This window comes from Acinetobacter sp. YH16056_T (assembly GCF_024605895.1).
GTDB classification, from domain to species: domain Bacteria; phylum Pseudomonadota; class Gammaproteobacteria; order Pseudomonadales; family Moraxellaceae; genus Acinetobacter; species Acinetobacter amyesii.
The window spans coordinates 2,479,272-2,709,957 of the sequence record NZ_CP094545.1; the positions used below are offsets into that span (position 1 = coordinate 2,479,272).

General features: G+C 41.0%; 202 protein-coding genes, 2 tRNA genes, 3 rRNA genes, 1 other RNA gene and 4 pseudogenes (1 of these 212 running past the window's edge). 80 read left to right on the plus strand and 132 right to left on the minus strand.

All coding sequences use genetic code 11. The features are described 5' to 3' along the window. Positions 1 to 600: 600 nt before the first annotated feature. The 29 genes from MST17_RS12185 to ssrA form a co-directional block, all read right to left on the minus strand. Positions 601 to 1,884, minus strand: a complete 1,284-nt coding sequence (locus MST17_RS12185) for a tetratricopeptide repeat protein (RefSeq protein WP_180026591.1) — start codon at positions 1,882 to 1,884, stop codon at positions 601 to 603. Between the two features lie 15 nt (positions 1,885 to 1,899). Next, positions 1,900 to 2,454, minus strand: coding sequence for a DUF2799 domain-containing protein (locus MST17_RS12190; RefSeq protein WP_180026590.1), 555 nt, complete (start codon positions 2,452 to 2,454; stop codon positions 1,900 to 1,902). Positions 2,455 to 2,527: 73 nt separating this feature from the next. Next, on the minus strand, positions 2,528 to 3,190 hold the full coding sequence (locus MST17_RS12195) for a hypothetical protein (RefSeq protein ID WP_180026589.1): 663 nt from the start codon (positions 3,188 to 3,190) through the stop codon (positions 2,528 to 2,530). Positions 3,191 to 3,219: 29 nt separating this feature from the next. Next, the gene (locus MST17_RS12200; protein WP_180026588.1) at positions 3,220 to 4,653 is read right to left on the minus strand and encodes a hypothetical protein; all 1,434 of its coding nucleotides are present in this window, start codon (positions 4,651 to 4,653) and stop codon (positions 3,220 to 3,222) included. A 78-nt stretch (positions 4,654 to 4,731) separates the two neighbouring features. Continuing rightward, on the minus strand, positions 4,732 to 8,457 hold the full coding sequence (locus MST17_RS12205) for a tubulin-like doman-containing protein (protein WP_180026587.1): 3,726 nt from the start codon (positions 8,455 to 8,457) through the stop codon (positions 4,732 to 4,734). A 33-nt stretch (positions 8,458 to 8,490) separates the two neighbouring features. After that, positions 8,491 to 8,901 (minus strand): hypothetical protein, encoded by a 411-nt coding sequence (locus MST17_RS12210; protein WP_180026586.1) that lies wholly within the window; start codon positions 8,899 to 8,901, stop codon positions 8,491 to 8,493. Between the two features lie 39 nt (positions 8,902 to 8,940). After that, positions 8,941 to 10,404 carry a hypothetical protein gene (locus MST17_RS12215; protein WP_180026585.1) on the minus strand — a complete coding sequence of 488 codons (1,464 nt, stop codon included), beginning with the start codon at positions 10,402 to 10,404 and terminating at the stop codon, positions 8,941 to 8,943. After that, positions 10,401 to 11,891 carry a hypothetical protein gene (locus MST17_RS12220; protein ID WP_180026584.1) on the minus strand — a complete coding sequence of 497 codons (1,491 nt, stop codon included), beginning with the start codon at positions 11,889 to 11,891 and terminating at the stop codon, positions 10,401 to 10,403. The genes MST17_RS12215 and MST17_RS12220 overlap by 4 nt, the downstream gene beginning before the upstream one ends. A gap of 309 nt (positions 11,892 to 12,200) precedes the next feature. Beyond that, entirely contained in the window at positions 12,201 to 12,407 is a 207-nt protein-coding gene (locus MST17_RS12225; RefSeq protein WP_257224012.1) for a hypothetical protein, read from the minus strand. 100 nt (positions 12,408 to 12,507) lie between these two features. Beyond that, positions 12,508 to 13,800, minus strand: a complete 1,293-nt coding sequence (locus MST17_RS12230) for an McrC family protein (protein ID WP_180026583.1) — start codon at positions 13,798 to 13,800, stop codon at positions 12,508 to 12,510. A gap of 12 nt (positions 13,801 to 13,812) precedes the next feature. After that, positions 13,813 to 16,560, minus strand: coding sequence for an McrB family protein (locus tag MST17_RS12235; protein WP_306669798.1), 2,748 nt, complete (start codon positions 16,558 to 16,560; stop codon positions 13,813 to 13,815). A 63-nt stretch (positions 16,561 to 16,623) separates the two neighbouring features. Then, positions 16,624 to 18,099 (minus strand): restriction endonuclease subunit S, encoded by a 1,476-nt coding sequence (locus tag MST17_RS12240; RefSeq protein ID WP_180026582.1) that lies wholly within the window; start codon positions 18,097 to 18,099, stop codon positions 16,624 to 16,626. After that, positions 18,096 to 19,667 carry a type I restriction-modification system subunit M gene (locus tag MST17_RS12245; protein WP_180026581.1) on the minus strand — a complete coding sequence of 524 codons (1,572 nt, stop codon included), beginning with the start codon at positions 19,665 to 19,667 and terminating at the stop codon, positions 18,096 to 18,098. The genes MST17_RS12240 and MST17_RS12245 overlap by 4 nt, the downstream gene beginning before the upstream one ends. Before the next feature lie 53 nt (positions 19,668 to 19,720). Continuing rightward, positions 19,721 to 23,212, minus strand: coding sequence for a type I restriction-modification system endonuclease (hsdR, locus tag MST17_RS12250; RefSeq protein ID WP_180026580.1), 3,492 nt, complete (start codon positions 23,210 to 23,212; stop codon positions 19,721 to 19,723). 133 nt (positions 23,213 to 23,345) lie between these two features. Further along, positions 23,346 to 24,353 (minus strand): HNH endonuclease domain-containing protein, encoded by a 1,008-nt coding sequence (locus MST17_RS12255; protein ID WP_180026579.1) that lies wholly within the window; start codon positions 24,351 to 24,353, stop codon positions 23,346 to 23,348. Continuing rightward, positions 24,346 to 24,930, minus strand: a complete 585-nt coding sequence (locus MST17_RS12260) for a bifunctional 2-polyprenyl-6-hydroxyphenol methylase/3-demethylubiquinol 3-O-methyltransferase UbiG (protein WP_180026578.1) — start codon at positions 24,928 to 24,930, stop codon at positions 24,346 to 24,348. Before MST17_RS12260 ends, MST17_RS12255 begins: the two co-directional genes overlap by 8 nt. Positions 24,931 to 25,004: 74 nt before the next feature. Then, a complete protein-coding gene (locus MST17_RS12265) occupies positions 25,005 to 25,235 on the minus strand; it encodes an AlpA family transcriptional regulator (protein WP_180026577.1) in 231 nt (76 codons plus the stop codon). A gap of 76 nt (positions 25,236 to 25,311) precedes the next feature. Next, complete coding sequence (locus MST17_RS12270) at positions 25,312 to 26,196, minus strand: hydrolase or metal-binding protein (protein WP_180026576.1); 885 nt, start codon at positions 26,194 to 26,196, stop codon at positions 25,312 to 25,314. A 206-nt stretch (positions 26,197 to 26,402) separates the two neighbouring features. After that, positions 26,403 to 27,476, minus strand: coding sequence for a YqaJ viral recombinase family protein (locus MST17_RS12275; protein ID WP_180026575.1), 1,074 nt, complete (start codon positions 27,474 to 27,476; stop codon positions 26,403 to 26,405). A gap of 132 nt (positions 27,477 to 27,608) precedes the next feature. Further along, positions 27,609 to 28,643, minus strand: a complete 1,035-nt coding sequence (locus MST17_RS12280) for a DUF932 domain-containing protein (protein WP_180026574.1) — start codon at positions 28,641 to 28,643, stop codon at positions 27,609 to 27,611. Between the two features lie 22 nt (positions 28,644 to 28,665). Beyond that, positions 28,666 to 28,944 carry a hypothetical protein gene (locus MST17_RS12285; RefSeq protein WP_180026573.1) on the minus strand — a complete coding sequence of 93 codons (279 nt, stop codon included), beginning with the start codon at positions 28,942 to 28,944 and terminating at the stop codon, positions 28,666 to 28,668. A 123-nt stretch (positions 28,945 to 29,067) separates the two neighbouring features. After that, positions 29,068 to 29,922 carry an inovirus-type Gp2 protein gene (locus MST17_RS12290; protein ID WP_180026572.1) on the minus strand — a complete coding sequence of 285 codons (855 nt, stop codon included), beginning with the start codon at positions 29,920 to 29,922 and terminating at the stop codon, positions 29,068 to 29,070. A gap of 667 nt (positions 29,923 to 30,589) precedes the next feature. Next, entirely contained in the window at positions 30,590 to 31,978 is a 1,389-nt protein-coding gene (locus tag MST17_RS12295) for a hypothetical protein (protein ID WP_180026571.1), read from the minus strand. Between the two features lie 9 nt (positions 31,979 to 31,987). Continuing rightward, on the minus strand, positions 31,988 to 33,655 hold the full coding sequence (locus MST17_RS12300; protein WP_180009710.1) for an IS66 family transposase: 1,668 nt from the start codon (positions 33,653 to 33,655) through the stop codon (positions 31,988 to 31,990). A gap of 74 nt (positions 33,656 to 33,729) precedes the next feature. Continuing rightward, positions 33,730 to 34,065, minus strand: coding sequence for an IS66 family insertion sequence element accessory protein TnpB (gene tnpB, locus MST17_RS12305; RefSeq protein WP_004828548.1), 336 nt, complete (start codon positions 34,063 to 34,065; stop codon positions 33,730 to 33,732). Next, the gene (locus tag MST17_RS12310; RefSeq protein ID WP_004828545.1) at positions 34,062 to 34,445 is read right to left on the minus strand and encodes a transposase; all 384 of its coding nucleotides are present in this window, start codon (positions 34,443 to 34,445) and stop codon (positions 34,062 to 34,064) included. The genes tnpB and MST17_RS12310 overlap by 4 nt, the downstream gene beginning before the upstream one ends. 71 nt (positions 34,446 to 34,516) lie before the next feature. Further along, positions 34,517 to 35,614 carry a hypothetical protein gene (locus MST17_RS12315; protein WP_180026570.1) on the minus strand — a complete coding sequence of 366 codons (1,098 nt, stop codon included), beginning with the start codon at positions 35,612 to 35,614 and terminating at the stop codon, positions 34,517 to 34,519. 387 nt (positions 35,615 to 36,001) lie between these two features. Beyond that, positions 36,002 to 37,138, minus strand: a complete 1,137-nt coding sequence (locus MST17_RS12320) for a tyrosine-type recombinase/integrase (RefSeq protein WP_180026569.1) — start codon at positions 37,136 to 37,138, stop codon at positions 36,002 to 36,004. A gap of 184 nt (positions 37,139 to 37,322) precedes the next feature. After that, positions 37,323 to 37,682, minus strand: a transfer-messenger RNA (tmRNA) gene (gene ssrA / locus MST17_RS12325). Between the two features lie 128 nt (positions 37,683 to 37,810). On the opposite strand from ssrA, the gene glpK reads away from it, so the two are divergent. Continuing rightward, complete coding sequence (glpK, locus tag MST17_RS12330) at positions 37,811 to 39,295, plus strand: glycerol kinase GlpK (RefSeq protein WP_180010036.1); 1,485 nt, start codon at positions 37,811 to 37,813, stop codon at positions 39,293 to 39,295. A gap of 72 nt (positions 39,296 to 39,367) precedes the next feature. Here the strand turns inward: glpK and MST17_RS12335 are convergent, their stop codons facing one another. The 3 genes from MST17_RS12335 to MST17_RS12345 all read right to left on the minus strand — a co-directional run bounded on the left by MST17_RS12335 (position 39,368) and on the right by MST17_RS12345 (position 42,812). After that, positions 39,368 to 40,894 (minus strand): DHA2 family efflux MFS transporter permease subunit, encoded by a 1,527-nt coding sequence (locus tag MST17_RS12335; protein ID WP_180026568.1) that lies wholly within the window; start codon positions 40,892 to 40,894, stop codon positions 39,368 to 39,370. Between the two features lie 6 nt (positions 40,895 to 40,900). Continuing rightward, positions 40,901 to 42,052 carry an efflux RND transporter periplasmic adaptor subunit gene (locus tag MST17_RS12340; protein WP_180026567.1) on the minus strand — a complete coding sequence of 384 codons (1,152 nt, stop codon included), beginning with the start codon at positions 42,050 to 42,052 and terminating at the stop codon, positions 40,901 to 40,903. A 262-nt stretch (positions 42,053 to 42,314) separates the two neighbouring features. After that, positions 42,315 to 42,812 (minus strand): thioesterase family protein, encoded by a 498-nt coding sequence (locus MST17_RS12345; protein WP_180026566.1) that lies wholly within the window; start codon positions 42,810 to 42,812, stop codon positions 42,315 to 42,317. Positions 42,813 to 42,919: 107 nt separating this feature from the next. Here MST17_RS12345 and hemB point away from each other — a divergent pair, with 107 nt between their 5' ends. Continuing rightward, positions 42,920 to 43,933, plus strand: coding sequence for a porphobilinogen synthase (gene hemB / locus MST17_RS12350; protein WP_180026565.1), 1,014 nt, complete (start codon positions 42,920 to 42,922; stop codon positions 43,931 to 43,933). A gap of 137 nt (positions 43,934 to 44,070) precedes the next feature. Continuing rightward, complete coding sequence (thiO, locus tag MST17_RS12355) at positions 44,071 to 45,195, plus strand: glycine oxidase ThiO (protein WP_180026564.1); 1,125 nt, start codon at positions 44,071 to 44,073, stop codon at positions 45,193 to 45,195. 21 nt (positions 45,196 to 45,216) lie between these two features. On the opposite strand, the gene MST17_RS12360 is transcribed toward thiO, so the two are convergent. From MST17_RS12360 to MST17_RS12370, 3 genes are all read right to left on the minus strand, one after another. After that, positions 45,217 to 46,152 (minus strand): TIGR01777 family oxidoreductase, encoded by a 936-nt coding sequence (locus MST17_RS12360; RefSeq protein ID WP_180026563.1) that lies wholly within the window; start codon positions 46,150 to 46,152, stop codon positions 45,217 to 45,219. Between the two features lie 66 nt (positions 46,153 to 46,218). After that, the gene (locus MST17_RS12365) at positions 46,219 to 46,668 is read right to left on the minus strand and encodes an ABZJ_00895 family protein (protein ID WP_180026562.1); all 450 of its coding nucleotides are present in this window, start codon (positions 46,666 to 46,668) and stop codon (positions 46,219 to 46,221) included. A 394-nt stretch (positions 46,669 to 47,062) separates the two neighbouring features. Next, positions 47,063 to 48,007: a GGDEF domain-containing protein gene (locus tag MST17_RS12370; protein WP_180004261.1), complete on the minus strand. Its 945-nt coding sequence runs from the start codon at positions 48,005 to 48,007 to the stop codon at positions 47,063 to 47,065. A 169-nt stretch (positions 48,008 to 48,176) separates the two neighbouring features. Between MST17_RS12370 and MST17_RS12375 the strand changes: the two genes are divergently transcribed. The 3 genes from MST17_RS12375 (at position 48,177) to MST17_RS12385 (ending at position 53,544) form a co-directional block, all read left to right on the plus strand. Beyond that, positions 48,177 to 48,554, plus strand: a complete 378-nt coding sequence (locus tag MST17_RS12375; RefSeq protein WP_180008234.1) for a VOC family protein — start codon at positions 48,177 to 48,179, stop codon at positions 48,552 to 48,554. Positions 48,555 to 48,687: 133 nt separating this feature from the next. Then, a complete protein-coding gene (locus MST17_RS12380) occupies positions 48,688 to 49,941 on the plus strand; it encodes an exonuclease SbcCD subunit D C-terminal domain-containing protein (protein WP_168379059.1) in 1,254 nt (417 codons plus the stop codon). 9 nt (positions 49,942 to 49,950) lie between these two features. Further along, positions 49,951 to 53,544 carry an AAA family ATPase gene (locus tag MST17_RS12385; protein ID WP_180026561.1) on the plus strand — a complete coding sequence of 1,198 codons (3,594 nt, stop codon included), beginning with the start codon at positions 49,951 to 49,953 and terminating at the stop codon, positions 53,542 to 53,544. 48 nt (positions 53,545 to 53,592) lie between these two features. On the opposite strand, the gene MST17_RS12390 is transcribed toward MST17_RS12385, so the two are convergent. Next, positions 53,593 to 54,393 carry a thioesterase family protein gene (locus tag MST17_RS12390; RefSeq protein WP_078193098.1) on the minus strand — a complete coding sequence of 267 codons (801 nt, stop codon included), beginning with the start codon at positions 54,391 to 54,393 and terminating at the stop codon, positions 53,593 to 53,595. A gap of 193 nt (positions 54,394 to 54,586) precedes the next feature. Continuing rightward, complete coding sequence (locus MST17_RS12395; protein WP_180026560.1) at positions 54,587 to 55,273, minus strand: YggS family pyridoxal phosphate-dependent enzyme; 687 nt, start codon at positions 55,271 to 55,273, stop codon at positions 54,587 to 54,589. A gap of 125 nt (positions 55,274 to 55,398) precedes the next feature. Here MST17_RS12395 and MST17_RS12400 point away from each other — a divergent pair, with 125 nt between their 5' ends. Next, positions 55,399 to 56,436 carry a type IV pilus twitching motility protein PilT gene (locus tag MST17_RS12400; RefSeq protein WP_078190026.1) on the plus strand — a complete coding sequence of 346 codons (1,038 nt, stop codon included), beginning with the start codon at positions 55,399 to 55,401 and terminating at the stop codon, positions 56,434 to 56,436. A 27-nt stretch (positions 56,437 to 56,463) separates the two neighbouring features. Beyond that, the gene (locus tag MST17_RS12405; protein ID WP_168379063.1) at positions 56,464 to 57,585 is read left to right on the plus strand and encodes a PilT/PilU family type 4a pilus ATPase; all 1,122 of its coding nucleotides are present in this window, start codon (positions 56,464 to 56,466) and stop codon (positions 57,583 to 57,585) included. A gap of 78 nt (positions 57,586 to 57,663) precedes the next feature. On the opposite strand, the gene fur is transcribed toward MST17_RS12405, so the two are convergent. Next, positions 57,664 to 58,101 carry a ferric iron uptake transcriptional regulator gene (gene fur / locus MST17_RS12410; RefSeq protein ID WP_078193101.1) on the minus strand — a complete coding sequence of 146 codons (438 nt, stop codon included), beginning with the start codon at positions 58,099 to 58,101 and terminating at the stop codon, positions 57,664 to 57,666. A 112-nt stretch (positions 58,102 to 58,213) separates the two neighbouring features. On the opposite strand from fur, the gene MST17_RS12415 reads away from it, so the two are divergent. Next, positions 58,214 to 58,612, plus strand: coding sequence for an outer membrane protein assembly factor BamE (locus MST17_RS12415; RefSeq protein WP_078193102.1), 399 nt, complete (start codon positions 58,214 to 58,216; stop codon positions 58,610 to 58,612). Between the two features lie 43 nt (positions 58,613 to 58,655). Here the strand turns inward: MST17_RS12415 and MST17_RS12420 are convergent, their stop codons facing one another. From MST17_RS12420 to MST17_RS12460, 9 genes are all read right to left on the minus strand, one after another. Further along, positions 58,656 to 58,982, minus strand: coding sequence for an RnfH family protein (locus MST17_RS12420; RefSeq protein WP_180004252.1), 327 nt, complete (start codon positions 58,980 to 58,982; stop codon positions 58,656 to 58,658). Next, complete coding sequence (locus MST17_RS12425; protein ID WP_180026559.1) at positions 58,982 to 60,064, minus strand: hypothetical protein; 1,083 nt, start codon at positions 60,062 to 60,064, stop codon at positions 58,982 to 58,984. Before MST17_RS12425 ends, MST17_RS12420 begins: the two co-directional genes overlap by 1 nt. Before the next feature lie 142 nt (positions 60,065 to 60,206). Then, on the minus strand, positions 60,207 to 60,662 hold the full coding sequence (locus MST17_RS12430) for a bacteriohemerythrin (RefSeq protein ID WP_078190032.1): 456 nt from the start codon (positions 60,660 to 60,662) through the stop codon (positions 60,207 to 60,209). 263 nt (positions 60,663 to 60,925) lie between these two features. Further along, positions 60,926 to 61,774 carry a class II glutamine amidotransferase gene (locus tag MST17_RS12435; protein ID WP_180026558.1) on the minus strand — a complete coding sequence of 283 codons (849 nt, stop codon included), beginning with the start codon at positions 61,772 to 61,774 and terminating at the stop codon, positions 60,926 to 60,928. 209 nt (positions 61,775 to 61,983) lie between these two features. Next, on the minus strand, positions 61,984 to 62,892 hold the full coding sequence (gene argB / locus MST17_RS12440) for an acetylglutamate kinase (protein ID WP_078190033.1): 909 nt from the start codon (positions 62,890 to 62,892) through the stop codon (positions 61,984 to 61,986). A 10-nt stretch (positions 62,893 to 62,902) separates the two neighbouring features. Continuing rightward, positions 62,903 to 64,327, minus strand: a complete 1,425-nt coding sequence (locus MST17_RS12445) for a phosphomannomutase/phosphoglucomutase (protein ID WP_180026557.1) — start codon at positions 64,325 to 64,327, stop codon at positions 62,903 to 62,905. A gap of 566 nt (positions 64,328 to 64,893) precedes the next feature. Beyond that, entirely contained in the window at positions 64,894 to 65,346 is a 453-nt protein-coding gene (gene dut, locus MST17_RS12450; RefSeq protein WP_111885270.1) for a dUTP diphosphatase, read from the minus strand. Positions 65,347 to 65,408: 62 nt separating this feature from the next. Continuing rightward, positions 65,409 to 67,448, minus strand: coding sequence for a UvrD-helicase domain-containing protein (locus tag MST17_RS12455; protein WP_180026556.1), 2,040 nt, complete (start codon positions 67,446 to 67,448; stop codon positions 65,409 to 65,411). Positions 67,449 to 67,585: 137 nt separating this feature from the next. Beyond that, the gene (locus MST17_RS12460; RefSeq protein ID WP_078190036.1) at positions 67,586 to 68,218 is read right to left on the minus strand and encodes an OmpA family protein; all 633 of its coding nucleotides are present in this window, start codon (positions 68,216 to 68,218) and stop codon (positions 67,586 to 67,588) included. A gap of 247 nt (positions 68,219 to 68,465) precedes the next feature. On the opposite strand from MST17_RS12460, the gene MST17_RS12465 reads away from it, so the two are divergent. From MST17_RS12465 to MST17_RS12490, 6 genes are all read left to right on the plus strand, one after another. After that, complete coding sequence (locus MST17_RS12465) at positions 68,466 to 69,389, plus strand: acyltransferase (protein WP_180026555.1); 924 nt, start codon at positions 68,466 to 68,468, stop codon at positions 69,387 to 69,389. Between the two features lie 15 nt (positions 69,390 to 69,404). Continuing rightward, complete coding sequence (locus MST17_RS12470) at positions 69,405 to 70,469, plus strand: preprotein translocase subunit SecA (protein ID WP_373683471.1); 1,065 nt, start codon at positions 69,405 to 69,407, stop codon at positions 70,467 to 70,469. Between the two features lie 125 nt (positions 70,470 to 70,594). Continuing rightward, complete coding sequence (gene minC / locus MST17_RS12475) at positions 70,595 to 71,314, plus strand: septum site-determining protein MinC (RefSeq protein WP_078193110.1); 720 nt, start codon at positions 70,595 to 70,597, stop codon at positions 71,312 to 71,314. A gap of 65 nt (positions 71,315 to 71,379) precedes the next feature. Beyond that, complete coding sequence (minD, locus tag MST17_RS12480) at positions 71,380 to 72,192, plus strand: septum site-determining protein MinD (RefSeq protein WP_067670152.1); 813 nt, start codon at positions 71,380 to 71,382, stop codon at positions 72,190 to 72,192. 2 nt (positions 72,193 to 72,194) lie between these two features. Next, entirely contained in the window at positions 72,195 to 72,467 is a 273-nt protein-coding gene (gene minE, locus MST17_RS12485; RefSeq protein ID WP_078190039.1) for a cell division topological specificity factor MinE, read from the plus strand. Positions 72,468 to 72,655: 188 nt separating this feature from the next. After that, positions 72,656 to 72,943 carry a PA4642 family protein gene (locus tag MST17_RS12490; protein WP_067766167.1) on the plus strand — a complete coding sequence of 96 codons (288 nt, stop codon included), beginning with the start codon at positions 72,656 to 72,658 and terminating at the stop codon, positions 72,941 to 72,943. Positions 72,944 to 73,024: 81 nt separating this feature from the next. Here MST17_RS12490 and MST17_RS12495 read toward each other — a convergent pair whose 3' ends face one another. Beyond that, positions 73,025 to 73,927 (minus strand): AEC family transporter, encoded by a 903-nt coding sequence (locus MST17_RS12495; protein WP_180026554.1) that lies wholly within the window; start codon positions 73,925 to 73,927, stop codon positions 73,025 to 73,027. Positions 73,928 to 74,031: 104 nt separating this feature from the next. Here MST17_RS12495 and MST17_RS12500 point away from each other — a divergent pair, with 104 nt between their 5' ends. Then, on the plus strand, positions 74,032 to 74,928 hold the full coding sequence (locus MST17_RS12500) for a LysR family transcriptional regulator (protein WP_180026602.1): 897 nt from the start codon (positions 74,032 to 74,034) through the stop codon (positions 74,926 to 74,928). A gap of 42 nt (positions 74,929 to 74,970) precedes the next feature. Here MST17_RS12500 and MST17_RS12505 read toward each other — a convergent pair whose 3' ends face one another. Then, positions 74,971 to 78,084, minus strand: a complete 3,114-nt coding sequence (locus MST17_RS12505; protein WP_180026553.1) for a DNA translocase FtsK 4TM domain-containing protein — start codon at positions 78,082 to 78,084, stop codon at positions 74,971 to 74,973. A gap of 253 nt (positions 78,085 to 78,337) precedes the next feature. Here MST17_RS12505 and trxB point away from each other — a divergent pair, with 253 nt between their 5' ends. From trxB to MST17_RS12520, 3 genes are all read left to right on the plus strand, one after another. Beyond that, complete coding sequence (gene trxB / locus MST17_RS12510) at positions 78,338 to 79,291, plus strand: thioredoxin-disulfide reductase (RefSeq protein WP_180026552.1); 954 nt, start codon at positions 78,338 to 78,340, stop codon at positions 79,289 to 79,291. Positions 79,292 to 79,401: 110 nt separating this feature from the next. Then, positions 79,402 to 80,133, plus strand: a complete 732-nt coding sequence (gene aat / locus MST17_RS12515; RefSeq protein ID WP_180026551.1) for a leucyl/phenylalanyl-tRNA--protein transferase — start codon at positions 79,402 to 79,404, stop codon at positions 80,131 to 80,133. A gap of 21 nt (positions 80,134 to 80,154) precedes the next feature. Next, entirely contained in the window at positions 80,155 to 80,970 is an 816-nt protein-coding gene (locus MST17_RS12520; RefSeq protein WP_078190044.1) for an arginyltransferase, read from the plus strand. An 85-nt stretch (positions 80,971 to 81,055) separates the two neighbouring features. Here MST17_RS12520 and rimI read toward each other — a convergent pair whose 3' ends face one another. The 7 genes from rimI to MST17_RS12555 form a co-directional block, all read right to left on the minus strand. Beyond that, positions 81,056 to 81,514, minus strand: coding sequence for a ribosomal protein S18-alanine N-acetyltransferase (rimI, locus tag MST17_RS12525; protein WP_180004229.1), 459 nt, complete (start codon positions 81,512 to 81,514; stop codon positions 81,056 to 81,058). A gap of 117 nt (positions 81,515 to 81,631) precedes the next feature. After that, entirely contained in the window at positions 81,632 to 82,513 is an 882-nt protein-coding gene (locus tag MST17_RS12530) for a metal-dependent hydrolase (protein ID WP_078193116.1), read from the minus strand. Positions 82,514 to 82,729: 216 nt separating this feature from the next. Beyond that, a complete protein-coding gene (tuf, locus tag MST17_RS12535) occupies positions 82,730 to 83,920 on the minus strand; it encodes an elongation factor Tu (protein ID WP_078190047.1) in 1,191 nt (396 codons plus the stop codon). Positions 83,921 to 84,013: 93 nt separating this feature from the next. Next, positions 84,014 to 86,149 carry an elongation factor G gene (fusA, locus tag MST17_RS12540; RefSeq protein ID WP_180004228.1) on the minus strand — a complete coding sequence of 712 codons (2,136 nt, stop codon included), beginning with the start codon at positions 86,147 to 86,149 and terminating at the stop codon, positions 84,014 to 84,016. 131 nt (positions 86,150 to 86,280) lie between these two features. Further along, a complete protein-coding gene (gene rpsG, locus MST17_RS12545) occupies positions 86,281 to 86,751 on the minus strand; it encodes a 30S ribosomal protein S7 (protein ID WP_005011815.1) in 471 nt (156 codons plus the stop codon). Positions 86,752 to 86,929: 178 nt separating this feature from the next. Continuing rightward, on the minus strand, positions 86,930 to 87,304 hold the full coding sequence (gene rpsL / locus MST17_RS12550; protein ID WP_000246374.1) for a 30S ribosomal protein S12: 375 nt from the start codon (positions 87,302 to 87,304) through the stop codon (positions 86,930 to 86,932). 155 nt (positions 87,305 to 87,459) lie between these two features. Beyond that, the gene (locus MST17_RS12555; RefSeq protein ID WP_180026729.1) at positions 87,460 to 88,920 is read right to left on the minus strand and encodes an EcsC family protein; all 1,461 of its coding nucleotides are present in this window, start codon (positions 88,918 to 88,920) and stop codon (positions 87,460 to 87,462) included. Between the two features lie 273 nt (positions 88,921 to 89,193). On the opposite strand from MST17_RS12555, the gene MST17_RS12560 reads away from it, so the two are divergent. Further along, positions 89,194 to 90,423 carry a beta-ketoacyl synthase N-terminal-like domain-containing protein gene (locus MST17_RS12560; RefSeq protein ID WP_078190050.1) on the plus strand — a complete coding sequence of 410 codons (1,230 nt, stop codon included), beginning with the start codon at positions 89,194 to 89,196 and terminating at the stop codon, positions 90,421 to 90,423. Positions 90,424 to 90,491: 68 nt separating this feature from the next. After that, a complete protein-coding gene (gene hemJ / locus MST17_RS12565; protein WP_078190051.1) occupies positions 90,492 to 90,944 on the plus strand; it encodes a protoporphyrinogen oxidase HemJ in 453 nt (150 codons plus the stop codon). A gap of 69 nt (positions 90,945 to 91,013) precedes the next feature. On the opposite strand, the gene MST17_RS12570 is transcribed toward hemJ, so the two are convergent. The 7 genes from MST17_RS12570 to MST17_RS12600 form a co-directional block, all read right to left on the minus strand. After that, on the minus strand, positions 91,014 to 92,276 hold the full coding sequence (locus tag MST17_RS12570) for a hypothetical protein (RefSeq protein ID WP_180026728.1): 1,263 nt from the start codon (positions 92,274 to 92,276) through the stop codon (positions 91,014 to 91,016). Positions 92,277 to 92,384: 108 nt separating this feature from the next. Continuing rightward, positions 92,385 to 92,858, minus strand: coding sequence for a peptidoglycan-binding protein LysM (lysM, locus tag MST17_RS12575; RefSeq protein WP_180008199.1), 474 nt, complete (start codon positions 92,856 to 92,858; stop codon positions 92,385 to 92,387). 191 nt (positions 92,859 to 93,049) lie between these two features. Then, positions 93,050 to 93,286 (minus strand): acyl carrier protein, encoded by a 237-nt coding sequence (gene acpP, locus MST17_RS12580; protein WP_078190054.1) that lies wholly within the window; start codon positions 93,284 to 93,286, stop codon positions 93,050 to 93,052. A gap of 85 nt (positions 93,287 to 93,371) precedes the next feature. Then, the gene (gene fabG / locus MST17_RS12585) at positions 93,372 to 94,106 is read right to left on the minus strand and encodes a 3-oxoacyl-ACP reductase FabG (RefSeq protein WP_078190055.1); all 735 of its coding nucleotides are present in this window, start codon (positions 94,104 to 94,106) and stop codon (positions 93,372 to 93,374) included. Further along, positions 94,103 to 95,083 (minus strand): ACP S-malonyltransferase, encoded by a 981-nt coding sequence (gene fabD / locus MST17_RS12590; RefSeq protein WP_180025026.1) that lies wholly within the window; start codon positions 95,081 to 95,083, stop codon positions 94,103 to 94,105. The genes fabG and fabD overlap by 4 nt, the downstream gene beginning before the upstream one ends. Before the next feature lie 205 nt (positions 95,084 to 95,288). Next, positions 95,289 to 95,471 (minus strand): 50S ribosomal protein L32, encoded by a 183-nt coding sequence (rpmF, locus tag MST17_RS12595; RefSeq protein ID WP_004279227.1) that lies wholly within the window; start codon positions 95,469 to 95,471, stop codon positions 95,289 to 95,291. Positions 95,472 to 95,548: 77 nt separating this feature from the next. Next, positions 95,549 to 96,106, minus strand: a complete 558-nt coding sequence (locus MST17_RS12600) for a DUF177 domain-containing protein (protein WP_078194223.1) — start codon at positions 96,104 to 96,106, stop codon at positions 95,549 to 95,551. Positions 96,107 to 96,203: 97 nt separating this feature from the next. On the opposite strand from MST17_RS12600, the gene MST17_RS12605 reads away from it, so the two are divergent. From MST17_RS12605 to MST17_RS12615, 3 genes are all read left to right on the plus strand, one after another. Beyond that, entirely contained in the window at positions 96,204 to 96,866 is a 663-nt protein-coding gene (locus tag MST17_RS12605; RefSeq protein ID WP_180026727.1) for an elongation factor P hydroxylase, read from the plus strand. Between the two features lie 89 nt (positions 96,867 to 96,955). Continuing rightward, positions 96,956 to 97,573: an L-threonylcarbamoyladenylate synthase gene (locus MST17_RS12610; protein ID WP_078190059.1), complete on the plus strand. Its 618-nt coding sequence runs from the start codon at positions 96,956 to 96,958 to the stop codon at positions 97,571 to 97,573. Between the two features lie 103 nt (positions 97,574 to 97,676). Next, positions 97,677 to 97,982, plus strand: coding sequence for a hypothetical protein (locus tag MST17_RS12615; RefSeq protein ID WP_180005435.1), 306 nt, complete (start codon positions 97,677 to 97,679; stop codon positions 97,980 to 97,982). 35 nt (positions 97,983 to 98,017) lie between these two features. On the opposite strand, the gene MST17_RS12620 is transcribed toward MST17_RS12615, so the two are convergent. Next, positions 98,018 to 98,737 carry a GNAT family N-acetyltransferase gene (locus tag MST17_RS12620; RefSeq protein WP_180026726.1) on the minus strand — a complete coding sequence of 240 codons (720 nt, stop codon included), beginning with the start codon at positions 98,735 to 98,737 and terminating at the stop codon, positions 98,018 to 98,020. A 339-nt stretch (positions 98,738 to 99,076) separates the two neighbouring features. Between MST17_RS12620 and MST17_RS12625 the strand changes: the two genes are divergently transcribed. Genes MST17_RS12625 through rluB form a run of 3 tightly spaced genes read left to right on the plus strand, consistent with a single transcriptional unit; the run spans position 99,077 to position 101,624 of the window. Beyond that, positions 99,077 to 99,871: a ScpA family protein gene (locus MST17_RS12625; RefSeq protein WP_180005437.1), complete on the plus strand. Its 795-nt coding sequence runs from the start codon at positions 99,077 to 99,079 to the stop codon at positions 99,869 to 99,871. Continuing rightward, on the plus strand, positions 99,868 to 100,464 hold the full coding sequence (gene scpB / locus MST17_RS12630) for an SMC-Scp complex subunit ScpB (protein ID WP_078190063.1): 597 nt from the start codon (positions 99,868 to 99,870) through the stop codon (positions 100,462 to 100,464). Before MST17_RS12625 ends, scpB begins: the two co-directional genes overlap by 4 nt. A gap of 41 nt (positions 100,465 to 100,505) precedes the next feature. Further along, positions 100,506 to 101,624, plus strand: coding sequence for a 23S rRNA pseudouridine(2605) synthase RluB (rluB, locus tag MST17_RS12635; protein WP_180005438.1), 1,119 nt, complete (start codon positions 100,506 to 100,508; stop codon positions 101,622 to 101,624). Positions 101,625 to 101,674: 50 nt separating this feature from the next. Here rluB and MST17_RS12640 read toward each other — a convergent pair whose 3' ends face one another. The 6 genes from MST17_RS12640 to MST17_RS12665 all read right to left on the minus strand — a co-directional run bounded on the left by MST17_RS12640 (position 101,675) and on the right by MST17_RS12665 (position 111,118). Next, positions 101,675 to 103,414: an ABC transporter ATP-binding protein gene (locus tag MST17_RS12640; RefSeq protein ID WP_180026725.1), complete on the minus strand. Its 1,740-nt coding sequence runs from the start codon at positions 103,412 to 103,414 to the stop codon at positions 101,675 to 101,677. 13 nt (positions 103,415 to 103,427) lie between these two features. Next, positions 103,428 to 104,567, minus strand: a complete 1,140-nt coding sequence (locus MST17_RS12645) for an ABC transporter permease (protein WP_180026724.1) — start codon at positions 104,565 to 104,567, stop codon at positions 103,428 to 103,430. A 7-nt stretch (positions 104,568 to 104,574) separates the two neighbouring features. After that, positions 104,575 to 105,513, minus strand: a complete 939-nt coding sequence (locus MST17_RS12650) for an ABC transporter permease (RefSeq protein ID WP_078190067.1) — start codon at positions 105,511 to 105,513, stop codon at positions 104,575 to 104,577. 10 nt (positions 105,514 to 105,523) lie between these two features. Next, positions 105,524 to 107,539 carry a M3 family metallopeptidase gene (locus MST17_RS12655; protein ID WP_180026723.1) on the minus strand — a complete coding sequence of 672 codons (2,016 nt, stop codon included), beginning with the start codon at positions 107,537 to 107,539 and terminating at the stop codon, positions 105,524 to 105,526. Positions 107,540 to 107,562: 23 nt separating this feature from the next. Then, a complete protein-coding gene (locus MST17_RS12660) occupies positions 107,563 to 109,326 on the minus strand; it encodes an ABC transporter substrate-binding protein (protein ID WP_373685442.1) in 1,764 nt (587 codons plus the stop codon). A gap of 67 nt (positions 109,327 to 109,393) precedes the next feature. Then, positions 109,394 to 111,118, minus strand: a complete 1,725-nt coding sequence (locus tag MST17_RS12665) for an ABC transporter substrate-binding protein (RefSeq protein WP_180026733.1) — start codon at positions 111,116 to 111,118, stop codon at positions 109,394 to 109,396. A 772-nt stretch (positions 111,119 to 111,890) separates the two neighbouring features. Here MST17_RS12665 and MST17_RS12670 point away from each other — a divergent pair. From MST17_RS12670 to MST17_RS12690, 5 genes are all read left to right on the plus strand, one after another. Next, positions 111,891 to 114,557: a TonB-dependent receptor gene (locus MST17_RS12670; RefSeq protein ID WP_168379578.1), complete on the plus strand. Its 2,667-nt coding sequence runs from the start codon at positions 111,891 to 111,893 to the stop codon at positions 114,555 to 114,557. Between the two features lie 148 nt (positions 114,558 to 114,705). After that, entirely contained in the window at positions 114,706 to 115,404 is a 699-nt protein-coding gene (locus MST17_RS12675; RefSeq protein WP_180026721.1) for an energy transducer TonB, read from the plus strand. 37 nt (positions 115,405 to 115,441) lie between these two features. Beyond that, positions 115,442 to 116,317 (plus strand): MotA/TolQ/ExbB proton channel family protein, encoded by an 876-nt coding sequence (locus MST17_RS12680; protein WP_373685391.1) that lies wholly within the window; start codon positions 115,442 to 115,444, stop codon positions 116,315 to 116,317. Between the two features lie 14 nt (positions 116,318 to 116,331). Beyond that, positions 116,332 to 116,757 (plus strand): biopolymer transporter ExbD, encoded by a 426-nt coding sequence (locus MST17_RS12685; protein ID WP_078190074.1) that lies wholly within the window; start codon positions 116,332 to 116,334, stop codon positions 116,755 to 116,757. Positions 116,758 to 116,775: 18 nt separating this feature from the next. Next, on the plus strand, positions 116,776 to 117,189 hold the full coding sequence (locus MST17_RS12690; RefSeq protein ID WP_078190075.1) for a biopolymer transporter ExbD: 414 nt from the start codon (positions 116,776 to 116,778) through the stop codon (positions 117,187 to 117,189). Between the two features lie 104 nt (positions 117,190 to 117,293). On the opposite strand, the gene MST17_RS12695 is transcribed toward MST17_RS12690, so the two are convergent. The 6 genes from MST17_RS12695 to MST17_RS12720 all read right to left on the minus strand — a co-directional run bounded on the left by MST17_RS12695 (position 117,294) and on the right by MST17_RS12720 (position 122,523). Then, positions 117,294 to 117,752: a nucleoside deaminase gene (locus MST17_RS12695; RefSeq protein WP_180008179.1), complete on the minus strand. Its 459-nt coding sequence runs from the start codon at positions 117,750 to 117,752 to the stop codon at positions 117,294 to 117,296. 39 nt (positions 117,753 to 117,791) lie between these two features. Next, complete coding sequence (bioD, locus tag MST17_RS12700) at positions 117,792 to 118,436, minus strand: dethiobiotin synthase (RefSeq protein ID WP_180026719.1); 645 nt, start codon at positions 118,434 to 118,436, stop codon at positions 117,792 to 117,794. After that, on the minus strand, positions 118,433 to 119,221 hold the full coding sequence (gene bioC / locus MST17_RS12705; protein WP_180026718.1) for a malonyl-ACP O-methyltransferase BioC: 789 nt from the start codon (positions 119,219 to 119,221) through the stop codon (positions 118,433 to 118,435). The genes bioD and bioC overlap by 4 nt, the downstream gene beginning before the upstream one ends. A 7-nt stretch (positions 119,222 to 119,228) precedes the next feature. Next, complete coding sequence (locus MST17_RS12710; RefSeq protein WP_180026717.1) at positions 119,229 to 120,386, minus strand: 8-amino-7-oxononanoate synthase; 1,158 nt, start codon at positions 120,384 to 120,386, stop codon at positions 119,229 to 119,231. Then, positions 120,383 to 121,675, minus strand: coding sequence for an adenosylmethionine--8-amino-7-oxononanoate transaminase (gene bioA / locus MST17_RS12715; protein ID WP_180026716.1), 1,293 nt, complete (start codon positions 121,673 to 121,675; stop codon positions 120,383 to 120,385). Before bioA ends, MST17_RS12710 begins: the two co-directional genes overlap by 4 nt. Positions 121,676 to 121,761: 86 nt before the next feature. Next, the gene (locus tag MST17_RS12720; RefSeq protein WP_180026715.1) at positions 121,762 to 122,523 is read right to left on the minus strand and encodes a hydrolase; all 762 of its coding nucleotides are present in this window, start codon (positions 122,521 to 122,523) and stop codon (positions 121,762 to 121,764) included. Between the two features lie 160 nt (positions 122,524 to 122,683). Between MST17_RS12720 and MST17_RS12725 the strand changes: the two genes are divergently transcribed. Further along, entirely contained in the window at positions 122,684 to 123,250 is a 567-nt protein-coding gene (locus MST17_RS12725; RefSeq protein WP_180026714.1) for a peroxiredoxin, read from the plus strand. Between the two features lie 57 nt (positions 123,251 to 123,307). Here the strand turns inward: MST17_RS12725 and bfr are convergent, their stop codons facing one another. Beyond that, positions 123,308 to 123,772 (minus strand): bacterioferritin, encoded by a 465-nt coding sequence (bfr, locus tag MST17_RS12730; protein ID WP_067762676.1) that lies wholly within the window; start codon positions 123,770 to 123,772, stop codon positions 123,308 to 123,310. 361 nt (positions 123,773 to 124,133) lie between these two features. After that, on the minus strand, positions 124,134 to 125,108 hold the full coding sequence (rlmF, locus tag MST17_RS12735) for a 23S rRNA (adenine(1618)-N(6))-methyltransferase RlmF (RefSeq protein ID WP_180026713.1): 975 nt from the start codon (positions 125,106 to 125,108) through the stop codon (positions 124,134 to 124,136). Between the two features lie 425 nt (positions 125,109 to 125,533). Here rlmF and MST17_RS12740 point away from each other — a divergent pair. Both MST17_RS12740 and MST17_RS12745 read left to right on the plus strand, forming a co-directional pair. Next, positions 125,534 to 126,868, plus strand: a pseudogene (locus tag MST17_RS12740) (ISNCY family transposase). Positions 126,869 to 127,201: 333 nt separating this feature from the next. After that, positions 127,202 to 128,290, plus strand: a complete 1,089-nt coding sequence (locus tag MST17_RS12745) for an aldehyde reductase (protein ID WP_257224017.1) — start codon at positions 127,202 to 127,204, stop codon at positions 128,288 to 128,290. Between the two features lie 66 nt (positions 128,291 to 128,356). Here MST17_RS12745 and MST17_RS12750 read toward each other — a convergent pair whose 3' ends face one another. Both MST17_RS12750 and omp38 read right to left on the minus strand, forming a co-directional pair. Next, the gene (locus MST17_RS12750) at positions 128,357 to 130,477 is read right to left on the minus strand and encodes a TonB-dependent siderophore receptor (RefSeq protein ID WP_180026731.1); all 2,121 of its coding nucleotides are present in this window, start codon (positions 130,475 to 130,477) and stop codon (positions 128,357 to 128,359) included. 434 nt (positions 130,478 to 130,911) lie between these two features. Beyond that, positions 130,912 to 131,964 (minus strand): outer membrane protein Omp38, encoded by a 1,053-nt coding sequence (omp38, locus tag MST17_RS12755; RefSeq protein ID WP_180026712.1) that lies wholly within the window; start codon positions 131,962 to 131,964, stop codon positions 130,912 to 130,914. 378 nt (positions 131,965 to 132,342) lie between these two features. Between omp38 and MST17_RS12760 the strand changes: the two genes are divergently transcribed. The 3 genes from MST17_RS12760 (at position 132,343) to MST17_RS12770 (ending at position 134,798) form a co-directional block, all read left to right on the plus strand. Next, entirely contained in the window at positions 132,343 to 132,864 is a 522-nt protein-coding gene (locus MST17_RS12760; protein WP_180026711.1) for a GspH/FimT family protein, read from the plus strand. Between the two features lie 113 nt (positions 132,865 to 132,977). Continuing rightward, entirely contained in the window at positions 132,978 to 134,153 is a 1,176-nt protein-coding gene (locus MST17_RS12765) for a thiolase family protein (RefSeq protein ID WP_180026710.1), read from the plus strand. Between the two features lie 207 nt (positions 134,154 to 134,360). Next, complete coding sequence (locus tag MST17_RS12770) at positions 134,361 to 134,798, plus strand: VOC family protein (RefSeq protein WP_180026709.1); 438 nt, start codon at positions 134,361 to 134,363, stop codon at positions 134,796 to 134,798. Between the two features lie 80 nt (positions 134,799 to 134,878). Here the strand turns inward: MST17_RS12770 and MST17_RS12775 are convergent, their stop codons facing one another. From MST17_RS12775 to MST17_RS12795, 5 genes are all read right to left on the minus strand, one after another. Then, positions 134,879 to 135,364 (minus strand): DUF934 domain-containing protein, encoded by a 486-nt coding sequence (locus MST17_RS12775; protein ID WP_168379542.1) that lies wholly within the window; start codon positions 135,362 to 135,364, stop codon positions 134,879 to 134,881. Continuing rightward, positions 135,357 to 137,000: a nitrite/sulfite reductase gene (locus MST17_RS12780; RefSeq protein ID WP_078194255.1), complete on the minus strand. Its 1,644-nt coding sequence runs from the start codon at positions 136,998 to 137,000 to the stop codon at positions 135,357 to 135,359. The genes MST17_RS12775 and MST17_RS12780 overlap by 8 nt, the downstream gene beginning before the upstream one ends. 265 nt (positions 137,001 to 137,265) lie before the next feature. After that, a complete protein-coding gene (locus tag MST17_RS12785; protein WP_180026708.1) occupies positions 137,266 to 139,671 on the minus strand; it encodes a glucose/quinate/shikimate family membrane-bound PQQ-dependent dehydrogenase in 2,406 nt (801 codons plus the stop codon). 170 nt (positions 139,672 to 139,841) lie between these two features. Continuing rightward, positions 139,842 to 141,080 carry a carbohydrate porin gene (locus MST17_RS12790; protein WP_257222677.1) on the minus strand — a complete coding sequence of 413 codons (1,239 nt, stop codon included), beginning with the start codon at positions 141,078 to 141,080 and terminating at the stop codon, positions 139,842 to 139,844. A gap of 216 nt (positions 141,081 to 141,296) precedes the next feature. Next, entirely contained in the window at positions 141,297 to 142,418 is a 1,122-nt protein-coding gene (locus MST17_RS12795) for a CaiB/BaiF CoA-transferase family protein (RefSeq protein WP_180026707.1), read from the minus strand. A 210-nt stretch (positions 142,419 to 142,628) separates the two neighbouring features. Here MST17_RS12795 and MST17_RS12800 point away from each other — a divergent pair, with 210 nt between their 5' ends. Continuing rightward, entirely contained in the window at positions 142,629 to 143,639 is a 1,011-nt protein-coding gene (locus MST17_RS12800; protein ID WP_078190094.1) for an AraC family transcriptional regulator, read from the plus strand. Between the two features lie 50 nt (positions 143,640 to 143,689). Here the strand turns inward: MST17_RS12800 and MST17_RS12805 are convergent, their stop codons facing one another. After that, positions 143,690 to 144,127: a hypothetical protein gene (locus MST17_RS12805; RefSeq protein ID WP_257224698.1), complete on the minus strand. Its 438-nt coding sequence runs from the start codon at positions 144,125 to 144,127 to the stop codon at positions 143,690 to 143,692. A gap of 38 nt (positions 144,128 to 144,165) precedes the next feature. On the opposite strand from MST17_RS12805, the gene MST17_RS12810 reads away from it, so the two are divergent. The 3 genes from MST17_RS12810 to MST17_RS12820 all read left to right on the plus strand — a co-directional run bounded on the left by MST17_RS12810 (position 144,166) and on the right by MST17_RS12820 (position 148,334). After that, the gene (locus tag MST17_RS12810; RefSeq protein ID WP_180026706.1) at positions 144,166 to 145,371 is read left to right on the plus strand and encodes an acetyl-CoA C-acetyltransferase; all 1,206 of its coding nucleotides are present in this window, start codon (positions 144,166 to 144,168) and stop codon (positions 145,369 to 145,371) included. Between the two features lie 307 nt (positions 145,372 to 145,678). Then, positions 145,679 to 147,811, plus strand: a complete 2,133-nt coding sequence (locus tag MST17_RS12815) for a 3-hydroxyacyl-CoA dehydrogenase NAD-binding domain-containing protein (protein ID WP_180026705.1) — start codon at positions 145,679 to 145,681, stop codon at positions 147,809 to 147,811. A 184-nt stretch (positions 147,812 to 147,995) separates the two neighbouring features. Continuing rightward, positions 147,996 to 148,334 carry a hypothetical protein gene (locus tag MST17_RS12820; protein ID WP_078190097.1) on the plus strand — a complete coding sequence of 113 codons (339 nt, stop codon included), beginning with the start codon at positions 147,996 to 147,998 and terminating at the stop codon, positions 148,332 to 148,334. Positions 148,335 to 148,413: 79 nt separating this feature from the next. On the opposite strand, the gene MST17_RS12825 is transcribed toward MST17_RS12820, so the two are convergent. Both MST17_RS12825 and MST17_RS12830 read right to left on the minus strand, forming a co-directional pair. Beyond that, the gene (locus MST17_RS12825) at positions 148,414 to 148,839 is read right to left on the minus strand and encodes a GNAT family N-acetyltransferase (protein WP_257222638.1); all 426 of its coding nucleotides are present in this window, start codon (positions 148,837 to 148,839) and stop codon (positions 148,414 to 148,416) included. An 11-nt stretch (positions 148,840 to 148,850) separates the two neighbouring features. Further along, positions 148,851 to 150,073 (minus strand): annotated as a pseudogene (locus tag MST17_RS12830) (SAM-dependent methyltransferase). A 107-nt stretch (positions 150,074 to 150,180) separates the two neighbouring features. On the opposite strand from MST17_RS12830, the gene MST17_RS12835 reads away from it, so the two are divergent. Continuing rightward, on the plus strand, positions 150,181 to 150,822 hold the full coding sequence (locus MST17_RS12835; protein ID WP_180011623.1) for a hemolysin III family protein: 642 nt from the start codon (positions 150,181 to 150,183) through the stop codon (positions 150,820 to 150,822). 145 nt (positions 150,823 to 150,967) lie between these two features. After that, entirely contained in the window at positions 150,968 to 152,281 is a 1,314-nt protein-coding gene (locus tag MST17_RS12840; RefSeq protein WP_180026703.1) for an MFS transporter, read from the plus strand. A 300-nt stretch (positions 152,282 to 152,581) separates the two neighbouring features. Here the strand turns inward: MST17_RS12840 and MST17_RS12845 are convergent, their stop codons facing one another. Then, entirely contained in the window at positions 152,582 to 153,592 is a 1,011-nt protein-coding gene (locus MST17_RS12845) for a metallophosphoesterase (RefSeq protein WP_180026702.1), read from the minus strand. A gap of 104 nt (positions 153,593 to 153,696) precedes the next feature. Here MST17_RS12845 and MST17_RS12850 point away from each other — a divergent pair, with 104 nt between their 5' ends. After that, positions 153,697 to 155,316, plus strand: coding sequence for a phospholipase D family protein (locus MST17_RS12850; protein WP_257224016.1), 1,620 nt, complete (start codon positions 153,697 to 153,699; stop codon positions 155,314 to 155,316). Between the two features lie 48 nt (positions 155,317 to 155,364). Here MST17_RS12850 and MST17_RS12855 read toward each other — a convergent pair whose 3' ends face one another. After that, the gene (locus MST17_RS12855; RefSeq protein ID WP_180026730.1) at positions 155,365 to 156,186 is read right to left on the minus strand and encodes a 1-acyl-sn-glycerol-3-phosphate acyltransferase; all 822 of its coding nucleotides are present in this window, start codon (positions 156,184 to 156,186) and stop codon (positions 155,365 to 155,367) included. 476 nt (positions 156,187 to 156,662) lie between these two features. Between MST17_RS12855 and hflX the strand changes: the two genes are divergently transcribed. The 6 genes from hflX (at position 156,663) to MST17_RS12885 (ending at position 160,833) form a co-directional block, all read left to right on the plus strand. Next, positions 156,663 to 157,931, plus strand: coding sequence for a ribosome rescue GTPase HflX (hflX, locus tag MST17_RS12860; protein WP_218949191.1), 1,269 nt, complete (start codon positions 156,663 to 156,665; stop codon positions 157,929 to 157,931). Positions 157,932 to 157,974: 43 nt separating this feature from the next. Then, entirely contained in the window at positions 157,975 to 158,346 is a 372-nt protein-coding gene (locus MST17_RS12865) for a hypothetical protein (RefSeq protein WP_168379556.1), read from the plus strand. Between the two features lie 11 nt (positions 158,347 to 158,357). Continuing rightward, entirely contained in the window at positions 158,358 to 159,032 is a 675-nt protein-coding gene (locus MST17_RS12870; RefSeq protein ID WP_078190106.1) for an LrgB family protein, read from the plus strand. Positions 159,033 to 159,280: 248 nt separating this feature from the next. After that, complete coding sequence (locus tag MST17_RS12875; protein ID WP_168379557.1) at positions 159,281 to 159,733, plus strand: DUF2147 domain-containing protein; 453 nt, start codon at positions 159,281 to 159,283, stop codon at positions 159,731 to 159,733. 60 nt (positions 159,734 to 159,793) lie between these two features. Next, a complete protein-coding gene (locus tag MST17_RS12880) occupies positions 159,794 to 160,243 on the plus strand; it encodes a DUF2147 domain-containing protein (RefSeq protein WP_168379558.1) in 450 nt (149 codons plus the stop codon). Between the two features lie 143 nt (positions 160,244 to 160,386). Then, on the plus strand, positions 160,387 to 160,833 hold the full coding sequence (locus MST17_RS12885; RefSeq protein WP_180005129.1) for a DUF2147 domain-containing protein: 447 nt from the start codon (positions 160,387 to 160,389) through the stop codon (positions 160,831 to 160,833). A gap of 53 nt (positions 160,834 to 160,886) precedes the next feature. Here the strand turns inward: MST17_RS12885 and MST17_RS12890 are convergent, their stop codons facing one another. The 4 genes from MST17_RS12890 to pdxA are packed head-to-tail and all read right to left on the minus strand — an operon-like array spanning position 160,887 to position 164,444. Further along, positions 160,887 to 161,732, minus strand: coding sequence for a symmetrical bis(5'-nucleosyl)-tetraphosphatase (locus MST17_RS12890; protein WP_180026699.1), 846 nt, complete (start codon positions 161,730 to 161,732; stop codon positions 160,887 to 160,889). A 6-nt stretch (positions 161,733 to 161,738) separates the two neighbouring features. After that, positions 161,739 to 162,551 carry a 16S rRNA (adenine(1518)-N(6)/adenine(1519)-N(6))-dimethyltransferase RsmA gene (rsmA, locus tag MST17_RS12895; RefSeq protein ID WP_180011634.1) on the minus strand — a complete coding sequence of 271 codons (813 nt, stop codon included), beginning with the start codon at positions 162,549 to 162,551 and terminating at the stop codon, positions 161,739 to 161,741. Between the two features lie 30 nt (positions 162,552 to 162,581). Then, on the minus strand, positions 162,582 to 163,439 hold the full coding sequence (locus tag MST17_RS12900) for a pilus assembly protein PilJ (protein ID WP_180050329.1): 858 nt from the start codon (positions 163,437 to 163,439) through the stop codon (positions 162,582 to 162,584). Positions 163,440 to 163,460: 21 nt separating this feature from the next. Continuing rightward, complete coding sequence (gene pdxA, locus MST17_RS12905; RefSeq protein ID WP_180011638.1) at positions 163,461 to 164,444, minus strand: 4-hydroxythreonine-4-phosphate dehydrogenase PdxA; 984 nt, start codon at positions 164,442 to 164,444, stop codon at positions 163,461 to 163,463. A 661-nt stretch (positions 164,445 to 165,105) separates the two neighbouring features. Between pdxA and rplM the strand changes: the two genes are divergently transcribed. Next, on the plus strand, positions 165,106 to 165,534 hold the full coding sequence (gene rplM / locus MST17_RS12910) for a 50S ribosomal protein L13 (RefSeq protein WP_004722943.1): 429 nt from the start codon (positions 165,106 to 165,108) through the stop codon (positions 165,532 to 165,534). A gap of 12 nt (positions 165,535 to 165,546) precedes the next feature. After that, positions 165,547 to 165,933: a 30S ribosomal protein S9 gene (rpsI, locus tag MST17_RS12915; protein WP_078190115.1), complete on the plus strand. Its 387-nt coding sequence runs from the start codon at positions 165,547 to 165,549 to the stop codon at positions 165,931 to 165,933. Between the two features lie 62 nt (positions 165,934 to 165,995). On the opposite strand, the gene MST17_RS12920 is transcribed toward rpsI, so the two are convergent. Further along, a complete protein-coding gene (locus tag MST17_RS12920) occupies positions 165,996 to 166,241 on the minus strand; it encodes a hypothetical protein (RefSeq protein ID WP_180011640.1) in 246 nt (81 codons plus the stop codon). 164 nt (positions 166,242 to 166,405) lie between these two features. On the opposite strand from MST17_RS12920, the gene MST17_RS12925 reads away from it, so the two are divergent. The 3 genes from MST17_RS12925 to MST17_RS12935 are packed head-to-tail and all read left to right on the plus strand — an operon-like array spanning position 166,406 to position 168,175. Continuing rightward, positions 166,406 to 167,059 carry a glutathione S-transferase N-terminal domain-containing protein gene (locus tag MST17_RS12925; protein WP_180026697.1) on the plus strand — a complete coding sequence of 218 codons (654 nt, stop codon included), beginning with the start codon at positions 166,406 to 166,408 and terminating at the stop codon, positions 167,057 to 167,059. A 27-nt stretch (positions 167,060 to 167,086) separates the two neighbouring features. Then, positions 167,087 to 167,515, plus strand: coding sequence for a ClpXP protease specificity-enhancing factor (locus MST17_RS12930; protein ID WP_180005136.1), 429 nt, complete (start codon positions 167,087 to 167,089; stop codon positions 167,513 to 167,515). Between the two features lie 18 nt (positions 167,516 to 167,533). Continuing rightward, on the plus strand, positions 167,534 to 168,175 hold the full coding sequence (locus tag MST17_RS12935) for a hypothetical protein (RefSeq protein ID WP_180005137.1): 642 nt from the start codon (positions 167,534 to 167,536) through the stop codon (positions 168,173 to 168,175). 141 nt (positions 168,176 to 168,316) lie between these two features. Here the strand turns inward: MST17_RS12935 and MST17_RS12940 are convergent. Continuing rightward, positions 168,317 to 168,657 (minus strand): annotated as a pseudogene (locus MST17_RS12940) (IS3 family transposase); the annotation flags it as partial. A gap of 32 nt (positions 168,658 to 168,689) precedes the next feature. On the opposite strand from MST17_RS12940, the pseudogene MST17_RS12945 reads away from it, so the two are divergent. After that, positions 168,690 to 168,815, plus strand: a pseudogene (locus tag MST17_RS12945) (hypothetical protein); the annotation flags it as partial. Between the two features lie 122 nt (positions 168,816 to 168,937). On the opposite strand, the gene rrf reads toward MST17_RS12945, so the two are convergent. The 5 genes from rrf to MST17_RS12970 form a co-directional block, all read right to left on the minus strand. Beyond that, a 5S ribosomal RNA gene (gene rrf, locus MST17_RS12950) occupies positions 168,938 to 169,052 on the minus strand. A gap of 254 nt (positions 169,053 to 169,306) precedes the next feature. Then, positions 169,307 to 172,200: ribosomal RNA gene (locus MST17_RS12955) — 23S ribosomal RNA — on the minus strand. Positions 172,201 to 172,625: 425 nt separating this feature from the next. Continuing rightward, positions 172,626 to 172,701: transfer RNA gene (locus MST17_RS12960), tRNA-Ala, on the minus strand. 48 nt (positions 172,702 to 172,749) lie between these two features. Next, a tRNA-Ile gene (locus tag MST17_RS12965) sits at positions 172,750 to 172,826 on the minus strand. 61 nt (positions 172,827 to 172,887) lie between these two features. Further along, a 16S ribosomal RNA gene (locus tag MST17_RS12970) occupies positions 172,888 to 174,425 on the minus strand. The 16S, 23S and 5S rRNA genes sit together here with 2 tRNA genes alongside, the layout of an rRNA operon. A 537-nt stretch (positions 174,426 to 174,962) precedes the next feature. Here MST17_RS12970 and MST17_RS12975 point away from each other — a divergent pair. From MST17_RS12975 to MST17_RS13000, 6 genes are all read left to right on the plus strand, one after another. Next, a complete protein-coding gene (locus MST17_RS12975; protein WP_180025954.1) occupies positions 174,963 to 175,919 on the plus strand; it encodes a VacJ family lipoprotein in 957 nt (318 codons plus the stop codon). Between the two features lie 98 nt (positions 175,920 to 176,017). Beyond that, positions 176,018 to 176,986 carry an RsbU family protein phosphatase GigA gene (gigA, locus tag MST17_RS12980; RefSeq protein WP_180025955.1) on the plus strand — a complete coding sequence of 323 codons (969 nt, stop codon included), beginning with the start codon at positions 176,018 to 176,020 and terminating at the stop codon, positions 176,984 to 176,986. 112 nt (positions 176,987 to 177,098) lie between these two features. Beyond that, complete coding sequence (gigB, locus tag MST17_RS12985) at positions 177,099 to 177,617, plus strand: anti-anti-sigma factor GigB (RefSeq protein WP_180020948.1); 519 nt, start codon at positions 177,099 to 177,101, stop codon at positions 177,615 to 177,617. A gap of 32 nt (positions 177,618 to 177,649) precedes the next feature. Then, positions 177,650 to 178,474 (plus strand): carbon-nitrogen hydrolase family protein, encoded by an 825-nt coding sequence (locus tag MST17_RS12990; protein ID WP_180025956.1) that lies wholly within the window; start codon positions 177,650 to 177,652, stop codon positions 178,472 to 178,474. Positions 178,475 to 178,569: 95 nt separating this feature from the next. Then, on the plus strand, positions 178,570 to 178,995 hold the full coding sequence (locus tag MST17_RS12995; RefSeq protein ID WP_180025957.1) for an organic hydroperoxide resistance protein: 426 nt from the start codon (positions 178,570 to 178,572) through the stop codon (positions 178,993 to 178,995). 170 nt (positions 178,996 to 179,165) lie between these two features. Further along, a complete protein-coding gene (locus MST17_RS13000) occupies positions 179,166 to 180,413 on the plus strand; it encodes a hypothetical protein (protein ID WP_180025958.1) in 1,248 nt (415 codons plus the stop codon). A gap of 61 nt (positions 180,414 to 180,474) precedes the next feature. On the opposite strand, the gene gspE is transcribed toward MST17_RS13000, so the two are convergent. Continuing rightward, positions 180,475 to 181,962: a type II secretion system ATPase GspE gene (gspE, locus tag MST17_RS13005; RefSeq protein ID WP_180025959.1), complete on the minus strand. Its 1,488-nt coding sequence runs from the start codon at positions 181,960 to 181,962 to the stop codon at positions 180,475 to 180,477. A gap of 100 nt (positions 181,963 to 182,062) precedes the next feature. Here gspE and MST17_RS13010 point away from each other — a divergent pair, with 100 nt between their 5' ends. Next, the gene (locus MST17_RS13010; protein ID WP_180025960.1) at positions 182,063 to 182,884 is read left to right on the plus strand and encodes a hypothetical protein; all 822 of its coding nucleotides are present in this window, start codon (positions 182,063 to 182,065) and stop codon (positions 182,882 to 182,884) included. A gap of 9 nt (positions 182,885 to 182,893) precedes the next feature. Next, positions 182,894 to 183,817, plus strand: a complete 924-nt coding sequence (locus MST17_RS13015) for a mechanosensitive ion channel family protein (protein ID WP_168379815.1) — start codon at positions 182,894 to 182,896, stop codon at positions 183,815 to 183,817. Positions 183,818 to 183,939: 122 nt separating this feature from the next. On the opposite strand, the gene MST17_RS13020 is transcribed toward MST17_RS13015, so the two are convergent. Further along, the gene (locus tag MST17_RS13020; protein ID WP_180026030.1) at positions 183,940 to 186,726 is read right to left on the minus strand and encodes a DUF2339 domain-containing protein; all 2,787 of its coding nucleotides are present in this window, start codon (positions 186,724 to 186,726) and stop codon (positions 183,940 to 183,942) included. A 163-nt stretch (positions 186,727 to 186,889) separates the two neighbouring features. On the opposite strand from MST17_RS13020, the gene polA reads away from it, so the two are divergent. Continuing rightward, entirely contained in the window at positions 186,890 to 189,655 is a 2,766-nt protein-coding gene (polA, locus tag MST17_RS13025) for a DNA polymerase I (RefSeq protein ID WP_180025961.1), read from the plus strand. Between the two features lie 148 nt (positions 189,656 to 189,803). On the opposite strand, the gene MST17_RS13030 is transcribed toward polA, so the two are convergent. Genes MST17_RS13030 through ppx form a run of 5 tightly spaced genes read right to left on the minus strand, consistent with a single transcriptional unit; the run spans position 189,804 to position 194,913 of the window. Then, entirely contained in the window at positions 189,804 to 190,367 is a 564-nt protein-coding gene (locus MST17_RS13030) for a YggT family protein (protein ID WP_078189567.1), read from the minus strand. A gap of 27 nt (positions 190,368 to 190,394) precedes the next feature. Then, positions 190,395 to 191,225, minus strand: a complete 831-nt coding sequence (gene proC, locus MST17_RS13035; RefSeq protein WP_078192626.1) for a pyrroline-5-carboxylate reductase — start codon at positions 191,223 to 191,225, stop codon at positions 190,395 to 190,397. Beyond that, positions 191,222 to 192,598, minus strand: coding sequence for a tRNA lysidine(34) synthetase TilS (gene tilS, locus MST17_RS13040; RefSeq protein ID WP_180025962.1), 1,377 nt, complete (start codon positions 192,596 to 192,598; stop codon positions 191,222 to 191,224). Before tilS ends, proC begins: the two co-directional genes overlap by 4 nt. Further along, positions 192,535 to 193,359, minus strand: coding sequence for an acetyl-CoA carboxylase carboxyltransferase subunit alpha (locus MST17_RS13045; RefSeq protein WP_078189570.1), 825 nt, complete (start codon positions 193,357 to 193,359; stop codon positions 192,535 to 192,537). Before MST17_RS13045 ends, tilS begins: the two co-directional genes overlap by 64 nt. Before the next feature lie 33 nt (positions 193,360 to 193,392). Continuing rightward, on the minus strand, positions 193,393 to 194,913 hold the full coding sequence (gene ppx, locus MST17_RS13050) for an exopolyphosphatase (RefSeq protein ID WP_078192628.1): 1,521 nt from the start codon (positions 194,911 to 194,913) through the stop codon (positions 193,393 to 193,395). A gap of 266 nt (positions 194,914 to 195,179) precedes the next feature. Here ppx and trxA point away from each other — a divergent pair, with 266 nt between their 5' ends. The 3 genes from trxA (at position 195,180) to MST17_RS13065 (ending at position 197,756) form a co-directional block, all read left to right on the plus strand. Then, the gene (gene trxA / locus MST17_RS13055) at positions 195,180 to 195,506 is read left to right on the plus strand and encodes a thioredoxin (RefSeq protein ID WP_078192629.1); all 327 of its coding nucleotides are present in this window, start codon (positions 195,180 to 195,182) and stop codon (positions 195,504 to 195,506) included. 323 nt (positions 195,507 to 195,829) lie between these two features. After that, entirely contained in the window at positions 195,830 to 197,098 is a 1,269-nt protein-coding gene (gene rho / locus MST17_RS13060) for a transcription termination factor Rho (protein WP_067731074.1), read from the plus strand. A 412-nt stretch (positions 197,099 to 197,510) separates the two neighbouring features. Further along, a complete protein-coding gene (locus MST17_RS13065; protein WP_078192631.1) occupies positions 197,511 to 197,756 on the plus strand; it encodes a hypothetical protein in 246 nt (81 codons plus the stop codon). Between the two features lie 287 nt (positions 197,757 to 198,043). Here the strand turns inward: MST17_RS13065 and MST17_RS13070 are convergent, their stop codons facing one another. The 3 genes from MST17_RS13070 to pheS form a co-directional block, all read right to left on the minus strand. After that, positions 198,044 to 198,340, minus strand: coding sequence for an integration host factor subunit alpha (locus MST17_RS13070; protein WP_004649746.1), 297 nt, complete (start codon positions 198,338 to 198,340; stop codon positions 198,044 to 198,046). Further along, complete coding sequence (gene pheT / locus MST17_RS13075) at positions 198,337 to 200,718, minus strand: phenylalanine--tRNA ligase subunit beta (RefSeq protein WP_180025963.1); 2,382 nt, start codon at positions 200,716 to 200,718, stop codon at positions 198,337 to 198,339. Before pheT ends, MST17_RS13070 begins: the two co-directional genes overlap by 4 nt. A gap of 130 nt (positions 200,719 to 200,848) precedes the next feature. Then, positions 200,849 to 201,829: a phenylalanine--tRNA ligase subunit alpha gene (gene pheS, locus MST17_RS13080; protein ID WP_180025964.1), complete on the minus strand. Its 981-nt coding sequence runs from the start codon at positions 201,827 to 201,829 to the stop codon at positions 200,849 to 200,851. 159 nt (positions 201,830 to 201,988) lie between these two features. On the opposite strand from pheS, the gene MST17_RS13085 reads away from it, so the two are divergent. Beyond that, positions 201,989 to 203,017, plus strand: coding sequence for a hypothetical protein (locus tag MST17_RS13085; protein ID WP_180025965.1), 1,029 nt, complete (start codon positions 201,989 to 201,991; stop codon positions 203,015 to 203,017). Between the two features lie 84 nt (positions 203,018 to 203,101). On the opposite strand, the gene MST17_RS13090 is transcribed toward MST17_RS13085, so the two are convergent. Then, entirely contained in the window at positions 203,102 to 203,314 is a 213-nt protein-coding gene (locus MST17_RS13090) for a hypothetical protein (protein ID WP_111884721.1), read from the minus strand. 110 nt (positions 203,315 to 203,424) lie between these two features. Further along, complete coding sequence (locus MST17_RS13095) at positions 203,425 to 203,976, minus strand: adenylate kinase (protein WP_180026031.1); 552 nt, start codon at positions 203,974 to 203,976, stop codon at positions 203,425 to 203,427. Between the two features lie 575 nt (positions 203,977 to 204,551). Here MST17_RS13095 and MST17_RS13100 point away from each other — a divergent pair. Beyond that, the gene (locus MST17_RS13100; protein WP_180025966.1) at positions 204,552 to 205,694 is read left to right on the plus strand and encodes a hypothetical protein; all 1,143 of its coding nucleotides are present in this window, start codon (positions 204,552 to 204,554) and stop codon (positions 205,692 to 205,694) included. Positions 205,695 to 205,771: 77 nt separating this feature from the next. On the opposite strand, the gene rplT is transcribed toward MST17_RS13100, so the two are convergent. Then, the gene (rplT, locus tag MST17_RS13105) at positions 205,772 to 206,131 is read right to left on the minus strand and encodes a 50S ribosomal protein L20 (protein WP_004647525.1); all 360 of its coding nucleotides are present in this window, start codon (positions 206,129 to 206,131) and stop codon (positions 205,772 to 205,774) included. A gap of 11 nt (positions 206,132 to 206,142) precedes the next feature. Next, on the minus strand, positions 206,143 to 206,337 hold the full coding sequence (gene rpmI / locus MST17_RS13110) for a 50S ribosomal protein L35 (protein ID WP_065994397.1): 195 nt from the start codon (positions 206,335 to 206,337) through the stop codon (positions 206,143 to 206,145). 223 nt (positions 206,338 to 206,560) lie between these two features. Between rpmI and MST17_RS13115 the strand changes: the two genes are divergently transcribed. From MST17_RS13115 to MST17_RS13125, 3 genes are all read left to right on the plus strand, one after another. Then, positions 206,561 to 207,814 (plus strand): MFS transporter, encoded by a 1,254-nt coding sequence (locus MST17_RS13115; RefSeq protein WP_078192864.1) that lies wholly within the window; start codon positions 206,561 to 206,563, stop codon positions 207,812 to 207,814. Between the two features lie 104 nt (positions 207,815 to 207,918). Beyond that, positions 207,919 to 208,653 (plus strand): energy transducer TonB, encoded by a 735-nt coding sequence (locus MST17_RS13120; protein ID WP_180025967.1) that lies wholly within the window; start codon positions 207,919 to 207,921, stop codon positions 208,651 to 208,653. Positions 208,654 to 208,713: 60 nt separating this feature from the next. After that, on the plus strand, positions 208,714 to 209,460 hold the full coding sequence (locus tag MST17_RS13125; RefSeq protein ID WP_180020973.1) for an energy transducer TonB: 747 nt from the start codon (positions 208,714 to 208,716) through the stop codon (positions 209,458 to 209,460). Here MST17_RS13125 and MST17_RS13130 read toward each other — a convergent pair. Further along, positions 209,448 to 209,876 carry a YqaA family protein gene (locus tag MST17_RS13130; protein ID WP_180025968.1) on the minus strand — a complete coding sequence of 143 codons (429 nt, stop codon included), beginning with the start codon at positions 209,874 to 209,876 and terminating at the stop codon, positions 209,448 to 209,450. The two genes, MST17_RS13125 and MST17_RS13130, sit on opposite strands and share 13 nt — an antisense overlap. Before the next feature lie 12 nt (positions 209,877 to 209,888). Next, a complete protein-coding gene (locus MST17_RS13135) occupies positions 209,889 to 210,173 on the minus strand; it encodes a hypothetical protein (protein ID WP_180025969.1) in 285 nt (94 codons plus the stop codon). Positions 210,174 to 210,353: 180 nt separating this feature from the next. Here MST17_RS13135 and MST17_RS13140 point away from each other — a divergent pair, with 180 nt between their 5' ends. Beyond that, positions 210,354 to 210,800: an energy transducer TonB gene (locus MST17_RS13140; RefSeq protein ID WP_180082324.1), complete on the plus strand. Its 447-nt coding sequence runs from the start codon at positions 210,354 to 210,356 to the stop codon at positions 210,798 to 210,800. On the opposite strand, the gene MST17_RS13145 is transcribed toward MST17_RS13140, so the two are convergent. Further along, positions 210,797 to 211,414, minus strand: a complete 618-nt coding sequence (locus MST17_RS13145) for a glutathione S-transferase N-terminal domain-containing protein (RefSeq protein WP_168378472.1) — start codon at positions 211,412 to 211,414, stop codon at positions 210,797 to 210,799. The genes MST17_RS13140 and MST17_RS13145 overlap by 4 nt on opposite strands. 315 nt (positions 211,415 to 211,729) lie before the next feature. Here MST17_RS13145 and MST17_RS13150 point away from each other — a divergent pair, with 315 nt between their 5' ends. Then, positions 211,730 to 212,191, plus strand: coding sequence for an Hsp20 family protein (locus MST17_RS13150; RefSeq protein ID WP_180011698.1), 462 nt, complete (start codon positions 211,730 to 211,732; stop codon positions 212,189 to 212,191). Positions 212,192 to 212,893: 702 nt separating this feature from the next. On the opposite strand, the gene infC is transcribed toward MST17_RS13150, so the two are convergent. Both infC and thrS read right to left on the minus strand, forming a co-directional pair. Then, positions 212,894 to 213,442, minus strand: a complete 549-nt coding sequence (gene infC / locus MST17_RS13155) for a translation initiation factor IF-3 (RefSeq protein ID WP_180026032.1) — start codon at positions 213,440 to 213,442, stop codon at positions 212,894 to 212,896. Positions 213,443 to 213,447: 5 nt separating this feature from the next. After that, a complete protein-coding gene (thrS, locus tag MST17_RS13160) occupies positions 213,448 to 215,370 on the minus strand; it encodes a threonine--tRNA ligase (RefSeq protein ID WP_180025971.1) in 1,923 nt (640 codons plus the stop codon). A gap of 401 nt (positions 215,371 to 215,771) precedes the next feature. Here thrS and MST17_RS13165 point away from each other — a divergent pair, with 401 nt between their 5' ends. Further along, positions 215,772 to 217,310 (plus strand): glutamate synthase-related protein, encoded by a 1,539-nt coding sequence (locus MST17_RS13165; RefSeq protein WP_218949168.1) that lies wholly within the window; start codon positions 215,772 to 215,774, stop codon positions 217,308 to 217,310. A 64-nt stretch (positions 217,311 to 217,374) separates the two neighbouring features. On the opposite strand, the gene MST17_RS13170 is transcribed toward MST17_RS13165, so the two are convergent. Next, positions 217,375 to 218,526: an alanine racemase gene (locus tag MST17_RS13170; RefSeq protein ID WP_180025972.1), complete on the minus strand. Its 1,152-nt coding sequence runs from the start codon at positions 218,524 to 218,526 to the stop codon at positions 217,375 to 217,377. 56 nt (positions 218,527 to 218,582) lie between these two features. Then, the gene (locus MST17_RS13175) at positions 218,583 to 219,863 is read right to left on the minus strand and encodes a D-arabinono-1,4-lactone oxidase (RefSeq protein ID WP_180026033.1); all 1,281 of its coding nucleotides are present in this window, start codon (positions 219,861 to 219,863) and stop codon (positions 218,583 to 218,585) included. Positions 219,864 to 220,400: 537 nt separating this feature from the next. Between MST17_RS13175 and MST17_RS13180 the strand changes: the two genes are divergently transcribed. Next, the gene (locus tag MST17_RS13180; RefSeq protein WP_180025973.1) at positions 220,401 to 222,041 is read left to right on the plus strand and encodes an acyl-CoA synthetase; all 1,641 of its coding nucleotides are present in this window, start codon (positions 220,401 to 220,403) and stop codon (positions 222,039 to 222,041) included. Between the two features lie 175 nt (positions 222,042 to 222,216). Here the strand turns inward: MST17_RS13180 and yjgA are convergent, their stop codons facing one another. The 9 genes from yjgA to mazG all read right to left on the minus strand — a co-directional run bounded on the left by yjgA (position 222,217) and on the right by mazG (position 228,890). Next, positions 222,217 to 222,750, minus strand: a complete 534-nt coding sequence (gene yjgA, locus MST17_RS13185; protein ID WP_180025974.1) for a ribosome biogenesis factor YjgA — start codon at positions 222,748 to 222,750, stop codon at positions 222,217 to 222,219. Positions 222,751 to 222,752: 2 nt separating this feature from the next. Beyond that, on the minus strand, positions 222,753 to 223,022 hold the full coding sequence (locus MST17_RS13190) for an HPr family phosphocarrier protein (protein WP_067763492.1): 270 nt from the start codon (positions 223,020 to 223,022) through the stop codon (positions 222,753 to 222,755). Next, complete coding sequence (rapZ, locus tag MST17_RS13195; RefSeq protein WP_078189595.1) at positions 223,019 to 223,870, minus strand: RNase adapter RapZ; 852 nt, start codon at positions 223,868 to 223,870, stop codon at positions 223,019 to 223,021. Before rapZ ends, MST17_RS13190 begins: the two co-directional genes overlap by 4 nt. Before the next feature lie 22 nt (positions 223,871 to 223,892). Continuing rightward, a complete protein-coding gene (gene panC / locus MST17_RS13200) occupies positions 223,893 to 224,741 on the minus strand; it encodes a pantoate--beta-alanine ligase (protein ID WP_078192648.1) in 849 nt (282 codons plus the stop codon). A gap of 3 nt (positions 224,742 to 224,744) precedes the next feature. After that, positions 224,745 to 225,554 carry a 3-methyl-2-oxobutanoate hydroxymethyltransferase gene (gene panB / locus MST17_RS13205; protein WP_180007226.1) on the minus strand — a complete coding sequence of 270 codons (810 nt, stop codon included), beginning with the start codon at positions 225,552 to 225,554 and terminating at the stop codon, positions 224,745 to 224,747. 46 nt (positions 225,555 to 225,600) lie between these two features. Then, the gene (gene folK / locus MST17_RS13210; protein ID WP_180005386.1) at positions 225,601 to 226,086 is read right to left on the minus strand and encodes a 2-amino-4-hydroxy-6-hydroxymethyldihydropteridine diphosphokinase; all 486 of its coding nucleotides are present in this window, start codon (positions 226,084 to 226,086) and stop codon (positions 225,601 to 225,603) included. Beyond that, positions 226,083 to 227,552 (minus strand): polynucleotide adenylyltransferase PcnB, encoded by a 1,470-nt coding sequence (gene pcnB / locus MST17_RS13215; protein WP_180025975.1) that lies wholly within the window; start codon positions 227,550 to 227,552, stop codon positions 226,083 to 226,085. The genes folK and pcnB overlap by 4 nt, the downstream gene beginning before the upstream one ends. A gap of 134 nt (positions 227,553 to 227,686) precedes the next feature. Beyond that, a complete protein-coding gene (locus MST17_RS13220) occupies positions 227,687 to 228,118 on the minus strand; it encodes a ComEA family DNA-binding protein (RefSeq protein ID WP_180025976.1) in 432 nt (143 codons plus the stop codon). Beyond that, a complete protein-coding gene (mazG, locus tag MST17_RS13225) occupies positions 228,096 to 228,890 on the minus strand; it encodes a nucleoside triphosphate pyrophosphohydrolase (RefSeq protein WP_180025977.1) in 795 nt (264 codons plus the stop codon). Before mazG ends, MST17_RS13220 begins: the two co-directional genes overlap by 23 nt. A 104-nt stretch (positions 228,891 to 228,994) precedes the next feature. Here mazG and MST17_RS13230 point away from each other — a divergent pair, with 104 nt between their 5' ends. Continuing rightward, positions 228,995 to 229,771 carry an SDR family oxidoreductase gene (locus MST17_RS13230; RefSeq protein WP_180005383.1) on the plus strand — a complete coding sequence of 259 codons (777 nt, stop codon included), beginning with the start codon at positions 228,995 to 228,997 and terminating at the stop codon, positions 229,769 to 229,771. A 165-nt stretch (positions 229,772 to 229,936) separates the two neighbouring features. Then, the gene (locus MST17_RS13235) at positions 229,937 to 230,356 is read left to right on the plus strand and encodes a hypothetical protein (RefSeq protein WP_078192655.1); all 420 of its coding nucleotides are present in this window, start codon (positions 229,937 to 229,939) and stop codon (positions 230,354 to 230,356) included. 86 nt (positions 230,357 to 230,442) lie between these two features. On the opposite strand, the gene MST17_RS13240 is transcribed toward MST17_RS13235, so the two are convergent. Continuing rightward, positions 230,443 to 230,686: the end of a 4'-phosphopantetheinyl transferase superfamily protein gene (locus MST17_RS13240; RefSeq protein ID WP_180005382.1), read on the minus strand. The gene runs 398 nt beyond the window's last position; the window shows 244 of its 642 coding nt (coding positions 399-642); its start codon lies beyond the right edge, outside the window; its stop codon occupies positions 230,443 to 230,445.

Genomic DNA, 230,686 nt, shown 5'->3' on the forward strand with positions numbered 1-230,686 from the left:
GTAAGTATGATCATTAGATTACATGCCTGACCAGCTGAGTGATGGACGAAGTAAACGCTTGTTGAACATGATTGATGATTATCGGCATATAGGATTGGTGATTTAAATAGGGCTATCAATGCCTGTACTACGAGTCATTCGTACACTGAATTAGTTGCTTGAATGGCGAGATAAACCACTTGCAATTCACTATGACATTGGATCTGAATTTATTAGTGTTTGATTGGTTAACTGGGCAAAGTTGCATGACAAACGTATCGTACTTCAGCCTGGGAGGCCATAACAAAATGTGTATATCACAGGTTAAGATCGCAAGATCCCTTACAGTTTGGTATGCAAATATTTGTTCGATACATTTAAATAAGTACAAGACCATACAACAAATTGATTGTTATTCTATAAACATGAAAAATCATACAAAGCCAATGGTAACAAACGACCGTTAATGGCCACTTAACGTTTACTTTTACTTTTACTTTTACTTTTACTTTTACTTTTACTTCGATTATTTATTGGAGAATTATCTAGAAGATGAAACAGCATTTTATGCTAATTCATCCTCCTCAATTCAAAACAAAATACCATTTTTAAATGTTTAGTTTAAAGCTTATATTCATCAATCACCTTTTGGGCTTCTTTAAAACCGTTTTGAGCAGACTGCTTTATCAACTGAACCCCTTTAGATTCATTTTTTGGAATACCTTCACCAAAATAATACATGATACCTATTATATATTGTGCTTGAGCATGACCAAGTTCAGCAGCTTTTGAAAACCATTTAAATGCTTCTTGATCATCTTGACGCTCCCCGGCATCTTCGCTGAAATAATCTGATCCCAAGGCAAAATAGGTCCGTGAAATATAGTCTTTTGCTCTTTCATGACCTTGAACAGAAGCTTTTTCAAAAAACTCTAAAGCTTTTATATAATCTTGAGGTACACCGATTCCTCTAAAGTACATGATGCCAAGATCAAATTGTGCTTTTGCATCACCATTTTTTGCATGATTTGCAGCAGATATAAAAAATGCATCACCATCGATAACTTTTCCTGCTGTATTTGCCACTGTCAGTTGCTTATATGGCATATCCCATGAACTTTTAAGTTTATCTAGTTTTTTTTGAGCACCTTCATGACCTTGTGCTGCACTTTTTTCATACCATTCTTTAGCTAAAGTTAAATTTAATTCTGTACCTTGACCGTCATAATACATTTCACCAAGTAAGAATTGAGCTACTCTGTTTCCATCTGTTGCAGCTAATGAGAACCATTTTAATGCTTCAGGTAAATCTTGTTGCATTCCCTGACCAGTATAATAACAAGTACCCACATTTGCTTGTGCCCCAGTATCACCTAATAAAGCTCCGCGCAGAAACCATTCACAGGCTTTTTGTTTGTTAACAGGCGTTCCTTCACCTTTGTAATACATGATTCCTAAATTAAATGGCGCAAACTTATGGTTGTGATATGCAGCACTCGTCCATGCTTCCAATGCTTTAACATCATCTTTTTGGATATATTGATTATTAAACGAGACATTTCCCTTATAGTAAGCATTACCGAGATTAAAATAATACTCACCATTAATTTTATCAACACGCGGCTTGACAACTTTTTCAACCCCTTTATGTAATGGTGAAAACATTTTTTCAATTCCAAGGGTAGCCATTTCACCAGCCTTATCAATACCACCTACAACTCTGGAATGAATTTCTTCGCTTTTTGTATTAGCTGTCACATAAGAAGGGAAAGTTAATACGAGTGATGAGAAAAGTAATTTTGCCTTTAAATATTTCATATAAATAAACCAATAATTTGAAGATTCTTTATGATCTAAAATAAAAAATGCAGTCTCTGTTTTTGAATCAGAAACTGCATTTTTCAAAGTTATAACTCACACTTAGTATTCAAAACTCGCTGTTCGCTTAAATTGCTGTATTTCTCGCTCTGCTAGATTATATTCTCGCTGAACTTGTCCCAGTTTATTACTAGCTTCGTTATATCTTTCGCGATAATACTTGCGCGACTCTTCTTTAAGATCAGAGCTATACATATTAGATTTTGCTGTAGCAATTGTATCTTCAATCGATTTTAAATTTTTATTCGCGTGATAAAACTTATTTGCCACATTGTAATAGGGTCTTAAATTATTTTGCATTTCCATTGGACAACTTTGATATGTTCCTCTACCTTGCAACGCATAATCAAAAATCGTTTGTGGATTACAATAATTTTTTAGACCTTTCTTATAACCAGTAGTATAGGCTTCTGTATCTAAAATCGCGTTGTGCTTCATACATGCTTGAGCACGCTTTTGCATGAATGAACCATTACCATTATAACCATCATTCTGCCCAATCAACGACCAGTTTGCTGAAAGACATTCATTTTTAGACATAATAGCACAGCCATTTAACATGACAACACTTGCCAACCACACCATTTGTAACTTCATTTCACCCTCAAATGTTTTGTTTTTTATTCAAAGACCTTCAACTCCCCATAACCCATTGAAGGTCTATTTAGATTTAAGTTAATGTAATCACACGTGTGTTGTTTGCAACTTTCACGCCATTCACAAGAACTTCTGTATCTAAGACATATCTTCCTTTTGATACACTCATAGGGAATTTCCAGCTAAATGAGTTTTCAAATGCCCCTGAGCCAAAATCTTGCTTATTGGTCATTTGTACATCCTTAACTAATTCACGAATCACTTTACCATTTGCATCTTTAAGCACCAGCTTTTCTTGTACACGCTGTAATGGCTCTGCGACCCCTTCAACTACAGTTAAATCGGATTTCACTGTAATACTTTGATTTGCTTGAATAGTCTGATTAGGAAGAACAACTGTTGAGTATTGTTGTATCCGTGTTTGTTGTGGCAATTGTCCTTTATTGGCTTGTTTATATGCCATTTCAACTTCAGCAGCGGACTTTTTTTGAATAGTGTGTGCATTAATCATTACGCACCCTGCTGCAAAAACTGCACCACCAATGGCAGCACCTGTTGCAGCATAAGTACTATCACCCACAGATGCCCCGATTGCCGCACCAAGTAATGCACCTACTGCTGTAGACATTCCAGTATTACATCCACCATTGGCTGACGTTGCCAATCCACCAGTACTTGCACAACCTGAAACGGCTAAGGCTGAACTCAGCATAGCAATAGACATAGATTTTTTCATTTTATTACCCCTCTTCACATTTCAAATGATTATTGAATTACCATATCGTCAAAGGCCGCTGACTCACCTGCTTCAGCCTGACGTAAAATACGTTTTGCTTGACCATTACTCGGGGAAGCAGACAATACTTCTCGAGCCAAAGATTTAGCCAAACCGTAGTTATTCGCATTTAATGCACGCTCTGCACGACTGAGCTGAGAATCAAAACGTGCTTCATTTTGACGCCGTGCCGCTTCTTCAGCTTTTTGACGCTCTTTTTCTAAAGCTTGTTGACGTTCTCTTTGTGCTTGTTCAACTTGTCGTTGAGCCTGTTCTGCTTGACGTTGTAGTTCTACTCGTTCACGTTCTGCTTGTGCTAAACGCTGTGCTTGCTCAACCTGATGATTGGTATTTTGTTGAGGTATGTTTTGAATAGCATCTTGTACAGCCTCACTTTCTAATGGAACTTCCTCTACTTCTTGTTCTTGCTGAAGATTATATTCTTCAATCATCGATTCAATTTGTGGCAGTAACTCTACGCCCCCCACAAGTTCTGAATCAAGCTCTAATGCAGCAAGCAATGTCTGATGTGCTTGCTCCAAGTTCCCAGCTTGTAAATATTCTTTCGCTAAAGTGAGCTTTTCTTTTGCAGAAGTTGCTTGTGCTTCAGCCGATACAACCAATTGAACAAAACTTGCATTGGTTTTACATTCTGCCTGGTTGAGTTTGATGATACTCAACGCACGCATTGGCATCTTTTCGCTCAATAAACTACTAACTTCTGCATTTACATTTTCACATGAATCTACCAAAGGCTCTTCATCTACAGAAATCGCTTGATCTGTATCCTTATTACCACTAAACATAATGACAATACCAATAAAAAATACGGCAAAAGAAATCGCGATATATTTAAAAATAGAGTTTTTGGGCTGTGGTGAATCTAAAGGTGTTTGCTGATTCATGCTTTTTGATGGTAAAGGACTTTCAACACTTGCCACAGATGACGTCTGTTCAAAATACTCATCTGGTTCATTGTCTTGAATTAATAAATCTTTTTGAGACTTTAGTTTATATTGTTCTGAGCTTAAAAATTCATTTGGGATTCTTGCTAAATGTTTTAAACGGACAAAAACACCTTCTTCCTTTTTAAAAGCATATCGATCATAAGTCCGCATTAACTCAAGAGATGCACCTACGACAATGATCCCGACTAATTCTTTACCCTTTTTCGTAATATGTTTGACCACAACCGATGTATCAGCAGCCTCATTATTTTGAGCTTCACTTAGTGTTTCACTAACCGTCGATTCTGGTAAGTCACTGACTATTTCTTGTGGAATAGTCGATGTTTCTTCTGGCTCTACAGGCAGAGTTTGAGCTTGAACGCTTTGTGCAACACTACAAAAAGGACAAAACTTTACTTTGAGCTGTAGCTCCTGCTTACATCCAATACAAGCTGTATATTCTTGCTGCTTAACCATTTCATTTAACCTATTACTTCTTTTTGTGTTGAGCATGAGCAGTATTGCCCTCCTTCGAGAACAATACTACGATGGGCATTATTGTAAAATTGGCGGCATGCCTGGAATTGGTGGTGGCACAGGCATTGCAAGCTCAGGGCATTGGGCAATTGCGATCCAATTAGCTAAACCTTCACGCCATACCATCGTTGCAGTGTTAATTTGTTGCTGCTGCAACATTTCAACCACTTTAGAATGTGAGTATGGTCCAAAGTTTTGCCCATTAATCGCTATATGATATTGATACTGAGGGTGCTGCAGAATGGGTGGTGGCATCGCGCCTGGAGGTGGCGGTGGAGTCATGCCAGGCATTGCAAAAGTCTCTATTGGCGAAACTACTTCTGCCACACTTTTTTTCACAAGAAGTTGTTCATGTGTTTGTAAGATACTTGGTGACATATTCATCACCCATTTCAGACGTCGACCTTTATTTGGCTCACGAATTTCATCCTGATATGCATCCTCGTCCGAATCTTTGAGCACTTCAGCCCATTTTTCCATTTCTTCGCGATATTCAGTTAACTCGTATGCACGATCAATAAGGTCCTGAGGAATTTCCTTACGTTGAGCAAGTTCAAGTAGCTCTCGCTTCAATTCTTTTGCAATTGCACATGCAAAACCGACATGTTCAACTTGTGCACCCGTTTCATTTTGAACAAGACGTGGGGTATAGACTTCACGCTCATAATGATCAACCAATGCAATTAACATGGTTAAATTCGCATCACTGAGTGACTTAAATTTGTGTTGAACTTGATCATAAATATTATCGCGATAGGTCTGAGGCAAACCATTTAAACGGAAGCCACGCTCATTTCCTAAACGACGTACATCACCACGTGCAACCGCAAATTCATATTGACCACTTGGTATCAAGCCTGGAACATCACAACGTTTTAAGACGCCCAACATCACTGCTTTCAAGTAACACTTAAAGTCATCCGCTAAATTATTTAATTCATCAGGTGTAGGCGCATATGGATGTTTAAAGCGTGTTGAATCGATATGTGTATGTAATGGTGTTCTTTCACTCTCTTTACGATAGCTCGTACGCCACGTCTCAATACCACGTAAAATGGTCAGTGGAATACCTGAAAGCTCTACATAACACACTGCACGACCAGGTTCACCTGTTTCCACAATCGACAATGCTTGTGCATTTAAGCCTAGACCGCTCGGAATAGCTCCCGTCAATTCATGTTTATATTTTTTACTGAATTGATCTGCACCATTTACACCAATAAAACATTTGAAACGGTCTGGTGGTGGTGTGAAATCACCTCCCATTTTAGCGTCGACCCAAGGCATGGCACGCTGTAGCCACTCGGTAAAGACATTTTGACGCTCCACTACACTCATATTTTCAAGTGCTTTGTAAAGTGGATCTTCCTCTTGATCATTCTGTTCAAAAGCAACCAAACGGCGTTCTGCCATACGAATGATTTTGATCAATAATGGTGTTTGCTGATCTGGATCAACAAGAACTTTAAAGAGCTCTTTTGAACCGCCGAAGTCTTTAAATGCTTCTGCTGCCCATTCACAGAGTAAACGAGGATCAATATTCCGTTCTTTTACATCTTCAGTTTCGATAATTTGCAAAGTGGCGTGCTTGGTACGAATTTGTTGATGAATTACTTCACGATCATGATCAAGACGGTTCATCATATCGATAACTGACTCTTGACCATTTTGTAGATCACCCATCACCCCATTCCAAATAGTGCGACCGCTTTCATCTACCCCTAAACTGTTACCTAACCAGCTTGAGATATCTTGCATCAGCTCAATCGCTTCTAAAGCAGCTTTGGCACGTAGATGGAAGGAAAGTACATTAGCAATATCTTTACGTAAATTATCTAATACTGAACGCGCTTGTTCTTCTTTATTGCCACCACTAAAGATACTCAGTAGACCTCTACCTTTGGTCTCTTCCAAATCTTTTAGTTGCTTTTCATACTCATAGGTCAACAAAGCGTCTTTAATTGCAGTATAACGATTTGCTGAATTTTTCAGTTGTAATGCAATCCCAGAGTTCGCATTTTCAATACGATCTTTAATTTGCTCAACTAAAGAAATCACATATTCAAAACCGCCTTGCTCATGATTATCTAAATACAGATATAAACGACTTTCGATATCTTTCTTGAGACTTTCAAAGAGTGCTTTACGACGGCGCATGACACGATCTTCAGCAGTATCTGCCATCGCATCTGGATTACGAATCACATCACGCATTAAACCTTGCATCGCTTTCCGGACTTCATTTGCCCACTGATCACGATCAATATTACTGATTTCACTAATGCGTTGACTGACACGCTGACGGGTTTCTTCAGCAATATCCACTTCCACGCCGTTCTGTCCTGAACGAAGTAAAGTATCTACAACTTCTAAATCCATGAATTCTGTATTGAGTTCACGAATTTCTGGATTTTTCAGTGTTGTAGCAGAAAATTCAGGAAGATTGTTGAATGGCACTAGACTAAGATTCATGTTCTCAGCCATGAATGTATCACGCTTTTTTTCACTCGCACGGTTTGCAGCAGGATTGGCACTTGCGACACCGAAGAATGCTTTCAGCATATCGGAAGCCAAACTATAGGCATACTCATCATAGCGCGCTCGACCAAGCGTATCTAAAGTTGCTTGCCCAAATGCTGAATAAGCACATGAATAGTTTAGTTTCATGTCACCGAAACGACCTGTCGGTACAGGTGGCGCAAACATATGAATTTTATGCTGCCGTTGGTTGACTGCAACTGAACGTTTACGATTGGCGAAGTCAGCAGAACGGTAGTCCTCAAATAATGTGTCCGCAATCATCGAATACACATCATTCATATTGTCTGTATGTTGACGAGCTAAGTTACCGGAATCAATCAGATGCACTTCATCATAAGGCTTAGAGGCAAGCTGAGGACGATCATAATCATCCCATTTTTCCACATACTTCGAATGACCCACCATCGCAGATTCAACTTCCATCAATGCCGCATAAGCATTGGCTTCAGTACGTGCCTTGTTTGCACTTGAATAGCCTGTAGGCAAAAATAGCATCAATTCAACATCAGCTGCTTCAACTTCATTACTTGCCACCCACTTAGATAACCAGCCCATATCCAAGAATGAACCTGAGCCTGTACCACCAGCAACAGAACCTAATACCACGATACGGAATTTACTGGTATCGAGTTGAAGATTGAGCTTACGCAGTATGTCATCACGAGACAGGCCTGCTTTTAAAGTATTTAACTTTGATCGAATTTTATCACGTGTTTTTGGATATTTATCAAAGAAATATAGACGTGAAACAGAACGAATCTGACCTGCACCTTTGGCAGGATCAATCCCTAATTCACGAATTTTTTTAGGAGTTAACGGCAACCAATTTTGAATATGCGGATAACGACTTAATGATGCATCATCACGGCTATATTTTTCGATATCAAAAGATTCAACAATCTTTTCATCATCGGTAAATTTCACCAAGTTGTATTGCAAATCTTCAGTTTGTGCACGACCACTATCAATAATTGCACCTTGATCTAAGTCAAAGTGCATGAATTGCGCGATGGGGAATTGTGATAAGTTTTCTAAGCGAACATTATCACTGCCCCAACTTGCATTGAGAATACGACGACGCACACGCATCATCACTTCCATACCTGTACCACCCACACCAATGTAAAGGGTTGGTCGGAGTTTTACCGTCTGCTCTGCAGATTTGGTAGCCGTGTTTGTATTGACACTTTGTGCGTCTGTCATATTGATCTCTCTAATTCTTTTTAATGTTATTAATTAAGCACGGCTTGTTGTAAAGGTCAGTACACCACTCACCAAAGCAACCACACCTAATGGCCCTAAAATTAATAAAGATAAAAATTTAACAGGATTCACCGCTGCTAAAACTGCACCAATTGCTACTGCAGAAAGAAATATAAATAACCACCATCCAGCCATGCTCGCTTTACTTGGCGAAATACGTTTTTTCACCAAACTATTGCTGAAACCACGTTTTGCAAAAAAGAATGCAATCAAAAGTACTGCGATAATTGCACCAGCAATCATCAAATCACGAGAGCCAGTTTCTTCTTGTACAGTAGGTACATTCACTTCTTGTACAGTCTGCGCAACACCACTTGCTTCATTTTGTGTTTGCTCATCTGCTGTAGGTAATACAAAACCGTTATTTGTATTTGACTCTGACATATATCCCCCTGGATGTTTTTAAAGATCTGTCTTTAATATTTAACGAAGTGTCACACTAAATTCTTTATCTATAACTTGAACAGATGCATCTGAAATGCCTCGTTTTACAATCGCGATTTCCTGTCCTGAATCACCATAAACACTTATCTTAGAAAACGGTTTTAATTGGATGGTTTGTTTCTTCAAGCCATTGACCCAGACATCATATTTTTTACGTTTTGACCCCAGTGCTAACGCGAAAAGAACCATAGCAATTGACAATAAAATCCCAGTGATTATGACCACAACAGGCCATAATGGATATTGCAAGCGGAATTGCACAGGGATCGTTGCCGTTGAAGACTGAATACTTTGAGGTGCTACAAATACATCCGACAACGGATCGCCAGGAAATAAGTTCTGCAAATTCTGTTTAAAATCTTCAGATAGACTGAGCTTCTGCTCGTACAAAGTCACATCAATATTTGCAGGAATTGTAACTGCCTTACCCATTGCCTTAAAAACTTCCCAAGACCATGGAGAAACAATTAAATGTGATGGAATAGGCACTTGAAACTCAAGCTTAGTATTGTCTTTAGTCATCAAACGAATATCCGTTTCAGAAATCTGAATCGGTGCCTGCATACCATTAGCTAATCTCAACTTCGCTTCAACACGTGTTGCAGCAATGTTGTACGGATAAAATTTATTTTTTAGATCTGCGGTCAGCTTTAATTCAGGAATGATATCTTTAGGTTCTAAATTAAACACTAATGTTTTTTGGTCAGATGCTAAAGATGCATGAATCGTAGATGAGTTTTTCACTCCTGTCGGAATGAGCTGGACTGGCTCTTTATCTAAGGGCTTCAATAATGCTGGTTGCTGCGTGAAAACTTTTTCCATTTGCCCAGACTGAACTAAATGATTTAACTCGGCCTCAGCTTGTTCTCCATAGGCTAATACATAGACCATTAATCCAGATGCATTAAAATGCTGCCCTTGCACAGGCATTTTTAGTGGGTATGCCATTACTTTATTAATAGCTGGATCTAAATGCACTAACTCATAAAATTCTTTATTACGTTCAGCAGTTGCTTCATCATTATTTGGACTATTTTTGTTGTTTGTAAAAATCCAAATTATGCCTGACTTCTTAGCAAATGGTCCTGTAATAGTTGCTATGACAGCTTCCTTAAAATCTGTGTCTGCATATGCTTTTTCAGATTTTTTCGCAATGCTCTGTTGGCTCAACTGCTGACTAACATTTTGTTTCCCTGCTCCTTGGTAAATCACTAAAGGTGATTTAGACAATGGATTACTTTGGTTAAACATTACCACTGCAACAGTGTCATTTGGTTGAGTTACGGTTTGAACCACTGCATTGACCAGTGGTTTTAATTGTGAGTTTTGATCTTGATAAAAAGGTTCCATCCAACCTGAGTTTTGTACCAAGAATGCATGCTGTCCTGCATAGCCAAAAGATGCTGAAAGGCTTAATAAGCTCATCAATGCCAATTTTTTCATACAGCAAGCTCCCACCCTAAGATGTCAGTTAAGCTTGAGTTATAGAAATACAAAACATTCTGATGAATAAAGAATCTTGACTGTAGTGGCTTTTCTACTTGAACACGATGGAAATCAATGAGTCCATCATGTGTATCTATAAATAATTTAATGTCTTGCTTTGTATCATCTGCAAGTTTTTGCTCAATACCTACATTGGTCTCTGTATCAAAGCTAAACCCAAAAATTAACTGCTTTTTCTCATCTTCAATCATTGGAACTGTAAAACGATGGGTGGATTCAACTGCGCTTGTTTCTTTCCAAATATCTTGCTTGATTTCCAATTTACCATCTAGGGCAAACTTTGATAAACCTGTGGTAAAACGAAATGATGGCGATTTTTCAAGTGATTTATCAAACTGGTCTTCAGAATCTAGTTCGATATAGCACAATGGACCTTTTTCATTATTTTGAGTTGTACCAAATTGATAGAAACTGCCTTTTTGATTATCATAAGGTGCACCAAAACGGAAGTCAGGTGTATAACTCGGCACCCATATTTTATAGATAGCATTAAGTACTTCATCATCAGAACTTTTATATTTTACAATCAACTGACCTGATGTGCCGACCCAAATAATACGGCTAGTGTCATAAACCACTTTTTCAAAGTACATTTCAGAGATCGTATGATCCAACATGATTGATGCTTGATTGCTTACATTAAAAAGCTTGACCTGATCAGCAATCAAAATCGGTATTAATATCGTTTTATTCCAATAAACAGGTGTACCCAAACATAAACTATTGGATGGCGTAACATACTCAGCTCGGTAGCTTAATGACAAACCATCAATGATGACGCGTGCTAAACCTGCTTTGGTTGGAATGTATAAAGTCTGAACACCTGCTTCATTCACCACCCCTAAGAGCTGTAAGTACTCTTCTAGTTGTTCCGGGCAACCTTCTAAACGGTGTGCTACAGCTTTTAACTCCAACCACTCCTGATTATTCTGACTCCAAATCAAAAGATTGCCATTGATTTTATTGTATGCCACAAGTTGAGGAATCTCAGTACTAGCTTTGATAGAAACAAATTCAAAAATACCTCTTGGTGGCATTTTTATTTTCTGTTCCGCATCAGCATCAATCTGTGGCTCATTCTTTAATTTTTTAAGTTGATGACTTAACTGTAATCCATGGCTATCCATGCTTTGACGATTATCATCATAATGTCGTCCCTGCCCATAAGGAGGAAGCCAATATGCTTCGGAATCAACCTGCTTTTTTTCTAAAGGGGTACCTGTTTCAGGATCGTATAAGAACTCAGGTGGATACACTTTTCCAGCCAAAGTTGGTAAGTTCAACAACTGCTGAACAAAGTGAGGGTTCACATGATTTTCAACATTTAAATTTGGCGTACTTTTTAAAATATAACCGACTTGATCATCTTGAACCCAAATTCCGGATGCCAAATTCCAAACTGCTTTATCATGATTATGAACCAAGACACACCCCTTATTTTGAGTTTCTTTTGCTACATTCTAGACATTTTTTTTTACTTTCAAACCATTTATTTAATTTTTTTTCAATAAAATTATATATTTAATTTAATCTTAACAATAATTAAATATTTTCTAACAAATTTTAACAAATAATTATTTCTTATCTAATTGTCCTATTTGCGATTTAGTCGAAATGATCTTAATTTTAGGGTGGTGGTGGTGGCAATTTAACTCATCCAAAATCTCTAATGAAATCTAGTGATTAAAAAAAATGAAGATCTAAATTTTTACCCAAAGTTACCCTAATTTCCTTTAAACTTGACTCAATAACAGACCTGTCATCAAGACCCGATCAAAGCTATACACATACGCAAAAGGACTTTCTACACTATGTCCAACTAACTGCAAATTATGATCGGATTGGTCAGTTCTAAGTACAGCATCTGCTGAACAAATCGGATAAATCCCTCTAAACTGAGTTAGACGTGTTAAGTGATTACGCTCTCTATCACGATACATCTCAAAATCAGCATGATCCACTTTATGCCAAACGATAAATCCGTAAATTGGGACCGATCTAGCTAAAAAGTAGATTTTAGTCCCAAATATGGGACTAACCTCACATGATAAAAGACTTATTAATTTTGAAGCTTTTGGGATCATCTACATTAAAAGGAACGACACGTAGTTTTGCACTAGTGGTTAGCCTAAACTCAAAGTCATCTAAGGAGTGCGTAAATTTGTCCTTCCGATATGGATAGACAAGTACAACATCACTGTCATGTTTGAGGTAATAATGGCTATAGGCAAACATTTGCTGAATATCACTATCTTTCAAACCATAACGCCCAGCTCGATCATTTTGATCAATCAACTTCCATTTAGTATCCATCACAATTGGCTTGGCATCTGGACACTCAATAAAAATATCAGGCTTAAGCTTAAAAATATTGCGCTGTTGATGCTGACAAATATGCTCCGTCGCATGTTGTGTCTTCACCGTATATTCAGGTAAGTTACGGCGCAAATGATAAGCTACAAAGTTCTCAAATAGCTTCTCCATCGGGAAGAGTAAACTCATGCCACGCCATTCCCCTTGAGTAGATACAGGCATGTATTCACCCAAAATTAACTCCGTCCAAGGTTTAATCTCAGCATACAAAGCGAGTAGCCGCCCTGACTGCCATTGCCTAAAGTCCTGCTGAATGTTTAGGCTTCGCGGCATTTCGCTGGTCATCAAACGTAGCTCTTGAGCAAGCTTCCAGTTATTGGCATCTTTGGTCTTTTTACACACCATTTCTAAGGCTGTACGAATCAGACGATTTTCAGGTCGATTCACCTCATACACATCATGCTCAATCGGAAAGATATGTTTCTTTGTCGGTGGTTGGCGCATGTATTTCACATGCTGTAATTGCCCACGTAAAAACTTTTGTTCCTCTTGTACACGGTTATAATCAAAACGTAAACCCCGTTGCACTAAACGTTCAAATGATGCAAGGAACTGTGTCATGATCCATTCATGCAAAGGCTGTTTGAAACGGTTTAAATTGGCACTCCCTGCCTCTCTATAAGGTAAATGCAACGAAACACTGAGCATTTTTTGCAGGAGCTTACGCTCTTGACCAATAACCTCCTGATCACTTTCGCCGTTGAGCTCTACATGCTTCGGAAGAATTTCAATCCGTGTACCGCATGGGGTTTCTATCACCCCAACATATTGATCTAGCTTAAGCTTTCTATGTCCTGCTAATTCAAATACTTTTGCACCGTGCTTAGAAAATGAAGCAGAGAATTCACACAGATACATAAATGCTTTTTCGGGAATATAAGCATGGTTTAAACTAGAATCAGGACAACCTTTATAAACTTCGCTAATAAAGGCGTATTCTCGGACGGTAAAATCAGGCATATATATCCCCGATCAATGACGAATAATTTTGGTAAAGGTTTCAATAGAATCAAAAGCGCTCTCTAAAATTGTCCAAGTTTTCCGCTCTTCAAATAAGTCTTCGGATTCGGTTTTAATGTCTGGAAATAACTCCGAACGTACCACAGTTTTAGGCATGAACATTCCATTAGCATTTAAAACCATATTGATTTTCGCCCAATCATCAAAAAAGTATTCTTGCAGTTGAGGAATGATTTTTTGTTTAAAAATGGCAGCTAAATGCTTAAGAGTACGATCTTTCTTTAAGCTCATAAAGTTAGCATGACCAACACAATGATCACGATTTAACAGTACTTCAATACGTTGATTGATGACCCTTAATAGCTCACCAATATTTAGCCCTTCCACCACAATGTCATTCAATAGCTCTGGTTTTGGTGGCATTTCAATAAAGGTAAAGCGACGGCGCAACGCAACATCCAAGCCTGTTAAAGAACGGTCTGATGAGTTCATTGTGCCAATGATGTAGACATTACTTGGGACAGAAAATTCTTCTTTTGAATATGGCAACGTTACAGATAATTGTTCTTCAGCACCTTGGCGTTTTGAGTCTTCAATTAACGTGATTAACTCGCCAAAGATACGTGAAATGTTGCCACGGTTAATTTCATCAATAATCAAGACATAAGGTTTCTGACCTATATCCTGGCTTTTGTCATCTGAAAATTGAATTTTGTTAGAAAGCAAACTTACAATTGGTTTGATGTAACTAGGCATCCCATAATTTCCTAGTTCAATACCATGTAATAGTTTTCTAATTGTATCTAAGCTTAAGCTATAAGTACCTTTATTTACCGATTCCAATAAAAAACATTTAAGGGTTTTTCCACCTTCATATGTGATTTCATACGTTAAGCCTGTTTTTGTTTTTAACTTTAATGGCTGTTCGGCTACTTGTTTGCAAAAATCATGCATCACCTCTTCAACATTTGAATGAGGTAAATTTTGATTAAATGCATTATCACAAATCTCTTTAAATACTCCAGCTTTTACATCATAACTTAACTGCCCTTCTTCATTTGTTTCAGCACGTATCCCTTCCACAAAATCTTCATAACTAAAGCTTTGATGAAAAGTAACAAACTTAATTTGACCTTGCTCTTTATATTGATCAAAACGTGCTTTTAGCGCCGTGCGACCTTCTTGTTCTAAAACCTCAAGCGGCTTATTTTCAATAATGGATAATGCATGGTTAATGCTGTGGAAAGTTTTCCCTGTACCTGCAGCACCAAATAAAATACGGTTTAAAGGTTGTTGAGTCATGACTTCTTCCACTGATTCTGTAGTTTGTTGTTTCTTTTGTTTATTATCCAAATAACCCTTTCTGACCATTGCAAAAAGTTTTTCCACATATGGGAAAAATGCTTGTGTACCTTGGCCTGCCAACAAGATTGGTAAAAACTCTGGTAATGGTTTCTTTGCGTATTCTGCATATCCAATACGCTTGATATTCGTTTCAGTCACAATAGGAATAATCAAAGGGTTGCTGAAATCCTGATATAAGAAAGCAATCATCCATTTCAGTCCCTTAGGGAAAGAAATTTGATCAATAGCATTTAAATCACGGTGTTGTGAAGCATCTACAATATCGAGTATTTCTTGTTTGAGTGTTTCAAATGCTAACTCGGCATTACTCCCTAATCGTTTATGCCATGAATATGGTTTCTCATTATGATATTTCTCATCCTTACCTAAATTAACAGGCTCCCACATATCAAAATAATTAGCAAAAGTAGGCTCACCTTGAGTAGGGTCAAAACTATCAATCTGTGCAATAAAAGAATTTATATTTTTTGCTTGATGGTAATCCTCGATACTAAGCTGTGCTAATCGCTCAGCAGGCCAACTCATTAAAAATGTTTTAACTTTATGTTCAAGCGCCGAGGACTGATCATCACTTTGTTCGTACCAATCACAAAACTTCTCTAAATCTTTAAAGGTATTGAGGCCAATATAAAAAGCTTTATGCCCTGTATATAAGCTTGGCGCATTGTTTTCTAGTCCAGAATGCCTTCCTTCATATTCTAAGTATTTTGCAATTTCACCATTTTTCTTTTTCAAAAAATCAAAAGCAAATTGATGATTATCTTCAGGATTTATGCCAATAAAAATTGATGGATTTTGTACCTCAAGATTTAACGCACACTCTCTACCTTGAGCATTTCTAAAGCCTACAACTTTTTTATTATCTTTTTCTGTTTCAATAACTTGATAACGTTTATTTAAGTATTGATGGGCTTCTTCTGTCGTGAACTGAAAATCGTCATCGTAGTCTGATGGTAACAATGCTTGCCCGTTTAGATTAAATTTAAATTCTATTGCATATTTTTTTATCTGTTTTAACCAATCTTTGAAATCTTCAATCTGATCTTTCACAGGCTCAAATCCTTGTGAAATTTGTGTATCCTGCTTTTTTATGAACATGTATAGATTTTTAATAACACCATATTCAATATAATAATGCCCATCTTCATCACAATTTTCATTGAGCGAACAAACTAAGGTAAATTCTTTAACTCTAACGTTACTTTCAGGTTTAATGCCAACACCTAAATAACCAAACTTAGATGATCCCGCATGATAAATATCCGCATTGGGAAAAATTTCCTGAATCGCTGCAATTGAAGCCCAATAGTTACCTTCCGTGGTTTCATCTAATTGTTCTAAATATTTATTTAACTTTGGTGTATCAAATCTTTTTTTTAACAGTTCAAGTTCCATGTTCATTCTCTAGTTCGTATATACGACAAAAAACGTGCCCACCCATGAGCACGTTTTAATTTTTTAAGCTTCTTTCTTCACCCGCGTTTTTTTCACAGGCTTACTCACTTCCCGTTCTGCCTGAATTTTAGCAAACAAGCTTTCCGCACTGTTTACCCCAGTGATAAGGTCTTGATGCTGTTCACGCCATTCGGCAGTCAGTTCACCGCTAAAGGATTTGGCTAAAATAGATTGCGTGAGTAAATTCACACGTTTTTGGGCTGCTTCAACTAAATTTTCAATATTGTCAGCTAAACGGTGATTATGATTAATACATCTAACTATTTCTAACTGTTCTTCTTGGGGGGGTACAGGAACAGTAATGTGAATTAACCTTGTTAAACCTAAATCCTGATTACCAACCCCATGTGTATACAACTGCGATTGTTCATAACAATGAGGTGAATTAAGGGCATGTTGTAAATACTTACCATCTATTAATTTAATGATTTTTAAAACAGCTACATGAACCCAAACATTAAAGTCCTTGTTTTCTTTGTTTAAATGGGCAATACCTGTAGTTCCACCTTTTGTATATAGTAAATCACCAAATTCAGGCTTGCATCTTTTTGATAGCTCCTCATGTAACTCTTCGGAGATATACTTACAATTTGAAAAATCAATTTTATTTGCTCGTATATTACCGCCTGAAATAAATGGAATTCCTGTATCAGAATATTTGGGGCTGAAATGTGGTCCATCTTTTACAGACCAACAAAGTTGTCCCAAATTCGACCATGACCAAGTTTGTGGTATTTCAAAGCAATATTCTTCATTTACGCTATTAGGTTTTTTATATTTTCCTTTAAGTGAATAAGTTTCTTTATTAGCAAGCCATGTATCTTGGTGTTCTTTTTCTAAACATGTTTTATCAATATAAGAAGACTTATTCTGCTTCCTCCACTCCTCAGTCAACTTCCCACTCACAGCATCTGACAAAACTGACTGACGGATTTTTTTAAGAATGGCAGGAATGGCATCTAAACGGGCTTTAATTTGCTCCACTTGCGCAAGCATCACATCAAGCTGACGAACGATTTCTTGTTGTTCGGCTAAAGGTGGAAATATAAATGGAAATTTTGTTAAATCATCTTTATTGAACCCATTTTGAGCTGATCTAGATAACAACATCAAAGGATTTTGAAAATAGTCTGATCTTAAAAAATACTTCAAAAAAGCTTTTTCGATACCTGATGGAGTAATGACCTTAGCTAATGCAACGTTATATGCCCCTTCCATACCTGAACATATACGACCTAAGGAAGCTCCATATCTAGCAATTAAAATATCTTCCTTTTGACAAATTTTTAACTTTTTTGTGATGGGAATATAGGTAGGTACAGGTTTCGAACCAAAATCTCTAATTTGTAATAACCTAATATATCCAACACTAGGTTGATCTATAAATTCCGACTTTGGAGGTTGAGTACCACCCTGTACATCCAACAAATCCGTAAAAGGAACTAAAAACCACTCAACAGGCAAATTATCTAAACTCATGCCTGTTCCTCATTACCCAAACATAAAGCATCCGCAAGTAATTGCTTTTGTGTATTGGCTTCATCTGTTTGACCTAATGCCTTCATCAAAGCATCTAATTCAACCAAAGCTTGTGTTAGTTCAGACATGGCTTCACTTGCCAACACATGCGGTTCAGGCAAATTCGCAGCATCTACCGCATCATTGTCCTTTAACCATGAAATATCTAAAGAATCACCCTTCTGCTCTTTAATCCATTCACGGCTAAACTTACGCCAACGGCTGTTCTCTAAAGTTTGCTCTTGGCTTTCTTCTGTCAGTGACCATTCACCCTCTGTACGTGGTGAAAGACCTTTCGCATTTGCGCCGTAAACCGCTTCAAAGCCTTTTAAATGGCTTTCGGTAAATGGCGTACGTTTACCAAAACTTGGCATGTTGGTCCGTAAGTCATAAACCCACACATCTTGAGTACAGCCCTGCTTTTGCATCGGATCCGCTTCTGTCCCTTTAGTAAAGAACAGCACATTGGTTTTTACACCAGCTGCGTAAAAAATACCTGTCGGCAAACGCAAGATTGTGTGTACATTGCATTTATTAATCAGGTCTTGACGAATCGCGGTACCTTGCCCAGCTTCAAATAGTACGTTATCGGGTAATACAACTGCTGCTCGACCACCTGGTTTTAGGTTTAAATAAATATGCTGTAAAAATGCCAATTGCTTATTTGATGTATCAAAAGGCAAATCTTGTCGTGTAATACTTGCTTCACCACCTTTCGATGTACCAAATGGAGGATTGGCTAAAATTACATCTGAAACAGGTAAATCAAAGCCAGTAGAACCCAATGAGTTACCTAATTTAATTGCACCCTGTTCTCCACCTATATCGTGCAGTAAGCAGTTCATCTGCGCCAAACGACGCGTATTCGGCACCAGTTCTACACCCACAAAAGCACGAGTTTCTTGAAATTTCTTTTGATCTAAATTTAAATCAAACAAATCATCTGTTTCAGACTTAATAAATGCATCAGCAGCAATCAAGAAACCTGCTGTACCACAAGCTGGATCTTGAATCACCTCACCCGCTTTCGGTTGCATACAGCGAACAATCGAATTAATTAGAGGACGCGGCGTAAAATACTGCCCTGCACCTGACTTAGTTTCAGTCGCATTTTTTTCTAATAGACCTTCGTACAAATCACCCAAACCATCAGCTTTGATGCTAAACCAATCTAACTTATCAAACTCTTTAATGAGCTGAGCCAAATGACGTGGCTCACGTAAACGCGTCTGTGCATTGTTATAAATAGATGCAATCAACTCATGCTGACTTTGTGAAAGCTCAAGTAACATCTCTTTATAAAACACGAGTAAATCATTTGCCTGATTCACGCGCTTACGCAATTCCGCCCAACGATATTCATCTGGATAAATGTTTGCCAGCGTTGAATCTTGATGATCAAGTTCATCAACCATTTTGACAAATAGCAGCATGACCAGCTCTGAAACATAATCACTGTAATTGATGCCGTCGTCTTTTAAGACATCACATAGGTTCCAAAGTTTTTGAACAATATCATTTTGCGTCATGCTTACTACTGCTTCTATAAAAAGTTAAATTTAGGCTTCAGGCATTGTAGGGTTTAAGAGGCTTTCCAGAAACTATCCACAATGTATTTGGATATTTTTTCAGCATCATCATCCAGTACCTTATTCAGCATCTCGATCCCGCCTTGTGATGAGAAACGCTCACGTATACTGTCTTTATCAACCACTAACTCAGTAGCAATAAATTGAGCCAAGCGACGTAACCATTTTTCCTGTTCAGGATTCCATGCTTTGAGTTTAAGTATTTTTCTCAGACCAACTTCCACACGCTGCTCAAACGGCATAAGGTCTTCACCAATCGCTGAACGGCGGATCAAGGCAATAATCTGCGCAGCATATGAATGATTTGTCTCATTATTACCAAGCTCTTTACTTAATTTAGCACGGGTAAATCCAGCTTGTGTAAGCGTTGCTTCAACTTGCTTTAATTCATCACGAGTCAAATCAGATGGGCGTGTCACTACAGCTTTCATTGCAGCATTATTATTGACAGATTGATTCACAAAACTTTGGAATTGCTGCAAATAATCCTCTAAAGGTTTGTAGTTAGGGTCTTGACCTGCATAGATCATGCTATCTTTCTCAAAAGAGATGATCTGCATTTCTGCTAATCTAAACTCTTCACGAACATTCTCTAAAATACCATTTAAAGTTTTGCCATGTTCTTTTAACCATGTCGCTGCCTTTTCTACACCCATTTTGTGCAGCTCTTTTGGTAAATCTTTAGATTCCCACTTCCATAACTGCTGAACTTGTTCCAAGCTGTCTTTGAGATTCGTTAGGCGCGGATCATTTTTATATTTTTCAGCTTTAACCAAAACACGCATAGCCTTCTGACAAATTTGATCTAACATCACATCTGCTTGGCTACGCTGATTTAAAGTATCAGCAATGACTGTTGATGCAGCTTTACGTGTAGTGTCATCTTCAAATTCTTTAAATAACTCTGCCAATGTAATATTCGGGTTCACCGATATCATTTTCATGCTATTTACATTATCTAGGTCTTTAAATACATCTACTGCATCATAAACACGGAAATGCGTCTTACCAATCTTGTCAGCTCGACGTGTTCCTCGCCCTAACATCTGCTCAAACAATACGCGCGAACGGACTTTACGTAAAAAGATTAAATTGCAGATATTAGGTACATCAATCCCTGTTGTTAATAAATCAACGGTAATTGCAATATTTGGGAAATCCTGTTTTTTGTAAGATTCAAGCACTTCCTTGACCGCAGGTGTTTTCCCTGTAATCTTACGCACCATTTTTTCATCATACTTCTCGTATTTTTCCGCATAATATTGATCGAGCAATTTTTTTACTTTATCTGCATGTGTATCAGTCACACAGAAAATTAAAGTCTTCTCAACACTAAATGGATTAATATCTTTTACTATCTGCTGACAAATCACTTCATTAAAGCTATCTAGCAATAAACTTCTATTGAAATCCGCCACATCAAAAGACAAGTCATCCGGCAAGGTATACAACTCTTCTTTCTTCGTGACTGTTTTATAAATTTGGACTGAGGATCCTTTCGTATAATTTAGACCCAATGTGCCCAATGCTGTTTTATATACAATCGGCGTATCGTAGTTGACTAAATAACCATCTGCAACTGCTTGTGTATAGGTATAATTAAAAATAGGTTCTTTAAAGATATCGACAGTGTGCAATGCTGGTGTTGCAGTTAAAGCCACTAAATGTGCATCGAAATAATCAAGTACTCGACGATATGTCGACAAATATTTTTCTTGATCCCATACAGCTTCTTCACCTTCAGTCATTTCACGGTCTAAGGTATAGCCACGATGTGCTTCGTCCACAATAATGCAATCAAAAGCATCTATCGGTACATATTCATCTGCATTAAAAATTCGATGAACAAGGCTCTGTACAGTCGCAACCTGAATAGTCACTGAATCATGCAAGTTTAATTCAGCGGAATTTTTTGTATCGCTAAAACTTGAAAACAGGGTGATACTTCCATGAATCACTTCAGTTGTAAAAGCCTCTGTGGCTTGCTCCGCAAGTGAATTACGATCCACTAAAAACAGAATACTTTTGAAACGCCCAGATGTGATTAAGCGGTACATCAAGCCCGTGGCTAAACGTGTTTTGCCTGTCCCAGTTGCCATTGCGACAAGATGCTTACGAATGCCTTTTGCAATATTATTTTCAACCGCTTTGATTGCATCGCACTGATAAGGTCGATCATTAAACGGTAAAATTGCAGTATTTTTGAGATTTTCATCAGCTTGCTCTTCTGGGAAACGCATCCAGTGAATTAACGTTTCCGCACGATGAAAACCTTGTAAAGCACGTCGTAAATTACGGCCACGCCTAACGTCTCTAAACCAAATTCCAGTCTGTTCAAATAATCGTTTATTGGTTGCGCGCCCATTGCACGAATAAACAAATGGAATATGGTAGCTTAGGCCATTTATCATCCATGGTCCAAAATGCTCTGCTTTTTGATCTAACTCCTTCAAATCCTGTGTATCAAAGGCTTGTGCATAAAACTCTGCTTGTTCAATTGCACCATATGGATTGATATTGCGACGTTTTGCTTCAACTACAGCCACAGGAGTCAGACCTTGAAACAACACATAATCTGCCTGACCTTTTTTTCCATTTAACTCTAGAGGATATTCAGCAATCGCCATATTTCGCCCAAGCAGTGGGCGTGTACCTTTGCTATATCTATAATTTTCAGTATCCGCGATCCAACCAGCATCTTGAAGCTGCTGATCAATCAATTTACGAGTTTGTGCTTCAGTAAGGTCGAAAGATTGGCTCGCAATTTTTGCTGCTTGTACCAATGCAGGTTGACCCGACACTCCAATCACTGTTGGATTTTGATCAAATTTAACCTGTAATACTTTCACTTGCTGCTCTAAATCAGCAATGATAGAAGCTGAACGTTGTTGCTCAGTTTGAGTTAAAGACAATAATTGCTGATTTGCTTTTGTAAGCTCCTCAACTTTTGCTTTGTATTCCTGATAAATTGAAGCATTATTTTTGGTTGTTTTTAGCTGTTCATTTAAAGCAAAGACTTCTGCTTTTAACGCCTCAACATGTAGTGATGGATCCTGTGGTGCTTGATATTTAGGAAAATCTTTTTCAACTTTCTTGAGCGTTCTATATAACCACTTAGCAACCTCATAACTTAGCATTAAAGCGTCTAAGGCATCTTTATGGCATGCAGTGACTTCATGTGCCCCTGTATTGCCTAACTTGCGTATGCGATGGAAAGCTGAACGAACATCTTGATCCAACTTTAACTTTTCTGAAACTTGATTAATAATTTCAAAATTATTCCAGTTGGGTTCAATCACAAGTTGTGAATTAATCGCCAATTGACGCATTAAGTTTTCGCCAAACTGGCGCACCTTCACCAAAGTTGCATTTGGATCGGCATAATAATATTGCTCTGCAAGGGTCAACACATCAAATAGTAACGGGCTAATTTCTTTTAAAAAAAGAAACTGGCTAAAAGATTGCTCTAAATTTCCCTGTTGCATATACCCTCTTTATCAAAAGCTAATTTATTATTAATTAGAATGAATACTATCCTAATCTTATGTTTTGATTCATTAAAATTGCCAACTATTGTTTAATTTTAAATCAATTTAAGACTTAAGTTGCTACTCTTGCTCAGAAAGGCCAGAAGGAATATCCATTTTCACGTCCCTGAGCATATGCCCACTCCGCAACCTTATGCGACCGTTCTATATCTGTTAGAAATCCCAATACAGAAATTCGATCCACAATAATCAAATCCTGTTCTTCATTCCGTTCTTTCCACTTACGCAAAAACTCATCTGAAGCCAACAAATTACTTTTCTTAGAATTACAGCTTGAATCCGCCAAGACAAAATTATGCCCCGTGTCCGATGGATACATTGACCAAGGAATGAAATGATCAACTGCATAATTACCTTTTTTCATTGGCTTATTACAGTAGAAGCATTTACAGTCCTGTAGCTCGACCAACACATTCGCAACTGCATTCAACTGGTTTCGGCTCGGTTCAAACATGAATTGTTCAAGGTTCGGTAATTGATTCAAAATTTGTGCATTACTGCTGTTCTTTCGGATGTAATCAATCCACCGTTTCTGACAAAGCTCTTCAATAATCTCGCTAAATTGGCGTAAGCAATACATCACTTGGGGTAAAAGAATGAGTTTCTTTCCGCACTGATTAAGCTGAAATATAAACTCAAAATTTTGACCATTGATGTTTTGCAGATAACGGACAGGCATTTCTCTCACAGTGCGAGCCACATCTTTAACTAACTTCAGCCACACCAATGAATCTCGTCTTAATAATCCAAGAGATGAGTAGCTTTGCCTTAAGGCAATAATGCGATTCAATATGGCTGCTTGCTTGCCATTGTTTTGATTTAGGATCAGCTGACCTTCATCATTAAACACATACGGTACAGCCTGCTTCCAATACAACTCGATAAACTTTTCAGCAATATCTGTATATTCAAGGACTAAGCTTTCACCTGTATCCTCACCTTTCTCAATCGCCAATCGACTAAGACTAATCAGTAACGCAAATTTATAAGTACTGCTAAAACTGCCAGATTGTAAAATTAGCTGGATATTTTTAAGAAATTTCAATTGCGCTTGCGCCGTAGGAATAAAATCAGGCATGTTTTTTCCATAGTACATTCAACCATTCTTCATCACGATCTGGACGTTTATCTATCGTAATCCATTGTTGTAACAGTAAAGCTTGATCGATCTGCTTAAGTAGTTCCTGCGCTTGCTGCTCATTTAGATCAGTAAAGCTACGCCCGTCTTTCTCACGGTCTGTCTTGCCATATTTAAAAGACATGTAACACACACCATTTGGCTTTAGTGCTTTGAATATGTGCCCCATCACTTCAGGCAAAAAATCTCTGTCACAGTGTAAAAGAGAAGCACAAGCCCAAATACCATCGTACTTCTCACTCTCATTTAATTCATAAAAACTTTGTTGACGTACTTCAATGCCGGTCAGCTCCTTGGCCTTTTTAACCAGCTCGGCAGAATAATCTATTGCTTCAACTTGATAGCCTTTATCTTTAAAAGCCAGAGTATCTCGTCCTGAACCACAGCCAACGTCAAGAATCCGAGCACCTTCAGGCAACTCAGCTAAAAATGGCTGATATAGGCTTTCCATATCCACGTCAAACGTTAAAGCTATAAATTCTTCTGCATGCTTATTATAGTAGTCTATTGTTTTCATTACGGACACTTAGGCTAAAAGACATTTTTCAGTCTACAAGAAAACAAAAAAATAAGGGAGCATCAGCTCCCCAATTATTCACGGCTTGCCAACTTATTTTCAATCCACTGATGGATCTCTAAAGCTGACCAACCGATTCGGTTTTGGGTAATCTTTACTTTCTTTGGAAAAGTTGGATCATAATAGGGGGAGTTTTCATCCATCATTTCATAGATAGTAGAACGGCCCACACCAACGAATTCTACAACCTGCTTAATGCTAATCAGCTGCTGCATCTGAAATGTCTGACCTGTAAATGCATTCATGTTTATTTCCTCATCTCATGTTGACGAGCTCCTCGCTCATGAGATACGGCACATCTGTGTGTTTTTACCTGCTAACTTAATTCAATGCAGTCACTGCTCCCTTTAACTCTTGCTGTATATCAAAAGCATTGGTTTCATTACTTTTCGGCTGCTGTTGATCATCCGAATAAAACTCTTCAACAACCTCCAACCCCTCCTCTCCATCCATCTCAAAATGCGCATTGGCAAAACCTTGTCTGGCAATATGGTCCAAAGCCTCCTGATAGAACCCCGCCTGTTTACTTTGCTCATCAATTTGCTTTGCCATGACAATCGCGTCATTCAAGCTAATACCATCCTTTAAGGTTAAATCCACGTAATACACAGGCTGGCGATAACTCTGAGTTGTGCTTTTACCTCTTAGCGTCAACTGCAATGGCAGACATGAAAGCAAGCCATTCGAAGCCGCATGGTAATAACTCAGCCGAGCAGCCAAGGTGCGGATACTATTGAAGCCCGCTGTCCTGAAAATGAAGGTGCCAAATTCATCAGACTCATCTAAGTTCACATGCAATCGTCCATAAGGTTTGCAGTTGCCACCCTGAGCCAACGGACATATATCTGGCGAGGGACATGGCAGTTTCTCTATCCCTTGCTGTGTTCGCCTTTGACAGGTTTCACCATTTCCCATACACACAGGTCGACCCGTTTGCCGGTCAAACATGGTGTACTCTGCTCTTAAGTTCAGATCAGGATCATTGAAGATCATACGGACAGGAATCGTCCGCAGCTTTTGATTTGGCACATTGACCCGCAGCTGCTCATCTAGCGGATGCTTAATCCATCCTTCTTTGTTCTGAATTTGGGAGGTTATGGTGAATTGGTCGTCTTTTTCAGGCAGACGTTTTCCGTTCTTTTCCACTACCCGCCCAATGCTGATTCGTCCAAGCATTGGCGGCGTGATTGCTAAACCTTTAATCATGCTGTTTTCCTCTTTCTGCATTTTTATACAAAACGGCCAAATCTATAGAGCACCCGCCCTTTAGCCGATTAATTTAAAATGAATAAAAACAAGACACACCAATGGCCACGGGGGAATATGTTGTGCATCGGTCTTTTGATCTGGCAAAGCTGTCCAATGCCCTGTTCTTTTTGAGAATGGGGCGAAGGGGCTGCTTTGCCGATTTTTTATGCTGGCCTGTCTGAAAGCGACGAATCTAAATAAATATTGAAGCGCCTGCTTCCAGCTCTATACAATGGGTAAAGCTCAATCAAATCGGGTTGATGCTTCAAGACAGCTTGTGTATTCAAACCAACACTATCTTTGGCTTTCTTCCACACCACTGAACCACGGCTGAATACTGCACGCTCAGCATCCTTCATCATCATCTGAATCTGATGCTTAAGTTCATCAAATCGCTCCTGCTTATGCTGAATCTCTTCTTTCAGTTTGATCAACTTATCAAACATGAGATTGGCGGTTTCATTCTGTGATAGATCTTCAACTGTCAGTGGGACATGACTTGGATATAGCCTTTGGATTGCTTCCGCTGCCGATGCACTTGCATCGACCGATGGCGGTGTATCCTTTTCCACACATTCCCAGAAATAACGTTCTGCATTGATGATGTGCTCAATCACTGATTCAGATCGTGTGACCTTAAAGATTTTGGTTTCATGTCCACAGAGCAATACACAAACATGGGCTGCCAGTTTTCCTGTCACAGCCAATTGATGCTGCACCTGACACAATACATATAGCGGTACACCATCTCGCCATAATTTGGCTCCATGCTCCCCTGCAGTTTTACATTCAAGAATTTGCACTTCCTCATTGCCAACAACGGAGTAATCCAAGTTTGCCAACATAAAGTGCTTGTCAGGATCAGGATGCTGTAGAACAGCATTCACACGGCGGACCTTGGAATTGGTGTGCATGCTGTAATACTCAGCGACTAAGGGTTCCAGCTGCTTGCCCCAGTACAGTGGTGCAAGACCCGAGCTCTCATCTTCAATCGACTGCGTCTGACGGCCTGTTTTGATCAGCCAAAGTTCGAGCATCGACATGTAGGGGTTTAAACCGCATGCTGTTGCAGCATCACTGCTGCCAATACCTTGTTTACGGACTTCAAGCCAATCCTGATAGGCCATATCTTTGGTGTTAACCAAACGTTTGGCTGTATTGGAACGCTTAGCTGTGTTTAAGGGATTTATTGTTGGTTGTGGAGCTTTCTGGTGTGTCATTGGGATGATTTGATTCATTGCGACATCCTTATAAATATAGATTTCTGTAAAAATTGAACGGCATAAAAAAACTATACCCAGCATGAAGCTGGGTATGGTTGATATAAGGTGGAAAGTATTTAGTTAGATATGGCTTAGGCTAAATGTATCTCAGGCAAGCAATGCCAAAGCTTGCTCTAAGCCTCTTTGTTTCAGACCTGCACCTGCACCGAACCACGCAGAATCTAAACGGTGATCTGTACTCATAGCACGTCTTTCATGATCTGCAAACTCTGTGATCGAGCATAGCAAGCCATAAGCCGTATCCTTTGCTGAAGACAGCATTGCGCCACGTCCCTGACCATTAAACATTTCTAAAGTTTTAGTCATGGCTCTTCCATTCGGTTCAGTTTTATTTTGTGTTTGTGCATTGCTTGCAACCTGACGGTAGAACTGAATAATGTTTTCCTCAGGATCTGCAATAGTCATGGTGCTATTGTTAAATACTGCATCAAAGTAAGCTTTGGCTTCCTGCTGACTCACTTTACGCTGGCTTAATTGTTTCATTTCATACATGTGTTCATCCCATGCACGCACTGAAACACCCAATTGCTGTTTCACTTTCTCTGCATCGAACTTGGTGCTGTGCGGTACTTTGACCACACCTGAACTTGCAGTTGCGCCTTTCAGAGCAATTGCAAGCGTGTTATTGCACACGACACGGATACTGGTAAATTGCGCTGTAGTTGCCAAAGTTCCATCACATGCAGAAGCCAGCAGAATATAGCCATTACTTACATCCTTGCCTTTCAACGCTGTACTTTGACCTGTACGCGCCAATGCCCAGAACTTCTTACCGCCCTTCAAGACACCTGCTGTTTCAAGCTCGAAGCCCGATTGTTCTGTTAGATCACGATAGAACTCCAAAATCTCTTTTGGTTGAACTTCCTGATAACGCTGACTAACCACAGATAACGGCGCATGGGTATCTGAGCGATACAGTACACGCTGTTCTTCAAATGGCATGATGATGCTTTGACCACGCTCATTCTGAGCCATATAACTGACATCAGATGATTCGATAAGCCAATCCATCCCTGCTTGTTGTGCCCAAACTTCGAGTGGTTGATTCGGACTGAGTTGATTACCTAAGCCATGCCAAGGGGTTTCACCTACATAGGCGATTTGTTCAATTTGATGTGCCATTGCTTTGATCTCCTATGCTGATTCAACGAAAGTTCTGCTGACATTGGTTACAGTGGTAATAGGTCATGGTGACAGGCTTTTTGGGCTCTTCAAATACACTACTGAATAAACCACCAATGACTGCACCTGCTAGCCCACCAAGTAACGGTGATACAGGCAAAGGTAAGCTCTTTGAGATGGATGCACCAATGGTGGCAAACGATGCAGATGCTGCAAGACCTGATGATTCAGTTCCATCCACTTGTTGGTTCACCACTTGGATGACTTGATCGGATAGGCAGTAAGGACAAGTTAAACTCATAAGATATACCTCAAAAATGAAAAAAGGCTTACCGCATGGCAGGCCTCTGATTTGAATGTCAGGGGGAAATAAACATTCTTCGTTCATGTTAATGATGTATATCTATGATTTTTTGGAATCCCGTTATCTGCGCCCTGAGCCACCTTTACTAAACTTCCGCATGCCCTTCAAAGGAGCTCTTAAGTATTGATCATCTTTATCAGGATCAGCTAAATAACCTATTGCTTTTAACGCGTTCCCTACCTCTTTAGAGTTACGCCTTTCAATCATTCCAATACCTAACTGATTCAAACCCCAATAATACTTTTTATGCTCAGCTTGATTGCAGTTATAAAACTGTCCACACCCTCCTGTAATTTTATCTTTCCACAATTCACCAATGCACTGTCCTAAGTAAGAATCTCGATTACGCAAAGAACCGTTATATATCAGCAACAGATGACAATGATACCCTCTGCTTTTTCCACCCTGCTCTAGACGATAAACATACCCGACCTGATCCTTAAAAATAGTATCCTTATCTTGAATGCGACTAACCAACTTCTCAATATCACGATTGAACTTACATATACTCGGTTGTGACAAAACCTTGTATGACAGATCAACTCTTACCAAGAGTAGCTTACGATGTCGATCTAACAGCTCATTAAAATATTTTTTTAAACTTCTTTGGTTATCTCGAATCTGATCAATGAATCCATCCAAGAAGATTTCCTGCTTTTCAGCCAACTCACGCTGAAAGCATTGAAATACGCTCTTACTTTCAAAAATCTCCTGATCCTCACAAGAAATATTTTCAGGGAGCAGATTGAAATAGGCTTCTACTAAAGGGCTGTATTTACAGTCTGGATTGTGAACAGCTATTGCTTTTATTTTAAGTGTATCAAAGTCAAATTGGAAATCATTCCAGCGGTATTTTCTTCTAGATACCTTAAGCATGAAGTGTTCAATATCAAGTAAGGTTTGTGCTTCGTTCATGAGTATATTTCCTATGATTGAGTAAGCTCATAGGAATCACTGCTCAGTATTTTTTACACATGAACGTAAGCATTGAACTCAATAAAAAAACCTTCATCATTTGGAGTGATGAAGGTTAGTTGATAATCTTAAGTAAATGATAAATAATATATATTAAATATATATCCTAGCAATTTTCAGAAGTACTAAACCCCAAATTACCACTAATTTCTCCAAACCCCTTCTTCTATAGCAAACATTGAAATCCCAACAATTCTTCCTATTTTTATGGAAAGGGATGAAGCGGAAGTTAGGTTCTAATGAAAAGCAATCCTATATAATCCATTATTTGAATTTAGATACTCGTATTGGTTTCATCTGCCGCTTACGTTCTACCTTTACTACTCTCCTTGATCGTTCACTTATATCCGATTTCGCAATAGGTTTGCTTTCATCTTCCTCTCTGGATGTTTTAATAGGCTCACGTACTGATTCAACAACATCACTTAAAATACTCTCATCTACTTTAGAAATATTTTCGCTAAATTCTTCACTATTTTGTTTTAAAGGACCAGAGATAACTCTTTGAATCTCGTTGAAGTCACCTATTGCAGAGCTAGAGTTTACATATCCCTCAGCAACTCTCTTGGAGCTGTCATTATTTTCTACAACCGACGATGCCTGTTTATTAGCCCTTACTCGAGTCTCTCGTCCTTTTTTGTGAAGACTTAACTTCGCTTTTACTTTTTGTTTTTCGCCCCAGAATCAAACTGTCTTTTCTCGGCATAAGTGACAAATCTAGTTCAGCAATTAAAATATGTGGAGCATAGGCATAAAATTTAGCAATGGTCTCAATCATGTATTGCTTGTTTCTTTTTTGATTTGGGTAAATTTCCAAATACTCATCATTCAGTTCACCCGTTAGTTGTATTACTTTCACAGACTTTGCCACAAGGCATACATCACTGAAATCATCAAAAGGATTTACCAGATCATCATTCTTTTTCTGTTTTGAGATGTAGGTCTGAATTTGCTCAGTTTTTTTGACTACATAGTTACTCCAATACTCTGAAATGTCATTTATCAAATCAGCTGAATTCACTTTTAGATTCGTGTCATTTTTGAAAAATAACGTGGCATCAATATAATGTTCATTGCGATATGGCACATAAAGACCAACATGGCCAAGAAGCTTTACTCCTTGAGTATGGCGACGCTTCAAATTATCAACATAATCCCGAAACATTGAATCAAAAACTTTCGCCTTATCCTCGCTTCCTTGTACAAAACCTCCCTCAAATATGAACCTTAATACAATGACATCTTCTTTAAAAACAAGCTCAAGATAATTTTGGATTGATTCTTCTCGCTTTTTAGCCTTTTTAAACTCTACATTTTCTTTTTTTATTAAGTCTTTAAGTACAGATTTCTGATAATTTTTTAGCTCATTTTCCACAGTGGGAAGCGCATCAATTCTTATCACTTCTGGAAAACTTCCATTCATCTCCTTCAAAAAATGATGTACCCGATAGCCAATATTTTTAAATTCAAAACTTTGACTTAAGCTAAACTCCCTCAATAAGTGATTTGCCTTCAAAAAACAGTTCATCATAGTAATAAGGATAAACTGCTGAAAGACTACATTTAGTTTCGAAAACGCTGGTCTAGCATAAAAAGCCTTTCTCTGTTTATCTGAATAGAACAACTCTATTCGTCTTTGATACATTATGCGCGTTAACAACTTCTCAACTCGGATAAAATCATCCAAAAGACTCGTGTAAGCTTTAGAAACCGTTGCTTGTTGATGATATAAAAATTCAATCAAATTAAGTTGATTTATAGCATTAGGTTCTAAGTCATTAATATTGAAATATTTATCAAAATTGGAAACAATTTTTTCATCTATCAAATCATCTAGAAACACCCTAGCCGTATTAAGTTGATCTAATAAGGATTTACGAGTCTTAGGGGTCTTAGGTTGTATGTATATTTTTTCTTGAAAACATCTGAAATCATTAAAAAATACAGAGTATAAATCTACTTGCTCTTTCAGTAGTAAGCGTCCGCTGAACCCCATGCCTATTTTTTAATTTGAGTTGGATTTCCAGCGATGTGGCAGTAATTCTTCAATCTGAGTCACTTTATGTGTCGGCAACCTTTTCAGCACATCACTTAAATAGGCATAGGGATCCAGCCCATTCAGCTTTGCTGACTGGATTAATGTCATAATATTGGCTGCTCGCTGACCGCTGCGCAGCGAACCTGCAAATAACCAGTTCTTACGTCCCAACGCCCAGGGGCGCATCTGGTTTTCCACCCAGTTATTGCAAATCGGTAGATTGCCATCATCCAGATAGCGGCTTAAGGCTGGCCAACGCTTCAGAGTGTAATTGATGGCCTTGGCGGTAGGAGAACTCGATGGCACTGTCAGATGATGTTGGTTGAGCCATTCATATAGTTGTTGCATCACTGGTTGACTATGCTGTTGTCGGTATTCGCGGCGGTCTTCCGCTGTACCATCGGTCTTTTTCCTGAGTTCTGCTTCTATCGCATACAGTTTCTGAATCAGCACTAAGGCCTGTTCAGCGACCTGACTTTTCCCAGTTACATGCAGTTCATGGAATTTACGACGTGCATGGGCCATGCAGCCCACCTCTATGACCTGGCCTGATTTAAAGCGTGCTTTATAACCACTGTAATCATCACAGACTAGATAGCCCTGCCAGCCTTTCAAGAACTCTGCAGCATGCTGGCCTGAACGACTATCCTGAAAGTCATAGATCACCGCCTGAACTGGATTGTACTGTGTGGTGGCATAGGCCCAGACATAACCTTTCTTCGGTTTTTTATCATTCTCACCCATCCGCATGATGGTGACTGGTGTTTCATCTGCATGCAGCACCTGCTGTTGTAGTACCACCTCTTTTAAGGCATTGGCCAGAGGTTCCAGTTCCACACCGCAGCGACCTATCCAGTCAGATAAAGTTGATCTAGAAAGTTCGATTCCCGCCCGCTGATAGATCAGACGTTGACGGTACAGCGGCAAATGATCGGCATACTTCGATACCAGCACATGGCTGAGCAATTCAGGTGAAGCAATGCCTTTATCAATCACATAGGCGGGCATCGCTTGCTGAGTCAGAGTGTCACACTGATCACAGACCCATTTACCACGCACATGCTGTTCCTTATAGAACTGTGCCGGTCTGAAATGCAGTTTTTCACTGATATCTTCGCCGATACGACGTAACTGGCAGCCACAACTGCATTGGGTTGATGCAGGTTCATGCTCAATACGGATGGTGTGTAGATGATCTGGCAGCAGTCGACGTTTAGGTTTGTTGACTGTGGCTTTCTGTGTCGCTGCATGGGTTTTATCTGCATTTAATCGTTCTAATTCCAGATCAACGGCTGCGATATCTTCTTCGACCGCCTCATCCCACAGATGGATTTGTTTTGCGGTGAGATGTTCGTTTTTACTGCCGAATTTATGCTGTTTAAACAGCGCCAGTTCATGCTCGTATTTTTGATTGAGAATAGAAAGATGCTGAACTTTAGAATCTAATTGCTGATTGGTGACTTCAAGATGTTGAACTTTGGCATCTAATTGTTGATTTGATACTTCCAGATGTTGAACTTGAGCATCTAATTGTTGTTTATCTTCTGCGAGTTGTTGATGCTGCATCGCCAACTGCCGGGTGAATTCCAGCAGTTGTTCATGGGTCAGTTGGCTTAAATCTGGCAGCGTATTCATGACCGCAGTATGCCTGAGGTCATGAGAAGAATGAAATAGAACGTTTGGAGGATGGCAGAATAGCCGAGCTTGGTTTAGAGCATCGTGACCACCTGCTGTCGTCCAATGCGCTGCCAAGGCAAACCCTGGATTAATGCCTGTAACTGTTCCGGGTTGAGAGCTACGCTTTCACCCTGGTGAACTTTAGCCCAGTGGAATTTTCCCTGTTCCAAACGCCGGGCACACAGCCAGATGCCCAGTCCATCATGTACCAGCACTTTCATGCGATGGCCACGTTTATTACAGAACAGGTAAGCACAATGCGGTTTAATGTAGCCAAAGGCTCTCACCACCTGAGCCATGACAGTATCCATCCCTGCTCGCATATCCAGAGGTTGGGTAGAAAGCCAGATTTCATCGATACGGATCATGTTGCCAGCACCTTGAGTAATTCTGCCAAGGCAGGTATTTCTGATACTTGCCATTTCAAGCCAATTTCTGCTTTTGAGTGGGGTAAAGTAATTTGAACTTTTAACATGTCAGTAGGAGTAGGATCTAATGGTGCAGAGCAAGATAAGGCAATAAATGCAGGTTTATTCGGTAGTGGTGAGCGATCACTCCCTGGCTTAGCATCAATTAAGCGAATCCATTTGGATACAAGATTTGTATTCAATCCATGTTGCAAAGCGACTGAAGCAATTGAAACGTCCGGTGCTTTACAAGCCTGAACGATCTGCTGTTTAAATTCAGCACTGTATGTTCTTCGTTTTTTCGCAAGAGATGCGATGGATGTCTGATGATTTGTAGTCATAAATTTAAGTCCCCACTTGTTTCTAAGTGGGGACTAAATTAAGGCTTATAGGATGAATTCAGAAGGTGTGTTCAGCGGACGCTTACTTTCAGTAGCTCATCACTATCTACATTTAATAAAAAACTACTAGATAAAAAGTATTTCAGAAACTTATCTCGAAAATTAATTTTCTGTTTTTGGCCAACCAACTCTCCAACGAAGTGATCTGATGGATATGTTTTCTTGATCATTTTTTCACAATTAGTCACTCTTATTTGTTCAATACTTCGAGTCACAATATAGCTCTGAATTCTTTTAGAATAGTGCTCCACTAACCTCTCTTGAGATTCATAATTTTTAATTTTGTAAATGACTAAGAATGTTATAGCTACATAATCTAGACTCAAAACATGCGTATGATTAACAACCAACAATACACCATCATCTTGTGCAAACTCACCACCCATATATCGGGCAAAATCACCTAGAAATTTAGCTGAAGAAATAGATTGATAGTTAATAATCCCATCCTCTAATTGAATTGGCAAACGAACATCGAATACACAAATTCCAAACCTGATTTTCTCTGTTACCAATTGATCATAACTAAAGAGTAAATTCTCATAAATTCTATTTTGCTCATCAATTTTTCTATTAAGCCAATCGAACTTTTTAAACTCGTCATTTTCTGTAGTTGAGGCTGACTCCAGAAAAGCACTGTAGCGATCTAGAAAATCAAAAAAAATTCCAGCATCAAATTTTTCTACGCTCCACATCTTTGGGTCAGAGAAATCTAAATCTTGCAACCCTGCTGGACTTTGTAAAAATTTTTTATAGTTATAAATTCGGGAATCCCAATAATAATGCTTAGCAAAATTTTGAAATGCATTAGCCATTTCATCAGAAGTATTTAACGCTAGCGGTTTATAAAAATTAATAATCTTGATCTTCAGATAATCATTACCCTGCGCATCTTCAAAATCTTTTCGTGTATACGCCGAACGGTCTTCGATACGTCTAAGAACATGATGTATCAGCTCTAACGCGACAACGGTTTCATTATATATAGGTTGCTCAGTATATTTTTCACCACCTAAAATTTTTGGTCTCTTATTGGGGAATTTTGCTTTTAGATATGAAAAACACCCATCATAAAATGCATCGGTATCATCAAGCCATTGCAACTTCATTTTCATCCCCTCAATATTGTCTAGATAGTTTTTATTTAAAATTTTATTGTTTTATATCTTCTTACTGTCTAAAAGGCAATTAAATAAGGTCTTTTAGGTTTTTAGATACATTTCTATCCCCTAAAAACTTACTTCTTATATAGTTAATTTTTTAATATTAAATTCTATTTTTGAAATATTATCTCTCAAATATTGGATTAGAGCTCAAGTTTAATTGTGTGATGAAAAGCTATAAAAATAACCTTTCTACAAGCACTAGCCATATTCAGAAATTAAGTCTAAATATCATTACCTCAATCAGAAGATAGAAATTTGGCAAAAAAAAAACGTGCTAAGCACGCCTTTTAAGTTTTATTTCCTCACTAAATTATTTTTCAAATCCCGTGATTATTCCAACCACACCTTTACCTTCTCCCCATACCATTCCATGATCTTTACACGCTCATCCCAGTACTGTGCTCGGTTATAAGCAGCACGAATCCGGTTCTGTGGCACATGGGCAAGCTGACGTTCAATGGCATCAGAATTAAACAAATTTGACTCATTTAGCACAGTACTAAACAAAGATCTAAAACCATGCGTTGTCATTCTACCTGCATAACCAGAACGCTTGATCACAGCCAAAATTGATTCACTACGCATAGGTTCTTTGTTATTTAATCTATGTGGGAATAATAAGTCTTGGTTGTGTGTCAAACGTAATGCCTGAAGTTCCTCAATCATCATGTCTGTTAAAGGTACACGATGAGGTAAACCATTCTTCATACGATCAGCAGGGATATCCCACTTTCGTTCTTCAAGATCAAACTCTTCCCAACGTGCTTGCAGTAATTCACTTACTCGAACACCTGTAAGCATGATCAAAATAATTGCATGATGCGTTTGAGCATCAGCAGGATAGGCTTTAATCCGTCTAAGAAATTCAGGCATTTCAGTTTCAGATAATGAAGCCAAATTTTTCACTTTCTTATTCTTAAGCGCATAAACCAAATCACTAGCTGGATTGTCATATCGATAGCCGTGGGCTATGGCATATTTCATCACCATACCGCATCGAGATAGCGTACGTTTAGCTACTTCAGTCGAACCTCTAGCTTCAATTTTTTTAATAACCTGCAAAATCTCAGGTGCCTGAATCTGATTGATTCGTTTATTTGCGAGAGCAATGTAAAGCTCATCTAAAGATGCGCGTACATTACTGATATGCTTTGCTGACCAAGTTTCTCTTTGATTCTCAAACCAATCTTCTGCCACCTCTTTAAAAAATGGCTTGATGTCTTCGTATAAGACTGATTTGGAATGCTTGTATTTCAGCTCAAGGGCAAGCTCTCTCGCTTTCTTTAAACTCATGTCTGGATATAGACCAAGTGATTCTGACTTACGCTCACCATGAACGGTATAACGTACATTCCAGTATTTTTGCCCTGCAGGTGTCACCAATAATGACAAACCATTTTCATCTGAAAGACGATAACGCTTATATTGGGGCTGTGCTTTTCTGCATTCAGTATCCGTGAGTTTCATCTGTATATACCCTTTATCTAGACTAAAAATAATTGGGTAAATTTTCCCAATAATTACCCGCAGAAGGCAAAAATTGGGTCACACAGCTTAGGACAGGATCGGACAATACAGCCAATAAAAAAGCCCTTAAATATTGAATTTAAGGGCTTTTTTACATTCAGTCGAACATCTCTGAATTGAATTTTGGTGGAGATGGCGGGAGTTGAACCCGCGTCCGCCAGCACTACGCTCGAGAATACTACATGCTTAGATATCGTCTATTGATTTAGCTCTTTGTGACCCGACGAACAGGGTACAAATCGCGATCCTTTAAGATTTAGTATAAGACCCCAAGGCTTGATCTTATACGGACTTGTGTGCGTTCGCTTCAGTCGGGACCCCTAACCACAAGTATTCAGGGATGCGGACAAGCTGCCCTTAGGCAGCTAGAGCGTAAGTTTCGTCGTTTGCGACTAAAATATGCAAATTTGATTTACGAGAGAAAATGCGCTCTCGACATGCATCTATGAGTTTCATCACCAGCGTCGAAGCCAGAAACATCCCCAAAGTAGCGTCATCATAGCATAACTGCAAAAAATTGCGATGCAATTTCGAAACAATTACACATTGATCTGCGCTTAATTACATAATTGCGTTAATATTTTATTTTTCAAGACCGCAAAAGAAAAATATATGAGCTATTTATTGGCACTCGATCAAGGAACGACTTCAAGTCGTGCGATCATTTTTAACGAACATGGACAAGTTCAAGCTACAGCTCAACGGGAAACCCATATTCAAACCCCACATTCGGGTTGGGTGGAGCAAGATGCTCAGGAAATTTGGAGTACCCAAATTGCCGTCGTACAGCAAGCGCTCGCTTCTGCCCGTATCCTCGCCAAAGACATTAAAGCCATTGGACTGACCAATCAGCGTGAAACCACTGTGGTTTGGGATAAACGCACAGGTCAACCGCTTGCTCCTGCAATTGTCTGGCAAGACCGCCGTGCAACCGAGTGGTGTGGGCAACTAACTCAACAAAACCTCAATGACCTCATTCACAAAAAGACCGGTTTACGTATCGACCCCTATTTTAGTGCTGGGAAATTGGTCTGGTTATTAGAACACACTCAAGGTCTACGTGAACTCGCTGAGCAAGGTCATGTGGCTTTCGGCACAATTGATAGTTGGTTGGTGTGGAATCTGACGCAAGGTGCAGAGCATGTGATTGAAGCCAGCAACGCCTCACGAACCATGCTAATGAACTTGCAGCAACAAGCATGGGATGAAGAACTCTTAGAATTATTCGATATTCCCCTTTCGGTCCTTCCTAAAATCATCAGTTCAGATGAATATATTGCAGATACCGCGACAGGTTTACTTGGCGCAAACATTCCCATTACCGGCATTTTAGGTGATCAGCAATCTGCGTTATTTGGACAATCATGCTTTGAAGCAGGAACAGCAAAAAACACCTATGGTACCGGCTGTTTCATGCTCTTTAACACCGGCACTGAAGTTCAATATAGCCACAATAAATTACTCTCGACACTTGCATGGCAAGCTCAAGGTCAAACCCATTATGCACTAGAAGGCAGTGTATTTATGGCTGGCGCAATCGTGCAATGGCTAAGAGACGGTTTAGGGATTATTCAAAAAAGCAGTGATGTTGAAAAACTCGCGTGCCAAGTGGAGCATACCGATGGCGTGGTTTTGGTTCCTGCCTTTACTGGGCTAGGCGCTCCGCATTGGGATAGTGATGCCCGTGCCCTCCTCTGTGGAATGTCACGTGGTACAAATAAATCCCACATAGCTCGTGCCGCCTTAGAGGCCATTGCCTTTCAAGTGTCGGATGTATTGACCGCCATGCAGTCAGACCTGTCTAGTCCACTTAAAGAACTCAGGGTCGATGGCGGTGCCAGTAGCAATGATATGCTGATGCAATTTCAGGCCGATATTTTAAATGTGCCTGTACTGCGTCCTAAACTTTTAGAATCAACAGCATGGGGCGCTGCCGCAATGGCCGGACTCAAAGCGGGTGTGTTTTCAAATCTTGATGAAATTGCTGCATCATGGCAATTAGAACGTGCTTTTGAACCAAAAATGAATGCTGATCAACGTGAATTTCATTTGGCTCAGTGGCAGTCTGCACTCAAACGGGCGCGCTCGGACCTTTAATTTTTTTCAATCAACACCGTATGCAATAAAAAAAACCGCTCATTTGAGCGGTTTTTTTATACTTGATAATATTTAATGTGCATGACCACCACCCACACCTGCTTTAGGTCGCGGACAGAGCCAAATGATCAGTGCAGCGAATATAAAGACACCCGTCAAGACTAAAAACACATGATTGGCTGAAAGCGTTAAGGCTTCTTTATCCACCAAACTGGAGATATATCCCAAAGCAGCTTCTGAACTCATTCCATGATTCACCAAGGTGTTTTGTACCTCAGTAACATGTAAATTACTGACCATTTCACTGCGTGCGACTTTGGTGTGATCATCCCAAATGGTAACAGCAATCGATGCGCCAATAGCCCCAGCCATGGTTCTTAAGAAGTTCATCAAACCTGCCGCAGATGCCATGTCTTGTGGCAGTACCGATGCCAAGGCCATATTGGACAAAGGAATAAAGAAAAATGGCACGGCAAAACCTTGTAATATTTGCGGTAAAGCCAAAGCCATAAAGTCCGCATCCGTGGTCCAAAAGGCCCGCATAAGGGTTACACCGCCCAAGATACTTAAACCAAAACTCGCTAAAGCACGTTGATCGTATTTGGTTGCAAGCTTCGCAACAATTGGCGACATGGTCAGACTACCGACGCCCATCGTTGCAGTGAGATAGCCTGCCCACGTTGCGGTATAGCCCAAGTTGATCTGTAACCACTGCGGAATCAGGACAATACTCCCGAAGAAGGCACCAAAACCAAAGGCCAAAGCCAAGACCGAAATGGTAAAGCTTCGGTACTTAAACAGCAGTATATTCACCACAGGATGCCGCTCAGTCAGCTCCCAAATCGTAAAAACGATCAACCCGACAAATGCCGTCAGTGCCAACACCACGATAAATGGATGATTAAACCAATCTCGTTCATGACCCAAGTCCAACATCAATTGCAAGGCACCGATCCACAACACCAACAGCAGTAAACCACCGCGGTCTATTTTCAATTTCTGTGTAGGTGTTTCAGCCGTTTTCAGTAAGCGCATCGCTGCGATAGCACAACCGATCCCGACAGGAATATTGATAAAGAAAATCCAATGCCAAGATAAATTATCACTGATCGTACCACCCAAAATTGGACCTAAAATGGGGCCAACCACAGTGGTCATTGCCCACATCCCCATGGCTTGCGATTGCTTTTCAGGAGGGAAAATGCGCATTAACAACGTTTGGCTCAGTGGCATAATTGGGCCACCAAACAAACCTTGCCCAATTCGGCAAAACACCAACATTTCCAAACTGGTCGATAAACCACACAGTATCGAAAATACCGTAAAGCCAAACAGGCTGATCACAAAAACCCGTACAGAACCAAAGCGCCCAGCGAGCCAACCAGTTAATGGCACACAAATCGCTTCTGCCACGGCATAGGAAGTAATGACCCATGTCCCTTGGGATGCCGATACTGCAAGGCTACCAGTAATATGCGGCACAGATACATTGGCAATGGTCATGTCGAGCACAACCATAAAGTTCGCCAATGCCAAGACCAAGGCAGCGAGAATCAGACGACCACCTTTTAAGTCAGTCATTTGCATTTGCTGATTCATAGGCAATTACTTCGATTTCAGGTCAATCGTCGCTTCCATAGACAGCCCCACACGTAGTGGGTGTTCTGCCAACTCTTTTGGATCTAAACGTATCCTCACAGGTAAACGCTGAACCACTTTAATCCAGTTTCCTGTGGCATTTTGTGCTGGAATCAAGGCAAATGCTGAACCTGTGCCACCAGAAAAACCAGTGACTATGCCATTAAATTTAACTTTGTCACCATACAGATCAGATGTCAGTTCAACTTTTTGACCCGCTTGCACCCCTGCCAATTGGCTTTCTTTAAAGTTGGCATCGACATATAACTGAGAAACTGGCACCACCATCATTAATGACGTTCCCGGTGCAATGCGTTGCCCAACTTGAATATTACGACGTGTCACTACACCATCAAAGGGTGCTTTAATTTGTGTACGTTCTAAGTCCAACTGAGCTTGTTGTAGACGTGCTTGTGCAATTAAAACATCTGGGGTTGAATTTTCATTGCTGTCTTGAATTAATGCATCATTTGCAGCTTTATTACTTTGTGCCGCTTTTTGACTAGATTTGGCTTGAGCGAGTCCTGCTTGTGCCACATCAAAACTGGCTTTAGCGGTATTCACAGCACTCTGCGCTGTGCTTAATTCTTCTTTAGAAATCGCACCCGAAGCAGCCAATTGTTGACGACGTTGTAATTCATCTTGTGCTTTATTCAGATCGGCTTGTGCTTTGGCCACTTGTGCGCTTGCACTATGAATTGCATCATCACTGACAAAGATTTGTGAGTTTAAAGAACTACTATTCGCCGCAGTTTGTTTGTATTGGCGTTTTGCTTTAAGTAATTCAGCCTGTGCCTGAGCTAAGGCAATTTCAGCATCACGAGCATCAATGCGAACAAGCACATCGCCTTTTTTCACTTGCTGCGTATCACTCACCAAAACCTCTGCCACTTGCCCCGTGACCATCGAGGTAATCGACGCTGTTTCTGCACCGACATAGGCATTATCGGTACTGACGGAATGATTTAGAAATATTGACCAAATCAAATACATCACCAAAGCAATCACGATCAATACAGCCACTATACCAAGGCCTTTTTTTCTGCGTGCTTTTAATTCCTGATCGGTGGGCTGCTTTGTAGATGGGGTTTCTGGCAGGTTACTAACGGTATCTGTCATAGATTTGTCCTAAATCTAGCAGACTTGGTCATGGCATCATGAGCTTTGCAAAGCATGTCAACTTTGCTGTCAGATAATGGTGTCGTGAGAAAGTCTATCTTCTTCAATTTTCCGGCATTTTAAAGCTAAAAAATCATATCCTGAGAATAGAAAATGTAACTCGTCAGTCTTTTTTTCGTCGGCAACAGGATAAAATCATGCCCTGCTGCCAATACTGGACTTTATTTTTTCATTATTTTGAATGTGTTAACTTAAGAATGGCTTAATAGGCATACGATGCAATCGCTGTTGCAATCGCTTTACCTTCATCATTGACCATGGTCATACGCATGGTGCAGCCCTTACGACCTAAACGTAAGGTTTCAGCTCGTGCAACGAAATACTGTCCACGTCCTGGCGCCAAATAATCCACACGCATATCGACGGTCGCTAAGCGAGATACCTTTTTACTAGTTTCTACTAGATCTTCAGCTGTGGCCTTTTTATACAATTCTGCCATTGCAGAGATACCACCGATACTGTCGAGTAAGGTTGCCGCTACACCACCATGTAAAATTTGGAATGCGACATTTCCAATTAAATTACTGGCCATGTCGACACGTGCTTCGATCTGACCATCAATCACCGTCATTTTCATGGCATTGTGTACAAAAAATGGGGAGCTGTTAAATGCTTGAGCAATGTTATTTAATAAAGTATCGATTTCAATCTTCGAGTTTAGGTCAATATTACCGGTCCAACTCTTATTTACATCTGTCATAGCCTACTCGAATCGCTGTCATTGAATAAAAAAATAATACGGGGTGCGCCAAACCCTCATTATGCGTCTACAATAGTCAAAGTTTAATACTGATCAATGAGATTGTTATGACCTATACGTTCAATCGTCCAGCTTTTCCAGCTACCCGCATGCGTCGCATTCGTAAAAATGACCAGCTTCGTGCCATGGTGCGTGAAACTCAACTGACGACTGATCATCTCATTTATCCAGTATTTGTGTTGCCAGGCCAGCAACAAACTCAAGACATTCCAAGCATGCCAAACGTACAGCGTCTATCTGCTGACTTGTTACTAAGAAAGGCAGAACGTTTACTCGAATTGGGTGTTTCAAAATTAGCTTTGTTCCCAGTTACACCACAGGAAGATAAAAGCTTAACGGCTGAAGCAGCTTGGCATGAAGATGGCTTAGTCCAAAGCACCATCCGCTTATTAAAAAAAGAACTACCAGAAATGGTTCTCATCACTGATGGTGCTCTCGACCCATACACCACACATGGTCAAGACGGTATCATTGATGATACCGGCTATGTACTGAATGATGAAACCGTTGAATGCTTAATTAAACAAGCGCTCAGCCATGCCGAAGCGGGTGCAGATGTGGTTGCACCAAGTGACATGATGGATGGTCGTATCGGTGCAATTCGCCAAGCCCTTGAAGCCAATGGCCATATCTATACCAACATCATGGCTTATTCTGCAAAATATGCGTCTAGCTTTTACGGGCCATTCCGTGATGCGGTAGGTTCTTCAAGCAACCTCAAAGGTGGCAATAAATATAACTATCAAATGGACATCGGTAACCGTGCAGAAGCTTTACATGAAATCGCACTGGATATCCAAGAAGGCGCCGACATGGTGATTGTAAAACCAGGTATGCCTTATTTAGATATCGTCCGTGAAGTCAAAGATAACTTCGGTGTTCCAACATTTGTCTATCAAGTGAGTGGCGAATACGCCATGTTGGCAGGTGCCATTCAAAATGGTTGGTTGTCTGATAGCGTGATTATCGAATCGCTGATGAGTTGCCGCCGTGCAGGTGCAGATGGGATCTGGACTTATTTTGCTGAAGATGCAGCACTCATGTTGAAAGACATGAAATAACCCGCAAAGCCTTCCTGAAATAGTAACGTTCAGGAAGGCTTTTTTATCTCTGTAAAATTCAAAAAACAGTCATGGAAGAAAAACTTCGGCATTGCTGAAGTTTAGATCAAACTTATACATTCATCGGTTAAAAGAACATGAATATTGCCATTATTGGGGCGGGTGTAAGTGGTTTACTCACCGCATTGGAATTGGTCGAACGTGGTTGTACGGTGACAATTTTCGACCAACAACGCACAGGTTCTGCTGCATCATGGGCCGGTGGTGGCATCCTCTCCCCGATGTATCCTTGGCGATATCCCAATGAAGTCAATGCGCTTGCACGTTATGGCAAACAGAGCTACCAAAGATGGAATGAAAAATTAAAACCTATGACTGGGATTGATTTTGAAATTCATGAAACTGGGATGCTGATTTTTGATGAAGATGATTTTGAAATCGGTTTAGATTATGCCCGTTTGCACCAAGACCCAATGCAACAGGCGGAATATTTACAATCCGAGCAAATTGAGCAGATTAATCCTCACATTTCAGCACGCTTTGCACATGGCATTTATTTTTCGCAATTAGCCAACATCCGTAATCCGCGACTTTTGCAGTCATTAACGGCTTATTTACAGCAGCATCCCAAAGTTCAGATTTATGAACATTGCCCTATCCGCCAATTAAACCGTTCGGACAATCGTATCCAGTCCATCACCACCGCAGATGGCAAACAACATACAGCTGATCAATTCGTTATTGCCACGGGCGCTTGGTCAGCCGCATGGAGTGAACAACTAGACATTGAGATACCCGTACAACCCGTACAAGGACAAATGCTTCTCTTTAAAACTCCGCAGAACTGGTTGCCGACCATGTGCATGAATAAAGTCATGTACTTGATTCCACGCCAAGACGGTCATGTGGTTTGCGGCTCAAGTATGCGCCAATGTGGCTTTGATACTCAGACAACAAATACAACCTTGCAGCATATTCAAAAATCCTGCTTTGACATGGTGCCAGAGCTTGCCAACTTTCCGATTGTGAAATCTTGGGCTGGCCTGCGTCCATCTTCCCCTGAAGGGATTCCGTATATTGGGCAGATGCCAAATTACGACAATCTATGGGCAAATTTTGGGCATTTTAGAAATGGTTTATGCATGGGACCAGCTTCAGCTCAGTTATTGGCTGAACTGATGACTGGGGAAACGCCTTCATTCAATGCAGACAACTATAGTCCAACTCGCCTGTTTCAAGATGCGTTATTAAGCGTCGACTAATGGTCAATAGGCCAATTTCAACTAAGCCAATAAATCCTGTAAGGCTTCTTTTAACGTCGGAAATTTAAACTCAAACCCTTGCTGTAATAAAGCAACTGGCTGAACCAATTGACCATTTAAAATTAATTGCGATTGCTCACCCAATAAAATTTTAAAGACAGTTGCAGACACATTGAGCCACGGCTTTTTGGCTAATTGACGTGCTGCAATCTGCGCAAACTGAGCCTGTGTCGATTTTTCAGGCGCAACTAAATTAAAAATATGCGGATCGATTGGCGTAGGTTCAAGCAACCCATATTTTTTCTCTGCTTGTTTCATTAAAAACAGCATACTTCGGATCACATCTTGTATATGTATCCACACAAAAGGCTGCCGACCGGAACCTATTTTGTTGACCAAATTGAGCTGAATCGGTCGCAGCATTTGCGGTAAGATTCCGCCACCTTCAGCCAAGACCACACCTAGTCGTGTGATAATGGTATTTTGTTCAGGAAATTGGCGTGTGACTTGCTCCCAACTTTGGCATAGCTCTGACATAAAAATGGCTTGTGGTGCAGTATTTTCATCGCACACTTTTGTCCATTGTTCTTCAATATCAATACCATAATAGCCAACAGCCGAACCTGAAATAATGCATTTCGGAAAAATTTTACGTTTACGTAAATATTGATACAGCGCTTCTGTGGTTTTGACCCGACTTTCTAATAATTGCTGTTTACGCGTCTCTGTCCAGCGACCTTTGCCGATACTTTCACCTGCAAGATTAATCACATAATCAATTCGGTCATGAGGAATTTGATCGAGCTGCTGTACCCAAGTTAAATGTGGTGATTTAGAAATACGCCCAGCCTTACGACTGAGCCCAATCACTTTATAATCCGCAGCTAAAAGTGCCTTGATGAGATGTGTGCCAATAAAACCGCTGCCACCCGTCAGCAGTACTGTGGGCTGATGCATAATTTGTTCTTATCTATATGAAATAATACTGTTATCTATAGAACAAGATCACCAGATGATCAAGCTTTATGCGCCAAACTTTTGAGAAGCCATCCGCTGTGCTTGCGGACCATAAAACCAATAGGTGATTAAATACAAAGGGATAGCCATCAGTAATAACATGATCACCATTAAACTCATAAACTGAGGATGTTGAACATAGAGCATTAAATTTTGCCAAATTTCAGGATCTTTTCTTGAAAAAATTACGATACCCAAAAGTACAAAAGCTAAATTATATAACCAAAAAATCAGGCTAAAACCTAAGGTAAATTTTTTACGTTCTGCCTGTGTCGGTGCTCTCTGGTTTTTATTTAAAAACCGAAATAACACCACGATCATGGCAATCAGGTAGGGTACGACCGTTAAAATACCGCCTAAACCCTGTGGCAATAATGCAGCGATCACACCGCAAATACAGGTCATGATTAAACAAATGAAAAAAAACAAGAAAAAATAACGTGTTAAAGACACCATGACCCTAACCCAAGAAGAAGTTGACACCTAGTATAAAAAAAAATGCATTTTTTTTCATTTTCATGTCAACCAATCTGTAAACGGCTACGTTATATAGGGTACAAGGTCTGTAGCAACCGATGATTTGGACGGCATCCACAATGTTTCGGTGACCTTTTTAAAAGCAATAAGTTTCATTTTGAATTTAAGTATGAACAGCAGCCATCACTTAAATTTGAAATCGATTTTTTGACCGACGATTTCATCATCACTCGAATCGTCGGTCTTTTATTTTGTGCCTTATGTATTCAGCATTTAATTTTTATATTCTACACCCAAAAAAATCAGCCGATAAAATATCGACTGACTAAAAACTTGCTGCAACTTTAAAATAAGTCACAACAGCAAAGCCATGTTATGCAGCACAATAGCGATTACGCCCCTGTCTTTTCGCTACATAGAGGTTTTTATCGACCTGATCCAAAAATTGCATTCGATTATCTAGATCTGATGGAATAATGGTTTTTACCCCCATGCTGAGTGTGACGAGTTCAGACACCGCTGAAGCTTTATGCGGTAATCGTGCAGCACGCACGGCCTCCATAATTCTATCGGCCATCACTGCTGCTGCTGCCTCATTGGTTTCTGGTAAAATCCAAGCAAATTCCTCACCACCAAAACGCGCGACTAAATCACGAGGTCGTGTACAACAAGATTCCAAACTTTTAGCAATTTGACGCAGACATGTATCCCCAATCACATGACCATTCAAGTCATTGTATTGTTTAAAATAATCCAAATCGATCAAAATTAAACTCAGCGGCTTTTGCGTGCGGATTGCGTTTAACCATTCACGCTGGTAAAAGTCATCAAACAAACGTCGATTTGCAATACCAGTTAAGCCATCTTTATATGAATATTCTTCGAGCTGACGTTGCAATTTTTGTAGTTGTTCCTCTTGTTTTTTCCGCTCGGAAATATCAAACATAAAGCCGACAAGACAATCTACATCACCATTTGGTTTACGCACGACATGAACAACATCACGTATCCAAAGATATGAACCATCCTCTTTAAGTGCGCGATAATCTGCCTCATGATCTATACCAGCCATCGACTGCGAAACACAATAATTCAGCACAAAATCACGGTCTTCCTCATGCATACGTGATGCCCAGTCCTGAACGGTGCGCCAAGTATTTTGCTTCCAACCGAGCAACTTTTCAATTTGCGGTCCAATATAGCTGAATGTTTTACTGTCCCAATCAATACACCAAGGAATGGCTAATGTAGACTCTAATAAAGTCTTATACACCATACTATTTGCAAGTTTTTCTTCATCAAAAGGATTATTTGGCATGTTGCATCTCCTGCTACCCCAAATGCAGGTAATACACCTACTGTACAACAATTGATCTATATACAGGATTAGAACAACATTTTATATTCCTAGTTCTTGGTATTTTTTAGCCTAATTTCAAATCTCTGCTATTTGAAATGTGCAATCCATCAAACAAAGAGTAATAACAATGAACCAGCTCTGCTATTTTGAAATTCAAAGCTCCGATCCAAAGCGTGAAGTGGCCTTTTATTCTGCGGTTTTCGGTTGGTCATTTATCCCAGTTGAAGGGCTACCGATTCAATACTTCCGTATTGAAACTCAAGGCATTCATGGTGGCCTGTTAGAACGCCCTGCTCAGACTCCACCAACGCACTGCGGCACCAATGCATTTACCTGTAGTTTTGAAGTTGAAGATTTCGACCATATCGCTGAGAAAATTTTGGCGCAGGGTGGTCAAATTGCCATGGAAAAATTTGCGATTCCTGGTCAATGTTGGCAAGGCTATTTCTTAGACCCAGACCACAATACCTTTGGCCTCGTACAAGTCGATCCAAATGCACAGTAACAGCTTAGATTGATGACCTTGTAACTGTCGAGAACGACTTAGTTTGACGTATGAATGATTAATCACCCTCGAAAATGTGAACATCTGTGATACTTTAGACCCCAATCAATTTTTTTGATTTTTGGGGGCTTGCATGACTGTTCGTTTTTTTCATACTTCTGATTGGCATTTAGGACAATTCTTCTATAACCACTCACGTGACTACGAACACGAACAGTTTCTTCATTGGTTACTCGAACAAATAGAACAAAAGCAGCCGCATGCCCTGCTGATAGCTGGCGATATTTTTGATGTCATCAACCCAGCTTCCAAAGCGCAAAAACAGCTCTATCAATTTTTAGCCGATGCGCATGTGCGTGCCCCGCACATGCAAACCCTGATGATCGCAGGCAATCATGACTCAGGTTACCGTATTGAACAAGTTGAGCCATTATTAGAAAAATACCATGCCAAAGCTGTTGGCGTGGTCCATAAAAATACTGAAGGTCAGCTCGATTTAGACCGATTACTCGTGCCTATTTATGATGAACACAAAAATATTGTGGCATGGTGTCTAACCTTACCTTTTTTACGGGCTGCCGAGATCACCGGATTCAATGATCAAACCACCAATAGCCAAAACGCTATTACCTATGTGCATCAGCAATTAATTGCGGAAGCCAAAGCACGTAAAACTTCAGATCAAGCCTTAATTTTAATGTCACATGCCCACATGCAAGGCGGTGAAACGTCGGACTCAGAGCGCCCGATTATTATTGGCAATGAAGAAGCGCTTTCGACTGCCCTATTTGATGATGTAATTGACTATGTCGCACTTGGGCATTTGCATAAACCGCAAAAAGTCGCACAGACCCATATCCGTTATAGCGGCTCACCGATTCCCCTGTCATTTAGTGAAATTAATTATAAGCACCAAGTGCTTGAGATCAGTATTGATCCAACTCAAACAGATGAATCACGCTTTCAAATGGGGTCCTTAGCAATTCCGCGCAGTGTGCAATTGCATCGCATCAAAGGCACAATTCCAGAAGTTTTGGCACAATTATCTGCTTTGGCGAGCGGTGAAATTGAAGATATTGATCAGCGTGAATATGTCGAAATTGAATACCATACCGACACCCCGCCTGCACCTAATTTAAGACAGCAGTTTGAAGAGGCTTTAGCGCCGAACCGTTATCGGTTGGTGCGCATCAGCCGCCGTTATTTAAACTCAGATCAAAATAATCAGCAACAAGCCGCAATCAACCTTGATCCACCTACGCCTGAAAAATTATTCCAAAACCTTTGGGAAAAACAAGGCTATGGTGCTGATGACACCGTAATGAAAGATTTTTTAAGTTTGGTCGATGAAGCACAAAAATCACTTGAAGATGATGTGAATGCTTAAGGAATTGTCATGAAAATTTTATCTATACGTATTAAAAACTTGGCATCTTTAGCGGGTGAACATTTTATTGATTTTGAATCTGAGCCTTTAGCCAGTGCAGGCTTAGTAGCAATTATTGGCAAAACTGGTGCAGGTAAATCAACCATTTTAGATGCCATGTGTTTGGCGCTGTTTAATCGTGTGCCACGTTTAAAAGACAGCGATGGTAAACTGATCGATATCGATGGTTCAGAGTTGCCAACCAACTCACCGCAAACCGTATTACGCCGTGGCACAGGTCAAGGCTTTGCCGAGCTCAGCTTTGTTGCCCAAGACCAAAAAGTCTATTCAGCGCGTTGGGAAATTAAACGTGCCCGTGAAAACCCAAATGGCAAATTGCAAAGCGTACAGCGTTCACTGAAATGCTTAACGGATGGCAGTGTCGTTGCAGATAAAACTAAAGCGGTTGAGAGCCAAATTTTACGCATTACTCAACTCAGTTTTGAGCAATTTACTCGTGCTGTTTTACTGGCTCAGTCAGAAGTGACCGCTTTTTTAAAAGCGCGTGATAATGAACGTGGCGAGCTATTGGAATATCTGACCAATTCCAGTATTTTCGGAAAAATTGGTCAATTGGCCTTTGAAAAAACTAAACAAATTGCCAATCAGCGTAAAGAGCTGGAAAATGTTTTAGGACATATTGAAATATTGTCTGATGAAGATCTAATAACAACCACGAATCAATTCAATACGGTTTCTACAGAATATAAAAAGCTGGAAATAGAAAAATCAGCGTTCGAAAAAAATCAACAGTGGTATGAACAAAAGCAAAAATACGAAACTGATGTGCAAGCACGTCAGCAACAACTACAAAATCAGCAACAACAACTTGATGCACTTGCGCCTGAAAAGCTACAACTGCAACAACTTGAACGCTTTTCATCTATACGCCCAAGTGTAATTCAACAAAAAAATATCAAGCTTGAAATTGCACAATTACAGCCGCAATTGACACATGCACAACAGCATTTTTCAGAGATTGAACAACAATTCAATGCTGAAAAAACCATCTTTGAAAAAATAGATACAGAACAAAAACAACAGCATCAATTTGAGATTCAACATCAAGACAAAATTAAACTGGTGCGTGACCGGATTGCTGAACGTCTTGTATTGGTAGATCAATTACGCAAAGCGCAAGGTGATTTTAAAGAGATTGAAAACCAACTTGTTCCGCATATCAACAATGAAAAACAGATGAAGGAACAGCTTGAGCAACTGCAAACCAATATTGCTCAACACACGGCACAGCTAGAAAGTTCAAATCACTTTGCCTCACTCGATGATGCACTTTCAGCGCATATCACACAGACTCAACGATTTATTCAAAGTTATGCACAATTTGAAAAAAATTATGGCAATGTGCAACAAGCCAATACACAATTACAGACACAACAAAAACAACTTGAAAAATTAACGCAAACATTTGGGCAAGAAGATGCGCTCAATCAGAAAATTTCATCACTACGTTACGAACGTGACCAGCTTTTACAAAAATTAAATCAGCTCAATGTTGTTCAGCAACAATGGCAAAGCTTCCAAAATATTGATGCTGAAAACAACAATCTCATGACGGTGAAACGTACACTAGCTCAGCAAATTAAACAAAGTCATACGCAGCTAAAAACGGCCGAACTTACCTATCAAACGCAGAAAAATGAGCGTGAAAAACTGCAACACATGTTGCAACAACAGCGCTTACTGAATACGGAAAATATTGAAAAATTGCGTGCAGATTTGGTCGATGGCGAAGCGTGTTTAGTCTGTGGAAGTACCCATCATCCTTATTCAGAAAAAGAAGCTTTTTCTGATGAATTACTGAAACTACAAACGCAACAAGAACAACAAGCACTTGCATTGGAAAAAGTGGCTTTCGAAGCTTGGCAAAAATTACAAACCACCTCCACTCAGCAAACCGCGTTAATGGATGCCAATGCGCAACAGCTAGCGACCTTAAAAATACAACTTGATCAGGCAAAAAATGCGCTTCAACAACAATTAAATATTCTAAATATTTCTTTTGATTTTTCACATCAGCATGAAGCCTTGGCGCAACTGATTCAGACAAGAATCAATGAATCACAACAAGCGCAAAAACAAACTGAAGATGCCTTAATTTCACATGAAAATGCTCAAAAACAAAGTCATGCACTCATAACTTCAATTCAACAAACCACACAGCACTTATCCAGTGTGCAACAAGCTGAAATCAATATTCAGCATATTCTCATTGTGTTGAATGACGTAGAAAAAAAATTATGGGAACAGTCGACTTTAAGCGCGGCTGAACAGATTTATCACACACTACAACAACGTCAAAATTACTTAAAGCAACGCCACGAGTTAAATACTCAATATAATCAAACTTCACAACAGCTTGAGCACTATCAGCAACAAATTAAATTTAGTCAGGAAAAAATTCAAACGGCTCAAAATCTAATTGAAAATTTAACAATTGAGGGCAAAAAAAATAGTGATATTGCGATTCAAACTATTTTTGAGATGACCCAAACACAAGTTGAAAAACCACATGATTGGTTAAATGATTTTGACCAAAACAGACAACTGTTACAGACGAGATTCAATCAGGCTCGTCAAACATTCGATCAAGTACGTCAAGCCTTTGAAACCAGTCAAAGTCGCTTAAAAGAATACCTCACCCAGCAAACACAATTAGTCACTCAAATGAGGCATGTTGAAAATACGCTTCAACAATGGATGAGCCAAAATTCAGAATTTAGTGAAACGCTGTTAGCGCAACTTAGTGCAATTTCATATGAACAAGAACAGCAGCTTAAACAGCGTGTTTTAAATGCAGAACGTGCCTATTCAGATGCTCAAGCAGGTATTCAGGCTATTCAAGAAACGTTGAAACAGCATTTAAAAACACAGCCTGAAATACAAATTTTACAAATCGAGCGTGTCATTGCACTAAATCTTAAAGCCCTTGCAGAACAGCAAGAACTTAGAGATCAACTTAAAAGTAAGTTAGATGTTCATTTTTCTAACCTCAGCAAACAAAAACAATTTGCCGATCAGATTCAACAGATCCAATCTGAAGAACATCGTTGGAATAAAATTTCGAGCTTAATGGGCGATGCAACGGGCAAGAAGTTCCGTGATTTGGCGCAGCAATATAACCTTGATATTTTAATCGAGTATGCTAACCAGCAATTGGCGATACTTTCACAGCGCTATACCTTAAAGCGCCTTGAAAATTCCTTAAGTCTAGCCATTATCGATCATGACATGGATGGCGAAACTCGCTCTGTCTCTTCGCTTTCAGGTGGTGAGTCGTTCTTAACAGCACTCGCTTTATCCTTAGCCATTGCGAGCATGGCATCAGGTACAACAAAAATTGAAAGCCTATTTATTGACGAAGGATTTGGTACGCTAGACGCTTCAAGTCTGCACATGGTGATGAATGCTCTGGATCAGCTACAAAACCAAGGGCGTAAAGTCGTGCTAATTTCTCACATTCAAGAAATGCACGAACGAATCCCTGTGCAAATTCAAGTCAATCCTGTCGGAGCAGGTGCAAGCACCATCCAAATCGTATCTTAAAAAAAGCCTGCTTAAAGCAGGCTTTATAATTTTTGATTCTCTAGATCATTACGTCCCGAGTGGACGTAGCGTTAAAATCTGTTCACTACGCCCAAATGGGCCATGGACATCATGCAATACAGAACTACTCAAACCAACACCATCCGCTCCATACTGCTGCACGGTTTCCAGACCTAACCACTGTCCCTGTGGTAAACGGTGCAAATGGATTTGTAGATCCAGATTTGGAAAGCCCCAGCCAAATGGCCAATCCTGACGCGGAACAATACCATTGGCGGTATCAACCATGCCCATTAAACGGACAAAATCAGCAGTCGGCTCACCTTCAACCATGTCATGCTGTGTTCTCAGCCACACAATGCCTTGACCTGCACGGCGCCCATGGCTTCTTGCTTCAATCGACTGAATATATCCCCCCGGCCACTGACGGATACCGTCCCAAATCGGCGCAGTTTCTGGCCCAGTCACATCAGCATCCTCCAAACCTTTCACGGACTGGCTATTTTGCGTCATCATGCGCCAAGTGCGTGCCACAATGCAGGTTTTGCCCTGAGCCCGCATTTCAGATTCAATCAGTTCAATGGTTTTTCCCGGACGAATCACTTGCGTGATTATTTCAAACTCGCCAGCAGGAATTAAGCCCAAAATATCGAGGCTAATGCGCCCGATACGCATATCATGACGTGGTGAAAAACGGTCTAATTCAGCACAAATAATGCCTGTAGCTGGTGCCATGTGTTGCTCATGTGCATTCCATGCACCTTGTGCTAAATTGGTCGAATGGTAATGTGCCGTGACACAGCCTTGCGCATCTACGTCGCGTTGAATCAACTGATAATATGCCGTCATGAACTTCCCTATTTGTCCAAGTGTGAATTACTTCAATATCAAAAACATCCTGATTATTTTGTACTCAACTTTAATGGAAAGTTCAAATTAAAAGGCTCACTTTGAACCCATAGGTTTCATCTATTGTGAAAATTTATCTGCTGTGCTTACACTTTATAAGCCTAGTTTTTGAAAGCAGGCTGAATCTTCTGTCCTATTTTGAATAATCACGTGCGCCAAACAATGCTGTCCCCACGCGAACCATCGTTGAACCCGCAGCAATCGCATCAGTCATATCGCCTGACATCCCCATACTTAATGTATCCCAATCTTCAGGTTTCGCATGCTGTGCTTTGACGTGTTCAAAGAGCATTTTGGCATCAGCAAACGCTTGCGGATTGTTTGGAGCAGGAATCACCATCAGTCCACGTAAGCGTAAATTCGGTAGCGTAGAAATCTGTGCGACCAAATCTGCTACTTCATTCGGCTGACAGCCATCCTTCGTATCTTGCGCATCAATATTGACTTGTAGGCAAATATTCAAAGGTGCTTGCGTCGCTTCTCGCTGGCTTGATAAACGCTCCGCAATAATCAAACGGTCTACCCCATGCACCCAAGCAAAGTTTGAAGCCAAATGTTTGGTTTTATTGCGCTGTACATGACCAATGAAATGCCAATCAATCTCTAAATCTGCCAAAGCCTCAATTTTTTCAAGCGCTTCTTGCAGATAATTTTCACCAAATGAGCGTTGCCCCGTTGCATACATTTCTCTTAGCATTTCAGCAGGATGCGTCTTAGATACAGCCAACAATTCAACCGATTGCTGTGGTCGACCCGCAAGTTGGCAAGCCTGCTCAATTTGCTGCAAGACTTGATTTCGTGCTTCTTGAAGTTTATTCATTGACGGGGTTCTCATTTCATTCATCTTTTTTTGCATTGCCCTGCAACTAAGTGTTGGTTAAGCTGTGGGAAAGCCTTATTATTCTATCAAAATAATTAAGATTTAATTTTTATCTCGGGGATTTTATGGACATTACAGAACTATTGGCCTTTGCTGCCAAAAATAACGCTTCGGATTTACATTTATCTTCTGGTATGCCACCAATGATTCGTGTGGATGGTGAAGTTCGTCGTATTAACCTTCCTGCTCTTGAACACAAAGAAGTGCACAAATTAGTTTACGACATCATGAACGATAAACAGCGTCGTGATTACGAAGAAAAATTAGAAACTGACTTTTCATTTGAAGTACCTGGTGTGGCTCGTTTCCGTGTGAATGCATTTAACCAAAACCGTGGTGCTGGTGCCGTATTCCGTACCATTCCTTCAAAAGTACTAACCATTGAAGATCTTGGCATGGGCCAAATATTCAAGGATATTTGTGAATATCCACGTGGCATCGTATTGGTGACCGGTCCAACAGGTTCGGGTAAATCAACCACGCTTGCTGCGATGGTTGATTACATCAACGACAACCGTTATGACCATATTTTAACGGTCGAAGACCCGATCGAATTTGTACACGAATCAAAAAAATGCTTGGTCAACCAACGTGAAGTACACCGTGATACGCACGGCTTTAACGAAGCACTTCGTTCCGCACTGCGTGAAGACCCGGATATTATCTTAGTCGGTGAGATGCGTGACCTTGAAACCATTCGTTTGGCGCTGACAGCTGCTGAAACCGGTCACTTGGTCTTCGGTACACTACATACAACCTCTGCCGCAAAAACCATTGACCGTGTGATTGACGTATTCCCTGCTGAAGAAAAAGATATGGTTCGTGCCATGTTATCTGAATCACTTCAAGCCGTAATTTCACAAACCCTACTCAAGAAAAATGGCGGTGGTCGTGTGGCTGCCCATGAAATTATGATTGGTATTCCTGCGATCCGTAACTTGATTCGTGAAAATAAAGTTGCGCAAATGTATTCAGCGATTCAAACGGGTGCCAACTACGGTATGACCACACTCGATCAAAGCTTAAAAAACCTTGTCGCAAAAGGCATTATTAGTACGCAAACTGCACGGACTGCAGCGAAACAACCCGAATCTTTCTTGTAATTTTTTTATTTTTCTGGGGCGATCGTTATGGATTTTAACGGCTTACTTGATTATATGGTGGAGAAAAAAGCATCGGATTTGTTCATTACAGCCGATGTTGAACCCTCGATTAAGATCAATGGGCAAATTTTGCCAATTGGCTCGACTAAGTTACCGGGCCCGACTGTCGGTCAAATCTTACATTCGATTATGTCTGACAAACAGCGTAAGGAATTTGCCGATACGCGCGAATGTAACTTTGCCATTAGCAATACCAGTAAATCTGCTCGTTTTCGTGTCAGCGCCTTTCAACAACGTGACCAGCCAGGTATGGTGTTGCGTCGTATCGAAACCGTTATTCCAACGATGGATGAGTTGAAATTACCGCCGATTTTAAAAGAATTAGCGATGACCAAGCGTGGCATTATCATTTTCGTAGGTGCAACGGGTACAGGTAAATCAACCTCTTTGGCATCTTTGATTGGCTATCGTAATGAAAATAGCAAAGGTCATATCATTACAATTGAAGACCCGATTGAATTTGTACACCAACACCGAGGCTGTATCATTACCCAACGTGAAGTGGGTATTGATACCGACTCTTTCGAAGTTGCCTTAAAGAATACGCTACGTCAGGCACCTGACGTGATTCTGATTGGTGAGATTCGTTCACGTGAAACCATGGACTATGCGATTGCCTTTGCTGAAACCGGTCACTTGGTTTTTGCAACACTGCATGCCAACAACGCCAACCAGGCCATCGATCGTATCATTCACTTCTTTGAAGCGGATCGTCATAGTCAGCTATTCATGGACTTGTCTTTGAACTTAAAAGCAATGGTTGCGCAGCAGTTGATTCCAACCATTGATGGTAATTCACGTCGTGCTGCCATTGAGATTTTGATCAACTCACCTTTAATTTCAGACTTAATCCGTAAGGGTGAAGTGCATGAAATTAAAGACCTGATGAAGCGTTCTCGTGAACTAGGTATGCAAACCTTTGACCAAGCCTTATATGACCTTTATAAAGCCAAGCAAATTAGCTACAAAGATGCGCTCAAACATGCCGACTCACCGAACGACCTGCGTCTACAAATTAAATTGTCTGAAGAAGGCGGTGAGCATTTACTGCGTGCAAATTCAAATATTACCTTTGATGGTCAACATTAATTTTGCTTAAACGCTTTCGGAAATAAAAAACAGACTTCACATGAAGTCTGTTTTTTATTCATTCTCATCCGCATCGGATTATTTTTTACGATATGCTTCTTGGCATTCAGGCGCATCACAATAGCCATAAAGATTTAATGAGTGACCTGTAAGTTGGAAACCAAATTTTTCTGCCACTTGATGTTGCTCATGCTCAATCACATCATTAGTAAATTCCACCACTTTATTGCAGTTTTGACACACAATATGGTCATGGTGATCTTCTTGCATAATCTCAAAAACAGAATGATTGTTTTCAAAATGATGGCGTTGAATAATACCTGCAGCTTCAAACTGTGTTAACACGCGATACACAGTTGCTAAACCCACATCTTCACCCTGTTCAAGTAAAGTCTTATAAATATCTTCTGCGCTTAAGTGATGTTGTCTTGAATTTTCAAGCAATTCCAATATTTTAATTCGTGGAAGTGTAACTTTAAGTCCAGCTTTACGTAAATCTTGATTTGAAATAGGCATGAAAAAAGGTCTCTCAACAAAATTAAAGTTGGAATATGCAACAAAGTTTAGATGCAGTATGATCTATCCTTGGATCAAATGCATCATAATTAATTTGGGATAGTTTAGCAAAATGCAAAAAATCATGCTGACGTTATTTGTCACTTCATTGCTCGTAGGCTGTTCAACCTTGGGCGTTTATAAAGTTGATATTCCACAAGGTACACCTTTAACTCAAGCACAAGCGGCTAAAATTCAAGTGGGAATGAGCCACCAACAAGTTCGCTTTTTGCTAGGTAGTCCAACTGTTGCCGATCCAATGAATCCGTTACGTTGGGACTACATTTATAAGTATACCCCAGGAACATATGCTAAAAAAGCCAAGATTCCTGCTGCACATGGTCAACACTTAAAAATCTTCTTTGACCAAAACGGTATCGTTCAAAAAATTGAAGGCTTAGAAACCATTCCAGAGTCTCAACCTGGCTTACCAGGTTCTAAAGAAGCGATTTTAACTGCGCCACCACTATAGTCGCTTTCAGATAAAAATAAACCCCTAAATTTAGGGGTTTTTTTTATAAGTACAATTGTTTGAAACGATTGCCTCGACAATAACGACCAACGGGATTTTTCTTGGCGCGATTACGACGAATATCTTTCGGATTAATGGTTAATGCACGATAGATTTCGACACGATCACCTGCTTCAAGTAACTGAGATGAATCGCTTACACGCGCCCCGAAGATTCCTAGTGTTAATACTTCTGGTAAATCTACTTGTTTTCGAATGCCACTTTGCACAATAGCATCTTCAACCGTCATACCGGGATTAAAGATTAGAGGAATTAATATCTGCTGTTCCACGCTCGCATAAGCCACCCACACTTGTAACTGAGCTGTCATTAGAATAACTGCCCAATCACAGCCACCAATGCCAATATTATTGACAAGGGCACTACGATACGTACAGCAATACGCCAAATATTATAAAAGGTTTCATGACTGAAGTTCATTGACTTACGTAGATGACTAATCTTCATAATCCAACCTGCGAAAATCGCATAAATCAGACAAATAATTAAGCCCCAAATCAACAAGGCAATATTAAATACTGGAACAACAGTGCTCAGTGCCCATACAAAAACCGCAACCAATAAAATCGCCCATTGCACCACTATGGCCAATTGGCGTTGTTGTAATTGTTCACGTGCCATTTGAATCAGCAATGCTGAAGCTGCGACTAAACCCACAACCAGTGCTAAAGCAGATACTTGTGCTTTTGCTGCGAAAAAGGCAAAAGCAATCACTGCCAAAAGTTGAGCGATCCAAATTGGAAATACCGTTTTGCTTGCAATCTCTTGTTGCTTCACGGCTGGTAAACTTGACTGCCAGTACAAGCCCATCCCCAAACCACTTGCTACGAGCGCCAAGACTGTTGCATTGCCCCACTCACTAAATTCGAGCGCAGTCATTTTCCACTCTGGTAAGGCAGTTCCCATAACATTCGCTAAGACTACTGCAGCAATCACACCAATAGCGGTCAAAATCACTAAAAATTGGCGTGGTACAAACGACAATGCAAATGCAATGACCGCAAGGACAGCCAAAATAATGCTATAGGCAAAGCCATTAGCTGTAAAAATTGCCACATATTGCGATGCGGCTGAAAGCATGGCACCTGCTAAAAATGGAATAAATACTACGGCAAGCCAACCCACCAAACGCCATTTTGGCGAAGCATCTGCATCACGTGTCAGCGAAGACAGCGCTTGGACTGCTGTGGTTTTTGAACGTTTTGCTAAAGCAATTTCCAAATAACATAGCGGTAAAGCTAAAATAAGCATTGTACCTAGCCACAACAGCCAGAAATCTAGCTGACGTTCAATTTGAATACCTGTTACCGGTGCTAAAGTTGCAATAATGATAAAAGATAAACAGAACGCCATCAGTGGCGATAACCATTTCGACATCGCATTGTCCTGCATGACAAATTCCTTTGAAAATTCTAGCGCTATTTTGCCTTGCTGTGCCTTGAAAATCAAAAACAAAAAGCAAATCACCTTAAAGGTGATTTGCTGCGCAAATGATATTATTAGAATTTAATTGTTTTTATTTCATTTTTTGAGGTTATGAAAAGAAACGTGCAAACCAATTTTTGCCTTTTTTCTTTTCTTTTTCTTTGATGATACCCATCATATTTTCTTTAACCGCACCGACATAATCAGCATCATCGTGCTGGATATGGTTAATCAGCCATTTTGAAAGCACTTCATGTAATTCATTTTCAATCGCATGACCCATTTCAAAACGGTCGCGGTAAGATTCAATTTTTTTAATAAATAAATCATGTACGCGTTTATGTGGCACACGATATTTATAACCCGCTTCTTCTTGTAAAGATTCTTCGAAGGTAAAATGTGATTGGGTGTAATCAATAATGTTTTCCAGAATTTGTTTTACACGATCACGATCTGTATTTGCGTCAATGCCATCAATTTCATTGATGTAGTCAAGAATCCGTTTGTGTTGATCGTCAATCACATCGATACCAGTATTGTATTCTGGAACCCATTTCATTTTCATTACGACCACCTATAAATATGAAGGACTTATCACGTAAATTTCATCATATAATTAAAGAACTTAAATAAAAATGAAGTAAAAAGGTTGGTTTTAATTGAAATACTGCCATTTATATTGTAATCAATTGTTTTTATTATGTTAATTTATTTAATCCCGAGTATAAAGCTAAGATATTTTTTAATCAATTCAATATCTTAGAAAACACCCTTAATTCAATAAAGTGTAAGATATTCATTTTTATAATGAATATCTTTCATTCAAAATTAATACTGATCTGCACGTGTGACACGTTTTAAAGATGGGTCCAGCCGCTCACGTTCTAAACGTTCAACAACCGTCTTTGCAGCACGAATTGGACGACCATGTTGAAATAAAATCATTTCACCCGGCTCAAATGCTGTCCAAACTTCGTTTTGCGTTAGGGGTTCAGTGGTAATCACGGCAACACAGTCTTCAGGCGTAGTGACTTCACTAAAATCGACTTCAACATCAATATCAATCAACTGTGCAGGCTGAAATGGAAACTCTCGAACCAGCCAATGCAGCTTGGTAATCGCATAACTAAATAGCGCCTGCCCATTCGACAAACAAAAATTAAAGGTGCCATGTTCTGCAATTTTAGGAGAAATTTCTAATAACAGATCAAACACCTGATCGAGTGTAGGTTCGGTATAACCAAAACGTTTCACCATTTGCTCGAGCAAATAGCAAAAGGCCAATTCACTGTCGGTATTGCCGACGGGGCTGAAGCGCCCTGTGAGCTCAGGCTGAAAGCCATGTAGGTCGCCATTATGTGCAAAAATCCACTGTCTGCCCCACAATTCACGACTAAATGGATGTGAGTTTTCAAGATTAATTTTGCCTTGTGTCGCTTTACGAATGTGTGCAATCACATTGCGAGATTTAATCGGGTAGTTTCGGATCAGCTCAGCAATCGGAGACTCTACAGCAGATTGATTGTCGACAAATAAACGACATGCTTTATCTTCAAAAAAAGCGATACCAAAGCCATCACAATGATCTGAGGTAATTCCTGCTCGCTGCGAAAATCCCCGAAACGAAAAAGTTATATCGGTAGGAGTCGCACAATTCATTCCGAGCAGCTGGCACATATCGATCATTTCAGCAGTAAATCTATGATTTCTCTATTGTGCATGACAGTTTTAGTTGTTGTAAATCTAAAATCGGCGCCATTGTAAGAGTTTTTATAATCCAACAGGGCAAATACATTATTTGATCTTTTCAAAAGTTACTTAGCCAACTGATAAATAATAAAAAAGCCTCAAAAGAGGCTTTTTTATATCAAAAAATGCTAAGTATCTTAAGCTTTTTTCACATTGGTTCGATTGGTGATTAATGTACCCACACCATGATCCGTAAAGATTTCAAGTAATGTTGCATGAGGTACACGACCATCAACAATATGTGCGCTGATTACGCCGCCTTTGACTGCATCTAATGCACAGCCAACTTTCGGAATCATGCCGCCATAGATCACGCCAGTTTCAATCAAACGATCGACTTCTTGGGTGGTTAACCCAGTCAGCAGATTTTTATTTTCGTCTAAAACACCCGTGATATTGGTCAATAAAATTAGCTTTTCCGCACCCAATGCTTCAGCCACTTTACCTGCAACCAAGTCAGCATTGATGTTATAGGTGTTGCCGTCTTCGTCTACACCTAATGGTGCAATCACAGGAATAAAATCGCTTTGGGTAAACATTTCAAGTACGTCAGTTTTCACACCAACCACTTCGCCAACTAGACCTAAATCAATCTGTTTTACTGAACCATCTTCGGCTGTTTTTTCCATCAATAATTTTTGCGCACGGATCAAATTACCATCTTTACCCGTTAAACCAATGGCACGGCCACCGTGTTTATTGATTAAGTTCACAATCGATTTGTTCACGCTGCCGCCCAAGACCATCTCGACAACTTCCATCGTTGCAGGATCAGTCACGCGCATACCGTCGATACGATCAGACTCACGGCCTAATTGTTTGAGGAATGAATCCACTTGTGGACCACCGCCATGTACCACAATCGGGTTTAGACCAACCGTTTTCAGCAGCACGATATCACGTGCAAATGAGCTCTCAAGCTCAGGATCGGTCATGGCATTACCACCATACTTCACTACCAGCGTCTTACCCGCAAAACGTTGAATATACGGCAAAGCTTCCGTCAGAATTTGTGCTTTGTCGATGCCAGTATGTTGATGTGGCATTTGCCTCTCCTTATTGAGCATCTGGAATGTCATGAGCAATATCTGGATAGTGCTCAACTAACATGGAAACAAACAGATCTCGTATTTCTTTTAAGCGTGCTGATGAGTTGGCATCAAAGCGTAAAGTGAAATACTCACCTGTATTCGATGCTCGAATGATGCCAAATCCATCATCAAAATCAAGGCGTATCCCATCAATTTTACTGATTTGTGCCGGAATTCGCGCAGAATTGGCTTCAACCTGCTTTAAAACTTCCGCTGGATCATACTGATGTGTACTGACATATAAATCTTCGGTACTAAAGCGCTCTGGATATTTCGCCAAAGCTTGTGACAATGTCAGCCCCTGAGTTTGAATATATTCTAAAACTCTTAAGGCAGCATATAGACCGTCGTCATAGCCGCCACCACGACCATCATTAAAAACATAATGCCCTGCGTATTCACCACCAAAAACCGCTTTGCCTTTAGATTGGGAAATATATTTTCGCAAGAAACTACTACCTGTTCGAATCATGACAGGCTGTGCTTCTAGATCACACACAGTATCGCGAATCATCGTTGAACATTTCACATCAAACACCACTTCTGCATGTGGTGTTTGAGTCAAACAAATTTCAGCAAATAAACACAATAATCGATCTGCAGAAACGACTTTGCCAGTCTCATCAATCAGCACTAAACGATCACCATCACCATCTAAAGCAATGCCAATATCGGCTTTTTGTAGCTGTATGGCTTGGCGAAGATGGGTTAAATGTTTGAGCTGTGATGGATCTGGAGCATGATCAGGGAAATGTCCATCAGCTTGGCAACGTAATGCCAAAACTTCACAACCTAATTTATTTAATAATAAGGCTGCACAATGCCCAGCTGAACCATGCATGCCATCGATCACAACTTTAAGTGGTTGCTGTAAATGAATGTCATCTAAAATAAATTTCTGATAGGCCAAACAATATTCAGGCTTGATTTCGTGTGGCTCAAGTTCAGTCATCAAATGCACACGTTCCGATGAGAAACAATTTCGTGCTTCGACTGCGACGTGTTGAATCATCTCCGGGCAAGGTGGCTCACCTTTGATAATCCACTTGATACCATTATCTGATTTTGGATTATGGCTCGCCGTCACCATAATGCCATTGCCTTGAAATTGTCCCGCAATAAAATACAACATCGGGCTTGAGCAGCAGCCAATAATTTCCGCTTCAAGGCCAGCATCATGGCAGACTTTTTGAATTATTGTTGCATAGGTTGGACTGGTTAAACGCGCATCATAGCCAATAGCAAGGCTCTTTTGACCTGCATCTAAATATTGTTTTACTAAGCCGTAAGCAATCGACTGAACTAAATCAGCATTTAATAGCGATATTTTCCCGCGAATATCATATGCACGAAAAATATGTTGCGGAAAGTGATTAAACAGTGAACCCATACTATGTTCTTCTAATTACATCTTTATTAATTAAAAAATCTAAAATTCTCATGAGAATTTAAGCTTTTAATTAAAGGATAAAATCCTGTAAAAAAGTGTAACTTTTTTATAACAATTTTAGTTAATAATCAATTAATAATATTTAAGCACTGACCAAAAATCTGACAACAATCTAACATTACTTCTTGTTTTCAAGATTATTTTCATAAATAAATCTTTGAGTTACATTTAATTAACTTGCTTATTTTCTTTTATCTAATTAAATTTTTACTTTTCCAAGATTTTTTATATTCAAAATCCACTCTGTACACATATAGTAAATTGATCAAAATAAAATCACTCATCATTGATTCAGATATTCATGTCATTCAAAAGTATAAACGTATTAAGTTCATCAGAATTCAACACTCTCTGGTAGGCACCATAATCTTTCACGATAAAAATCTAGATATTATGAATAAATTTAAAATTTAAATAAAAAACCATCACGAGGATGGTTTTTTATTAGCTACTTGATTGCAGGCATGTTACTTGTCAACGCACTGCAGCAATATGTTTAGCGCTGATTAGTTTTTACCTGTATGACCAAAACCGCCTGCACCACGTTCAGTGGCTTCAAACTCATCCACAATATCAAACTGAGCTTGTACAACTGGCACTAAAACATATTGTGCTAAACGCTCACCCGGCTCTAGGCTAAATGCCGTTTGGCTACGGTTCCAAACAGATACCATCAATTCACCTTGGTAGTCTGAGTCAATCAAACCGACCAAGTTACCCAACACGATTCCGTGTTTATGACCTAAGCCTGAACGCGGCAAAATTAAACCTGCAAAGTTAGTGTCTTCGATATAAATCGATAGGCCTGTTTTTACCAGAACAGTTTGACCCGGCTCAATCACGGTAGTCTCTTCTACACATGCACGTAGATCAAGGCCTGCCGAACCTGCTGTTGCATAAGTTGGCATTGGCCATTCTGTACCTAAACGTGTGTCGAGAACTTTAACTTGAACTTTCATGGTTCATTCCTGTTTCAATAAAACGAATTTTCAAAAAATAAAAATAATCTACGCTTTAAGCTTTAACGCTTAATCAGCGCACGTAAATTTTCTAAATAATGCTGTGCTTGCTGTTTAGGATCGATATCCCCTGCTAGCTTTTTCTTGCGCCCTAACCACTCCAATTCATCTTGTGGCAGTTCGTCCAAGAAACGGCTTGGTGTCATTTGCCGCATTTGACCACCGGCTTTACGTTGCTCTGCTAGAGTCATGGTTAAGCCTTGACGTGCACGAGTAATCCCCACGTACATCAAACGTCGTTCTTCCTCGACCGTGTCGGCAGCAATGGAATTTTTATGCGGCAGAATTTCTTCTTCCAGACCAATCAAATAAACGAATGGAAATTCCAGACCTTTCGACGCATGAAGTGTTAACAAATTGACTTTATCGGTGTCTTCTTCTTCTTGTTGCTGTTCTAACATATCGAGCAGCACCATTTTACGAATCACACTTTCAATGTTCTTTTCATCTACATCTTCAGCGCGGTTTATCAAACTTTGAATACTGCTATATAGCACTTCAATATTATCCAGTTTGGTTTTTTCCTGCGCAGGTGTAGCTGCAGATTCTTTAACATAGTCGATATAACCTGCTTCAATCATCATGCGACGAATGATCGGAACAGGTTCATCATCTTCTACTAATTCACGAGTAAAGGTCGAAATAAAGTCCGCAAATTCGGCCAATTGGGTTGTGGCTTTTTTCGGAATCGCCATGCTTAAGCGCTGGTCACCTGCTGCACTGAGTAAGGATAAATTACTTTCCTGCGCAAATAAGCCAAGCTTTTCCAAAGTCACAGGACCAATCGCACGTTTTGGCGTATTGATAATTCGTAAAAATGCACTGTCATCTTCAGGGTTGATGATCAAACGTAAGTAGCTCATCAAGTCCTTAATTTCAGCACGAGCGAAGAAAGACTGACCACCCGATAATTTATACGGGATCTGCATTTGGCGTAGCTGTGTCTCTAGAGCACGCGCTTGGAAATTACCACGGTATAAAATGGCGTAGTCTTTCCAATTTTTACCGTTCATCAGCTTGTGCGTAATCAAGTCTTTTACCACGCGTTCTGATTCATCATCGTCATTACGACAAGTAATCACGCGGATTACTTCACCATGGCCTTTATCTGACCAAAGCTTTTTATCGAAAATATGTGGGTTATTGCCAATAACTGTATTGGCAGCTTTTAAAATACGACTGGTCGAGCGATAGTTTTGCTCAAGCTTAATCACTTTCAGATTACGGAAATCTTCCTTCAATAAAGCCATGTTCTCAGGCTTAGCACCACGCCATGCATAAATCGATTGGTCATCATCACCTACCGCAGTGAATTGTCCCATGACACCCACGAGTAATTTCACCAAAATATATTGCGCGGTGTTGGTATCTTGATATTCGTCGACCAATAAATAGCGGATTCGATTTTGCCAACGATCACGCACTTCTGCATTTTCTTGTAATAAGCGCGTTGGCATGACAATTAAATCATCAAAATCAACGGCATTGTACGCACGTAAATTACGCTCATACAGTTGATACAAATGCGCAAATTGAACATCTTCTGCTGTTTCACAAGTGGTGTGCGCTTGCTCAGGTGGAATCAGATCGTTTTTCCAATCTGAAATCATTTTCATGGCTTTGGCAATCAGCTCTTTACTTTCTGCACCCGACAAATTGTCACGATGCATTAAATCCATCAAAATGCGTTTGCAGTCATCTGCATCTAAAATAGAAAAGTTATTTTTTAACGGTGTATTTTTTAATTCCAAACGAAGCATGTTTAGCCCGAAGTTATGGAATGTAGAAACCGACAGCCCTTTTGCCTCTTCACGACTCATCAGCTTCGTCACACGCTCTTTCATTTCACGCGCAGCTTTGTTGGTAAAGGTCATTGCGGTGATACGGTGCGCAGGAATACCACAATGCTTCACCAGATAGGCAATTTTACGGGTAATCACCGATGTTTTGCCTGAACCTGCCCCTGCAAGTACTAACAAGGGTCCTTGAGTGTATTTCATTGCTTCAAGTTGCTTGTCGTTCAACTGACTTGCCAGTGACATAGTCTTTCCTCTTATTAATTCGAGGATGATTATAGTCATCTGAAACGATCTTGCCTAATGCAAAATGTATTTTATCGGTCATTAAAAATGCCATAAAAAAAGCCACCCGAGGGTGGCCTTTCGTTTCGAACTAAAACTTATTTAGTTTCGTAAACTGAGATTTCTACGCGACGGTTTTGTTCACGACCTGCAGCAGTTGAGTTATCCGCTACTGGAGAAGTTGAACCGTAACCACGTGCAGTAATACGAGTTGAAGAAATACCTTGAGACGCTAGGTAGTTTTTCACTGAGTTTGCACGGTTTTGAGAAAGTGGGTTGTTGATCGCATCAGAACCTGTGTTATCTGTGTGACCGTGTACAACGATTGCAAGTTTGTTTGCAGTACCGTCTTCACGCAATACTTTAGCAACGTCATTCAACGCAGATTGGAACTGAGATTGAATAGTTGAAGAGTTAGTTGCGAAAGTTACTGATGGCATAACAAGGTTGATCGAACCATCTGGATTACGACCTACGTCAACACCAGTACCAGCCAATTCTTGTTTAAGACGTTGTTCTTTCTTATCAAGAAGAAGACCAGCACCCGCGCCAACTACAGCACCAATTGCTGCTGCTTGACCCATTTTGTCTTTATCAGCATTAGAATAAGCAATACCAGCGCCTAAAAGAGCACCTAGACCAGTACCGATTGCTGCTTTGTCATATTCCATGTTTTGACAACCAGTAAGTGCCATTGCCCCAACTACTGCCGAAATTACTAGTGCACGCATTGCATGCCTCCTTCTTTGTGTTTTGTTGTATGGTTGAAATGATGAAGTAAAACAAATGGCTGAACCATTGATTTTTTGTTAATAATAAAACGTTTAGTTACAATTTGTAATATGAATACGAGATTTATTTGTTAATTCCATCACAATTTCTTCACAGTTCTGCAGATGCCCTTTTTTATTTAATCAACTCGAACTATATTTATTAGAATCAATCATTATTTGGACAATTTCCGCTAGGACTTTTTATATGTCATCTCAAACAAATAAGCAACCGACACTAAAAAAAATTAGCAAAGGACTTACCGTCGGTTCAGTTATGACAGGCAGTACTTTTTTCCATGGTCCTCCTGTACTAGCCCTTGGTCTAACCAAACTCTTTAAAAAATCAAAAAAGGTTGATGAAACCAACATAAAAATTACCAACAGTTGGCTCACGGTCAATAACTGGTTAATTGATCACGTTTTACCCAACACAAAATGGGATATCACCATCGATGAGGGCCTCGACTTAAATTTGCAGGGTCGCTATCTCATGACCTGTAACCATCAGAGTTGGGTCGATACAACAGTTAACCAATATTTTGGTTTAACCCGTATGCCACTGACGCGTTTCTTTACCAAATGGGAACTCATTTTCATTCCATTTGTTGGACAAGCTTTTAAAATTTTAGGCTTCCCAATGATGAAACGTCATAGCAAAGAACAAATCGCGAAAAATCCTGAACTTAAATATCGAGATATGGAAGAAGCGCGTAAATCTTGTGAACAGTTATTGAGCCAGCCTTTTACCCTGCTGAACTATTTGGAAGGCACTCGCTTTACCCCTGAAAAGCATGCGCAGCAGCAGTCACCGTATCAAAACCTTCTTAAGCCAAAAGCGGGTGGTTTAGCACTGGCACTCAATATTTTAGGGGATCAAGTTGATGCTCTCGTAGATATGACCATCGTCTATCCAAATGGTGCACCAGGTTATGGCGAATTTTGGCTAGGTGAAGTTCCACGTATCGCCGTGGATTTACGTAAAATTGAAATTCCAACGTGGGTGCATGGCGGCAACTATGAAGATGATGCAGAATTCCGTGAAAAATTTCAGCATTGGGTGGATGAGCTGTGGACGGAGAAAGACCAACTCATTACTCGTATGAAAGCTAAATACTCAGTTACTGAATAATTAAGAAGAAGTTTTATGTCGCAGAACAGCATGCCGCAAAACAAGAAATCTAAATATCATCATGTCAATCCAAACAGTTGGTCATTCAAACTGTTTTTGATTTATGACATATTCATGGTGTTTATTATTGTTTTTAACTTGTTCTGCCTGTGCATGAACTTTTTCCTCATGAGCAATCTTGGCAGTTGGTTCTTTAACAGTATCCACCTGCCCGATGTGCTGAGTTTTTACCGTGAACATTTACATCCATGGGTGATTACTACCGAAGCGTGGTTCATTATCTTTTTGATTGTAGAATTGTTGGTGCGCTGGGCGATTGCCATCATCAACAAGCACCATCAGCGCTGGTTCTTCTTCCCGTTTATACATTGGTACGAAATTTTAGCTATTGTGCCGCATTTACGTTTCCTGCGTTTATTTCGTGCGGGCATTATTGCTTATCGACTGTATGAAATGGGCTATCAAATCGTGCCTTCTGCATGGCAGAAAAAGGCATTGTTCTACTATCGAGTCGTGATGGAAGAACTGTCAGATCGTGTGGTACTTACCGTGTTAGATGGTGTTAAGCATGAGCTCAATACCAGTACAACCCATAAAGACCTAATTAGTAATCTTGTGCAGCATCACCGTGAGATGTTCACCCAAGTTTTAGCTGAGATTTTGCAAGAAAATTTAAGCAAAGAGCTACGTACTGAACGTGAATTGATCGCCAAAAATGTCGGACAAATCGTCAGTCAGGCCATTGAAGATACCCCCGAGCTCACGCAGCTATTGCGCTTAGTGCCAATCGTTGGCAGCCGCATTGAACAGCAGATTCAAAGTATCGGGCAACGTTTGGGTGAAAATATTACCCAAGGTTTAATTTCCCCATTGGCTTATCCCAATACATCTACGGCTCAAAAACCCAATCTATATTTAGACATTTCACAGCGTGTTAGCCGTATTGAAATCGAAAATAATGTCCAGCTGGATGAGTTGGTTCGCTCTGCGGTTTTTGAAAGTCTAGAGGCTATTCGTAAGCAAGTGAAAGTAAAACAGTGGCAGCAGATTATGCAGGAACAGGACCAAGCTACAGAATAAACACTTAGTCAAAAATAATTGCGAACTCCGCTAGAGTATTCATGCAAATTGTTCTAGGATTTGCTCTATTTACAACATAACTACTTCGGCACAAAAGTAATAGTTAGAAGTCTCAAGGATTCAATATGGCTGATATACGGATAAAAGGCAAAATGGTCAATGCGATTCGCATTCACCTCGATACCAATGATCATGATGCGATCCGCCAGCAACTTACTCCAATGTTCCAAAAGGCTTTTCCACCCGGAACATTAGCCGTGATTGAAAGTACGGTTGATCAAGAACTAATTGCACTGATTCAACTACTTATTAGTATTGAAATTCAACCGATTGGTGTCACTGAAGGTCCGCTATCGGACCAAGCACGTGCTATCCAATTTCCCGTAGTTCCTGCGGATCGCAAACTACAACAAGTTAAACCGACACGCGAACAAGTGGTTGAAGAACCCGCACCTGCAGAAGAAAAAACCGAAGATAAAATTGCTGCAGTCGAAGTACCGACCATTCGTCATGCTACGTCGTATCACAATGAAATCTTACGTACAGGTCAATGTTTAGTCCAAGACCATGGCGATATCATTATTAATGCTGGTATTAATAGCGGTTCAGAAGTAATTGCTTCAGGAAATATACATATTTATGGTAGTGCTCGTGGTAGAGTCATTGCCGGAGCTGGTGGGAACACGGCTGCACGTATTTTCTGCCATTCATTAGAAGCTGAATTGGTTTCAATTGCAGGGACTTACTGTGTCGCTGATGACATTCCACCTCATGTGGTCAAACAGCCAGTACATATTTATTTGAATGACCAGCAAGAGCTAGTATTTGAAGCTTTGCAATTTTAATGTATAAATAATCACCAAACCCCTAATTAAAAAAAGGGATTTAAACCATAACAGGAGTGGATTCGGTGGCGAAAATTGTTGTCGTAACATCAGGTAAAGGTGGCGTAGGTAAAACAACTACAAGCGCATCTTTTGCAACAGGTTTAGCCCTTCGCGGCCACAAAACTGTTGTGATCGACTTTGATGTGGGTTTACGTAACCTAGACTTGATCATGGGCTGTGAACGCCGCGTTGTATATGACTTTGTAAACGTATTGAATAACGAAGCTCGATTACAACAAGCGCTTATTCGCGATAAAGATATTGAAAATCTCTACATTTTACCAGCATCTCAAACACGTGATAAAGACGCGTTAACAGATGAAGGTGTAGCACGTGTAATGGACGAACTTTCTCAAGAGTTTGATTACATTATTTGTGATTCACCTGCGGGTATCGAACGTGGTGCAATTTTAGCAATGTATCATGCTGATGAAGCGATCATTGTAACGAACCCAGAAATTTCTTCGGTACGTGACTCTGACCGTATTATTGGTATGCTTGACAGCAAAACCAAAAAAGTAGAACAAAACGAAGGTCGTATCCGTAAGCATCTCTGTATTACACGTTTCAATCCAGAACGTGCGGATAAGCAAGAGATGTTGACGATTGATGACATTTCAAAAGATATTTTACGCGTACCGACTTTAGGTGTTATTCCTGAATGTAAAAGCGTTCTACAAGCATCAAACGAAGGTAAACCAGTGATTCTGTTTACAGAAGAAGCGGCTGGCCAAGCGTATGATGACCTTGTTGCACGTTTCCTTGGTGAAGAACGCCCTTACCGTCATATTACGGTAAAACCTAAGGGTTGGTTAGCACGTCTATTTGGAGCGTAATCATGGCAGGATTCTGGAGCAAACTTTTTAGCAGCGACGAGAAACCGTCAAGCGCACAAACGGCAAAAGATCGTTTAAAAGTCATCGTGGCATCTGAAAATGGTCTAGGTAAACGCCTCAGCCAAGACAAGATCGACATGATGAAAAAAGAAATCATGCAAGTGGTAAACCGCTATGTTCGTGGTGTAGATGAGCAACATATTCAAATGTCTGTTCGTTCTGAAGCGAATATTGAAATGCTTGAAATGAATATCAATTTGCCTGAAGAACGTTAATCTGAATTCTGATTAGCCAAGTAAATTGAATCAAGGCAAAATGTGAGAGTGGCAGAAATAGGATTTTAGCTATATTCCGCCCACTTGAAGTACAGCTTCAAGTCTTGCGACTAGGTAAAGCCGTGCTTTACTCATCTAGTCTCTCATATTTTGCCTTTTTGTATTTTTAAACCAGCAAGGAGATTGCGATGGCATTATCTCAGCCAGCAACGTTCAACGAAGAATGGTCAGATGAGCGTGTATTTGCCTACCTTACTCAGCTTCCTCCTGAAGGAGTGAATGGCGACTTTCACGTGCTTTACCATGCTTTCAAACATATGCGTCCAAATGACTATGAGCGTCTTTTGACTCAATTCGTTGCCGATGGCCGTGATGTGAACGCAACTAATCCTGAAGGTCAGCGTATTCATGACGTAATTGCTCAATACCCACGTCAAAGCGCAGGTTTCCTCGAAGTATTGGCAAAATTTGCTTAATTTCGAGTACCAAAAAAAAGCCCGCATGATGCGGGCTTTTTTTATCAGATTTAAAATCGGCGTTATTGAATATCATCATGATCAATGCACGATCAACATGAGCAATGGAAACATCAAGCCAAAACCAATGGTTTGTACACTAATAATCGCCGCCATCAGTTGTGAATCGCCCCGATAATAGCGTGTCAAAATATAAGACGATGATGCCGTCGGCAAAGCAAAAAAGACCACTAAAATCATCCGCTCAAAATCAGTCAAACCCATCCATGTACTCAATAGATAAGCAATACATGGCATTAACATGAGACGCCCTATCGTATTTAAACTTAAACGACGTAGATCGGCGCGCATTTGCTGAAACTGTAATGCCGCTCCCACAGACAATAAACCCAAAGGTAAACTCATTGCCGCCAATATTTTTAGCAGCTCGGGTAAACCATTAAATAAGGTGAGACCTGATAAATTAAATAGAACACCGACTACACAACCTAGAATGAGCGGATTTTTCGCGATAGAAATACAGGTTTGTCCAAGCTGTTTAACGCTGATATTGGAAAAAGACAGGACAGAAATGATATTCACCAAAGGAACAGCCACAGCAATCAACATCGCAAACATTTGCATGCCTTCTGAGCCAAACAGCGCCCCCATTAATGACAAGCCAATATAGGTATTAAAACGAATATGACTTTGGATATACACGCCAAAACGCTGCACGGGGATATGCATAAACTGCTTGATCCCCCACAACACGATGCTGATCAAACAGGTGCCCGCAACCAGTACTGTCAACATTCGTGAAACAGTGTTCATATCCAATTGCACGGCTGATACATTCAAAAATAGCAGCACAGGAAATAAAACGTAGTAATTAAGTTTTTCTGAATTTGCCCAAAATTCATCCTGAACAAACTGTGTGTATTTAAGCACATAGCCCATCGCGATTAATGCAACGAGGGGAAACAATGCGACGACGATATTCATGCTGTACGCCTTGAAATAAAGTAGCTATTTCATCTTTAACCATTTATGTAGCACAATATAATCCTCATCTAGACTCATAACAAAATGAGTAATTACTCATGGCAATGACATTTTCTCAGCTTGAAATTTTTATTAAAGTCTCAGAACAACAAAGCTTTACTCTCGCTGCTCGACAGCTGGGAATTACTCAGTCAGCTGTCTCTCATACCCTAAAGTGTTTAGAGCAACATTGGAATGTCAGCTTATTTAGCCGTGAACAAGGCGAAATTAGCCTGACTCATATTGGTCAGCAGTTATTACTGCATGCCAAAGAAATCATCAATACGGCACAAATCATGCAACAAGAAGTGCATGCCGCACATGGTATTCAACAAGGAACGTTGAGAATTGGCTCTTTTGGTTCTTCTAGTTCGATTCATCTGCTTCCAGAGCTATTAAAGGCATATAGAGAGCGCTATCCGCACATTGAGATCTATGTCGAAGAAGGTACCGATGCAGAAGTGTCTCGTTGGATTTCTGAACGTCAGATTGATGTGGGTTTTGCCGTACTCCCTAAGCCGCAGCTGTTCACCTTCCCGTTAATTCAAGACATTTTCATTGCCTTGATTCCAGATAGTTATTCAGTTTCCAAACACAGTCATTTAAATATCCAAGACCTGCAAAATTACCCCTTTATTATGACCCGTGCGGGCAGCCAGTCCCATGTCGAAAAACTGCTTAAACAACACCACATACAACCTAAAATCACCTATCAAATGTCGCAACTGTTAACCATTTTAAATATGGTGAATTTACAGGAAGGGATTGCTATCGTTGCAGATATGGCGATGCCTGCTGAGCTGTTGGCATTGCATCCACATGTGGTCAAACGTCCACTCTTTCCAAATACCCAACGGCAAATTGGACTCGCCGTAAAAAATCAAAAACTCATGAGCCCTGCCTGCAAAGCCTTTATCGAATTGGCCCAGTCCATGTTCTACCAAGATGAGTTCTCAATCTAAAAATAAAAAAAACCTGCCGAAGCAGGTTTTTTGTTTTAGGACTTAGACCAAGATATCTCGTTTGCCATTTGGCCCCATCCCACTGACGATGCCATTTTCTTCCATCTGATCAATAATCCGTGCTGCACGGTTATAGCCGAGACTGAATTTACGCTGTAAAGATGAGGTCGATGCTTTACGTGTTTCCAAAACGAAACTAACACATTGATCATACAGCGCATCACGGTCTGATCCACCATCACCATCTTCAAAACCGCGAGATGTCGGCTCTTCATCATAAGGCGTGAGGATTTCATCGACATAATTCGGTTCACCGCGCTCACGCCATGCATCACAAATACGGTTCACTTCATCGTCTGAAATAAACGCGCCATGTACCCGTTCAGGTTCAATTTTCCCCGGTCCGAGGAATAACATATCACCATGGCCCAGTAAGTCTTCCGCACCACCAGCGTCTAAGATAGTACGTGAATCCAGTTTACTGTTCACACGTAGCGCAGCACGCGTTGGAATATTGGCTTTGATCAAACCTGTCACTACATCTACGGTTGGACGCTGAGTCGCCAACAGCAAATGAATCCCTGCTGCACGTGATTTTTGTGCAAGACGGGTAATCATTTCTTCAGCTTTTTTACCCACTTGCATGATCATGTCGGCAAATTCGTCGGCAACAATTACGATCAACGGCATAGGCTGTAAACGTGGCGCACGACTTTGCGTTGCTGAGTCATCTGGCTTCCAAGTTGGATCAATGAGATCTTCACCATTAGCCATTGCTTCTTCAATTTTGCGGTTAAAGTCAGTCAGCTTACGTACTTTCATCAAAGACATCAGCTTATAACGACGCTCCATTTCATTCACACACCAGTTCAATGCACTCACCGCATCTTTCATGTCAGTTACAACAGGCGTTAACAAATGTGGAATATCGTTATAGTTGGCAAGTTCCAACTGTTTCGGGTCAATCATAATGAGACGCAGTTGCTCAGGTGTGTATTTCAACAACATCGACAACAACATGGCATTGACTGCGACTGACTTACCAGAACCCGTAGTACCTGCCACCAACATATGCGGCGCTTTCGCCAAATCGGCCAAGACAGGATTACCTGAAATATCTTTACCCATCGCCATACTAAGTAAGGCATTTGGATCACGGTAAGCAGGAGTTTCTAACAGCTCAATAAGACGAACCATTTCACGTGAACTATTTGGGACTTCAATCCCGATATACGGTTTACCCGGAATGACTTCCACCACACGTACAGAGGCCATAGACATCGAACGTGCCAAGTCACGTGAAATATTGGTCACTTTCGACGCTTTCACACCAGGTGCTAAATCAAGTTCAAAACGTGTTACGACTGGTCCCGGCTGTGCCTCTACAACTTTGGCTTTGACATTAAACTCTTGCAGTTTAATTTCTAAAAGTTCAGACAAGCGAGACAATTGCTCTGCAGTGAAATTGACTTTCTTGTTCGGATCAACCGGATCTAAGATTTCCAAGCCCGGCAAAGTCGGTAAATCCAAGCGTTTTTGTGCCACTTGCATCGCACGTGACATTGGACGACCAGAGGCATCGGTTAAAGGAGCATCAAAGTCAAAATCATCTTCGAGATCTAAATCGATGTCTTCAGGTTTGCCCGCCGTTTCTTGCCACACTTCACGGAAAGCATCTTTATTCGAGCTGATTAAGGCTTTTTCATCATCAGATACAAAAGTCTGCGGCTGCGTATTGATTTCAGCACGAACCAAAGGCGTAGATTGCGCGTAACTACTGGTTGTACGAACCGGCTGCGCCTGTTCTATCGCTCGCTCTGCTTCTTCAACCAGCAAATCATCAAGATCATTAAATTCGGTTTCAGCACTGATATTTTTCGGTGTGGTCAGCGGTGTAATCTGTGCAGCAGCTACACCTAAACCTGCAACTGTGGCAGCAGCACCTGTAGCAAATTCATTTGAATGCGTTGTTGGACTTTCATTTTGCGCTGTATTAAATGGGCTATGCACATCCGTCGCTGTTTTACTATTCGGGACAGCCGCTAACAGCTCATCGAAGATTTCATCATCATCCCAATCCACTGATTTTTTAGCAGGTTGCACCGCTTCTGTCGGAGAATTCGAATGCACATCTGCTGTTTTGTTGAAATATTCAGTTTGATTGGCAGGCTGCTCTTCTTCCGCAGCTTTGAGTAAAGCATCAATATCTTGTTTATGCCTTTGGTCATCATTTGAATGCAAGGCACGCCAAACCTCTCCTGTCGCAACAACACGTTGTTGATCTTGCTCAAACTGACGCACTTTCGCCAAAGTATGTTCAAAATCATCATCGGATGGTGTAGCAGTCTCCATCGAATCTACCGTAGATAAATGCTGTACATTGCCTTCTTTTTCTGCCCATTCTTTATCAGCAATATCATCAAATAAACGCTCAGCAACACGATCGCGTACTACAGGGTCAACCTCTACGGCATGATGCTCATGGGCGGGTGTAACTGGTGTAACCACTTTTGATGCATGCGCAGCAGCACTCTCTTTTTTAGTCGTTGGTACTGTACGGTCAAATGCGGTGTCGCCTTCAGGCACATTGCGATAGAACAAATCTTGCAGATAAGCTGGTGTCGATTTCATGGTTGCCCATGTCTTATTCCACTTGATGCCAAAGGCCAAAGTGAACAACATGATCCAAAATGCAATAAGAAATATTGCTGCACCATAGACCGTTAAAATTTGTTCAAGACTTTGACCCAGTTCATAACCAATAATCCCGCCCGATGCATTTTCTAAAGTATCTTCAGGGACATTCCAAAATAGGAAAAGTAAACTTGAAGTTGCCAGTAAAATAAAGAACTGAGCGGCATAACGAAATGGACGGTTTAAAAAACTACGTGGCCACCACACTTGAATTGCTTCGAGAAATAAATAGACAGGTATCAGCAGACTTGCCCAACCTAAAAATCCATAGAGTAAATCAGCGATCCATGCACCTGCGACGCCGCTGGCATTTGAAACTTGCTGAGTATCACTGGATAAATGCATCCATCCCGGATCAAATGGCGTATATGTGACTGTTGCAAGGAACAGATATATCCCAAATGAAACAAGGAATAAAGTCATTATTAAGCGCTGTGCATATGCACCCGACACCGCTGTCATATACGTTCCTGTAACCAATTCTTCATGAATGTTTTTGTCATTACCCACAACAAAAATGGGCTGAATCTAAACCTGTTATTATGCACCTGTTCAATAAAAAAGATGCAAGATAATTTAAGTATAGTTGTTAACTTTATTCTATATAGCTCAAAACGATTTCGATGATCAATAATATCGACTTTAATCTCACACAATCGTTTCAAACTTTGACGTATAATTCCACAAATTATCATATAAAAAAAGGATTCTACGGATGAGCGCTCGTCACTCACGTCTAATTATTTTAGGTTCTGGTCCTGCAGGTTATAGCGCTGCGGTATACGCTGCCCGTGCGAACCTGAAACCGACACTCATCGCAGGTATTCAATTAGGCGGTCAATTGACTACAACGACAGAAGTAGACAACTGGCCAGGTGGTGCAGAAGGTTTAACAGGCCCTGCCCTAATGGAACAAATGCAAGCTCATGCTGAACGTTTTGGTACAGAAATTGTGTATGACCATATCAACGAAGTGGACCTCAATGTTCGTCCGTTCGTGCTTAAAGGCGATATGGAAGAGTTTACTTGTGATGCATTGATTATTTGTACAGGTGCAACTGCACAATATTTAGGTCTTGAATCAGAAGCTGCTTTCATGGGTCAAGGCGTAAGCGCATGTGCAACATGTGATGGCTTCTTTTATAAAAATCAAAAAGTCATGGTTGTCGGCGGTGGTAATACTGCTGTGGAAGAAGCGCTGTATCTTTCAAACATTGCTTCTCATGTCACTCTTGTACACCGTCGTGACACTTTACGTTCAGAGAAAATCCTTCAAGATCATCTTTTTGCAAAAGAAAAAGAAGGTAAAATCAGTATTATTTGGAATCACCAAGTGGATGAAGTCATTGGCGATAACACCGGTGTGACTTCTGTACGTATTAAATCTACGCTAGATGATTCAACTCAAAATGTTGATGTCACTGGAATGTTTGTGGCGATTGGTCACAAACCAAACAGCGGTATTTTTGATGGTCAATTGAACCTACGTGATGGCTACATCCAAGTTCAAAGCGGAACTGCGGGTAATGCAACACAAACGTCTATTCCGGGTGTATTTGCTGCGGGTGATATTGCCGACAGCATTTACCGTCAAGCCATTACTTCTGCAGGTTCAGGCTGTATGGCTGCACTCGATGCTGAAAAATACCTTGATGCACTCGGTGAATAATCTTTTGCTTAAGTCATTTGCTTAGCTAAACAGTTTTAAAAATTAGCCGACCTGATGGTCGGCTTTTTTATGTATGATAAAAATCCGTGTAACTCAATAAGAAGCTTGGCATGCCGATACTCCCTCCTTCTGAATTTACTTTCCCCGATCCAGCTGAATGCGATCCTGATGGTGAAGGCTTAATTTGCATCGGTGCTGACCTCTCTCCTTCTACATTGTTTGAAGCCTATAGCCATGGTCTTTTCCCGTGGTTTAGTGAAGGTGATCCGATTTGCTGGTGGTGTCCTGAACCCCGCTGCATTATTCGACCGCAGGACTATCATCCAAGCAAATCGTTATTACGCAGCATGAAAAAAATGGACTATAAGATCACCATTAATCATGCGTTTGAAACTATGATTCGCTCATGTTCATTGCCACGTAGTTATGCCAATGAAACATGGATTTCAGAAGATATTATTCAGGGATATTCTGCGCTGTTTGAAGCAGGCTATGCTTATAGCATTGAAGTTTGGGAAAATGAGACCGTTGTCGGAGGACTCTATGGCGTCAATATTGGCCATGGCTGCTTTGGCGAGTCTATGTTTAGTACACGAACAGATGTCTCTAAAATGGCGTTTTACACCTTAATGCTCATCGGGCAAGAGAATCAGTTGCCATGGATTGATTGCCAATTGGTCAACGATCACCTCTTAAGCTTAGGTGCGAGTACACTTTCTCGCCAACAATACCTTAATTCGTTACAAGATGTTGTTAAACAACCCTCTATCGATTGGAAAAAGTATCAGGACAGTGTATTTTCAAGTAAAACAATAGCGCAATGGGCAAGTCTCAGCGCATGACAATAAAAGAGGGATATTACGATGAATTCCTATCAACCGAAGTCCCTGTTGAACGAATTACAGTACTACATCACGCCTCCGCATGATTGTAGCTACTTAGAAAATAAATCTGCTCGGATGGTCTTTCTTGATCCTGTCCATCGTATTGATGTGGTCACGTTATCTGAACTTTCCCGCATGGGTTTTCGTCGTAGTGGGGATTTTGTCTACCGCCCTGAATGTCATCTTTGTCGCCAATGTTTGTCCTCTCGCGTTCCTGTTCATGAATTTCAAATGAACAGCGTGCAAAAAAAAGCGTGGAAACGGAATCAAGATTTAACGGTGAAAATTAGCCGTCCTCAAGATGCCGATGCAAAGCATTATGCCCTGTACGAACGCTATATCAATGAACGGCATGCTGATGGTGATATGTACCCACCTAGCCAAGATCAATTTGAAAAATTTTTAATTAATAGCTGCACTGACAGTTTCTTTTTAGAGCTATGGTTGGATGAGCAACTAATCAGTGTATCTACCTGTGATCCACTCGATGATGGTATTTCAGCGGTATATACCTTTTTTGATCCTGATGAAAGCCGTCGCTCACTAGGGACTTTTGCCATTCTGAAACAAATCGAGCATGCACAAAAGCTTGGATTGCAATATGTCTACTTGGGCTATTGGGTGCCAGATTCGCAAAAAATGAATTATAAATCTCAGTACATTCCACTGGAACTTCTGCTTGATGGACAATGGCGTCGACTCAATCGACCACTGACCCAAGAAGAAATTAGCCAACTGGGGGATTCCCTGATGACCACCTTACCTTCAGGTTGGAATAATCCTATTATTAAATAAAAGGGATCAAACAAAAGATCTTCAATAAAAAAGCATTCGTTTATTCACGAATGCTTTCTTTAAATCTGATGACGCTTCACCGCTTTTATTTAAATAAAGCTGCAAAATCATCAATACAAGCCTTCACCATAATAATGGCGTGCTCACGAGTTCCATCGGCATTTGGATAATAATTCTTTCGCAAATCGATTTGATGAAAATCCGCTTTTTCATATAAACGGATCGCTGGTTGATTACCTTCTCGCACTTCTAAGAAGATTTGAATGGGGTTATTTTTGAGTAAGGCAATAGATTCATCGAGTAATTGAAAACCTAATCCTTTGCCTTGCTGGCTCGGATCGATCGCCATTAACAATAAATTTGCTTCATCTAAAACGGGTTGTAAAATGCAAAAACCTACAACTTTTCCTTGTCGCTCAATCACCGTACTTTGATAGGCAGCAATCGATTCTTGAAATTGTTTTAAGGTCCAAGGATGGCTTTGTACGCGGCGCTCGATATCGTAAACCTGCTGTACATCAGCGTCTTGCATCAAACGAATCATCTTCGTTTATCTTTCTATAGCTAGGGTATGCGCATTATAAAAAGTTTGCTTCTAAAGTTGAATAAAAAAAAGAGCGATTTACATCGCCCTTCTCAAAAAGTCACCACAGCGCTGTGATTAGAGACCCAAATATGCTTTCCACGTTTTTAACAAACCTGAAGTATCTAAATCATTCGGGTGAAAACCTGGTTTAAAATACATCAGCATTTCTTTACCCATACCAGTGATGATGCCTTTTGAAGGGCTATAACCATAGGTATAAATATCTTTTAATGCTTCAAAATTAAGCTTGTTATCTTCTTTTAATAAACGAGCAACAAAGTAGCTTTGTACGAAGAATAAAGTCACCATTGCGCCAATCAATGAGCCTGTTCGGAGTGCGTAGGCCTTAATTCCCTGACCAAAGACACCTTCAAAAACATCATAAGCCACGGCTTTATGTTCATTTTCTTCAATCGCATGCCACAACCACATATTTTTCATGGTTTCATCTGTCATTAAAGCTTGAATATGTGGGTTAACCAATAACTGTGAAGCGATGGTTGCAGTGAAATGCTCAAGTGCCGTAGTTGCGGTAAGATCTACCATTTCTTGAGTGATACCAACAGGTTTACCAATACGTGCAAAAACTTTTCGCACACCTTGGATAACTCGACCCGTTGCCTTATCAAGCGTTTCGACATCATGACCGTATTTTTGTGCAGAGGCATTGAAACCTTCATGCTCTTGCGTATGCATGGCTTCCTGACCAATGAAAGCACTAATTTCTTTTTGTAGGGCTTCATTATTTGCGATCGCGGGATGTTTACGTACTGCACGCACACTATCAATAAAGAACATTTCACCCGCGGGAAATAAAGCAGATAATGCGGTCATAAAATGTGTCAAACCAGCTGAGCCGTTCATCCAGTACTCTGGTACCGCATCAAAATCAAAATTCATGCGGCGTACAGGGAAACTTGCACCTGCTCGATTAGTAATCTTTACTTTAGCGTTCATGCCTAACTCCTTTTTGAGTTATGAAATACTCAAACTTTTATTGGTTTTCTTGAGTTCATATTACGGTTTTATTGACGCGTAATTATTTCAGTTAAGGACAGTGAATTATCACTAAAGGACAGCTTTAAAAAATATTGTCAGACAATTTCCCTATCACATTGAATAAACATAAAAAAAAGCGCCTCAAAGAGGCGCTTTTTTACACACATTTAGTGATTATGCAGTTACTTTAGAAACAACACCCGCACCAACTGTACGGCCACCTTCACGGATCGCGAAGCGTAAGCCAGCGTCCATTGCGATTGGGTGGATTAATTCTACTGACATTTCCACGTTGTCACCAGGCATAACCATTTCAACGCCTTCTTTAAGCGCGATCGCACCAGTTACGTCAGTTGTACGGAAGTAGAACTGTGGACGGTAACCGTTAAGGAATGGAGTATGACGACCACCTTCGTCTTTAGAAAGTACGTATACTTCTGCGTCGAATTTAGTATGCGGTTTGATTGTACCTGGTTTAGCCAATACTTGACCACGTTGAACGTCTTCACGTTTAGTACCACGTAGAAGAACACCACAGTTCTCGCCCGCACGACCTTCGTCAAGAAGTTTACGGAACATTTCTACGCCAGTTACAGTTGTTTTAACTGTATCTTTAATACCAACGATTTCAACTTCTTCGCCTACTTTCACGATACCAGTTTCAACACGGCCAGTTACTACTGTACCACGACCTGAAATTGAGAATACATCTTCGATTGGCATAAGGAATGCAAGGTCGATAGCACGTTCTGGCTCTGGAATGTAAGAGTCAAGAGCTTCAACAAGAGCAACTACTGCGTCTTCGCCATATTGACCAGCTTCACCATTAAGCGCTGCAAGAGCAGAACCACGGATTACTGGGGTGTCGTCGCCTGGGAAGTCATAAGTAGAAAGAAGTTCACGAACTTCCATTTCTACTAATTCAAGAAGCTCTTCGTCGTCAACAAGGTCGCATTTGTTTAAGAATACAACGATGTAAGGTACACCTACCTGACGAGAAAGAAGGATGTGTTCACGAGTTTGTGGCATTGGACCATCAGTCGCAGCACATACAAGGATCGCACCATCCATTTGCGCAGCACCAGTAATCATGTTTTTAACATAATCGGCGTGACCTGGGCAGTCTACGTGAGCGTAGTGACGGATTGGAGAATCGTATTCTACGTGTGAAGTATTAATTGTAATACCACGTGCTTTTTCTTCTGGTGCAGAGTCGATTGCAGCGTAATCTTTCGCTTCACCACCGAATTTTTTTGCACATACAGTTGCAATCGCAGCTGTTAAAGTCGTTTTACCATGGTCAACGTGACCGATTGTGCCCACGTTAACGTGTGGCTTATTACGTTCGAACTTAGCCTTAGCCATGAGATCTTCCTTTTTAAACTACTCATGCAGGGATACTGCATGAGCATTTGGTTTTTAACTATGAATTAGTTTGGGCTTATAGTAATCGAAAGATTACTCGTCGTCACCTTTTTTACCGCCAGATTGGAACTTAGCGATGATGCCTTCAGCCACGTTACGTGGTGTTTCAGCGTATTTAGCGAATTCCATAGAATAAGTTGCACGACCTTGAGACATAGAACGCATATGAGTTGCGTAACCAAACATCTCAGAAAGTGGAACTTCTGCACGGATAGCTTTAGTACCACCAGGTAAATCGTCCATACCTTGAACAAGACCACGACGACGGTTTAAGTCACCCATGATATCGCCCATGTAGTCTTCTGGAGTTTCTACTTCAACTTTCATGATAGGTTCAAGCAAGATAGGATCTGCTTTCATGAAACCGTCACGGAATGCGTAAGAACCAGCCATTTTGAACGATAATTCGTCAGAGTCGACGTCATGGTAAGAACCATCGAACAATGTCGCTTTGATGCCAACAACTGGATAACCAGCTAGGACACCATTCTTCATACGTTCTTGGATACCTTTGTCAACCGCACCGAAGAATTCTTTAGGTACTACACCACCTACAACTTCTTCAGCGAACTCGTAATCTTTGCCAGCATCTTCAGCAAGTGGTTCTAAACGTACGTATACGTGACCAAACTTACCTTTACCACCAGTTTGACGTACGAACTTACCTTCTTGTTCAACTGATTTTTTGATCGTTTCACGGTAAGCTACCATTGGTTTACCAATGTTCGCTTCAACGTTGAATTCACGCTTCATACGGTCAACAATAATGTCAAGGTGAAGCTCACCCATACCAGCAATAATTGTTTGACCAGATTCTTCGTCAGTACGTACGCGGAATGAAGGGTCTTCTTTCGCCAAACGACCTAAAGCAACAGACATTTTTTCTTGGTCAGCTTTAGTTTTAGGCTCAACCGCAAGCGCAATTACTGGCTCTGGGAATTCCATACGCTCTAGTGTAATTACATTGTTTTCATCACATAATGTATCACCAGTCGTAGTATCTTTAAGACCTACACATGCTGCGATATCACCCGCACGAATTTCTTCAATATCGTGACGGTCATTTGCGTGCATCTGTACGATACGGCCAACACGTTCGCGCTTCATTTTAACTGGGTTATAGCAAGGGCTACCTGCTTTAAGCACACCAGAGTAAACACGTACGAATGTTAAGTTACCTACAAATTTGTCGTTCATGATTTTGAACGCAAGCGCAGAGAACGGAGCATCGTCAGACGCTTCACGAGAACCTTCAGTTTCGTCTTTGTCGTCAAGGATACCTTTAATCGCCTCGACATCAGTCGGCGCAGGTAAGAATTCAATTACAGCATCCAACATACGTTGAACACCTTTGTTTTTGAACGCTGAACCACATAGCATTGGTTGAATTTCATTCAACAATGTACGTGCACGTAAACCTGAAACGATTTCTTCTTTAGTTAACTCACCTTCTTCAAGGTACTTGTCCATGAGTTCTTCTGATGCTTCCGCAGCAGCTTCAACCATGTTAGTACGCCATTCGTTAGCTAGTTCAACTAATTCAGCAGGGATTTCGCCATATTCAAACTTCATACCTTGAGACGCTTCGTCCCAGATAATCGCTTTCATTTCGATTAGGTCAACAACACCCTGGAAGTTTTCTTCTGCACCGATTGGAACAACGATTGGCACTGGATTACCACCAAGACGTGTTTTAACTTGTTCAACAGCACGGAAGAAGTTCGCACCAGTACGGTCCATTTTGTTCACGAATGCAATACGTGGAACTTTATATTTATTTGCTTGACGCCATACAGTTTCAGACTGAGGTTGTACACCACCTACAGCACAGTAAACCATGCATGCACCGTCAAGAACACGCATAGAACGTTCAACTTCAATAGTGAAGTCTACGTGTCCTGGGGTATCAATTACGTTAATACGGTGCTGTTCGAATTGGTTACCCATCCCTTTCCAGAAGCATGTTACTGCCGCTGAGGTAATAGTAATACCACGTTCTTGCTCTTGTTCCATCCAGTCTGTAGTTGCAGAACCTTCGTGAGTTTCACCAAGTTTGTGACTCTCACCTGTGTAGAACAAAATACGTTCTGAAGTGGTAGTTTTACCAGCATCAATGTGCGCAGAGATACCAATGTTACGATAACGAGAAATTGGGGTTTGACGAGCCATGATTTCTAGCATTCCTAAATTTTGTTGTTTAAAACAGGACGCTTTAAGCTGCATAGCAACTTAAAGCGATTCGATGACAAAACAGTGACAACTGATTTGTCACCCTCCTGAATAGGGGCTGTTTTATCCGCTTAGAAACGGTAATGAGAGAAGGCTTTGTTGGCTTCAGCCATACGATGCACATCTTCACGTTTTTTGATCGCTGCGCCTTTACCTTCAGCTGCATCAAGCAACTCACCAGCAAGACGTAAAGCCATAGTTTTTTCAGAACGCTTAGCAGCAGCATCTACTAACCAACGCATAGCCAAGGCAGTACGACGGGATGGGCGTACTTCCATAGGCACTTGGTATGTAGCACCACCAACACGGCGTGCTTTTACTTCGACCATAGGACGAACTTTTTCAAGAGTAGTCTCGAAAAATTCAACTGGGTCTACTTTAGATTTTTCTTGAACGCGGTCTAAAGCACCGTAAACGATACTTTCAGCAATAGATTTTTTACCATCTTGCATTACGTGGTTCATGAATTTAGCGATTGTTTGGCTGCTGAACTTAGGATCCGGAAGGATTTCACGGGCAGCAACTACGCGACGTCTTGGCATTTTAATACACCTAATAAATATGACACTTCAGGTTATTCCAGCAGGTGCACAAAGTGTCATGTGCTTTCGCTGGCCTTACTATACGTCGCTTGGAATTTTCACAAAAAATGCAGAAATCAGACAAGCGAGACGATAAAGGATTGCAGTTCTAACGAACTAAGAAGCCAATCTTTTCAGATTATTTCTTAGGACGTTTAGCACCGTATTTAGAACGAGACTGGTTACGATCTTTAACACCAGCACAGTCTAAAGAACCACGAACGGTATGGTAACGTACACCTGGTAAATCTTTAACACGACCACCACGGATAAGAACAACACTGTGCTCTTGTAGGTTATGGCCTTCACCACCGATGTAGCTAGAAACTTCAAAACCTGAAGTTAAGCGAACACGGCAAACTTTACGCATTGCTGAGTTAGGTTTTTTAGGTGTAGTTGTGTAAACACGTGTACAAACACCACGACGTTGTGGACAAGCCTTCAACGCAGGAACTTTAGATTTTTCAACTAAAGTTGTACGACCCTTACGGATCAACTGATTTGTTGTTGCCATTTGGCAATTCTCCCGTTAATAAAAAGCCCCAAAAAATACTACTTTTTGAGGGCATGCAATTGTAAGCGAAGACTTAAAATTGGTCAACAATATACGATCATCGAAAACATTTATTCATCATGAGTTGCGCAAATTTTCACCCACAAATAAATAGGTTATTTTTCAGAAGAATCCGCTGATTTTTTTGTAACTTTATCTACGGCTGCTGTTTTGGCTTTACGCGACTTAGCTTTGGGTGCAGCTTTAGCCACAGGGATATCCTCCTCCTGTACAGCGTCCAACACATCAAACTCATCCGTTTCAGCTAAAGCAGGTTTTTGCGCAGCCACGGGCGCATGCGGCTCAACAACTTTTTCTGCGAGTGCCTCCAAACCTTCTGAGACTTTTTGTTCCTGCGCTACCGCCACTTCGGCTGCATCAGCGGTTTTAGCTTGTGCTTTTTTAGTGACTTTTACTGCGCGGATACTCTCGTGACCTGCAACATCTATGGTCTGATCCAATACTGGTTCAGCCAAATCAATATCTTTCGCCTTAATGCCTTCTAGTAATTTAGGTGTTGCTTGAGCAAGCAACTCAAGAGAGCGCTCATAGGCATGTAATGGTGACAAGGTGATATCTTGATGCTGCAAAATATATTGGCGCGCATTTGAAAAGACTTGCTGTGCCTTCTGATTCACTTCATCCACCAAACGGCGACTATACACCACACTTACACCAGCACTCGCCACAGGAGATAACCGTGATAGCTGATTTAAAAGTGAAACTTTTGGCATTTGATTGAGCCATGCCCACTTGAACTGACCATTTTCATCCAGTACATATTTTTTCAATACTGCTGCATCGGTGTCTGAACCCACCAATTGCTGCAACTGATGTAAATCACTATTTTGTAGCGTACTACTCAGAGCTTTTATTGCCATAAGCAAAGTTTGTTTTTCTGCAATTAAACTCAAGTCGACCTGTTTAAAAATAAACTGAACAATATCTTGGTCACTTTCTTTGCTTAAGTCGAAACCATAAGAACGTCCAACTTGATAAATCACTCGCAGAGTCATAATCAGTGAAGCAGGGATATCAATACTTGAACCAATGACACCTGTCGCACCTGTTAAAGCCCCTTGAATCGAAGCAATCCATTTATTTTGCTCACCCAGAGCCTGACTAATACGACGCGAACGATCGACATCTTGTGTCAACTCTTCTAAATCACGTACCCCAGCTTCATCCAGTACAGCATCTACAGATGAAATATCCGAACTAAAATTATTCAGTCGATCAAATATATAATCAGAAATTTTGTCACTAAATTGAGGAGCAACAAAATTAGCCACATTATTTACGGTATTAAAATGTCGACCCAATAATTGTCTAGAAACATTTGGAACGTGTTCACGCAAGATTTGCTGAGGATTATCATATTTTTTTACATCAAATACGCCCGCTTGCCTTGACTGACCCTCCAAGGTTTGACCATTTTTTTGAGGTTGAATGACCTTAGTTACGGATTCGGGTGCGACATGATTAATGATGGACACCCCAGTAGAACTGAGCTTTTTAGCCACTCCAAAGGCGTTTGAGAGTAGACCTACCGTTGGTTTATTATTCGTTTTCACCATTCCCTACCTCATTAAAACTATTCTTGAAATTATTGATAAATACTAGGTGTAGTCAAACTTTATCACAACTTGAATATGTATCTTTAAGTTAAGTTTTTTGCTGCATCGTTGCAAATTAGCTCAGTCAAAAATAGGCATAGGATTTGCCATAAGAATTCAAAAAGCTTTCTGCTATCATTATTCCAATCAAATTATATGAGTTCGTCTATTTAGAAAGTTTCCTTCGTATACTTTCAATAGCTTGCTCACACACTACCTATAAAGGATCTGTAGATGAAACGTGTTGTAATCACTGGTATGGGCATCAACTCATGCATTGGTAATACATTAGAAGATGTCACTCATTCTTTGCAAAACGGGATTTCTGGAACACGTTTCAACCCAAGTTATGCTGAACTTAATTTCAAAAGTCATGTCAGTGCAGCTGCAGAACAAAACTTTGACGGTATTGACCGTCGCTTAAAACGCTTTATGGGCGTATGCGCAATGTATGCATACAACTCAGCTTTGGCTGCGGTAGAAAATGCAGGCTTAACAGCAGAACAAATTGGCGGTAATCCACGCTACGGTATTGCGGGTGGTTCAGGTGGTGGTTCAACTGCATCTGTTGTTGAAATGAAAGAACTTCTAGACACCAAAGGTGCACGTAAAGTTGGTCCATTCTTTGTACCTCGTAACATGACCAACACCATTACTGCAAACGTGGGCGTGGCATTTAAAATGCAAGGTATTGCACATACGATTACTAGCGCATGTGCAACATCTGCAGATGCCATTGGTTATGCATACAACCTGATTCAATTGGGCAAACAAGACTTAATGCTTGCCGGTGGTGGTGAAGAAGACCATTGGTCACAAAGTCTTTTATTTGATGCAATGGGTGCACTTTGTTCAAAATATAATGACACTCCAGAGACTGCTTCACGCCCTTACTCTGCTGACCGTGACGGTTTCGTGATCGCAGGTGGTGGTGGCTTCGTTGTACTAGAATCTCTTGAACATGCTCAAGCACGTGGCGCAAACATTTTGGCTGAAGTTGTCGGCTATGCAGCAAACTCAGATGGCGCAGACATGGTTGCACCATCAGGTGAAGGTGCGACTCGTTGTGTCCTGATGGCGCTTGAAGAAGCAAAACAACACGGCGTAGACAAAATTGACTATGTAAATACACACGGCACATCTACTCCGGCAGGTGATGTTACTGAACTTAAAGCAATGGAACGTGCTTTCGGTGAAGGACAAGTTCCTCCACTCAGCTCAACCAAGTCGATGACTGGTCACAGCCTCGGTGCTGCAGGTGTACAAGAAGCGATTTACTCTATTTTGATGATGCAAAATGACTTTATTGCACCAAACATCAACGTGACTGAACTGGACGAAGGTGCAAAACCTTTTGATATCGTACTTGAAAAACGTGATGCAAAATTGAATACTGTGATGAGTAACAGTTTTGGTTTTGGCGGTGTAAACGCTTGCCTCGTTTTCAAAAAATGGGAAGCTTAATATAAAGTTTGCTGCTTTGGCGCTTCGGTGCCAAAGCACACACCCACCGCCCTTTTAAGGGTCAATATATGGATGCTCCATCAGATGCTTTCCTCTGGGTCAAAGCATTACATATTATCGCAGTTGTTTGCTGGTTCGCAGCGCTATTTTATCTCCCTCGCCTTTATGTCTACCATGCCATGAGTGATGATGCTACGAGTCATCAGCGCTTTCAAATCATGGAACGCAAGCTATACCGCGGCATTATGTGGCCTGCAATGATTGCTACACTGATCACGGCGCACTTCCTCGTCGATTGGGGTGATGCAACTCGACACTACCATGAAGCGCTTTGGTTCTACCTAAAAGTAGGATTGGTTGGACTTTTGGTGATATATCATTTTGTTTGTGGTTATTACCGTAAAAAGCTTATCGAAAATGCACATTATAAATCGCATAAGTTCTGGCGTTATTTTAATGAAATGCCAACTTTGATTTTATTTGCAGTGATCATTTTAGTGGTCGTGAAGCCAAGCTTCTAAACGACTGTAAAAAAGCCCCTACTCATTGGGGCTTTTTTATTTCTATACCAAAATGTTTATATACAAAAACTACAACTGCACACAGCTATCTAAAATATTCCAATTGTGTGCTCTAAATTGCTCACGCGGATACGGCACCTCAGCACACAGCATACCCTCCTTCTTAAAGAAACGTCGGCCGTGGCTATTTTGATTCAACTGCGTTAAATCAGTCGCACCCTGATTCAACAAATTAAAAATCATAATTCGATCATTCAAAATGTGCCCTGCAAGCACATAGCGCTCCCAAGGCACCCCCTCTATATTGGACAAAGTATTGCCCAAATAGTTTTTGATATGCCAAGATGAATACTGTCCCTGTTTTTGACCAGCCTGCATCCTAAACGAATCATAAGAAAGCTCAGATAGCTGTGCCGCCTCTTCATATTGCTTAAACAATTGATTTGCAGTTTGATTTGGCAAATACAACCAATACATCAACGAGGTATTCCAGTCCGATAATTGCTGCACCTGCTTCAACACCGCATATACGCCATAGGCTTCCAATTGCGCTGCTGAGCGCAAACTTAACTGACTGGCACTTAAAGGCTCTAAATAAACAACTTGTCCAGTCTTTAATTGCTCATTACGTATAATTCGAACATAACGTGCCAGCCAGCTTTGAATCAGCATCCTTTCAACCAATGAGATCGGGCGCTCAAGCATCTGCTGCAATCTTTGATATTCAGCCATATATGCATCCAGCTTATCCTCTTTATTTAACGCAATATTGATCTGATAAAGGATCGCCAACTGATTTAAATACTTAAAGTCTGGATATGCGGAATTGCTCGGCATACTTAAACTGCGGTATTGGTCTGCATGCTGCAACCATGTGTTAAAGCGCTGCAACGGTACCTTTTCTTGCTGTATCAGCGCACCGAGCACCTGATGATGCTCAACAACAAATGCGCTAGCCGCCTTAGGATCATCGACCAGAAATTGCTGAAACTCTGCAACTAAATTCGTCTGTTCTTCTGACCACTTTTCACGTGTTAGCTTCGCATTCAATGGCTGGCCCAAAACATTCTGATGCTCTTGCCCCAACAAACTAAATGCCCAATCTTGATGATAACGATAGCACCCAACATTCAATGCCGAAAACCGATCTGCGGCATTCAGCCCAAGCAAGTTAAAATACGGCTCTTGTGTGTAATTTGAATGATAAGAAATTTCAGACTGCTGCCACTTGAGCACCCGAGGATCAATACGCTCATCCCACCGCAGCCAAAGACAAAAACACACAACAACTGCAAGCAACAGCAAGAAAATAAAGATGATTTTTTGTTTCATTGATTTCTTATTTTGAATTATTTCAGCCGCATTATATTCAACTTCACCATTCACGCATACAAAAAAAAGCCATCACAAGATGGCTTTTTTTACTTTAAACACAAATATTTATGCAGGAATACGAAGCACCTGACCTGGGAAAATGTCATCGGCATTTTTTAGCAAAGGACGGTTTGCTTCAAAAATTTTATTGTATTGATTTGCATCACCATAAAATTCTTTAGAAATCTTAGAAAGATTATCGCCTGATTTAACTGTATAAAATTTACTTTCTGGTTCTGGCGTTGCTACAGTCAACTGATCATCCACTTGCGCCACATGATCAATATTCCCTACCGCCAAGATAATCTTTTCACGATCTGCTTGGCTTTGCACCTGACCTTTCACTGTTGCTAGATCTGAAGTCCCGTTATAACTCACAGACAAGCCAGTTACAGGTAAGCCCAGTGCTTTGATATGACCCAATAACTTATTGGCAATTTCTTGTGCAGATGGTTCAGAAGGTGTTGCTGGCGCTGCCTGAGGCTCTGCTGGCGCTGTATTTTTTTTACCAATACCTTTTACAAAATCAAAAAGACCCATGTTTTTCTCCGTTGTTTTTACTGTTTTAAATAATTTAACTATTGTTCAACCTCTATTTTTATAGCTAAAAAGTAACCGTTTTTGAGTTGTTGTTAGTGACAGAAACGTAAGCTAATGTAAAAACAAAATATTCGGCATAAAAAAAGCCACCATTCGGTGGCTTTTTAAATCAGCATCGCTGAAATCTAAAATTAACCTAGTTTCTTAGAAACGTAGTCAATTGCAGATTGTACAGTAGTGATTTCGTTTGAGTCTTCATCAGGAATAGTGATGTCGAAATCGTTTTCGAAAGACATAACTAATTCAACTAGGTCTAGAGAGTCTGCACCTAAGTCATCCATGAAAGAAGCTTCATTTTTGATCTCGTCTGCTTTAAGACCAAGTTGTTCAGCTACTGCTTGTTTTACGCGTTGTTCGATATCGCTCACAGGAATTCTCCTCATTGCTTGTGGCGTTTTTAATGCCGTTAGTTTAATTGAATCTAAATCGTTTTGAAAGTTTATACTTGAGCGCTTAGCTCATGTATAAACCACCATTTACATGTAATACAGTTCCGGTAATGTAACTTGCCTTTTCAGAAGCAAGAAAACTTACGGCATTTGCGATATCTTGTGGCTCACCTAAACGGTTTAAAGCCACTTGATCACTCATCTTTTTACGAATTTCTTCGCTTAACTGTTCTGTCATTTCTGTTGCAATAAAGCCCGGAGCCACTGCATTTACAGTGATTTGGCGGCTTCCCATCTCTTTTGCAAGGCTGCGACCAAAGGCCTCAATCCCTGCTTTTGCAGCAGAATAATTTGCTTGTCCTGGGTTAGCAAAATGTGCAACCACAGAACTAATATTAATAATTCGGCCAAAACGTGCTTTGGTCATACCCTTTAAAACACGTTTAGAAAGTCGATAAACGGCTTTCAAATGAATGTTGAGAATGTCATCCCAATCATCTTCTGACATACGAAGTAACAAATTATCTTTGGTAATACCAGCATTGTTCACCAAAACCAATACAGAACCAAAGTTTTGCTCAATGTCTGATACCAATGCATCAATTGCAGTTGCATCACGTACATCTAGAACTTTACCCGCACCATTTTCAGCAAAAGCAGCAGATAATTTTTCCGCACCCGCTTCTGAAGTTGCAGTACCTACAACAAAATAACCGTCTTGAATCAATTGCTGAGCAATTGCTGCTCCAATCCCTCGGCTCGCACCTGTTACTAAAGCAACTTTGCGTTCTTGTGTCATGCAATTTTCCCTTCTGCCACTAAAATGGCATTCAGTGCATCTTCCATACGACCTTTCGTGTCGAGTGGGAATGCTTTTTCAATATTTGGCAAACGTTTTGCGAGATTCGCAAGGACATTACCCGGACCACATTCAGCAATGTACTGAATACCTTGGTCTTGCAAATACTGCATGGTCTTTGTCCACTGTACAGATTGGTATAACTGTGCAGTTAACGCCTGACGTAATTGCGCTACATCAGTCGCGATTTCAGCGCCTACATTTTGTATTACAGGTATAGTAGGCAGCTCAATGGCAGTTTGTTCCAATGCTGTCGCAAACTGTTCAGCAGCAGGTTTCATCAATGCACAATGCGATGGCACAGAAACCGGAAGTGCGATTGCCTTACCGCCATTTTCTTTAGCAGCAGCCATAACCGCTTCAACCATGGCTTTATCGCCAGCAATGACAACTTGACCTTGTGCATTGTAGTTTGCAGCATCTACTGAACCTGGGCCTTCTGCTTGAGCACAAAGTTCAATGACTTTGGCATCATCTAGACCCAAAATTGCCGCCATTGCACCTTGACCTTCAGGTACAGCACTTTGCATCAACTGACCACGTAGGTTCACCAGTTTAACGGCATCACCTAGGCTCATCGCTCCCGCAGCAACCAAGGCGCTGTATTCACCTAATGAATGACCTGCAAGGTATTTCGGTGCAACACCACCTAACTCTAACCACACACGCCATAAAGCAATACTGGCAGTCAGTAGTACAGGTTGAGTAAATTCTGTTTGGTTTAACCCTTCACCACTTTGCGCAATTTGCCAAAGATCAAAGCCAGCCGCTTCTGATGCTTCTGCAAATGTTGCTTGCACACTACTAAACTGTTCTGCAAGTTCAGCGAGCATGCCGACTTTCTGTGACCCTTGACCCGGGAACACGAATGCAGTTTTAGTAGCTTGAGCTGCTTGCTCGAGTTGTTTAGCAGACATAAAAAAATCCTTTATCAAGACTGGTGAATTTATGCTATTTGGACATTTATTCAACACAATCCCATGTAAGCTTGTTTCAGGGACGGAAATTTAACACTTAATTTTTGTCTTGGTAATTGCCAAATGCAACAAAAAATCGGTACAAAAAAAGGGAGCTTAACGCTCCCATTTTTTCTACTAAGCTTGACGCTTAATACATCACCAATTATTCAGCAGATGCTTTAGCGAATAATTGACGACCACGGTAGATACCATCTTTAGATACGTGGTGACGACGGTGAGTCTCGCCAGTAGCTTGGTCTACAGTTAATGCATTCTCGGTTAAAGCGTCATGTGAACGGCGCATGTCACGGCGAGAGCGACTTTTACGGTTTTGCTGAACGGCCATGATGGCTCCTTACAAAGATCGAAAAAATGGATCAGAACAAATTCGATTGTCTTATACTCAAGAGTATAACACAAAAATTAGTTAAGTTTACCCTTCAAACCTGCCAAAACATCAAACGGGTTGTCCCGTTTTTCTTCAACAAGCTCTTCAGCGGCAGGTTGATGCTTATGTTCACAAGCGTCATGCTTAGGTGACAAAGGCATCAACAATAACAATTCATCCTCTATCAGTGAGAGTAAATCAGCAGTCGCAGGCGCATCATATGAACCTTTGGTTGTTGCTTCACTTTCACCTAAAACGATGAAATCAGCATCCTCATCCAAGCGCTCTATCAGTGACTCGTCATCTACAAGAGCTAGATGAAAACTTGAAACAAGCGGGATCTCAACAGTATCCAGACAACGCTGGCATTCCATTGGAACATTTGTTTCAACATGACCATCTAGCCATACAATGCGATGATAAGCATCCATTGATAGCTTACAGTCTATGTTAATCAATTGATCATCAATTGATCCAACAGCTTCACGAGCAATACGAACAAAGCGAGATAATGGCAGTGTTCCTGACCATTTAAAGCCCTGTTCAGCCCATTTAAACGGCTCAATCTGTGCCGGAAAGGTATTTGCTGACATAATTAAGGCGGCAATTCTACAAATTCATCAGTACTCTGTCAAAGATTAAGATACAATTTTGTACTTATTTAGACAGACCATTTGGGTAACTTAAGTTATGCATCTGTTGCAGCCGCAAACAGAAGTGAATATTTCATCACTTATGAGCACAATTTCAACGCTTGATTCTGACATTTCAACCGACCAAGTGCAACTCTCGGCTTGGGAGAAACTTTCCACAGAAACAGAACACGTCGATTGGCTCATCTTACACTTTAATCATTGGTTTTCCCACCTGAATGTGAGCTTAGTGAAAGGTGACTTTGAGCCCGAGTACTTTCCTGCTGATTCAAACGGCCCTGCCCGTATTCAATTTGCTCATGGTTATTTCAATAGCGCTTTGCATGAAATTAGCCATTGGACTATTGCTGGCGAGCAACGCCGTTTACTTCCCGATTTAGGCTATTGGTATGCACCAGATGGTCGCAGCAAAGAGCAACAAGCCCTCTTTGAACAGGTAGAAATTAAGCCCCAAGCGATCGAATGGTTATTTGCCAAAGCCTTTGGACGTAAGTTTCGTGTATCACTCGATAACCTCACTGGTGAAGGAGGAGATGGCAGCAGCTTTAAAGATAATGTCTATGCACAATTACAGGCTTATTTTAAAGGTGAAGCCAAACTTCCACGCGATGCTTGGCGCTTTATCCAATGCATTTGCCACTGTACACGTGCTGGCAAAATGTTACAGGCGAATGAATTTCAACGTGAAATGCTTGATTAAATTATACAATTTGACTGCATTTCACGTTGCACAAAGCGAATAGACCGCGACATAATGTCTAGAGCTTTTAATAATAAGAGGAAAACGACATGTTGCATTTAAGAATACATCCGGAAAATCCTCAACCCCGTTTAATTACGCAAGCCGTTGAACGGATTCGTGCCGGCGATGTGGTGGTTTATCCCACAGATGCCGCCTATGCCATCGGTTGCCAGATTGGGAACAAAAATGCCATGGAACGCATTGCCCAAATTCGTCAGCTCGATGCTAAACATCAATATGCGATTATTTGTGCAGATTTATCTGACATTGCCACGTATGCCAAAGTCGACAATGCCATGTATCGTTTATTGAAAAATAACACCCCTGCGGTCACCACCTTTATTTTGCCTGCGACCAGTGAAGTTCCTCGCCGTTTAATGCATCCTAAAAAGAAAACCATTGGACTGCGCATTCCGAGCAACCCGATTTGCCAATTATTACTCAAAGAACTCGGTGAGCCGTTATTAACATCGACCTTAATTTTACCGGGTCAAAAAGAACCGATTGATGATCCTTACGAAATTGAACTGCAAATCGGCAAACGAATAGATGTATTAATTGATGGCGGTTTAGGTACTTTAAATACCACTAGCGTTGTAAACCTTGCAGGTGAATACCCTGAAGTGATTCGCCGCGGTGTCGGTGATGTCAGTGCATTTGAATAGCGTGTACTGTTAAATACATACTGTAACCAATCAGAGGCTCAGCATGTAATATACGTCTGCTTAAAACTCGGTTAATGCACCTTTCGATAAAGGAATCGACCTGATGACTTTATTTCAGATTTTACTCAAGCTCCAAAATGCGACAGACCTCAGTGTCTCCGAGCAAAGCAGTCTCAATCATTTTGCTATATATGCCACTGAGCCGTGGACTTTAGAATCCACGGCTCAACTGAGGGCAAAAGATGAAAATTTAATTTCACCAATAGCGACAACACAGCCGCAAATTTTTCGTTATTTTCTGCATGCATCAACGGTCAAATCACTGTTTAAACGTAGAGCTAATCAAAACCTCTGCTCGCAAGCGCAGTGCCAACTCATCATAGAATTTGCACTTGAACAAAAGATATGACTAACAGGCTCAAAGCCTTGAATAGTGGTTTTTGCTCAAGCGCAATAAAGCTGCATAAATTCTTTTAAGTGAATTTTTTGTTGTCCCAGCTCATCAAAATTATTTGTATCGAGCCAAGCTGCATAAGCTTGAGACAACATTGGCCAATCCTGATCTAACATCGCAAACCAAGCGGTATCACGGTTACGACCTTTCACAATCACATGTTGACGAAACAACCCTTCAAATTGAAAGCCAAAACGCAAAGCAGCGTTTTTCGAAGGCGTGTTCAAGTCATCACACTTCCACTCCACCCGTCTATATCCCGCTGAAAAGCATGCTTTTAACAATAGATAAATGGTTTCTGTTGCGGCGGTTGATCGCTTCATTAAACTTGAAAAAAAGACATTGCCAATTTCGATGACAGCATGTGCTGGGCGTACATTGAGCAATCCAATCCACCCTACAATGGCATCACCGACCTCAATGACATAATGCATCGAACCGGTAAAATGAAAGGATTGCTGAAAATAATCACGCAATTGCTGCATGCTTTGAATTTGAGAATAAGGCAAATACGTCCAACAGCGTTCATCAGGTTCTTGTTGTACTGTCTGCCATAGCCGCTGTAAAAGACTATCATCAAGCTGATCGGGTAGCATCGGAATAAGCCGAACAGATTGCCCCACTTCGGTTTTACATCTGAACTGGCAAGGTTCAAACTGCGTCAACGTCATCCCTACAGACTGACCCCATTGATTATATTGTTGTGGCATAGCTAATATTCTTTTAGTCAATTCATTCAAATCATTTCATGAAGGATGCCCATCATCCAGACATCACAGCTTAAATGAGTTCACGGATTGATGAGTGTATTTTTTATAATTAACACAAGATGTGATCGATATCACAGCTTTAAAATTTTACATGTGTATAAATAAAGCCTATTCCCTATAAATTTTAAGTTTTTTACCCAATTCAACCGTTCAGTAATTTCTTTAAACGCATTTTTCCATTACACTATTCCCTATAACTTTTGTGCTTTTACTTTCGATGTGAGATCGAAGCGAAAGTTGTCTGCATGCCTTTGAAAATTCGCGTGGCCTATAATTGCAATGAACCAAACTGTCCATAATTCTATGGAAGATGCTCCACACATTCGCGTTTTGGATGAGTGGCAAGAAGCTATTCCAGAAGATTTGTACATTCCACCCGCTGCATTTGAAATTCTATTAGAGCATTTCGAAGGACCACTCGACTTTCTGATTTACCTCATTCAAAAAAATGGCTTCGACTTATTACAAGTCGATATTGCCCCGATTGCATCCCAATATTTGTCTTATATGGATGCAATGAAATCTCTAGATATTGAATTAACCGCAGACTATATGGTGATGGCAGCCCTATTGGCCGATTTAAAATCGCGTCTATTATTGCCAAAACCTAAATCGACCGCAGCACATGAACAAGATCCTAAACAAGAATTGATTGACCGTTTAGAAACCTATTTGCGCATCAAACAAGCTGCGGAAAGATTAGGTCAAATGACAGTATTGGATCGAGATACATTCGATACCAATGTCAGTTTAGGAACAATAGTCGAAACCAATGATGGCTATGACATTCAATTACTTCGTGATGCCATACTCTGTGTCTTTAATCGACCAGAACCGGTTACCCACCAAATTTTACAAGAACCTGTCTTACTCGAAGAACGTATTGCTTATATTGAAACTAAGCTTGAGTCAGGTGAAGTATTAGATTTTGCGGACTTACTCAAACCAAGCCAAGGCCGCATGGGTGTTGTCGTGACATTTATGGCCGTGTTGGAACTGACACGCCAACAAAAAGTTCAAATTGTCGCATCAGGTGTAGAAGCACCGCTTGCAATTCAGGGAGCACGTGCATGAACACTGAACTTAAACAAATGACTGCGGTGTCTTCAGAAGATAATCTGCATGAAATTTTGATGCAGCTTGAAGCCATTATTTTTGCCAGTGAAGCGGCGGTGAGTATTGCCCGTTTAAAAGAGGCTTTCCAAGACCGTTTCAGTAAAACCGAATTACGCCAATATTTGCAGCAGCTTTCAATGCTGCAACACGGCAGATCAATTGAACTTGTTGAAACCGCTCAAGGTTTCCGTTTTCAAGTACGTGCAAAATATCGTAATATTATTGCACAGACCTGGCCTGAACGACCAACTCGTTTATCGCCATCCTTGCTCGAAACTCTTTCTGTCATTGCTTACCATCAACCGGTAACCCGCGCAGATATTGAGCAAATCCGTGGGGTGACCAACAATAGTCAAATTTTACGTACGTTATTTGACTGGAACTGGATTAAAGAATCTGGTTTTCGTGAACTCCCAGGACGACCCGCGTTGTTAGTTACAACGCCTCAATTTTTAAATGCTTTTGGTCTAACCTCTTTGGGCCAATTGCCTCCCCTGCAGGATGCCAAGGAAGCTTTTATGGCCCTCGATGCGAATGCACCGAAGTCATAAATAGGTGAACTGTTGATGATAATTTCTAAGGTTATGCTGTCATGAGTGAAAAATTGCAAAAGGTGCTCGCACGCGTTGGTTTGGGTTCTCGCCGTTATATGGAAGAAGTCATTGCCGCTGGTCGTGTGAGCGTAAATGGGCAAGTTGCCCAAGTGGGTGAACGTATCGAACCAGGTGATGAGCTTCGCATCGATGGTCGTAAAGTTCAGTTCCAAATTGAAGACGAAATTCGTCGCCGTGTGTTGATTTACTACAAACCAGAAGGCGAAATTTGCTCACGCAATGACCCTGAAAACCGTCCAACGGTATTTGAACAATTACCTCAAATTACCGGTGATCGCTGGGTAATGGTAGGTCGTCTAGATATCAACTCTACAGGTCTATTGCTGTTCACAAATGATGGTGAACTGGCGAACCGTTTAATGCACCCTTCTAGCGAAATCGAACGTGAATATGCCGTTCGTGTCATGGGTGAAGTCACTCCTCAGTTAAAAAACAACATGTTACAAGGCGTTGTTTTAGATGATGGCCCTGCAAAATTTGAGTCATTCTCTGAAATTGGTGGTGACGGTATTAACCGTTGGTATCAAGTGGTCGTAAAAGAAGGTCGTAACCGCGAAGTTCGTCGTATTTTCGAATCTCAAGGCTTAAAAGTGAGCCGTCTTTTACGTACACGTTATGGTTCAGTAATTCTGCCACGCGAACTACGTACTGGTCGCTGGATCGAGCTAGATAAACAAGATATCGACAACTTAACCAAGTCCGTTGAGCTTAAACCACGTCAAGGTACTGGCCTGTTTGGTATGGCGAAACGTCGTACTGAACGTATGCAAGATAAACCAATGGCAGCACGTCGTGGTGGTTACTTACGCCAACAACGTCGTGACAGTGACGAAAACCAGCCACAACAAAGCAATGGTTATCAAGACAACCGTGGCGAACGTCGTACTGGTCGTACTGAAGGTGTTTTCCAAGGCAATGGATTTAACCGTTCAGAGCGTCGCAACGAAGGGTTCAACAATAACCGTAATGATCGCAACAGTGAAAACTTCGGTAACCGTGAACGTCGTAACGACAATTTTGGCAATCGTGAGCGTCGTAATGACTCTGTGCCAAGTCGCGCATTTAGCGGAAACAACAAAGGCTTTAAGAAATTTTAATTTCTTAAGTATAAAAAAACCGCTCATTTGAGCGGTTTTTTTTATGATTACTAAGCAAATTGTTCAGTGGTTTGTGGAATCGCACTCAGCAAACGCTTGGTATATTCATGCTGCGGCGATCTATACAACTCATCCGAGTTTGCAATTTCAACGATATCACCATGGTTCATCACCATGATTTGGTCAGAAATATATTTCACTACAGATAAATCATGTGAAATAAAGATATAGCTCAAACCAAACTCATCTTGTAAGTCTTGCAATAAATTCAGAACTTGGGCTTGAACCGAAACATCTAATGCAGAGACAGACTCATCACAGATCAAAATTTCTGGCTTTAAGGTCAAGCATCGTGCAATGGCAATACGTTGACGCTGACCACCAGAAAACTCATGTGGATAGCGATAAAATGCTTGTGCAGGCAAACTGACACGTTCAAGTAAATCAAACGCCATTTGCTCTCGTTCTGCATCATCCTTCCCAATCTGATGCACTTGCATCGGCTCCATCAGAATTTGACCCACAGTAAAACGTGGATTAAGTGAAGCATATGGGTTTTGGAAAATGATCTGTATTTTGCGCTGATATTGGGTAAATTCTTTTTCGCTCATCGCCAAAATATCATGACCTTCAAACAGCGCCTGACCACCTGTCGCTTCCTGTAGACGCATCAGTAAAAGGCCGATTGTGGTTTTACCTGAGCCAGACTCTCCAACCAACCCGAGCGTTTTACCTTTCGCCAGTTGAAACGAGACACCTTTGACCGCCTGATATTCATCCTTACCAAATAAACCCTTGCGGCTATAAAAAGATTTTTTCAGGTCTTTGACATCTAAAATAATCTGTTCGTTACCCGTAAGACCACGCGTTCGTTGTCTACGGGTTTCCTCAGATAAATGCACATCCTCAATCAGCTCATCACCATTTTGACGCATAAAATCACTGATCATTGGCAATTTATAAGGACGCTCAGACATCTGAGGACGGCACTTGAGCAAAGCGCGTGTGTAAATATCTTTAGGATGATCCAGCACTTCATTGACCAAGCCTTGTTCACGGATTTCTCCATGACGCATGACAATCACCTGATCGGCAATTTCACTTACCAATGCTAAATCATGTGTAATGAACAGCATCGACATCTCACGTTTCTTTTGCAAGGCTTCGAGTAAATCTAAAATTTGCTTTTGAATCGTCACATCAAGTGCTGTGGTTGGCTCATCTGCAATCAATAACTTCGGCTCACATGCAATTGCCATAGCAATCATGACCCGCTGTTGTTGGCCACCTGACATTTGGCTAGGATAGGCATCAATTTTCGTTTCAGGAGAAGGAATACCCACTTCCTTCAATAATTCCAAAGTCCGTGCTCTTGCCTGCTTACGTCCCATACCTAGATGAAGTCGTAATACTTCTGCAATTTGATCACCCACCGTAAAGACAGGATTGAGTGACGACATCGGTTCCTGAAAAATCATCGCAATATCTTTACCGCAGATATTGCGCATTTCTCTTGGTGACAGACTCAGTAAATCCCGCCCTTCAAAAACTATTTTACTGCTCGTATCTATACGGCTTTGATCACGTGGCAACAGCCCCATGGTTGCCAACGAGGTCACCGACTTGCCACTGCCAGATTCTCCCACAAGCGCCACAGTTGTATTGGCAGGAATGTCAAAAGATATTCCTTTGACCGTTTCGATATAACTTTTATCTTCAGCTTTAAAGCTCACTTTCAGGTTTTGAACACTGAGGAGCGTTGGTTTAACAGTTTGATTTTGTTCCGTCATCCTTTACTCCTCCTTATTTCAATTTTGGATCTAATGCATCACGCAATGCATCAGTAAACATTGAAAATGCCGTAACCAAAACCGCCATCGCTACAGATGCTGCGATAAGTTGCCACCATTTACCTAAAATCAATTCACTTTGTGCTTCATTAAGCATACTTCCCCATGACACAACCCCAACAGGAACACCAAATCCCAAGAAGCTCAAAATCACTTCTGACTTAATAAAGGCCACCACTAAAATCGAGATTTGCACCAATGCAATATGACTGACGTTCGGAAAGATATGCACAAAGATGCGTCGGAAATGACTCACCCCTATCGCTTTGGCAGCGAGTACATATTCACGCGAAGTATGTTTCATATACTCTGCGCGAATCAGACGATACACCCCCGTCCATCCAGTAAGCCCTAGAATGAGGACAATCGATAAGATCCCCTTTTGCTGTAGTACAGCAGCAATCGCAAGAACCAAGAGCAAATACGGAATCGAGGTAAAAATGTTATAGAACCAGTTTAAAATATCATCAACCCAACCACCAAAGTAGCCAGAAATTGCCCCTAAAATTGTCCCAATCACGACAGCAAGTAATGCAGCTACCACGCCAACAATAATAGATGTTTCAGCACCCTTAATGGTTTTTTGCAGGACATCCTGCCCCCATTTATCCGCACCAAACGGTAAAGTTTGTTTTAGCTCGCTTTGTTGATCTAACAAATGACCACCCAATTGCTGATCAATCGCCTTCATATCTTCTGCTAATGGATCGACAACGCCATAGTAGTCAATTGCATTGGTACCACCTTGCTCAGTCGCAATCTCTGCATTCAGTTCAGCAATTACATCCTTTAAAGGATCAACAGGATTTTCAGGCAATGCCATATCTTCTGCTGATGCTTTGGTTTTGGCTGTTTCATTGAGTTCCGCCCCAATAAAACTTGGAGGTGCATAACTAACTGCCACTTCTTTATTCCAATTGGATGCAACCACGCCTGTCATCGACAATAGCAACACCACGAAATAGCACAGTACAACGAACAACGACACCATCGCTAATTTATCGGCCTTTAGGCGTCGCATCGCCAACTTCCACAAGCCAGTCGATGCAGGTGTTGATGCCGTTGCTTTGGTCTTATTGAATATTCCTAGCATAGGCCACCTACTTCAACTGAACGCGAGGATCGACAAGTTTATAAATCAAATCCGCGATTAAGTTAAAAATCATTGTAGCCGCTGCAACGTAGACTGTAATCGCCTTAATGACAGGGAAGTCACTGCGCTCAACAGCAATAATGACTTCACGACCAATACCCGGAATACCAAAGAATCGTTCAATCAGGAAAGCGCCTATCAGCAGTGCTGGTAGACTCGACATGACATCGGTAATAATTGGAATTGAGGCGTTACGTAGTACATGTACACCTAAAATACGGCTTTCACCCACACCTTTCGCACGCGCAGTTCGAACATAGTCTTGATTGACTTCATCCAATACAAAACTGCGGTATAAGCGCAAAGTTGGCGCAATACTCACCACCAACATAATTAAGATAGGCAGTAAACCGTATTTAAATAAGTTTTCGCTAAAGTGATCACTCCAGCCTTGAACCGGAAACCAACTCAACTGATATGCAAAAACGTATTGGAAAACAATAATGTAAACCAAAATACTAATCGACATACCAATCGTACAAAGCATCATAATCATACGATCGGTTAATGTGCCACGAACTGAAGCCACAGCAAGTGCCAAACCAATTGAAATGATCGTTTGCAAAATAGTTAAAGGAATTAAAATCGTCAGTGATGGTCCTAGTCGGGTCAAAATAATATCTGACACCGACTCACCTGTACTCCAACTCATTCCATAATCAAAAGTTAAAATTTGCTTAATGAAGATCCACAATTGGACATAGTAGGGTTGATCAACCCCCAACTGTTGACGGATGTTTTCAATTTGCTCTGGGTTCGACATTTTGCCTGCTAAAATATAAGCAGGGTCCCCACCTACCCAATTAAATAAGAAGAATATGAGCAGAACAACCCCCAACATCGTTGGGATCATCTGCCATATACGCCGTATGATATATGCCAGCATAAAGTTGTCCTTACTTCACTCGTTGTCCAGTAATTTCATCAAAGAAAGCTTTGTTATCAGGTTTACGACCTAAGAAATCATGTACCAATTTTTCTGCTTCATATTGACCACCTTGCGACAAGATCGTTTTACGGTAGCGTTGTCCCACTTCAGGGTTATTTAGGTTATCTCCGAAAGCAGACAACATATCGAGTGCCATCACTTCAGACCACATATAGCCATAATAGCCAACTTGATAACCGCCCATGATATGGTTGAATTGTCCTGGGAATTCAGTGCTTGGGACATAGCCTAAAGCTGTCTCGCCTTCCATTTTCTTCCAAACATCTAAAGGTTTAACACTCAAAGCATCTGATGAGTGAAGTGCCATATCATATTTTGCATACAAGGCTTGACGTGCATAATGTAAACCACGTCCATAGCTATGAACTGCTTTTAATTTATTAATCAGTGCATCATCTACAGGTGGACACGCTGGATTACAGTAATTTGCGAGTGTAGATAAAGTTTCTTTACGACGCGCCCATTCTTCATACATTTGTGAAGGTGCTTCTACAAAGTCGCGCTCTACAGAAGTCCCCGATTGAGATGCATAGCGTGTATTCGACAAAATACCGTGTAAGGCATGACCAAACTCATGAACAAAGGTTTCAAGTTCATCACTATTTAGACCTTTACGGTTAAAGTTGGTCACCAAAGCAGAAATCGGTTTACGCTTAGTCAAGGTACTACCACCTTTTACGCCCCAAACAGCCGCATGACCGTACTTCCCTTCACGTGGGTATTTATCGATATATAAACCACCAAGCAGCTCACCGGTCTTTTTATCTTTTACATCATAATATTCAACTTCTGACTGCCAAACATCAACTTTCCCAGGCTTAAATTCAATGCCATAAAGGTCAGATGAAATGGCAAAAATCCATTCTTGAGATGCTTGGGTTGGGAAATAGTCACGCAATTTTTCTTGATCGATTTGATACTTTTCTTTGCGAAGTTTTTCACTCCAATAACTCTCACTCCAGCGATTGATTTCAGCTTTTTCGAGTGGAATTTTCAGGCTTTTCGCTTTGAACTCACGTAAAGTCTCAACTTCTTTTTTCTCTAAAGGTGCCACCGTTTGATGAACATCGGCTAAGAACTTATTCACTGTTTCAGGGTCTTTTGCCATACGGTGTTGCAACACCCATTCGGCATAGCTTTTTTTGCCAAAGAGCTGCGCAATTTCATAACGTAAATCCATTGCTTGCTTTAACAATACTAAGTTTTTCTCAGTACCACGACGCGTGAATGCAGTTTGGTAACGCTTACGCGCATCATCGCTTTCTGCGAGTTCCATAAATGGACGGTATTCTGGGTACTCAAAACCGAGCAAATAATTGCCCTTTTCATTTTTCTTTAAGCCCGAAATATAGCTGTCTGGCAAGCCTTTCAACTCCGCCGGTGTAAACTCCAGTTTTTCTTTATTATCTCGTACATTACGCGCATATTCTTGTTCAATTTTTGCCAATTCATCAAAGATAGCTTTCAAACGTGCACGTTTTTCAGGTGTAAATTGCACCCCTGTATTTTCAAAACCATCCAAGATGTCTTGACGCATTTTTTTATCAATTTCGTCATTGGTTTTGAGTTTTTTAATTTGCTCATAAAGTTTTGGATTTTGATAAACCGAAGTTTGAAACTCCATAATTTTAATTTCACAATCTTCCGCAGCCTTACGTAAAGCCTCATCAGGATCGACGTTGCTATATAGTCCGATTGGTCCATAAAAATCTTCAAATTTGGCAAAAATTTGATCCCACTCCGCCAAAACAGGTGCTGCTTTTGCATTATTTTTTATCTTTTTTTGCTCAAATGCCGCTAAATCTGTTTTCACTTGCTGAATTTTGGCATCACACAGCGCAGGTATTTCTTTGGCTTGGAACTTTGGCAAAGTACTCCGTATTGAATCTTCGGCTTGAACGAATTGGCTAGCGCCGATCATCAACATACTGAGGGTGGTGAGTTTCAAAGCTTTATTTTTCATAATTTCTCCAGTTTTGTTCCATTTTATTTTTTCGGGTCAATATCGATGTACATCCATTCTGTTGCCAAAATTGGATGCTTTTTATAACCAATCACGCGTGGTTGCGACAACACACTACGGTAACGTGCATAATTAATTTGGACAGGCATGTACACTTCTAATATGCGTGACATTTTCCGATAGACTGCATCACGCTCCGGTCCCGGTTTCATACGCTGCGTCTGTTCATATAAACGGTCGTATTCAGGAATTTTTGAACAGCCGTTGTTGGTGACATTGATATTTTTGCCATAGAACAATTGCATAAAATTGTCTGCATCTGGATAGTCTGCGATCCATGCAGATGCTTTAAACATGGTTTTACACTGTTTTTCGGCTTTTAACGCTTCTGCAAATGGCATCGACTTTGTTGTCATTTTAATTTTAATGCTATCTAAAGTTTTCTTCCAAAATTCGCCCAACTGCTGACTACGGCTACTATTGCCCGATATCGTCATTTCAATCGTAAGCGGTTTACCATTCGGTTGAGTACGCCAGCCATCTGCGCCGACTTTATAGTTATAACGATCGAGCAATAAATTTGCCGCTTTAACTGAGTATGGAATACTCGACTTATAATTCGGGTCATAGCCGACAACACCGAGTGGAATTGGGCTTTGTAATTTTTGTGCATCACCATTCATCAAAATTTTGATTTGATTATCTGCTGAATAAGCCATCGCCATTGCACGACGTAATGCAATTTTTTCTTTACTAAAACCTCCAACCACAGGGTTTTGCATATTCCAATAGTGATAGTCGATAGAGGGATCAGAAATCCGCGACATTTGGATACCTTTTTTAGCCAACTCAGGCTTTAGCTCTCCATCTTTTAAGGCTTGTACCGACAAATCTCCATCGAGCACCAACAAATCAGCTTCATTTTTTGCAAAGGTCAACCAACGTGATTGTGATTCTTCCATCACCTGAATATCAATCACACCAATTTGTGGCATTTTTTTGCCTTGCATGGCTTTTACGATCTTTTCATCTTTGGCATCTGATGCCTTGAAGTCCCAGACAAAACCACGATAGTTGGGATTGGCCTTTAAAATAATTCGTGAGCCAGGTGTCCAGCGCGTCAAAATATATGGCCCTGTACCCACCGGTTTACCCATCACAAAACCCGCTTTGTCTCGATATTTTTCGACCACTTCACGTGCCATAGCCGATGCAGGTTGATGAGCCAATAACATTGGAAAGTTTTGATCTGGAGAATTTAAACGAATGACAAGGGTATAACGATCAGGAGTTTGTATGCCTTCAATTGGTGCATCATAGTCAAACTTACCTGTTTTTTTCGCCTTATCTAAAACCTTCTCCATGCCTAAAATGCGGCCATCGAGTAGCCAACTGTTTGGTGAGCGAAGTTGTGGATCGACTAAACGTCTAAAGGTATATGCATAATCAGCCGAGGTTAACTCTCTTTTCTTGCCCTTAAATACAGGATCATCAGCAAAATAAATGCCTTTTTGCAGGCGAATGGTATAAGTCAAACCATCTGCACTGATTTCTGGCATCGCAGCCGCCGTTTTAGGAACCAACTTTGCCGGTGATGCTAAATAATCATAGGTATATAAGGTTTCAAAGATTGAGGTATTCACATGTGCAGAATACAGATCATGTACGCCAACTGGGTCAAAACCTGTTTCTGCGACAGGGAAAATATGACGTAAAACTTTATTTGGATCTGCTGGATTCTTTGCCAATGCTAATGTCGGCATCGCACTGAACAACACTCCCCCCATCAAACACGCTGTAGCAAATTTGGTTAGCGTAAAATTCGAATTTCGCTTCATTGTAATCCTGACTCAATTATTTTTTACTAGGCTGAATATCGAGATATTGCCAACTGGTGTTCATCATTGGATGTGTTTTATACCCCTGAATTTCAGGGTGAATTAACCAATTACGAATCCGTGTAGAATGAATAATCCAAGGGTTATCCGCTTCAATTTGACGGTTCATTTTTTCATAAAAAGGTTCACGATCTTTAGGTTTCAACACAATTGCTTGTTTATATAATGCGTCATAAGCTTTAGATTGATAACAACTTAAATTCCCTTGTCCTGAGTTTGGCCCATATAGTAATTGAGCAAAGTTCTCCCCTTCAGGATAATCTGCAATCCACGCTCCAGACCACATCATATATTTACATTGCATCGCTTCTTTTAAATTATCAGCAAAGTTACTGACCTTAAACTGTACCCGTATCCCAATGGCATCGAGATTTTTTTTCCACAACTCAGACTGGATTACAGACTTTGAGCTATTTTCAGTATTAATTTTGAGGGTTAAAGGCTTGCCATTTGGCAAATTTCGGTATCCATCTGCAGCCTTCTTGTAACCAAACCGATCCAGTAACTTATTCGCTAACAATGGGTTATAACCAATACTGCTCTTATAATTTGGATTAAATCCACTGACCCCTTCAGGTAAAAACATTTCAGCTTTTACTGCTTGTCCTTGATATAACTGTTTAATAGATTCTGCTTGGTTATAAGACATGCTAATTGCACGACGCAAAGCAATTTTTTCCAAACTTGTCCCACCTACAATAGGATCTTGCATATTGAACATGGTATAGGTGATTTCTGCATCTTTGTTTGGATAAAGTTTGATTCCCTGCTTTTGCATATCAGGTTTAAGCTTATTTCCATCTAAAGCCTGAGGTACTGCATTTGATGTCAATTTATCAAAATTCAGCTGCCCTGTTTTAAATGCTAACCACCGTGACTGTTCTTCTTCAATAATACTGACGGAAACTTTGCCGATTTGCGGCATTTTCTTCCCGTTCATTTCTTTAACTAACTGATTGTCCCAAGCTGTGCCTGTCGATTTAAAATTCCAGACAAAACCACGATAATTCGGGTTTGCAACCAGTTCGATCTTGCTACGTGGCACATATTTACTGAGCTGATACGGTCCCGTTCCCACAGGATGCTGTGCAATTTTATTGCCATAAAATTCAACAACTTCTTTTGAAATTGCACCAAACGTAACATAGGCCAAAATATATTGAAAATTATAGTCAGGGCGCGTCAAAGTAATTTGCAAAGTATAAGGATCTATCGCTTTTAGGCCGGCAATAGCCGCATTGTAATTAAATTTTCCTGACTTCTTTGCATCCGCAACGACCGCATCCCCTCCTAAGATTTTGCCATCAATAAATGAATAGGTCGGAGAACGGTTAGCTGGATCTAAAATTCGTTGAATCGCGTAAATGTAATCTTGCGCAACTAGCTCGCGTTTTTTTCCCTTAAAGGCTGGATCATCTGAAAAATGGATGCCTCTTTTGATTTTGAAGGTATAGACTTTTCCTTCTTGTTCAATCTTTGGCATCGCTTCAATGGTATTTGGAACAAGAACAACAGGACGTGCTAGATAGTCATATTTCAATAAGGGTTCAAAAATGGCTTCCGCAATATTGCCACTATAATAATTATAGGTTTTGACCATATCAAAACCATCATCAGGTGCTTCAAATGCAATATTTAAAACTTTATTCGATTGTGCAGAAGCTTGAACCTCGGCCATCATCCCTGTTGAAATTAATAATGCAAGGAGCGCTATTTTAAATTTTCTAGTTTCCAAACCTTTTCCTTTCTGATGATTTTTTAATAATACAAAGCCGCAAGCAGACTTTAAATAAAGCCACCCTCACTAAAATAAAACAATCTAGTTTAAATTGAGTTTTAAACGTAGAACTTAATACAGCAATTAATATAAAGCGAAATTCATGCCACCACTCCTTGGTTGAAAGTTATCTGAATTAAATATCCTTTTAAATTCATTTTTTAAGATAAATTTATACTAATAGCGACTTTCCGAGTAAAGCTCGTTTTTATCAAAAATTCAACTCTTGGATGTGTACTCATCCATGCACATTCTGCACAAATATAATACATTCCTGATTCATAATGGATCATGTTCAGATGAAATGACAGACAACAGACAACTAAGCCACTGAATTTATGGTTTTTATTTTTTATTTATTTCTCTTATTAGCCTTATAAATCAAACACATAAATATGAATTAAATCACACTTTTTATGGTTTAATTTGCACCTAATCATGTTTTTAAATTTTTTTTTGATCAAATGTTAAATTCCCAACAAACCCCAATCAAAAGGATAATTTTAAAAAATATACTTACCGTTCATCTTAAATTTCTCCAATTTAAAATCAATAATGTAGATATTTATCAGTATTTTATATTTGAAAATAAAATTTAAATATAAATATGGCACTTGAATTGCTTAAAAAGAATCAAGCAATATCGCTAACTACAACAAAAAGGAATACTTTTACTATGAAAGAGAAAAAAAATGCTAAATCTGTGGGGGGCACACCATTTAGCAAAACAATACTTAAATTAAGTACTCTTAGTTTAAGTATGCTGTGTTTATCTTTAGCGCATGCAGCAGATAATACGGACGAAGAAGAGAAAGCTCAGCCAAAAGTAGCTAAAGTGACCGTAACAGGCTCTTCAATTAAAGGGGTAGCAGCACAGAGTGCATCACCAATTACGGTGATTAAAGCTGAAGAATTAATTAAACAGGGTGTTACCACTGTGGAAGAAGCGATGAATAAAGTCAGTGCTAACCAGGCTGGCTTTGTGACTTCCCAGAATATTGGTAAAAGTAATACCTCTGGTTCTTCAGCAAATTTACGTGGTATTGGTACCGATAAAACACTTGTCCTTTTAAATGGTCGCCGTCTGGCAAATAGTCCATTCAGTACTTCAGAAGTCAATTTGAATATCATTCCATTGGCAATGGTAGACCGCGTCGAAGTCCTACGTGATGGTGCATCTGCCGTTTATGGTGCAGATGCAATCGCAGGTGTAATCAACTTTATCACTAAAAAACAATATACAGGCGCTGGTATTAGCGGAGGTATATTTGCACCTGAAGAAGCTGGAGGCGATAAAAAGGACGTCTCTATTTTTGGTGGTTATGGCGATTTAGATGAACAAGGTTTTAATGTCTATGGTGTTATCGATTATCGTAAAACCGACCCAATCTGGGCTAAAGATCGTAAAGTCAGTAAACGTGGCGGTTTAATTCCTGAACTCGGTATGGCAATTGGATCGACAGCTGGATTCCCTGCAAATATCGGTGATTCAGGCGTTGGTATTGTTAACCCGTATATCAACGATAACTGTAATAATGCACCAAATACATTTGTCTCTGGTACACGCTGTTTACTTAATACCCAAGCATTGATTGGTATTATTCCGGAAGAAGAAACACTATCTGCTCTTGGTAAAGCTACAATTAAAATCAATGACAATATCAATGCTGTTGCTGAATACATCTATACAAAAAGCGAAGTCACCACTTCTATTGCTCCAGATGTTTGGGGTGGTAGCCTAACTATTCCGAATACAAGTAAATACTACCCTGGCAATGGCATAACTCCAGGTATAACTGGTTTAAAAGATGATGAAGCTGCCCTTTATCTTCGTTCTCAAGCTGGTAATCGTGTATCACACACCATTAATGAATCGAATCGTGTCTTTGCCGGAATTGAAGGTGAAGCTTTAGGCTGGGATGTGAATGCTGGGGTGACATATGCCAAAGGTGAATCAAGTGACAGCTTCAAGAGCGGCTATCTCAACATGGAGAAAGTACAAGATGCGCTGAATGATGGAACACTTAATCCATTTGGTGCGCAAGCACCTGAAGATGCAGGGAAATGGTCGACTTTTGATGTTAGAGGTAAAACAAACGTCGCGAGTTTAGAATCAACTTCTGTTGACTTCACAATTAGCCGACCAATTTTCGAACTACCTGCGGGTGAAGTTGGTTTTGCATTCGGTGGTAGTTTCACTAAGCAAGATTGGGAGGCTAAAGTAAACTCACCGATTGTCGCTTTAGTTCCTGGTAGTGGTATAGACCCTGATAAACCAATCAGTAAAGGTGATCGTGAAAATACAGCATTCTTTACAGAATTCCACATTCCGATTTTACCAACCTTAGAAGCTCAACTTGCAGCGCGTTATGATGATTTCAGTGATTTCGGCGATACATTCAACCCGAAAGTTTCATTACGTTGGGAACCGACAAAGCAATTGATGTTCCGTTCGTCATATAGCACTGGTTTCCGTGCCCCAAGCCTTTGGGAAATCAACGCTCCACAAAGCGAAACATACACTAGCGCCAGCTTCGACAATCCAAGATTTTGTGATGCTGAGGGCAAGCCAAATGATGTTAACTACGCCGACCAATGTGGTATGCAATTCAAACGCAAGCAAGGTGGTAACCCAGATCTTCAACCTGAAGAATCAACATCATATACAGCTGGTTTCGTCTTTGAACCAATCAAAAACTTAGTCTTTACTGCTGATTACTACAATATTGAAATTGAAGATCTTGTTGGTTCAATTACACCTGACATGATTTTCGACAATCTTAGTCAATACGGTAACTTAATTGTATATGCACCAGATGGCCGAATTCAGTATTTAAATACAACACTGCAAAACATGGGTGGTTTAAAAACTTCTGGTGTTGATTTAAGTCTAAATTATCAAACTCCAAATACACCTACAGGACGTTGGGGCTTCGGTATTGATGGTACTTATGTCATCAAAATGGATTACCAAACTGAAAAAGGCGGTGAATGGGAAGGCTTAGTCGGTGTTTATGATGACCCTGCAGTTGTCCGCTGGAAACATACGGCCAACCTAAATTGGGCATATGAAAACTGGGGATTGCGTTTCGAACAACAATTCACCCGCGGTTATGAAGACGCATCTGAAACTCGTGATGTTGCTGACTATACCTTGTATAACGTTGCAGGTACTTACAAAGGCTTTAAAAATCTAGAGCTTACAGCAGGTATCAAAAATATGTTTGATGCCGAGCCAGCTGCATCTGACGCAAAAAACAATGCACAGTATGGTTATGACCCTCGCTACAGCGATCCAACAGGACGTACTTACTTTGTACGTGGTACATATAAATTCTTCTAAAACATAACTTTGCTAACACGGTTACTCGTCTAACCGTGTTAGTAGCGTTAATTTATTTAATTAGTCAAACATAAAAAATGCAAAAAACACTTATATCTCAAGTGCCAATTTCACTATTGATTGTTTGTCTCACATTTCAGGAGTAGTAATGGGCAAAAGCTTTTCCGAATTAGAAAATAATTCCGGCAAACGCCTGATCGGAATTGGGGCAGTCATTCTTCTGCATCTCATTGTACTCTACGGATTAATTACTGGCCTGTCCAAAAAAGGTGAGAAAACTGTAGAAGAACCTGTTGAATTAATCATTATTCAAGATAAAAAACCTGAGCCAGAAAAACCGAAACCAATTGAAAAACCACCTGAATTACCAAAACTCGTTAAGGAAGTGCTCAAAACACCAGACCCTCAACCTGAACAAAAGGTTGTTGAAAAAGCTGCACCAACACAAACAGTGAAAGCCGTTTCAACACCTACGCCTACAGCCTCTCCATCTCCTAGCCCTGTTGCAGCACCTGCACCAATCGCTGCGGCAGCACCCGCTCCTGCCCCTGCTCCAAAACCAGCTGGGGAAACACGTGGTGCATCTGAGGGTAGCGTTGGATGTAAAGAACCAGATTACCCTCGTGAAGCTGCAATGGCAGAAGAAGTAGGAACTGTCCGCATCTCTGTATTGGTTGGGCCTGACGGCAGTGCGAAACAAGTGAAGGTCAAAAAATCGAGTGGTACTAAATCTCTAGATAAGGCTGCTAGCAAAGCATTCAGCTTATGTACATTTAAGCCTGCACTCAAAAATGGTGAGCCAGTTGAAGATTGGTTTGATATTGAATACGAATTTAAACTTGATTAATGAATCTACAAAAATTTGGAGAATATGAATGAATAAAATGATGAAATCAGCACGTATTTTTGCATCAGCAACTGTATTAGCAACAACTACATTACTCCCGCTTCAATCTGTATTTGCTGAAGAATCTGCAACACCGCCAAGTATGGTTAAAGTCGAAATCAGTGAAGATAAAATTCAAATTACCGATGATGGAACACACACGCCACCACCAAAACCAGCAGCAACCCAAGAAGTCCACAACCCGTATGGCTTAGAAGCACTATGGCGTGAAGGTGACATCGTTGCTAAATCGACACTCTTTATCTTGGTCCTGATGTCGATTGGAACTTGGTACATCATGGTCACTAAATTTATTCAACAAGCTAAAATTAAGCGCCAAGGCAAAGAAGCTGAAGCTAAATTTTGGGATGCAGCTTCAATTGATAGCGCTGCAGAAACCTTAGACGAATCGAGTGCATACCGCTTTATTGCAGAAAAAGGCATTAATTCAACCAAAAAACACGGCGGTAATCTGCTGGAACGTATTGACTTCAACACATGGGTAACTATTTCAATCCAGCGTGCTATCGATAAAATTCAAAGCCATTTAAGTGGTGGATTAGCTTTCCTCGCTACTGTAGGTTCGACTGCACCATTTGTGGGTTTATTCGGTACAGTTTGGGGTATTTACCATGCTTTAACGGCAATTGGTATTTCAGGTCAAGCATCTATTGATAAAGTTGCAGGCCCAGTCGGTGAAGCCCTAATTATGACGGCAATTGGTTTGGCTGTAGCAGTACCTGCGGTTCTTGGCTATAACTGGTTAACACGTCGTAATAAAGCAGTTCTAGATAATGTTCGTACCTTTGGTTCAGATCTACACACCGTACTTTTAAGCGGTGAGATCAAAAACAATAATAACGACACAAAATAAGAGAGGCATCAGCCATGGGAATGATGGTCAATTCAGATGGTGACGAAGATGATGTAATTTCAGCCATTAACACAACACCTTTGGTTGATATTATGTTGGTGCTGCTCATTATTTTCTTAATTACAGTACCTGTTGCAATCCATACAGTTCCGGTGAAGTTGCCTGAGGAAAAGAATACGCCTTATGAAACTAAACCGATCAATATTCAGATTGCTGTCAATAAAAATGGCGATATCTTCTGGAATGAAAAATACATTGCAGATAAAGATACGCTGATCAGTCGACTACAAGCGGAAGCTAAAAAGCGTCCGCAACCTGAAGTTCATATCCGTGGCGATCAGGTGACAAAATATGAAGCGATTGATGAAGTCATTAGTGCAACACAAGCAGCAGGAATTGGCAAAATTGCTTTTGTCACCACCCCTGTTGCCGCACCATAATCGGATGAGGGACAAGGTATGGGAATGAATGTCGGTTCCGATAAAGACGATGATGTTATGTTGGACGTCAACATGACGCCATTGATCGATGTGATGTTGGTTTTGCTCATTATGTTTATTATCACAATTCCAATTCCAAATAACTCGATCAATATTGATTTGCCAAACGGTACGCCACCGCCAACCAATGAAAAGCCGCCTGAGCCGGTCACTTTACGGATTGATGCGCAAGGTAAATTATTTTGGAATGGTCAACCCGTTGCCAATAAGCAAGCTTTAGAAACACTTTTTGCTGGTGTTGCACAACAAGCAGATCAAGATACGATCAAAGTGCAACCTGACAAAATGACAGAATATAAAGATGTCGCTATGGTGATGGCAGCAGCACAACGTTTGAATGTCAAAAAAATTGGGGTCTCAGCAAATCAATAATTGCTCCCCAACAAAAAAAGCCAACTGATCACCTCAGTTGGCTTTTTTAATTCTTCACAGAAATCTATACAGTTAGTGACTCAGAAAGAAACTCTTAGTATTTATTAAGTATTTTTCTGCTTCCAAAATTCATATAGCTCATGATCACAATTTGGCTTTAACTGACTAAAACTCAACCCTTGCTGTTCATGAGGTTCATGTCTTAATTTTTCGGCAATCTCTGCTGTAGATAAGCCATAGGCTTCTGCATCAGCATTTGAATAGGCATACACAATTTTTTCAACTCCAACCATTCGCAGAGCTGCCAAACACATTGGACACGGTTGTCCGCTCGCATAAACGACACAGTCCTTCAAAGACGTCGTATTTAAATTTTGTGCGGCTTGTCTTAATGCATTTAACTCGGCATGAGATGTCGGATCGCCTGAGATTAATATTTCATTCACCCCTGTACTCACCACAGCACCATGCTTAACGATCACAGCACCAAATGGTCGCCCACCTTGCTCAATATTTTCTTTCGCAAGTTGAATCGCAAGTTCTATAAACGCATGATCCGTCATAATTACACCCAATCATTGTCAATATATAGAGTTAGCCCATTATGCCAATACAGGAACATCAATCCATAACGCCTCTGGAAAGAGTTTGGCTAAATATGCTTTTAAATATTCAGCAGTATCTTTAGAAATCAATGCATCTTGCGATTCATCATTTAAATTATAAGCCAGTGCATAAAGCGCCAAGCCACGACTTTTTAGTGCTTCCAAACTTAAAATCGTATGGTTAATGCTGCCCAAACGCCCCGAAGTCACCAAAATAACGGGATATTGCTTCTCTACAACATAGTCGATGGTTAAAAGGTCCGTAGTCAATGGCACCATCAACCCTCCCGCACCTTCGAGTAAAACGTTGTCATATTTTTCAGTTAAACGTTTTGTCGCGTATTCAATTTTAGCAAAATCAATGTCACGTCCATCGAGTTTGGTGGCGAGATGTGGCGACGCAGGATAACTAAATATTTCAGGCATCGTAAGTTTGGTTTCATCTTCGACCAACAACCCTGTACCCATAATTTGACGATGTTGTTCTATATCCTCAGAAATATCGACATTGCCTGTTTGGATCAACTTTTGCGTGATCGTTCGCGCCCCTTGTTCATTCCATATTTTAGCCAAATAGCCCGTGGTATATGTTTTACCGATGCCTGTATCGATCCCACTAATGAAATAAACTTGCCCTGTCATGGCATTCTCCGTGCAATACAAAAAATCGGATGATAGGTCAGTGTATAACGCATCTGCCCAGATTCATCACGCAAAGAAAACTGTTGATATGCTGAATAAAAATCAAAGAGCGATTGTTTCGTCCAACGAAAATGTGAGGCTGTCGCAGTCACACCTGTCGCTTTTAAATGCTGCAAAACCTGCTTTGGATGATCAAAATATAATGCCGCTGTCTGCTCTGAAAGATGCAGAATTTCAAAACCATTTTGACTTAATATAGCTTGAAGCATGTCGATATCGAGGTAGTCCAAACCCTGCCCAGTCAAAGCTTTTATTTCCTGTAAATTCTGCTGTCCAAAGGTCGAAAAACAAAAATATGCCTCTGGATTTAAACTTTGAAAGGCTTTTTCGACAATGCCCGCAAAGTTCCCTACCCATTGCAAAGCCGAACTCGATGCGATCAAGTCGATATGCTGTGGAAATTCAAGTTGTTCGATATCTCCAAGTCTGTACTGAATCTGTGGACTTGACGGAAAATGCTGTTGAATTTCTGCATATAGATCATTTAAAACCATACGATTGATTTGCATATTTTCCAGCATTAAATGGCTTAAATTCCCCGAGCCACATCCAATTTCAAAAAGCGTTTCCACAGGATGATTTTGCAACTTTGGATAATACTGCTGCATCAACTCAAATAAATGTTGAGCAATCTCTTTTTGTGCTACGGCATGTTCAGCATAGCTGTGCCCTGCCTGAGCAAAGCGTAACGCCACTTGGGATTTATCAATCTCAAAATTATTCACAAGTCACTCACAACAATTGAGTCAACTGATCAAGATCTGTTTGTGCAATCTGAGCAGTGAGTGAAATGCGTAAGCGCGAACTATGCTGCGGCACAGTGGGTGGACGTACAGGCATGATATAAAAACCTGCCGCTTGCAAAGCTTGAGCCTTAGCAACAGTTTTATTCGACTCGCCAATAATGACGGGCACAATATGTGATGTAGATGGACAATCAAAACCTTGGGATTGCACCGCTTGTTGCAAATTTTGACTGATTTGCTGTAAATGGTGACGCTCTGCTTTTAAATTTAAAACGTTCTTGAAAATAAAATCTGTCCACACCATACAGATCGGGGGCTGTGCAGTACTAAAAATCAACGGTCGCATCGAGTTAATCAAATAGTCACGAATAATCGAATGACAAATGAGATACCCCCCTATTGAAGCCAGTGCTTTACCAAATGTACCGACTAAAAGATCAATATCATCCATCACCTGATATTGCTCAGCACAGCCTAAACCACGCTCACCGCGCACACCGATTGCATGCGCCTCATCGACATACAACATCACTTTGGAAAATTGTTTTTTGATCCGTACCAATTCAGCCAAATCAGTTTCATCACCATCCATACTGAAAATCGATTCAGTCACCACAATGATCCGCTCAAAAGCCTCATCTTCATGGTATTTACATAAAAGCTGAAATAGATGCGCCAAATCATTATGGCGATAACGTACATATTTCGCACTCGATAATCGGATGCCATCAATCATACTGGCATGAATCAGCTTATCCGCCAATATCAAGGTTTTACTGTCTGCCAGTGCAGGTAAAATCCCGATATTCATGTGATAGCCGCTGTTAAATAACAGTGCTGATCGGCCATGAAAGGCATCACTTAATGTTGATTCAAGTTGCTCATATTCTGGAAAATTCCCCGTCAGCAACCGCGAAGAGGATGAACTCATCCAACGCTGTGCGTTCGGGGTTTCATCAAAAAATTGTTCACGTAGATGTTGGTTTGAAGCCAAACCTAAATAGTCATTTGACGCTAAATTCAACATGTTGTGATCGTGAATACTAATGTAACGATCGTGCTGATGATTTGAAGTGAACTGACGTAAGTTGCCTTGCTGTTTTAGTTGATCAAGTTGATCTGAAAAATGGTTGAGCAGATTCATGCTGGCTGCTCCATGTTTTTCACCACCTCAACCATTTGTTCTAGCAAAATTTTTAATTCATGCTCAGAAATAATATATGGCGGCATCACATAAACTAGCTTACCGAATGGACGAATCCAAATGCCACGACGGACAAACTCCTGTTGTAGCATTTTCATATCTACATTGAAGGTCAATTCCACCACACCAATAGCACCAAGTATTCGCACATCTTTGACATGTTCAAGCGATGAAAGTGCTAGTAAATGAAACTTCAATTGAGTTTCGATACGTCGAATATTGGCTTGCCAATCTTGAGAAAGCAGCAGTTCGGTACTTTTTACAGCCACAGCGCAAGCCAAAGGATTTGCCATAAAGGTTGGGCCATGCATAAACACGCCGGCTTCGCCTTGGCTAATCGTATTTGCGACTTTCTGCGTAGTCAGGGTTGCAGACAAGGTCATATAACCGCCTGTCAGCCCTTTACCAATACACATAATATCTGGCTCGACTGCAGCCCATTCCCAAGCAAAGAGTTTTCCTGTTCGCCCAAAGCCAGTCGCAATCTCATCAAAGATCAGCAAGATATTGTATTGCTTGCAGAGTAATTTAGCTTGACGCAAATATTCAGGATGATAGAAACGCATACCTCCTGCGCCTTGTACAATCGGCTCAAGAATCAATCCCGCAATATTTTCATGCTGTTCAATCAGAGTCTTTTCTAGTTCAGCAATATCCGCTGAATTCCACGCTTGGTCAAAGCCAATTTGCGGCGCAGGAACAAAAATTCGATTTGGCAAACTTGGGCCAAAAATTTGATGCATCCCTGTCACGGGATCACACACAGACATCGCATTCCAAGTGTCGCCATGATAGCCAGAACGTGGAGTGACAAAATTGGTTTTATTCGGTTGATGCAAAGACGCCCAATACTGCACTGCCATTTTCAAGGCTACTTCGACAGCAACCGAACCTGAATCGGCAAAGAAGATTTTATCTAAACTGGGCGGGGTGATTTTTAACAGTAATTTAGCCAGTTGAATCGCGGGATCATGTGTCAATCCACCAAACATGATATGAGACATCTGTTGCAGTTGATCGGTCACAGCTTGATTTAGCTCAGGATGGTTATAACCATGAATCGCACACCACCATGAAGACATACCATCAATCAATTGACGACCATCTTCAAGCTCAATCATCACCCCTTGCGCACGTTTCACTTTAAACGTTGGAAGGGGCTGAGTCATCGATGTATAGGGATGCCAAATATGCTGCTGATCAAATTGTAGATCGGTTAAATTGGCCATCCCTCACTCCATGTATCAGGCTAAAACATCAATGTGGCAAGATGTTAAACCCACGGCAATAAAAAATAAATTGCCATAAAGCCCAGCTAGTCAGAGATTTGTTCTATTTTCTTTAAATATTGGCATATTTTGCAACTTATGACTTCAGATTGAAACAATGGAAAGCCATGTGAGCCAGAAACCAATTCTGTCTCCAAAAACTTTACAGCCAAATTACGCAATAATCGCTCAACTTTGTAACTAACCAAATAATCTTGCTTAGCAAAAATATGGTATTGATGACCTGTGTAGTTTTTCAAGATACTGACATTATTGAGCTTCTCCAAACAATTCAATCCAGCTCGAAGCACATCTAAATTTTGCGCTTGAATCAAACTTTGCAAGATGATGAAATCTTGCTTGGTGCTATCAGTACCCTGACAAACCATATAACCAAACTTCTTTAAGGTAGAAATCGCATCCTGCTCGAAAGATTGTTTGAAGCTTTGAAAACTGACTTGATCCATCGCAGCAGGCCACTGTTCATCAGCCACAAAACTTGGATTTGAGCCTAATGTGATCAGCACTTTCTGTTGTTGATATTTTTTTTGAATTTCATCTACCAAAATCGTCGCCAATTGACCACCAAGAGACCAGCCAATAATCACATCAAATTGCTGCGCAAATTCAACTTTCTGTTCGAGCACTTCTAAATTTAAGGCATCAAAAATATTCCATAATTCAACCTGATAACCTTGTGCGATCAATGCCTGCTGTAAAGGAGCAAGTAATTTACGACCGCCGCCCCAGCCAGTAATAAGTAAAATATGTTGATTCAATACAAACTCTAAAATTAAACGATTCCACATAGTATAAAAGTTCAAAGCAAGTTTGATAGTGGCATTTCAGCACATCAACCGATTTGCCAAAAGACATTCGCAATCGACTTCAATAAATATAAAATCAGCCAGCCTACAGCGCTTTAAAATTTGTTAAGATCGAATAAAGAACAATATAAACTGATGCTCTATGAAAGTTTCTTCATTGCTTAAAATCTGTTTAATGACATGTGCTTTAATAGCAACGACCCAAATCACAGTTGCCGAAACATCAATACTCAGCACCAGTCAAAACAAACAAAAACAATGGGTTGGCACACCCGCACCCAACTTTAAATTGCAAGATCAAAATGGAAAATGGCACGAACTGAAGCAATATCAAGGGAAATGGCTCGTTCTGTACTTTTATCCCAAAGACAACTCACCCGGTTGTACAGAAGAAGCCAATCAATTTAAAACCCTATATCCACAATTTTTAAAAACTAATGCGGTTGTTTTGGGCGCAAGCTTAGATGATGTTGCATCACATCAAACGTTCTCTAAAGCACTCGGACTTCCCTTTCCAATTCTTGCCGACCTCCAACATAAGCTGGCGACACAGTTAGGTATTGTACGAAACTTAGGGATTTTGAAAGTTGCCAAACGTGAAACCTTTCTCATTGATCCGAAAGGCATTATTGTTTATCACTACACCAGTGTGAATACACAGACACATGCGGCGCAAGTCTTGGCAGATATTAAAAAACTACAACAATAGTTTTCATGGCCCAATAAAAAACCCAGCAGAAGCTGGGTTTTTTGGATATTTTTTAAATTACATTTGAGACTGAATATAGTTTGGTAGACCAATAAGTTCGATCAAACGCATTTGCTTTTCAAGCCAGTAAGTATGATCTTCTTCAGTATCTGACATTTGCTGACGGAGCATATCACGGGTCACATAGTCACCCTTTTCTTCACACAATTTTACGCCTTGTGCAAGTTTCTCACGAACATGATATTCAAGCGCCAAATCCGCTTTTAAACAAGTCACAACGTCTGTACCGACTTCAATATCATCACGATTCATATTCGGCGTTCCTTCAAGGAACAATACGCGCCGAATCAATGCATCTGCATGTGAGCCTTCTTCTTGGCTTTCATGATCGATACGTTCAAAGATTTTACTTAAGCCCCAATCTTCATACATACGGGAATGAATTAAGTATTGATCACGAGCAGCCAGTTCGCCACCGATCAGCATATTTAAGTAGTCTACGACTTCTGGATTGCCACGCATTTTCTTCACTCCATACCCTTTTCAAATATTATGGACAAGTTTCAAAATGAATGCAAAATATAATTTTTGTAAGTTTATGATTTATATAAAATTTAAATGATAAACATACGCATTTGCAGTTCAATTCCGCGCATTTTTCACATATAAAAGAAGCCCTTGCAGAAAATTTAAGGCATTTAGAACACGAAATAATCAAAAATCGCTGGATGCTGTTTTTTGTAACAATTAACAATGCGTCTTGTTTAGCAAAAATATCTCCTGATTGATTCAACACACTGAGCTTATCGCTATGGGAAACTTTATATTGATGCCCTATGCATTGCTGTCAAAGACAAGGCGAAAATCTCCAACGAAGACAGACTTAAGCTGAAGTCCAACTTGCATTCTTCCACGCTTGCTGTTGCCTTAAATCTAGAAAAGTCCAAGCGACAAAACGGCTTTCTTTTTGTCCCTGCGTCATTTTAATGGTTTTCACATCCACTGCGCCGCTCTTCGCTAAGGCCTTTAAAAGCACGGGCAATGTTGTTTTCTTGGAAACCAGCGTACTAAACCAAAGGCATTGCTCAGCAAAATGAATACTCTCTTGCACCATTTGGCAGACAAATCGTTCTTCACCACCATCACACCAGAGTTCGTTCTTTTGACCACCAAAGTTCAATACCACCTTGGTCCGATTAACTGGCTTACCCAGTTTTCTTAATTTTTGCGTTGCTGTCGCGTTGGCTTCATCTTGCGAGGCATGAAATGGTGGATTACACATGGTCAAATCAAAACGATCTGAAGGTTTAATCACACCATTGAAAATATTGCTCGCTGTCTTCTGCAATCGAATCTGAATCCCTTTACGCAGATTCGGATTGGCCTCCACAATAAATTGAGCACTTTTAACCGATGCAGCATGTATGTCTGAGCCGACAAATTTCCAACCATAGCTCCGATGACCAATGATCGGATAAATACAGTTCGCGCCAACCCCAATATCTAAGACTTGAACGGCGTGTCCAGTTGGAATCTGCCCTTTATTGTTTGCACTCAACAGGTCAGCTATATAGTGGATATAGTCCGCTCTACCCGGAATAGGTGGGCAAAGATAATCTTGAGGAATATCCCAATATTGAATGCCATAAAAATGCTTGAGCAATGCTTTGTTGAGCATTTTCACAGCGTGCGGATCAGAAAAATCTACCGATAAATCATTATATTTATTTGGGCTGACAAAAGGCGCAAGTTCCGGACAACTCTTGATTAACTGCGGAAAATCGTAACGACTGCGATGCAGATTTCGTGCATGTAGTTCCGATTTTTGTTGCGGAAAAGATTTCTTTGCTTGCGCCATATGAATGCCAATAATCAACGGGAGAACAGAATCATCTGATAAGGCAGGATCTATACCTGCAAATTAATCGATATTGTACGTGAATTTAACTGACAATGACGCCCCAATCCTTTTATTTGCCTATCTGCAAAATCCATAACCACTTGGAAGCCTATTCTTATTTTATCTGGACATTTTTGTTTGCTATAGCATTCAATCTCATTAAACAAAACTGTGAAACATTACTCAAAATTTAAGCATGGAACGGAAAGAATCTCGTAAAAAGCCCAATCACACATGATTGGGCTTTTTACATCAAGATAAAATCTTGTAATTTAAAGATAAATAAAAAGATGTTAGAAACCATTTAAAGTGTCTGTATTCTCACCAATAAAAATGTTTAGTCTATGATGTACATCAACATCATGGACCGGATATAATTTGAGATGCTGATCACTATGTCTGACAAGGAAATACAACGTCTTGCAGTTCTACAAGACGTTCGCGATCGACGTATTACACAAGTCCGTGCTGCTGAAATCCTGAATCTTTCTACCCGCCAAATTACCCGATTATTACAGAAGCTAAAGCAAGACGGTGTTTCAGGCCTGACACATGCCAGTCGTGGTCAACCTGGCCATCGTCGCCATGATGAAGCCGTAAAGTCTGAATGCCTTTCCATTATTTCTGAACATCTGCTGGGCTTTGGCCCAACCTTGGCTCATGAGAAGCTGATGAGCATGTTTGGTCTGAATATTCCTGTGGAAACGGTTCGTCGCTGGATGACTGCCAATGAGCTCTGGATTCCGCGATCCAAGCGTCTGAAACGGCCATATCAGCCTCGATATAACCGGGATTGCTTCGGTGAGTTGATCCAGATTGATGGTTCATATCATGACTGGTTTGAAGGACGAGCCGCCAAATGCTGCTTGCTGGTTTATATCGATGATGCCACTGGAAAGCTGTTGCATCTGCGCTTTTGTGAGGCTGAAACAACCTTTGATTATATGCTTTCAACCCGAGCCTACATTGAGCAATACGGCAAGCCGTTGGCCTTTTATAGCGATAAACACTCGGTATTCCGAGTCAATCAGAAATCCTGCCAAGACAGCAAGATCACGCAATTTGGGCGGATCCTCAACGAGTTAAACATTGATATTATCTTTGCCAACTCACCGCAGGCCAAAGGTCGTGTGGAACGTGCCAACAGGACACTTCAGGATCGTCTGATCAAGGAGATGCGTCTGGAAGGCATCAGTTCGATTGCCGAAGCCAATGCCTGACTACCCTGCTTCATTGAGCAGTTCAATCAGAAGTTTGTCAAGTGTGCGAGAAATTCCAAGAACTTACATCGCCCTTTAACAGAGTTTGATGCTGAACTGGAGGATATTTTCACCTGGCAAGAACCGCGTAAGGTCACGAAGAACCTGACCATCACGTATGACAAGTGTATTTATATACTTGAGCCAACAGCACTGAATCATAAGCTTGTTGGGCAATACATTTCATTTCTGGAGTATCTGGATGGCACTGTAGCGATCATGCATGAAGGACGGAAGATCAACTATAGCACCTTCAATAAACTGGCTGGACTACAGCAAAATGCAGTTGTTGAGAATAAAAGATTAGGTTCGGTTCTGGCCCATATCCAGCAGCAACATGAGGAGTTGGAGAAACAGAATAAACGTTCCCGTCTCAAGAAAAGTATGCCGAGTCGTAAAGCTCAGAAAGCTGTTATTGAACAAAGATATTTAAATCCTGTTCTTGACTCTTGCAGTTAAAAACAGGACATTTTAAATGGTTTATCGCATAGACATTTTAATTGGTGAATAGCAGAAGAAGCTTAGACCGAAGATCTAGGCTTTAAATTAAAGCGTACTAGTTAGATATGACTCTTTGTCCATTTATTTGTGAGATTTTGCGTCCGTAATCATAAGAATATACATCTATCCAACATTCATCCCATATTCGCATTTTTAAAATCAATAAAAAATTACTTTTACAGCATTTAATGCATTCTCTGCTGAATTTAGAGCGTATTAAACCCAATCATCAACATATATTTTTTCAAATCAATCAAAGACAAAACCAAATATTCTCAATATGATAAAAAAATGCGTCAATTAAAGTTGAAGAATATGAATAGCAAGACAACAAGACAGATACTCGTCACAGGCGCGACAGGCTATATTGCCAGTTGGGTCATTAAAAACTTACTTGAATTAGAGCATACAGTACATGCCACTGTTCGCGATCTCAATAAAACATCAGGTTTTGCACACCTCGAAAAAATTGCAGCTGATACAACTGGCACTTTAAAACTGTTTCAAGCCAATTTATTGGATGAGGGTGCATTTGATTCAGCCATGCAAGGTTGTGACATTGTGATCCACATGGCATCTCCATTTGTAGTGACCAACTATAAAGACGCGATTAAAGATATTATTGAGCCGGCCATTTTAGGTACTGAAAATGTGCTCAACAGTGTCAATAAAACTGAATCAGTAAAACGTGTTGTCGTGACTTCAAGCATCGCATCAACCTATGGTGATGCCATTGATATTCTACAGACCGAGCATAATGAATTTGATGAGTCTCACTGGAATACCTCCAGTTCAGAAACTCATCAGCCTTATCCATATTCAAAAGTAATGGCAGAGCGCAAAGCGTGGGATATGCAAAAAGCACAAAACCGTTGGGATCTGGTTTGTGTCAATCCAGCATTGGTCATGGGGCCATCTTTAACTGCGTCAACACAGTCAGGAAGCGTTGAAGTGCTACAACAGTTTGCCAATGGTATAACTTTGGCCGGTGTTCCACCAATGTGGAATGGTATCGTCGATGTTCGCGATGTTGCCGATGCGCACGTACAAGCAGCTCTCAATCCCGCAGCAAGCGGACGTTATATTATTAGTGGTGGAACACTAAGCCTATTAGACATGGGCAAATTATTACGCGCACATTTTGGGAATAAATTTCCATTTCCGCGCAATACCTTACCGAAGTTTGCCTTTAAGACATTTGGCCCTCTTGCCGGCTTCCCACGTAAATTTGTTGAACTCAATATGGGTTACCCAATTTACTTTAATGCAGATAAGAGCAAGAAAGAATTAGGGATCGAATACCGTGATATTCAAAACAGTGTGGTTGAGCATTTCCAACAACTCCTCGATGATGGTGTGGTGAAGCAATATATTCCGTGAATCCCTCATCAACAAAAAAAGCCACCTTAAATAGGTGGCTTTTTATATTAAAAAAACTAATCTAACTTAGAAATCAAAAGTCACACCAACTTTATAGGTACGGTCTGCACCAATCGTGGCAAAGTTTTCATTAAATACGCCCTCCCAATATTTTTTATTGGTCACATTGTCGACATTTGCCATAAATGTTGTAGATACACCACCTAAATTTGTTTTATAACGTGCACCTAAATCCACTGTCGTGAAATCAGGTAATTGTAAGGTATTTGCTGAATCAACATATTGTTCACCTACATAGTTTACTCGACCATTCACAGATAAACCGTCGAGTAAAGGTAACGCATAATCCAAACCAATTGTCGCTGTAAGATCTGGCATACCTAGAAGCTCATTGCCTTTATTGACTAATGCTTTGGTATATTCCGTATCAAGATAAGCCATGTTACCTAATATCGTTAAACCATCACGAACTTGTCCTGAGAAACTCCATTCAATGCCTCGAGCACGTGTTTCTGCACCATCAGTAGTCGCCCCATCAATTACCATAGTGTCAGGCTTTTTAATCTCATACAAAGCAAGTGTATTTAACCATGATCCATTTTGGTATTTAGCACCCACTTCATATTGTTCGGTTTTAAAAGGTGCAAAAGTTTTTCCAAAATTCAGATCACTTTCATCTGTAACTGTTTTACCTTGACTCAAACCCTCTACATAATTGGCATATAAAGAAAGATTTTCACCAAAAGGTTTAACTACAAGACCTAAACTAGGTGACCAAGCATTTTCTTCATAACGCCAATCAGCACTATTTTTACGTTGTGAACTAAAATTCTTCAAATCCATATCTTGGTAACGTAAACCGAGAATAAATTGAAGTTTGTCTTGAAGTAATGAAATTTGATCACTCAAAGTATAACTTGCAAACGTATTGTCATTTAATGGCATGACACTTGGTGCGACCGCCATTAATCCATTTTGACCGGGGTTATATAAGTTAGTTGAATATCCACTGGATGTAGCAGGGTTATGCTGATCTGTCTGAATATTAAGATAATCTGCTCGAAGACCTAATTTGTGTGAAACAATACCCGTATTAAATTTATAATCACCGCCAATATTTGCGGATGTATTTTTAAAGTGCGCGTATTGACCATAAGTCTGTGTAGTCGCATCACCTTGTTCATTATTCAGAACCATACGTGTGCCAAATACAAAGCCTTTATATTTTTTATCTGCATAACCAGCACCAGCAAAGATATTTGCATTCGGTGTTAATGCATATTTCGCTTTTAAACCAACAAACTTACTATCTATTTGAGTATCTGAATCATTAAAATAATTTAACCCACCTTCCGGTGCCGCAATCACTTTTTTAATCTTTGCAAACGAAACCATGGCTGGTGAACCATTTTCACGATCTTCATGTATTGCATAGGCATCAAAATTTACTTGTAATTGATCTGTAGTATAGTCTGCAGCAATTGAACCCAGTGCTTTAGTATCTTCTTCTCCATCAATATTACGTTTACCTTGGCCATAGACTAAATTCGTGCGAACACCAATTTTTTTTTGTTCACCGAAACGGCGTGAAACATCAAGATGACTTTGGTAATAACCTTCATCTTCCAGAGTAGAAGTCAGTCTAGTTAAATCTTCATGTGCACGTTTAGGCGTAATATTAATCACACCACCAACCCCTCCATTAGGTGCCATCCCAGCGACCAAGGCATTTGGCCCCTTCAAGACCATTACAGCCTCTAAGGTTTCTGTGGGTACACGACTGACCGGTGCCATTCCGTATAAACCATCTAAAGCAATTTCATCACCATGCACACCAAATCCACGAATTTGGAAATTTTCATATAAATGCCCCTGATTCGTGGTCATACGAATACTCGCATCATTTTTTAAAACTTGTGCTACAGTTGACGCTTGCTGTTCTTCAATCAGTTTTTCACTATATGCTGTTACGCTAAATGGCGTATCAACAATTTTTTGATTTCCCAAAGCACCTAGGTCTGTATTGGCTTTCAACTTACCATTTGCAAGTTGCTTTTCTGCAGGTACCTCAACCTCAATCGTCTCAAGTACCGTTGTATCCGCTGCAAACACAGATGTAGCCCCTCCAACACCGAGCAACACCATAGTTATAGAACGTACTAAGTGTGTTTTTGCAAAATTATTCATCATTTCAAGATTAGTTTTACTTGAATAAGAATCATTATTATATTTAGAATAATTCTTAACTGCATCATGAATCCCGATGATTATATTTTTTTAATGAAAAATATAAATATTCATTTTTTATAAATTGTAGATAAGACAAATGTAAATAATTGTTTTTTTATTGCTTTTATAAAAAAATAAAAATACAACCTGGTTATGTTCAATTAAAGCTCTTAGGCAAACAGATGATTAATTAATATACAATAGTTTGAATTTTTACATGCTTAATTGCCACATGAATAGATAAATCCTTTTACATCCAACGATTATTTAAAAGTAAACAACGCTTTTGCGTTAGTGCCTTTTAGCCAAATTTAAATCTCCTTTTTTAAATTTTTAACAAAAAAAAAGCGACTCAAAAGAGCCGCTTTTTTCTAACCGAAGTTAAACTCAAATTATTGAGCTTGACCAGGTTGAGCCACTACAGTACGGCTACCAGAAATCGTAGCGAATACGCGACGGTTCATAGCACGGCCTTCTTTAGTGTTGTTGTCAGCGATTGGTTGATCCCACGCGAAACCTTGAGTAGATAAACGAGCTGGGTCAACGTTGTATTCGTTAACAAGCGAAGATTTAACAGAGTTAGCACGAGCTAGTGATAAACGTTCGTTTAGAGCACGTGGACCAGTGTTATCTGTGTGACCTTCGATGTTCGCTGTAGCATTAGGGTATTCGCCTAATTTTTCAGCTACTTTAGCAATTTCAGGTTTGTATTGATCTTTGATGTTTGATTTGTTTGTATCAAAGAACACACGAAGTTCCATGTTAAGATCTTCAGTCAACTCTTGAGGAGCTGGAGCAACTGGAGCAACTGGAGTTACAGGAGCAACTTCAACTACAGGAGCAGCAGGTTTCAAGTGACCGCCAAGAACTACGTTAAGACCAGCCAAAGCTGTGTAGTTCCAGAAATCTTCATCGATGTTGTAAGTAGCACGAGCTTCAGTACGTAGAGATAAAGCATCGTTTAAGCGCCAGAAAGCACCTAGACCAGCGTTACCTAAAGTACCTTCTTCAGTAGTACCACGATCAGTACCGTTTACACCACGAGCAAGAGCTTCGTCAAATTTGTATTTATAGTGACCAGCACCTAACAATACATATGGCTTAACTTTGCTGTCATAGTTTTTAGTAATCAAATCAGAAGTAGCATAGAAGTTACCGTTGATTTGAGTTTGTTTGTATTCGCCGTGATCAACGTCTACATCACCTTTAACTTGGTTATATTCAGCTTCGAAACCTAACCATGGAGTTAATTCAACACCAAGTGCTGCACCAACAAACAAGTCGTCTTGTAGCTCTGGACCTTCAGTAAGGTTGCCACGGCTGTTGTTGTGTTGAGAATCTTGGAAAGTGTAACCAAGCATTAATGGAGTAACAGTTACGCCTGCGTTTGCAGCTGCTAAAGGAGCAGCTACGAGCATTGCTAATGCAATACGACTCATTTTCATGGATTTATCCTCCAGAGATAACAATTGTTGTTCAAGCTCAAGCCGAAAAATTGGCTATCCTGAGATAGGCTTTCTTAATACCCCAGTTTTTTTTTAAGCTATTTACGCTGAATCATACAAACACTTTATTCTTTTTCCAAGTGCTTGATTAATCTAATCAAGTAAATTATTGACAAAATTACTTACAATTTCCGTTGTAATTCGGTAAATTTTTACTCAATTTTGAGCAGTGAATCGCCTATTGTCACTTGCTATTTTCATTTTAACAGCTTTATCTAAAATTGAGTAATAAAATTCTATACTCAAAATTAATATCGCCATTAAAAACACATATAACACTAAACATATAAAAATAATATTAAATTTTGGATTAAATCAATGTCTTACAACAAAGAAACTGGCTTTACTTTATTTGAACTTTTAGTCTCAATTGCGATTATTGTCATTATCGTGACGATAGCTTTACCACATTTCAACAATTTAATGGCGCAGCGAGAAGCGAATAACATCAAATCGACTATTCAAAATCACAATGCATTCGCACGGGCTCATGCCACTATTTATCATTCCAATATTGTGATTTGTCCTAGTCTTGACTTTAAACTTTGCCAACCTAACAACTGGAACAGTGGTCTGATTATATTTATTGACAGTAATAAAAACCGTCAAGTTGATGCAAATGAAAAAATATTACTGCAAGACAAACTCAACTTAAAATATGGCGATCTGTCTTGGCGTGGGACTCTACACATTCCAAGTCTCACCTTTCAGGCTAGCTCCGGTTTACCCAATGGTTCAAATGGCAGTTTCTACTACTGTTCGAAATCAACGCTTCAACCGATCCGAGCAGTCTTAAGTCGAATGGGACATATCCGATTTGAAAACCCAACCAGTTGCTAATTTGAGAACCGGTGAGTCCAAAGCAGCCTTTTAAATTTGCTTTATTCCTGTTCAATTTTACTTATACTGCTGACGTATTCAAAAATTAATGTATAAGAAAATGGAGACATGTAATGACTGATATCGTCATCGTAAATGGTGCCCGTACAGCAATGGGTGGTTTTCAAGGGAGTTTAGCCGCTGTCACTGCACCAGAATTAGGCGCAGTTACGATTAAAGCAGCCATCGAACGCGCGGGTTTACAACCGACAGATGTTGAAGAAGTCATTATGGGCTGTGTGCTTCCGGCTGGCCTGAAACAAGGTCCTGCCCGTCAAGCGATGCGTAAAGCCGGTCTTCCAGATTCAACTGGTGCCGTAACCATCAACAAGCTGTGTGGTTCAGGTATGAAGGCCGTGATGCAAGCGGCAGATATGATTAAGGCAGGTTCGGCTCAAGTCGTGGTTGCAGGTGGTATGGAGTCAATGACCAATGCGCCGTATGTATTGACCAAAGCACGAGCTGGCTACCGTATGGGCCATGGTGATGTTAAAGATCATATGTTCTTAGATGGCCTAGAAGATGCAGAAACGGGCCGACTCATGGGTTCTTTTGCGCAGGATATGGCAAATACAAAAGGCTATACACGTGAACAAATGGATGACTTCGCCATTCGCTCGCTTAAACGTGCACAAACTGCAATTACTGAGGGTTATTTTGCTGACGAAATCGTGCCTGTCACTGTTTCGAGTCGTAAAGGTGATGTGATTATCGATAAAGACGAACAGCCTTTTAACGCTAATATCGAAAAAATTCCAACGTTACGCCCTGCTTTTGCTAAAGATGGAACGATTACCGCTGCCAATGCTAGTTCTATTTCTGATGGTGCGTCTGCTTTAGTTTTAACTTCAGCAGAGCAAGCTTCAGCAAAAGGTTTAAATCCGCTCGCGAAAATTGTGGCTTATGCATCAAATTCACAGCATCCTTCAGAATTTACTATTGCACCTGTAGGCGCAATTCAAAAAGTTCTAGATAAATCGGGTTGGAATGTTGCTGACGTAGATTTATGGGAAATCAATGAAGCCTTTGCTATGGTCACGATGTGCCCAATTGATGAATTTAAATTAGATGCTGAAAAAGTAAATATCAACGGCGGTGCTTGTGCACTAGGACATCCAGTTGGTTCTACCGGTTCACGCATTATTTTAACGTTGATCCATGCATTAAAACGTACAGGTGGTAAGCGTGGTATTGCAGCGCTATGTATCGGTGGTGGTGAAGCGACTGCTGTGGCGATTGAATTGCTTTAATCCTCTGCTGACTCCCTTCACAAAGGACGATTTAGAGGGAATATTCTTTAATCCTCCCCTAACCCCTCCTTTAATAAAGGAGGGAGACTGAAAATCCCTCTGTAAGAGGGATTTTTTATGCTTACATTTTAGACATAAATTGTTCCCATACTGCTCAGCAAGGGCTCATAAAAATAAATGTCGACATAATAAAAATGGATGACCTTTATGCAGCTCAATCAATACTTGAATTTTCAAGGCAATACCGAGGCAGCCTTTAATTTTTATCGTTCTGTATTTGGTGGAGAATTCCTCAATGTGATGCGTTATGGTGATATGCCTGCTGAGGAAGGCATTTCTTTGTCCGATGCAGATCAGCAAAAGATTCTGCATATTTCCTTGCCAATCAATGAATTTACCGTGCTGATGGCCTCTGATGTCAACGAACAATTTTGTGCACAAACCAATCAACCCTTTACCGTAGGCAGCAATCACTATATTTCGATTAATTTAGACAGTAGTGAACAAGCTGAAGCCAAACGACTGTTTGATGGCTTGTCCAAAGGAGGCTCTATAGAAATGCCTCTCGAAAAGACCTTTTGGGGTGCGCTGTATGGCGCATTTACCGATCAGTTCGGTATTAAATGGATGGTCTTGCCAGCTTAAAAACGAATAATCACTCATTAAAAGTATTTTGATCAATAAAAAAGCCTCCGAATGGAGGCTTTTTTTATCAATCAACGTACTTAAGCACCTGTTTGATAATGCGCTTGCGGCACAGCAGTTGAAGCTTGGTATGGATTGGTAAAATCACCTAAACCAGCAGCAGCTTCAGCTATATCTTTACCTTCTTTCACCACAAAAGTATCGAAACCTGAACGCTTCATGTAGTTCAACACGTCTTTGAATACATCACCTGTCGCACGTAGTTCTCCTTGGAAACCTTGGCGACGTAACAATGCAGCAAATGAGTAACCTCGACCATCGTTAAAACCGGCAAATTCGATGAAAATAGCATCTAACTGGTCAAGCGGGAATTCATTGGTTTCAGGTGAAGCATCCACCGTTACGAAAAGTGCTTTTTTACCAGACACATTCGCAAGTTGATCTAACTGCTCAACTGTTAAAACCACGTCACCTTGTGGCAACACACCATCTTCACCAATGACTTGGTAAGTATTGTCTGCAATCGAGCCATCTTTAGAGAGGACTTGTAGTGCTGTATTAAGCATATGCACGCTCCTTAAATGGTTGAATGCCAACACGGCGGTAAGTATCAATAAACTCTTCGCCTTCAGCACGAAGGTCTAGATAAGTATTTAAGATCTCTTCGATGATGTCAGGTACAACTTCAGCTGCAAATGATGGGCCTAAGATGTCACCAATCGATGCATCATGATCGGCATTACCACCTAAAGTGATTTGATAGAACTCAGCACCCTTTTTGTCTACACCTAAAATACCGATGTTACCGACATGATGGTGACCACACGCATTCATACAGCCAGAGATGTTTAGATCCAATTTACCTAAATTGTAAATGGTGTCTAAGTCATCAAAACGACGTGTAATGGCTTCAGAAATTGGAATCGATTTCGCGTTCGCCAATGAACAGAAATCACCACCAGGGCAGCAAATGATGTCGGTTAAGAAACCGATATGCGCACGTGCAAGATTGTGTTGATCAAGGATCTTCCATAGATCAAACAAATCTTTTTGCGGTACATCTACAAGCGCAATATTTTGCTCATGTGTGGTACGGAACTCACCAAAGGTATATTTATCAGCCAAGTCAGCAATTAGGTTCATTTCTTCAACGGTCATATCGCCCGGTGCAATACCCGCACGTTTCAAAGAAATCGTAACGATGCGATAACCTTTGACTTTATGTGCATTGGTGTTGATGTTGAACCATTGTTTAAATTTCGGCTCTGCGGCAAATTGCTCTGCGAAGTCTTCATCTGCATAATCTTGGTAATCAAATGGTGTGAAGTTCTCATCCATTTTCGCCAAGGTATCAGCATCAATTTTTAACGTTTTGATGGTATGTGCAAATTCAGCTTCCACTTTCTCTGCAAATACTTCTGGTGTTAATGCTTTCACCAAAATTTTGATACGCGCTTTATATTTGTTATCACGACGACCGTGTAAGTTGTATACACGAAGTACCGCTTCTAAATAAGCAATCAAATCTTCACGTGGCAAGAAGTCACGAATAAAGCTACCAATCACTGGTGTACGGCCTAAACCACCACCAACTTTGATTTTATAGCCAATCTCGCCTGCTTCATTTTTCACGATATACACACCGATATCATGGAAAGACGTTGCCGCACGATCAGTTTCTTCCAGTGCTGAAACTGCAATCTTGAACTTACGTGGCAAGAAAGCGAATTCTGGGTGGAAAGTTGACCATTGACGAATCAATTCACACGTTGGGCGTGGGTCAGCAATTTCACCCGCAACCACACCTGCATATTGGTCAGTAGTTGTGTTACGAATACAGTTACCCGAAGTTTGAATCGCATGCATTTGAACAGATGCGAGCTCTTGTAACATATCAGGCACATTTTCTAGTGCAGGCCAGTTAAACTGAATGTTTTGACGAGTAGATACGTGCGCATAACCACGGTCATAGTCCTGAGCCAATGACGCAATTTTACGTAATTGTTTAGAATTCATCAGGCCATAAGGTACTGCAATACGTAGCATCGGTGCATAACGTTGTACATAAAGGCCGTTTTGAAGACGCAGTGGACGGTATTCATCTTCCGTCAATTTACCTGCTAAATAACGTTCCGTTTGATCACGGAACTGTGCAACACGTTCATTAACCAGTTGCTGGTCAAAATCAGTATATAAATACATGGCGTACAGCTAGTAATTTCTATTATAACAATGCACAGCATAACGAGATTTTATCTATCAAGAAAATGCGTTTTTTACATATTTAATAGCGATTTTATTGATAAGACTGTCGCAATTTCACTGATATAGCGGATTTCGGTCCTTTACTTTTTATTTATTAATATATTGAATTATTTTTCTATTACTTAGCATAAATTTACATAAAGAATTTCAGCTAATAAAAAGCCCGATAAATCGGGCTTTTTATTTAGCGATGTAAAATCACTTATTTTTTATCTGGTAAAGCATACGCAACAAGGTAATCACCAAGTTTTGTACCAAATGAACCATGACCACCAGCCATGATCACAACATATTGTTTACCATTTGCTTCATAAGTCATTGGAGTCGCTTGACCACCTGCTGGTAGACGACCTTCCCACAAAGTATCACCATTCGTTACATTGATTGCACGGATATAGTTATCTTGTGTTGCGCCTACAAACATGACATTACCAGCAGTCGAGATTGATCCACCAAGACCCGGTACACCAATTTTCACAGCAGGTAATTGGAACAATTTCGGTAAACTATCACGAATTGTACCAATACGTTTTTTCCAGACCACTTCATGTGTATTTAAATCTACACCTGCAGTAAAGCCCCATGAAGGTTGTTTACAAGGTAAGCCAAGTGGTGACAAGAAGGCTTTGATTTCCACACCATAAGGTACGCCATACATCGGTTGCACGCCTTGTTCAGTACCCGCACCTTTCGCAGTTTGCTCACGGTTTGGATCTGTAGGAATCAACTTAGTCACAAATGGCAAGCCAATTGGGTTCATCACAGCAACTTGACGGTCTTGGTTCACCGACATACCACCCCATTCAAATACCCCAAGGTTACCTGGGAATACCAATGTGCCATTTTCAGAAGGTGGTGTATAAATACCGTCGTAGTTTAATGATTTGAAATACACACGACACATCAACTGGTCAAACATAGTGGCACCCCACATTTGTTTATCAGTCAATTTATCTTTTGGTGCTAAATCAAAATCAGAGAATGGTTGAGTTGCAGAATAATGCTCACCTTTAGTTTGTGGACCACGTTTTACAGTTTGTGGAACCGCTTTTTCAGTGATTGGCACAATCGCTTTACCGGTACGACGGTCAAGGACGAATGCATTACCTGTTTTGGTTAAGACATAGATCGCAGGAACAGTATTACCTGATTTATCTTTGATATCTGCCAATGAAGGTTGTGATGGTACATCCATATCCCACAAATCATGATGCGTGGTTTGGAAATTCCAAATTAATCTACCTGTTGATGCATTTAATGCCAACATTGAGTTTGCATAGCGTTCATCTAATGGCGTACGGTGACCACCAAAAATGTCTGGTGTGCCTACACCTGTTGGCACATAAACGATGTCAAGTTTTTCGTCATATGCTAAAGGTGCCCATGCATTCGGTGAGGCTACAGAGTATTTTTGACCTTCGCCTGGCATGGCATTTGGATCTTCCGCCCCTGTATCAAAGATCCACAATAATTCACCGGTATTGACATCATAACCACGGATGACACCAGATGGCTCTTTAGTCGAGAAGTTATCGGTAGTTGAACCGCCAATCACAATAGTTGTACCAGTAATCACTGGAGGTGAAGTTGGGATATAACCGCCCGGATACGGATAAGGCATATCTTTTTGTAGATCGACTTCGCCGTTATGACCAAAATCACTACATGCTTTACCTGTGTCAGCATTGACTGCAACCAAACGACCATCATTTACAGGCAAGATCACTTTGCGCGGACATTCAGTTGAAGTCGAGCGTTTGTTCTCTAAGCTTTTTGCAAACTGAGTGGTATTTGCTGCGTCAAAATAAGACACACCACGACATGTTAAATGTTGATAGGTATTGTCCGCTTTAAGCTTAGGATCGAATGCCCATTTTTGTTTACCTGTCGCAGGATCAAGTGCAATTAAACGTTGGTGAGTTGTACACATAAACATGTCATTGCCGACTTTAATCGGAGTGACTTGGTTTGTGGTTTCACCTGAGTCATTTTCTGTTGGTAACTCACCTGTACGGAAAGTCCACGCTACTTCTAAATCTTTAACGTTGTCGCTATTGATTTGGGTGAGTGGAGAATAACGTACACCACCTTGTGTACGACCATAGGCAGGCCAATCTTCAGGAGCAATACCCTCAATCGCTTTGGCTGTTTGAGGTTGTGCATTTTTAATTTCACCGTGAATTTCTTGCGGATCATTAAAAATTGAATAGATCATCACGATAATCGCAATCACCAGTGTGCCTGATAATGTAATTTTCGCAGTTTTGCCATTTTCCATACCGCGTGTCACGGCAGGAATCAGTAACCAAAGGCCCAATAAGCCTAAAATATCAAAACGCGGTGCAAGTGCCCAAAAGTCAGAACCTGCCTCCCAAAGTCCCCAAATCACTGTACCCAGCATCAACGCTGCATAAATGTATAAAGAACTGTTTTGAATTTTTCTTAAGTATATTGCTGAAGCCAGCATTAACAGGCCGGCGATAATGTAGTACCAAGAACCGCCAAGGACTGCCAGCCAGATACCACCAATCAATAGAACTAAGGCGAAAATTGCCATCACAACGACGGTAAATGTTCGCATCCCAGTTCCAGTAGATGGGTTGCTCATGTTGACCACCTCTATTGTCGAATGTTGTATTTGGTGCGTGAAACACATTCAACACACCACCGTTTTTATGTCGCAAAGAGAAGTTGTTACAAAAACAATTCAAGGGAAAATATCGTAATTTTTCTCAGAATTACCGAATTGCTTTTATAAGAACTCTAATTTGACATCAATTAAAATGCTGTTTGAAATTTGATACCGCCGACCCACGCATTCTCACCATTTTTGTAAGCACCGACGTGACGGATATATTGAATATTTGGACGAATAGTCAGCCAGTTTGCTGCATGAATACCGTAGTAAATTTCTGCGTCATACTCTTCACTTTGTAGACCGCGTGCATCAACGCTGTTATTGGCAATATTGGCATCATTCACATCATCATTAATGCTGATACGACCTAAACCAATCGCAATTTCATCCTGAGGACGTGCATCAAATGCACCTTTGTAGACCAAGCCAATGTTTTGCATATCACTCACATTGTTGGTGTCTGAGTCATGCACAGTCACATTCACAAAACCGCTTAAGCCACGTGAGGCATCGTCTTTGTGTGCTGTCAGTTGTTGTTTCGCCACAATCCAACCACCTTGATGGTGATCTTTTTCATTTACTGGGCTATCAATGACATCGGCATCAGCGGTACTGTAGTAGTAACCTGCACGGTATTCACCCGGTAGCTTTTGTGTCCCCACTTTTGGAGTCCACACCACTTCAGCAGGAATAATCGCACCTTTAGAACCATCAGTACTCAAGTTCCAACCTTTACCACGTTTTAGATTTTCAGGGTTGTATTCATAAACCCCGACTTGTGCGTAGAGTTCAGGCTGAATGTTATATTTCACGCGAGCAGCCCATTGGCTAACTGGCCAGTTGTACCATTGGTCACCAACCCAGTTACCCACTTGTGAACCACAAAGTGCTAGGTTTTGAAAGTCACAGTCAAAGCTGTTGAAATCTTCACCTTCACCAAAACGACCGACTTTAATATCTAATTTTTGGTCTAAGAATTTTTTCTTGATCCAAAAATCAGTCAAACGCCAAGTTTGACCACGACCCCACACTTCTTGTGTTGCACTTAAATGACCATTTAATGCATCTGAAGTTTGAGACAATGAACGACCATTACGTTCAGTGATATTGATTTGTGCTTCGGTATCTTTCCAACCCGCAATTTTTTCTAAATCGAGATGTGCCCCGATCGCGAATTGGTCCGCATATTCAGTGCCATGACCAGAAGCATGCTTTGCATCTAACAAAGTGGCTAATTCGCCACCATAACTAAAACTAAAATCGTAACCTTTCTGTTGAAGCGCTGTTCGTTGACCGTTCCAATCACCGAACATCCATGGGCTTTCAGAACTGAAAGCATCTGCAGTAGTTGCCGCTTGGGTTGCTGAACCCGCAAGCATTATGCCGAGGCTAAGATATAAAGATCCAAGTTTACTCACAGCTATTTTCATTTGGAGACCTATATACCAATTGTGTTAATAGCTCATATAATACTCTCACATTTGTATAATTTATTTATTTTTTTGTTAACAACTCTCAATATTTACATAGATGTTTATCTAATTAAGAGATTTTAAAGGTTTTATTGTTTAACTTATCACCTTTTTTTATACCTTTCATAACCAATTATCCGCACCTAAAGTTTTACCCACATGGGTATAAATCAATGCTGATCTAGAAAATTTAATCGGACATGCCAGTTGAGTTTGTGTCATTGTGTCGCCTTCTTGTAGCGGAACTTCAACACACCAATGCCGCTCTTGGGCCAATTGTGAATTTAGAGCTTCGTCCAAACTTAAAACTGGTTCCACACAGACATCTTGAGAGGCAAAAATCTTTTTCCACTCAGCCCATGTTTTGGTTAGTATTTTTCGGGCAATTGCATGCTTAATTTCAGTCTGGTCTTGCGGATCAAATGACATGCCTTGCGTTGCTAAAGCGGGTAAATCTAGAATTTGCGCCAATCCATGTAAAAACTGTGGCTCCAAACCACCTATAGACAGATAACGACCATCTTGGGTTCGATAATAGTCATAGAAACTTCCGCCATTCAGATGTGCCGTCTCTGCCGCGGTTACCGCATTGGCAGCCAATACGCCAGCTGCAGCCATATTGTTCAATGCGACAGCGCAATCGGTCATGGAAATATCAATATATTGTCCTAAGCCGCTACGGTAACGCTCAATCACCGCAGCTAAGATGCCAGTAATCGCATGCATTGATCCGCCTGCCACATCGGCGATTTGAATCCCCATCGGTGGCGGGCCACTATCTTGGCGTCCGCTATGACCTGAAATACCCGATAAAGCCAAGTAGTTGATGTCATGCCCTGCACGGTCTTTGTAGTGCCCAGTTTGACCATAACCCGTAATCGAGCAGTAAATAAGTCGCGGATTAATTTCGGCCAAAACTGCATAATCCAAACCCAAGCGTTGCATGACACCTGGACGAAATTGTTCTACCACGATATCAAAATCTGAAATTTTGGCTTTGATCAATTCAATACTTTTCGGATCTTTTAAATCTAATGCGATGGATTGTTTATTGCGATTTAAATAACTATGCGCTGTGGCTTGCCCATTGGCATAAGGTGGCATCAAACGAACCAGATCGGGACGCGTCGGTGACTCAATATGCACAACTTCCGCACCCATGTCAACCAAATACAAGGTCGCAAATGGCCCTGGGAGTAATGTCGAAAAGTCGAGTACTTTCAATCCTTTTAAAGCAGCTTCCATGGATATTTTTCTCTAATTGTGTAGATTTTTTATCCATGGTAGAAATATAAAATGATTAAAACAATGTCATGTTCAGCCATTTACCTTGATAGTTTCGGCAATTTACCATGTAAAAATGGCAAAACCGCTGTTGTAAATTGCCATGATTTCTTTTTTTAGCGTCATTTAGGTCAAACATTTGTGAACATTAAAGAGACTGAAGGATTAAACATGAGTCGTGATACGATCAGTATCCATTTCGTCAACGCAGCCTTAACTGGTGTGAAACGTCTCGGCATGGATGTCGAAACTTTATTGTCTCATGTTGGCATTGAGGCTGAACTTCTACGCCAACCCAAAGCCCGTATTTCACCTGAACAATACACACGTTTTATTAAAATGTTGTGGATGGTGACTCAAGACGAACATGTCGGTTTTGATATTCAACCGCGCCGCTTGGGTACTTTTGCCATTATGTGCCAATTGATTATTCATGCAAAAACCCTCGGTGATGCACTCGAATTGTCTTCGCAGTTCTACAAACTGTTTGGCGATGAATGGTCGGTGACACTAGAACGTGATAAGCACGAAGCACGTTTAGTTCCTCAAATTCCAAAATCTATGGACCCAGACCATTTCATTACAGAAAGTATGCTGATGATTTGGCATGGTCTCGCTTCTTGGTTGATTGAACGTCGTCTGCCTTTAGAGCGTGTTCACTTCGGTTATGAACGTCCTGAACATGCTGACGAATATGATGCCTTGTTTTTTGCACCTGTCATGCAGTTTGATACACCACGAACTGAAATTACATTTGCAGCGGATTATTTAGATTTACCCATTCGTCAAAACGAAGAAACGCTTGAAGAATTCTTAAAAGCGGCTCCTGCACAGTTATTGGTTAAATTTAAAAATACTAATTCATTAACATCTCGTATCCGTGATGTGCTGAAGAGTCAAATTGGCGAAGAAATGCCAACCTTGAACGATGTTGCTTCAATGCTGTATCTATCGCCGCAAACACTACGTCGTCGTTTAGCCGCTGAAGGTAAGAGCTACCAAGGTGTGAAAGATGCCTTACGTCGTGATGCTGCAATTCACTTATTGCTTAATCCAGACTTAACGCTTGAAGATGTTGCACAGCAAGTCGGTTTTAGTGAAACCAGTACTTTCCACCGTGCCTTTAAAAAGTGGACCGGTGTAACACCAGGCCTATATCGCCAATTACATGGTTATCATTAAGCAATATTCAAAAATAGCATTCTCTAAAACCTGATCTCGATCAGGTTTTTTTATTTCGGAAAATCTGCACGTTGTTTTTGACAAAGCAATGGATCGACGGGCGTGATCACGCGTTTGCCATCCTGTATCCGATACATTTCTGCCTTGGTTACATGATCATTTCGATCATACTCACAGGCTAAGCCGCCAGTCCCTTCATCTGAAGGATGAATGCCATAGATCATATAAATATAAAAACCGATCAAGCATACAAAACCTAAGCAGCCTGCAAAAACAAGCCAAGCCAGACCTTTCAACACTCGCTTCACATTTTTATGCATAAGCAGATCTTCAATATGTACTGAATCGATAGCAACTGATCTTAACCGATCCTCGCTTTCAATGTGCAGGTTGATTTTTATCTTATTCAGCAGCAAGCGTTGACCAAAAATATCAAACGACTCGCCCGTTCTCATCATTGCACCGGCTTGATTAATCCGTACACTCAAAAAACCAATAAAAATTTATAGATCATAGGGACAGGATTATGAGCGAGGCTTACATCATTGATGCCATTCGCACACCGCGCGGAAAAGGTAAAAAAGATGGTTCACTGCATGCCGTTAAACCCATCAGCCTACTGACCGGTTTATTGAACGAATTGCAAAACCGCCATCAATTTGACACCGCTGCAGTAGACGACATTGTACTGGGCTGTGTAACTCCAATTGGTGACCAAGGCGCAGACATTGCCAAAACCGCAGCCATTGCAGCAGGTTGGGACAATGATGTAGCAGGCGTTCAAATCAACCGTTTTTGTGCATCAGGTTTAGAAGCTGTGAATATGGCAGCGCAAAAGGTCCGCTCTGGCTGGGAAGACCTTGTGGTGGCTGGCGGTGTAGAGTCGATGTCTCGTGTGCCGATGGGCTCAGATGGCGGTCCTTGGGCGCTTGACCCTGAAACCAATATGGCCTGTGACTTTATTCCACAAGGCATTGGAGCCGATTTAATTGCCACCATTGACGGTTACAGCCGAGCAGATGTGGATGCCTTTGCAGCCAACTCTCAGCAAAAAGCCGCAGCAGCTCAAGCCAATGGTTATTTTGACCAATCTGTCGTTCCTGTTAAAGACAAAGCAGGCGTGACAGTTTTAGCCAAAGATGAATTTATTAAACCAACGACCACAGCAGAAGGCTTAGGCAAGCTCAACCCAAGTTTTGCCATGATGGGACAAATGGGCTTTGATGCCATTGCCTTGCAAAAATATCCTGAAGTCGGCGCAGTCAACCATGTACACCATGCAGGGAATTCATCGGGCATCGTTGATGGTGCTGCCGTAGTATTGCTTGCCTCTGAAAAAGCGATCAAAGAACAAGGCCTAAAACCGCGTGCCAAAGTGCTTGCCACTGCATTGGTGGGTGCAGACCCAACCATTATGCTGACTGGCCCTGCACCTGCTGCACGTAAAGCCTTAGCCAAAGCTAACTTAACCATTGATGATATTGACCTATTTGAAGTGAACGAAGCTTTTGCAGCAGTCGTGATGCGTTTTATTACCGAACTCAAGGTTGATCCTACCAAAGTCAATGTGAATGGCGGTGCAATTGCATTAGGACATCCGCTGGGTGCAACAGGCGCCATGATTTTAGGCACCCTGATGGATGAACTAGAACGCCAAGGTAAAAAACGCGGTTTAGCAACCTTGTGTGTGGGCGGTGGTATGGGCATCGCAACGATTATTGAGCTAGTTTAATTAACCGAACCGTACACAGCATTTGATACTTGGTATGTGTCATCCACAACCTGACCAAAAATTGAAAATAATGTTTCTGCGAACTTTTAGAAAAAAGACATTAGTTGACAGGTTTTGTGGATGACAAATGGTTTTGCCTACTTTTGCCGAAACAAAAGTAGGTCGAACCTGAATGAAGCTAAAGCACTGCTTTAGCTGAAATGAAAAAAACAGTAATAAACAAATTTGTAAAGACTCCGTAGTGACGATGAATAATTTAAATCTCAAAAATCACTAGCAAAGTCATAAAAATATTTGGATAAAATTTATGAGCGCAATTCAATTTGAAAAAAATGCCGACAATATCGTCATTTTAACTTTAGATTCTCCAAACCAATCTGCCAACACCATGAATGCAGACTTCCGCACGGCACTGGCTGAAACGGTAGACAAACTGCAAGCAGATGAAAATATTGTAGGGATTATTTTCCGTTCCGCAAAAAAAACCTTCTTTGCAGGCGGTGATTTAGACGAACTGATTCAAGCTACACCTGAGCATGCAACTGAATTCTTCAATATGATTGAAGAAATGAAAGCCAAACTGCGTTATATCGAAACACGCGGCATTCCTGTTGTTGCAGCCTTAAATGGCACAGCGCTGGGCGGTGGTTGGGAGTTAGCACTCGGTTGTCATTATCGAATCGCACTGAATGATGCTAAGGCGAAATTTGGCTTACCAGAAGTAACTTTAGGCTTACTACCGGGCGGTGGCGGTATTGTACGTATGGTACGTTTATTGGGTCTGCAAAATGCTTTTCCGCTCTTGATGGAAGGCAAACAAGTTGGTGTCGAAAAAGCCAAATCGCTCGGGCTGATTCAAGACACTGCAGATAGCCTTGAAGACCTGATGGACAAAGCGATTGCGTGGGTCAAAGCCAATCCAAAATCACAGCAGCCCTTTGATGTAAAAGGCTATAAAATTCCGGGCGGTACGCCATCGACTCCTGCTGTGGCGCAAATGCTCGCCATTGCCCCCGCTATGCTGCGTGACAAAACCAAGGGCTGTTACCCTGCGCCTGAAGCCATTATGTCGGCTGCTGTTGAAGGCGCTCAGGTCGATGTTGATACGGCGCTCACGATTGAATCACGTTACTTTACTTACCTTGCAACCGGTCAAATTTCTAAAAATATGATCGGCACCTTCTGGCATGGTCTCAACGCTATTAAGTCTGGTGCAAGCCGTCCAAAAGACGTCGCGAAATGGCAAGCCACCAAAGTTGGTATTTTAGGTGCAGGCATGATGGGTGCAGGCATCGCTTATGCCACAGCATCAAAAGGCATTGCAGTTGTACTCAAAGATGTTTCTGTTGAAGCTGCTGAAAAAGGCAAAGCCTATAGCCAAAAACTGCTAGATAAAAAAGTATCTCAAGGCCGTTTAAGTGCAGAAAAATGTGATCAAGTTTTAGGACTGATTCATGCCACTGCAGATGCTGCCGACTTACAAGGCTGCGACTTGATCATTGAAGCGGTATTTGAAAATGTCGAACTCAAAGCCAAAGTGACACAAGAAGCAGAAGCCTATTTGGCAGATGGCGGTATTTTTGCATCCAACACCTCAACCTTGCCGATTTCAGGCTTGGCCAATGCATCTCAAGATCAAGCTAAATTTATCGGTCTACATTTCTTTAGTCCTGTCGACAAAATGCAATTAGTGGAAATTATTAAAGGTAAAAACACTTCGGCTGAAACTTTGGCTAAAGCCTTTGACTTTGTGCAGCAAATTGGCAAAACGCCAATTGTAGTGAATGACAACCGTGGCTTCTTTACCAGCCGTGTCTTTGGCACCTTTGTGCAAGAAGGTTTACGTCTGCTGTCTGAAGGCGTACACCCTGCCCGCATTGAAATGGCTGCACTAAAAGCCGGCATGCCTGTAGGCCCATTGGCGATTCAAGATGAAGTGTCTTTAACGCTGTCTGAGCATGTTGCGGCCGAGACACGTAAAGCCTTGCAAGCCGAAGGCAAAGACCTACCACGTTCAGGTGCGGATGACGTTATTCAAACGATGATTCATGAGTTCGGACGTAAAGGTAAAGTAGCTGGTGCAGGTTTTTATGAATATCCTGAAGGCGGTAAAAAGCACCTTTGGGATGGCTTGAGCAAATGGCAGAAAGATAATGCTATTTCTGAACAGGAAATGATTGACCGCTTCCTGTTTGTACAGTCACTCGATACCTTACGCTGCCTAGAAGAAGGTGTTTTAGAATCGACTGTTGATGGCAATGTCGGATCAATCTTCGGGATTGGTTTTGCCCCTTGGACAGGTGGTGCACTTCAATTTTTAAACCAATATGGTTTGGAAAAAGCGCTATTACGTGCCAATACACTAGAAGCAAAATATGGCGAACGCTTCAAAGCACCGCAATTGCTGAAAGACAAAGTGGCGAAAGCTGAGCAGATTTAATTATTCATTTTGAGCATGCAAATTTTGCTGTTCAATCACATCAAAAGGAGCTTCGGCTCCTTTTTATTTTCCTTCTCAGTCGCGTGTTTGCAAACAAGCCTAGAATTTACGCGAACTCTCATCAGTTTTATGTTATAAAGTAACAAGTTTTTTGATTTCTTTTTATCCGATTGAGTAGCTTGTTATGACAGATCATACTTCTCCTGAAAAATCACCATGGGGCTGGAAAGCACTGATTATCTTCTGTATTTTAGGTGCGCTATTCATGGGTATTTTCTGGCTTGCTGTGACCAATGAACCAGACTATATGCCGAGCCAACAGAAAAAAGACAATACTCAACAGCATGCATTTAAAAATGCCCCTGTGATGTCAGAAGAAGCGTTGAAAAAGGCGCAAGCTGATCAAGCAGCTCGTGAAGCATCTGCACCGACTGCAGCAGACATGCATATGACCGAAGAACAACATGCACATATGGATGACATGAGCCCTGAACCTACTGCATCGAATGATCATGGTCACTAAGCTTTGACCCAATCTATGCAAATAAAAAACGCTTAAAATATTAAGCGTTTTTTATTTATAGCTGTCCAATTTTAAGTATTTAAGCCAAAGCCATATACATATCTTGATGCGGAATACCACAATCTAAATATTCATCACCTTCAACAACAAAACCCAACGCTGCATAAAAAGGGATAGCATGCACTTGTGAAGATAGTTTTAAATATTCACGTTGCTCTAATGTCGCTTGTTGAATGATGGCTTGCATCAAGATTTTACCAATCCCCTGACCGCGATGAGCCTTTAAAACAGCAACACGGCCTATACTGTTATTTTTCAACAAACGAGCAGTTGCAATAGCTTTCATCCCATCATGAACAATAAAATGCAGTGAAATCTCATCTTCTGCATCCCATTCATCTTCGGGCGATATCTGCTGTTCTAAAATAAAGACCTGTTCACGTATCGGCCGAGCTGCAGATGCCAGTTGCTCCCACGGACCGAATTGAATATTTAACTGCTGCATCCCGTCATCCTTTAGCATTTACAGCCAATATCTTGCTGGTCCCATTGATCATTTAACAATAATTCCAAGGAATGCTTTTGAATGCCATACATGTCTTTTAAAGCTTGAATCTGTACCAATACCGCTTGATCAGGCTCGACATAGTCTGCACGTTTGGTTGCCAAGATCATTTTATTTTTACTGGTATGCTCAAGTGCCACAAATTCAAAGACTTTGGTTTCATAACCATATGCTTTCAATAAAAGTGCACGAATCGTGTCAGTAAGCATCTCTGCTTGCTGGCCCGCATGAATGCCAAATTGCAACATCGGTGCAAGTACTTGCGGCGCTTTCAATTGCGGACGCAATTCTTTATGACAACACGGCGCACACATGATCATTTGCGCATTTAATGAATGCCGGTATGAATCGCAAAGTCCGTTGCTACATCACAAGCGTGCAGTGCAATCATGACATCTAAGCGCTCAGGCGCATAGGTACGAACATCGCCTTGGAAAAAATCCAGTTGGCTGAAATTCGACTGCTGAGCAACGCTTTGGCAAAATTCCACCATTTTCGGATTTAGCTCAACCCCTGTCACTTTAGGCACTTGCTGGTGTTTTGCTAAATAATCATATAATGCAAAAGTCAGATAGCCTTTACCTGAACCAAAATCCACGACATGTAGAGATTGATCGGTCTCTTTGATCTGGCTTAAAGCGCCTGAAAAAATTTCTACAAATTTATTAATTTGTTTCCATTTACGTGCCATGCTCGGAATAATTTGTGCTTTTGCATCCGTAATACCGAGTGGCTGTAAGAAATAACTGTCTTGATCGACATAACGATGTTTCGCTCGATCATGTCCTTGCTGCTCCGTAGGATTTTTCCCTAAGGCTGCCTGCTTTTTGCTGATGCTTAGCATCGCTTTCTTTTTATTTTTTTTGAGCTGAATTTCTTCATCCAAGGTCATCAGGTTGGCTTGCTTACAACAACTCAATAAACTTTCGACTTGTTGATATGCAGCTGCCATTGGATAGTTTTTGGTGATGTCTTGGGTTCTATAACGATATAAACAACTAAGAAATGACTCACCTTGCAGCGAAATGACTCGCAAGGTCATTTTTTCTAATTGGTCTAATTCACCTTTATACTGACTCAAAATCATGCGATCAAAACGCTGTGTTTCAATGGCTTGCTGAAAGGCTGCTAAAAATTGCTGCTCTTGCGTAGAGGGAGAAGCCAAAGATGACATAATATAAACCTAGATAAATTTGCAAAACAATTTTAAATCTTCTTACACCAAAAGCAAAATTGAATTACTATACATGTGTATATTTAAATTATTATAAAAGATACGTTATGAATGCTCCCCATCTTTTAGCTTATGACCCAGCTGAAGAAAGACTGAATTTCTATACCCATGCTTTCGGTGCGGCTTTGTCTGCCATCGCAGGTATCCTACTGATTTTAAAAGGCTCCTACCTTCCAACTGGACAATGGCTTGCACTTTGGGTGTATGCATTCAGTATGCTGTTATTGTTTTCAGCATCGAGTCTATATCACTTCGCAGAGTCTCCTGAGCGCCGTGGTTGGTACAAAAAACTCGACCATACTGCAATCTATTATTTAATTGCAGGCACTTACACCCCGTTTCTGGCAATCGCACTGCCTACCGCAAAAGCGCATTATTTACTCATTGCACTGTGGGTCATTGCCGCAATTGGGACACTATTCAAATTAATTTTCATTCATCGTTTTCAAAAGATTTCGTTGATTGCCTATTTGGTGATGGGATGGCTTGCAGTACTGGTAATGGATGATATGCAACGCTTTTTATCTGATCAAGCTTTAACCTACCTGATCATTGGCGGGCTATCTTATACAATCGGTGCATTGTTTTATGCCTTAAAAAAGGTAAGATATACACACGCTATCTGGCATATTTTTGTATTGATAGGTGCAGGATCACATTTCCTGTCGATTTATCTCTACGTGATATAACCCACTGACACTGCATTCTTTAGTGACCCTAATTCCGCAGTTCGTAAGTTGGTATTTCGTATTTTTTTAAGAAATTACGCCTTTTTTAAAAAGATTACGCTTTTAAAACTAAGTTCAATTATTTTTAGTAAGTGTAAGGTCCACCATGGCGTCTTCAAGTGCTGCTGCCACTGAACAGCAACCAACAAATTCAAAATTCCGCGTACTTACAGCAAGTCTTGTAGGTACCACAATCGAGTTCTTCGATTTCTACATCTATGCAACTGCGGCTGTAATTATCTTCCCGCATCTGTTCTTCCCTGCAAGTACAGATCCAACAACCGCAACAATTCAATCTTTAGCAACGTTTGCGATTGCCTTTATTGCTCGCCCGATTGGCGCAGCATTCTTTGGCCATTTAGGTGACCGTATCGGTCGTAAAGCCACATTAGTTGCCGCTCTCCTCACCATGGGGATTTCGACAGTATGTATCGGCTTGCTTCCAACCTATGCTCAAATTGGTATCGCTGCTCCGCTCATGCTTGCACTTTGTCGCTTAGGTCAAGGTCTTGGTTTAGGTGGTGAATGGTCAGGTGCCGTGCTACTTGCAACTGAAAATGCGCCAGAAGGCAAACGTGCTTGGTATGGTATGTTCCCTCAATTGGGCGCGCCAATCGGCTTTATTCTTGCAACAGGCTCATTCTTGACCTTAGGTCACTTCATGTCTGAAGCTGAGTTTATGCAATGGGGTTGGCGTATTCCATTCATTGCAAGTGCGCTATTGGTTATTGTCGGTCTGTGGATTCGTCTAAAATTACATGAAACACCTGCGTTCCAAAAAGTTTTGGATAAGCAAAAAGAAGTTAACATTCCATTCAAAGAAGTGATCATCAAGCATTGGGGGATGTTAATTCTCGGTACGATTGCCGCGATTTGTACATTTGTAGTGTTCTACTTAACCACAGTATTCGCTTTACAATGGGGTACAACCCAGCTTGGTTACACACGTGAAGAATTTTTAAAACTTCAACTGGTTGCCACACTTTGTTTCGCTGCCTTCATTCCACTTTCTGCTGTATTTGCTGAAAAATTTGGTCGTAAAACGACTTCGATTGCGGTATGTGTTGTATCTGCATTGTTTGGCTTAGTCTTCTCAAGCATGCTTGAGTCTGGCAGTACTGCGATGGTGTTCTTATTCCTATGTATCGGTCTTGCGATCATGGGTTTAACCTATGGTCCAATTGGTACGGTATTGTCTGAAATCTTCCCAACGTCTGTACGTTACACAGGTTCAGCTTTAACCTTTAACATGGCTGGTATTTTTGGTGCATCTTTCGCGCCATTGATCGCAACTAAACTTGCAACTGGCTATGGTTTATATGCAGTAGGTTACTACCTAACTGCAGCATCAATCCTTTCATTGATCGCGTTCTTAATGATTCGCGAAACCAAAAATGATGATGTGAATAATCAGGTTTAATCTGCACATAATAAAAAAGCCAGCACATATTGCTGGCTTTTTTATGTCTCAAATTGAGTCAATGAACTGATGAATACTCTGTAGTTGACAGCATTTTAAATAATTAAATTCATGCATGCAGCTTAGATCCCACTGAGTAGCAATACACATCTTATGTTGCAAGACACGGTCATTCACTCAACTTCAAACTGCAAATGTCTGATGGCACGGTTCAATTTTATTAACAAAACAAGGTTTGTAGCTCTTCATCAAGAGGAACAGTCACCAAACCGTTTAGCGATAATGAACGGTAGTTTTTGATTAAACCAACTCGATAATATCAATGGTCGGTGGCACAAGAAAACGAAAAGGTACCCCAACCATCCCCGTACCGACAGTGACAAAGACATCTGCATTGTCATGCTGATATAGCCCTTTTTTATGACCTAAAATCGACACTTTTTTCATTACATAATCGGTCAACCATGGCAATTCCACTTGTCCACCATGGGTATGACCCGACAACATCAATGGTCGTCCTGGCAGTTTAGGTACCATATCAACGGTATCTGGATTATGCGACAAAATGATCCAAGGTTTATCTTGTGGCAATTCTGGCAAATAGCGCATATCGGCTTTACCAGCCCATAAGTCCCCAACGCCTAATAAGCGAAACTCATTAAATTCCACCACTTGCCCTTCGATATCCACCACATGATTACTTTCTAATGCATGTTTTAATAACTCTTGAATAGGCGGGCCGGGATATTGCTCATCATGATTACCATTCACCGAATAAATCGGCGCAATAATATTTTTCAGTACAGCCAGTTCTTCAGCCAACTTATTTTCAGGCTCATAAGTCCAATCCCCTGCAACCACGACCAAATCAGGATTTTGTGCATTGATTTTATCGACGATCATTTTTAACTGACGTTCATGACCCGAAAATAAACCAATATGTAAATCACCAATTAAGGCAATGCGTACAGGCTTTAATAATTGTCGTGTTTCATGCAATTGATATTGGCATTTTTTCACCTGAATCATGTGCGGCTCGATAAATCGGGCATAGCACAAAAGCCCCGTAACAGCACCGACAAAAATCGCTTCATGTAGTGAATAATAGCCACTCCAGCCTGCATAAAAGCTAAAGAAGAACAAAGGGATAAGTAAATACGAAAGATAAAATGCCAACAAATGTACGAAGGCTTTAAACGGATGAATCGTTTCCGTGCGTGACTGACTTAACCAAGCTTGGGAAATTGCCCAAACGCCCAGCACAGCCAACCCGATATAAAAATACATCACTACGGAATCTAATTCCCACATACATTTGCTCTACAATTTGCCTAACGAGAAAACTCGGTCACTATATTTATCTTTTCACAGCTGACACTTATACTCAAATCAAATTTTTTAGTATGTCTAACAGTATGAACTCAGCTACACCGAAACAGCAAAATTTGCCCTTCATACACAACCGCACTAAGGCGGTTTTGCTGAGTTGTAGCCTTGTTTTGACTTTATCTGCATGTAGTACCTTGCCTAAACAGCACACTCAACCTGTGGAATATGCCTTTAATACTCCCACTGACGATACTAGCCTTGCGAAAATTGTGCTGCCGCTACGTGAACAAAATCCAAATTTAACTGGTTACCACGTACTTTATGACCCATTAGAAGCCTTAGCGGCTCGAATCGAACTGATCAATAAAGCCGAAAAAAGTTTAGATCTACAATACTATATTTGGGATAACGACAAAATTGGTGCTTTGGCCCTGCATGCCATGATCAAAGCTGCAGATCGTGGGGTGAAAATTCGTTTATTGGTCGATGACAACAATGCAAAAAAGATGGAAGGGATTTATATGGCACTCGACCAGCATGCCAATATTGATGTCAAACTGTATAACCCATACCGCTTCCGACATTTCCGCCCTGTCGATATGGTGCTGGATCTAAAACGCATCAACCGCCGTATGCACAACAAAAGCTTTATTGCAGACAATCAAATCGCATTGATTGGTGGTCGCAATATGAGTAACCAATACTATAACGTCAGTGATAATTATCAATTTTCCGATGTTGACGTCATGCTGGTCGGTGCGGCATCCGATGAAATCATCCATTCTTTTGACGAATATTGGAATGATGATTATGCCTTTCCAGTACGTCAATTGGTCAATCCACACCACTATAGTTTGCGCTTTGACAGTCTCAAACAACAACTCGATGACTATAATCAAGAAGCCACTGTGGTCAATTATTTGGACTTAGCTAACCGTTCACATGCCTTTGATGACTGGCTCAACAATAAAATCCAATTTGATTGGGTCAAAGCCGAAGTGGTCAAAGATTCCCCGAGCAAAATCAAATCTAAGGCTAAAAAAGAAGAGCATCTCAACTTTCAGCTCCTCAACCGTTTAGATAAACCGGAACAAAGTGTCGATATCGTTTCGGCCTACTTTGTCCCAGAAAAAAAAGGGGCTGAACGCCTAAAAAATCTTCGTGCAGATGGCGTAAAAGTCAGAGTCTTGACTAACTCATTCCAGGCCAATGACGTGCCATTGGTTCATGCTTTTTATAGCAAATATCGTCAAGATCTCTTGGAAAACGACGTTCAACTCTATGAATTTCTCTCTAGACCTGATGCAGAAAACCTCAACACCAATACCAAAGAGTTGGCGGAAAAATCTAAAGTTAGTCTAAAAGGTTTAAGCCGTTCAAGCCTACATGCCAAACTGATGGCAATTGATGAAAAACAAGTTTTTATTGGTTCATTTAACTTTGACCCTCGCTCAGCATATTTAAATACTGAAATTGGGGTATTACTGAATAGCCCACGCTTAGCCAAAGCAGTCCACTACACCATGGATGAAAATTTGAGTAAATATGCCTATAAGTTAGTACTCAATGCAGACCAACAGATCAATTGGAAAATTAAGCTGTCAAATGGTCAAACGCGTATTTATCCACGTGAACCGAAAATCAAGTGGTGGCAAAAAGCAGGGGTGAAATTTATCTCTTGGTTGCCGCTCGAAGGCTTTATGTAAGGATTGTGCTGCAAAGGCATCCCCCTTGCAGCATGTATCACTAATTCATTAAGCTTCAACTGGAACTGGCGCTTTAAGAACTTTAGCTTGAAGCTCTGCTAATCCCTGATTCATTTTTTGCTGCACTTCTTGTGTCAGACTGTCAACAGTATGACCTGCCGAATCAATTGCGGGCAATGTCATCAGATGCGCTGTGACTTTCGGCATTTCTAAGACATTTTTGACATGTCGATCAAAGCTAATGTCTCCGACATAGGGCGCAATATTATCGAGTTCACCGTCCTGATTCACATAGCAAATTAAGCAAATTTGGACTGGACGTTCGGCTTCAATTGCCGCACCTAAAATACGACCATGAATTTTTTTAATTTTGCTGCCATCTGAAGTGGTGGCTTCTGGGAAAAAGAGTACCGGCGTATCTTGTTTTAAGAAGCCCGTAATTTGTTCTTTAATTTTAATTGAGTCGCCAGAACCACGCTTAATAAATAAGGTGCCACCGCCTTTCGCCAAATTACCCAGTACCGGCCATTTTTCAATCTCAGCTTTCGCCAAAAAGAAAACACGTGCGCCAGAACCCAAAACTGCCACATCTAACCATGAAATATGATTACTTACCCAAAGGGCTGGTTGACGTGGAATTTCGCCATGCACTTTGACTTCAAGATTAAATACTTTGCATAACTTGCGACAAAAATACTGCACATAGCGGGTATTTTGCGGGTTATTCGGGTCTTTATACAATTGATGACGATAAACCAAATAAAAACCCTGCGTCACGGCAACAGCTGCTGCACCGACTTTTTTACAATACAAATAAAATTTTGAAAACACATTAATTTGCGGTGTATTGACGATTTGAGGTTGATTCATAAACGGTTCACTAAAAGGACACGGTGCCACAATTTGGCGTAAATTTTCATCATCATATACCGAAGACAGTTTTTTTGCATTGATCATAAAAACCGAAGTCGAAGATAATATTTCCCTATTTTAATCGTTTTTAAAAATCAAATATTATTTTTATATCGGTTTTAAAGGTTAAAATTATGAATCATTCATATTCAGACAATCCCCCTATTTCTTCATGGCAAGCGTTAAAAGCCATTGCTGGTTTTTCATTGATATATGTTTGTGTGCTTTTCTTATTGGCGCTGAGCTTTCGAAGCTTTCTCTAATTGAATAGCACGACATACAGAACTTAGCCATTAATCCCTCACTTAGATTAACCCTCGTACTGCATTTTCGCCTAAAATGAATCTTTAAACAGGAGTGTGTGCTGAGTGGAAAATTTAAATCAACATCAAGCGAGCGGTGAACGCGTAATTTTAGTCAGTGTGGCAGTACAAATGCTCGCAGACCTTGATGCCGAAGAATTCCACTTACTTGCTCAATCTGCAGGTGCCAATATTTTGCAACATGTGCATGCTCAGCGTATTAAGCCTGATGCCAAATTATTTATCGGCTCAGGGAAAGCTGAAGAAATTGCAGAAGTGGTTGCAGAGCATGAAGCCGAATTGGTCATTTTTGACCATGCCCTCACCCCTGCCCAAGCACGTAATCTTGAAAGCATCATGCGATGTCGTGTGGTCGATCGCACTGAATTAATTTTAGATATTTTTGCCCAACGCGCACGTACCTATGAAGGTAAATTGCAAGTTGAATTGGCCCAATTACAACATATGGCTTCACGGCTGATTCGTAGTCGTGGCGATCTCGATAGCCAAAAAGGTGGGATCGGCCTACGTGGACCGGGTGAAACGCTGCTGGAAACTGACCGTCGGCTACTCAAGCTCCGTATGGGACAACTCAAAGCGAAACTTGAGAAAGTCCGCCAAACACGTATGCAAGGTCGTGTGGCACGTCAAAAAGCTGCTGTTCCAACCGTGTCATTGGTGGGTTATACCAATGCTGGTAAATCGACCTTATTTAATAATTTAGCAAAAAGTGATGTCTATGCAGCAGACCAACTGTTTGCGACACTTGACCCAACTTTACGCCGTCTACATTGGGATGGTATCGGCAACTTAGTTCTCGCAGATACTGTAGGTTTTGTGCGTAATTTATCGCACTCACTGGTCGAGTCGTTTAAAGCCACCTTAGAAGAAACGTTGGAGGCGACCTTATTGTTACATGTCATTGACTCCAGCAGTCCTGACATGATGGAACAAATCGAGGCTGTCGAAAAAGTACTGAAAGAAATTGGTGTCGATGTTCCGATTCTGCGCGTTTATAACAAAATTGATGTCAGTGGCGAAGATCCTAAAATCATCTATGGCAAGCCACATCAGCCGGAACGTGTCTATGTCTCAGCACATAGTGGTAAAGGTCTACCCTTATTACGCCAAGCGGTTCAAGAATGCTTAATGGGTCAAATTCAAAGCTTTGAAGTCCATCTAAAACCGGCTTATGGTAAATTAAGAACACAACTATATGCGCTCAATGTGATCCAAAATGAAAGTTATGATGAACAAGGCAACTTAATTTTGCATGTCATCATTGCCCCACATAAGTTAGAACAACTGATTAAACAGGCGCATTTACCCATTGATGAAATTTTGGGAACACGTGCGCAACAATTCCAACATCCTCTTGAAGAATTTGAAATTAAAGATTAAATCGGTTAAAACTTGATTTGTATAATTTTAACGAAAGACAAAAATGGACTGGATCAAGCGCATCGACTGGAAAGCCTGGATAGGCACTCTTGCATTAATTATTCTTTTCCGTGAAGGTGCGGTCTGGGTCATGAAGCAATTCAGTCACCCAGAATTAGGTAATCTCGTCGGACTGATTAGCTTGCTGATCGTGCTTTCATTTTGGAGAAAATTCAACAAAATTCCAGCCAGTTTGGTCGATACCAATAATAAAATCATGAAAGAAAGTGCCTTTGCCTTCTTACCCATTAGTGCAGGCTCATTGCTGATGATGATGCATTTAGGTGATGAAATTCCAATGTTTTTGATTGTTCTCTTTGTCAGCACCCTCATACCGCTGTGGGTCTACGCAAAAATGTCTAAGAAATGGCTATAAGGAGAATCAACATGCTTTCAATCATCTCTGGATTCATCATTACCCTGATCGCCTATCTTGTCGCAAAACCCATTAATAAAAAATTACCGCAAATCCCCGTGATTGTGATTGGGATGTTTTTCGTCATTGGTATGCTCTATCTTTTTGGCATTTCCTATGAAAGTTATATGGCACAGGTCAATCCACTGTTCAATAACTTACTCGGCTATGTCACAGTGGCCTTGGCCATTCCTTTAGCAGCAATGCGCTACGATGACTTGCCATTAAAAGCCGTGGGCGGGATTTTAGTCTTTGCCAGTATCAGTGCCGTTGCCCTCCCTATGGGGCTGGCTTATTTATTGCATTTGTCAGATCCAACCATTATGGCTTTTGCTACACGGGCAGTGACCACCCCAATTGCCATCAACATTGCGACGCTGCTGCATTCCCCGATTCCTTTGGTGATTTTGATTGTGATTTTATCAGGGGTGATTGGCGCAGCATTTTCACCCATCATACTCAAAAATATTCATGATGAACGTGCATCAGGACTCGCCTTAGGACTTGCTGCACATGCGATTGGCACAGCTCAAGCTTGGCAGCGCGGCAGCATTGCTGGGCGCTATGCAGCATTTGGCATGGCGGTAAATGCAGTCTTCACAGCAATCTGGTTGCCAACTTTCATACTCTATCTACAAAATATGTGACTGAGCAATCACTTTTAAATGATTGTTTTGTATAAAAAATAAACTTAATATAAATTCAAGGGTACGCCACAACACATTGAACGATGTGCTGTGGATGTTACATTTTTGGTAAAGTCACTTTTGTGCAACATGTCAACTTTCCCGAATAAAATGTAAATATTTATGCTTAGAGTAGTTGCTCTAAGTTCAAATATTACCTAGTATGATCAATAAACCCTCACAAAGTGTATTGATAAAGGATTATTAATATGATCGAAAAAAGTTTGAAATGGGCTGCATTATTCGGTGCCGTAGTCACAAGCTCTGCACTTTATGCTCAAGATCTTACAGGGACTTGGCAACAAATTGACGATAAAACCGGTTCGCCTAAAGCACTGATCGAAATTCGAAAAGATGCCAAAGACACCTATACCGGCAAAATTGTCAAAGTGACGCCACGTCCGGGTTATACACCAAAGGAAAAATGTGTGAATTGCCCTGCACCTTATACCAACCAGCCTATTTTAGGGATGGATGTATTTAAGGGGCTGAAACTTGAAAGGGAAAATACCTACTCTCAAGGGAAAATTATTGATCCTTTGGCAGGCAAAATTTACAGCTTAAAAGGCAAAATTTCTGCCAATGGTAAGCGCTTACATTTACGTGGATATCTGGGGATTTCCGCGATTGGTCGTACACAGACATGGATTCGCGCTGAATAAATTTTAAATTTATTCAGTAAATTGATTTGACATAGGTGAACCACCTACAGGGAATATCTGATGAAAAAATTAAAAGTGAGCCTCTTATTCTTAGCTGCTGTAATGAGTGGTTCAGCTTTTGCTCAAGACCTTTCAGGGACTTGGCAACAAATTGATGATAAAACAGGTTCACAAAAAGCCATTATTGAAATCCGTAAAGAAAGTAATGGCACATTCGTGGGTAAAATCATCAAAGTGACGCCGCGTCCGGGCTATACACCACGCGACACCTGCGTAAACTGCCCTGCACCCTACAAAAACAAGCCAATCTTAGGCCTTGATATCTTAACAGGTTTAAAACATATTGAAGGCACTAATAACTACGACAAAGGCCGTATTATTGACCCTCTTTCAGGCAAAGTTTACGACACAAAAATCCGTTTAAATGCCAGTGGGAAACGCCTAACTTTACGGGGTTATATGGGTGTTTCTGCACTTGGTCGTAGCCAAACTTGGATTCGCCAAGAGTAACCCCAAACAAGTAAAAAAACCGCCGACATGGCGGTTTTTCTTATTCCGAATATCTTCAAATTATTTTTAAATTAAAGTTGACTATTCTCATAAACTTTCTAACATACGTGCTCATAAATCATGCTTCTCGGGGACAAGCGATCATGTTTAAAAAAATATTATTCAGCCTATGTACATTGGGTATGATGAATGTTGCATTTGCAAATGACATTGCTGGCACATGGCAACAAATTGACGATAAAACAGGAGCTGCAAAAGCAATTATTTCGATTCACAAAGAATCAAATAATACCTATACCGGTAAAATTATTAAAATTACACCACGTCCGGGCTATACACCGCAAAAAAACTGTAATAAGTGCCCTGCGCCTTATACCAACCAACCGATTCTCGGCATGGAAATTGTTAAAGGTTTAAAGCAAATTAATAATACGAATAATTATGAAAAAGGTCGTATTATCGACCCTCTTTCTGGCAAAGTTTATGATGCTAAAGTCCGCTTAAACAGCACAGGAAAACGTATTTCGATCCGTGCAAGTATTGGCGTTTCAGTCTTGGGTCGTAACCAAACTTGGATTCGTTTAGACTAATCCACACACCAATAAAAAAGCCGCACGAATGCGGCTTTTTTATTTTTAAATACTTACATTACAGGATTATCGACCGCAAACATGCACTGATCTTCTAAACGATAGGCCATCAACTGATTGCCCCAAACACATCCGCCATCCACATTTTGGATTTTTGCTGAAATGCTTTTTCCTTGTAAAGCAGCCCAATGACCAAAAAGAATTTGATGGGTCTGAGCTGCTTGTGACTCAAACTCAAACCATGGCTTAAAACCCTTCGGCATAGGGTCATCGAGTGAATCTTTAAAACTGAACTCTAATCGACCTTCTGCATCGGTTAAGCGCATGCGGGTCAAATAGTTGGTAATACAGCGTAAGCGCGCATGACCAGACAAATCATCCGACCATAGGTTCGGCTCTTTACCGTACATCACTTGAAGAAACGCATCGACCACATCAAAGTCGTCATGACCAATCACCGCTTCCACTTCCATTGCCAAGTCTGCGGTTTGCTGCGCAGTCCAATTCAAAGGAATACCCGCATGAGTCAAAATGGTTTGCTCATTCGGAAATAGACACAGCGGCTGCTTGCGTAACCAATCAATCAAATCATCACTTTCTAAAGCGTGAATCACATCATCGATATTGTCTTTAGGATTGATATCCTTAATACCGCGAGCGCATGCCAGCAAAGTCAGATCATGATTGCCCAGTACCGTCGCCGCAACTTCACTATCCACTAATTTTTTGATGAACCGCAAAGCGCCTACCGAGTTTTCACCCCGTGCGACGAGATCACCGGCAAACCATATAAAATCTTGGTCTGCATCAAACTTAATCTCTTTCAGTAAAGCTTTTAATGCTTCAAAACAGCCTTGAACATCACCAATGACATAGTTATAGCGAATATTGCGAGTCATAATTATTTAAGCCACCATTTGATCTGCTAATGCGACAAATTCTGCAAGTGTTAGGGTTTCTGGACGCGCCATTGGATCAACCCCTGCATTTTCAAAACCATCTTCAACCAACATGCCTTTTAAGCTGTTACGCAAGGTCTTGCGGCGCTGAGTAAAGACATGTGAAACTAAACGCGCAAGCGCTTTTTCATCTTTCGCCATAATCGGTTTAACGGCATAAGGCTCTAAACGGAATACCGCAGAGGTGACTTTTGGCGGCGGATTAAATGAGCCCGGTGGCACTTCAAATAAAAACGTCGGTTTGCAGAAATATTGAATCATCACCGATAAACGACCATATTCTTTAGTATTCGGTGAAGCGGTAATACGGTCCACGACTTCTTTTTGCAGCATGAAGTGCATGTCTTTGACTTTGTCGCCAAACTCCAAGAGATGAAACAGCAGCGGAGTCGAGATGTTATACGGCAAGTTGCCAACCACGCGCAGAGGACGGCCTTCGGCAAACAGCTCGGTAAAGTCATATTTCAGCGCGTCGGTTTCAACAATGGTCAAGCGCTCAGGATGCGGCACACGGCCCGGCAAACCTGCAGCTAAGTCACGGTCCAGCTCAACCACAGTTAGAGCATCACATTCACCAATTAAAGGCGATGTAAGCGCGGCAAGACCGGGACCAATTTCGACAATATTGTCACCAGTACGCGGATTTACCGAACGTACAATTTTGGCAATAACACGTTGATCATGTAAGAAATTCTGTCCAAACCGCTTACGCGTGTGATGCCCTTCATCTTTTGGGTTTAGGGCATTAATTTGATACATAAAATTCTCCGCATAGGTTTATTACAACGATTACTGACTTGATTCAAATTCACTCAAGCGAGCAAAAATTTCTTCGGACTTGGCCACATTATCCCGAGCCGCGTTAATTACACTGAGCAATGGCTCTCTTTGTTTCAACAAAGCCATTGTTTCAGATTTCATCATTTCTTCAGTTTCAGCCTGAATGGAGAGCAAACTTTCACGCATTTCAGCATTGTTTACGCGCTCTACACCGAGTTCGGGATTACCATTCAGTTGAGCCTTCAAAAAAATATTGAAAGTTTCAAAATCTGCTAAAAAGTCATCTAAATCGTCTGGATGAATAGAATTTACATCAGTTAACTTCAGCAAAGAACTCAACATTCGTCCCGCAATATAGACTTGATTTTTGGCAATCATTGCTTGAATAGCTGAATTGTTTGCTCTAGCCATCATATCAGCCAGAATGTTATATTCAGCTTGAATACCTGGAATGGTTTCACTTACAAGAAGTTGATATTCATATAGCGCACTCAGGCTATTTTGATGCTGTACAAGCAGATCAATATTAGCATTGATTGCCTGTCCATCTTGAAGCATTTTATCAGCTCCATCACGATTCGCATATTTTTTATGCACCGCGGTCAGCGCTTGATTAAATTTTTGCTGATTATGTTTAAAGCCATCCACAGCACCCGGTAATGCAAAACGTATAAATCCTTCCGTCTGTTTTGGAATTTGCAGCGATAATACTTTTAATTCACAAAAATGATGATCTGTAGCGAGCGTTGAACATGCTGACAGCATCAACGCTAACGCAATCCCAAAAAATGGGCGAATGATCGATTTCGCCCTAAGCATCTTGTTATTTTCCTGTTTTATTTTTGATAATTTTTTACTATTATTCATATAAAATTCAAACCTTTATTATTAAGTTTCGTTATTTTTCGCACGTGCTAATTCTAAAGCCAAATCAACCGCCACCTGTAAACTCGAACTTTTAGCAAGACCAGTTCCAGCCAGTGACAGTGCTGTGCCGTGATCCACTGAAGTCCGAATAAACGGTAAGCCCAAAGTGATATTGATGGCTTCGCCAAAGCCCTGCGACTTTAACACAGGCAAGCCCTGATCGTGATACATCGCCAAAACCGCATCGGCATCTTTTAAATTTTCAGGGGTAAATAAGGTATCGGCAGGTAAGCTCAGGCTCATATTCACCCCTTGAGCGCGATAACGCTCTAGCACCGGATTGATCACTTCAATCTCCTCCATGCCCAAATAGCCATCTTCACCCGCATGTGGGTTTAGACCGCAGACTAAAATATGCGGATGATCTTTTTTAAATTTGGTTTTTAAGTCATGAATTAATATATCGATGACTTGATGCAAACGTTCTTGAGTAATGGCATCGGCTACATCACGAAGCGGTAAATGTGTAGTTGCCAATGCGACACGGAGCGTTTTGGTCGCAAGCATCATCACGACACGATCAACGCCTGCAAATTCTTGATAAAACTCCGTATGTCCGCTGAAATGGATACCGGCATCATTAATAATCGACTTTTGCACAGGTGCAGTTGCAACACCAACACTTTTGCCAGACATCGCATAATCTGCAGAACGCCGTAATTGCTCCAACACATAGGCTGCATTGTTCACATCTAACTGACCTGCGATGACAGATTTAGCCACAGGTACATGTTCCACATAAAGCTGACCTAGAGCTGCCGACGCTTCCTGCCCAACATAGTCAATCAGTTCAACTTCGAGCTTTAACTGTTGAGCACGCTTGATCAGCAAATCTTTATCAATAAGAACCACAATTGGCCTTTCATCTATTCGATTGGCTAAGCTCAAACAAATATCAGGTCCGATACCTGCGGGTTCACCGCTCGTGATATATAAAGGCAGCATGGGTCTATCCTGTGTGTGCAATAACATTATTATACTGTGTGATGCACATGACAGACCTAATTTTATTGACTAAAAATACCTGACAAAACTCAAAAATAAGCGCGTTGTACGACATTGTATGGAATGAAATCGAAAGCAAAACCTAAAATGTCAATGATCCAAATCAATGCAAATAAGAATCATAATGCCGCGCTGAACGACTGACACATGCTGCGGGTACTTCGTTATCAACCAAAAAGACATAACGCTCACAAGCAATAATCCAATCAACAGATAAACCAATAAATAACTAAGGAAAAATAAAGTGAGCATCATCAACAAAACGATGATCGCACCATCCGCCCCATGCAAATATACCAAATACAAAAAAGTTGGGCTTAAAATCAAGGTGCTACATAAGCCCATTAAATACCACCAATGTCGCAAAATAAGGGTTCAGATGTGTTTTTTAACAGATTAGAATTCGACATGATTTACTTTCATCCGCTTTTTTTATAATTTCTGGATTATCTACTGTTTATTGCTGAAGAAATATACTACAATACAGCGCTTGAAATTTTATATTTTCATTTGTGATTCTTCACGTATTCGTATAGAATCGCGTCTCCTTTTGTTTGGACAGCTTCCATAGTCCAAACCAACTATAATAGGTAGTGGTTTAATGAAAACTCTCAGCGCTAAGCCAGCTGAAGTTCAACACGACTGGTACGTTGTTGATGCTTCTGGCAAAACTTTAGGTCGCCTTGCGACTGAAATCGCTCGTCGTTTACGCGGTAAGCACAAAACTTCTTATACTCCTCACGTTGACACTGGTGACTACATCGTTGTTATCAATGCTGAGCAAGTTCAAGTGACTGGTAAAAAATCACTTGATAAGAAATATTATCGCCACACTGGTTTCCCTGGTGGTATTCGTGAAACTAATTTCGAAAAATTAGTTGCTCACAAACCAGAAGAAATCTTCGAACGTGCTGTAAAAGGCATGTTGCCAAAAGGTCCTCTTGGTTATGCAATGATCAAGAAAATGAAAGTGTACGCTGGTACTGAGCATCCACATACTGCTCAACAGCCACAAGTTTTGGACATCTAAGGGATACAGCACATGGCTACTAACTATGGTACAGGTCGCCGTAAGACCGCAACTGCACGTGTTTTCCTATCAGCTGGTACTGGTAAACTCGTAATCAACAACCGTTCTTTAGAACAATATTTCGGTCGTGAAACTGCTCGTATGGTTGTTAACCAACCACTTGAGCTTTTAGAAGCTACTGAGAAATATGACCTTTACATCACTGTTGCTGGTGGTGGTATCGGTGGTCAAGCAGGCGCTATCCGTCACGGTATTACTCGTGCATTGATCGCTTCTGACGAAACTCTTAAACCTGCTCTTCGTCAAGCTGGTTTCGTTACTCGTGATGCTCGTGAAGTTGAACGTAAGAAACTTGGTTTACGTAAAGCTCGTAAACGTCCTCAATTCTCTAAACGTTAATTCGTTTACCGAATCGGACAAAAAACCTTGGCTTATGCCAAGGTTTTTTTATGTCTTAATTTTTATGAAGATGATGCAAATAGAACAATGATCCGATAAACAAAGAGACTCAAACTCGCAATTAAGCATATAACCGACAGTGTTAGTGTAATTGTACAGATGGTCATTTTGCTTTTTTGTTCTGGGCTATCATCCTCTGCTCCATAATCAGAGGCATAACCTCCAGCGAGTGCCGTATAAAAGCCAATGCCCATAAAAATAACAGCAGCGAAAAATAATATTTTTTGTACAAGTGCAATGGTCATCATGCGGTGATGATCAGGTAAATGAATGACATGAAAATCTATCAGATAATATCAAATAAAACAAAACTGTAATTTTCGCTGTAGCGGCATTGATATTGCTAAAGTCTCCGTGATTTTACTGTCTAATTTTAGTATCCTATCTTATTCATTTCTCATCGTCTCGGATTATGTCAGTCGAAAATGCACCTCTCCAAGGGATTACGCTTTACAGTCATGCGGATGACTTTCGCTCACACTGGATACGCTATGTACTTGCAGAGAAGCAAATCAAACATAATTTAATTATTGCTGATGATGAAGACGAAGATCTTGCGAGTTTAAATCCCTACAATCAACTTCCGATGATGATTGAAAATGGCCTAAAACTCTATAACAGCAGTATTATTGCCGAATATCTGGATGACCGTTATCGTCAAAATAAACTGTATGCAGATGCACCTATGCCTCGTGCAGAGCAACGTCAATATGTATGGCGCTTCGAACAAGATTGGTTAAGACTGGCTGATATTATGCTTCGCCATCCCGATACCCTCGATGAAAAAGCCAAGCAAAACGCACAAAAACAATTACGTGATACACTCATTTCACTAACCCCCTTGTTTCAGCATTATCCTTATTTTATGTCTGAACAATTTAGCATGTTAGACTGTATGCTCGCGCCTATATTTCTGCGCCTAAAAGCCATGGGTATTGAGCTTCCCAAACAGCAATGCCGCCCTATATTTCTCTATTGCCAACGCATCTTTAGCCGTCCAGCATTTATCAAATCAATGACATTGCAGGAAAAAAATCGCTATAGCGAGCTTTTAGTAAAAAATTAATTTTCCATAAATATTCGAGTAAGCATTATGTCTGAACAGGAACTACAATTCACTCCAACACGTCCATACTTAACACGGGCACTTTATGAATGGATTTGTGAAAACCAACTTACCCCCTACCTACTTGTCGATGCGACACAGAATGGTACGATGGTGCCAGTTCAATATATTCAAGATGGCCAAATTGTCCTGAATATCGCACCTCATGCAACGCATGCGCTACACATGAGTAATGAGACGATTACTTTCTCTGCACGCTTTGGTGGCGTTTCGCAAAACCTCTATATCCCCTTTTCTGCTGTTCTAGGCATCTATGCACGTGAAAATGGTCAAGGAATGTTCTTCGATCCTCAAGAATATGAAGGTATTCAGAATGATCAAAATGCTTTAAAATCAAACGACCAAGAACAACAAGAGCAACCGAAGAAAAAACCGGGTTTAAGGTTGCTCGATTAAAGAATAAGGAAGCGAATAATGGCTTTTGATTTAGTACAATATTTTGTCGAACAAATAGAATCTCAAAAGCCTACGCTTTTAAGTCATTTAAATCGTGAAGAAAAACGACAACATTTACGTGAAATTAATGCTTTAACCTTAGGTGAATTGATTCATCAGCTCCGCAATAATGCTCAAAAGGTTTATCAAGAAATTACTCATCCTGATGAACTCTATATTCAAGAAGTTTCACGCCATCTGACCACCAATCCATCGAATGCATCAATATTAGAGCGCTCTGAACTTGAACACCTAACAACTGAAATTTTTCATTTACAATTAAATGAATTAAAGCAACTTCATGATACCGGCTCACACTCACCACAAAGCATTCAAGAATTACTCAACGGCCAAATTGAACACCTTTCTGGTCAAGCGGATGATTGGGTTTGGTCAACAAACAACCTAACAGAGCTCCTTGGTTCTAAACCAAATCTGCAAGAAGAGATATCATTAGAAGCATCAATGAAGGAGTTCAATCAAATGGTTAATCAACAACATACACAAGAAGACGTAACAACTGAAGTACAAGTACCGACTTGGTCAAAAATTGTAGAGCCAGTAGTTGCAGTGGTGATTCTATGGATTTTGGCATCTGCAGCATGTAATATTTTTGCTTAATTGACTTCATTTCTCTAAATCTATGACCTGCTTTTTAAGCAGGTTTTTTTTAATCGAATATTTAGGATATTGATATTTTAAATATAAAATTTACCCGATAAAGGTAGCCAAATAATGATCCCAGGCAGTATCGTGGACAACCTATCCCTCTAAATTCTTAAAATATTTCTGCTCAAAGGCTTCTGGGCTTAACCAACCATTTGCAGAGTGCCTTCTCACTCGATTGTAGTAAATCTCAATATAGTCAAACAAGACAACATTGGCTTCTTTTCGGGTCAAAAATACACTGCCATGTACCACATGACCTTTAAATGTGTGAAAGAAGCTTTCTGTTACTGCATTATCCCATGAGCAATATACTGCGCAAGGCCTCGTCTAGACATGCTTTGGATGCAGTTGTTCATCAATAATAGCGCTCTAAAATCACGACTACAGTGCTGTGAGCCTTGGTCAGAATGGACCATGATATTCGTTGGATACCCGCCCACAATTCAAATTATGCAGTCATTGGCTTATGTTAGCTTGGATGATTTCAGAAGAACGAACCATTCATGAAATTTTAAATAAACCCTTTTATCATCCAACTTTAGAAGAAGGGTTAAGAACTGCATTAAAGCATGCACGACGTCAGTTAAAATAATTTTATCGTTTTAGGTCGATTTATAGCGTTGGATTTCCAACGCTTTATTTTCGCCCCCTTTTATCTTTTTTCCACGCATAAAAAAACACCCCCTGAGATATCAGGGGGTGTTTCGAATAATGAGCTGGCGATGACTTACTCTCACATGGGTAACCCCACACTACCATCAGCGCTAAGAGGTTTCACTTCTGAGTTCGGGAAGGGATCAGGTGGTTCACTCTTGCTATTGTCGCCAGCACAACTGTTATGGATACTTGCTTAGTCTAATCTCAGAGCAGTGCTCTTCGTGCTAAGTTTTCTACCAAATGAGTTATTAACAGGTATATTTGAGTTGATTTTAACATAAAGCATAGCTTTATGTCTTGCGCTCGAACAAACATAATTAATGTTTGTTTATTCCTCGCTCATGTATCTAGCTTTTCAACTAAATCAAGTTTGATTGATTATATGTGAATCAATTGATGCTATATATACAACTGCTTGGGTGTTGTATAGTCAAGCCTCACGAGCAATTAGTATTGGTCAGCTTCATGCGTCACCGCACTTCCACATCCAACCTATCAACGTCGTAGTCTTCAACGGCTCTTTAGTGGACATAAAGTCCAAGGGAAATCTTATCTTGAGGTAGGCTTCCCGCTTAGATGCTTTCAGCGGTTATCCCTTCCGAACATAGCTACCCGGCGATGCGACTGGCGTCACAACCGGTACACCAGAGGTTCGTCCACTCTGGTCCTCTCGTACTAGGAGCAGATCCTCTCAAATTTCCAGCGCCCACGGTAGATAGGGACCGAACTGTCTCACGACGTTCTAAACCCAGCTCGCGTACCTCTTTAAATGGCGAACAGCCATACCCTTGGGACCTGCTTCAGCCCCAGGATGAGATGAGCCGACATCGAGGTGCCAAACACCGCCGTCGATATGAACTCTTGGGCGGTATCAGCCTGTTATCCCCAGAGTACCTTTTATCCGTTGAGCGATGGCCCTTCCATACAGAACCACCGGATCACTAAGACCTACTTTCGTACCTGCTCGACTTGTGGGTCTCGCAGTTAAGCGCGCTTTTGCCTTTATACTCTACGCGTGATTTCCGACCACGCTGAGCGCACCTTCGTACTCCTCCGTTACTCTTTAGGAGGAGACCGCCCCAGTCAAACTACCCACCAGACATGGTCCTCGTCCCGGATAACGGGACAGAGTTAGAACCTCAATATTACCAGGGTGGTATTTCAAGATTGGCTCCACCGAAACTAGCGTCTCGGTTTCAAAGCCTCCCACCTATCCTACACAAGTAAGATCAAAGTTCAATGTCAAGCTGCAGTAAAGGTTCACGGGGTCTTTCCGTCTAGCCGCGGGTACACCGCATCTTCACGGCGAATTCGATTTCACTGAGCCTCTGCTGGAGACAGCGCCCCCATCATTATGCCATTCGTGCAGGTCGGAACTTACCCGACAAGGAATTTCGCTACCTTAGGACCGTTATAGTTACGGCCGCCGTTTACTGGGGCTTCGATCAAGAGCTTCGCTTACGCTAACCCCATCAATTAACCTTCCAGCACCGGGCAGGCATCACACCCTATACGTCCACTTTCGTGTTTGCAGAGTGCTATGTTTTTAATAAACAGTTGCAGGGGCCTGGTTTCTGTGGCTGCTCTCAGCTCAGGAAGCAAGTTCCATCACCAAAAGCAGCGTACCTTCTCCCGAAGTTACGGTACCATTTTGCCTAGTTCCTTCAGCAGAGTTCTCTCAAGCGCTTTGGTCTACTCGACCTGACCACCTGTGTCGGTTTCGGGTACGATTCCAGTGTAACTGAAGCTTAGAGACTTTTCCTGGAAGTATGGTATCAGCCACTTCACTGTACAAGTACAGCTTGCTGTCAGATCTCAGCATAGAGTACCCCGGATTTGCCTAAGATACATGCCTACTTCCTTTCACCTGGACAACCAACGCCAGGCTGACTTAACCTTCTCCGTCCTCTCATCGCATTACACTGAAGTATTGGAATATTAACCAATTTCCCATCGACTACGCCTCTCGGCCTCGCCTTAGGGGTCGACTCACCCAGCCCCGATTAACGTTGGACTGGAACCCTTGGTCTTTCAGCGAACGGGTTTTTCACCCGTTTTGTCGTTACTCACGTCAGCATTCGCACTTCTGATACCTCCAGCAGACTTCTCAATCCACCTTCATCGGCTTACAGAACGCTCCCCTACCACTTACACTAATGTGTAAATCCGCAGCTTCGGCATATAGTTTTAGCCCCGTTACATCTTCCGCGCAGGCCGACTCGACTAGTGAGCTATTACGCTTTCTTTAAAGGGTGGCTGCTTCTAAGCCAACCTCCTAGCTGTCTATGCCTTCCCACATCGTTTCCCACTTAACTATAATTTTGGGGCCTTAGCTGGCGGTCTGGATTGTTTTCCTCTTGACTACGGACGTTAGCACCCGCAGTCTGTCTCCCGGATAGTACTCATTGGTATTCGGAGTTTGCATCGGTTTGGTAAGTCGGGATGACCCCCTAGCCGAAACAGTGCTCTACCCCCAATGGTATTCGTCCGAGGCGCTACCTAAATAGCTTTCGGGGAGAACCAGCTATCACCGAGTTTGATTAGCCTTTCACCCCTATCCACAAGTCATCCCCTGGCTTTTCAACGACAGTGGGTTCGGTCCTCCAGTTAGTGTTACCCAACCTTCAACCTGCTCATGGATAGATCACCCGGTTTCGGGTCTACACCCAGCAACTAAACGCCCTATTAAGACTCGATTTCTCTACGGCTCCCCTAATCGGTTAACCTTGCTACTGAATGTAAGTCGCTGACCCATTATACAAAAGGTACGCAGTCACCAAACAAGTTGGCTCCCACTGCTTGTATGCATGCGGTTTCAGGATCTATTTCACTCCCCTCACAGGGGTTCTTTTCGCCTTTCCCTCACGGTACTGGTTCACTATCGGTCAGTCAGGAGTATTTAGCCTTGGAGGATGGTCCCCCCATATTCAGACAAGGTTTCACGTGCCTCGCCCTACTCGACATCATTATCTAAGCCCTTTCGCGTACAGGACTATCACCTACTATGGTCGCACTTCCCAGAGCGTTCCACTAAAGCTTAGATAACTTAATGGGCTTTTCCCCGTTCGCTCGCCGCTACTGAGGGAATCTCAATTGATTTCTTTTCCTAAGGGTACTGAGATGTTTCACTTCCCCTCGTTCGCCTCATAAACCTATGTATTCAGTTTATGATACCCGCCTTATAGCGGGTGGGTTTCCCCATTCAGAAATCTCCGGATCACAGGATATTTGCCGCCTCCCCGGAGCTTATCGCAGGCTATTACGTCTTTCATCGCCTCTGACTGCCAAGGCATCCACCACATGCACTTAATTACTTGACTATACAACCCCAAACAGTCGCTAATACATACAAGTTGTATTTCGCGTCGCAAACTTAATTGCCACAGTTAGAGTCTCGTGAACTTAATCACTGTACAGCTTCAATTAGATTCATATACCAAAACGCTTGATTCAGTTAATTTCGCTAGTAACTCATTTCATTCAACTTTCACAATTGCTTGTTAGGTTAAATCAAACGAGTATGAACAAATTATTTCAACTCAAATATATTCTGTTAATGATTTTTCCAGCCTTCGTCAGGTCAGGAAACTGTGATAAATCACAGAGCTTAATAACAATGAAGCGAATCATACGCCACTTTGTTGCTAAGCTCTATAACCTAAGCACTTGATCGCTTAAGGACTAAGCTAACAATCGTTTGATTGTTTATTTTAGCTTCGTTCTCTATACATTGCGTAGCAATGTATGGTGGAGACTAGGAGAGTCGAACTCCTGACCTCCTGCGTGCAAAGCAGGCGCTCTACCAACTAAGCTAAGTCCCCAGCTTATCAATAAGTCAATGTCTCTGATTTTCCGTACTTCGTCAGTAGTGGTGGGTCTGACAAGACTTGAACTTGTGACCCCACGCTTATCAAGCGTGTGCTCTAACCAACTGAGCTACAGACCCTCAGATACATCGTCATGAAGAACAACTTGTTGTGGATTCTTACCAATCGTCAATCTTTCGTTAAGGAGGTGATCCAGCCGCAGGTTCCCCTACGGCTACCTTGTTACGACTTCACCCCAGTCATCGGCCACACCGTGGTAAGCGTCCTCCTTACGGTTAGACTACCTACTTCTGGTGCAACAAACTCCCATGGTGTGACGGGCGGTGTGTACAAGGCCCGGGAACGTATTCACCGCGGCATTCTGATCCGCGATTACTAGCGATTCCGACTTCATGGAGTCGAGTTGCAGACTCCAATCCGGACTACGATCGGCTTTTTGAGATTAGCATCTCCTCGCGGAGTAGCAACCCTTTGTACCGACCATTGTAGCACGTGTGTAGCCCTGGTCGTAAGGGCCATGATGACTTGACGTCGTCCCCGCCTTCCTCCAGTTTGTCACTGGCAGTATCCTTAAAGTTCCCGGCTTAACCCGATGGCAAATAAGGAAAAGGGTTGCGCTCGTTGCGGGACTTAACCCAACATCTCACGACACGAGCTGACGACAGCCATGCAGCACCTGTATGTAAGTTCCCGAAGGCACCAATCCATCTCTGGAAAGTTCTTACTATGTCAAGACCAGGTAAGGTTCTTCGCGTTGCATCGAATTAAACCACATGCTCCACCGCTTGTGCGGGCCCCCGTCAATTCATTTGAGTTTTAGTCTTGCGACCGTACTCCCCAGGCGGTCTACTTATCGCGTTAGCTGCGCCACTAAAGCCTCAAAGGCCCCAACGGCTAGTAGACATCGTTTACGGCATGGACTACCAGGGTATCTAATCCTGTTTGCTCCCCATGCTTTCGTGCCTCAGCGTCAGTATTAGGCCAGATGGCTGCCTTCGCCATCGGTATTCCTCCAGATCTCTACGCATTTCACCGCTACACCTGGAATTCTACCATCCTCTCCCATACTCTAGCTTCCCAGTATCGAATGCAATTCCCAAGTTAAGCTCGGGGATTTCACATCCGACTTAAAAAGCCGCCTACGCACGCTTTACGCCCAGTAAATCCGATTAACGCTCGCACCCTCTGTATTACCGCGGCTGCTGGCACAGAGTTAGCCGGTGCTTATTCTGCGAGTAACGTCCACTATCCCTAGGTATTAACTAAGGTAGCCTCCTCCTCGCTTAAAGTGCTTTACAACCAAAAGGCCTTCTTCACACACGCGGCATGGCTGGATCAGGGTTCCCCCCATTGTCCAATATTCCCCACTGCTGCCTCCCGTAGGAGTCTGGGCCGTGTCTCAGTCCCAGTGTGGCGGATCATCCTCTCAGACCCGCTACAGATCGTCGCCTTGGTAGGCCTTTACCCCACCAACTAGCTAATCCGACTTAGGCTCATCTATTAGCGCAAGGCCCGAAGGTCCCCTGCTTTCCCCCGTAGGGCGTATGCGGTATTAGCATTCCTTTCGAAATGTTGTCCCCCACTAATAGGCAGATTCCTAAGCATTACTCACCCGTCCGCCGCTAGGTAAGGTAGCAAGCTACCTTTCCCCGCTCGACTTGCATGTGTTAAGCCTGCCGCCAGCGTTCAATCTGAGCCATGATCAAACTCTTCAGTTTAAAATCAATAGTACCTTAAAGGGTACCAATCTTGGCTCATCAATTACTGACAAAAATTTGCTCAAATAAACTTCGAGTAATTTCTACCATCAATCAATGAAAATAATTTCGATCAATCAATCAGTAAAAATCCACACAAGTTGTTCTTCATAATCTCTTAATGATCTTCTTGTTGGTTCGTCACCAGCAAGCTAGGTCGGCTATATTACTCTTTATTTCTAAAGAGTCAACCAGTAATTCAAATTATTTTTAAACTTATCAAATAAAAACCAACTCAATCAATTCAACCAAGTCATTGTTTTATCAGAAGTTTTAATCTTCATCACCGCCGATGGATGTGCATTCTACAGCATTTCACATCCGTTGCAACACCTTTTTTAAAATAATTATTTTGAGCGCACATTTTTCACTCAAATTACATTTTTTCATTCATATTTTGATCAAATTTGGTTTAATAGTAATAAATCAAGATTATTTGAACGTTTTTACTTATTATACGGCAAACATTTTGCCGCGCTAAAAGCGTCAGGACTATATATGCGCCAAACTTCTTTTTTATATGCAGGATTATTGTCACTTGTCGTAACAACACCTGTATTTGCAAATGACGAGGCTTCAGCACCTGTTGCTCAAGACTCAGAAGCTGCCAATAAATCAAAAACACAACAACTTGCGCATGCTGCGATGGTCAAGTCATCTGAAGTTGCAAAAAAATTATCTGTAAATGCCAATGCAGCACAATCAGAAGAAGATAAAGACCCTTTCCAACCGATCAACCGGAAAGTTTACGCATTTAATGATTATTTAGATGTCCATATTGCCCGCCCTGCTGCTGTGCAATATGTAGCAAAAACCCCTAAGGATATTCGTGAATCTTATCGTTTATTCCGTAAAAATTTGGGCGAACCTTGGAACGCATTTAACCAACTCATCCAAGGACGACCAACACGTGCGGCAAAAAGTCTAGGCCGTTTTACTATTAATACACTGACAACCTTAGGTTTTGCTGACCCTGCAAGTCGCCTAGGCTTAGAAACTGAAGATGAAAATTTTGGCGCAACTTTAGGATATTACGGTATTCCTTCTGGTCCTTATATTGTTCTACCAGTGCTTGGCCCAAGCACATTGCGCCAAACCGTCGGTCTAGCTGTAGATAGTCAAGGACGTCCACAGAAATATATGCTTAATGGTCATGATGTGGCGTATTGGTCTGAGCAAACTTTACGTGGAATCGATACTCGCGCTCAATTACTGGATATTGAAGGTGTATTGCAAGGCGATAAATATGCTCAAATTCGCGACATCTATTTACAACGCCTGAATTATTCAATTTCTGAGAAAAAAGGTATCGCTGAAGAAAACCTATTTATTGATGAAGAAGATGACGACATTGATGAATCTGAAGATAATTCAACAGACGTTTCATCTGATGATTCTACCGATTTCATTGATGATAGCATTTCAGATGATACCGACACGGTATTAACTGAATAAATAAAATTTTTCAATTGGCTGGTGTGGTTTTTACCTCCAGCCATCATTAGCTTGCTATAGTACACTTATTGTCTATCGAAGGATTCATCTAATTCTTTATGTATTTCATTCAACCTACTCGTGATATTCCATATTTAGATCAGGTACTTGATGCGCTTCCTAGCGTACAAATGATTAACATTGAAGATCTAGACTTGTATGATCCAACGATCATTGCAATTGCTGATGTTGCCGACTTTTTAAATCACCAATGGACACTTCCTACTATTGTGCTCGCTTTTGAGCATGAAGGTGCTGCATTGGCTCAAGCTTGGCAACAAGGCGCTTTAGCAGGATGGGTTTGGGATCATATCCCAACTAACCTTCAGGTGGCACTTACTAAAATTGATGCGCAATACAAACGCAATCAAGACAGCCGCGACCTTCCTTCTGCTGCAGATTTGCAAAAACGCTTACTGCCAAATCCAATCGAACTCCACAATTATAAAGTTGAAACATTCTTCCAGCCATCTGCTTATTTATCGGGTGATTGGTACGATTACTGGAAAATCAGTGATAAAGAAATCATGTTTTATCTCGCAGATGTGTCTGGTCATGGGGTAACGAGTAGTTTACTGACCTCATGGATGGCTGCTTTCCACGGTCGTTCAAAAACCCCGAGAGAACTCATCAAAAAGCTCAATGGCATGCTGGTTCAAGAAAATATTGAAAAGCACATTACCATGATTGCTGGGATACTCAATCTCGATACGCATGTCTTGAAATGGTCTAGTGCAGGGCATTATCCGCCGGCCATTTTATTTGAACCCGGTCTTCCTGCGCGAATTTTAAATACCAGCAGCTTCCCACTCGGCTTAACTGAAGACCTAGAAGTTGAAGAGTTTGAATTTATCTTAAATCGTTATTCTCGCTTTGTAATTTGCTCCGATGGCGCACTCGAACCTTTTGACGGTGGATTGAATGAACAGCTAGGTCAATTGGTTTATCACTTGCAAAATCAATCATTTCAAGCACCAGACCATGTTGCTGACGACATTGCCATCCTAAGTTTACGTCGAATCAATTAATCACGAAATCAATCACTTAAACCGAATACGACTTTCTGATCATACTCGGCTACTTGAGTAAGCTGTGCCCCTATGGGATAATTTACTATCCTTCTCTGCAAATGGCATTTATATGTCAACAGGTCATGTTGAATATGCAAGCTTGAACGGAACGCATATTTTTAAGCTTATTGGCGAAGTGCGTGCCCAATCTTGTATTAGTCTAGACAAGTTATTAAACAAAATTGAACAGCAACAAAATGTCGTCGGTGCAATCGTTGATTTAACCCAAACGACATTTATCGATAGTACTGTTCTTGGCATTTTGGCGAAACTGGGTTTGAAGCTCAAACAAGTTCACCATATCCAAGCGGTAATGTTGTCTACAAACTCTGATATCACAACGCTTGCCAATAGCATGGGTTTAGGTCAGGTGTTTGTTATTTTGAATTATTGTGGTGATCCAAATGTATGCACTCGCGCACTTATGGAAGAACACATTACCCATAGCAATATGCTGAATACGGTTTTAGATGCACACAAAACGCTGATGAAACTAAATGATAGCAACCAAAATATGTTTGAGCCTTTGGTCAAACAACTGCAAAAAGAGCAGGACAATCTAGAGCAACCCAAGCAGCAAAATGTCTAATTTAGGTTAATCACAGCAGAGACCCTCTTCGCATGACTTTACTTTCCGTTGCACAAATGAATTCTCAAAATAACATTGAAGATAACTTCAAAGTGATTGAATCATTGATGCAACAAAGTCAGGCTCAAGGTGCGAGTCTCATTGTATTTCCTGAAAATTTTGTCTGCTTTGCCGCAGGTAAACAACGCGAAACCGCGGCGCAATTTGAAAGTATTCAGCAGCGACTAGAACAACTCGCACATCGTTATCAACTTTGGATTGTTGCAGGCACGCTCCCATGCCCTTATCGTCCAGATGGCTCGATCATTCAAGATGGTCGTGTCCGTACCGTCAGCCTTTGCATTAGCCCTGAACGTACCGAAGCACGTTATGACAAAATTCATTTATTTGACGTGCAAGTTGGTGACGCTGTCGGCGGCTATCAAGAATCAAAATTCTTTGAACCTGGTACTGAAACTGTGGTCGCAAAAACACCTTTTGGCAATATTGGCCTGATGGTGTGCTACGACTTACGCTTTCCTGAACTGGCTTTGAAACTTCGTACCCAAGGTGCAGATATTTTAACTGCACCTGCTGCTTTTACTTATACTACAGGTGAAATGCACTGGCAGCTCTTACTGCAAGCCCGCGCTATGGATAGCCAATGTGCTGTATTAGGTGCAGCACAACAAGGTTGGCATGGTGAAAAACGTCAAACTTGGGGGCATACTGGAGCAAGCAATAGCCGTGGTCAAATTTTAGCAATCACCGCAGAAGAAGGCGCTCAACTACTTACTGTTCCCTTTGACTTAGACGAACAGCAACAGGTTCGCGCATCAATGCCACTGATGCAGCACCGTGTTTTGGTTCAATATTGATTTTCACCCTGTATAAAATTACAAAAAAACTGAATATTATTTCAGCAAAATCCCCCACGATATGATTTTGAACCATCATCTGAGGGATTAGAAAAATGACTTTAGAAAAAGCAGTTTATACAGCCCATGCAAAAGCCACTGGCGGTCGTGATGGTCGTGCAACGACGTCCGATGGTCATTTAGATGTTCAATTGGCTGTGCCGAAAATTATGGGGGGTACAGGTAATGGCACAAATCCCGAACAACTCTTCGCCGCTGGTTATTCAGCGTGTTTTTTAGGTGCGATGAAATTTGTTGCCAACCGCGATAAATTAAATATATCTCAAGATGCCTATATTGAAGGTGAAGTTGGTATTGGTCCGATCCCGACCGGTTTCGGTATTGAAGTGACCTTAAATATTCATTTAGAAGGGATGGATCAGGCAGAAGCCCAAAAACTGGTCGATGCTGCGCATATTGTGTGCCCTTATTCAAATGCGACACGCGGCAATATTGATGTGACGCTGAATGTGATTGTTTGATTGACGGTGTACATCCCAAAGCAATCGCTTTGGGATTTTTTTAATAATTTTATAAAAAATATAACCTTAAAAATAAAAAATTCTATTATATTAAGCAAAAATCACAACATTGAATTTTATAGAAAAAGTATTTTTAACATTAAAAATTGTCATTAATTTGAGGGGAAAATATGTCATTAGGCGCAGTCTATTTATGGGAGCCTGAAGTTACAGCTAAAATTCCAAATTTGAATGAATCTGAACGCACAGCTTATGAACTTTACCAAAAGCATCGAAATACACCTGCCAAGGGGAGAAAGATAAAAGACTGGGCTGAATTTATGCTTAACAAAGTAACGGATGATGCCTATAGTGATTATTTCACAGAAGAAACAAAGCAATGGTGCATAAACTTACAGCAAGAAATTTTAGCTGAACCACGTGCGGTTCTGGAGCTGGATCATTTTGACCATATTGCTCAGGGCGATGCACTGTATCGGGTATTTTATGAAGCTGTTAAGGAAACGGGTGTGGGGTTTTATGAACCGCGCTTTGCGGTTTGGGGCTTCAGTGTTTTACAAGTTCCAGCTGATGCAGTGGCTCAAGTTTTAAAGTCTTATTTAGAACCTTTAAGTTCGGAACAGCAAAGTTTTGATTTGGATAATATTGAAGCACCGCGAAATATAAAAAATGCAGAAGAATTATTCAATTTATGGTGCTCACAGCATCCACTGTTAAAAAAATATGAATTACATATATTTTGTAAAAAATATGATTTTATGGAACTTGACGAAAATGATTCAGATGCCAAGACTGCAGTAAATAATACACATAGATCTTTTAATTTTATTTGTGAAACACGGAATATTTTCTACCAACTTCAATTTATTCTTTGGGGATTTATTGAATCTCACAATATAGATTTTTCGTTTGATCTGTCTAATCACTTTTTAACACCTGAGTTAAAAGAGAAATTTGGAAAGAAACTAAAATTTAGAATTGATATAGCAGATATAAGAGATATTACAAGGAAAAACTCGTCTGAATCTTATCGCTTAAATTTTGATATTGTAAGCCGCAAATGGGAAAGTGCTTATGGAGTTAAAACGTTTTTTCAGGAATTTGATAAATTTGTGAAGTTCCTTAATAAACACTTTTCAGATGGAAATTTGCAAAGTCTGCAAGCATGGGCTTATGGGGATGCACTGGATCATGTGCTCGTGCAAATGCATTGGTCACAAGAACTTATGATTATTGCTTTAGGATTGGACAAAGAATATCTTGAAGAGCGTTATCAATTTCATCAAAACATTCTGAGTAATGAAAAAAGAGATGCTGAACTTGAATATTTAAATGATAGCTATAAAGAATATCAGGTATTAATGGAGTTGGTCAGAGAAGCAGGCACTGCATTAGCTCCCTATCTAAAGAAAAACTAGAGCTTAAAAGAAAAGATGCACATTGATGTGCATCTTTTCTTTTAAATATTATGAACAACTATTATTCCGCAGCTTCATTCGTCACGCGCAGCACTTCTTCCATCGTGGTTTTACCCGCCAGCACCTTACGCAGGCCATCATCACGGATGGAGCTTGCATCACGGCGCGCATAATTTTCCAACTCATATTCAGCAGCATTACCATGGATGAGGCGACGTGTTTGCTCATCAATCGGGACGATTTCATAAATTGCGGTACGCCCTGTAAATCCAGTATGCGAGCATTGTTCACAGCCTTTAGGTTGAGGCAATTTTAATTCAGCCGATGCATCGAGATGCCTAAATAAGTCTTTTTCAAAATCATCGGCATCATGCCAAGTCGCACAATTACGGCACAAGGTTCGAACCAAACGCTGTGCCACAACACCTATCAATGAGCTTGACAGTAGAAAGGGTTCAATCCCCATGTCTTTAAGACGGGTCACTGCACCGATTGCTGTATTGGTATGCAGCGTTGAAAGTACCAAATGGCCCGTTAATGACGCTTGTACTGCAATTTCAGCAGTTTCTAAATCACGAATCTCCCCGACCATCACCACATCTGGGTCTTGTCGAAGCATGGCTTTTAATGCACGAGCAAAGGTCATATCCACTTTGGTATTGACCTGCGTCTGCCCGATCCCTTCAAGTTGATACTCAATTGGATCTTCCGCAGTCAAAATATTTTTTGAACCATCATTTAGATCAGACAATGCCGCATATAAGGTGGTGGTTTTACCCGAACCCGTTGGTCCCGTAACCAAAATAATGCCATGCGGACGATGTACCAGTTGTTTCAATCGATCATAGTCATGCTGCATCAAGCCCAAATGGGTCATGTTTAAACGCCCAGCTTGTTTATCGAGTAAACGCATCACCACACGTTCACCATAGGAAGATGGTAAGGTTGATACACGAACATCGACTTCTCGGCCCGCCAAACGTAGTGAAATACGACCATCTTGTGGAATTCGCTTTTCTGCAATATCGAGTTTAGCCATGACTTTGATACGTGACACCAACAGTGGTGCTAGTTCACGACGTGGCTGCACAATTTCACGTAACTGACCATCGACACGTAAGCGGACAGACAGCTTTTTTTCAAAAGATTCGATATGAATATCTGAAGCCCCGACACGGATCGCTTCAGACAATAAGGCATTGATTAACCGTACAATCGGCGCATCATCCTCCTGATCCATCAAATCTTCAGCTTCTGGTACAGAGTCCGCAAGGCTAAGTAAATCAGGATGATCTTCCAGACCCGCTGCCACTTGTTGAGACTCACCGGTGTCTCCGGCAAAGCTTGCACTGAGTAATTGATTAAACTCTTGCTCACTACATAATTGATATTGTGCAGGATGCCCTAAATAGCGACGTGCTTCTTGTAAAGCCAGCAGTGGCGTGCTGTCACGACGTACAATAAAAGCTTGATCACCCTCATATCGAAGCAATACGCCATGACGTTTGGCAAAACTATATGGTATTTGTAATTGTTTAAGTACTTGCATCACGCATTATAATGATGAAAAAAGTTGTTTTGAGTGTACTCTAAGCATCTGACAGCGTGAAGTCTGTTTTTAGGATTTATCAGGACAAGGGATATACGCATTGCCATTAGAGAACGAAATCACTGAAAAAAGTAATCCAAAAATTAAATGGTGGGGGGAATATCAATTTGAACTGAATCACCCGCGCAGTTGGCAGTTTGGGTCTTTATTGTTCCGTGTAACGCGCGGCATGCAAGAGTGGCGTATGGAATACCATCGCCCGACCTTTCAGTTTGACTATGAGCAGCAATGGCATCCGATTCAAGACCCTGAATTTGGTTTTCCACAGCCCATTAAAATGGAACGTTATATGTTCCGCCAGACACATGACAAAATTCAAATCATGCCACGTTTGGCCGATCGGTCTGTGGTGATTAAACCAGTCGATCCGATTTATATTCCAGCTGGACAGCGCGGAACGCTATATATCAGCACACCGCTTTGGATTGCTGGTTTTGTCGAAGGTCTTAGAGAACCTTTGTTTGATATACCTGTGATTCTACCAAAAGATACCTGGTTTGGTCCGAACCATCGAATGGGTGAAATTTGCTATGCCACAGCAGTTGATGGTCGTACAGAACTTAAACAACTCAAACCTCGTGCTTTTCGTGCTGTAACCCCTATTGAGTTTCATAACGTGAGTAATCAACAGATTCGCTTTGACCGTATGAATGTCCCTGTACCGGCTTTGCCATTATTTTATAGTGAAAGTACAGGACGTTTATGGACTTCACAAATTCGGGTCGTGCATGAGGGTCATGACAAACCGCCGCGGGTCAAAATTGAAAACCGTACACCGCCACAAGCAGGTGACGTGATTTATCTGCATCCGCCACGCGAGTCAGCCAATGTGCTGTTCAATATGTTTGATTCATTTTTCTAACGGTGAGCCATGGCAGATTTAAATATTTCGACAGAAATTACCAGCAGCCTAAAAGGAATGGTCGCCAATCTCAATACTGATCGGCTGACGGAATTATTGGTGGCTGTATTATTGGCAGTCATCGGCTTTCTGATTGCCCGTTTTATCTCGAATACCTTTATTCGTACTGTAGGTATGCGTTTCAATGCCCATCAGCAGTTGGTTTGGCGTCGCGGGATTTTCTATTTCATCTTTTTAATCTTTGTGATGGCCAGTTTAAAAGAAGCCGGCTTTAAACTCAGCGTGTTCTTGGGTGCAGCGGGTATTTTAACGGTCGCACTGGGTTTTGCCTCGCAAACGTCCGCATCCAACCTGATCAGCGGGATGTTCTTGATCGGTGAAGGTTCTTTTGAAGTCGGTGATACCATTCAATTAACACTGATTCGTGGGCATACCATTGAAGGTGAAGTGATCTCGATTGATTTACTGTCGGTCAAATTACTCACGCAGGACAATGTCTATGTCCGTTTGCCGAATGAACAACTGATTCGGGCACCTGTACATAACTTGTCTAAGTTTCCAATACGGCGCATTCCAATTACCCTTGCGATTAACTTTCATGAAGACATCATCAAAGTCCGCGAAGTTTTATTAGATGCCGTCAGTAAATATCCATTGGTCTTGGCCGATCCTAAACCTGCCGTGACCGTCACTGCCTTTCGAGAATCTTCCATTGAGCTGCTTTTTGCCATTTGGTGTCAAAGAGAGAATTTCCTAAAAGTCCGCGATGAGATGCAAGAACGGATTCGTAATGCCTTTGTAGAAAATAAAATTGAAATCCCTGTACCGAAAATGGGTTTTGTTGACCACCCGCTTTCTACACAAGTAAACGATGCTGACGTCGATCAATATGCCAATGCACAAGAGATTCAACGAGAGCCTCAACTCAAATAATGGTTTATAGAATTGATATAAAAAGCCCTGCATATCATCAAATGTGCAGGGCTTTTTTATTATCTACTATTTATAGCCAACGACCTCTACAGCTTAGTGATCTAGTACGTTTAAGAACTTCATCATGGTTCAATCTTGTCATTCGGCATGGGTGCAATATAGGCAATCAAAAGCATGGCAAAACCTGCCGCCATAAATGAAATCACTCGCATGAGTGTGCCGACATGAGATAAATCCAGCAAGACCAATTTCAAAGTGACCAAGACCAAAATACTGCCGCCGAGCAGCCAAACTGAACGTAATTGACGCTGAGCGGCAAAGCGCATACTCACCAAAGCCAATAACACCCACAGCACGGTAAAACTCAGCTGAATGGTCGCATTACTCCAAATGTCTAAACTGTTATAAGGTGTATCCAGATACCTATGTAAGGCACGGAGCACAACATAGCTACTTAACCAAAGTAGCCCTAGGACACTCAACACGGCAGCCAAGCTACGATCTAAACCAGCTTTTAACTGTTGATTCAACATCCATAAAAAAGCCGCTAACAACAGCAAACTCACTGCATCAAAAGGATTCAGTATCGGCAAGATATATCCCACAAAGGCCTGCTGACTAAATAATTGCGAACTAATGATCCAAATTAAAGCCAAAAACAAACTGCTACGCGCTTGCCAAAACATTTTCCAGGCCGGTTGCTGCGCTTGCCAATAACACCATGCACAAAATAACAGCGGCAAAATTACCACACTGATATACGGCATACTGGGTATCAACGTCAGACTGGTCCACGCCAAGCTGCTTAAAATTCCGAGACTGACCCACTCTTTTTCTTCACGCACACCGACTAACGGTCGTAGCCAAAGCAGCGTCAAGCTCAGCCCAGCGAATGCAAAATAAATCTGCTCCATCGTTGAATGCCAAAGTAACTGACCGTTTTCACTCACTGAAATAACTTGGTACAGCCCCATCACATAAACAGGCACTAGACCCGTCCACTTAATGATGGACCAACTCCACGAAGCGTTTCGTTTTAACAAGCCTTCATTCACCACCAGATAGACAAGACTGACGATCAATAGACTCAAGGCCAATTGATGGCTAGTCTGCAACCAATCTAAGAGCAACATGATGAACATGGTGGTTGCTGAGAGCATTTGCACACATTGAAAGGCAATACTCGAACTTGAAAGCTGTTTATGAAATGCAGGAACAGCGTGCGTCACGATAATGGCCGCCAAATAGCTCAAACACACGCCCCAATACATCTGTGCAGGGAAATGTGGCAGTTGAACCAAATAATACAGACTTGAACAACCCGCCATCACCAAGAGCGCCATGCCTAAATAACGGCTGATATTGGACTGCTTGTATAGGGCATATATAAATATCAACGCACCTTCAACTGCCCAACCAACTACACTCCACTGCTCTTTCAATACTATCGGTGGAATCAATGCCAAGAAAATTAAGGTCAAACTCAAATAACTTTGTGCAATCAGTGGAATCACAGCACTGCGTTTACTGATGCTATACAGTACGGCAAAAAGCGCTGCGAATAGCAAGCTATACCCCGCCTGCAATACCGTTTCCTCAAAATACATCAAATACAATGCCAGATAAGCAAGCACTGGTGCGGCAAAAATCAGTGCAATATCCAAGGCAGGTTTAAGCTGAAAATGCTCAAGATCTTGTTTCGCCAATAACTGACTAAAACGAAAACCGAGCCAAATAAAAATCGCAGCGTGAGCTAAAACCAACACGCTCATCATCTGACGTTCGGTGGTGTATCCGTGGTAAAAAGCATATCCACCACCCATAATCACCGTCATCAAAAATGCGATTTGATTCAGATATTTCCACGGTCTTAAAGTACTCATGACCGCAACAGCAATATTAATCACAAGATAATAGGCAATAAATTCCGTTGCAGTTGCATCACGAACAGGCAAGGTAAATGGCGCAAGATAGGCAATCAGCATCGCCATGATTGCCAGTTCTACCGACTGCTGTTTCAAACTGAGCCAAATCGTCAATGCCATAAGCGCTGCATACAGTACACAGGCTATGCTAAAGCCCGAAATCACGGCATTGTAATAGGCAAAAAATAAAGTCAAAAACAGCGCTGCAAGACCTAAACCTTCTAGCGCCAAGGCAAAACTGCGGTTTTTGGTTTGTAGCCAAAAACCCAGTCCGACAACACCAGCACTGATCAAGCTCACAATCAACAGCTTCATGGCTAAGCTCAGTTGCCAGTGCTCTGTGGCAAATCTAAGTAAGAGCACCACGCCAATCACCAAGACCAACACCGCCACTTTTAACACAGGATTACCTTGGAAAAGCCATTGCTGAATTTGACTAGATAGATTTGGCGCAGACTTGGATGGTGTATTAGAAGGCGTTGAATTGAATGTTGCCTGATGTCTAGCTGTACCAATTGCAGTCGCGGGATGTACAGATGGTGTATCGTCAGAATCAAAATTTTCAGGACGGTCTATTGTCGATGCTGACATTGAAGTAGCCACATGACTCGATTGCGACTGAAGCGCACGTCCTTGCAATAAATGCAGCTGACGTTCTAATCGTTTCAGCCAACGCAGAAAAAAATAGACCCACTGGCTAATCCCGATCGCAACCAAATATCCTAGCTCGGTTAAAAGTCCAACGACCGTTAATAACGATGCAATATATAACGGAACCTTTGATGTCACTTGAAATGCTTGTTTTGATGAGCTCAGTGCATCAGCGCCGTGCTGCAAATCATCAACATAATTCATCACACTGAGCATAAAACCGATGCCGCTGATATAACTCAGGATACGGACATCTAAGTACCATGCCCCGATCCCCACCATGATCAGCATCATCAACCAAATCATCTTGATTTCATTATTCTGTTTCAGCATACCTGCTTCGTCATTTTCCTGAATGTTTTGATGATACATGAGCCTGACCGATGGATTAAAACTATTCATCAGTGATTCGGTAAGTTACATATACAATCTAGACTCAGCGTACGGGCAAAAAATCACGTACAATAAAACCGTTTTCAGGATTAGGAAATTATCCATGCCACCATTTGTCTTGGTCGATGGCTCATACTTTTTATTTCGTGCCTACCATGCACTGCCACCATTAACCACTTCAACCGGTTTGCATACCAATGCAATCCGAGGTGCCATTTCTGCCATCCAAAAATTAATGCGTCGTATTCAACCGACGCATATGGCCGTTATTTTCGACACACCTGAACCAACCTTCCGTCATGAATTGTCCCCGATTTATAAGGGTGACCGTCCAAGTATGCCTGAAGAATTATCACAACAAATTCCATATCTTCATGCATTAATTCGTGCTCTTGGAATTCCGCTGCATATGTTGCCGGGCGCTGAAGCCGATGACATTATCGGAACTTTGGCCAAACGCGCTGAAGCAGCCGGTCATCAAGTTTTGATCTCCACCGGTGACAAAGACATGGCGCAGCTCGTTACTGAGCGTGTCACTTTAGAAGACAGCTTCAAAGACAAACCGATGGACGTTCAAGGCGTTTTTGAAAAATTTGGGGTGTGGCCGAATCAAATCATTGACTACCTCACGCTGATGGGCGACGCCTCTGACGGCATTCGTGGTGTGCCCGGTGTTGGCGCAAAAACGGCAGCGAAACTTTTAACCGAGTACGGCTCGATTGGCGGCATTTTAGAAAATGTTGACAGTATTAAAGGTAAAGTCGGTCAAAACATTAAAGACAATGTCGAAGGAATTGCTCTTGACCACCAACTGGCGAGCATCGTTTGTGACCTCGACATGGGCCTTAAATACGAAGATTTGAAACTTGCCGACCCAAATATTCCAGCACTGCGTGATTTATATACGGAACTAGAATTCCGTAACCAACTGCAGTCTTTAGATCATCCGAACAACCCCAATGGCGCAACCTACAAACAAGCAGCCAAAGCCATCAACACCACGGCGACTGTAGCCAATGCACCTGAAGTAGAAGATCAAGCGGACAAAACCAGTGTTGATGATTTACTTGGCGAAGCTCGGTATCACACGGTATTGACCCAAGAAGATTGGGATGTGTTATTCAAGCGTCTAAGTACTGAAAAGCGTTTTGCCTTTGATACCGAAACCACTAGCCTCGACTACCGCGTAGCGCAGATTGTGGGTTTCTCGGTGGCTTTAGATGCACATGATGCCTATTACGTGCCGCTTGCGCATGATTATGAAGCTGCGCCGCAACAACTTGATCGCGACACAATTCTGAATCAACTCAAACCTTTACTTGAAGATAATGACGTACAAAAAATTGGTCATCATCTCAAGTATGATGCACATGTCTTAGAAAATCATGGCATTCATTTGGCAGGTTGGTATTTCGATACCATGTTGGCCTCTTATGTCCTTAACTCTGTGGCTACACGTCATGGGATGGATGACGTCGCACGTTTGTATTTAAGTCATCTCACAACGACGTTCGAACAAGTGGCGGGCAAAGGTGCAAAACAAAAGACCTTTAACCAAATTGAGCTTGAAACGGCAGCACATTATGCCGCAGAAGATGCCCATGTGACCTATCGTCTATATGAAGTACTCGATAAGAAGTTACAAGCTCGCCCGGAGCTGATCAATATTTTGCACAATATTGAAATGCCGGTTGCCCGTGTTCTAACCTCTATGGAAGAAAACGGCATTGAGCTAGATATGAACTTCCTCGACCAACTTGGTGTGGAATTTGCCAATACCATTCAAAATTTAGAAACCGAAATTACCGATCTTGCGGGTCAAAGCTTCAATGTCAGCTCGCCAAAACAAGTGGGTGAAATTCTGTTTGATAAATTAGGTTTAAAAGGTGGCAAAAAGACCTCTACTGGTCAGTACAGCACCAGTGAAAGTGTGTTAGAAAAAATCGATCATCCGATTACTGATTTAATTTTGGAATATCGTGGTCTCTCTAAACTGAAAAGCACCTATACCGACGGTCTGTTAAAGCAAGTGAATAATGACACACATCGTGTGCATACCAGTTACCACCAAGCTTTAACGGCTACAGGTCGTTTGTCATCTACCGATCCAAACTTACAGAACATTCCTGTCCGTGAAGATATTGGACGTCAAATCCGTAAAGCCTTTATTGCACCTGAAGGTCGCATTTTATTGGCAGCCGATTATTCGCAAATCGAATTACGTTTAATGGCGCATTTCTCGCAAGATCATGCCTTGGTCGATGCCTTCAATCATGGGCAAGATGTACATAAACGTACTGCGGCAGAAGTTTTGGGCATTCCACTCGACGAAGTGACTAGCAACCAACGTCGTCAAGCCAAAGCGGTGAACTTCGGTCTGCTCTATGGCATGTCTGAATTTGGTTTGACTCGTCAGCTAGGTTTCACTCGTGAAGAGTCACGTAACTATATTGGTAAATACTTCCAACGCTACCCTGGTGTTTTGGAATATATGGAACGTACTCGCCAAGTGGCACGTGAACAAGGTTTTGTGGAAACTATTTTAGGTCGTCGTCTGTATACACCGGACATTATGGCGAGCAACAAAATGGTGAAACAAGGCGCTGAACGTGCAGCGATCAATGCACCACTACAAGGTTCTGCGGCGGATATTATTAAATTGGCCATGATTGCCGTCGATAAAATCTTACCTAAAGATCAAGCCAAAATGTTACTGCAAGTACACGATGAATTGGTGTTTGAAGTTGATGCTGCAATTGCCGATGAACTCTCTGCACAACTGACTGAAGTGATGCAGTCTGTGTTGAAAATTTCCGTTCCACTGATTGTAGAAGTGGGTCAAGGCAATAACTGGGACGAAGCGCACTAATTCATTCACGCCTTTCTCCCTCTAGGAGGAAGGTTGGCATGGAGGTGAGATATCTCCTCGTAGATATTTATTGTTTTACACCTCAATTTAAATCCACAAAAAAAGGACGCCTCGGCGTCCTTTTTAATTTAACTCGTCTTAGCTCAGATTAAAGACCAGTCAATAATGCAATTGCGACTTGCTTCATAATAGTTTCCGCAACCAACAATGCCAAAATCGCAAAAATTGGCGACAAGTCAATCATCCCCATATTTGGAAGAATACGCCGGAATGGCGCAAGTAGCGGTTCTGCCAACTCTTGAACCACTTCAATATAAGGCGAACGTGACTGACTAAACATCACCACCCAACTCAAAATAATCGATGCAAAAATTAAGTAACGACAGAAACGGATTAAATCCTGAATCATGGTCACAAAGGTCATAATGATCAGATGGAATGGGCTATTCACTGCCACGCCGGACAAATACATCAAACCAAACATTTTTAACAAATACAGAATCACCACCAACACCAATGCTGCGGTATTCACTCGACCTTTGGCCAAAGTTGGGAAAATTCGGCTAAAGATGTCGACAATTTTTGTTGCTTTTGCTGTTGCCAAAACCACAGGGTTATATGGACTCACGGCAGCAAGCTGCATTAAAAAACGGAAAAATACGAGCAAAATTGCAACGTTAATAATGATTCCAAAAATTTGAGCAGAGCCCATACTTGAACTTTCCTAAATCAAATCGAATTATTTGGTGCTTTCGCTTAACTCTTGTGCCAACTCTTGGCTACGCTTTTGCGCTGCGGCTAAAGCGGCCTGAATATTTTGTGAAATTTGAGCATGATCAAATACTTCAATCGCAGCTTGTGTTGTACCGTTTGGAGAGGTTACATTTTTACGCAACTCCGCAGGACTGTTGGCACTGGTAATCGCCATTTGTGCAGCGCCCAATGCAGTTTGCAAGGTTAGCGCTGTAGCTACCTTTTCATCCAAGCCCATGTTTTTACCTGCACGGATCATACTTTCCATCATATAGAAAAAGTATGCAGGACCTGAGCCAGAAACAGCTGTTACCGCATCAATCTGCGCTTCCGAGTTTACCCAAAGTGTTAAACCCGTTGAAGCCAAAACTTGACTTGCAAGATCACGATCTTCAGCTGAAACAGCTTCACCTGCATACAAACCATGCGCACCGGTTTGAACTAAAGCCGGCGTATTTGGCATGACACGAACAATACGCTCTGTGCCTAATAATTTTGAAATCGTTGCAATTTCTGCACCTGCAACAATTGAAATTACCAACTTCCCTTCTAGCAACCCTTGTAATGGTGCCAAAACTTTTGCCAACACCTGAGGCTTAACTGCAAAAAGTACAATGTCAGCTTCTCGAATTGCTGCAACATTATCATCGGTCACATGCAAATCTTTTTCAGCCAAAAGCTCACGTACTTTTTCTACGGGATCCGAAACTGTAATACGTGTAGTCGGGACACCACGTGCAATTAGGCCACCAATTAAAGCCTGTGCCATGTTGCCGCCACCAATGAAACTGATATTACAATTTAGAATTGCGCTCATGATTGAAGATCCGATATTGCAGATTTAGCGTTAAGAGATAATGTTGGTTGCCAGCCAGCTTGAGTACAAAATTCAGACTGCGCCAACCAAAAGCCCTGAGGCGTAAAGACGCCTAGCATAACATTATCTCGGCTTAATATTTGAATAGTATGACGCTGCCATGGAAAAATTTGCGCCTGCTGAATGGCTTTTTTCAACGGCCAACCTCCGACACGCCCATATAAATGAATTTTTTCACCGCCAAGGCGTGGGCGTATCTGCAGTTGCTGCCCCAATAATTCAGGTGATAAGCCAACCTCTGAGGGTTGAATCACAAAATGGCCGGCAGGCAACTTGAGGCACTGACCTGCAACACAAGTTACAACTTCAACCTCTTGAATGGATTCTGCTGGCAGATAATCCGCTTTGGCAATCCGATGAAGTTGCTGTTGAAAGCGCAGATAATAAAATCCATTCCAGTGTAGTGCCGCTTGCGAGTCTTCGCGTGAGTTAATCACTTCTGAAACTAAACGCTGTACCATTTCAAAGCTTGGACGATATTGCCCCTCACCTTTCATCCAGTGCGATAACAACTGACGCTGACGTGCCAGACTGAGCTGTTGTAAAACCACTAAAGATAAAGTTTGCGATGAACCACAGGCTGCCAAATCTTGTTGCAACACCTCGTGTAAAATTTCATCAGCATCTTGCATCAAATAACTGGTTCGACTCAGGGCTTGCTGCATTTTAGGAAATCGACCACTGAGTACAGGCCATAGAATTTCACGACTCCACGCGCGGTCATAGTCGGTATCAAAATTAGTGAGATCTTGAATATTTTGCACATGCAGTTGTGCTGCCCATTGGCAAATTTGCTCACGTGAAAGATCCAATAGCGGACGCCATAAAGCAAAATCTTCACGTACATCGAATTTTTTCATGGCAGCAAGGCCATGGACACCCGCACCTGAAAGTAGCCGCAACATCAGTGTCTCGGCTTGATCTTGCTGATGATGCGCGAGTACCAATATTTCATCTGCTTGTAAATGTTGGGCAAAGGCTTGATAGCGGGCCGAGCGTGCTTGATTTTCAAGGTTACCTTGCGCAACCTGGACTTTCTGTATAATGAATGGCAAATTCAGCGCTTTACATTGAGCACGTACAAATTCGCCCCAAGCATGACTACAATCTTGTAGTTGGTGATCAATATAAATTACCCGCATTTTTTCAGGGCACAAAAACGACATAAGATGCAGCAGCAACATGGAATCCATGCCACCACTACATCCTATTAAAAATCGGCTTTGTTCAGGCAGCGCCTGAATTTGACTTAAGCAGTCAGCCCTAAATTGTCGCTGCCAAACTTCATTAAACGCTGATAACGCGCTTCGCATCGTTCGTTTGCATCCATTGGTTGCAGTTCTTCTAGAGCTTGCTTCAAGACCACTTTCAAATCCTGCATGACTTTTTCAGGGTTTAAATGTGCCCCTTCCGCTTCGTCCACCACGTATTCCACAATGCCCATCTTCTGCAATTTATCTGCCGTCAATGCCAATGCTTCACTTGCTTGTTCTGCTTTCTCTGCAGTTTTCCACAAAATAGATGCACAGCCTTCAGGTGAAATCACTGAATAAATACTGTGAGATAGCATAATCACACGGTCAGCTACGCCGATACCGAGCGCACCACCCGAACCGCCTTCACCCAATACCGTTGCCACTACAGGCACTTTAAGTGAAGAAAGCTGAGCCAAACTGGTTGCAATCGCTTCAGCCTGACCACGTTCTTCTGCACCCACGCCTGGGTATGCACCCATGGTATCAATAAAGGTAAAGACAGGCAGATTAAAACGCTCCGCCATATCCAATAAACGCTGTGCTTTACGGTAACCTTCAGGGTTACTCATACCAAAATTATGCTGTAATTTTTCACGTGTACTACGACCACGGTGCTGACCTACGATCATCACAGGCTGACCATCTAAACGAGCCAAACCACCAATCATCGCGCCGTCATCACCAAATAGGCGGTCACCGTGCAAAGCATCGAACTCTGTAAAAATTTCGCCAACATAATCCAAAAACTGCGGACGTTCAGGATGACGTGCGATCTGAACCGTAGTCCAGGCTTTAGATTGAGCTGCTTTATTTTTCATAGGTCGATCATTATCCCTAACTTAACTGGTCTGTTAATTGATAAATTGTTCCGACTGGATATTCAGTTCAATATCCCAATGCTTAAATTGCACCTGCTCATCATGCAAGTCTGCAACCAACAAAGGCCACTGTTTGGCATCACCAGAAACACTAAGTTGCCATTGTTGCGCATTGTCCACGCTTAATTCAATGGCAGGAAGCATCTCATCGCTGCGACTATGATTTAATAAAACTGCTAAACGAAGCAATAGACATAAGTAAACAAGTTTGTTACCACCGACTTTCATCACATCAATGCGCGCGTCACTACGTAACTTACGACGATGATGCGCCACTAAATGTGACAAATGGTTTTGATCAATTTGTGAGAAACCCGGAATATCCGAATGTTGCAGTAAATAAGCACCATGACGATGGTAACCACTATGACTGATCGCTAAGCCAATTTCATGCAAATACGCTGCACGACGCAGTAAATCACTGTCATCACTGGTCAAATTCAGTGCGGTCGCCACACCATTAAACAGTTGTTGAGCGGTATTTACCACACGTTCAGCTTGTTTCATATCTGCGTTGTAGCGACCCATCAACGCATGTACAGAACGATCTCGAACATCTTCATGTTGGAAACGTCCCAATAGGTCGTACATCACGCCTTCACGTAACGCGCCATCAGAATAAACCAATTTATCGATATTCAGCACATCAAAGACTGCATACAAAATGGCAATGCCGGCTGGCAAAACTGCTCGACGGTCTTCTTTTAGACCATCAAATTCCATTTCATTGACATGCTTATATTTAAGCAATTTATCTTTGAGTTTAAATAAACCGTCACGTGTCAGTTCTTCCTGATCGTTGCTCCAGCCCATATTGACACAAATCTGACGACATGCTTTGATCGTGCCACTTGAACCGACAACAGTATCCCAGCCCGCAGCTTTATAAGTGTTGGCAATGCCTGCGATTTCCTTGCGAGCAGCATTTACCGCTTTATCAAAACTTTTCAGGTTAATTTCACCATCAGCAAAAAACGCTTTGGTAAAAGCGACACAGCCCATTTGCACAGATTCTGTATGAATCGGTTCAAACTCTTCACCAATAATCAACTCTGTTGAACCCCCACCGATATCAATCACAAGGCGGCGACCACTATTTGCCATAGTATGTGAAACCCCTAAATAAATTAGACGGGCTTCTTCACGACCAGCAATGATTTCAATTGGTTTTGGTAAAATTTCAGCGGCTTTTTGGATAAATTCATGACCATTTTTTGCTTGACGCAAGGCATTAGTCGCCACAATACGTAAACGGTTAGCTTGTACAGGATTTAAACGCCCCACAAAACGTGCTAGGCAGGCTAATCCTCGTTGCTGTGCGGCTTCGGTCAAATTTTTATTTTCGTCTAGACCTGCGGCAAGCTGTACTTTTTCTGACATTGATGCAACTTTTTTCACTTCACCATGGTCTACGCGTGCGATAGCCAAGTGGAAGCTGTTCGATCCCATATCGATAGCAGCAAGTAATTCTTCATCAATCAAAAAATCAGACATTATTCAAAAAAACCTGTTCAGAATTGTGCTTAGATTAATTCACATACATGCAATTTAAAAGCCATTTATGAGTAGTTCGGGCGGAACTTATCGATTTTTTATCTAAAGCAATGATAGTCATACACGATCATCGGCATCGTGATCATCCATTAGACAAACTGACCATTCAGGTCGAAAATTTACATAACCCCCTACATTGTTATAGTTGGCTATGTAATACTTATAAACATAGAGTCAACTTAAAAATTAATTCCGGAGCAAAATCCATGTCTGGCAATATCGTAAATACAACTGATGAAAACTTCCAAGCCGATGTACTAGAGTCTGATACTCCTGTACTTGTAGATTTCTGGGCAGGTTGGTGTGCTCCTTGTAAAGCCATTGCACCTGTACTTGAAGTACTTTCAACTGAGTTTGAAGGCAAAGTTAAAATCGTTAAAGTAGACGTAACTTCTTGCGAACAAACAGCTGTAAACTACAACATCCGTAACATTCCTGCATTATTAATGTTTAAAAACGGCGAAGTTGTAGCAACCCAAGTCGGTGCCGCACCAAAATCTAAATTGACAGCTTTCATCGAAGAAAACATCTAATATTTTTTCGATAATAACACTCGAAAATACGCTGTTTTACACAGCGTATTTTTTTGGTTGATAAATTGACAAATGCTGTGTTCTCTCTTATATTGTTTACTCAAGAAATTAAGGATCTCAAATCCTGTCATTTTCTTACAACACAACACATAAAATGCCGCTCGGCAACAGAATTGTTTTTCACATCTCTCTTCATATAACGAATCAGATCTCTGAATTGTTTTGTGCAAACCAATTGCTATCGTTTCTTGCATGATCGCGGCACATTTGTTGCTCCCTTTTCCAACCTGTACCTCAGAATTTTAGATTCTATCTGACCACCTATGAACTTAACCGAACTCAAGAAAAAACCGATTGGCGAACTCATCAAGATTGCCGAGTTTATGGGCCTCGAAGGAATGGCTCGTAACCGTAAGCAAGATATTATTTTTGCCATCTTAAAGCGCCACGCAATGAACGGCGAAGAGATTTTTGGTGATGGCGTTCTAGAAATTCTGTCGGACGGCTTTGGTTTCTTACGCTCTGCAGCGGGTTCTTACCTAGCCGGCCCTGACGATATCTATGTGAGCCCATCACAAATCCGTCGCTTCAACCTTCGTACTGGTGACACTATTACAGGTACGATTCGTCCACCTAAAGAAGGCGAACGTTACTTTGCATTATTAAAAGTTAATCAAATTAACTACGACACACCAGAAAACTCACGTAATAAGATTCTTTTCGAAAACTTAACACCTTTATTTCCAACCGAACAATTGGTAATGGAATTAGGTAATGGTACAACAGAAGACTTAACTGCGCGTGTGGTTGACTTGGTTGCTCCGATTGGTAAAGGTCAACGTTCAATTATCGTTGCACCGCCAAAAGCGGGTAAAACCATGTTGTTACAAAACATCGCACAGTCGATTGTTCGTAACAATCCTGAATGTTTCTTGATTGTCCTTCTAATTGACGAACGTCCTGAAGAAGTAACAGAAATGGAACGTACTGTTCGTGGTGAAGTAGTTGCTTCAACATTCGATGAATCACCAGCTCGTCACGTACAAGTTGCAGAGATGGTGATTGAAAAAGCTAAACGTCTTGTAGAACACAAAAAAGATGTAGTGATTTTACTTGACTCAATTACTCGTTTAGCACGTGCTTACAACACTGTAATCCCTTCATCTGGTAAAGTTCTTACTGGTGGTGTGGATGCCCATGCTTTAGAACGTCCAAAACGTTTCTTCGGTGCAGCACGTAATATTGAAGAAGGTGGTTCACTGACAATTATCTCAACTGCGTTGATTGAAACTGGCAGTAAGATGGATGAAGTGATCTACGAAGAATTCAAAGGTACAGGTAACCAAGAAATTACCCTAGACCGTCGTATTGCTGAAAAACGTGTGTTCCCTGCGATGAACATCAAAAAATCAGGTACACGTCGTGAAGAGCGCCTAATGTCTGAAGATAACCTCCGTAAAGTTTGGATTTTACGTAAATTGCTTCATACACAAGACGAACTTGCAGCGATGGAATTCTTGCTTGATCGTATGAAAGAAACCAAAACCAATGATGATTTCTTTGATCAAATGAAACGTAAAGCATCCAACTAAGTTGAATGTTTGACTGAAAAGGCCATCTATAACGATGGCCTTTTTATTTGGTTGACTTTGGTTACACAAAGAAACATTTGATGGATTTCCATGTAAACTTATTTTCAAGTTTATGATTATAAAAAATATATTTTAAAAAACCCTATTCTTTTTAGTAGTTTATTTGCTATTTCGCCAATATAAAACTTTCTCTTAATTGTTATTTTCTGTTAAAAAATGGCCGTTTTTCACCTATTTTTAACGGTTTTTTCAAAGTCACTAGTAGCATTTCAAAATACTCAGTGATAGCATACACGCAGACCAGTTAGACTGCTCTATGCATTTTTAATACCTATTCAAATTAGGCATAATAAAAGCACACAACAGACTAACGCAGGTTATTTTTTAATCTCATATTTTAGAGAGTGATGCCATGTTATTCAAAAAAATCGCTATTGCTGCTGCAGTTGCTACTACTTTAGCTTTCGTTGGTTGTGCTAAAAAAACTGAAGAAGCTGCTCCTGCTGCTGCATCTGAAGCTGCTGCTTCTGAAGTAGTTGCTGCGTCTGACGCTGCTGCTGTTGAAGCTTCTGCTGCTGCATCTGAAGCTACTGCTGCTGCTTCTGAAGCTACTGCTGCTGCATCTGAAGCTACTGCTGCTGCTTCTGAAGCTCAATAATCTAACCGATTATTCAGCACAAAAAGAGAGCCCTATGGCTCTCTTTTTTATTGCTTCAAACTTTAAACCCTAGTTCATAAAAAGAGCTAAAATTCAAAATACTAAGCCCATGCTTATTGAAAAATAAAAACTGACAATTTAGCTAAAGGAAAGCCACAATCAACCTCTACGACAACTCAACTCAACTCAACTATATCGTCTCATTTTAAAACGAATATTCTTCAACATGACTTGTGCGATAGATGATGAACACTGCACCTCCTAAATCAAAGGCAAAAAAAAGCAGATCAATCGATCTGCTCATTTCCAACACGTTGACGGAATTTTTGTCCCGCACGGAAGGTCACTACACGACGGGCAGAAATCGGAATTTCTTCACCCGTTTTCGGGTTACGGCCTGGGCGTTGACGTTTATCACGCAACTCGAAGTTACCGAAACCAGAGAGTTTAACTTGTTCCCCAGAGATTAGCGCTTGGCTAATCTCATCGAAGAATAACTCGACCATTTGTTTTGCTTCACGACGGTTTAAACTCGTGAGCTCACTTAAATGATCAGCCATTTCTGCTTTTGTTAATGCTGTCATGAAGCCCTCAATGTCGCCTGGTAAGTGTTTTCCAACACCTGAAGTATGTTATCCATACCGGTTTTGATTTCAGCATCTTCTAATGTACGTGTTGGATGTTGCCATTGAATTGCAAATGCCAATGAGCGCTTGCCTTCTTCGACACCTTGACCAGTGTACACATCGAATAACCAAACTGCGTCTAAAAGCTCACCGCCGGTTTTTTCGATAAGTTGCTGAATTTCACTAACATTAATCTTATCACTAATTAAAAGCGCAATATCACGTCGAACCGACGGAAAACGTGATAATTCTGTAAAATTAGATACATAAGTTTGCAAAACAGCCGATTGATCCAACTCAGCTACCCAAGTTGTTGCCAAATCCAACTCATCTTCTAAAGATGGGTGTAAACGACCGAAGTAACCAATTGATTGACCATTGACTAAGATTTCAGCAGATTGACCTGGATGCAACCACGTACGCTCTGAACGTACATATTCAACATTTAAACGTGCAGAATTTAAAATCTCCTCTACATCGCCTTTAAAGTCAAAGAAATCCATTGGCTGTGCTTTACCATGCCAAGATTCAGTCGTACGCGAACCTATTGCAACCAGTGCAAAGGTTGGGATCTGTTTAAGATCATGAATGCTGTTCGCACCTTGATAATCAAAACGTAGACCAAGCTCATAGAAACGCACACGGTTTTGCTGACGGTTCACGTTGTATTGCACACATGGGATCAAACTTGATAATAAGGTTGAACGCATCACTGCAAGGTCGCTAGAAATCGGGTTTGCAAGCGCTAGTGGTTGAACCTTTGGATTCAATTGTTTCTCTAGTTTCGCATCTGCAAAGCTAAAGCTAATCGCTTCTTGATAACCCAAAGCCACTGCAGTTTGACGTAACTGAACCAATTCAAATTGGTCTTGGTATTTCGCTAGTTTGACATCAATCACCGGCAAGCTAATTTGAATATTGTCGTAGCCGTGAATACGTGCCACTTCTTCAATGAGGTCTTGATAAATCGCCATATCAAAGCGGTGTGATGGTGGTACAACAGTCCACTCACCTTCTGCTTTCACAGTGACATTGCAACCCAAACGCGTTAAAGCATCCGTAATAAATGCAGATTCAACTTTATAACCGAGCAGTTGATCGACTTGCGCTTGGTTCAGTTCAATGGCTTCACGTTTTGGTAATAACTCAACTTTTTCAGCAACAGTAATTGGACCAAACTCACCACCAGCTAAATCAGCGATAAGCTGTGAAGCACGGTGCATTGCCGTCATCGGCAATTCAAAGTCTACGCCACGTTCATAACGCTGAGATGCATCGGTATGCAAACCAAAACTACGCGCACGACCTGCGATATAGAGTTGATCAAAGAACGCCGACTCAAGGAAAATTTCAATGGTGTCATCAGAAACCGCTGAACTTAGGCCACCCATGATTCCTGCAATCGCCAAAGCTTTTTGATCATCCGCAATCACCATCACGTTTTCAGATAATTCAACTTCTTGTTCATTCAACAACGTTAATTTTTCTGCTGCTGTTGCTTGGCGTACACGAACAGAACCTTCAACTTTACCGCCATCGAATGCATGTAGAGGTTGACCCAGCTCCATTAAAACGTAGTTGGTAATATCGACCAAAATACTGTGCTGACGGATGCCCGCACGAGCCAATGCACGCTCCATCCACTCAGGAGTTGGTGCTTTGGTATTGACGTTTTTGATTACACGGCCTAAGTAACGTGGGCAACCATCAGTTTCAACAACAACGTTCTTCTCATCAGTAATTGTTGCAGCAACTTCTTTAATTTCAGGGGCAGTTACAGGAAGTTGATTGATCACACCAATTTCACGTGCAATACCACGAATACTGAAGCAGTCACCACGGTTTGGCGTGATGCTGATATCAATCACATTGTCATCAAGATCTAAATATTCACGCACATTTACACCAACAGGTGCATCGGCAGGAAGCTCCAATAGACCGTCGATTTTATCTTCAAGATCAATTTCAGACGCACCGCACAGCATGCCTTGTGATTCAACACCACGAAGCTTGCCTTTTTTAATTTTGAAATCGCCCGGAAGTACTGCACCAATGGTTGCTACAGGAGCTTTCATGCCTACACGCACGTTTGGAGCACCACAAACGATTTGTAACGGCTCGCCTGAACCGATGTTTACAGTAGTGACACGTAAACGGTCAGCATCGGGATGTTGAACCACTGTTAAAACTTCACCGACTACTACACCAGTAAATGGTTTTGCAGCAGGAGATAAATCATCAACTTCTAAACCTAACATGGTCAGTTGGTCAGAAAGTGTATCGCTATCAATGGCTGGGTTAACCCATGTACGCAACCAATTTTCGCTAATTTTCATTGTATAAAAACCTATTAATTCTAAATTTCTAATCCTCTCTAGCGTCCTTTTAAAGAAAGAGGACGAACCCTAAGTCATGATGGACAACCCCTCTCCTTTTAGGAGAGGTTAGGGAGAGGTATAAAACTGTTTAAGCAAATTGGCGTAAGAAACGCACATCATTTTGGTAGAACATACGCAGGTCATTAATGCCATAACGCAACATTGCAAAACGCTCTACACCTAAACCGAAGGCAAAGCCTTTGTATTTTTCTGGGTCAATGCCAGCGGCTTGTAAAACGTTTGGATGCACCATACCGCAGCCCAAAACTTCCAACCATTTACCACGTTCATCCATGATATCCACTTCCGCACTTGGCTCTGTAAATGGGAAATAAGATGGACGGAAACGTACTTTCAAATCTTTTTCAAAGAATTCATTTAGCAAGTTCACTAACAAACCTTTAAGTTCTGCAAAGCTGGTGTTTTCAGCCACATACAAACCTTCGATTTGATGGAACATTGGTGAATGCGTTTGGTCCGAGTCACAGCGATAAACACGACCAGGACACACAATACGGATTGGAGGCTGCTGATTTTCCATCGTACGAATTTGCACGCCTGAGGTATGCGTACGAAGTAAATGATTCGCATCAAAATAGAAAGTGTCGTGCATCGCACGTGCAGGGTGATGACCCGGAATGTTCAATGCTTCAAAGTTGTGATAATCATCTTCAACTTCTGGACCGGTCGCAACAGTAAAGCCAGCTTTGGTAAAGAATTGGCAAATACGTTCTTGAACTTGAGTCACAGGGTGAATGCTACCAACCGTTTGACCACGGCCGGGCAAAGTAATATCAACCGTTTCGCTAGCAAGCTTTTGTTCTAATGCAGCTTTTTGTAATTCAGCTTGACGAGCAGTCAGTGCGCCAGTAATCGATTCACGAACGGCATGAATTTGAGCACCAAAAACTTTACGTTCTTCTGGGTCCATTTTACCGAGCGACTTCGATTGTTCCGCGAGCTGGCTTTTCTTCCCTGTAAATTGCACTCGCACTTGGTCGAGTGTAGCAAGGTCCTCTGCTGCTGCAATCGCAGCGAGCGCTTCAGTGGTCAGGGCTTCCAGTGACATAGTAACTCTCAAAGCAACAATTTAAAAAAATAATATAAACCCCTTATTCTAACAGTTTTTAGCCGTTATGATGAAGCGCATTCACAAGTTAAAATTGCATTAGCATCAAGTTTTAAAAAAAGTATAAGATAAACACAATATCAATGGGATCCAATCTTTATGGCACTCGATCCAATCTGGAAACAACAGCTCACACTCGTCACTTATGGCAATGAATTTCTCAACCAAGGTTTGAGTTTTCAACGTTGGTTGAATCACCACATTTTTGATCAGCACAGTTTCCATTTTCGTGATTTGCTTTCACAGCATTTATTGGCTCAACATTTCCAAATTTGGCTAGAGGGCTTAAAAAAACAAGGGGTACAACGCTTAAGTTTACATAGCTCTAGCTTGCTGAATGATGAACAAAATCCGAATGCTAACGTTGAACTTCTTCCCTTTGCTCATTTTATTGTGAGCCATGAACAAAATAAAAAGCAGGCATGGATTTTTGGTAAAGAACTTGCCGAGTGGTATAACGCAGAAAATGACTATGAAGCACCGGCATCCCAACAACTGCAAATTCGTCGAGAAACTTTTTGGCGCTATGAGCTGAACCATAAACTCATTAAACGCATCGAAGCAGATATGCAGTTACCAAAATGGGATGATATTCATAACTTCACTGAAGCAGAATTATTTTTACAAAAACCTGCGGAAGGTTTTATTGAGCCGGAGGTGTTGGGCACACCTTATTATGGTACGCAGCTTGATCTAAGCAGCGAATCGAATGAATCTACAAAACTTGCACTCTTGCCAACGGATGCACAAGCGGATTTTGCACATGACAGCTTGCATCGCTTAGATGCATTAAACCGCCACATTCAGTCTAAAATTCAGCATCCCTATCATGCAGATGGCAGCATCTATACACCTGAAGAACAGTTAAATTTGCGCCATTTTGCTCAAAAAACTGAAGATTTAACGGCTAAATTTATCGTAAAAGTCGCCAATCACTATAAAACTGCACGTTTAACTCCTGTGGTCGAAAGCTCTCCTCTGGATGGATTTAAAACTGAGCAAAGAAAATCAAATCCTCAGCATGCACACACGCCAAATCCAACCCATAAACCCGGTGCAGGTGGAGTGATTACTTTAATTATTATTACGGTAGTGATTTGCTTATTGGCTTATTACTTCGGACTTTAACTGTATAAATATGATCAACACTAAAAAGCCCTTCTCATAGAGGGGCTTTTTTATAAACATACTTCTGTATGAAAGATTTCAAAATTATGAGGTCGTTAAATAATTAAATGGACGAATTTCTAATCGAACGCGATGCTGATCGGCATGTTGATTAATATAATGACTGACAGAGACTACTTCCCCCTCAAGCTCTGCGTCTGCACCATACATGATTTTGACTGCCTCACCTTTGCGGGGAATCATTTCGAGCTCTACAGTAATGCTACCTTGACCCATACCAACTATTTCAGCCAACATTTTATTTTCCTTTTGTTCTTTTCTATCCATACATTAGGCATGTCGCAAAGCGCGGTATAAAGATTATTTCTGTAACTTAACTGCACTTTTTATTGATAAAACATCAAAACTTAAACATCAAAAACATAAGAGTCCAATTGTTCTAAAAATGCATCAACTGCATTTGCAGACTTTAAACGAATCCATTGAATATGTTGATATTCAGGTGCATTCATCATCTGTAGATATTTTTCACGATTCTTTTTATGGGTCTTAATCATCCACCAGACAATGGAATCTCGACCAAATATCCGCCAGAAACTTTCCTGATTATTTGAATCTGGCCAAAGATCTTGTTTGGACTTAGCCCGAGAAATTGCGCGCTTTACAGAGCGGTATAAATTGACTGGAAACGGAAGGTCTAACCATATCACCGTATCTATTTCAGACCATTTAACAGGAATCGCCCGAGTATAATTGCCATCAATAACATAACCATTTTTCGCTTTAGCGGTTTCAGCTTCAATACGTGCAAAAAAGATCTCATCAGGACATTCTTGCCAATCATCTAGCCAAAACAAGTTATCTAATTCAATGTAATGCAAACCAAGCTTTGTTGCCAATGCCCTAGAAAATGTTGATTTTCCTGTAGCAGATGTACCGACTACGTTTATTTTTTTCATTGTCATGATGATCTACTTGAGTCAAGTGAACCTACTTCAAGATAACAGTATTAGATAAGATAGGTTAACTTTTATTCTTCACGATAATTTAAAAGATCTGCATCGATATTGATAAAGTCAGGTTCAATTGCAGTATAAAAACACACTTTTCACAGACTATATTGATCCAATAATTTTTCAGTTGGTATTTATCCATTCATTTATGGCCGTCCCCCCTATCTGCACGCCTTATAAAAAAAACAGATTCTAGCTGTCCCCAGATGAATGAATTAATTCTGCCCGCAATTATGATGAACATGCGCAATATAAATACCTTCCCGTTCTGAGCGAAAAGCACCGTGTGCATGTGCGGGCCTTCAACTGAGCATTAAACAAACCGGCCAGGCAACAAGATCGAAGCTAAACATTGAAATCACGACATAATACGCACAAACCGTGGCTCGGGGCGCAGCACCTACCTAGCCTATTCATTTTCAGATATAATTTAGCGCTAAGCATCGATCAAATATTCAAAATTTAAATATAGTAACCAAACACTTAAATATAAAATTTCAACATAATTATTATGAGACTTTATGAAAACAGAATTTGACATTTATGCTAAAAAACCGCTGATTTCATGGCCAACAATTTTAATGCTTATTTTACTAGGCATTGCGATGGTCTTTATTATACCTTTTTTCAAATGGTTTAGAGATCAAGCTCAACCGCTTAACGTCAGCATAGTGATTGAATACCTGCAATTCACCCTAAAAAATTTCCCGATTTACAAGCTGCAAGCCGATCATGCCCAGCTGATCCTGCTCTACATCGTATCTATAATTGTCATTGATTACTTAAAAACGCAGATTAAACTGGTCATTACGCCTGATAAAATTTATTACCGCTTGTGGAAAATACCTCTCAGCACATTCATTCAGCGGCAGGAGGTAGAATACTGTCAATTTGCCATTCTTGGTATAAAACGCCCAAAACGGATCTCATGGCTGCAGCGTCCTATTTATCAGACTGCCAACAAAGAAAATCCACAGCTTTTATTCTTCCCCCTTAAAAATGTTCAATCTCAACTGCACCTTGCATGCTTAAGTGAACATGAAAAAGGGCAGCTGATTCAAATACTCAAACAATATTATAATTTTCAGGATGAGATTGCGGCGCTGACGCTTTCTCAAGAAGATCTGCAAAATTTAATTCTGCAAACCAAGATCAGCCCGCGGATCGCCTACCTGATTATCGGCAGCGTTCCTATTGGTATTTTGGGCTTATATTTAAACGCGCAAGCGCAGTTCTTTTACATTTCCAATTATCCGGTTTTGCTGTGTTTGGCCATTATTTTTCTGCTGATTTTCATTCCAAGCGTATTGTGGATACAAAAAGATATTCCCAAAATGGCGTTTACAGGAAGCGTGCTGTCCAGTACATTTTTAACGCTGAGCCTGAGCTTTTTTCTAATGCCGGTATTGCATAGTTATTATGCTTTGCATTTTGGCACTCATAAAATGACCGATGCGCAATTACTCTCAATGGATACAGATGGTCAGAAATGGTTGTTATTAGACAACCAGCAAACTTTTCATATTTTACCCAAAACATCTTTCTACAACACGCACTTTAAAATAAATGCAATTTATGAATTTCCCATTTATTATCATTGGCATAACTATCATTTTCAGCACCGAGACCTTGCTTATGTCCAGCTTAAAACAAAAACCGATTAATATTGGTTAAGCTTACATAAGAATTTAAAGCCCAAAAAAAGACCGCTAAAAGCGGTCCCTTTTTAAGTCATAAAGACTTATGCAGCTAATGCATCTTTAGCTTTAGAAGCTAAAGCAGCAAACGCAACTGCGTCATGCATAGCGATGTCAGCAAGTACGCGACGGTCGATAATCACTTGAGCTTTTTTCAAGCCAGCGATCATACGGCTGTACGACAAACCATTTTGACGAGCACCGGCATTGATACGCGCAATCCATAGAGCACGGAATTGACGTTTCTTTTGACGACGGTCACGGTAAGCATATTGACCTGCTTTGATTACTGCTTGGAACGCTACGCGATATACGCGTGAACGAGCGCCGTAGTAACCTTTAGCACGAGCAAGAATTTTTTTATGACGGCGATGAGCCTGTACACCACGTTTAACACGAGCCATTTATAATCTCCTTAGATGTATGGGCACATACGGCGAACTGAAGCAACGTCACTTACGTGAACCATTACACAGCCGCGTAATTGACGGATACGCTTAGCAGATTTTTTGGTCAAAATGTGTCGTTTGAACGCTTGGTGACGTTTAAAACCGTTTGCAGTTGGCTTGAAGCGTTTAGCTGCACCACGGCGAGTTTTCATCTTAGGCATAAGAACCTCTTTTGAACACCTGTTCGGCACGTCTGCACCATTGCAAAGACGCCCTGCAGGTAAGGGAGCGAGTATTCTAAAGCATCTTTGCTCAAAACAAAAGCGAATCTTTCTACCGAATATCGAACTTAATTAATTTTCTGATATAGATTTTCCGATGATTTTATAAGCGATGCCCAATAAGGCTTATATAATGTCGGCACGCCAACTATTAATGTCCATTATGAAACCTGCACAGGATGCTTTTGCAGCCCTACGTTATCGGGATTTCTCGATTGTTACGCTTAATCAATTTTGTCTGACCTTAGCCATTTTGATTCAAGAAATTATTGTTGCTTACTCACTGTATCAAATCACTAAAGACCCGCTAACACTGGGCTTAATTGGTTTAGCTGAAGCAATTCCTTTTATTGCTCTCTCTTTGTGGGGAGGATACTTTGCAGATCGTTTCAATAAACAGACCATTATGAAAATTTGTCTGTTTTTTTCTGTACCTATGCCACTAATTCTTTGGGGGTTATTTCACCAATATGGTCTCGGCCAAATTGATGTCACCCAACTGTCTTGGGGAATTTATGCGGTCATTTTTGGGCTTGGAACGATCCGTGGTTTCTATAATCCCTCGGCAACGTCGCTTAAACCTTTTTTAATCCCGCGGGAGCTCTATGCCAATGGTGCAACATGGACAACGATTGGTTGGCAAAGTGGGGTGATTATTGGGCCAATGCTTGGCGGTTTTATGTTGGCATTTTTAGGCCGTGAAACCAGCTTACTCAGTGTTGCGGCGCTACTAACGGTCTGCTTCGTTCTCATTAACCTACTCAATAAACGCAGTTTTCCTAAAATTGAATCTGACAATTTAAAAGATAGTTTAAGTGAAGGTTTTCGATTTATCTGGAAAACCAAAATTGTCCTTTGGGCGATTTCACTCGATTTAGTTTCTGTGCTTTTTGGTGGCGTGATTGCCCTCTTACCGATTTTTGCCGAAGATATTTTAAAAGTGGGGCCTGAAGGTTTAGGCTACTTACGGGCAGCACCGTCTATTGGCGCCCTGATCACTATGATTGCATTGACCAAATTCCCTCCAACTCATCATGCATGGCGTAATATGTTATTGGCTGTAGCGGGTTTTGGTGTATTTACCATTTTATTCGCATTTTCAAGCAATCTTTGGTTATCACTCTTTGCACTGGCAATGACTGGGGCATGTGACAGCGTGTCTGTGGTGGTTCGTCAGACCATTTTGCAACTTTATCCACCTGAAAATATGCGAGGTCGTGTTGCTGCGGTGAATGGCATGTTTGTTTCTAGCAGTAATGAACTTGGAGCTTTTGAATCGGGACTTGCAGCAAAATACATGGGCACGATCATGGCGACACTTTTTGGTGGTTGTATGACCATGGCTGTTGTTGCAATCAGCTGGGCAAAAACCCGTGACTTGTTTGGGATCGACATTACCCATCAGTCAAAAAAATAATGGCATATTTTCCATTTAAACCTTGCCAGTATTTCCAATACAGGAAATACTGCGCAGCAATATCGACGCATTCATCACTCACATTGTGATCTTAGAATAGACTTATGAAACAATATCTGTGCTTAACCCTTTTGGCCTGCGCTCCATTTTCTACAGCGTTTAGTGCTTCAACCAAAACCCATCAACTTCCGGCACAGAATATTGAAGTTGCTCCTGCACATTTAACCACGCGTTTAAATTGGTCGGTTTTTCCAAAACCGGTATATGCCAATGAAGACCTCAAGCAACGTGACCGCGCGGCCATTATTCGTGTTACAGCAAATGCAAAAGGCACCATTACCGATGCAAGTGTTGAAGAAAGTACAGGTGTCGATCAACTCGACCGAATCTTAATTTCTGCTGTCAAAAAAGCTAAAGTCAAACCACATTTAGAAAATGGTGAAGCCAAAGCCATTATTGGCTATCAAGCGTTTAATTTGAGAGTTAAAGGCAATACGCCTGAATGTGATTTCAACTTTGATTCAAAAGTTTGGAAGGCACAAAGTGCAGATAAGAAAACGCCATTCCAATATGTATCTCAACCAAAATTAGATCTCACTAGTCATGAGTTGAAACAGCATGATCGTAAAGTCAAATTTAACTTTAAAGTGGATAAACACGGACAAGTAAAAAAGGTCAAGATCAAGCAAGGCTCTGGCATTTATGCACTCGATCAGAAAGTCGTTGAAGCATTGAGAAATAGTCAGATCTCGGTTAAACGTACTGCGAGCACCCTTTGGATCTATAAAAAGTCGAACTTTAAAGATGAAATTCAATTTCAAGTAAATGGCTGCTCATAATCTCAATTTTTAGCGGCATTAAAATAATGCATTGGCATGCCGCGCACTGATGGAATGACTATGTTGAAACAATATACAGCAATAGGTCTAATGCTCTGTGCAAGCACAGTGATGTGCACGCAGTATGCTGCCGCTGAGACTGCGCCCGCCAGCGAAGTAAAAATATTGCAAGACAGACCTGTCAGCTGGATGCGCGCACCCAAAGTTAAATTTGAGCCAGGAGATCTGGAAGGACGCCCTAGATTTGTCAATGTCGCAATTGATGCAGACAACTCGGGCAACATTACCGCAGTCAAAATCATCACCAGTTCAGGCTTGCCAGATTTGGATGATATGGTCATTAACGCGGTAAAAAAGGCACGCTTCAGGCCTTATATAGAATCGGGCATCAGCTATCCCTTCCGAGCGACGCAGCCATTTGAATTTAATGCTGATGACTATTCATCGACACGTAAAACACCAAAAAGAAAGCCCATCAAAACCTGCTGGGCTGATTTTGAGCCCGAGGGCTTGCAGCTCCAACAGTCTGGCCAACATAGAACATTTCAATACAAAGACGTCCCCGCAATGAAGCTGCCGATGACGGAATCTGAAGCAAAACAATTCAGCATAGATTTTAGTTTTAGCGTAGATCGTAAGAACCAAATTTCCGATATTCGTTTAATACAAAGTCCAAGTGATCCAATTGCCCGCTTGCTATTAAAGAAATTTGAACTGGCAAAAATCGAAGCGCCACGTAAGTTTTATCAGATCTTTAAAATTCAATTTAAAGAGCGCATTCAGCTGAAAAATATTCAATGTAATTGAAAAAATAGCCCGTAGATAAACAGATAACGTCCAATTTTGGCGATACTGACCAGTGTGAAAAATCGCCAGAAGTTTTCTTTCATTAAACCCGCGATTAAAGTAATTGGGTCTCCAATCATCGGCAGCCAACTCAGTAGCAAAGACCAATAGCCATATTTGTGATAAATGCCCTGTGCCTGCTGCATTTTTGGCTCTGACACGGGAAACCATGTTTTATTTTTATAATGTTCTACTTTTAAACCGAGCCACCAATTCACACAAGAACCGAGGATATTTCCGATACTGGCCACCAAAATCAGTAGCCATGGATTGTGTTGACCATAGCTCAACAATCCGAGCAATACGGCTTCGGACTGTAAAGGAAGTAAGGTCGCAGCCCCAAATGCCGCGAAGAATAAAACTAAAAACGACCACATCGAAACGAATGCTTAGAGACCTAATTTTTTCTTCGACTTCAAATATTCAAAATTTGACCAAAGCACTGCTGCAACAATTACAACGATTCTCGACCATTTATATTGTGAAGAAATCGGTTCAATCGCAGCTCGCATCAAGTTTTGATCTTTGGTATGTAAATCTGCAAGAATATTTTGAACATGCACAATTTCAGCGACAAATAGCACTAAGCAGCCTGCAATACCCAAAATAATACTCCAATAGATTCTTGGGTTATTTTCAACAATACGGGTAAAATTTAAGAAAAAGTCTTTCATCGCAAAATCGTCCAACTAAGCCGTCAACAACGCGTTCTTTCGGCAGCGCCGCATTCTAACACAGCGTTAGAATTTTCTTCCGTCCTATCTAAAATCTTAAGGTGAGTCTTTCCGCACTTTACTTTTATACATGAGACTTCTAATCTGCCACGCAAATATTGAATAATTTTAACTCACTTTATGAAAAAAATTCTTTGCTTAAGTTTTATCGTGTTATTACAAATTTTGACCGCTTTATATGCACAAAGTCCTTCTGAAGTTGCCAAACAACACGTGATTACACAAGATCAAATGATTTGGCAAAAGCGACCTTTCTTTAACTTCAACAATGACGATCTGGGCAATCAAAATCGTGACCTTAGTTTTAAATTGTATGTTTTAGCCACCGGCGAAGTTCAAAAAGCTGAATTAATCAAAAGCTCTGGACTTACACACATTGATAAGCGGGTTGAGCAGTCACTTTTACGTGCCAAGTTCAAACCTTATATCGAAAATGGTGTAGCCTCCCCCCTTTGTTGCCTTACAGCCCTTCTCACTCAAGACCCTGAAAGAAAACCAAAGACCTTGGTGGAAAAAGCTTCTATTTATTTCGTAAAAAAAGAGCATGTTTCCATGCTCTTTTTTTAAACGTGTATTGCTAAGGCTTTTTGTACCGCTGGACGGGCCGTCAGTCGATCGATATAGTCTTTCACGTATGGATAATCTTCCAGCTGAATTTGCTGCCATTCATGACGCAGTGCCCAAGGCAGAATAGCCATATCTGCAATCGAATACTCTCCAGCCACAAATTTTTGACCAATCAACTGATGGTTCAAAACTTTATATAAGCGTTTAGATTCATTTACATAACGTTCAGTTGCATACGGAATACGTTCAGGTGCAAAACGACTAAAATGATGATTTTGTCCTAACATGGGCCCAAAACCACCCATTTGCCACATCAACCATTGTTCAACTTCAACGCGCTCAAACTCATCTTCTGGATAAAACAAACCTGTTTTACGTCCAAGATATTGCAGAATCGCACCAGACTCAAAAACTGAAATTGACTCTCCTCGTGGGCCATTCTGATCCACGATTGCAGGGATTTTATTGTTCGGAGAAATTCTCAAAAAGTCTGGCTGAAATTGATCATTTTCCAAGATATTAATCGGAAAAATTTGGTATTCCAAACCCATTTCTTCTAAAGCGATGGTAATTTTATGTCCATTGGGTGTACCCCAATAGTAGAGATCAATCATCTATATTCCTTTTTAATTTTCAGTAAGGCAATCTCATTTTGCTTTATGTATAACATGTTTAATCCAGTGAAAGCTTGTCAGTTTTTCTGCAAAGTAACGTTAAAATGTGAATTATCACTTTGCTTTTAAAATCACTTAAGGTACAAAAATTCAAAAAATATAATTTTTTTATAAAAATCCCTTGAAAAAAATCAGCACAGACCGATATTGATACATGTACAAGGATCAAACGATCTTGTTAGTGAACAGTGGATGCCAAGCATCACTGAACATTTCTTATTGTTACAACTTTGCTTATTAAAGAGAGTTCTAATTATGAGTAGTTTAAATCTTAACCCACTTTTCCGTCGTAGCATTGGTTTTGATCGTTTCAACGATTTATTTGATTATGCTATGCAAAGCGACACACCAAATTACCCGCCATACAATATTGAAAAAACGGCTGAAAATAGCTATCGCATTGTGGTGGCAACCGCAGGTTTTACAGAAGATGAACTTTCGCTAAACTTAGAAAATCAAGTGCTAAGCATTTCAGGTAAACCAACTGAAGCGCAAGATACAACTGTGGAATTCCTGCATAAAGGCATTGCTCGTCGTACATTTAAACTGTCTTTACGCTTAGATGAACATATAGAAGTGCAACAAGCCCTATATGAAAATGGTTTATTGACAGTGGACTTACAGCGTATTATTCCTGAAGAAAAACTACCACGCCAAATTCCAATTGGCAAAAAGGCATTGATAGAAAGTCATGTCCAAGAAAATATCGCTGAGTAAACCCTCATAAAAAAAAGACCCTTCGGGGTCTTTTTTTTGAAAAAAATAGTTAAATTCGTAACATAATAAAAAAGAATTAAAATCATCCCATCTCAAAAATATAGTGTCTAGATTGCAAATTTTATGTTCTGATTTTTTATTCCAAACTAAATACTCCCTATAGGTGTTTTAATGAATCCTTGGTGGGTCTGGCTTACAAGCTGTTCATCTACTCTTTTTCAATTTTGGCGTATCTTGCAAAAAATAATCCTACTTTGTATTACTATCTATTTCTATGAAATGTACTTTGTTCTGATTGCTTTTATGACATGGAATATACGACCTAATATTACCAAGATGAAAATCTATTGGAGGGTACTGAAAATCCCCATCTCACGGCCGGTGTTATGTAAATAGATCTCACATAGTTAGCTCAATAAAAAGCTTTGCTCACTTTATACCTACATTAAAACTAAATTAAAGCATTTCAAAACGTCTGAATCGAAACAACGATTGAATATCAATTAAAATATAATCAAATTTGTCTTTCTTAAAGAAACTTACTTAATACCCTCAGACATAAGTTCGCATTCATGAATTTTGCTCTATTTTCCAATCAATACGCAGCAAAAATTATTGGTGCCCTTGAACATCATTGAGATTAAAAAACCAAAATATAGGCAAAAAAAAGCACTGCAAATGCAGTGCTTTTTTAATGGATACTTACTTTTTCTTTTTAGGACCAAGCAGCATACCCATTTGACGGCCTTCCATTTTCGGGGTTTGTTCAACAACACCGTATTCAACTACGTCAGCTTCAATTTTTTGTAATTGAGCCAAACCAAGTTGTTGGTGAGCCATCTCACGACCACGGAAACGAAGCGTGATTTTTACCTTATTGCCTTCTTCAAGGAACTTGATAATGGCACGTAGTTTAACGTTGTAGTCACCAACATCAGTACCAGGGCGTAGCTTGATTTCTTTCACCTGTACTTGATGTTGTTTTTTCTTCGCTTCTTTTTGCTTTTGTTTTAGATCAAACAAATGCTTGTTGAAATCCATGATTTTGCAGACTGGTGGCTCAGCATTAGCAACAATCTCAACAAGGTCAAGATCTACTGCTTCTGCAGCACGCAAAGCGTCAGCAAGAGATACAATCCCTTTTTGCTCGCCATTTTCGTCTACTAGACGGACTTCTTTTGCACGAATTTCATCATTCAAGGCAGGACGGTTTGATTTTCCGCCCTGTTGATTACGGTCAGGCTGTTTAATCGCTTTTACTCCACAATGTACCGGCCGCGTTCGGCTACGGCTGCTTTTACTAGGTCAACGAATGCATCAATTGACATAGTACCCAAATTTTTTCCAGAGCGAGTACGGACGTTTACAGTACCTTCCTCAACTTCACGGTCCCCAAGAACCAATAAGTAAGGAATACGCTCTAAAGTACGTTCACGAATCTTAAAGCCGATTTTCTCATTTCTCAAGTCTGAAATCGCGCGGATACCGCTTTCTTTAAGTTTAGCGACGACTGACTCACATGCTTCAGCTTGTGAATCGGTAATGTTCATCACACATGCTTGAATTGGAGACAACCAAGGTGGCATGAAACCAGCATAGTGTTCAATAAGTATACCAATAAAACGCTCGAAACTGCCAAGAATTGCACGGTGCAACATTACAGGCTGATCACGGTCGTTATCTTCAGTCACATAAGACGCATCTAAACGTTCTGGTAAGTTAAAGTCACATTGAATTGTACCGCACTGCCATACACGACCTAAGCAGTCTTTCAATGAGAATTCAATTTTCGGACCGTAGAATGCACCTTCACCCGGTTGAAGTTCCCACTCTAGGCCTGCAGCATCTAAAGCATCTGCTAAAGATTTTTCTGCCATGTCCCAAAGTTTGTCATCACCTACACGTTTTTCTGGACGTGTCGACAACTTCATTTGTACTTCTTCAAAGCCAAAGTCTTTATAAACATCTAATGTCAGTTTAATAAAGTCTGCAACTTCAGTACCGATTTGTTCTTTGGTACAGAAGATATGCGCATCATCTTGGGTAAAGCCACGTACACGCATAATGCCGTGTAATGAACCCGATGGTTCGTTACGGTGACATGAACCAAACTCAGCTAAACGGATTGGCAGGTCACGGTAAGATTTCAAACCTTGGTTGAAGACTTGCACGTGACATGGGCAGTTCATTGGTTTTACTGCATAGTTACGGTTCTCTGAGTGAGTCGTAAACATATTTTCAGCATAGTTTGCTGCGTGACCTGATTTTTCCCAAAGCGTGAAATCAACCACTTGCGGTGTACGGATTTCTTGGTAACCGTTGGCTTGTTGAACTTTACGCATGTATTGTTCAAGCACTTGGTAAATCGTCCAGCCGTTTGGATGCCAGAACACCATACCCGGCGCTTCTTCTTGCATATGGAACAAGTCTAACGCTTTACCAATTTTACGGTGATCGCGTTTTTCAGCTTCTTCAATACGTTTAATATAGGCAGCTAACTGTTTTTTGTCAGCCCAAGCTGTACCGTAAATACGTTGCAGCTGTTCGTTTTTCGCATCACCGCGCCAGTAAGCACCAGAGATTTTAGTCAACTTGAACGATTTTAAGAATTTAGTATTTGGAACGTGCGGACCACGACACATATCCAAGTAGTCTTGATGATAGTACAAGCCCATTTCAGTTTCTTCAGGCATGTCTTCTATCAGACGCAGTTTGTATTCTTCGCCGCGTGCAGTGAACTCTTTGATCACTTCATCACGTGGAGTCATTTTTTTGATGACATCATAGTCTTGGTCGATGAGCTTTTTCATGCGCTCTTCGATTGCTGCCATGTCATCTAAAGTAAACGGACGTGGCATCCAGATGTCATAGTAGAAACCTTCTTCAATGACAGGACCAATGACCATCTTTGCTTCTGGGAACAATTGCTTAACTGCATGACCTACCAAATGCGCACAAGAGTGACGAATGATGTGAATACCATCTTCATCTTTAGGCGTGATAATTTGTAGGCTAGCATCTTCTGTAATTAAATCAGATGCATCAACTAAACGATCGTTTACACGACCCGCAACTGTATTTTTTGCTAGACCAGGACCGATGCTTTGAGCAACTTCCATCACAGACACGGCATGATCAAATTGTTTTTGATCGCCATTAGGCAAAGTGATAATTGGCATATAAAAATCCTTAAGGAGTGATGCCCCGTACAATGGAGCATGTCACCGCGAGATTATGATCGAGGGAGACCCTCAAAAGATAAAAACGGTGGATAAATAAAATTCGACCTAAATTTTACACGCCCTGCCAACTTTAATAAACCTCTAATCCCATAGAAGTTGATTTTTCTGCCGCCTTTTACAAGACTCCTGATAATTCAAACAGATTTCAGCCGAAATGCGCTTTATGCTGTCAACATAATAATCACGTTCTAATTCATAAAATTATTCCGAATTTCGAACACCTATACCCACTGAACTCTCTATGTAGGCAGGTATCATGCAAGCACATTCACTTATATCTTGGTCTAGTTTAAAACCGCTCCAAACCCGCTTATGCCCTTGCAGCCAATGTCGATCTTGTGGTCTTACGGCTCGAAGATGATGATGTAGAACAAGTCGTGGTCATGTATGGTCGCTGTCAGCATCGCGGCGCACTCATGGCCGATGCCCATATTCAAGGAGATAAAATCGTCTGTGGGCTGCATGGCTCTCACTATATTTATAAAACTGGCATCAACCCACGTTATCTGAATAAAAATCTGCAAAAGTTTAAAGCGTGGGTGGAAGGCGATCAGGTGTATGTCGATCTTGAAGAAATTCAAGCGTGGGAAAAAAGAAATCCTCAACAATATAAGCGTGATCAATACCAAGGCCTATATGCTGACTCCGCGCCCGCGCCAGAAGAACCATATAATAAATTGATCTTGGAACTCGCACGAAATGGCTTAAGTAAATTTGGACATCATGGCCCGACAGCGGCAATGGGCGTGCCTTTCAATCAACTTCCGAAATGGGATGATATTCAACTGATCACCGCACAACTGTGGAAAATTCCATTGTTAGATGATGCACCCGTAGCAACCGAAGTGGTGATTGGCCCAAATGCTAAAGAACCTTTAAAACTCAACATTCCCCTGTTTGTGTCAGATATGAGTTTTGGTGCGTTATCTCAAGAAGCCAAAGTTGCCCTTGCAACAGGTGCTGAAATTGCGGGTACAGGGATTTGCTCAGGTGAAGGTGGAATGCTTGCTGAGGAACAAGCGGCCAATTCACGTTATTTTTATGAACTTGCATCGGGTCGTTTTGGCTATGACATCGAAAAAGTTAAAAAGTGTCAGGCCTTTCATTTTAAAGGCGGTCAAGCTGCAAAAACAGGTACGGGAGGGCATCTTCCAGGCCATAAAGTGGTTGGTAAGATTGCAGAAGTGCGCAAATTACCAGAAGGCACCGCAGCCGTTTCCCCTGCGACCTTCCCTGATTGGACACATCTTTCACAATATCGTGAATTTGCAGAATATGTCCGAGCAGAAACAGGAGGCATCCCAATCGGCTACAAGCTCTCCGCACAGCATATTGAACGTGATATCGACGCAGCACTCAGCATTGGTGTGGACTATATTATTTTAGATGGACGTGGCGGTGGTACAGGTGCAGCCCCAACCTTATTCCGTGACAATATCTCTGTACCGACCATTCCCGCGCTTGCACGAGCACGTCGTCATTTAGACCGTTTAGGACGGTCAGATATTAGTTTAGTGATCACAGGTGGACTTCGTGTACCCGCTGACTTTATTAAAGCACTGGCTTTAGGTGCAGATGCCATCGCGATTTCAAACTCTGCCATGCAAGCCATTGGCTGTTTAGCTATGCGTGCCTGTCAGACCAATGATTGTTCTGTCGGCATCGCCACACAACAAGATCATTTACGTCGTCGTTTAGAAATAGACAAGTCGGCACAACAACTGGCGAATTTTCTAAATGCATCCGTTGAACTGATGCAAGTTCTGGCACGTGCCTGCGGACATCATCATCTGAATCAATTCTGCAAAGATGACCTGACCACATGGAAAAAAGAGATGTCTAACCTCACGGGTATTCACTACGGTGGATTTGAGTAAGCTTCAAATCGTGAGCTTTTTTCAAAACAATTGAACCTAAAAAGAGTCCATACGGGCTCTTTTTTTATTCTCTGAAGGTCTCAAAGGCCATGAATTGATCAGCTTGGTACAACCAAAGCTGTGCAAATTGAGGGATGATCATTTCACTCTGGGTAGGGCGTAAAAAAATATAATCATCTACATCTATGTTGCTTGTCTGTGGAATTTGCACAAGTTCCTGATTACTACTTCGACCATATAATGCATGGGGCTGACTGCCTTGAGGATAAACATAGTCCCCTCGCCAATAGCCTCCATAAATAAATACAGCCTGATATTTTGCCCAACGACTGAGCCATTCTAACTGTGGTAATTCAGTCCGCGGCAACACTTTTAGCACGGGTGCGGCGATCCATAAGGCACTTTGGAAAGCTTGTAAATTTTTCAGTTCAAAATCTGCGGGTTTTAATAACATCGAGCCAAACGAGACTTCGTTACAGACGCTCTGCTGATAATGAAAACTAAAACTAGGACTACCACCACCATTCCAACAGGTGTGTTCATCACATAAAGTTGGATAGCGCTGTTGTACATAAGCTTTGAATTGTTGATAACTTTTCTGGGATTGTTGATAAGTCTGTTCAGCAGATTGAATCAGTCGTGGAATCTTCGCCACATGTGCGTCATAGCCCATCAATCCTGAAAATTTTAAATGTTGAGGATGTTGAACGATTACATCCAAAATAGCCTTTAGCTCATCGATCGTTTTCAGACCACCGCGGTGTAGCCCCACATCGATTTCAATATTGATGCGTAGACACAGTTGATGCTGCTCAGCAAATTTGAGGTATTGGGCTAAACGCTGTTCACTATCAATCAGCCATTGCACTTGCGATTGCGTGGCCTGCAAAACTGCCTTGTCTGCATGCTTCAAGGCCTGAATTGGCATCGGTTTTCCAAACAACACATCGGCTTGTGGCATCGACTCGAAAAGTGTTTTCAGATGTGCAAAATGAAATAGCATGAAACGCTGTGTCTTGAGCTGTGTAGCACAGTGTTGAAGCAGAGCCATGCACGCCAAGGATTTCACCACCAAGCGCGGATGCAGACGCTCTGGCATTTGCTGCTGAGTGACCCCCAAGTTGTGATTTAATGCATCAACATCCACGATTAACTGGGGCATCCCCGTACCATTTTGTTTTAACAGCGAATTCAACTTTTGAAAATATGCATCCATGCCATCCCCTTTTTCATATCGTTCAATTGGTCTTCAATGTTTAACTTCCACGATGCTTAATCAATCAGTAACTGCTGTAGCTCGGGACTGAGCCACTTTTGCTGAGGATCTAATTCTTGTCGAATATTCAAAAAATCTTGCCACTTGGGGTACACATTTTGAAGCTGCCGCGCATTTAGGCTATGCAATTTCCCCCAATGCGGACGCCCGCCATATTTAAAAAAAATCGGCTCCACGAGCTTAAAGATGACTTGATAATCTTGCTTATAGAACTGATGCACCGAAATTGAGGCCGAATCTTGCTGATAAAACGGACTGAGCCAAATATCATCCCCACGTACAAGTCGATATTCTAGCGGGAAAAACATCGGCACCTTATGTCGTCGAAGGGTATGCAAAATTTCTTCTAAACAATTCATCCCGTGTTGCAGCGGAATCTGGTATTCCATCTCATTAAATTTGGTACTTCGAGCAGAAGGAAAAATTCGACTTGACCAGTCTACGTTGATCGAAGGTTTGACAAAAACACCTAATAATTTTTGTAGCCATGGATTCAGTGGTGGAAAAATTCGCGTCAATTCTGCACAAAGTTTGAGTAATACGTCGTCATCTAACCACTGTTCTTTTCGAGGTTGAAGGTTATCTTCCGTCTCATCTAAGGTTTTTAAAATAACCTGATCGGCATGACTAAATGCCCAGAACTCAATATGTCGATGTGCATATTGCCATTGCTGCATATTCTGCATGACATCGTTCAGCGGACATAATCGCGTTTGTTCTTTGAGTTTATACATCGGCCGATTTTGCAGCTGTACATGCGTCAGCACGCCTAAACTCCCGAGTGAAACACGCCCTGCTTGGAAAATTTCGCTGTTCTGTTCAGCACTGCATTGTAGTAATTCACCCTGCGCGGTTAATAATTCAAACCTCGTAACCAATGCCGATAAACACGGTAATTCGAGTCCGGTACCATGCGTCCCTGTTGCAATAGCTCCAGCCAAACTTTGACGATCAATATCTCCTTGATTAATCAGTGCCTGATCAAAAGACGCGAGCTTCTCACCCAAATCAAATAATCGTGTGCCAGCTTGGACGGTACTTTGGCAGCGTTCAGCATCGATATCTAGAATGCCTTTGAGATGATCTAAACGTACTAAGGTATCTGTGGTTTTTGCCAAAGGGCTAAATGAGTGCCCTGCGCCAACCAAGCGAATCTTAGGATGGGATTGCACCACATCCATTAATTGCTCAAGATTTTGCGGTTGTATAAATGACTTCGGGATCGACTTCTGAGCACCTGACCAATTTTCCCATGCAATGTCGTGTTGAATTGTCATATTCATCCTTGTCGCCATACTTTTTATTGTATTTAGCCGTATTGTTTTATTTTTGATTTCTGCTTTTGCAATGTTAATGCGCAAGCCATCTTGATTTTTTACTTAGATTATACTAAGTTAAGCATCTTCTCAAATTTCAGTTTATTGTTATAAAACAGCAAATAATCCACGATCAATTAAAGAAAATATCATTCGTTTATACCCCCACAAAGACTATTCAAGGCGCTCTACATTATTCGTTAAGCATCATTCAAACCGAATCAACAAAGAAGATCACACACGGAAATATCTGCCAAATTAGTATAAAAAACCAACAAACCCTGTATATTTTTCAACTAAATTATTTATGCTAAAAAATCAATTTTGAGAACCACAGGGTTCATTTTCGTCACCTTATTTTTTTTATTATGTTAGATTTCAATCACTTAAAAATTTAGTGTAAATACTCGACTAAAGCATAAATGCAGAGAAGCTACGGACTGAATTATTGTTAAGTCAGATTTAAAACAAATATATATATGGACTTGGAGTACCACGATGGTTAGCGCATACGATGAATTGCCACGGACCCCGGCAAATTTTGTGGCACTTTCGCCTCTACGTTATTTAGAGCGTGCAGCCTATATTTATCCTGATCAGGATGCCATTATCCACGGCAATCGTCATATTTCATGGCGCCAAACGTATAACCGCTGTCGTCAATTTGCGCATCAATTGCAACAATTAGGCATTGGCAAAAACGACACCGTGTCTGTGTTATTACCGAACGTTCCAGCTATGGTTGAAGCACACTTTGCCGTACCGATGGCGGGTGCGGTACTGAATACGCTAAATACACGCCTTGATGCGAAAACCATTGCCTTCATGTTGGAACATGCGGAAACCAAAGTCCTGCTGGTTGACCCTGAATTCACTCAAGTAGCCACAGAAGCTTTAGCTTTAATCGATCAAGACATTTATGTCATTGATGTTGCAGATGCAGAGTTTGAAGGTACAGCACAACCGATTGGACAAGTCGAATTTGAAGACTGGTTGGCGCAAGGCGATGCCAACTTTGAATGGCACTTACCTCAAGATGAATGGGATGCAATTAGCTTAAGCTATACCTCTGGCACGACAGGGAATCCAAAAGGCGTGGTGTATCATCACCGCGGCGCATATATCAATGCAGCGAGTAACATCATTGCTTGCGGCATGACGCCACGTGCAACGTATCTGTGGACGCTTCCTCTATTCCACTGTAATGGCTGGTGCTTTGCTTGGACGATGGCAGCCAATGGCGGAACCAATATTTGTCTACGTAAAATCGACCCTGAACTGATTTTCAAACTGATCGCAGAACACAAAGTAGATTATTTCTGCGGTGCGCCAATCGTACTTTCAATGCTGATCAACACGCCTGAAGAGAAAAAAGCACAATTTGACCATCGCGTTGAAGTGATGGTTGCTGGCGCAGCGCCACCTGCAGCGATTATTGAAGGGATGCGTAATATTGGTATCAATGTCACGCATGTCTATGGTTTGACTGAAACCTATGGTCCATCGGCACTCTGCGCATCGCAAGCAGGCTGGTCTGATCTTTCCATTCAAGAACAAGCACAGTTGCATTCTCGCCAAGGTGTACCATACCCGCTTCAAGACGGCATGAAAGTCATTGACCCTGAGACCATGTTACCTGTTCCGCATGATGGCCAGACCATGGGCGAAATCATGTTCCGTGGCAACATCGTAATGAAAGGCTATTTGAAAAACCCAGAAGCAACGGCTGAAGCCTTTGCCGGTGGCTGGTTCCATACCGGCGACTTAGCAGTCTGCCAACCTGACGGTTATGCCAAAATTACTGACCGCTCTAAAGATGTGATCATTTCAGGGGGTGAAAACATTTCATCACTCGAAGTAGAAGAAATTCTATATCAACACCCTGCTGTACTAACCGCTGCAGTGGTTGCAAAACCTGACCCTCGTTGGCAAGAAGTGCCTTGTGCCTTTATTGAATTAAAAGCAGGTAAAGAAGCAACGCCTGAAGAACTGATTGAATTCTGTAAGCAGCACCTTGCACGTTTCAAAGTACCTAAAGATGTAGTGATTACCGAAATTCCAAAAACCTCGACAGGTAAACTTCAGAAGTTCGTTCTCCGTGAATGGGCTAAAGAGCGCGCTGTTGGTGAATTTGGTTAATGTTAAAACTCAAAAGCCAAGCATGATTTTTTCAATCATTTAAGCAAAAAAAGCGACCTAATCAGGTCGCTTTTTTAATGTGAAGTCTATAACTTCACGTTTTGCTTCAATGATCAGATCATGTTGAATTCTCTGATCATTGAGCTATCTAAGTACTTGGCTATCTAATCATGCATTAGTTATCAGATAATAAAGCCACTTGTTGAATGTAGTTAAACAATTTCAACTTTGACGCAGTCAGTTCTTCTTCGCTTACATTTTTTGCTATATCACGTTGAATACGCAAAATATGCTGACGAATAGGATGATGTTCAGCAGCATTATGTGCTTTCATGAACTCTTTAATGACGGGATCACCTTGGGCAATCATACGTTCAGTCCAGCGTTGAAGCTGCGCTGTTTTTTTCGCACCTTGCTGCGGGGTTAGGTAAGATAAAATCATGGTTTCATCTTCATTACGCAGCAATTTACCTACACGTTGAAACTGACGACGTCGCGCTTCATGTGAAGTAATGGTTTGTGCATCAAGTAGTGCTTCGATCAGACGCTCTTCAACAGGAAGATTTTTAATCTGTTTAGGATTCAGTTTTGCAAGTTCCTCGCCCAAAGCAGCCATACGTTGTACAGCTTTCTTTTGCTCAGTTTTACTTGCACGTCCTTCTATGGATTCAAAGTCTTCTTCGGTATAGCGGTTCGGTCGACGTGCCACGTTTAATCTGCCTCGTAAAATTTTGCCGCAAACAGTGCTTGAATTTCAGATAAAGCTTTTTCTTCATCTGCACCTTCAATCACTAAGCGTAAAGTTGTGCCCTTGCCTGCACCAAGCATCAGCAAAGACATAATATTTTTGGCATCTACTAATTTTCCACCCTTACCAATTTGAATCGACGAGCGAAATTTGGTCGTGACTTCGATTAGCTTGCCAGATGCACGCGCATGTAAACCCAGTTTATTAATTACGTCAACAGTTGTGTCGATCATGACCAGTGCTTCATTTCTCTATGTAGAACCTGAATAGACCATTTTGCCTCAAGTGCTTTTTTTAGTCTATCTACGATATATACCGAACGGTGTTGCCCACCTGTACACCCGATCGACACCGTCATGTAATGACGATGCCCTTCGGCAAATGCCGGCAGCCATTTATCCAAAAAATTATAAATATCTTGGAACATTTCATTGGTTTGTTCACTTTGTTGTAAAAACTGACGAACTGGCTCATCTAATCCTGAATACTTACGCAATTCCATATCCCAGTGTGGATTGGGCAAATGACGGACGTCAAAAACATAATCTGCATCGAGTGGAATACCATGCTTATAGCCAAAAGACTGTAAGATCAAAATTAAATTATCTGCCTGTCCGAGTTTAGACAGCAAGGTATGTTTTAAATCATGTACGCTCTTATCAGTAGTATCAATATGTACTGTCGAGCGTAATTGAATCGGCAACAGTAAAGATTTTTCTTCCTGTATGCACTCATTTAAACTTTTGAAACGACTTGCCAACGGATGGGGACGTCGAGATGAACTGAATCGCGCAATCAATTCCTGATCACGCGTGGTCAAATAAATAATATCGACTGAGCCATGGCGTTGTAGCTGTTGAAAAACCAAATCGAACTCTTGTAAATCTGCACGTGTACTGCGGACATCCACACCCAGTGCCAATTGTTCAAGATTATTTTCTGAATCGAGTTTTTCAACAATTTCGGGGAGTAAGGCCAATGGCAAATTATCGATACAGTAATAGCCCAAATCCTCAAGTATCTGTAATGCAGATGACTTTCCAGATCCAGATTGTCCTGTAACAATTAAAATGCGCTTCATCGCTTGCTACCCCATAGCCGTTTTAAACTGCAGTATATTTAACCTGCATATTATCAATAAGACGTGTTGCGCCTAATTTAGCCGCAATAAACAACACCACGTCTTGATCAAATTCTTCAATTTTCTGTAATTCAGGTGTACGTGCTTCAACATAGTCCACAACAAAACCCGCCGCTGTCAATGTTGCTTTAATATTCGCTAACACATCTGCAAGTTGAGTTCCAGCATGTAATTCTGCCTCAGCCGTTTTCAAGCTTTGGTAAATCGTTGGTGCAATCGCACGATTTTCCGCACTTAAATAACCATTGCGTGAACTCAATGCCAAACCATCTTCAGCACGAGTAATCGGCACACCAATCACTTCTAGTGGAATATTTAAGTCACGTACAAACTGACGAATCACTGCAAGTTGCTGGTAATCTTTTTGCCCAAAGAATGCAAAATTCGGTTGAACAATATTAAAGAGTTTTGTCACAACAACAGCAACACCGTCAAAATGACCCGGACGCTGTTCGCCACACAAATCATTGGTAATGCCGCCCACGCTAATATTGGTTAAGCGCGGTTTGTTGCCATACATTTGTTCAACAGTCGGCGCAAACACGATGTCACAACCCACTTCAGCCAATAAGTGCTGATCTTGTTCCAAAGTGCGTGGATAGTTGTCAAAGTCTTCATTTGGACCAAACTGAATTGGGTTAACGAAAATACTCACCACCACGACATCACACAGTTTACGTGCTTCACGAACTAAATTGAGGTGACCTTCATGCAAGTTCCCCATCGTTGGTACAAAACCAATGATTTTACGCGCAGCACGTGCTGGATTTAGCGATGCACTTAAACCTTGAATCGTTGTTTCAGTTTTCATGTCTTACAGCTCAATTTGGAATGTATGTTCTTTGGCAGGGAAGCTACCATCTAGTACGGCAGCATGATACGCCTTAAACGCATCCACAATTGCCGTTTCCCCTGCTTGCTCTTTCATAAAGTTGCGAACAAATTTCGCCACGTGACTAAACGTCAGTCCCAGCATATCTTGTTGAACCAAGACTTGAGCATCCGTTTCTGCACCGGCACCGATCCCAATCACAGGTGTATTTGGGAACAATTCACTAATTTCTTTACCCACTTGGGCAGGAACACATTCCAAAAGTAAAAGTGCTGCACCTGCATCAACCACAGCTTTACAGTCTGCAATGAGTTGATCCGCAGTTTCGCGTGTACGTGCTTGCACTTTATAACCGCCAAACACATGAACCGATTGCGGAGTTAACCCTAAATGCACACACACTGGAATACCATTACGGGTCAATACTTCAACTGTTTCTGACAACCATGCACCACCTTCCAATTTGACCATCTGCGCGCCTGCTTGCATTACGGTCTTTGAATTCACCAAAGCATCATTCAAAGTGGCATAGGTCATAAATGGCAAATCTGTCAGAATAAACGCATGCTTATTGCCACGACGCACTGCCGCAGTGTGATATGCCATATCTTCAACAGTGACAGGTAAGGTTGAGTCATTACCTTGAATGGTCATCCCCAATGAATCACCAATCAGAATACTATCGACTTCAGCAACTTCCATTGCTTTTGCCATGCTCGCATCATAGCAAGTCAAGCAGGAGAATTTGCGGCCTTCCGCTTTAAATTTTTTCAAGTCACTTAGACTAATCATTTCAATATTCCTCAGATGACGGCTTTCTCAAGTGGTCATACAAAAATTAAAGATGGGCCCAGTTTCCTGCATCCAATACAGTTAAATTTGGATTATTCAAAATAGGTAAATCTTTTAATGGTTGTCCTTTAATCTGTAGATTCTCATCTAAATCCAATAAAGGTTTCAACACAAAATCACGTTCTAAAACACCAACATGAGGCACCGTTAAACGTTCATTTTGAATGTGCTGTTCACCGTAAATCAGTAAATCTAAATCCAGTGTACGCTCGCCCCAATGGCGTAGGCGTACACGCCCCGACTCTTGTTCAAAGCGTTGTAATTCATCCAACAAAGCCAAAGGTGCTAGATCAGTTTCTAATGCAACCGCTGCATTTAAATAATTCGGCTGATCTTGTGGCCCCATTGGTGGGCTTTGATACAGTTGTGAGACTTTTACAGTACCGAGTGTCGCAAGTTTATGCACCGCTTCACTGAGGATCTGCAGGGAATCACCTAAATTACTGCCTAAACCAATATATGTCAGCGTCATTGTGTTGGCCCAAAAATAACCTGAGTCAGATCTCGTTTCACACGTTTACGTTTTAAAATCGGATGATCTGCACCAATTTCACCACTGGCTGACGCTGCAACAATTGATACTGTCGCTGGACTGTTGGCATGTGATTTAGGCTTACGTTGACGGCGACTTCTGCTTTCTGGTTCATTCACAAGTGGTTCAATTTCAACTTGCTGATGTGCAGAAGTTTTCGTTTCCACATCTTCATGCGCCGCTTTACGACGACTCTTGGCACGTTGACGATTGTATTGGCTAATTGCCCGTTCTTTTTCGTCAGTGCTCATCTGCTGATAAGCATCCCACCACTGGCCCATACCTTGCGTGCTTGTATCACCCGATTTTTCACGCAGCAGCAGAAAGTCAAAGCCTGCACGGAAACGTGCATGACCTGAAAGTGCTTCAATTTGCTGTGGTTTTGGATTCAGCAAACGGGTTTGCATTTCCCAAACCTCACGAATAAACGTTTCGGCAAAGCGTGGAATAATGGTTCGTGTAGCTTGACGTTTCAATACATCTAAGCCCGCTTGAGCACGTGCTTCAGCTGGAACAACACCTTTATTCAGATAGAACGTACAACGTTCTTGGAACGGAATCCACAATAATACGGCATAGAAAAATGCAGGGTTAATGGTTTTCCCAATCGAAATACGTTGATCGGTATTTTTTGCTGCCAACTCAATAAATGGCGTTACGACCGGTTTGATATCTGCAAATAATTGATACCAGATACCAAAATCGATCAGCATCGGTAAGACGCGATTGAGATGCCCCATGGTAAAGAGTTTTTGTGACTCATCGTATAAACGATGTGGAGACACATCACGCAGCAATTGAGTAAGTTCTGGAGTAAAGACCTCCAGAATTTTTTCATCAATATTAAAGTTTAATTTGGCTGCAAAACGTAAAGTCCGAAGCATCCGCACAGGATCTTCTTCAAAACGTAATTGTGGATCACCCAATAAACGCAACGTTTTATGCTTAATGTCATCTACTGCATGACAAAAATCTAGCACTTCACCTTTGCGTGGTTGGTAATACATTGCATTGATCGAGAAGTCACGACGTGCAAAGTCTTGCTCAATCGTACCCCAATTATTATCACGTAAAATCATGCCCGCAGCAGAAGTCACGGCTTTTTTAGGTGGCGCACGGAAGGTCGCAACTTCGATCAGTTCACGTCCTGAGTAGACATGCGCCAGCTCAAAACGACGACCAATAATTCGGCAACGTCGCCCGAAGACTTCTTTCACCTGAGCTGGTGTCGCATTAGTTACGGCATCAAAATCTTTAGGTGCATGACCCAACATTAGGTCACGGACACCGCCACCCACGATATAAGCTTCATAGCCTGCCTTAGTTAAGGCATCAATCACATCTAAAATGGAAGAAGGTAATTGTGCGGTTGATAAACCACATTTGGACGCGCGCAAAGTTTGCAAAAGACGCTGTCTCCTACGTCTGAACGTAAAATTCTTAAGATGTCGCTAATGATATCTCTAACACAATCAAAGGGCAATTTGATTATCTCGATGCTCAAGCTGAGCTTAACCTAATTCTTTTTTTTACACTTCACTTAAAGTGCCAATTTTGCTTTATTTTTAGCAAACAGCGCAGGACCGATGCCCTTAACCTGTTGAATATCATCAATGCTTTTAAATAAGCCATTACTTTTACGATATTGCACAATGGCTTCTGCTTTTTTCTGACCAATTCCATGCAATGTCTGCAGTTCATCGACTGAGGCTGTATTTAAGCGTACCTGATCTGATCGGCTATTTTGCTGAGTGCTGGGTCGTGACAAATAATAGTTGGCATTGCTGGGTGCAGTTGCCGATTTGGACTTAGAGGCCTCAGATTGCTTTTTTAATTGTTGATCTTGAGCTTGTTGCATGGCTTTCCATTCCGCGTAGCCCGAAGGGCTTTGAGCAAAAGTTAAATCTGCCATTAAACTCAAAACCAAGACAAGTAATTGTGTAGAGTATTTATTCTTTAGGATGTGGTACATATTCAGCCTGTTGTTTTAATTGTTGTTTTGCCTGTTCCCATAACTGATCCATTTCAGTCAGGGACAAGTCTTCTACATGTTTTTGTTGTAATGTGGCCTGTGCTTCAATATAAGCAAAACGGCTTCTAAATTTATGAATGGTACTTAACAGTGCCATCTCACTTGAGATGCCAATCTTACGTCCAACATTCACTAGAGAAAATAAGCAATCACCAAATTCATCAAATATTTCGTCGGATTTTTTGCCTGCCAAGGCCTCTTTTAACTCCCCTAGCTCTTCCTCAAGCTTGCCATAAGCCCCTTCAATATCTGGAAAATCAAAGCCAATTTTCGCCACATTTTTTTGGATTTCATCTGCTTGGCTTAATGCAGGTGCATGTTTAACCTCATCTAATCTAGATGCTGATTTCCCTGCTTTTTCTTGTTGTTTAATCTGTTTCCATAGTGTTGCCACATCATCCGCATTGAGTGCAGAAAACTGCTCTGCCTGAAACACATGGGGATGACGGCGAATTAATTTATCTGTAATGGCTTGCACCACATCTTGAAAATCAAACGCGCCTTGTTCGCTATACATCTGCGACTGAAAAACCACTTGCAGCAACAAATCCCCCAGTTCATCTCGCACATCGTCAATCTGACCTGAACGAACCGCCGCTTCAACTTCATAGGCCTCTTCTATAGCATAACGAGTCAGACTTTCTGGGGTTTGCTTTTGATCCCATGGACATTTTTCACGTAATTCTTTCATCACTGCTAATAATTGTTCCATGTGAACTCCAGCTATTTACTCATCAGTACATTGTTTCGATTACAGAATTTGATATGCTCAAAATTCACTCAGGGAATGAGCAACTCAATTCAGGGAAGCATAACATGCAAAGTATTTTTATTAGCGGTGCAGGACAAGGGATTGGCGCAGCAATTGCACGACTGTTCATACAACAAGGCTATAAAGTTGGGCTCTACGACATTAACCAATCTCAAGTCACCTCATTAGCTGCTGAACTCGGTAGCCATGCCAAAGCTGGGCTTTTAGATGTGACACAACCAGAGCAATGGCAAAGCGCTTTAGCTGAATTTGTTGCTTGGGCAGGTCAGCTGAATATCTTAGTCAATAATGCCGGAATTCTGTATTCAGGCAGCTTTGAACATACGGAACTGTCTGCACACCACCGAACGATTGATATCAATGTCAAAGGGGTGATAAACGGTTGCTATGCGGCATTCCCCTATTTACAACAAAGCAATTTTGCTCGTGTGATTAACCTCTCTTCGGCTTCAGCTATTTATGGACAAGCAGATTTAGCCAGCTATGCCACATCTAAATTTGCTGTACGTGGGCTCACTGAAAGCTTAGATATTGAATGGCAAAAATACAATATTCGCGTTTTAGATGTGATGCCTTTATTTGTTCAAACCGCGATGGTGCAAGACATGGATGCCCAAAGCATTAAGAAAATGGGCGTCAATCTTCAACCGAGCGATGTCGCTCAGCAAATTTATACCTTGGTACAAAAAAAGGATACGGTCTTAATGGCCACACATACACCTGTGGGGATGAAAGCTAAATTTTTATTTAATTTATCGAAGTTTAGCCCGCAATTTGTCAACCGCTTAAGTAATATTTGGATTGCACAAAAACCCAAATAGCAACGTGTTACTAATCATTTAATTTTGCAATCATATTTGTACGCAAATTACACAAAGTTACACAATTGTCACATTTTAACAGGACAAAATTCCTTTTTTTGAATAATATTCACCCGCCCATTACTTTCGGGCGTTTATTTTCTAACAATAAAAGTGAATTATTTCATGAAAAAATTACTTGTTCTTGCAACTGTTACTTCTATTTCAATTTCTGCTTTTGCTACAACTCAATTCGCATCTTCAGAATTAAAAGCGATGGATTGTGCAACTCTTGCTGTTGAAAAAGCGAATGCTAAGCGCTCTTTAGAAGCTGCTGACAAAAACATTGCAAACATCCAAGCATCTGCTCAAGCGCCAGGCAAATCATTGAGCAAATTTGCTGGTTTAGCGGGTGGCGCTCTTGCTGCTTTCGGTGGTAACTCTGAAAAAGCTGCTCGTGCAGGCAACATTGCAAACAGCTTGGCTGGTGAGCAAGATACTTCTGATGCAGGCAACCTTGAACTTCAACAAGCGAACAAATCTGCTGCTCAAGCAAACATCGACAACATTGGTATCTACCAAGGTTCTAAAAAATGCAAAATCTAATCTAAAGCCAGTTTAGATTGATTTAAAAAAAGCCCTGTTCAGCCAGAACAGGGCTTTTTTCATGGTGATTTATATGTCATACCGATTTATAAGACATTCAACTCAATATTAGGCAAATGAAAGCCTCGGCAAGATTGTTCACTTTCCCATGCCACCGTCAACATCACATGCGGTAGTTGAATATTCTGATAAGCAAAAGTGCCAATTGCGGGATGGCTACACATCCCACCATTCTGCTCAGGATGACACTGTGTATTCAGTTCATTCAGGTTCACTCGAATCCCTAAACCTGACGCTTTAAGTACCGCCTCTTTGGTGGTCCAAACTTTA

Coding starts and splice junctions, on each gene's coding strand:
- MST17_RS13085 (WP_180025965.1), top strand. CDS start 201,989: ATGGCACTCGATCCAATCTGGAAACAACAGCTCACACTCGTCACTTAT.
- MST17_RS12340 (WP_180026567.1), bottom strand. CDS start 42,052: ATGACAGATACCGTTAGTAACCTGCCAGAAACCCCATCTACAAAGCAG.
- MST17_RS12720 (WP_180026715.1), bottom strand. CDS start 122,523: ATGTGGAATCGTTTAATTTTAGAGTTTGTATTGAATCAACATATTTTA.
- pheS (WP_180025964.1), bottom strand. CDS start 201,829: ATGTCACTGGAAGCCCTGACCACTGAAGCGCTCGCTGCGATTGCAGCA.
- rpmF (WP_004279227.1), bottom strand. CDS start 95,471: ATGGCCGTTCAGCAAAACCGTAAAAGTCGCTCTCGCCGTGACATGCGC.
- MST17_RS12470 (WP_373683471.1), top strand. CDS start 69,405: ATGTCGCAGAACAGCATGCCGCAAAACAAGAAATCTAAATATCATCAT.
- rpsI (WP_078190115.1), top strand. CDS start 165,547: ATGGCTACTAACTATGGTACAGGTCGCCGTAAGACCGCAACTGCACGT.
- bioA (WP_180026716.1), bottom strand. CDS start 121,675: ATGGCCAATTTAACCGATCTACAATTTGATCAGCAGCATATTTGGCAT.
- hemB (WP_180026565.1), top strand. CDS start 42,920: ATGACCTATACGTTCAATCGTCCAGCTTTTCCAGCTACCCGCATGCGT.
- hsdR (WP_180026580.1), bottom strand. CDS start 23,212: ATGCAACAGGGAAATTTAGAGCAATCTTTTAGCCAGTTTCTTTTTTTA.
- MST17_RS12775 (WP_168379542.1), bottom strand. CDS start 135,364: ATGCTTAATACAGCACTACAAGTCCTCTCTAAAGATGGCTCGATTGCA.
- MST17_RS12710 (WP_180026717.1), bottom strand. CDS start 120,386: ATGAATCTGCTCAACCATTTTTCAGATCAACTTGATCAACTAAAACAG.
- rapZ (WP_078189595.1), bottom strand. CDS start 223,870: ATGAAGCGCATTTTAATTGTTACAGGACAATCTGGATCTGGAAAGTCA.
- MST17_RS12215 (WP_180026585.1), bottom strand. CDS start 10,404: ATGAAAAAATTGGCATTGATGAGCTTATTAAGCCTTTCAGCATCTTTT.
- MST17_RS12645 (WP_180026724.1), bottom strand. CDS start 104,567: ATGCTAGGAATATTCAATAAGACCAAAGCAACGGCATCAACACCTGCA.
- MST17_RS12880 (WP_168379558.1), top strand. CDS start 159,794: ATGAAAAAATTAAAAGTGAGCCTCTTATTCTTAGCTGCTGTAATGAGT.
- hflX (WP_218949191.1), top strand. CDS start 156,663: ATGCTCGCAGACCTTGATGCCGAAGAATTCCACTTACTTGCTCAATCT.
- MST17_RS12655 (WP_180026723.1), bottom strand. CDS start 107,539: ATGAAAAATAAAGCTTTGAAACTCACCACCCTCAGTATGTTGATGATC.
- MST17_RS12275 (WP_180026575.1), bottom strand. CDS start 27,476: ATGAATCAAATCATCCCAATGACACACCAGAAAGCTCCACAACCAACA.
- MST17_RS13045 (WP_078189570.1), bottom strand. CDS start 193,359: ATGAAAAATAAAGCAGCTCAATCTAAAGCCTGGACTACGGTTCAGATC.
- MST17_RS12925 (WP_180026697.1), top strand. CDS start 166,406: ATGTCAGTCGAAAATGCACCTCTCCAAGGGATTACGCTTTACAGTCAT.
- MST17_RS12665 (WP_180026733.1), bottom strand. CDS start 111,118: ATGATGGCCGAGGTTCAAGCTTCTGCACAATCGAATAAAGTTTTAAAT.
- rlmF (WP_180026713.1), bottom strand. CDS start 125,108: ATGGCGCAAGCAAAGAAATCTTTTCCGCAACAAAAATCGGAACTACAT.
- MST17_RS12290 (WP_180026572.1), bottom strand. CDS start 29,922: ATGAACGAAGCACAAACCTTACTTGATATTGAACACTTCATGCTTAAG.
- MST17_RS12270 (WP_180026576.1), bottom strand. CDS start 26,196: ATGATTAAAGGTTTAGCAATCACGCCGCCAATGCTTGGACGAATCAGC.
- glpK (WP_180010036.1), top strand. CDS start 37,811: ATGAGCTATTTATTGGCACTCGATCAAGGAACGACTTCAAGTCGTGCG.
- argB (WP_078190033.1), bottom strand. CDS start 62,892: ATGCCACATCAACATACTGGCATCGACAAAGCACAAATTCTGACGGAA.
- bfr (WP_067762676.1), bottom strand. CDS start 123,772: ATGCGTGGCAATCCAGAAGTCGTAGACTACTTAAATATGCTGATCGGT.
- MST17_RS13030 (WP_078189567.1), bottom strand. CDS start 190,367: ATGGGCTCTGCTCAAATTTTTGGAATCATTATTAACGTTGCAATTTTG.
- fur (WP_078193101.1), bottom strand. CDS start 58,101: ATGCCTATTTCAAATCAAGATTTACGTAAAGCTGGACTTAAAGTTACA.
- MST17_RS12445 (WP_180026557.1), bottom strand. CDS start 64,327: ATGGGTTCACTGTTTAATCACTTTCCGCAACATATTTTTCGTGCATAT.
- panB (WP_180007226.1), bottom strand. CDS start 225,554: ATGATTAGTCTAAGTGACTTGAAAAAATTTAAAGCGGAAGGCCGCAAA.
- MST17_RS12790 (WP_257222677.1), bottom strand. CDS start 141,080: ATGCTTGCGGGTTCAGCAACCCAAGCGGCAACTACTGCAGATGCTTTC.
- minC (WP_078193110.1), top strand. CDS start 70,595: ATGGCTGATATACGGATAAAAGGCAAAATGGTCAATGCGATTCGCATT.
- MST17_RS13180 (WP_180025973.1), top strand. CDS start 220,401: ATGGTTAGCGCATACGATGAATTGCCACGGACCCCGGCAAATTTTGTG.
- pheT (WP_180025963.1), bottom strand. CDS start 200,718: ATGAAAATTAGCGAAAATTGGTTGCGTACATGGGTTAACCCAGCCATT.
- MST17_RS12390 (WP_078193098.1), bottom strand. CDS start 54,393: ATGACGGCATATTATCAGTTGATTCAACGCGACGTAGATGCGCAAGGC.
- tilS (WP_180025962.1), bottom strand. CDS start 192,598: ATGCGAAGCGCGTTATCAGCGTTTAATGAAGTTTGGCAGCGACAATTT.
- MST17_RS12845 (WP_180026702.1), bottom strand. CDS start 153,592: ATGTGGGAATTAGATTCCGTAGTGATGTATTTTTATATCGGGTTGGCT.
- MST17_RS12205 (WP_180026587.1), bottom strand. CDS start 8,457: ATGACAGACGCACAAAGTGTCAATACAAACACGGCTACCAAATCTGCA.
- MST17_RS12820 (WP_078190097.1), top strand. CDS start 147,996: ATGACAGATCATACTTCTCCTGAAAAATCACCATGGGGCTGGAAAGCA.
- MST17_RS12310 (WP_004828545.1), bottom strand. CDS start 34,445: ATGACTACAAATCATCAGACATCCATCGCATCTCTTGCGAAAAAACGA.
- MST17_RS12420 (WP_180004252.1), bottom strand. CDS start 58,982: ATGACAGCTCAGTTACAAGTGTGGGTGGCTTATGCGAGCGTGGAACAG.
- MST17_RS12605 (WP_180026727.1), top strand. CDS start 96,204: ATGCATCTGTTGCAGCCGCAAACAGAAGTGAATATTTCATCACTTATG.
- MST17_RS12530 (WP_078193116.1), bottom strand. CDS start 82,513: ATGAACGCTAAAGTAAAGATTACTAATCGAGCAGGTGCAAGTTTCCCT.
- MST17_RS12225 (WP_257224012.1), bottom strand. CDS start 12,407: ATGTATCGTGATAGAGAGCGTAATCACTTAACACGTCTAACTCAGTTT.
- pdxA (WP_180011638.1), bottom strand. CDS start 164,444: ATGCTGCCTTTATATATCACGAGCGGTGAACCCGCAGGTATCGGACCT.
- MST17_RS12255 (WP_180026579.1), bottom strand. CDS start 24,353: ATGCCTGATTTTATTCCTACGGCGCAAGCGCAATTGAAATTTCTTAAA.
- MST17_RS12295 (WP_180026571.1), bottom strand. CDS start 31,978: ATGGGGTTCAGCGGACGCTTACTACTGAAAGAGCAAGTAGATTTATAC.
- mazG (WP_180025977.1), bottom strand. CDS start 228,890: ATGGAACAATTATTAGCAGTGATGAAAGAATTACGTGAAAAATGTCCA.
- MST17_RS12210 (WP_180026586.1), bottom strand. CDS start 8,901: ATGTCAGAGTCAAATACAAATAACGGTTTTGTATTACCTACAGCAGAT.
- MST17_RS12760 (WP_180026711.1), top strand. CDS start 132,343: ATGTCTTACAACAAAGAAACTGGCTTTACTTTATTTGAACTTTTAGTC.
- fabD (WP_180025026.1), bottom strand. CDS start 95,083: ATGTCTGCTAAACAACTCGAGCAAGCAGCTCAAGCTACTAAAACTGCA.
- tuf (WP_078190047.1), bottom strand. CDS start 83,920: ATGGCTAAGGCTAAGTTCGAACGTAATAAGCCACACGTTAACGTGGGC.
- MST17_RS12500 (WP_180026602.1), top strand. CDS start 74,032: ATGACATTTTCTCAGCTTGAAATTTTTATTAAAGTCTCAGAACAACAA.
- MST17_RS12370 (WP_180004261.1), bottom strand. CDS start 48,007: ATGCCAAATAATCCTTTTGATGAAGAAAAACTTGCAAATAGTATGGTG.
- MST17_RS12815 (WP_180026705.1), top strand. CDS start 145,679: ATGAGCGCAATTCAATTTGAAAAAAATGCCGACAATATCGTCATTTTA.
- MST17_RS12825 (WP_257222638.1), bottom strand. CDS start 148,839: ATGCAGCAGTTAAATATTCAATTCGGTCCGTGGGAGCAACTGGCATCT.
- MST17_RS12695 (WP_180008179.1), bottom strand. CDS start 117,752: ATGACGGATCATGCGTTTATAGAACTTGCGATTCAACTTGCGAAAGAA.
- MST17_RS12650 (WP_078190067.1), bottom strand. CDS start 105,513: ATGCTGGCATATATCATACGGCGTATATGGCAGATGATCCCAACGATG.
- scpB (WP_078190063.1), top strand. CDS start 99,868: ATGAACACTGAACTTAAACAAATGACTGCGGTGTCTTCAGAAGATAAT.
- tnpB (WP_004828548.1), bottom strand. CDS start 34,065: ATGATCCGTATCGATGAAATCTGGCTTTCTACCCAACCTCTGGATATG.
- thiO (WP_180026564.1), top strand. CDS start 44,071: ATGAATATTGCCATTATTGGGGCGGGTGTAAGTGGTTTACTCACCGCA.
- MST17_RS12365 (WP_180026562.1), bottom strand. CDS start 46,668: ATGGTGTCTTTAACACGTTATTTTTTCTTGTTTTTTTTCATTTGTTTA.
- MST17_RS12555 (WP_180026729.1), bottom strand. CDS start 88,920: ATGGTGAAAACGAATAATAAACCAACGGTAGGTCTACTCTCAAACGCC.
- MST17_RS12795 (WP_180026707.1), bottom strand. CDS start 142,418: ATGGAAGCTGCTTTAAAAGGATTGAAAGTACTCGACTTTTCGACATTA.
- MST17_RS12800 (WP_078190094.1), top strand. CDS start 142,629: ATGAGTCGTGATACGATCAGTATCCATTTCGTCAACGCAGCCTTAACT.
- lysM (WP_180008199.1), bottom strand. CDS start 92,858: ATGGGTCTTTTTGATTTTGTAAAAGGTATTGGTAAAAAAAATACAGCG.
- thrS (WP_180025971.1), bottom strand. CDS start 215,370: ATGCCAATTATCACTTTGCCTAATGGCGATCAAAAACAATTTGATCAT.
- MST17_RS12400 (WP_078190026.1), top strand. CDS start 55,399: ATGGACATTACAGAACTATTGGCCTTTGCTGCCAAAAATAACGCTTCG.
- MST17_RS12505 (WP_180026553.1), bottom strand. CDS start 78,084: ATGACAGCGGTGTCGGGTGCATATGCACAGCGCTTAATAATGACTTTA.
- MST17_RS12190 (WP_180026590.1), bottom strand. CDS start 2,454: ATGAAGTTACAAATGGTGTGGTTGGCAAGTGTTGTCATGTTAAATGGC.
- MST17_RS12745 (WP_257224017.1), top strand. CDS start 127,202: ATGCGTCAATTAAAGTTGAAGAATATGAATAGCAAGACAACAAGACAG.
- MST17_RS12280 (WP_180026574.1), bottom strand. CDS start 28,643: ATGGCACATCAAATTGAACAAATCGCCTATGTAGGTGAAACCCCTTGG.
- MST17_RS12930 (WP_180005136.1), top strand. CDS start 167,087: ATGTCTGAACAGGAACTACAATTCACTCCAACACGTCCATACTTAACA.
- MST17_RS12600 (WP_078194223.1), bottom strand. CDS start 96,106: ATGTCAGCAAATACCTTTCCGGCACAGATTGAGCCGTTTAAATGGGCT.
- panC (WP_078192648.1), bottom strand. CDS start 224,741: ATGAAAACTGAAACAACGATTCAAGGTTTAAGTGCATCGCTAAATCCA.
- MST17_RS12610 (WP_078190059.1), top strand. CDS start 96,956: ATGTTGCATTTAAGAATACATCCGGAAAATCCTCAACCCCGTTTAATT.
- minE (WP_078190039.1), top strand. CDS start 72,195: ATGGCAGGATTCTGGAGCAAACTTTTTAGCAGCGACGAGAAACCGTCA.
- MST17_RS12240 (WP_180026582.1), bottom strand. CDS start 18,099: ATGAGTTTAGATAATTTGCCTGTTGAGTGGTTTTTAGTTCCTTTTACG.
- MST17_RS12725 (WP_180026714.1), top strand. CDS start 122,684: ATGAAAGTTTCTTCATTGCTTAAAATCTGTTTAATGACATGTGCTTTA.
- MST17_RS12315 (WP_180026570.1), bottom strand. CDS start 35,614: ATGAAGTTGCAATGGCTTGATGATACCGATGCATTTTATGATGGGTGT.
- rluB (WP_180005438.1), top strand. CDS start 100,506: ATGAGTGAAAAATTGCAAAAGGTGCTCGCACGCGTTGGTTTGGGTTCT.
- MST17_RS12995 (WP_180025957.1), top strand. CDS start 178,570: ATGACTTTAGAAAAAGCAGTTTATACAGCCCATGCAAAAGCCACTGGC.
- MST17_RS12455 (WP_180026556.1), bottom strand. CDS start 67,448: ATGTCACTGGCAAGTCAGTTGAACGACAAGCAACTTGAAGCAATGAAA.
- MST17_RS12245 (WP_180026581.1), bottom strand. CDS start 19,667: ATGACGCAAAATGATATTGTTCAAAAACTTTGGAACCTATGTGATGTC.
- MST17_RS12840 (WP_180026703.1), top strand. CDS start 150,968: ATGGCGTCTTCAAGTGCTGCTGCCACTGAACAGCAACCAACAAATTCA.
- MST17_RS12395 (WP_180026560.1), bottom strand. CDS start 55,273: ATGAATAAACTTCAAGAAGCACGAAATCAAGTCTTGCAGCAAATTGAG.
- gigA (WP_180025955.1), top strand. CDS start 176,018: ATGTATTTCATTCAACCTACTCGTGATATTCCATATTTAGATCAGGTA.
- polA (WP_180025961.1), top strand. CDS start 186,890: ATGCCACCATTTGTCTTGGTCGATGGCTCATACTTTTTATTTCGTGCC.
- MST17_RS12660 (WP_373685442.1), bottom strand. CDS start 109,326: ATGGGGGGAGTGTTGTTCAGTGCGATGCCGACATTAGCATTGGCAAAG.
- MST17_RS12560 (WP_078190050.1), top strand. CDS start 89,194: ATGAAACGTGTTGTAATCACTGGTATGGGCATCAACTCATGCATTGGT.
- MST17_RS13095 (WP_180026031.1), bottom strand. CDS start 203,976: ATGAAAAAAATAAACGTAGTCGGTACATCTGCTACAGGAAAATCAACA.
- MST17_RS12430 (WP_078190032.1), bottom strand. CDS start 60,662: ATGAAAATGAAATGGGTTCCAGAATACAATACTGGTATCGATGTGATT.
- MST17_RS12320 (WP_180026569.1), bottom strand. CDS start 37,138: ATGAAACTCACGGATACTGAATGCAGAAAAGCACAGCCCCAATATAAG.
- MST17_RS13135 (WP_180025969.1), bottom strand. CDS start 210,173: ATGAAAGACTTTTTCTTAAATTTTACCCGTATTGTTGAAAATAACCCA.
- MST17_RS12620 (WP_180026726.1), bottom strand. CDS start 98,737: ATGCCACAACAATATAATCAATGGGGTCAGTCTGTAGGGATGACGTTG.
- MST17_RS12300 (WP_180009710.1), bottom strand. CDS start 33,655: ATGAATACGCTGCCAGATTTAAGCCAACTGACCCATGAACAACTGCTG.
- MST17_RS12850 (WP_257224016.1), top strand. CDS start 153,697: ATGAACTCAGCTACACCGAAACAGCAAAATTTGCCCTTCATACACAAC.
- MST17_RS12285 (WP_180026573.1), bottom strand. CDS start 28,944: ATGAGTTTAACTTGTCCTTACTGCCTATCCGATCAAGTCATCCAAGTG.
- fabG (WP_078190055.1), bottom strand. CDS start 94,106: ATGACACAAGAACGCAAAGTTGCTTTAGTAACAGGTGCGAGCCGAGGG.
- MST17_RS12375 (WP_180008234.1), top strand. CDS start 48,177: ATGAACCAGCTCTGCTATTTTGAAATTCAAAGCTCCGATCCAAAGCGT.
- MST17_RS12835 (WP_180011623.1), top strand. CDS start 150,181: ATGAATGCTCCCCATCTTTTAGCTTATGACCCAGCTGAAGAAAGACTG.
- MST17_RS13070 (WP_004649746.1), bottom strand. CDS start 198,340: ATGACAGCATTAACAAAAGCAGAAATGGCTGATCATTTAAGTGAGCTC.
- MST17_RS12865 (WP_168379556.1), top strand. CDS start 157,975: ATGGACTGGATCAAGCGCATCGACTGGAAAGCCTGGATAGGCACTCTT.
- rimI (WP_180004229.1), bottom strand. CDS start 81,514: ATGATTCGTTTGATGCAAGACGCTGATGTACAGCAGGTTTACGATATC.
- MST17_RS12460 (WP_078190036.1), bottom strand. CDS start 68,218: ATGCGTGCACTAGTAATTTCGGCAGTAGTTGGGGCAATGGCACTTACT.
- MST17_RS12855 (WP_180026730.1), bottom strand. CDS start 156,186: ATGAATCAACCTCAAATCGTCAATACACCGCAAATTAATGTGTTTTCA.
- rpsG (WP_005011815.1), bottom strand. CDS start 86,751: ATGCCAAGACGTCGCGTAGTTGCTGCCCGTGAAATCCTTCCGGATCCT.
- ppx (WP_078192628.1), bottom strand. CDS start 194,913: ATGTCTGATTTTTTGATTGATGAAGAATTACTTGCTGCTATCGATATG.
- MST17_RS12780 (WP_078194255.1), bottom strand. CDS start 137,000: ATGTATTTATATACTGATTTTGACCAGCAACTGGTTAATGAACGTGTT.
- gspE (WP_180025959.1), bottom strand. CDS start 181,962: ATGCAAGTACTTAAACAATTACAAATACCATATAGTTTTGCCAAACGT.
- rsmA (WP_180011634.1), bottom strand. CDS start 162,551: ATGTATCAAATTAATGCCCTAAACCCAAAAGATGAAGGGCATCACACG.
- MST17_RS12415 (WP_078193102.1), top strand. CDS start 58,214: ATGCAAAAAATCATGCTGACGTTATTTGTCACTTCATTGCTCGTAGGC.
- MST17_RS12785 (WP_180026708.1), bottom strand. CDS start 139,671: ATGAGCAACCCATCTACTGGAACTGGGATGCGAACATTTACCGTCGTT.
- MST17_RS13175 (WP_180026033.1), bottom strand. CDS start 219,863: ATGACAATTCAACACGACATTGCATGGGAAAATTGGTCAGGTGCTCAG.
- MST17_RS12885 (WP_180005129.1), top strand. CDS start 160,387: ATGTTTAAAAAAATATTATTCAGCCTATGTACATTGGGTATGATGAAT.
- MST17_RS12520 (WP_078190044.1), top strand. CDS start 80,155: ATGAATTCCTATCAACCGAAGTCCCTGTTGAACGAATTACAGTACTAC.
- MST17_RS12890 (WP_180026699.1), bottom strand. CDS start 161,732: ATGACTCGCAATATTCGCTATAACTATGTCATTGGTGATGTTCAAGGC.
- bioD (WP_180026719.1), bottom strand. CDS start 118,436: ATGACAGGGCAAGTTTATTTCATTAGTGGGATCGATACAGGCATCGGT.
- MST17_RS12875 (WP_168379557.1), top strand. CDS start 159,281: ATGATCGAAAAAAGTTTGAAATGGGCTGCATTATTCGGTGCCGTAGTC.
- MST17_RS12870 (WP_078190106.1), top strand. CDS start 158,358: ATGCTTTCAATCATCTCTGGATTCATCATTACCCTGATCGCCTATCTT.
- MST17_RS13140 (WP_180082324.1), top strand. CDS start 210,354: ATGAAAAAAATTCTTTGCTTAAGTTTTATCGTGTTATTACAAATTTTG.
- MST17_RS13120 (WP_180025967.1), top strand. CDS start 207,919: ATGAAACAATATCTGTGCTTAACCCTTTTGGCCTGCGCTCCATTTTCT.
- proC (WP_078192626.1), bottom strand. CDS start 191,225: ATGAGCGCAATTCTAAATTGTAATATCAGTTTCATTGGTGGCGGCAAC.
- MST17_RS12920 (WP_180011640.1), bottom strand. CDS start 166,241: ATGATGACCATTGCACTTGTACAAAAAATATTATTTTTCGCTGCTGTT.
- MST17_RS12900 (WP_180050329.1), bottom strand. CDS start 163,439: ATGAATAATAGTAAAAAATTATCAAAAATAAAACAGGAAAATAACAAG.
- MST17_RS12345 (WP_180026566.1), bottom strand. CDS start 42,812: ATGACAGATGTAAATAAGAGTTGGACCGGTAATATTGACCTAAACTCG.
- rpmI (WP_065994397.1), bottom strand. CDS start 206,337: ATGCCTAAGATGAAAACTCGCCGTGGTGCAGCTAAACGCTTCAAGCCA.
- MST17_RS13190 (WP_067763492.1), bottom strand. CDS start 223,022: ATGATCGACACAACTGTTGACGTAATTAATAAACTGGGTTTACATGCG.
- MST17_RS12770 (WP_180026709.1), top strand. CDS start 134,361: ATGCAGCTCAATCAATACTTGAATTTTCAAGGCAATACCGAGGCAGCC.
- MST17_RS12425 (WP_180026559.1), bottom strand. CDS start 60,064: ATGCAGGACAATGCGATGTCGAAATGGTTATCGCCACTGATGGCGTTC.
- MST17_RS13065 (WP_078192631.1), top strand. CDS start 197,511: ATGTTATTCAAAAAAATCGCTATTGCTGCTGCAGTTGCTACTACTTTA.
- MST17_RS13000 (WP_180025958.1), top strand. CDS start 179,166: ATGTCATTAGGCGCAGTCTATTTATGGGAGCCTGAAGTTACAGCTAAA.
- MST17_RS13235 (WP_078192655.1), top strand. CDS start 229,937: ATGAAAAAATTACTTGTTCTTGCAACTGTTACTTCTATTTCAATTTCT.
- MST17_RS12495 (WP_180026554.1), bottom strand. CDS start 73,927: ATGAATATCGTCGTCGCATTGTTTCCCCTCGTTGCATTAATCGCGATG.
- MST17_RS12490 (WP_067766167.1), top strand. CDS start 72,656: ATGGCATTATCTCAGCCAGCAACGTTCAACGAAGAATGGTCAGATGAG.
- MST17_RS13150 (WP_180011698.1), top strand. CDS start 211,730: ATGAGTAGTTTAAATCTTAACCCACTTTTCCGTCGTAGCATTGGTTTT.
- MST17_RS12675 (WP_180026721.1), top strand. CDS start 114,706: ATGGGCAAAAGCTTTTCCGAATTAGAAAATAATTCCGGCAAACGCCTG.
- MST17_RS12570 (WP_180026728.1), bottom strand. CDS start 92,276: ATGAAACAAAAAATCATCTTTATTTTCTTGCTGTTGCTTGCAGTTGTT.
- dut (WP_111885270.1), bottom strand. CDS start 65,346: ATGAAAGTTCAAGTTAAAGTTCTCGACACACGTTTAGGTACAGAATGG.
- MST17_RS12360 (WP_180026563.1), bottom strand. CDS start 46,152: ATGCATCAGCCCACAGTACTGCTGACGGGTGGCAGCGGTTTTATTGGC.
- MST17_RS12690 (WP_078190075.1), top strand. CDS start 116,776: ATGGGAATGAATGTCGGTTCCGATAAAGACGATGATGTTATGTTGGAC.
- MST17_RS12640 (WP_180026725.1), bottom strand. CDS start 103,414: ATGACGGAACAAAATCAAACTGTTAAACCAACGCTCCTCAGTGTTCAA.
- MST17_RS12750 (WP_180026731.1), bottom strand. CDS start 130,477: ATGAATAATTTTGCAAAAACACACTTAGTACGTTCTATAACTATGGTG.
- hemJ (WP_078190051.1), top strand. CDS start 90,492: ATGGATGCTCCATCAGATGCTTTCCTCTGGGTCAAAGCATTACATATT.
- MST17_RS12680 (WP_373685391.1), top strand. CDS start 115,442: ATGATGAAATCAGCACGTATTTTTGCATCAGCAACTGTATTAGCAACA.
- MST17_RS13090 (WP_111884721.1), bottom strand. CDS start 203,314: ATGTTGGCTGAAATAGTTGGTATGGGTCAAGGTAGCATTACTGTAGAG.
- MST17_RS13230 (WP_180005383.1), top strand. CDS start 228,995: ATGCAAAGTATTTTTATTAGCGGTGCAGGACAAGGGATTGGCGCAGCA.
- MST17_RS12615 (WP_180005435.1), top strand. CDS start 97,677: ATGACTTTATTTCAGATTTTACTCAAGCTCCAAAATGCGACAGACCTC.
- MST17_RS12990 (WP_180025956.1), top strand. CDS start 177,650: ATGACTTTACTTTCCGTTGCACAAATGAATTCTCAAAATAACATTGAA.
- MST17_RS12765 (WP_180026710.1), top strand. CDS start 132,978: ATGACTGATATCGTCATCGTAAATGGTGCCCGTACAGCAATGGGTGGT.
- MST17_RS13220 (WP_180025976.1), bottom strand. CDS start 228,118: ATGTACCACATCCTAAAGAATAAATACTCTACACAATTACTTGTCTTG.
- MST17_RS13015 (WP_168379815.1), top strand. CDS start 182,894: ATGGCAGATTTAAATATTTCGACAGAAATTACCAGCAGCCTAAAAGGA.
- MST17_RS12975 (WP_180025954.1), top strand. CDS start 174,963: ATGCGCCAAACTTCTTTTTTATATGCAGGATTATTGTCACTTGTCGTA.
- MST17_RS12235 (WP_306669798.1), bottom strand. CDS start 16,560: ATGGAACTTGAACTGTTAAAAAAAAGATTTGATACACCAAAGTTAAAT.
- trxB (WP_180026552.1), top strand. CDS start 78,338: ATGAGCGCTCGTCACTCACGTCTAATTATTTTAGGTTCTGGTCCTGCA.
- MST17_RS12230 (WP_180026583.1), bottom strand. CDS start 13,800: ATGCCTGATTTTACCGTCCGAGAATACGCCTTTATTAGCGAAGTTTAT.
- aat (WP_180026551.1), top strand. CDS start 79,402: ATGCCGATACTCCCTCCTTCTGAATTTACTTTCCCCGATCCAGCTGAA.
- MST17_RS12685 (WP_078190074.1), top strand. CDS start 116,332: ATGGGAATGATGGTCAATTCAGATGGTGACGAAGATGATGTAATTTCA.
- trxA (WP_078192629.1), top strand. CDS start 195,180: ATGTCTGGCAATATCGTAAATACAACTGATGAAAACTTCCAAGCCGAT.
- MST17_RS12195 (WP_180026589.1), bottom strand. CDS start 3,190: ATGAAAAAATCTATGTCTATTGCTATGCTGAGTTCAGCCTTAGCCGTT.
- MST17_RS12670 (WP_168379578.1), top strand. CDS start 111,891: ATGAAAGAGAAAAAAAATGCTAAATCTGTGGGGGGCACACCATTTAGC.
- omp38 (WP_180026712.1), bottom strand. CDS start 131,964: ATGAAAATGAGTCGTATTGCATTAGCAATGCTCGTAGCTGCTCCTTTA.
- MST17_RS12435 (WP_180026558.1), bottom strand. CDS start 61,774: ATGTGCCAGCTGCTCGGAATGAATTGTGCGACTCCTACCGATATAACT.
- rplT (WP_004647525.1), bottom strand. CDS start 206,131: ATGGCTCGTGTTAAACGTGGTGTACAGGCTCATCGCCGTCATAAAAAA.
- MST17_RS13020 (WP_180026030.1), bottom strand. CDS start 186,726: ATGCTGAAACAGAATAATGAAATCAAGATGATTTGGTTGATGATGCTG.
- rho (WP_067731074.1), top strand. CDS start 195,830: ATGAACTTAACCGAACTCAAGAAAAAACCGATTGGCGAACTCATCAAG.
- MST17_RS12260 (WP_180026578.1), bottom strand. CDS start 24,930: ATGAAAACAATAGACTACTATAATAAGCATGCAGAAGAATTTATAGCT.
- MST17_RS12810 (WP_180026706.1), top strand. CDS start 144,166: ATGAGCGAGGCTTACATCATTGATGCCATTCGCACACCGCGCGGAAAA.
- MST17_RS12385 (WP_180026561.1), top strand. CDS start 49,951: ATGAAAATTTTATCTATACGTATTAAAAACTTGGCATCTTTAGCGGGT.
- MST17_RS12935 (WP_180005137.1), top strand. CDS start 167,534: ATGGCTTTTGATTTAGTACAATATTTTGTCGAACAAATAGAATCTCAA.
- MST17_RS13145 (WP_168378472.1), bottom strand. CDS start 211,414: ATGATTGATCTCTACTATTGGGGTACACCCAATGGACATAAAATTACC.
- MST17_RS12265 (WP_180026577.1), bottom strand. CDS start 25,235: ATGAATGCATTTACAGGTCAGACATTTCAGATGCAGCAGCTGATTAGC.
- rplM (WP_004722943.1), top strand. CDS start 165,106: ATGAAAACTCTCAGCGCTAAGCCAGCTGAAGTTCAACACGACTGGTAC.
- MST17_RS12465 (WP_180026555.1), top strand. CDS start 68,466: ATGTCATCTCAAACAAATAAGCAACCGACACTAAAAAAAATTAGCAAA.
- MST17_RS13115 (WP_078192864.1), top strand. CDS start 206,561: ATGAAACCTGCACAGGATGCTTTTGCAGCCCTACGTTATCGGGATTTC.
- rpsL (WP_000246374.1), bottom strand. CDS start 87,304: ATGGCAACAACAAATCAGTTGATCCGTAAGGGTCGTACAACTTTAGTT.
- MST17_RS12335 (WP_180026568.1), bottom strand. CDS start 40,894: ATGAATCAGCAAATGCAAATGACTGACTTAAAAGGTGGTCGTCTGATT.
- MST17_RS12200 (WP_180026588.1), bottom strand. CDS start 4,653: ATGGTTAAGCAGCAAGAATATACAGCTTGTATTGGATGTAAGCAGGAG.
- gigB (WP_180020948.1), top strand. CDS start 177,099: ATGTCAACAGGTCATGTTGAATATGCAAGCTTGAACGGAACGCATATT.
- MST17_RS13125 (WP_180020973.1), top strand. CDS start 208,714: ATGTTGAAACAATATACAGCAATAGGTCTAATGCTCTGTGCAAGCACA.
- MST17_RS13100 (WP_180025966.1), top strand. CDS start 204,552: ATGAAAACAGAATTTGACATTTATGCTAAAAAACCGCTGATTTCATGG.
- fusA (WP_180004228.1), bottom strand. CDS start 86,149: ATGGCTCGTCAAACCCCAATTTCTCGTTATCGTAACATTGGTATCTCT.
- MST17_RS13130 (WP_180025968.1), bottom strand. CDS start 209,876: ATGTGGTCGTTTTTAGTTTTATTCTTCGCGGCATTTGGGGCTGCGACC.
- MST17_RS12380 (WP_168379059.1), top strand. CDS start 48,688: ATGACTGTTCGTTTTTTTCATACTTCTGATTGGCATTTAGGACAATTC.
- MST17_RS12405 (WP_168379063.1), top strand. CDS start 56,464: ATGGATTTTAACGGCTTACTTGATTATATGGTGGAGAAAAAAGCATCG.
- folK (WP_180005386.1), bottom strand. CDS start 226,086: ATGACGCTGACATATATTGGTTTAGGCAGTAATTTAGGTGATTCCCTG.
- MST17_RS12625 (WP_180005437.1), top strand. CDS start 99,077: ATGAACCAAACTGTCCATAATTCTATGGAAGATGCTCCACACATTCGC.
- MST17_RS13170 (WP_180025972.1), bottom strand. CDS start 218,526: ATGGATGCATATTTTCAAAAGTTGAATTCGCTGTTAAAACAAAATGGT.